The sequence below is a fragment of the Dokdonia genika genome (genome assembly GCF_042652845.1).
GTDB lineage: Bacteria > Bacteroidota > Bacteroidia > Flavobacteriales > Flavobacteriaceae > Dokdonia > Dokdonia donghaensis.
Window position 1 is genome coordinate 1 of record NZ_JBHSHB010000008.1, and the last position, 230,686, is coordinate 230,686.

Below are 230,686 nucleotides of genomic sequence, written 5' to 3' on the forward strand. Positions count from 1 at the left end.
ACCACAAGATGAGATTTCTTTAAAGGGTCGTGGGAGACTACCACGTTGATAGGCTATAGGTGTAAAGGCAGTAATGTCATAGCCGAGTAGTACTAATAACCCGTAAGCTTATGTACACTTCCCCGGTTTTGTACCGGGGAGGAAACTCTTTTAATAAGCATTAGAATACGTTTTTTATATGATTATCAATTACTTGTTATTACTTTAATTACTTCCTTTTATGTTAAGATATTTTCTTTCGCCTTGAGCGAAAGGGTTTAAGATGGTTTTATATCATTTTATTCTAAAACTAAGGTGGTTATAGCGACGGGGCTCACCTCTTCCCATTCCGAACAGAGAAGTTAAGCCCGCCAGCGCCGATGGTACTGCACTCGTGGGAGAGTAGGTCGCCGCCTTTTTAAGCTCCAATACAGAAATGTGTTGGAGCTTTTTTTATGCAAGAAAATCAAGGCTATATACGGATAAGTAGTTCTAGAATTGTGCAATAGTCTGGCTAGAATTGTCTATTATCTGAGTAATTTAGTGGCGGCCTTATTATCTATTCCTTCTTTACGGTTATAAAATACAGATGTCTTTGTGTCTGAACGATAATGTTTACGTTCTGACTTAATTACTTCTATCGTTAAGAAATTAAACTCTTCAACCACATTACCAATTAATCTGTAGACTCCTTTACCTTCAAGTGGATACTTCTTTAGTGTAGGAGGGAAATGTACGGTGTCTAACCAGTTGCCCTTTCTATCTAGAAAAGTACCAAAACACATATGTTTTCCATTTGTGGTTCTTGTAGTTTTTGCGGTAACTAGGTAGCCGAAAATTTCAATTCTTTTATTTATGTATTGCTTTAAGTCTGCAGCTAAGAGTGTATTTGTAGTTGGGTTTTTTAGTAATATAAATGGATCATATAAAGAAAAGCTTAGGATTTCTAATTGATCCATTGCTTTTTCGAAATTAGGTATATAGAATTCTGGTAGCTTAAAGCTGTTAATAGATACTTTAAATAGCTCTTTTTGATTCTTAACTTTAGGTGCGGAGTTATTTTTATAGTGGGCTTCCCACAATAATTGTCGTTGATTTATATTCAATGTTCTAAATGCTTCAATCCTGACTAACAGATCAAGTTGTTCTAAACTCATAGGTACTCGGTCTATAAAATTATGAAGCGATGAGAATAGTCCATTATGTCTTTCGTTTATAATGGCGACGATATTTTTCTTTTCGAAGCTCTGTAAGTGCTGAAAGCCGAGATAAATATTATTACCCTTTATAATTGTTTTGATTTGACTTTTGTTTATACAAGGTGGGTGTATTATAGCTCCCTTTTTTTTAGCTTCTTGCAAATAGGTTTCAGTTCTATAAAAGCCTCCTCCATTATTTACTGTTGCAACCATATACTCTAAAGGGAAATAACATTTGAGATATAAACTCTGGTAGGACTCGACAGCGTATGAGGCTGAGTGCCCTTTCGCGAAAGCGTAACCAGCAAAACTCTCAATCTGTCGCCATACTTCATTTATTACTTCAATCTTTTCACCTTTTGCAAGACAATTTGCTTCAAACTTTTCTTTTACCATTAAAAATTCTTGTCGAGATCTATATTTACCACTCATACCTCTTCTCAATACATCTGCTTCTCCTAGGTCTAAACCTGCGTAGTGGTGTGCAACTTTTATTACATCTTCTTGGTAAACCATCACGCCATAGGTGTCTTGCATAATATCTAGTAATACGGGATGTCCTTTTTGCTTTGCCCGTTCTGGATCTTTATGGCGGAGGATGTACTCGCGCATCATACCACTCTTAGACACTCCGGGCCTTATAATAGAACTCGCTGCTACGAGGGTAAGGTAATTATCTACAGAGAGCTTACGTAATAGCATACGCATTGCGGGAGACTCTACGTAAAAGCAGCCTATACAGTCTGCATTTGAAATCATTTGATTAATTTTTTGGTCTGTAAAAAATTGTCGGGCGTTATGAATATCTGGTAAGGTGATACCAGGATTGTTATCCTTAATAATTGCTATGGCATCTTTTATTTTACCGAGACCGCGCTGACCCAAAATATCAAATTTGTACAAGCCTACATCTTCTGCGATGTGCATATCAAATTGTACAGTGGGAAAACCTTTAGGAGGAAGGTTTGTTGCAGAGAAGTAATGCGTGGGATGCTGGGAGATTAAAATTCCTGCTGCGTGAATACTTGTGTAATTAGGTTTACCGTGCAGTATTTGAGCATACTTTATAATAGTCTTTTTTATGTTGTCTAGGTGACTACTGTTATAAAGTCCTTTACTTAATTTATCTATCTCAAATTTGGGCAAACCAAAGACTTTACCCAGCTCCCTTACAGCGCCACTATGCTTAAAGGTGACGTAAGAGCCTAGTAGTGCTACTTGTGCTTTTGAGCCAAATTCTTCAAAAATATATCTCGTCACATCCTCACGATCCCAGGTAGAAAAGTCTATGTCAAAATCTGGTGGCGTAGCGCGATAGAGATTCATAAATCGCTCAAAATATAAATCTAGCTCAATGGGGTCTACATCTGTTATGCGCAATAGGTAAGCAACAATACTATTTGCACCACTACCACGACCTACATAAAAGTAATCCTTACTACGAGCATACTCAATAATTTTCCAGTTTATGAGAAAGAAGGCTACATACTTTTGCTGCCTTATAAGGGAAAGTTCTTTTACTAATCTCCGTTTTACTGCATATGTAATATTATCGTTATATCGCTCTGGTAATCCTTTTTTACAAAGCGCTACAAGCTTGTTATAATCTCTCTCTTCACTACCTAAAAGCGTTGTTAAATTTTGAGAGGGTTTTCCTTTTTTAAAATTAAAATATATGCTGCAACTTTTAATTATATGCTCTGCATTAGATAGTAGGTGAGGGTATTGAGAGAATTGTAGTCGTAAATCCTTAGCTTCTATAAATGTATGCTCTGGATGCCCTTCCTCTTTTTTAGGCAGCATACTCAAAAGCATATTCTTATCTATAGCACGTAGTAGTCTGTGCGTGTTAAAATCTCGCTTATCGCGAAAGCTTACCGTATGTAACATTACAAGTTTATGAGTAAGCTTGCTAAGTGGCGAGAAACTTAGTTTATTAAGGTTTTTGTGGGTAATACCTATATACTCATTATCACCAAAAGTTGTTTTTTCTAGTTCTAGAACGTTTTCAAATGGATATATAGTGATCACGTCTTTGAAAATGGGGCTATGGTCTGGAAAGCTAGTTTTGTGATGAAGATGGTGAGATAGAAAGTTGTTGATTTCTAAAAAGCCATTATTGTTTTTTGCTAGGGTGATATAACACTGGTGGTTACCATTTCTAAAATCTACTCCCACTATAGGTTTAATTCCTTTTTCTTGTGCGTTTTTTATAAAGCTTAGACATCCAGAGGTGTTATTAATATCTGTGAGGGCAAAGCAAGTTAAACCCTGCTTTGCAGCAAGATCTACGAGCTCTACTTCTGAGATAGTGCCATAACGAAGGCTGTAGAATGAGTGATTATTAAGATACATTTTAAATGGGGATTAAAAATTACTGGTGTCTGTGAGCGAGAAGAATAGGTGGTTGCCCATTAAAGGGGTTGCCTTGATTACCTATAGTTCTGGAGCCATCTCCTATAGTATTTGCACGTCTTACAGTGTGGTCTCCATATTTATCTCTCAGGGCATCCATAGCTTTGTAAAGATTTACCGTCTTGTTTGTGTTTTCAAAAAGGTCTATTTGATAATGACCCTCTGTAAGTCCAGAAAATCGTACACCTACAAGACGTATGAGCATCCGTCTGTTATAGAGTTTATTAAAAAGCTCCATAGCTTTTGGGATTAAAATATGATCTGCAGCGGTGTAGGGAATGCGTATTTGTTTTGAGTAGGTTTGAAAATCTGAGTACCTCACTTTTACAGTCACTACAGAGGTTAATTTATTACCACGTCTAAGCTGGAAAGCAAGATTCTCTGCCATCGCACTTATGGTGGTATGTAGCTTTGTTACATCTGTAGTGTCTTGCCCATAGGTGCGCTCACTAGATATAGACTTACGCTCGTGATATGCTATTATAGGACTGTTATCTATACCGTTGCATCGCTCCCATATGATACGTCCATTTTTACCAAAAACGGCTGTCATCATTTCTACAGGCATTTGTTGCACAAGATCTACCGTGCGTACTCCTAGATTACAAAATTGAATAAAAGTTTTTTGACCTACAGAGGGAATCTTTTTTATAGATAAAGGAGCGAGAAATGTTTTTTCATAACCGGGGTCTACTTTAATCTCATTATTAGGTTTTGCCTCACCAGTAGCTACTTTTGAGACCGTTTTATTAGGAGACATTCCAAAAGATATAGGCAAGCCTGTTTCTCTTATCACACGCTGCCTCAACTCTTTTGAGTATTTATAAGCGTTATGAAATCTATCCATACCTGTGAGATCTCCATAAAACTCATCTACACTTGCTTTTTCTAAGACGGGGAGCTCTTCTTGTAAAATCTCTGTCACCTCCTTAGACATCTTTGAGTATGTGCCACCATTACCTCTTATATAAATACCGTTAGGGCACAACTGCTTTGCAGCTTTTATTGGCATCGCGCTATGCACACCATAAGAGCGAGCCTCATAGCTTGCAGCACTTACCACACCACGATCACCTGTACCGCCTACTATTACAGGCTTACCCATAAGTCTACTATCTAGCCTGCGCTCACAAGACACAAAAAAAGTGTCTAGATCAAAATGTATTATTGTGCGTTGCATAATTTAGAATTTATCCAAAATTATGGAAATATTCCTAATTTTAGTATTGAGAGCTATTTTTAATTTATCAACAGCCATTAGATTTTTGACTTTTCTCTTAACACTATCTGTTTACACTTGTCTTTAATTTTTAGCTATCTTGAATGCTTAAATTTTAATCTATTTTTTGATGAAAATCACGCGTCTTTTAGCTCTAAGTTTTTTAGTAATAAGTGCCCTTTCTTGTAAGGAAGAGGGTGGAGGTGATTCCGCTTTCGCGAAAGCGGAAAACTCACAATTTGAAGTTCCTTTTGAGAAGTTTACTTTAGATAATGGTCTTACTGTTATACTTCATCAAGACACATCAGACCCTGTGGTGGCAGTTGCACTTACGGCACACGTAGGTTCTGCCAGAGAGATAGAAGGGCGTACGGGATTTGCTCATTTATTTGAACACTTATTATTTTTAGAATCTGAAAACTTAGGTAAAGGTGGGCTAGATGCTATGAGTGCTCGCATAGGAGGTTCTGGTGCAAATGGATCTACAAGTCGTGATCGTACAAACTACTTTCAAACAGTACCAAAAGATGCTTTAGAAAAAATGATTTGGGCAGAGGCAGATAAGCTTGGATACTTCATAAATACGGTGACAGATCCAGTACTGGCAAAAGAGAAGCAAGTAGTAAAAAATGAAAAAAGACAGTCTGTAGATAATAGACCTTATGGTCACGCTCGCTACGTAGTAGGTAAAAATTTATACCCAGAAAATCATCCTTATAACTGGCAAGTAATAGGCTCGCTAGAAGACCTGCAGAATGCTACGTTACAAGATGTAAAGGATTTTTATAATCGCTGGTATACTCCTAATAATACAACACTCACTATTGCTGGAGATTTTGATATCGCTCAGACTAAGGAGTGGGTAGAAAAGTATTTTGGAGAAATCCCTAGAGGTGAAGAGATTCCTGCTATGGAGAAGCAGCCAGTACAAGTAGAGGCAACAAAGCGATTATATTATGAAGATAATTTTGCTCGTCTACCACAACTTACTATGACCTGGCCTACGGTGCCTAATTATGATAAAGACTCTTATGCACTAGACGTACTATCTGCATATCTGGCAGATGGTAAAAATGCTCCTTTTAATAAAATTCTTATAGATAACAAGCAGCTTACTGCTGGAGTACAAATGTATAATTATGGGTCTGAGCTTGCTGGTGAGTTTACGTTAAGTGTAAATGCATATCCAGGTAAAGATCTAGATGATGTACTTGTGGGAGTTAATGAAGCTTTTACAAAATTTGAACTAGAGGGAATCTCACAAAAAGATCTTGATCGTATTAAAGCTGGTCAAGAAACTCAGTTTTATAATGGTTTGTCTAGTGTGCTAGGTAAAGGATTTCAGCTAGCGCAGTATGAGATTTTTGCTGGTGACCCTGGTTATATTTCAGAAGATGTAAAGCGTATACTCGCAGTAACAAAAGAAGATGTGCAACGCGTGTATGATACTTACATAAAAGGTAAAAACTATATTGCTACTAGTTTTGTGCCTAAAGGGCAAACAGACCTCATACTAGAAGACTCAAAACTTGCACAAGTAGTAGAAGAAAAAATAGTAGAGGGTGCAGAGGAGTCTTTTGACGCCAGTATAGCAGCAGAGTATGAGCGTACACCCTCGTCTTTTGATAGATCTAAGGAGCCGCCATATGGTGACGCGCCACAAATAAATGCTCCTACCGTGTGGGAAGAAACGCTCTCTTCTGGTCTTGAAGTGTATGGTATAGAAAATAATGAGGTGCCGCTAGTACAATTTCAAATGAATATACGTGGTGGTTTAATGCTTGAGGATATCAATAAAGTAGGAGTTTCAAACTTACTGGCAGATTTACTTATGAAAGGTACAGCGACAAAAACAACTGCGCAGCTAGAAAATGAAATAGAAAGTCTAGGTGCAAGTATTTATACCTATGCAGACAAAGAAAATGTATACATAGGAGGTAATACGCTTGCCAAAAATTATGATAAAACCATAGCCCTTGTACAAGAGATTTTACTAGAGCCTAGGTGGGATGAGACAGAGTTTGACCTTTTAAAACAAAGCACCCTTAGTCGTCTTGAGCAACAACAGGCAAACCCAAATAGTATAGCTGCTATAGAGTTTGATAAGTTAATCTATGGAGAAAACAGCTTACTTGCACAAAACACGCTAGGTACTCCAGCCTCTGTAAAGTCTATAACCCTAGAAGATCTTAAAGCGTTTTATACTAATAATCTTTATCCTAGTGTAGCAAAGTTACAAGTAGTAGGAGCCATAGATGAGCGTGTTGCTACAATTGCTCTAGCAGGACTTAATGATAACTGGAAGTCTAAAGAAGTGGTGATACCTACACCAGTAGTTCCTCAGGCTCCAGAGCAGTCTAATGTATACTTTTATGACGTGCCAGATGCAAAGCAATCTGTATTGAGATTTGGCTATCCAGCAATGGCAGAGACAGACCCAAATTTTTATCCAGCTCAAATGATGAACTACCGTCTAGGTGGTGGAGGTTTTGCCTCACAGCTCACTCAAGAGCTTAGAGAAGGAAAAGGTTATACTTATGGTATTAGATCTCGTTTTTCTGGTTCTACATTGCCAGGTGCTTTCTCAATCTCAAGTGGTGTACGATCTAATGTAACCTATGAGTCTACAGCGCTCGTAAAGGATATCTTAAAAAACTACGGAAAGAATTTTACAGAAGATGATCTAGATGTATCTAAGAGTTTCTTGCTTAAAAGCCAGGCGCGTGCTTTTGAAACTATAGGGGCAAAACTTAATATGCTAGATGATATAGCAAACCTAGGCATCTCTCCAGATTATGTAAAAGAGCGCCAGTCTATAGTTGAAAATATGACAGTAGCCGAAATTAAAAAACTATCTGCGCAGTACCTTAATCCAGATAAAATGATTTATCTCGTGGTAGGAGATAAGAAAACACAAATCGATAAACTCGAGCAACTAGGGTACGGCACACCTATATTGCTCAATGAGAAAAAGCAAACGGTAAAAGATTAAGAGACTATATATTTTAAAAACAAAAGCGGATTCTTTTATTAGGGTTCGCTTTTTTTACGCTTTCGCGAAAGCGTACTACTATCCCTTTCTTTTTATCCACACATTCCAGAGCATTCCAAGTACAAGTAAAGTCATACCAAGCACCGGAAGACCAGCATACGTCTCTCCAAAAAGGAAGTAGCCAAAGATTAAAGCATACACAAGCTCCATATATTTTATAGGAGCCACCGTTGCCGTGTCTGCCAGTTGGAAAGAGCGAGTGAGAAAGATTTGTCCAAAGAGTCCAAAAACACCTATACCACACACATACCACCACTCTACACCCACGGGCATACGCCAGTGTTGTATAAAAAATAAACTCCCTACTATAGAAAAGACCATAAAGTAATTAATAATAGTAAGGTAGTGCTCGCGCGAACCTAGATAGCGCACTATAGTAAACACACCGCCTACTAGAATAGAAGAAATGATAACCAGAACAAAACTTAGTGTATCTATTCTAAAGTCAACCCCCTTAAGGATAAATGCACCTACCACAGAGAGTGTAAGCGCTGCCCATTGCCAGGTTTTAACTTTCTCTTTAAGAAATAGTAGTGCAAAAATCGCACTAAAGATAGGCGCGGTATATCGCAGTGCTACCGCAGAGCCTAACGGTATGCGCTGTATCACTACAAAGTATAATGCAAGCGAAGCAAAGCTTAAAAAACCTCTTGCACTTAACCAGAGTTTATTACTTCCTAGTATAGGTACCTTCTTAATAATCATATATGGAAATATGAAAATAAACGTCCCTATACATCTAAAAAAGACAACCTGCAAAGGATGAAAATCTTCAAGATATTTTGCCAGTAAATTCATCCACGAAAAAGCGAATGCGGCAATAAGCATATAAATTACTCCTTTTAGCAAGTCTTAAATTTTGGCGCAAAGGTATCTGATATTAAGTTTAAAATTGTGAATTATATAAGTTTATTGTAACGACTCATTAACACAGCACGAGAGACTTAACTCGTAATTTTACACTCTAACCAATAAACAATTATTATGAAAAAAGTAGTTATAGTATTAGCATTAATAGGTTTTACATTCTCAACAGTATCTTGTAGAGAGACAACTCAAGATAAAGTAGAAAACTCTGCAGATGCAGTCGGAGAAGACATTGAAAATGGTCTTGAAGAGGCTGGTGACGCAATAGAAAACGCAGCCGAAGAAACGGAAGACGCTATCGAAAATGCTGGACAAGAAATTGAAGAAGAGATAGAAGGAACAGATGATTATAATGGAGATGATGATAATAACTAGTCTCATCTAGCAGCTAAAAAAAAGCGAGCAGTAATGCTCGCTTTTTTTAGATATAAAAGTTACGCTTTCGCGAAAGCGGAATAACCTACCACTCATTTACTCGATTTCCATCTAGTTTTACAAAGATAAAGAGCAGTACTGTAAAGCCCCAAAGACCAGAACCTCCATAACTAAAAAAGGGAAGCGGTATACCCACAGTAGGAAGCAGCCCTACTACCATACCTATGTTTACAACAAAGTGTATAAACAAGATACCGGCTACACTATAACCATAAATACGAGAGAAGTCATTTTTTTGCTTTTCTGAAAGTTGAATTATCCTTAAGATAAGTAGGATAAAAAGCCCTATAACTAGTGTGCTTCCTAAGAAGCCCCACTCTTCACCTACGGTAGAAAATATATAGTCTGTGTGTTGCTCTGGTACAAACTTTCCTTTAGTCTGCGTGCCTTCTAAAAAGCCACGGCCAAACCAGCCTCCGTTTCCTATAGCAATCTCACTTTGTTGTGTGTTATACCCTATACTTTTTGCATCTACTTCTTTACCCAGTACGATGTTAAAACGATCTCTATGTCGTTGTTCAAAAATGTTTTCAAAAATGTAGTTTACAGAAAAGGCAAAGAGGCAAGCCACAAGGGTAATGCCTAGATAAAGCCGTTTTGATGGCCTTCGTTTTCTGTTTCTATAAAATAGAAAAGCAGCAATAAGTAATACGGCAAGAGCTACATATAAAGGCCCAATTAATAAGGTGAGGACAAATAGGGTTATAGATGATGCCCCAAGTATAAGGTAACTCGCTGCAAGGCCTTCTCTGTACAAAGGGAATATAAACGCCGCATACACAAGTGCACTACCAGGGTCTGGTTGCGGGATAATTATCAAAGCAGGAAGCGCTATAATTGCTAGTGCTCTTACTTGATCACGTACGGTTTTTATATTAGTTTGTATATCACTTAGGTATTTTGCAAGCGCTAGTGCGGTTGCGGCTTTTGCAAACTCACTGGGTTGTAAACTCATAAAACCAAGGTTGTACCAACTGGTCGCTCCAGAAATAGTTTTTCCAAAAACAAATAGAAGTAATAATGAGAGCAGGGAGGCGATATAAATAACACTTGAGAATCGTTCAAAAAATTTAGATTCTAAAAAGAGCATAAATGATATGATAAGGAATCCTAGTAGAATCCATAGTAGTTGCTTACTGTATAGGTTTTCTAAACTAAAAAAGCTTTCTACGGTAGGATCATAAGACGCCGAGTAGATGTTTACCCAGCCTATACTGATTAGAGCAAGATAAAGCACAATGAGCACCCAGTCAAAACTGCCTACGTTACGGGAAAATTTACTCATTAATAATTAATTCTAAACGGTTCGCCACTTAGTGGTTTTGCATATTCTTCTTCTAGAGAGTGGGTGAGTATCCAGTTTTCTAGGTCTTTGCGAGTCACTTCTTTATTAATGTATTTTTCAATCATAAGTGATGCGATACGCCCTCCGTATCTAAAGCCCCAGTATCCATTTTCTACAAAAATGGCGATGGCTATTTTTGGGTTTTCTCTAGGAGCAAATGCTACAAACGTAGAGTGGTCTGTAAGTTGGACTCGTTTACCATCTATACGAGTATAATTTTCTGCCGTTCCTGTTTTACCAGAAATTTCTATTCCTGGTACTTTAAGGCTAGCTGCCGTTCCGTAATTATACACATCATTAAGACCCTGTATAATAGGTTCATAATGCTGTGGGTCAATAGTAGTATATTTTTTTGTGGCAAAGTCTTGTGGGATAGTGTCTGTGCCTTCAATTTTTTTGAGAATATGAGGTTTGTAATACCAGCCTCTATTTGCTATAGTAGCTGTAAAGTGAGCCATTTGTACAGGTGTCATAAGTACCTCACCTTGACCTATAGAGTTTGATAGTGTTGCAGCTGCACCCCATCTTCTCTTAGGGTAATTATAGGTCCTATTATACATCTTTGCAGTAGGTATGAGCCCACGTTTACCTATAGGCAAATCATAACCCATAAAATCCCCAAGTCCAAAACTTTTGAGATGGTTTTCCCAGACCGTTATACCTTCTTGTGGTGTGTCGTATTTATTTATACTGTTAAGGTATGCCGTACCAAAATAAGCATTGCACGAGTATGCAATACCATCTATCATACTCACTGGGCTACGGTGATGGTGACATCCAAAGTTTCTGTTTCTACCATAGCGCATACCTCCGTTGCAATAAACCTTTTCGTTTATATCCATAGCATCTTCTTGAAGAGCGATAAGCCCTGTGAGTGCTTTAAAAGGAGATCCAGGAGCATATTCTCCTAAAAGTGCTCTGTCATAAAGTGGCTTTGCGATAGAGTCTTGATCTAGTAATGAATAGTTTTTAGAACGCTCACGTCCTACCATAAGTGCAGGGTCATAATTTGGCGCAGTGATAAGGGCAAGTATCTCGCCTGTAGCGGGCTCAATAGCGACTATCCCACCTCGCTTACCTTTCATAAGTTCTTGACCATACTTTTGTAGCTCTGCGTCTATAGTAAGGTGTATGTTTTTTCCCTCTACAGGCTCTTTGTCAAGTGCACCTTCTTTGTAAGGACCTATCACTCGATTAAAACGGTCTTTCTGTAGGTACTTAATACCTTTCTCTCCTCGTAAAATATCTTCATACTGCTGCTCAACTCCCTGTCTACCTATAAGGTCACCTCCAGTGTAGTAGGGGTTTTTATCTATAATGCCTTGATGAACTTCTTGTATGTAGCCTAAAAAGTTTGCTCCAAAATCTACTTGATAATCTCTAAGTGATCTCTTTTGTATAAAGAAGCCTTCATACTTACGCATTTGCTCACCTAAGTAAGCAAATTCACCTTGAGACATTGTAGGTACAATTACAGAGGGATGTCTAGGAGAATATTTACGGGCTTTGTCTAATTGCTTTACAAGTTTTTCTTTTGTGATATTAAGGAGCTTACAAAGCTGTAAGGTATCAAAAGGTTTTACCTCACGCGGTATCGCCATAAGGTCGTAAGATGGCTGGTTAGACACCAATAACTTGCCATTACGGTCATAAATACGACCTCGTTGTGGGATTTCATACTGCTTCTTTATAGCATTACTCTCAGACAATACGGCTGCAGAAGTATCATAAACTTGCAGGTAAAAGAGTCTGGATACAAATAGAATACCAGTCGTTAATACAATAAAAAGTAATAAGGCTTTTCTCATTCAATACGTCGGCTGAAAAGGATATTAAATACAATACAAAGTATGATTGTAAAGATACTAGTGACTAACGTTTTGTTTAGGGTATAGAGTATGTTACTTATGTTAAAAACCTCAAGTAAAAATAAAACAAGATGATGCGTCAAAACTAATATGGATATATAAACAAAACGGCCGTATAAACTCACCTTAGATAGCTTAATGGCATTATATTCATAACTCACCCCAAAAGCAAATCGTAATGTGAGAGGTCTTAAATATGCAAGAAATAAACAAGCCGCAGCGTGTATACCACCACTATTGCCAAACATATCCATAGTGAGACCCGTTAAAAATGCTATAAATATGTATAGAGACCTATTTGCAGTAAACGGGAATACTAAAAGGAACAACACATATGGATACGGATTAATGTAACCCAAAAAGTTTACGTGATTAAACAAGTAGATTTGCACAAACATAAGCGCTATAAAGCGCACGATATTTTTGAGAACATTATTCTTCATAGTTCTCTTTTTCTAATTGTTCAATCTCTACTCTTGCCTTGTTTTCTATAACATAAACGTGACCTAGGCTGGTCATATCATTCATAAGCTTTACAGATAGGGTGTAAAAGTTTTTACTACTATCTAGCGTGTAATCTTGTACCACACCTACAGGTATCCCTTTCGGGAAAATAGCCGATTTCCCACTCGTCTCAATCGTATCTCCTTTTGTAACAGGTGCCTGCTGTTGCATATCTATTACTTGAACGACATTAGGGCTTTTACCATCCCATTGTAGTGTCCCAAAATGTTCAGAGCCTTTTAATTTTACTTGCGTAGTAAAGTTGGAATTAAGTATAGATAGCACTGTACTATAACTTGATGATGTATTATCTATTATACCTACAATACCTTGGCTCGTAATCACACCTTGGTCTTTTTTGATATTACTAGAACCCCCTCCTTTTAAGGTGATAAAGTTGTCAGTCTTTGCGTAGTTGTTATTTATGACTTTAGCTGGGTTGTAAGCATATTGCACTGTGCTATCTGCTGGGATAGGAGAATTTGCTGCTGTAAGGGGGTCTATAGATTCATTGCCAGTTTTTGTGGCGCTCACTATAGTTCTTAAACGTGCATTTTCTTCTAATAACTGCTGGTTGTAGGTTTTGAGATTAAAATAATCTTGCACACTACTTACAGAGCCATATATTCCTCCCGTAAACCAGTTTGCAGAGTTTACAAACTTACTACGATGATACGAGTGTGACTGTATGGTAAATACAAGTGACAGCATTAGTAAAAAAGCAAACAGCAGGAAGTGTTTATTCCTGATCAAAAAATTGATAATCTGTTGCATAGCTTAAGAGATTTCTATTTTATGAGAACGCTCTTATACTTAGCTAGATTTTTCAAGCATATACCGGTACCTCTTACCACAGCTCTAAGTGGATCTTCTGCAATATAAACTGGAAGGTCTGTTTTTTGAGAAAGACGCTTGTCAAGACCACGTAACATAGATCCACCACCTGCTAGGTAAATACCAGTATTATAAATATCTGCAGCGAGTTCTGGAGGTGTTTGTGATAATGTTTCCATTACAGCATCTTCTATACGGAGTATAGATTTATCTAATGCCTTTGCAATTTCTCTAAAGCTTATTTGTACCTGCTTAGGCTTACCAGTTAGTAAGTCACGACCCTGTACACTCATCTCTTCTGGCGGTACTTCAAGATCTTCGGTAGCGGCACCTATTTGTATTTTTATTTTTTCGGCACTGCGCTCTCCTACATAAAGGTTGTGCTGGGTGCGCATATAGTAGATAATATCGTTTGTAAATACATCACCTGCAATTTTTACAGACTTATCACATACAATACCTCCTAGTGCAATTACGGCAATCTCTGTCGTACCTCCACCTATATCTACAATCATATTACCCTTAGGTTGCATAATATCTACACCTATACCTATAGCGGCTGCCATAGGCTCGTGTATAAGATATACTTCCTTACCGTTTACACGCTCTGCACTTTCCTTTACTGCTCGCATCTCTACCTCTGTAATTCCAGAAGGTATACAGATTACCATACGCAATGCAGGTGGAAATAATTTCTTTTTAAGTGCTGGTATTTCTTTGATAAACATTGCAATCATCTGCTCACTAGCATCAAAATCTGCAATTACTCCATCCTTAAGAGGGCGTATGGTTTTGATATTTTCGTGAGTTTTACCTTGCATTTGAGCAGCTTCTTTACCTACGGCAATTATCTTTTTTGTCGTGCGGTCTCGAGCAACTATAGATGGACTATCTACTACTACTTTATCATTGTGTATAATCAACGTGTTGGCAGTACCAAGGTCAATTGCAATATTCTCAGTTAAAAAATCAAAAAATCCCATAGGGTAATCAAAGCGTTATGCGTTAGTTTTTAAGCGTGCTGCTTAAAAGTACAAATATTAGGGTTAACATCACGCTTTCGCGAAAGCGTAATACCAACCCTCTTTGTTGTTAATGTTTAAAGTGACGTGTTCCCGTCATTACCATAGATACGTTGTTTTCGTTACAATAGTCTACGGTAAGTTGATCTTTTATTGATCCACCTGGTTGTATCACGGCAGTAATCCCTGCTTTATCTGCAATTTCTACACAATCTGGGAAAGGGAAAAATGCATCACTAGCCATCACAGACCCCTGAAGGTCAAAGCCAAAGGATGTTGCTTTTTCAATAGCTTGTCTCAATGCATCTACACGTGATGTTTGCCCAGTACCACTTGCACAAAGTTGTTTGTTTTTTGCAAGTACGATAGTGTTAGACTTAGTGTGTTTACAAATTTTTGATGCAAACAGTAAGTCTTCTAGTTCCTTTTCTGTAGGCTGCGTGTTTGTAGCATTAGTAAGATCTGCAGCGGTGTCTGTTTTATGATCACGTTCTTGTAAAAGTGTCCCGTTAAGACAAGTACGTACAGTTATCTCTGGTAGTACAATATTTTTTAAAGTAAGAAGGATGCGGTTTTTCTTTCCTTTAAGAATTTCTAAAGCTTCTGGTGTAAATGATGGCGCAATTACTACTTCACAAAATAATTTGTGAATCTCTTGAGCGGTAGGCTCATCTATCTCACCGTTTGCAATAAGTACGCCTCCAAAAGCAGATGTAGGGTCACCAGCAAGTGCATCTACATAAGCTTGGTGCATAGTGTCACGTTGTGCAAAGCCACAAGCGTTATTATGTTTTAGTACGGCAAAGGTAGGTGCCTCTCCCTGAAATTCTGAAATAAGATTTACGGCTGCATCTACATCAAGAAGGTTGTTATATGAAAGTTCTTTACCGTGTAGCTTGTCAAAAACTTCGTCAAAATCTCCAAAGAAGAATCCCTTTTGGTGTGGGTTTTCTCCGTAGCGTAATGTTTTACCGTTATTTGCACTTAGTTTAAGTGCTGGTATCTCGTGATCTGTATTAAAGTAATTAAAGATAGCGGTGTCATAGTGAGATGATACAGCAAAACTTTTGGCAGCAAAGCGTTTTCTCTCTGCCATTGTTGTGCTACCATTACCGTTTGTGATAATGTCTAGTACCTCTGCATAGTCTTCCATAGAAGATACACAAAGTGTGTCTTTAAAGTTTTTTGCAGCGGCGCGTATAAGTGAGATACCACCTATATCTATTTTTTCTATAATGTCTTGCTCTGGTGCTCCAGATGCAACTGTTTTTTCAAAAGGGTATAAATCAACAATAACTAGGTCAAGTTGTGGGATTTCATACTCTGCCATCTCTTTTATATCACCATCGTGGTCCTGACGGTTAAGAATCCCTCCAAAAACTTTAGGGTGTAATGTTTTAACACGACCACCTAGTATAGATGGGTAAGAAGTCACATCTTCTACCGGTACCACAGGGATACCTAAATCTTTAATAAATTTTTCAGTCCCTCCTGTAGAATAAAGGGTTACTCCGTACTCGTGAAGTTTCTGAACGATAGGGGCAAGGCCGTCTTTGTGAAATACTGAAATAAGGGCTGCGCCTATTTTTTTTGTTGTGCTCATTGTGAGATTATTGATAGATTTTGTGTCCTCCCTCGCATATGGGATTTTGAAGTGTCAAAAATAGCAATTTCAACACTTTTTGTTAACGCTTTCTATTAACAAAATGGAACTACTTTGTAACAATTTATCTCGAGTGACGTCTTACTCGTATCTTTAGATAAAATCAATCAATGCTTATATATTTTCGAGCCTTAGGGGAGAGTTTTAGATTTGCTGTAAATGCCTTGCGCAATAATAAGACCCGTACCTTTCTTTCACTAATGGGTGTAACGGTAGGAATCTTTTCTATTATAGGGGTACTTGCCGCTGTAGATTCTCTAGAAAGAGAGATAAAAGGCAGCCTATCTGCATTAGACCAAAGTACTATTATTTTATGTCACGTTTCCTTTGGACCTACAGAAGTGCCTAGATGGAAGCGAGAACAATTCCCGCTTGTGGAGTATGAAGATTTTCAATATTTAGAGCGTGCGGTACCAGATACTAAAGCAAGTACATATGTACTTAGTGTGCCTCCTCAAACTATAAAATATGATGATGTAACGTTAGAAAATATAGGTGTAGGAGCTACTACAGAAGGATGGTTTGAAATAGAATCTTTACAATTTGAGTTAGGGAGGTTCTTTAATGCTTCTGAGTCTAACAGTGGCGCGAGTGTTGTAGTACTAGGTAACGAGATACGTAACAAACTTTTTGGAGAAGGAGTAGACCCTAGAGGTAAGAAAATAAGAATGTATAGTCGCAAGCTTACTGTTATAGGGGTATTAGAAAAGGAAGGAGCCGGTTTTGGTGGTGACTCAAAAGATGAGATCGTAGTTGTGCCCGTAAATCTTGCTCGAAGAATCTATGGAGATAATAACAGGTCAACATTTCCGCAAATTGTATTATTACCAAAAGAAAATGTAGATGACGAGGCTTATGTAGCTCAAATCGAACAGAAACTTAGAAATAAAAGAGGGCTTAAAACCGATGAGGTGAGTAATTTCTTTATTAACCAGCTTAAAGGGTTTACCGCTTTTATAGATAATATTATAGGCTTTCTTACAGGCGTAGGATGGGGTATAGGAGGCTTTGCATTACTTGTAGGAGGTTTTGGTATCGCAAATATTATGTTTGTGAGTGTGAAAGAACGTACCAACCTTATAGGTATACAAAAAGCACTAGGAGCAAAGCGTAGGTTTATATTATTTCAATTTCTTTTTGAGTCTATCTTACTTTCTATTTTTGGAGGGCTTATAGGTTTGATAATGGTACAAGGAGTCGTCTGGTTATTAGATGTTTCAAAAATAGCTGGTGATTTTGAGTTTGTGCTTTCTTTTGATAATATCTTCTTAGGTCTGTTTACGACTTTTGTTATTGGGATAATAGCAGGTATTGTACCCGCTATAGGAGCTTCAAAATTAGATCCTGTAGAGGCTATTAGAACAGGGATGTAGTACAATGAGTATAAAACAACAAACCCCTTACTATTTTATTACTAAGGGGTTTGTTGTTTTAAAGTAATAGCGGTCTTATAGAAGCGCAGCAACTTTCTCATTTACAAACTCTAGAAAATCTTCGTCCGCCTTAGTAAAAGGATCTACTTTATTTGAATCTATATCTATCTGGCCTATATTTTTTCCATCTTTAAAAAGGGGGATTACTATCTCACTCTTAACAGTGATGGAGCAGGCTATATAATTATCTTGCGCCTTAACATCTGGTACTACAAAGTTTTGATTAGACTCTGCTACTTGACCGCAAATTCCTTTCCCGAAAGGGATAACTGTATGGTCTGTAGGCTCTCCAGCAAAAGCTTCAAGGTGCAACGTGCGTGCCTCGTGATTTGCCATATAAAAACCTACCCAGTCATAGTAGTCTATATGTTCTTGTAACAGCTCACAAATTGCTGTCATTTTATCCTTTGCACTGCCTTCATTATTTGAGGCAATGCTGCTTACTTGTATTTTTAAATCTTCAAAAGCCATTTTTCTTGTATTTTAGACGTTAAAAACATCCCTTGCTCAAATTAGTCCGCAAATATAAGCCCGTCCTCCGATTTTTAGCCATATTTATAGGAAGTTATTTGGTTTTCGTGTCACTTTACCAACTATTTTTAACCTATGGAGCTAGTAGTCGCTATTTTCCCGATTATATTACACATAACGTTGCAAAACAAAGTCAGGCATTAATTACTGCTTTTGGGTATGATATGAAGGTAGAACCTAGTACCTGGGAGCCAGCAATGAATCTCACTATGGACGGTAAAACCCTCGCTCGCGTAGTAGAAGGTTGTAATGCCGTAAGTGTGATGCTGCTTTTTGTGTCGTTTATGCTTGCATTTTTTGGAGATGTAAAAAGAACACTACTTTTTATTTTTGGAGGAGTCGTACTTCTCTATGGTATGAATGTCTTGCGCATTGCCTTACTTACAATAGGTATTTATGAATATCCATTATATGCAGATGTACTACACGGCACTATCTTTCCGGCGGTTATTTATGGTACCGTATTCTTGCTGTGGTTAGGCTGGATAAACTCGTATAAAAAACCTGTAAAAGATGCATAAGGTATTTTATATGTTGCTAGCTGTGCTATGCCTTTTTGGGTTGCTTTTTATACGCTTTCGCGAAAGCGTACTCTTCTACGATCCTCTCATAGATTATTTTCACGGAGATTATCAAAACACGCCACTACCTACTTTTGCAAAAGGGAAGTTAATGGCGCATATATTATTTAGATACTTGTTAAATATGCTGTTGTCGCTGGGCTTGCTATGGGCTGTCTTTAGAGATAGGGGTATTATTAAGTTTACGATTGTATTTTATGCAGTTGTTTTTATTGTGCTCAGTATCGTTTACTATATTTTATTACATCATCATACCCCATCTGAGTATATGGGACTTTTTTATGTGCGCCGTTTTTTAATTCAGCCATTACTTGTTTTCTTATTATTGCCGGCATTTTTTTATTACCGCAAGGTAAATAAGTGAGTACGTTGTATTTTTGCAGGGTTAAAACCCTAGCAAATGAAAAATGTATTTTTTGTAGCCATCGCAATCGCGTTATTTTCTTGTAAGCAAAATCAAGAGGCAGAAGTAAAAACAGCACCATCGCAACATAGTGATACGGCAGTAATAACCTCTACTGGAGATCTTAATGTGACAGAAGAGTTTGTTGAGGTGACTTTTAAAACAGAAGAGGCTACGCAAGTACATCGTGCTTACTTAAATCTTAAAGGGGCTTTTGTAAATACAGATGCAGAAGATGCAGCATCTGTCGCAAAAGATTTTAGCCAGATGCTTACAGTAGTGCCTAGTGCAGATACTTTTTCTGCTTTAAAATCTAATCTAGATCAAATCGCTACATCTACTAATGTTGATAAGCAACGTGAAGTTTTTGAGGATGTGTCAAAAAGCGTTGAGGTGTACCTTTCTGGTCAACTTGCAACTGGATCCCTCATAAAGCAATATTGCCCTATGGCCTTTGAAGGTAAAGGTGCTTACTGGTTATCAGATTCTAAAGAAATACGCAATCCTTACTACGGTGATAAAATGCTTAAGTGCGGCGTAGTAGATAAGGAGATAGAATAGTTTGTTATAAAATTTATTGTAGCTCTCTTAACTACACAAGTATCCGTTTTGAGTTTGCAACACCACTTTTACAAGACGTAAATGGTGTACAGCTTAAGCGCAAGGAGACAATTACTGCCGGCTTGCAGTATGCTTTCTAGTAGATTTAATATAGATTTAAGAGCCCCTCGTGATGCACGAGGGGCTTTTTTGTATCTTTGTGATAAGATATGAAAGCAATTTTCCAAAATATAATGTCTGTCCTTCTAGCGGTTTTAGTGCTAGGGTCTACGATGTCGTTTACGGTGTCAAAGCATTATTGTGGCGAGCATCTTGTAGATGTAAGTATTTTTGGAGAGGCACAAGCTTGTGAGATGCAAGCAGCACTTACTCACAAATATGGTGATGACCATTCTAAAAAAATGGAATGCTGTTCAGATCAAGAAACTGTGCTTGACGCACAAGATGAGCTCAAACATCACTTTGAAGATTTCTCGCTAGAGAATCTTGAATTTATTGATGCTTACACGCACACTTACTTATTACTATTTGATACAGTTGTAAAGAAAGTAGTAATAACAGACAGGTACTTGCCACCACTTATAACGCAAGATTACCAAGAGCTCTTTGAGCAATACCTAATTTGATTTATTAAAAGTCTCCGCACTCGCGGATGGTCTTTTGCGTGTCAATATCTTGATGCGCAATTATTTAATGCGTTTTAAATTGAATAAAGCGTTTATTTAATTAATTTAACCTCAGTCTTTTAGAGGAAAATCAAATACTAATGAAAAAAATAATTTTCACTACATTATTGAGTCTAGTGCTTGTAAAAGTTCTTGCTCAAGGCCCACCTATAACGGCAGATAAGCCCATAATGCTAGGCGGGAACAGCTTTACCACAAAGACACTCACTGAGATAAGGAATAATGATAGAGGTACCGCTGTATATGTACCTTTAATGTTGCATTATCTTCCTACGTCTAACTCTTTAGTGGCTTTGCACATACCCTATTTAAGTTACGAACTAGATGGAGCAGGCTCTGGTAGCACCCTGGCAGATATAAAAGTACAGGGTAAATACCAGTTTTTTAGAAAAGATGGTACAGGTAGAACCTGGCGTATGGTTGCTAAAACTATTCAAACCTTACCCACTGGTAAGGAGCTAGACTTATTAGAACTTAGTACTGGAGAGTATCAAGGCTATTATGGCATAGTTTCTGGATTAGAAACTTTAAAATATGGAATCTCAACAGAGATAGGCTATAACTGGGCTCCAGATGGTAATCAAGATGAGTTTAGAGCAAAATTTGGCGTAGGGTTACCATTGCTTAAACCGCAATACCCAAACAAGCAAGTCAACCTTTATTTTGAGTACACAAGCTCGTGGCTCACAGATCGAGATTGGTATCAATTACTGTATGCCCAGGGTATACAGTATGCGCTTAAAATGGTCACTTTTGATCTAGCAGTTCAGTTGCCACTTATAAAAGATATTCCAGAAAATAGAGCATTAAACTACAGTGTCTTTTTAGGCACCAGATATACATTTTAAAAAGAAAATACAGATGAAAATAAAAGCAATAATAGTACTCGTAGCGGTTGTAATGGTTTCCGCTTTCGCGAAAGCGCAAAAAACAATGGACACGTTTGAGGTACAAGTAGACGGTCTAGGTTGTCCATTTTGTGCATACGGACTGGAGAAAAAATTTAAAGAATTTAAAGGAATAAAGAAAGTAGCTATCGATATTGAGACAGGAGACTTCTCTTTTCAATACCCTTCAGAAAAGAATCTTACAATGCAGGCTGTGGTAAAGCAAGTAGAAAAGGCGGGTTATACACCCATCACTTCAAAAATTACAAGAGCAGATGGTACTGTAGAAACAAATGAAGCAAATACAACAGAGCTCTCTGCAGAGAGTGTAGTGGTGACCCAGCAAGTGCTTGTCGCAGGTAAATGCGGTATGTGTGAGGCACGTATTGTAAATGCAGCAGGTAACATACCTGGTGTTACAGATGCCACTTGGAAACAGGAGTTACAAATGATGAAGGTAACTTATGACAAGAGCCAGGTTACACTAGATGGTATACAGTCTGAAATTGCAAGAATAGGCCACGACACAAAAGCTCATAAAGCTACAGATGAGGCTTATGCAGACCTACCTGGATGTTGTAAATATGAACGATTAGATCAATAGTATGAAACAGTATATAATTATATTATTGACAGCGATGCTTATAGCCAGCTGTCAAGAAAAGAAACAAACAGAAACACGCTGGGTACATACTAAAACCATTGCTCTAGCAGATGTAAATCCTATAGGTATCGCTCAAGGCGAAAAAGGAATCTGGCTCAGTGATGGAGATCGTAATAGGCTGGTGTTAATAGATACTAGCGGCGTAGTTTTAAAAACCATAGACTCACTAGACAGGCCTATGCACATCGCCTCAGAAGGCGAGATGCTTGTTATACCTCAATATGGTAATGATGAGATATTACGCTTTCGCGAAAGCGAAAAGGAAATCGTTAGTACTCGGCATAGTCTTGATGCACCAGCTGGTGTAGCAATAAAAGGTGCTCAAATTGCCATTGCAGATTTTTATAATAACAAGGTTCATTACACCGAAAATTCTAGCGATTGGATCACCTTTGGAAAAGAAGGAAAAGCAGATGGAGATTTTTATTATCCCACAGATGTGCACTTAACAAAAAGTAATATATGGGTGGCAGATGCTTATAATAATAGGTTGCAGGTCTTTGATAAAAAAGGCAATCATCTTAAAACCATAGGTGAAGACCAAAAGATGAATGCAGCGACGGGAATCTTTGTATCAGATACTAATGCTTATACAACCGATTTTGAAAACGATAGAGTACTTGTTTTTGATCTAGATGGAAGTCTCAGGCAAGTGCTTGATACAGATATTTCAAAACCTACAGATTTAATTATAATTGATGAGGTGTTGTATGTGACAAATTATAAAGGCAAGTCGTTAAGTCTCTACACCCAGCAAGAAGTTGAAATAAGTAGTCAAGAAGGTCACGATACTCATAATGATCATCACGACCACGAAGATCACGAGGATTAATGAAAACAAGAGATTATACAATTAAGGGGATGACCTGTAATGGTTGTCGTACTGGAGTAGAGCAGAAGCTTGCTGGAGTTGCGGGAGTCTCGCAGGCTATTGTTTCCTTAGAAAACGAACAGGCTACCCTTACAATGGACGACGAGGTAACACTTGACCATTTAAAAAGTGCATTGCCAGAAAAGTATCATATATCATTAAAGAAACAATCTAAAGCAGAGAGTGAAACGCAAGAGAAGAGCACTGGTGTTTTTGCAAGTAATGAGACGGCTACGCAAGAAGCAGGCGAGTCAAAATTGCAACAGCTCAAGCCGCTCTTTCTTATCTTTTTGTTTATAACTGGAGCAGCCGTATTACTTCATTTTAAAGATGGTTTATGGGATCAAGCAATGCTAGATTTTATGGGGTTGTTTTATGTTGTTTTTAGCTTTTTTAAATTTTTAGACATTAAAGGATTTAAAACAAGCTTTGCGATGTATGATCCACTGGCTGGGGCGGTACCTGGATATGGTTATGTATATCCATTTATAGAGCTTGCACTGGGACTTATGTTTTTAATGCGACTACAAATAGCCATAGCGCTTGTGCTTACTATTGTCATACTAGGTATTACAACGGTAGGCGTGACTAGAAGTTTGTTGAGTAAGAAAGAGATACAATGTGCTTGTCTAGGCACGGCACTTAAACTACCTATGACAGAAGCAACATTTATTGAAAATGCTATTATGATTATAATGGCGATTATAATGCTTACAAACCTTTTATGAAAAAGAAACTCACAGCCGTACAAATTTGCACTTTGATTGTATTTACGCTCTACTTAGTCTGGGAGTATAATATGCAGCAATTTATTTCGGTAAACGGATTGTCTAATTCTTTTGAGACACGTCTAGACCTTCTGCTGCTTGTTCCTTTATTGCTTGTTTTGGTGAGTATTTCTATCTGGCAATTTGTAAAGAAGTAATTACGCTTTCGCGAAAGCGTAACAAGAACCATAAAAAAACCTCTGCCGAAAAGCAGAGGTTTTGATTTTTAGAACCACTCCGAGAGTAGCTCATAAATATCTATGGCGATTCGCCATTACATCATTCCTGGCATTCCGCCTCCTCCCATAGGTGGCATTGCTGCTGGAGCATCTTCTTTAATATCTGTAAGTGCACATTCTGTAGTAAGGATCATTCCAGAAACAGAAGCAGCATTTTCTAGTGCTACACGTGTTACTTTCTTAGGATCGATAATTCCTGCTTTAAGCATATCTGTGTACTCACCATTTTTTGCGTTAAAACCAAAGTCTTTCTTTCCTTCTAGTACTTTAGAAATCACAACAGCTCCTTCACCACCAGCATTAGAAACAATCGTTCTAAGTGGAGACTCAATCGCACGGTTTACAATCTGCACACCAGTCTCTTGGTCTGCATTTTCTGTTTTGATTTTGTCAAGAGACTTCTTTGCACGCACAAGAGCAACACCACCACCAGCAACGATACCTTCTTCTACAGCGGCACGAGTTGCGTGTAAAGCGTCATCTACACGGTCTTTTTTCTCTTTCATCTCAACCTCAGAGGCAGCACCTACATAAAGTACAGCAACTCCACCTGCAAGTTTTGCAAGGCGCTCTTGTAGCTTTTCTTTATCATAGTCTGATGTAGTAGTCTCTATTTGAGATTTGATTTGCCCTACTCGAGCTTTAATCATATCTGAGTCTCCAGATCCGTTTACAACAGTTGTATTGTCTTTATCTATAGTTACTGTCTCTGCAGTACCTAGCATATCTAGCGTTGTGTTTTCTAGTGTAAAGCCTCTTTCTTCTGAGATTACAGTACCTCCAGTAAGGATAGCAATATCTTCTAGCATAGCCTTACGACGATCTCCAAAACCTGGTGCTTTTACAGCAGCAATTTTAAGAGCGCCACGTAGTTTATTTACTACAAGAGTAGCAAGTGCTTCTCCATCTACATCTTCTGCAATGATAAGAAGTGGCTTTCCTGTTTGTGCCACAGGCTCAAGCACAGGAAGTAAATCTTTCATATTTGAAATCTTCTTGTCAAATAGTAAGATGTACGGGCTATCTAGCTCTGCACTCATTTTCTCACTGTTTGTCACAAAATATGGAGAAAGGAAACCGCGATCAAACTGCATACCCTCTACAACATCTACATACGTTTCTGTTCCTTTTGCTTCTTCTACAGTGATAACACCTTCTTTACCTACTTTTCCAAAAGCTTCTGCGATAAGCTCTCCTATCACTTCATCATTGTTTGCAGAGATAGATGCTACTTGCTTAATCTTGTCTGAAGAGTTGCCCACTTTTGCAGTTTGCTTTTCTAGATCTGCAACAATAGCTTCTACTGCCTTATCAATACCTCTTTTAAGGTCCATTGGGTTTGCACCAGCGGCTACGTTTTTAAGTCCTTCTGTTACGATAGCTTGTGCAAGTACTGTTGCTGTAGTAGTACCGTCACCAGCAAGGTCATTAGTTTTTGAAGCAACTTCTTTTACCATCTGTGCTCCCATATTTTCAAGAGCATCTTCTAGTTCTATTTCTTTTGCTACAGTTACACCATCCTTTGTTACGTGTGGCGCTCCAAAAGATTTTGAAATAATCACGTTACGACCTTTAGGTCCTAAAGTAACTTTTACTGCGTTTGCAAGTTTATCTACACCACGCTTTAATCCGTCGCGTGCTTCTATATTAAATTGAATGTCTTTTGCCATTTTCTTTTGCTTTCGCGAAAAGCTTTATGCTGTATGCAATAAGCTTTAAGCTGTTATATTAATTTTTGTTTTAAAGAATAAATCTTCTGTTTAATAATGTTCACTTTTGAATTTAGATTTTCAAAATGTTCATCATTTATATATTGAAGATCTTTTGATAAAATAAGTAAATATTCTGTTTCGCTTGCCGATCCCATTGCTATTGTCAGAAAGGGGTTGAATTCTGCATCGCTATCTCTACCACACCCTTCAGCAATATTTGTTGGTATTGAAGCTGATGCTCTGCGTATTTGTGATACAATGCCATAACTTTCATTATGAGGAAATTCTTTAGAAATAGTATAAATATCTAAAGTAAGTTTGTGGCTTAACTCCCATATATTATACTTTCTAAAATCCCTCATTGCCTAAAGCTTACAGCATATTGCTTGTTGCGGTATTATACAATCGCAAGGATATCATCCTCTTTCATAATCATATAATCTGCTCCGTCAAATTTTAGTTCACTACCTGCATACTTTCCGTATATCACAGTGTCACCTACTTTAACCGTCATCGTATGATCTTTTGTTCCAGATCCTACAGCAACTACTTTACCTCTTTGTTGTTTTTCTTGTGCACTATCTGGAATATATAAACCAGATGCTGTTTGAGTTTCTGCTGCTACAGGCTCTATTACAACGCGGTCTGCTAATGGTTGAATTTTAATTGCCATTGGTATTTAATTTAAGTTATAAAGTTTGATTCTAGTTGTAACCTCTGTAAGTTACGCTAGCGTAAGTGGCAGAAATTATGCCAGTGATTAAGCACTGACAAAATTGCATAAAACAAAAAAGCCAGCTGTAAAGCTGGCTTTTTATAATGTTTTAATAAAAGACTTATTGGTCTCCCCCGTCTGTATCTGGTAAACTTACCGGTGCTGGTGCAGGAGTAGATTGTTCTACAGCATCTGCATCAAATACCTGTGACTCTGCTGTTACAGAACCATCAAAAATAGCTAGGTTACTAGCAAGTATAAGGATAAGTAATATGGTTGCAAGAGCCCACGTTGCTTTGTCTAGAAAGTCTGTAGTTTTTTGCACACCACCCATTTGCTGTGTACCGCCACCTCCAAAAGAAGAAGAAAGTCCGCCACCCTTAGGATTCTGTACCATAATAACCACTACTAGTAAAAATGCTACAATAACGATTAGTGCTAAAAATATATAAAACGTAGTACTCATAATATTTTAATCTTTTTGTTGTTCGAGTTGTTCTACTGCTCGAATTTGGTCTGCAAAGAAACCACTTTTTTCTGGATATTTCAAACTTAAAATGCGGTAAGCTTGTTTTGCTTTTTTAAAGTTTTTTTGCTCTACATAGACACGCGCTAAAGTCTCTGTCATCAACGACTCAGAAGAATATGGAAGTTCTTTAATTATTTTCTTTTTTTCTGACTGAGCAGGTTTTATAGCACTTATTTTTGGGTTTGTTTCTATAAAAGAATCTATAATTTTGCGCTTTCTTTCTCTACTATCTTCTTCTTTTATAGCAGGTTGAATCTCCTCGTTTTCCTCACTTTTAGATGTTGCAATAACTTTTTTAGTGTCGTTGGTTTTTGTTTGAACTGTCTCATCTTGAGAACGATCAATAGGAGTGAAGCTTGAGAGCTGTAACCACTCACTAAAAGAGTGTGCCTCAGACTTAGTAAACGGTAATGGTTTTCCTACTTGCAGGGTCTCTTCTGCTCTCGCTCTTGTCATCTCAGAGTCTACTTTTTCTATAAAGAGATCTGGGTCTAGTATTTTAGAAGCTTTAGCTTGTTCTTCTTTATCAAGTATGGTAGATACGTCTTCTATATCTGTGATGATAAGATTGCGCAGGGCAGTCTCTTGCTCTTTGATTTGTGCGCTTACATCATTTTGTAAAAAACGCTCTGACGTAATGTAGTCAAAAAGCACAGCTCTGTCAGACGTGTGGCTAGCAGTACGCTTTAGGGCCTTGTTATAAGCAAAGCTTTCTTGGTTTTTTAATCCTTTGAGGTAGAGTGCTTGAGCACTCTGAAAAAATGGAAATGCATCTACGATATCACGTAAAGTTGCAGTTTCTTCTGCCGTGACTTTATCTGGATGTTCAAGCAGGTATGTGTATTGCTCTGTATTCATTACCAGCGTGCAAGTGATGCGTTAAAAACATCTTGAGTTATACGTTCATAAATCTCGTCTATAGCAGCGTCTAGTACACTACCCACGGGTTGTGCCGTGCCGGTAAAGTCAGAAAAGAAAGAAAACCTACGCTCAAAGTCATATTCGCCGTCTGTTTGCGTGTTGTTATAAAAACGCACGTTTATAGTAATGGTTAATCTGTTTTGAGCAGCTGTATTTTCTGAGGTTGAGGCTTGTGGCGCAATGTAGTACTCTACAATCTCACCTTCATAAATAACGTCTGCATTAGTATTTGTTAATACTAGGGGAGACTGGTTTTGTATAATATCTCTAAGTTGCTCTGTAAACTCGCGGTCTATACCGGGTTCTACAATGGCCGCTTCATTTTGAAAAAAGCGAACTTCAAAAGTTTCTTCATTTACAATAGAAACTCCACTTAGCGAGTACACACCACAACTCTGGAAGCCAAGTGCAAATAAGATAATAAGTAAGGTGCTTTTTATAGAATTCATATGTAGATAACGAAGATGCGGTTTAAAAATTGAATGTACAAGCCTAAGATTATAGATCAAACTGTTTGATTTTTCTATAAAGTGTGCGCTCGCTTATACCTAGTTCTTGTGCGGCAGCCTTGCGTTTTCCTTTGTGACGCTCTAGTGACTTCTTTATAAGTTCCAGCTCCTTGTCGTGTAGCGATAACGTTTCTTCCTCTTCTATCTCCTCTGCAAAGTGATATGGATCTATTACTGGCTCTGTAGGAGGTGGGGTAGGAGCTTGTTGTGATTTTTGAGGTATCTGCAATACATCCATCACTTCTTCTACCGTCTCGTAAGAGTCGTCTTGGTCATCATTATAAATCTTGTTTATAAGACTTTCATTCTCCTGGCGTACATCTTGCGTGTTGCCATTTTTCATAAGCTCGAGCGTGAGCTTTTTAAGATCATTTAAGTCGGCTTTCATATCAAAAAGCACTTTGTAAAGAATCTCTCGCTCGTTAGAAAAGTCTGACTTTTCTTGTGATTTTATAACCGCAGGAAGTCTAGACCCTGTATCTGGTAAATAGTTTCTTATAGTTGTAGCGTCTACCTCGCGATTAGTCTCAAGTACAGATATCTGTTCAGCTACGTTGCGTAGTTGTCTTATATTACCACTCCATCTATATTGCACGAGTAGTTGTATAGCCTCATCACTTAGACGTATGGTAGGCATCTTATACTTCATCGCAAAGTCTGAAGCAAACTTTCTAAATAATAAGTGTATATCGCCTTTGCGCTCTCTTAATGGTGGTAAAGCAATATCTACAGTACTTAACCTGTAATATAAATCCTCACGAAATTTTCCTTCTTCTATGGCATCAAACATCGCTACGTTTGTTGCAGCGACAATGCGTACATCTGTTTTTTGTGTTTTTGAAGACCCTACTTTTAGGAACTCTCCATTTTCTAAAACTCTTAAAAGGCGCACTTGTGTAGGCAGCGGTAATTCTCCTACTTCATCTAGAAAAATGGTGCCACCATCTGCCTCTTCAAAATAGCCACTTCTAGTGGAGGTAGCTCCGGTAAAAGCTCCCTTCTCGTGGCCAAAAAGTTCACTATCTATCGTTCCTTCTGGAATTGCTCCACAGTTTACGGCGATGTACTTATTGTGTTTTCTATGTGAAAGCGAGTGTATAATGCGTGGGATACTTTCTTTACCTACCCCAGACTCTCCCGTAACAAGTACAGATATATCAGTAGGCGCCACTTGTATTGCTTTTTCGATTGCACGATTAAGCCCAGGATTATCTCCTATAATACCAAATCTTTGTTTTGTGGTTTGTATTCCTTCCATAATTACTTAACTCGTTTGTCGTGTCACAGCGCTCGCTTGTGATGGTTGTTTTTACGCTTTCGCGAAAGCGTAATTAAGCCCTTTAAAATGTATTAGTCTACATTGTTATACCAATAGTCTGCATACCCAACAGCCTCTCCTATGAGTGTTCCAGTAGTGCACTCATTTACTTTTACATTTACAAATTCACCTACTTTATAATCACCTTTAGGAAAAACGGCAACTACATTTTGGTCATTGCGGCCGCTCCACTCGTCTTTATTTTTTTTAGACTCTTTTTCTATTAATACCTCTATGGTTTGATCTTGATATCTTAATAGATTTTTTCTTGAGATCTCACGCTGTAAGTCTATGACGTCTTGCAATCTTCTTTTCTTAATTTCTAGCGGAATATCATCTTCCATTTTACGTTCAGCAAGGGTTCCAGGGCGTTCAGAATAGTAAAACATAAAACCGTAGTCATACTTTACGTAGTCTATAAGATCTAGTGTGCCTTGATGATCTTCTTCGGTCTCTGTGGGGAAACCTGTTATCATATCTTGACTTATCCCAATGTCTGGGATAAGGTTTTTTATATTATCTATAAGCGTTTTATACTCTGCTACCGTATGCTGGCGGTTCATAAGCTTGAGTATTCTGTCACTTCCAGATTGGACAGGTAGGTGTATGTAGTTACAGATGTTTTTATGGCTCGCCATCACTTCTATAACGTCTAGCGTCATATCTTGAGGGTTTGAGGTAGAGAAGCGTATTCTCATTTTAGGCTGTGCTCTAGCCACCATATCCATAAGCTGTGCAAAGTTTACCGCAGTAGCCTTTGCCATCTCACTGGCTTTGTCAAAATCTTTTTTGAGGCCACCGCCATACCATAGGTAAGAATCTACGTTTTGACCTAGTAGGGTAATTTCTTTAAATCCTCTATTTGCTAGATCTTGTACTTCTTCTAGTATAGATTGCGGGTCACGGCTACGCTCACGACCTCTTGTAAATGGGACCACACAAAATGTGCACATATTATCACAACCACGTGTGATAGATACAAAAGCGGTAACTCCGTTAGTTTGTAATCGCACTGGTGAGATATCACCATACGTTTCTTCTTTAGAAAGGATAACGTTTACAGCATCACGTCCTTCTTCTACCTCACTTAGTAGATTAGGAATGTCTTTATAGGCATCTGGACCTACAACGAGATCTACAATTTTTTCTTCTTCAAGAAATTTACTTTTAAGACGCTCTGCCATACAGCCTAGTACGCCCACCTTCATTGTAGGGTTTCGTTTGCGCTTTACGGCTTGGTATTTTTCGAGTCGCTTTCTTACAGTAACCTCTGCCTTCTCACGTATAGAACACGTGTTTACAAGCACTAGGTCTGCTTCCTCAAGATTTTGAGTGGTGTTATATCCTTCATTTGCAAGTATAGAAGCCACCACTTCACTATCTGCAAAGTTCATCTGGCAACCGTAACTTTCAATAAAAAGTTTTTTACTGTTCTCGAGTTTTCGCTCTAGTGTAAGCGCTTCCCCTTGTTTATGCTCGTCTATTATTTTTTCCATCTGCTTAATCGTCCTGAATACGTTGTCAAGGATTATGCAAAGATACAGTTAATAAAGAATTGTGACAAAGTGGCAGGCGTTTAGAATTGACATAAATTCTCGTAATTTGTAGCAAAAATTAAAAATTGCAACTCAAGCTACTCCCTATTTTAGTTTGTATACTCACGCATCAGGCTTGGTCTCAAGGTGTCGAGCCTGCTTCTAAGCAACTGTATACGCAAGAGTTTTCTATACAACACGATAATGACTTTCTTTTTGCAATAGACCGTTATTATACCGCGGGAAGCTTTTTGAGATATAGTAGAAAGTTAAAAGAGGATTTTATTTTTAAGAATACGCTAGAGGCGCCGTTACAGTATGATATCATAATAGGTCAAGAGACTTATACACCACGTGAGCTATTTGTAGAAAACTTTGACAGCTTAGAGCGACCTTATGCTGGCTATTTATTTGCAAGGTTTAATCTCACAAAAGCTCAGGAAAATAGCTTGTATGCTGTGGGTCTTGAGATAGGACTCGCCGGCGAGCAATCTGGAGCACGTACCTTGCAGCTCAATTATCATAACCTTATAGGTGCATTTATGCCCGTATGGTCTGGCCAGATTGCAAATAGTACACACATTAATCTTTATGGAAGTTATGTAAAGGACTATGTGCTGCCTAATTCTAATCTGTTTAAAAACGCTGCGCTACAATCTTCTGTGGCTATAGGTTCAAGAAGAATGTATGCACGTCAAGAAGCGCTTTTATACATAGGTGATAGGGCGCAAGTCAGCGCTTCTTCTGCATATGGCCGAGTAGGAAACACAACAGAGTTTTATGGTGTAGGCGGTGTAGGAGTTGAGTATGTAGTGCTTAACGCGCTTATAGAAGGAAACCCACTAGGTGATAGTTCTCCTTTTACCTTACCTGCAGTGCCAGTAGTTTTTTCTTTTAAGGCAGGAGGTGTCTATCGATCGCATCGCAACACCTACCGTATGATCTATAAATTTAGAACCAAAGAAACCAAAAGAGAGGGAAGAAGTCAGTACGTAACCTTTGAGTTTGCCAGACGATTTTAAATTCCCTTATTTTAGAGCGCTTATCTTTATAAGTATAAACCAGTATTATTTATGACCCACACAGACTTACTCACCAAAATAAAAAATGCACCACACGTAGATTTTGGTAATCTCTTTGGAGAATCTATCAACCTCTTTCAAAAAGTGTTCTTGCAAGGGTTACTCTTGCAGATACTAACCGTAGCCATTTCTTACGGGATATCTATGCTTGTTATGTTGCCTTTTAGTCTAGGTGGCGCATTTATAGATTATAATGATATCAATAGTTATAGTGATGAGGAAGTAGGCATCGTGGCAATTATCACAATGTTTTTCTTATACCTAATAATTACCGTTATAATGGCGGTGGTAAACTTTGCATTGCAAGCTGCGTTTTACAGAATCGTGCGTATGAAAGATAGAAACAAGCGCAGCGAGCTGGGTGTAGGTTTTGGGATGTTTATAAAAAAACAGCATATAAAAAAGGTGCTCATCTTGTCTATGGCTCAAATAGGAATTGCCGTGGTAGCGATGTTATTTTTTATTCTCCCCTTGTTTTTTGTGCTTGTGCCGTTGCAATTTGCCGTTATCATATTTGCCTTTAACCCAGAACTCTCTGTAAACGATATTTTAAAAGCTGCTTTTGCTATTGGGGCAAAAAAGTGGGGAATTACCTTTGGGGCTTGTCTTTTTATAGGTTTTCTTGCCCTTGTGGTAGGGGTGATGGCTTGTTTTGTAGGGGTGTATGCAACGATTTCAATTGTGTATTTACCGGCTTATCTGGTGTATAAAGAAGTGGTAGGCTTTACCGAAGATGAAGACCTCATTGCCCAGATAGGTGTGTAGTGTGAGTGCGCTTTCGCGAAAGCGTAATAAGCCCCATTAAACCACAATTTACAAGGCTTTAAAAATGCATTTATTACAGAAATAACGGCCTTGCGGATTGCGATATAAATAAAACATCTACTTTTGTAATCTGAAAAAATAAAATGTATGGCAAAGAATCTCGTCATTGTGGAGTCACCTGCAAAGGCTAAAACGATAGAAAAATTTCTAGGCTCAGACTATAAAGTTGAGAGTAGTTTTGGACACATTGCAGACCTTCCCTCTAAGGAGTTAGGTGTTGATGTAGATGGAGATTTTACTCCAAAATATAAAGTCTCAGACGATAAGAAAAAGGTGGTGAGAAACCTTAAGTCTCTTGCAAGTAAGGCAGAGATGGTGTGGCTCGCTAGTGATGAGGATCGCGAGGGAGAGGCTATAGCCTGGCACTTAGAACAAGAGCTTGGGTTAACACCAGACCGTACAAAGCGTATTGTTTTTCACGAGATTACAAAGACGGCTATACTAAGAGCTATTGAGAACCCTCGTAAGATTGATTATGATCTTGTAAATGCACAACAAGCACGTAGAGTGCTTGATAGATTAGTGGGGTATGAGCTCTCTCCAGTATTGTGGAGAAAGGTAAAAGGAGGTCTTTCGGCGGGGCGTGTACAATCTGTTTCAGTAAGACTTATTGTAGAGCGTGAGCGTGAAGTTTTAGGTTTTGAGCCTAAAGCTTCATATAGAGTAGATGCTGAGTTTACTACGCAAGACGGAAAATCTTTTAAAGCAAAACTTCCTAAAAATATAACTACCAAAAAAGAGGCGAAGGCTTTTCTTGAGAAAAATCTGAGTGCTACTTTTAAAGTAGATGCGCTTACTAAAAAGCCAGCAAAAAAATCACCAGCACCACCATTTACAACCTCTACCTTACAACAGGAAGCAAGTAGAAAACTGTACTTCTCTGTAAGTAAAACGATGACGATGGCACAGCGACTCTATGAAGCTGGGCATATTACATATATGAGAACAGATAGTGTAAATCTATCTAAAGATGCAAAGGCTGGAGCAGAGGCAGAGATTGTAGCTGCTTATGGTAAGGAGTTTCATAAAGAACGTAATTATAAAGGCAAGTCTAAGGGAGCACAAGAAGCTCACGAGGCGATACGTCCTACAGATTTCTCAAAGCATTCTGTAAATATGGATCGCGACCAGATACGTCTATATGAACTTATCTGGAAACGTGCGATTGCCTCACAAATGAGCGAGGCAAAGCTAGAGCGCACAAATGTGCAAATAGCTTCTAGTGCAGGTACAGATAATTTTACAGCAAATGGGGAGATCTTAAAGTTTGAAGGTTTCTTAAAAGTATACCTAGAAGGTAGTGATGATGAAGATGTAGAAGAAACAGGTTTACTTCCTGATCTTAAAACAGGAGAGACATTACTTAATAAATACATTACCGCTACAGAGCGTTTTACAAGACCACCATACCGTTATACAGAAGCTTCTCTAGTAAAGAAGCTTGAAGAGCTGGGTATAGGACGTCCATCTACATATGCGCCTACTATTACGACCATTCAAAATCGTAAGTATGTAGAAAAAGGTACTGTAGAAGGGAAGGAGCGATCTTATGATGTGCTTAGTCTTGAAAACAACGAGATAAAAGATAGAACTCTTACAGAAACTGTAGGGTCAGATAAAGGAAAGTTAGTTCCTACAGATGTAGGGATGGTCGTAAACGACTTCTTGGTACAGCATTTTGAAAACATTCTTGATTATAACTTTACTGCAAAGGTTGAAGCAGATTTTGACGACATAGCAGAAGGAAAGCAGGAGTGGACTAAAATGATGAAGGATTTCTATAAAGACTTTCATCCTCACGTAAAAGATGTAGAAAAAAATGCAGAGCGTGAAGTAGGAGAGCGCATACTAGGTAAAGATCCAGAAACAGGTAAACCTGTGAGTGTGCGTCTAGGTAAATTTGGTCCTATGGTTCAGATAGGTTCTGTAGAGGATGATGAGAAACCTCGATTTGCAAGTCTAGGCCCAGATCAAACGCTTAGTAACCTTACGTATGAGCAGGCAATGGACCTCTTTAAACTACCTAAAGATTTAGGGACTTTTGAAGAAGAGGAAGTGTCTGTAAATAATGGTCGTTTTGGACCATATGTTAAGTTTGGAAAAACATTTGTATCACTGCCTAAAGGACGTGACCCAATGGATGTAGATCTAGATGAAGCTATAGTGTACATCAAAGAAAAACAAAAGGCAGACGCTCCTATATATATGTATGAGGATCTTCCGGTTCAAAAAGGTACAGGGCGTTTTGGTCCGTATATAAAATGGAACGGAATGTTTATAAACGTAAACAAGAAGTACGATTTTGATAACCTCTCTGATGAGGATATTGTAGAGCTTATAGAAGTTAAAAAGCAAAAGGAGATAGATAAAGTGCTTCAAGATTTTCCAGAAGAAGGAATACGTGTAGAAAAAGCACGCTGGGGACGTTCTAATATTATAAAAGGTAAGCTCAAAATAGAGCTTAGTAAAGATATAGATGCAGCTGCCTTAAGTCTTGATGAGATAAAAGACTATATCGAGAAGAAAGCTCCAAAAAAGAAGGCTGCCAAAAAGAAGGCGCCAGCAAAAAAGAAAGCTCCGGCTAAGAAAAAAACCACAGCAAAAAAGAAATAATATATGGCATTTGAGGTGCTCCTCCCTATTCCAGATCTTGCGCTTGCACATATACAGCTGCAGCATCACCAGTCACTAGGTAATAATATAAGGCTGCACAGCGAGCAAGAAGGACTGCCAGAATTAGAAGGGGTGCGCATAGCTATAGTCTGCTTACGCGAAAAAAGAAGAGACCCCAATAATCTTTCAGACGGGCTCTCTTTTACCGAAGTGCGCCGAACATTTTATGAACTGTTTCCTGGAAACTGGCACACTACTATTGCAGATCTTGGAGACATAAATCCAGGTGCGTCTGTAGATGATACATACTTTGCAATACGTACACTCAATGAGTCTTTATTCAAAAAAGGAATCATACCTATTTATATAGGAGGAAGTCAAGATCTTGTGTATCCTATTTATCGTTCTTACGATAAGCTAGATCAAATGGTTAATATCGTTAATGTAGATAGCCGTTTTGATCTAGGTGATGCCAGTCAGCCCATAAGCAACAAGTCTTACGTAGGTAAAATCATAGTCACAGAGCCTTATAATTTATTTAATTACTCAAATATTGGGTATCAGACCTATTTTAATCCTCAAGAGGAAATAGATTTGATGGATAAGTTGTATTTTGACTCCTATAGGCTGGGCAATGTTTCGGCAGCTATAAATATTACTGAGCCTGTTATGCGTGATGCAGATCTTGTTGCTATAGATCTTAATGCTATACGCAGTAGTGAGTTGAGTACTAGGCATAATAAAATGCCTAATGGTTTTGATGGAAAGGAGATATGTACCATTGCAAGATATGCAGGGATTAGTGACCGTGTAAGTTCTTTTGGAATTTTTGAATATCAAAATGATGCTCAAGAAGAAAAAGCGGCAATGCTTGTTGCACAGATGATGTGGTACTTTATAGAGGGTGTAAATTTTCGCGCAAGCGAAAATATGGATGTAGAAAAAGGTAATTTCCTTACCTACCAAGTACCTATTGAAGATGAGGTGCTTACATTTTATAAAAGTGAAAAAACAGCTCGATGGTGGATTGAAATTCCATTTATTATGGGCTTGAATAATAAATTAAAAAGGCACACGTTATTACCTTGCACGTACCAAGATTATCTAGACGCTTGTAACCAAAATATCCCCGAAAGATGGTTTAAGGCAAGAAAGAAAAACGAGGTTTGATTGTGTGTTTCAACGATGAAAAGATTATTTTTGGCGAATAAATTGTTTATTTCAAATAAAATAAATAGGTTTACGCCCTTAACTTAGAATACTTAACCTAATATCCTATGAAAAAGTATATTGCATTTATTGCGATAGTAGCTTTGCTGTCTAGTTGTGGCAAAGGCGATCGTGGAGAGCTCGTTGGTGCCAAAGGCAAGCGATGGAATCCCGAAAAACCATTTGGTATGACTCTCGTTTCTGGAGGGGCATATATAATGGGTAAAAGTGATGATGACTTTGCTGCGGTAAATGATGCTCCTACTAAAACTGTTACTGTTCGTTCTTTTTATATGGATGAAACAGAAATCACAAACGCCGAATATAGGCAGTTTGTAGAGTGGGTTAAAGATTCTACTGTACGTACAAAACTTGCTATACTGGCAGATGAGCTTGGGGAAACCCCAGGGTCTGGTGATGGAGCCAGTATAGGTGATTTTGCATTTAGTGATGCAGATCCAGAAAATATGACTCCATACGAGCAATATATGTACGATAACTATTATGGGTTAGGCGAGACTGGCTTTGAAGGTCGTAAACTTAATAAGGATATCGATATCATTTGGGATACTGCAGAGTATCCAGACGAGTACTATGCTGAGGTGATGGATACAATGTATATCCCACTAGAAGAGGCTTATAATGGACAGCGCACGATAGACGTAGATAAACTTAACTTTCGTTACACATACTTAGATATACAAGCTGCTGCAAAGAAGAACGGTGGTCGTCGTAAAGATCATATTAAGACAGAGGTGGTTCCGGTTTACCCAGATACGACTGTATGGATTAAGGATTTTGCATACTCTTATAACGAGCCTATGCATAATGATTACTTCTGGCACGATGCTTATGGAGAGTACCCTGTAGTAGGTGTTACCTGGATGCAAGCAAAAGCATTTTGTGAGTGGAGAACAATGTATAAGAACTCTTATCAAAAATCAAAAAAGAGACAATTTGTAAATCGTTTTAGACTTCCTGGTGAAGCAGAGTGGGAGTATGCTGCTCGTGGCGGACTGGAAAGTGGTGATTACCCTTGGGGTGGACCATATGCAAAAAATGATAGAGGATGCTTCTTAGCAAACTTTAAACCTTTAAGAGGAGATTATGGTGCAGACCAAGCACTATATACTGTAGAAGCAGATGCTTACGAACCTAACGACTATAACCTGTACAATATGGCAGGTAACGTGTCTGAGTGGGTGGCTTCTTCTTATGATCCAGCTTCTTATGAATATATGTCTACCATTAACCCTAACGTAAACGATAAGGATAACCGTCGTAAAGTTATACGTGGTGGTTCTTGGAAAGACGTTGCTTACTTCTTACAGGTAAGCTCACGTGATTATGAGTATCAAGACTCTGCACGTAGTTATATCGGTTTTAGAACCGTACAGGATTTTATGGGAATTGATGAGAAAATCAACCTTAGAAAACCGAAGAAATAACTAATATTATTTACCCAAATTATATTATTCAATTACTTAACTAAATTAACTTAACTAAACTAAAAAATTTTATTAGTCATGGCAAAATCTAAAACTGGAAAGAAATTAATGAATATGGTCTACGGACTAGGAGCAGCAGTTGTAATTATTGGTGCTTTATTTAAAATTATGCACTGGCGTTTTGGAAACGAGATGCTTATTGTAGGTCTTGTTACAGAGGCAATAGTATTCGCAATTTCTGCATTTGAACCAGTAGATGACGAACTTGATTGGGCGCTAGTATATCCAGAACTAGCTGGCGGAGCAGGTGGATCTAAGAAAAAAGCTGCAGCTCCTGTAGATGCAGAAGTACAATTATCTAAAAAACTAGACGATATGCTTAAAGAGGCAAAAATTGACGGTGAGTTGATGAGCAGCTTAGGAAATAGCATTCGTAATTTTGAAGGTGCAGCAAAAGGAATTGCTCCTACAACAGATGCAATGGCCTCTACAAAAAAATACTCTGAAGAGATGGCACTAGCTGCTGCTCAAATGGAATCTTTAAATAGCCTTTATAAGGTGCAGGTTGAGTCTTCTAGCCGTCAGGCAGAAATCAATGAGCAAGTAACTGCAAATGCAGGGAAACTTAAAGAGCAAATGGAAAGTCTTGCAACAAACCTTTCTTCACTGAATGGTGTTTATGGAGGAATGCTTTCTGCTATGAATAAAAACTAATTCTAGTTGTTTTTACAATTAACTAACTAACAGCTAAAATTAAAAACAATGGCAGGAGGAAAACAAAGCCCAAGGCAGAAGATGATTAACCTGATGTATCTAGTGTTTATAGCAATGCTAGCACTTAATATGTCTAAGGAGGTACTATCGGCTTTTGGGTCGATAAATGAAAAGTTTGATCGTTCTAACGCAACTTTTATTGCTAAGAATAATGAGGCATTAGCCAGTCTTACTAATAAGGCAAATGATAACGACAAGTTTAAAGAGGCAGCTGTAACAGCTAAATCTGCAAAACAATTGGGAGATGCATACTTTGCTTATCTAGCTTCAGAGAAAGATGCGCTACTTGCAGAAGTAGAAGATAAGACAGATTATGAAGCGATGGATAAGTCTAACTTTCTAGATGAACGCTTTTATAAAGGAGGAAAAATCACACCAGAAGGGCAAACTTTTCTTGATGAGATGGCAAAGTACCGTGACGGTATGGTAAAGCTTGCAGGTGACAATAAAGCGCTAGTTGCTCAAATCAATGAAGATTTTAGTACGAGTGATATTGTAGATGGAGAAGGAGTAAAGAAAGATTATATATCATATAATTTTGTAGGTTTCCCTTCAGTTTCTTCATTAACTAAGATGTCGCAATTACAAAATGATATTAAGGTTGTTGAGAATGAGTTACTTTCAAAATTACTTTCTGGTAATCTTGAAGAGTTAACTAAGATTAACAACTATGAGACTGTTATGACTACCTCAAAAGGTGCTTATTACACGGGATCAACATTTGATGGTGTTTTGTCTTTAGGTCGAATCGATGGTTCAACAGCCCCTGAAAAAATGGAGTTAAAGTTGGACGGTAGAGCTATCCCTTCTGATAAAATATCTATGGATGGTGGTAAGATTGTCTTGGGAGTGAATACTGGTGGTGTTGGAGATCACAGTATCACTGGAGATCTTGTTTATTTGCAAAATGGAGAGGAAATTCGCGTTCCAGTAGATAAAAAATTCACAACAATAAACAAACCTAACTCTGCAACTATCGCTGCAGATAAGATGAATGTTGTATACCGTGGTGTAGATAACCCTATGACCATATCATTTGCTGGTGTGGCAGATAATGCTGTTACAGCATCTGGAGCAGGTCTTTCTAAAAGATCAGGAAGCAAGTACAATATGAAACCTTCTCAAGGTAGAGAGGTGACAATTAATGTGACTGCAAAGCTGCCAGACGGCGGTGGTACAGTTTCTGACAAAGCTGTTTTCCGTATTAAAGATATCCCACGTCCAGTAGGAGCTTTAGGAGGAGATGACGGTGGTAACCTTAAGAAACCTCGTAACACAGTATCTGCAGCTCCTATTAATGCTGTTTTGCCAGACTTTGATTTTGACTTAAATCTTAAAGTTAATAGCTTTAAGTTTAGAGCAGGTGATCAGGCCACGGTAGCTGTACAAGGTAATAGACTTAATGCAGCGGCGAAGTCTGCACTTAAAAGAGCAAAAAGAGGTTCGTCAGTACAGATATTTGATATTAAAGCAAGTATACCAGGTAACTCTATAAGATTGAAGACCGTGTCTCCTATCATTATTGAGCTATCAAACTAAAATAAAGTAAATTATGAGTCTTAAACGTTTAATTTTTGTTGCACTAGGTCTTTTAATGACTGTACCAGCGTTTGCACAAGGTAACATCCTTAACGCAAAAACGCCAGACGAGATGTTTGAAGTAACCGAAGAGCAAAAAGCAAAAGATAATGACAAACCATTACCATACGGTTACGTTGAAAAACGTGATGTACTATGGGCAAAAAATACGTGGGAAGTTATTGATCTTGATGAGCGCGTTAACTTTCCTCTATATTACCCTATTGATACGGTAAATATGGGGTCAGATCGTCGTTCACTTTTTGATGTTCTTGTAAAGAATATTAAAAATGGTAAGATAGACGCTATCTATAGAGATTCATATTTTACAGAAAAGATACAGTTAGAAGACCTTTCTGCTGCAATGGTAAAGATCGATACTTCAGATGAGGGGTACGATCAGTTTAACGCAGGAGAGCCTATTTCAGATTATAACATTGAGCGTACAGAGATTACATCTTATGACATTAACGCATATCACGTACGAGGGTACTGGTATATAGATAAGCGTCAAGGTGAGTTAAAGTACCGTCTGTTAGGTATTGCTCCAGTGTCTGGCGATGTAAACTTTTTAGATGATGCAAGTGCGGCAGATATCGAGCTTTTCTGGGTATGGTTCCCAGGTGCGAGAGAAGTGCTTCATAATGCAAAAGCTTTTAACCGTAAAAACACATCTTTACCTATTTCATTTGATCATCTTCTTAACAGTAGGCGCTTTAACGCCACAATTTATCAAGAAGATAATGTGCAAGGAGACCGCAAGGTTAAGGAGTACATAAGTGACAATGCTATGATGCAGTTACTTGAGTCTAATCGTATAAAAGAAAATATACGCAACATAGAGCAAGACCTTTGGAATTATTAAGGGAGTTCTATTAGAATATATAAAAGCCATCAGAACAATGTTTTGATGGCTTTTTTTATGTATTAAAGATAACATCACTATTTAAACCGGCTATTGCCTTATTTTTGTTTTGTGAGTAAAGTAGATTATATAATAGTAGGTTTAGGTCTTGCTGGTATTGCTTTTTGTGAGCAATGTCTAGCTGCAGGTAAGACTTTTATGGTGTTTGATAAGGGAGTAGAAGGTGCTAGTAGGGTAGCTGCCGGTCTTTATAATCCTGTAATTTTAAAACGATACTCCCTCCCTTGGAAAGCTGTATCGCAGTTTGACCTAGCGATTCCGTATTTTAAAAAACTTGAGGAAAAGCTAGATACTCAGTTTATGTACTCTATGCCCGTGAGGAAGGTGTTTCACTCTATAGAAGATCAAAATAATTGGTTTGCTGCTAGTGATAAGCAGGGGCTCGAGCGTTTTGTAAAAACACCACTCGTAAAAAACGAAAATAAGGATATACAAGCACCTTATGATTATGGCGAAGTACTAGAGACCGGTCGGGTAGACATAAAGGCCTTACAGCGCGCTTATGAAAATTATCTTGAGGGGATGTCCGCTTTCGCGAAAGCGGAATTCAACTACGCACAGCTCACACTTACAGATGCCGGAGTACAGTATCAAGGTTATGAAGCGACCCACATAGTCTTTGCCGAAGGATATGGCATCAAGCAAAATCCTTATTTTAACAGATTACCACTTGTGGGTAACAAGGGAGAATACATCATTATAAAAGCGCCAAAATTAAAGCTTACTGCCGCCATCAAAACCTCTTTTTTTATTGTTCCCCTCGGTGAGGATTTATACAAGGTAGGAGCAACTTATAACTGGACAGATAAGGACTGGGAGAGCACACAGATAGCCTGCGAGGAGTTAGAGTCTAAGTTTGCTGCTTTAGTAAATACACCATATGACGTGGTAGATCAAGAGGCAGGTATACGCCCTACTACGGGAGATAGAAGGCCACTTTTAGGAGTGCATCCAGCATATAAACAGCTTGCTGTGCTCAATGGCTTAGGTACGCGCGGGATAATGGCGAGCCCTCTGCTGGCGCACTATCTATTTGAGTTTATAGAAAAAAATATTCCACTTCCAGGGGAGGTCGATATAATGAGATTTCCAAAAAAGCTGGAGATTTAAGCAGTAAGGAATGTGGTTTTAGTACGCTTTCGTGAAAGCGTAATCTTACTTGCTCACCAGTTGATCTTTACTCGGGTCATATTTCATAAAGAAATTGATCCATATGTTGCGTGCTAGTCGCATAATAACCGGCATAAAAACGACCATTGTGCCTACTATGGCGATAAATGTATTTACTAGCGTAGCTTCAAAAAAGAAATAGGTAATTACAAAAGCCGCTGTGGCAAATGCTATGCCTACGGGATAACTCACATACATAGCGCCATAAAAGAAAGAAGGTTCTATCTTGTATTTTGTACCGCAGTGAGAGCAACGCTCGTGCATTTTGAGCGTCTCAGATAAAATATAAGGATTTGAGTTTTTGTACATAGACTCGTTCTGGCAAACTGGGCATTTACCAGTAAGAATGCTGTTGAGTTTTGTGCCTTTTAGAATTCCCATAATCTCCTTAGTTTATAAGTACAAATTTAAGCATCTTTGCACCACCACGCCGATTTCAAATTATAACTTTTACTTAATATCGTATGCTTAATATTCACAACCTTTCTGTCTCTTTTCAAGGCGAATATTTGTTTGAAGAAATCACCTTTAGACTTAATAATGGTGATCGAGTAGGGCTTGTGGGTAAAAACGGTGCTGGTAAGTCTACAATGCTACGTATCATTTCTGGCGAGCAGCAATATGATACGGGATCTATAGCAATAGAGAAGGAGATAAGTATAGGTTTCTTAAAGCAAGATATAGATTTTATAGAAGGTCGCACGGTGCTTGAGGAGTCTTATGAGGCTTTTAAGGAAATTAAAAAACTTGAGAGTCAACTGGCTCATATCAATGAGCAACTAGCGACACGCACAGACTACGAGAGTGAGAGCTATAACCAGCTTATGATAGATATAAACGACGTGCAACACCAGTATGAGGTACACGGCGGTTATAGCTATAAAGGTGAGACAGAGCGCATATTGCAGGGTCTAGGTTTTAAGCGTGAGGATTTTGATAAGCTTACAGATACCTTTTCTGGAGGGTGGCGTATGCGTATTGAGCTAGCTAAGCTTTTACTACAAAATCACGATATACTCCTGCTAGATGAGCCTACAAATCACTTAGATATAGAGTCTATTATATGGCTTGAGAGTTTCTTGCGAGGGTATACTGGGGCTGTAGTGATTGTATCTCACGATAAGATGTTTCTAGATAATGTGACTAACCGTACTATAGAGATTTCGCTAGGTCGCATTTATGATTACCCAAAGCCTTATACACAGTACCTTGTGCTTCGTTCGGAAATAAGAGAGCAGCAACTGGCTTCACAAAAAAACCAGCAGAAGCAAATTGAGCAGACAGAAAAGCTTATTGAGAAGTTTAGAGCAAAAGCTTCTAAGGCCACAATGGCGCAGTCGCTCATAAAAAAGTTAGATAAGATAGATCGCATTGAGGTAGATGAAGATGATAATAGTGTGATGACGCTTAAATTTCCTGTATCTGTAACGCCTGGTAAGGTTGTGGTAGAGGCAGAGGAGGTTGCAAAAAGCTATGGAGATAAAAACGTTTTACAAGGTATAGACTTGCTTGTAGAGCGTGATACTAAGACTGCCTTTGTAGGGCAAAATGGCCAAGGTAAATCTACGCTGGCAAAAATTATAGTAGGCGAGCTCGAGCACCAAGGGAGGGTTAAGCTAGGTCATAATGTACAGATAGGGTACTTTGCTCAAAATCAAGCCGAATATCTTGACGGATCAAAAACTGTAGAAGACACGATGATAGATGCTGCAGATGAGAAAACAAGACCACGAGTGCGAGATATATTAGGCTCTTTTCTCTTTAGGGGAGAGGAGGTAGATAAGTATGTGCGTGTACTCTCTGGAGGTGAGCGCAACAGGCTCGCACTTGCTAAACTTATGCTGCAACCTTTTAACGTGCTTGTGATGGATGAGCCTACAAACCACCTAGACATTAAGTCAAAAAATGTACTTAAAGATAGTCTCAAGCAGTTTGAAGGGACGCTTATAGTCGTATCTCACGACCGTGATTTTTTACAAGGTCTTACAGATAGAGTTTATGAGTTTAAGGATCATCGCATAAGAGAGTATCTAGGAGACATAGATTATTATCTAGAGCAGCGAGAAGTAGCAAACTTGAGAGAGGTAGAAAAGCGTGATGTTGTAAAAAAAGAGGCGCGCGTAAAGAGCACAAAGAAGTCTTACGAAGATCAAAAAAAGCTCAAATCTCTTAATAATAGACTCAGTAAAGTAGAGTCTAATATTAATAAAATAGAACGCGAGATCAAGGAGCTAGACGTTGCTCTTGCGACTAATTATGATGAGACGGTTGCAGATCCAGCGTTTTTTGATAACTACAATGGCAAGAAAAAGAAGCTAGACGGCTTTATGGAAGACTGGGAGAAAATCACAGAAGAACTCGATGCGTTAAACTAGTATTTTTGCGCTTTCGCGAAAGCGTAATACGATTCAATAATAATTAAGAAACCAGCTATACAAGCTGTTTTTTTTTTTAACATATGCAATAGGTTGTTTTGTAAGTAATACCGCACGTTCTTGCTTTTAATTTAAGACATCGTTAACAGCAGCGCTATGGCTTCATACTTAGATTTGCACTACTGGTACTCAAGCCATCAAAACAACCAAAATAAAATAGATGCGTAAAATCATCCTCTCTCTGTTAGGAGTCCTACTCATAATTGGAGCTTTTTTTGCTTCAGAAGCTATTGTAGCAAATAATCAACGTACAAGGCCTAAGCCTAAAAAAGTAATTAAAACCGTTTTTGTAGAAGATGCTGTAAATGGGGTTGTACCTATTGAGATTTCTGCAAACGGTAATCTCGTTGCTCAAAGAAGGTTAGAAATATTTTCTGAAGTACAGGGCGTACTTCAAAAAGGAAGTAAACTCTTTAAGCCAGGGCAAGAGTATAGAAAAGGACAAACATTACTTAGTCTTAATAGCTCTGAGTATTACGCAAGTGTACAGTCACAAAAAAGTGCACTGTATGACCAGATTACTTCTATAATGCCAGATTTACGTCTTGACTATCCAGAAGCCTACCCAAAATGGCAGGCTTATCTTAATAACTTTGACGTAAGCAAGGCAACTCCACCTTTACCAGAAGTCACATCAGAAAAAGAAGGCTATTTCATTTCCGGAAGAAATATACAAACGGCTTATTATAACGTAAAAAACTTAGAGCAACGTCTAGGTAAATACAGAATAACCGCTCCATTTACAGGAGTTCTTACAGAAGCTCTAGTTACAGAAGGAACGCTAGTACGATCTGGACAAAAGCTAGGCGAGTTTATAGATACAAGCTTATATGAACTAGAAGTTGCTATAAGTAAAAACTATGCAGATTTATTACAAGTAAATAATGAGGTGACACTATCTACTATAGACGGTAAGCAAACGTATACTGGTAAGGTAACTCGAGTTAATGGTAATATAAATCAAGCCTCACAAACTATAAATGCCTACATCGAGGTAAAAGGGGAAGGTCTTAGAGAAGGTGTTTACTTAGAGGCATTGCTACAAGCAAAAGAAGAGCAGGAGGCAATATCCCTACCAAGAGGATTACTACAGCCAAATAATGAACTTTTTATGGTGCGTGATTCTATTCTAGATGTGATAGAGGTAAACCCTGTTTATTTTTCTGATAAGGAAGTAGTTGTACAGGGTATACCTGAAGGTACAAAGATAGTAAGCAAGCCAGTACCTGGGGCATATGCAGGTATGCTTGTAAAGATCTATTCAGAAAAGGAATCATCACAAGAAGAAGCAGAGTAAGATGCGTAAAGTCATTGAATATTTTATTAAGTATCACGTAGCTGTAAATGTTATCGTGTTAATGTTTGTGGTGTTTGGTATTTATGGTGCCTTGTCACTTAACTCTTCATTCTTTCCACTAGTAGATTCAAAAAATATTAATATAAGTGTTGCCTACCCAGGTGCATCTCCACAAGAGGTAGAAGAAGGTATTGTACTTAAAATAGAAGATAACCTCAAAGGATTAGATGGTGTTGAGCGTGTAACATCTACTTCACGAGAAAATAGCGGAACTATAAATGTAGAGATAGAAAAAGGGAAGGATATTGATTTTATGCTTCTTGAAGTAAAGAACGCTGTAGACCGTGTACCTTCATTTCCTTCTGGTATGGAGCCTCTAGTGGTAGCAAAAGTTGAGGCTATAAGGCAAACTATATCTTTTTCTATAAGCGGAGAAAACGTATCGCTTGAGACTTTAAAACAAATAGGGCGACAGGTAGAAAATGACCTGAGGGGTATAGATGGTATTTCTCAAATAGCAATATCTGGATATCCTGAAGAAGAGATTGAGATAGCTGTAAATGAAAACAGTTTACTTGCTTACGATTTATCTTTTGCAGATGTATCTCAGGCGGTAAGCACATCTAATATTCTCACTACAGGCGGATCCATAAAAACGGAAGCCGAAGAGTATCTTATACGTGCAAATAATAGAGCTTACTACGGGGATGAGTTGTCTAATGTAATAGTACGATCAGACGCAAGCGGGCAAACGATACGCCTTAAAGACGTGGCAGAGGTAAGAGATCGTTTTTCTGAAACACCTAATGCAAATTACTTTAATGGAAATCTTGCTGTAAATGTGACTATAACATCTACAAATACAGAAGATCTTATAGGCGCCGCAGAAAAGGCAAAAGTGTATATAGAAGACTTTAATGCAAAGTATAATAATGTACAACTGGCTGTTGTAAGTGACTTATCTATAACGCTTGTACAACGTACTGCACTCCTTACAGAAAATGCCGTTGTAGGGATGCTCTTGGTGCTATTGTTCCTATCAGTATTTTTAAATACACGACTGGCATTCTGGGTAGCTTTTGGACTTCCTGTAGCATTCTTAGGGATGTTTATGCTTGCAGGTTATTTTAACGTGACAATTAATGTATTATCATTATTTGGGATGATTATCGTGATAGGTATTCTGGTAGATGACGGTATTGTCATAGCAGAAAATATCTATCAACATTATGAACGTGGTAAAACCCCTATACAAGCTGCCGTAGACGGTACAATGGAAGTGTTGCCTCCTATACTTTCGGCAATAACTACCACGATTCTGGCTTTTGGTATTTTCTTATTTTTAGATGGAAGAATAGGTGAATTTTTCGGAGAGGTTTCGGTTATAGTAATGCTTACGCTGCTTGTTTCTCTTGTAGAAGCCCTCATTATACTGCCAGCTCACCTTGCACATTCTAAGGCATTGCGAGCACAAAGCAATAAGCCTAAAAAGGGAATGGCAAAGCTATTCTCAAAACTGCGTTATATTAATGAGTTTGGAGATCGTATTATGGTCTGGTTACGTGATCGCGTGTATAGCCCAGTTTTAAGGTTTGCACTTGATTATAAGTTCTTGATGTTTTCGTTTTTTATTGCATTTATTTTACTCACTTCTGGGAGTTTTGAGGCGGGTATTATACGTGGAGCGTTTTTCCCGCGTGTTGCAAGTGATAATGTGAGAATAAGTCTTGAGATGCCTAATGGTACAAATGCAGCTATCACAGACAGTATTATCTCTATGATAGAAGAAAAGGTTGTAGAGACAAATAAAGAGCTAACTGAAAAGTATAAAAATGAGATAGATGGACCTATGTTTGAGAATATTATCAAAAACATCGGCCCAGGTACCTCTACAGCCTCTTTAAGTATAAATTTATTGCCAGGAGAAGAGCGACCTAATGAAGTGACCTCAAATGTTGTAGGTAATATGATACAAGAAAAGGTGGGGCCTGTTATAGGTAAAGAAAGCCTTGTGTATGGAGGCGGAGGTAACTTTGGAGGAAGCCCAGTTGCTGTTTCTTTATTAGGTAATAATATTGCAGAGCTTAAAGCAGCAAAGGAAGAACTGAAGAAGTCACTAGAGACAAACCCGGTTTTGAAAGATATAACAGATAACGACCCTGCGGGTATTAAAGAAATTAGATTAGAGCTCAACGAGTCTGCATACTCACTAGGGCTCAATTTACAAACTGTAATGGCACAGGTACGTGCAGGATTCTTTGGGGCACAAGCACAGCGCTTTCAGAGAGGTCAAGATGAGATAAGAGTATGGGTTCGTTATGATCGGGATAATAGGTCATCTATCTCTAATCTAGATGATATGCGTATCACTACGCCATCTGGAGCAAAGGTGCCTCTCAATGAGATAGCATCTTACACTATTGAGCGTGGTGATGTAGCAGTAAACCACCTCGAGGGTAGAAGAGAGATACAAATACTTGCAGATCTCAAAAACCCTAAAGAGACAAGTGCAACAGATGTAATGACAGATTTGCGTACTAACGTGATGCCAGACATACTATCTAAGTACCCTACGGTAACACCTTCATATGAAGGTCAAAACAGAGAGGCAGGTAAACTTACAGACTCGCTTATACCTGTAGGCCTTACGGTGCTATTACTTATTTATATAGTGATTGCATTTACCTTTAGAAGTTATAGTCAGCCGTTGATGTTATTGCTTCTTATACCATTGAGTTTACCAGCAGTAGCCTGGGGGCACTGGATACACGACTTCCCGCTTAACATATTATCTATGCTTGGGATTATAGCCTTGATAGGGATTATGGTTAATGATGGCTTGGTGCTTATAGGTAAGTTTAATACTAACCTAAGGGAAGGTATGACCTTTGAGGATGCTATTTTTGACGCTGGTCGTTCTAGATTTAGAGCTATCTTTCTTACCTCAATTACGACTATAGCAGGTCTTGCACCACTTATTTTTGAAGAGAGTAGACAAGCACAGTTCTTAATCCCAATGGCAATATCTATTGCATACGGGATAGGTTTTGCAACGGTACTTACGCTTGTAATGCTTCCTATCTTTTTATCATTCAGTAACTGGGTAAAGACCACTACAGATATGTTACAGAAGGGAAGAAAGACAGCTAGAGAAAATCAAGAGAGAGCCGTTAAGGAAATGGAAGAAGAGCACGAGAATGATAACCAAAAGCTTCAAGTTGCCTTTAAGCCTAAAACAGATATAGCGTAAAATGAATTTGTATAAAAATCATACACCGCGAGAAATTGTTGCCGTGCTCGAACATAGCGACAAGCTCACTTATGAAGCAAAACTCAACTTGCTAGATACTATTAGAAATAGATCTATTGATGTTTCTACAGAAAAGCTAGAAGAGCAAATTGCACAAAAAGAAGCGGCCATCGCAAATCTTGAAAACCTAGAAGAACTAGGCTTTCATTATGAAGAAAACACAACCACAGGAGAGATTGTAGTAAAGCGCACTTCCAAAGCAAAAATTATGGATATCATATCCATAGTACTAGGTGTGTTACTGTCACTTGTAGGGCTTATAGCTTTCTGGCTACTCGTTGCAATTTTTACAGGCGATAACGAGTTTGGACTTGATAAGTTGTTTATGTATGTGTTAATGATTACTGCTGGACTTGTTGGTTTTAAAATGCTATCAGGCATAGAGCGCTTTTTAGATTTTAATAGCTTTTTGCTTACTAAATCTGGAGATGAAGTAACTATAAAAAAAGGAGGACTACCTGGAGCTCAAACTTACCTAAGTAGCCAGCTCGGGATTGAAGAAGAAGAAGGAGAACTCGTTTTTCATATAGATGATATTGAGTTCATAAGGGCAAATCAAGACAACCTAGTGCAGAGACGCACATTAGAGACATTACTACTTAAAATGACTGCAAACAGATGATACAATCTTTTATAAAAAGTATAGTTGCTATGGTGTTGTTTTTCGCTTTCGCGAAAGCGTATGCACAAGACCTTCCAGCACAATTGCTCACAAAAGAAGAAGCCGTGCAGATAATGCTTGAGAATAACTTTGGGATACTACTCGCAAATAATCAAGTCGCCATAGCCGAAAACAATAAAAGTATCTTAAATAGTGGCTACTTGCCATCCCTCACAGGTAATGCAGGTGTAAATTATAGTATAGATGATCAAGAGGCTACCTTTCAAGACGCAACGTCTAGAGCTGTAGATGGTGCAGAGACCACAAGATATAATGCTTCTATTAATCTTAACTATACCTTGTTTGATGGATTAGGTAGATATTATAATTATAAAACATTAAAAGAGCAATATGGCCTCTCAAAGCTACAGGCAAGGGAGACTATAGAGAATGTAATGCTACAATTATTCTCTGTGTATTATGAAGTGGCTCGTATAGAAGAAAATTTAGCTGTTTTAGAAACCGCTTTAGATATTTCAAAAGCTAGGGAGGTACGTGCGCAATATCAATTTGATTATGGCCAAGTAAACAAATTAGAAGTGCTCAATGCGCAGGTAGATATTGTAACAGATAGTACAAATATTCTCAATACAAGACAGCAGTTACGCAACGCTCAGCGAGATCTTAATGTAGTGCTCGCGAGAGAGCTAGAAGATTTAAAGAGTGCAGATACTACAGTTACCTTTGTAAACCCACTTGAGGTAGAAGGTTATATAAGTGAAGGTATAAGAAATAACGTGTCTATATTACAGGCAGAGCAAAATATTACGATAAGTGATTATCAAATTAAACAAGCTAAATCTTTGCTTTTACCTACCATAGGTCTTACTGGCAGTTACGGCTGGACAGAGGGTAACTTTCCTGCTACAAATTTTCTTGCCTCAAGCACCTCTACAGGTTTTCAAACCGGCGCAACCCTACAGTGGAATCTCTTTGACGGAGGCCGCTCTATTATAGGAGTAAAAAATGCAAAGATATTTTTAGAAAATCAAAAATATACTCAAGAACAGCTGCAGCAGCAAGTACTAAGAGATATAGCAAATGCAAAAGGTGATTATCTAAATGCTCTTAAAATTTATGAACTACAAGAGCAAAATGTAATTACAAGTCAGGCTAACTTTGATAGATCACAAGAACGATTTAAACTTGGGCAGGTGAGTAGTGTAGAGTTTAGACAAGCTCAGCTTAACTTGCTCAACGCACAAACCACTAAGAACGCTGCAAAGTACACCGCAAAGCTGGCAGAGATAACACTGCTGCAGCTCACAGGGCAACTGCTTAATGTGAAGTTCTAGGTTAATTACGCTTTCGCGAAAGCGCAACAAAAGATTACGTTATGTATGAGCATTTTTTTCAATGTCCGTATTGCTGGGAAGAGGTGTCTATGTTATTAGATCCATCTGTAAGTACTACTTATGTAGAAGATTGTGAGGTGTGTTGCAACCCTATAGAAGTACGCACTACTTTTGAGGAGCAAGAGCTTGTAGGTTTTGAGGCTCTTGATATTGAACAATAAGCCTTTTCTGGTTTCTATTTTGTACATCTTAAGGTAGTATTTGAGATTTAAATACAGTATTACATACTCTCAATTAAATATGTTGTTACAGATATACCTGTCTATGTGAGGGTTGCAAATAATTAAAAAAAATATCCTACATTTTCCTTTTATATATGACAAAAACCGTTGTATATTTGCACTCCAACTAACGCAGTATTGATGGCCTAATCAAGAAACGTGTTACTGGAACATATATCGCGGGATAGAGCAGTAGGCAGCTCGTCGGGCTCATAACCCGAAGGTCACTGGTTCGAGTCCAGTTCCCGCTACTAAGTAAAAAGTCTCAATCACAAGTTGAGACTTTTTTTATGCAATAACATTGTTGTTCTTAAGTCGCAAGATAATTTTTGATACAGAAAAAATTATGAGAGCTTAAGAGTATCAAAAAACTAAAACAAGTATTATGGAAATTAATCCTACCGAAATTATCGGTTATCTAGCCAGTTTATTTGTGCTGTTGTCATTTTTGTTTAAAGATATACGTACACTACGTATTGTAAACTCAGTGGGTTGTGCATTTTTTGTGGTGTATGGAGTATTGTTGTCAAGTATACCGGTAATCGTAACTAATGTTGCGATATTGCTAATAAATGGGTATTACCTTTTTATAAAAAAGCCTATTAATTAACTGAGAAAGTAGGACTTTTCGTCCCTTTTGTGCTTCATTATCAATAATTTGAATACGGGTAGTGTAAGTATTTATAGGTAAATCTTGTATAATATGGTGAGTTACATTACATTCGCCAAAATTTGAAATACTGTATGAAATTAATGGAAGAAGCGGTGGCTTTTGAGAATGCTTCAATGAGCAATATGTCCACCAGTGATCGCGTTGCAGCTTCAAGAGAAGCAAAACGCCTCATTCTTGCACTGAATGAGATTTTTAAAGAGACTAAGGATTCTGAAATAATGGATACAATGAAGCGTCTCACAGAAAAGAAAAAGAAGATTGAAAAACGCTTGAAGGGTAGACCTGATAGTATGTAAAATAAAAGAGACCTCACTTGTGACGGTCTCTTTTTTATTTATACCATAGTCATATATATATGCAGCCAGATAATTTTACAAATGAGTTTTTTGGGATAGGAATCCAGAATGGAAAAACTCCAGAAAACTTAGGAGTGCTCTGGCGTTCTGCTCAAAACCTAGGTGCTAGTTTCATTTTTACCATAGGTAACCGCTATGCAAAGCAAGCTAGTGATACACACAATGCTGTAAGTGCGATGCCTTATTATCACTATGATAATTTTGATGACTTTTTTAACCACTTACCTAAAGGAGCTCGCATTGTAGGTGTAGAGCTAGATGAGCGTGCACAATCGCTAGAGACTTTTGAGCACCCTAGGCGCTGTGTTTATTTACTAGGAGCAGAAGATCACGGCCTTACACGTGAGGCGATAGATAGATCTCACTTTCTTGTAAAATTCTCTTCTACCCTAAGCCTTAACGTCGCTGTGGCTGGGAGCATCGTGTTATATGACAGGGCGCTTGCAAAACCTAGGTCATAATTAGTACGCTTTCGCGAAGGCGTAATACCTCCCATAACCACACATCATTTACATAATTAATAACTCTTTATATCCATAAAGGCAAACGTACTATTTAAAGTATCTTTGCCTAAAAGAAACACTATGTCGCACAAAGCCGGATTTGTAAATATTATAGGAAACCCAAATGTGGGTAAAAGTACGCTTATGAATGCCTTTGTAGGTGAGCGCCTAAGTATTATTACCTCAAAAGCACAAACTACACGTCACCGTATACTAGGTATTGTAAACGGAGAAGACTTCCAGATGATTTTGAGCGATACCCCAGGTATTATAAAGCCGGCATACGAGCTACAAGCATCTATGATGGATTTTGTAAAAAGCGCATTTGAAGATGCAGATGTGCTACTTTACATAGTAGAGCTAGGAGAAAAGGAGCTCAAAGACGAAGCGTTTTTTAATAAAATACGTGGCGCAAAAATCCCCGTTTTATTACTCATTAATAAAATAGACAAGGGTAACGAAGAGATGCTGGGCGAGGCGTTAAAGCTTTGGTCAGAAAAAGTGCCAAATGCTGAGGTGTTTGCGATCTCTGCACTTGAAAACTTTGGCGTGCCACAAGTGTTTAATAGAATTATAGAGCTATTACCAGAGTCTCCAGCATTTTACCCAAAAGACCAACTTACAGATAAGCCTGAGCGCTTTTTTGTAAATGAGATCATACGTGAGAAAATCTTGATGCACTACAAGAAAGAGATCCCTTATGCAGTAGAGATAGATACAGAAGACTTTTTTGAAGAGGATGAGATCATACGTATGCGCTCTGTGATTATGGTAGAGCGTGATAGCCAGAAGGGTATCATTATAGGTCATAAAGGAACTGCACTCAAGCGAGTGGGAGTAGAGGCTCGTAAGGATTTAGAAAAATTCTTTGGCAAGCAAGTGCACCTTGAACTATATGTAAAAGTAAATAAGAACTGGAGAAGCAGCGAGCGCCAGCTCAAGCGTTTTGGGTATAACCAGAAATAATATAAGTACGCTTTCGCGAAAGCGTAAATCACCATCTTTTACAACATCTCCATACTAGATATTTTATCATCGTGAATAATAGAAAGCTTAAGAATAGCGAACTCAACAGAAAAACGGTTGCAGATTTTAAGGAGGCAGAAAAAACGCCACTTATTATCGTGCTAGATAACATACGTAGTCTTAATAATGTAGGCTCGGTTTTTCGTACGGCAGATGCCTTCCTAGTTGAAAAAGTATATCTGTGTGGTATCACTGCTACACCGCCGCATCGCGATATTCAAAAAACAGCACTAGGAGCAACAGATGCTGTAGCCTGGGAGTATGTAGAAGACTCAATCGCGCTTTCTCAAAAATTAAAAGAACAAGGAGTGAAGCTTTGTGCTATAGAGCAAGCAGAAGATGCAGTAATGCTAGACAAGTTTACCCCTTTAAAAGGGGAGAAGTATGCTGTTGTTTTTGGTAATGAAGTAAAGGGAGTACAGCAAGAGATTGTGTCATTAAGTGATACGGTACTTGAGATTCCGCAGGTGGGTACTAAGCATTCTCTTAACATTTCTGTAAGTGCGGGAGTGGTTATATGGGACATCTTCAGTAAGTTAGGAGTTTTTTAATGGGTTGTTAAAATGTTATTTAACAGTCACTTATGATTTTTACTCAATATTTTGTTTATCTTTAAAAGAAAAAAGATAAACATTATGTCAAAATTCACAATGCCCATACGTTTTGCCATCGCAATGGCAGGCGGGCTCATCGCATATTTTTTAGTACTCGCATTATTTGACCTTCATACCAATGTTATGTTCTCGCTCTTTAATGGTGTGATTGTAGGTTTTGGTATTTATGAGGTGATTAAGTACACAAAGATTAAGAACGCATCTGCTTTTAGCTACACAGACGGACTCACTAATGGAGTGGTATCTGGATTTATTGCTACAATATTATTTACGGCATTCTTTGCACTATATGCAGGTAATATAAACCCAGATTTTCTAGACGGTCTTATAGGACCTTGGGAGAAGACGTATAATACAAGTATAGGCTCTGTAATATTTACAGTTGCAATAGGAGGGTTTTCTACCGCTATATGTTTATCACTTTGTTTTATGCAGCTTTTTAAACCTAGCTGGAATACTGAAGGAACTAAGAAGGTATTACGAGAGAGGGGACCGGTTATTAGATAGTCCTCACTTGGAGAAAACTAAAACTAAGAAAACCGCCAGATGGCGGTTTTTTTAGTTTTAATTAAAGGCAAAAAAAACACAGTTAGCGATTGTAAATCACAAGATAAATAGTATATTTGCACCCGCTTAAACTGAGAGGTTTAGGCTTTTATTAGTGTAATAACAATATTTAATTAATCGCTATGTACGCAATTGTAGAGATAGCAGGGCAGCAATTTAAAGTTGCAAAAGACCAAAAAGTCTTTGTTAACCGCCTATCTACTGAAGAAGGAAAAAAAGTCGATTTCGACAAAGTACTTTTAGTAGGAGACGGGTCTAACATCACTTTAGGCGCCCCAGCTATAGACGGAGCTCTAGTAGGAGCTAAAGTCTTAAGACACCTTAAAGGTGACAAAGTAATCGTTTTCAAAAAGAAGAGACGTAAAGGATACCGTGTTAAGAACGGACACCGCCAGTCACTTACTGAAATCGTAATTGAAAGTATCGCTACTTCTGGAGCTAAGAAAGCTGCTCCAAAAAAAGAAGCAAAAGCTGAACCTAAAGCTGCTGCTCCTGCAAAGGAAGCTGCACCAAAGGCAGAAGCAAAAAAGGCTGCTCCTAAAAAAGCTGCCAAAGCTGACGATCTTAAAAAAGTGGAAGGTATCGGACCAAAAATCGCATCAACTCTTGTTGAGGCTGGTATTGATACATTTGCAAAACTTGCAAAAACTGACGCTGCTAAGATTTCTGAAATCATCGCAGGTGTACGTGGAAACCACGTAACAGACACTTGGCCAGCACAAGCACAAATGGCTGCAGATGGTAAGTGGGATGAGCTTAAAAAATGGCAAGACGAATTAGACGGTGGTAAAGCATAATTGCAATACCATCAAGTATAACTTATAAAACCGAAACAAGATGGCTCACAAAAAAGGAGTTGGTAGTTCTAAAAACGGTCGTGAATCAGAATCGAAACGCTTAGGTGTTAAGATTTTTGGAGGACAGGCTGCAATCGCAGGGAACATCATCGTACGTCAAAGAGGTAACACGCATCACCCAGGTGAAAACGTGTACGGAGGAAAAGATCACACACTTCACGCAAAAGTGGATGGTGTTGTAAAATTCCAAAAGAAAAGAGACAATAAATCTTACGTTTCTGTAGTGCCTTTTGAGGCATAAGCAACTAAGATAATTGCTATCTCATTATATAAAACCCTTACCGCAATGCGGTAAGGGTTTTTGTGGTTATACATACTTGATTTATTTTTAAGTGTTTGGTATGTTGTTTGATGCAAGACACAAAACACTCCTTATGAGAATATTACTAGCGTTTTGTTGTGCCTTTTTATTGCAATCTTGCTTTCCTGTAGCAGTGGCGCCTAACCTGAGTGAGGGTAAGGTTAAAAAAGCAAAGAAGTTTAATAGAAAACTACCTAATAGATATTCATATCTATTTACAGACCCTAAGGATGCAAATGAGTTTTATGCGTATGTAAATACTAAATATGATCTCAATCATAACTATGTAGAAGATAATGTGCGCGTACTCATAAGTAACCAAGCCTACTATGTCTCATTTTATGAAGTGGGAAAGAAGACGCAAACGGTCAATTTATTGAGACCACTAGCAAATAAATTGCTTGAAGAAAATGGTGCACCACCCGTCTTTAATGATGACCCTTTTAGGGATTATGGTGATACCTGGTATATTGCATTACTTATAACAGATGAAGATTTTAACGACGCCTTGCATCCAGATTATAAAAATTATAAGGATATAAGACAATTTGCAGCTTCTCTACATAAAGAGTACTATAGTATGAGTAATTATAAGCAAGCTACATTTACAGTGGAGCATAACTAGCTTAGTTTACCTTGATTTTATCTGTACCTAGATAGCCATCATTTTTATTGTAATACCAAGCTCGGTCTTTAGGCATTTTTATACCTCCTATAGTAGCAAGATCAGTAAGCAGTATGTACTCACCTGTAGTCTCATCATCACCCTTAAAAAATTGATATACCTCCATTGCATAGGTCTCTGGGTCAAAATAAAACTGCCACACATCTGTGCCTACATTTTTATCATAGCGCACACGTGCTACTAGATATTCTTTTCCTTTGAAGGTGTGCTTTTTAACATCCTCCTCGATAATAGTTCCCTTATCTGTGAGCTTCATAGGTAAACCGTAGAGGTATGAGTAGTAATTTCTGAACATTACTGTGCGTTCACAATCCTCATCTGCAGTGGTGCTTGTTATTACCTCTCCAACTTCGTTTGTGTATTTGCAAGCAGTGCCTAGAAGTTCTCTAAAGCTGGTTTTGCCATCTTGTGTTGTAGTTACATTAAAGTATTCTCTGGGTAAATCTAGTGTAATTACACTTTTGCGATCTGGTTTATCTGGCATATCAAGTACGAGTGTAAATTCTCCAGTAAAAGTCTCCCAGTTGCTATTTGGGTCGTGATAGGCTATAGATTTTGCCACGAGCTCTGGTCCAGATAATTGTTGTGAGTACGCTTTCGCGAAAGCGCAACAAAATAAAATAGCAATAAGCGTATAGTTTTTCATTGTGAAAGTTTGAGCTATGAAGATACATATTGCTTTTTGATAACCATAACTAACTTTAGTATGGTCTTAACAGCAGTACAAAGTGATAAATTGTATCTTAAATATATGGAAGAAAAAGTAGAAGTAGCGCTTGAAGATGGAATGCTCAATCTAGAAAATAAGCAGATCCCAAAAGAAATTTATGACGAGGCAATTATTGCCCTAGAGCACTATCCAGAATTGTGGGATGCAGATATTACTTTTCAATTTAAGAACAATATAAGAAAGTCTACTATGCAGGCACAGCCTAGATGGGCAAGCTTTTTTAAATCTAGAAAAAATAGATCTTACATTATTTTAATTTCAAGAAAGATTCAAATAGATCAAGAGGAGCTTAACTTTTCTGAAGTGCCCAGCGATGTCGTAATAGGGTGGCTAGGTCACGAGCTGGGTCACGTGATGGATTATAGGGAGCGCTCTGCCTTCGGGATGCTGGTTTTTGGTGCTAAATATTTATACTCTGGTGCACATATAAAAGAAGTAGAGCGCACTGCAGATGTATATGCAATTACCCACGGTATGGGGTCATACATTTTAAAAACAAAAAATTTTATACTAGATCACGCTCATATTTCTGAGAAGTATAAGCAACGTTTGCGTAGTTTATATATGTCGCCAGAAGAGGTGATGCACCTGCTTGAGAATGATTAAGCTATAGCTGGGGTTTATTGTTTATTTATAAAAGCTTCAAAATCTGCAAACTTTTCTTCTCCCATTACTTTCTCCATCTTTACCTGGCCACCTTTTTTCTTATTTGCGCCACTCCACTCGTGAAAGACATTTGGGTCTATAGTAGTCACCTTTACACCTTTTAGGGATTTGCCTCTGGCTACACCGTAGTTTTTATTGGCATTTTTAAGAGATTCATCAAGAGCTTGGGCTAGATCTTTCTCACTAGTAGTGGCTGTTGTTCCTAAATACCAGCAGTGGTAAAACTCACCATCTATTTTTTTTGCACTCAGTGTAAACTCTGGTATCTTAATGTCAAACTTTTCTTCTAGATCTCTTAGAGCATCTTCCATTTTATTTACAGAAAGTTGTGAGCCTACAACGTTAAGGAAGAATTTTGTTCGTCCGGTGATTTTAATTTCGGCTCTCTCAACATCTGTAAATGCTATGGTGTCGCCTATGAGATATCTCCACGCACCAGAGACAGTACTTATGATAAGTACATAGTCTACTCCTGTCTCTACTTCGTTAAGTGTAAGCGCAGGTGCATCTTGTGAGAGCGAGCCATCTTCATTAATATATTCAGGTTTAAATGGTACAAATTCAAAATAAACGCCGGCATCTGTGCTAAGCTTCATAGACTCGGTTTCTGGTCTGCTCTGGTACGCCATAAAACCTTCTGAAGCTAGGTAGGTGTCTATAATTGTAATGTCTCGGCCTAATAACTGTCTAAAACTTTTTTCATAAGGTTGAAAAGCGACACCACCACTAGTAAAAACTTGCAGGTTAGGCCAGATGTCGTGTATGTTATCTACATTATGGTATGCTATTACTTCTTTAAGCATAAGCTCCATCCAAGATGGGATACCACTTAAGGCTCCTATATCCCAAGACTTTGCATTTTCTGCGATGGTTTTAACACGCTCATCCCAGTTGTCTATTTTTGCTATTTCTTCTCCAGGTTTATAAAAACCTTTAAACCAGAAGGGGATATTGCTAGCTGTGATGCCGCTTATTTCTCCCTCAAGAAACTCGTCATTTTCGGCGAGGTCTGTAGAGCTTCCTAGTGCCATAACCTCTTTGTCAAAAAAGTCTGTAGGTAAATCATAATGCGCCAGTGCAGATACTTGTGCGATACTAGTCGTTCTTATAGCTGCTACCATATTTTCGGTTACAGGTATGCGTTTACTAGTTTTACCTGTAGTCCCACTTGATAATGCAAAATAATGTGGCTTACCAGGCCAGGTGATATTTTCTAGGCCTTCCTTGATGCGTTTCCACCACATATCATTCATTTGATTATAATCGTGGTAGGGTATTGCTTTTCTGTAAGCCTCGCCCACATTATCTTCTTCTAGAATTTTTGAAAACCCGTAATAGATGCCAAAAGATGTATCCTTTGCTGTGTCGAGCATTGTACGTAACACGTTCTCTTGCTCTTCAACTGGGTTAGAGCTTGTGGTGAGCGAGTCTTTAAGATCAATTGCACCTTTTATGATAGAACCTAGAATAGCCATATGAGTTGGTTTTTTACAAATATGTTAAATAAACCCGCTTAACTTACTGTCTTTAACCCAATCTTAAGGAACAATTATGAAAAATATAGGAGCTTTGTTGTGGAGATAATTACGCTTTCGCGAAAGCGTAAAAAAAACCATCTCACACTTATCTCTTACTTGAGGTATAAGCAGTTGTATTGATAATCTATAATGCCTTTGCCTGCGTTTAAAACATCTGCACCCAGAATACCGTGTACTGGCGCTGCATTGTGAGCGATTAGTGCGGTATTTACGTGTGACATATCAAAGAGAACGATATCAAGTTTTTTATACTGCCACTTCTGGATTTTTAAAAAATTATTGCGAGAGAGTTTAGTCTCCATACCTGTTGCTCCTGCCCCTGCGGCTAGCACCTCGCTATCTTCTTGCAATAAGCCGAAAAGATCTGCGTGGCTAAAATCTATACAAGAACTAGAGGCCCCAGTGTCTAGTATAAAAGACCCTTCTACACCATTAATTTTTGCCTTCATCTCGAGGTGGTTTGTAATGGTAGGAAACAGCCGTGAGCGGCAATAACCTTTTGATAATAAAAACTGGCGTAGTGAGGGCATATGGTGTGTGATTTCTATCAAAAATAATACAATCGTTTGTACACCGCGTGGCAACTAAATGATTTTTAAAAAAAGAGGCAAAATCATTTTACTTCCTTCTCGTCGCAAAGTATTTTTGTCATCTATGACTTTTACAGATACACATACCCATTTATACAGTGAGTCTTTTGACGAAGATCAAGCAGAAATGATACAGCGCGCCATAGATGCTGGCGTGACTCGTTTTTTTATACCAGCAATAGATTCGGCATATACAGAGCGTATGTATGCGCTAGAAAAGGCACATCCAGATACCGTGTATCTTATGATGGGATTACATCCCACACACGTAAAAGAAAACTATGAAGAAGAACTTGCTCATATAGAAGCACAGTTTGCAACACGTGACTTTTATGCGGTAGGGGAGATAGGCATTGATTTGTACTGGGATAAGTCTACTCTAGCGATACAACAAGATGCATTTACTAGACAGATCCAACTAGCAAAAAAATATAAAAAACCCATAGTGATACACTGTCGTGAGGCTTTTGACGAGGTGTTTAAAATATTAGAAAGTGAGAAGGGCGATGATCTTTTTGGGATTTTTCATTGTTTTACGGGTACAAAAGAACAAGCCGAAAAAGCGATAAGCTACAATATGAAGTTGGGTATAGGAGGCGTGGCGACCTTTAAAAATGGTAAGATAGATCAGTTTCTTGCAGAAATACCGCTGGAGCATATAGTGCTAGAGACAGACGCTCCTTACTTAAGTCCCGTACCATATCGCGGTAAGAGAAATGAGAGTAGCTACCTAGTGCTTGTGGCAGAAAAGCTAGCGACTATTTATCAAAAATCGCTAGACGAGATTGCTGCTATTACCAGTAAAAATGCAGATAACATTTTTTTTACAAAGCACGCATAGTATCTTATTGTAAATAGGTAACTCAGGCATAAAATATTTTGTTCTTTTGTGGGGACCAATCCAAACTAAATTGAACAGATACGATCACATACGCCCATACCACGACCAGGAGGTTAATGAGGCACTTTTAAGAGCAGCCAGACACCCTATGTTTAGAGTGTTGTTACAATTTACATTTCCAGATTTCTCGCAAGAGCAAATTCTAGAAGTGCTTAAAACGTGTCACTCTATTGCAGATTTTCAAGAGAATGTGATTTATAAGTCTGTGAGTAACCTACTTGACAAAAGCTCTGAAGGGTTTACTCAAAGTGGTTTTAGTACGCTTTCGCGAAAGCAATCTTATCTCTATTTATCAAATCATCGTGATATTGTCTTAGATACGTCGTTGCTCAATATGACGCTTATAGATCATAAACTTATCACCACAGCCTCTGCTATAGGTGATAATCTGGTGCAAAAAGATTTCTTAATGGAGTTGTCTAAGCTTAATAGAAACTTTTTAGTCTTAAGAGATCAATCTCCTAGGGAATTGCTTATGAGTTCTAAGCTGCTTTCTAATTATATTAAATTTTTACTACAGTCTAATAGATCTGTATGGGTAGCACAGCGAGAGGGAAGAACAAAAGATGGTCTTGATAAAACGCAGCAGGGTGTTCTTAAAATGATTACGATGGCTCGTGGTAAGACACCGCTTATGACTTACCTACGAGAGTTGAGCGTCATAGGTGTGGCAATATCTTATGAGTATGATCCTACAGATATATTAAAAGTGCCAGAAATTGTTGCGAAAAGAGAGAACCTACCTTACATAAAAACGGCAAATGAAGATTTTAACAGCATACTTAAAGGAGCGCTAGGCAATAAACGAAACATTCACATCGCCGCATCACCGTTACCAGAAAAGGTGTATGATGATATTGAAGACAAATATGATAGTGACAATGAGAAGTTACAAGCCTTTGCTAGTGAGTTAGATAAAGTAATATGGAAGAATTATAAGCTCTGGCCTACAAACTACATCGCTTATGATCTCTATCATAAAACAGATAAGTATAATGACAAATATGATACTAAGGAACTGCGTCATTTTGAGCGTAGACTAGAAGTACGTGTTGATTTGTCTAAGCAAATGGAAGTAGACAGCTTCTTATTAATGTATGCAAACCCCGTATTGCAAGCCGAAAAGTTATGAGTAAAGCAAAAATCCTTTTAATATACACTGGTGGTACCATAGGTATGATTAAAGACTATGAGACGGGAGCGCTCAAAGCCTTTGATTTTGATGAGCTACTAGATAAAATACCAGAGCTACGTTTGCTGGATTGTGAGATAAGCACCGCCTCTTTTGAGACCGTAATAGACTCGTCTAATATGAATCCTGCATACTGGAATCAATTATGTGATTTTATAGAGCAAGGTTATGATGCATATGATGGCTTTGTAGTCTTGCACGGGAGTGACACGATGAGTTATAGCGCATCTGCAGTGAGTTTTATGCTAGAGAATTTAAGTAAACCCGTTGTATTTACAGGTTCGCAGTTACCTATAGGAGACCTACGCACAGATGCAAAAGAGAATCTTATAACCGCCGTACAAGTAGCTGCCTTAAGAAAAAGGAATAGGCCGCTCATAGCCGAAGTGTGCTTGTATTTTGAGTATAAGCTTTACAGGGCAAACCGCACATCAAAAATAAGTGCAGAAAATTTTGAGGCCTTCACTTCGCCTAACCACCCAGAGCTTTTAACCTCAGGTGTGCATCTCACAATTAATGAAGACGCTCTCTGGAAACCTAATAAAAAGCAACTCAAGGTTCATAAAAAGCTAGTTACAGAAGTCTTACTACTTAAGATATATCCAGGTATCTCACAGTGCCTTGTAGAAGCAATGCTCAATGTGCCTTGCGTGCGAGGTGTGGTGTTAGAAACTTTTGGAGCTGGAAATACTACAACAGAGCAGTGGTTTATAGATGCACTTAAGGCAACTATAAAGAGGGGAGTGCCTGTAGTAAATGTGACACAATGTATCTCAGGCAGTGTTCATATGGGTAATTATGAAACCAGCGTAGCCCTTAAAAAAATGGGAGTTATTAACGGAGGCGATATCACCTCTGAAGCCGCAATAGCAAAAATGATGTATCTCTTAGGACAAAATTTAGGGCCTAAAGTTTTCAAAACAGTTTTTGAAACATCACTGCGTGGGGAGATGTCATAATTATGAACTAAACCTTGAGTGCTCCGAGGTTTTTTTGTTAATTCGCACTCCTTAATATATAGCGATTGTTTTTAGTACGCTTTCGCGAAAATTAATAATAGAAAGGTGGCCGAGTGGCTTAAGGCGCACGCTTGGAAAGCGTGTATACGGAAACGTATCGAGGGTTCGAATCCCTTCCTTTCTGCAATAACCTCTTGAATCCCTTTGTTTATGGGGGTTTTTTATTTGAGGGGGCATAAAAAGGGGCATAAAAAATAACTTGTAACTCAAAAAAGACTAGCTTGATTAAATTGGTCGTTAAAGGCACTTACATTTTCCTAAGTTTTAAATTACTTTGTTAGAGGTGGGCTGTCTAACGATTATAGTGCAATTGCATTACCTTAATATGTAGCAATGTTGTATTTGTCTCATAACATATTAAAATACCCTGGGTTGAAGTCTTTGGTGTTGAATCTTAGCCCTATAATATTTTAACAGAATTGTCTAACAGGGTTTCTTTGTTTTGGAGTGGGGTAGGAGCTAGGTTGATTAGTTATCACCATTAACATATTACTAAACTGTTAATTAATAAAGCAATACAACTGGCGTTTGTTAAAATGTTGATTGCTTCTAGTAAAAAAATAGCTTGCTATGCTAATATTCCCCTTTTACTTTGCTATACTTGCTGATTCTACGAGTAATATACTTGGGTTATTACTTGTACTAAGCTTTGTGAAGTAAATATTTGGTATCTGTTTTACACATTCACTGTATGATTTAGTAATTACATACTAAATTAATTGTAAATAAAATAAGACGATGCTTTTCTATATTTGTTACACATAATCTAATTAATTACTATATTTAACCCTTTACTAATTTAAACTTTAAGATCAAGAGCAATGAAAAAATTATTCTCTATCATGGCAGTTGCCGCTGTAGTAGTGTTAAGCACATTTACCGCTAACGCAAGCAACGCACAAACAACACTTCCAGTACAGATTCAACAAATAGTTGCAAATGTAGATGCTGGTTCTTCTTTTCAAGATGACGCAGCAGCAGAGGAACTTTCTTTTACACAAGATTTGAAAAAACGATTTATAGAAGGAGGTCCTGGATTTATGGGAATTGTACTTTTATGTTTAATATTAGGTCTTGCAATTGCAATTGAGCGTATTATATATTTAAACTTAGCCTCTACTAACACAAAGAAACTTCAACAAGAAGTAGAAGATGCGCTTAACAGTGGTGGTGTAGAAGCAGCAAAAGAGGTATGTCGTAACACAAAAGGACCAGTAGCATCTATATACTACCAAGGTCTTGATAGAGTAGACGAAGGTCTTGACTCTGCTGAGAAAGCTGTTGTAGCTTACGGAGGTGTTCAAATGGGACAACTTGAGAAAAATGTATCTTGGGTGTCATTATTTATCGCTCTTGCACCTATGCTTGGGTTTATGGGTACGGTAATCGGGATGATTCAAGCCTTTGATAAAATTGAAGCAGCTGGAGATATGAACCCTGCACTTGTTGCCGGAGGTATTAAAGTAGCACTTCTTACAACAGTATTTGGACTGATTGTGGCTATTATTCTTCAAATATTCTATAACTATATTATTGCAAAAATTGACAGTATCGTAAACGATATGGAAGATGCATCTATCACATTGATGGATATGCTTGTACGTTACAAGAAGTAATATATAGTAATCTTAAAAATTCATACATATTATGGGATTACATAAAATTTTAAAATTCATTGTAGCTATCGTAGGTATTGCAGCATTAGTTGTTGCAGGTATGGTATGGGCAAACAATGATGCCATCGTAGGTGGTGATTCACAGAACCTTGTTGATATTATGATCCTCCTTGCGTGGGTGGTAATTGGTATCGCTTTAGTACTCGTAGTAATCTTTGTTCTCAAAGGTCTATTCTCGGGTAATGCAAAAAATACACTTGTAGGAGCAGGAGCTTTCTTACTTATTGTTGCAATTTCTTATTTCGCTGCAAGCGGAGCAGAAGAAGTGCCAATGAAAGACGGAGAAGTTCTTTCTGCGAGTGGTTCACAGTGGGTAAGTGCTGGTATCAATGCATTCTTTATTCTTGCAGCAATTGCAATTATACTTATGCTAGTATCAGGAGCTAAGAAACTTGTAAATAAATAATTATGGCTAGGAGAAATGCACCAGAAATTAATGCAGGGTCTATGGCAGACATCGCATTCTTACTACTTATCTTCTTCTTGGTAACAACTACCATTGAGAAAGATAGAGGTTTAGTAAGAGCGCTACCGCCAGAGCAGCCTGAAAATGTGGAGCCTCCTATCATTAAAGAAAAAAACCTTTTTGTAGTTATCGTAAATAAAAACGATGAACTCTTGGTAGAAGATAAGCCTATGGAGATGAAAGATCTTCAAGAGGCAGCTATCGCCTTCTTAGATAATGGAGGAGTGCCGAAGGGGCAAGAAGGGTATTGTGATTACTGTCAAGGAGAGCGTGACCCTAGTTCGTCAGACTTTCCAGACAAGGCTATTGTAACAGTAAAAAATGACCGTGAGACTTCTTACGAGACATATATTACAGTGCAAAACGAGCTTGTAGGAGCATACAATTTCTTACGTGATAGAGAGTCACAACGTCTATATGGCTGGAAATTTACAGAAGTAAAGAAAGCTATAGACGAAGGAGTTTATAAAGGAAACGAAGAGAGTGCAAAGGAAAAACTTGATATTATCAAGAAAATGTACCCTCAGAAACTTTCTGAGATAGATCCTCAATCATAAGTAGAATCATAAAATAAAAGTATTATGTCAAAATTTAGAAAAGGTGGAGCCAAAGAAGTGCCGGCGGTAAACACAGCTTCCCTACCAGATATTGTATTTATGTTATTATTCTTCTTTATGGTGGCAACAGTTTTACGTAAAAATGACGTAAAAGTAGCGCAGATTTTACCAGCGGCAGATCAAACAGAGAAGCTACAGAAGGACAGAAGTGTATACATCTTCGGAGGGAAACCTGGAGAAGGGTATAAGCAATTCGGTACGGAAGGTAAAATCCAAATAGGAGACAAATTCGTAAATATAAACGAAGTACAGCCTGCTATTCTTGAAGAACGTGAGAAGCTTAGAGATGAGCTTAAAGATAGAGTAATGGTAGCCTTTAAAGTAGATAAGGAAACTAACTCTGGTCTTGTATATGACGTAAAGCAAGAACTAAGACAAGCTAATATGTTAAAAGTGATTTACATCACTACTCAAACTGAAGACGCTGTAACCCAGTAGTCTATAGTTAAATTAGTAAAAAAACACCTTGAGGTAACTTAAGGTGTTTTTTTATGCAATTTTGCCAGCGGCAATTCTGTTATATTTGTAATAAACTATTATTCTTGAAGTATCTCCTTTATATCTTTATAGGTCTAAGTACAATTGCAACGCTTGCACAAGATATTGATGTGCCAGACACTCCGGTTGTAGATTCTTTATATAGGGAAGACCAAGTGTATGTAGGTATAACTTTTAATTTACTAAGTAACAAGCCTTCTGGTTTTGAGCAAAATGGTCTTAGTGCTGGTGTACAGGCTGGTGTTATAAGAGATTTCCCCTTAAATAAAAGACGTAATAAGGCTATAGGTATAGGGATTGGAATGGCCTTAGATACCTATAATCAAAATCTTCTCATTGCGGCTCCGTCTGGAAGTGAGACTTCTACATTTGCCATTGTAGACGAAAGTGTGGAGAATGTTACAAATAGATTTACTAGTTACACATTAGAAATGCCTCTAGAGTATAGGTGGAGAACATCTACTGCGACAAAGTATAGTTTTTGGCGTATACACGTAGGTATGAAGCTGGGCTATGTGCTTAGGTTTAAATCTACCTATCAAGATGATGTATTAGATGTCGCAATTAAAGATATACCTGAAATAAATAAGTTTCAATATGGTCCCTCTTTTTCTTTTGGGTATGGTGCGTTTAATTTTCAAGGATATTACGGTTTAAATACCCTGTTTAATGATGATGCATTACTCAATACGGAAGAGGTAGGCATTCAAGTAATGCGTCTTGGATTGGTTTTTTACTTTTTATAATGTTACGCTTTCGCGAAAGCGTAATTTTCTATATCCAGTAACTGTAAACCATAAATTGTGATACTGCACCTACAATAAACCCTACTACAAGCTCTGCTGGAGTATGTGCGCGCATATCTAATCTTGATGTTGCCGTTGCTCCACACGCAAAAATAAATGCTGCTATGAGTGGTAATAGATTTTTGCCAAAGTGTAAACTAAGACCTATTATATAGAATAGCACGCCAGAGAGAGCGATCATATGTAAACTCGCTTTAAATTTGAAGAGCGCTATTAAAAATGCACCGGTGCTAGCAGCGAGTATCCCTACAAAAAAGAAGTATAGCTCAGGAATCTCATATCCATCAAAAATGAGCCTAATAAGAATAAATGTAAAGAGCATTTGTAATAAAAGAGGCCACCTTCGTTCTTTTACATTAGAGAGATGTATGCTTGTTACCAGTTGCAGATTTTTAAGCATAAAGTAACTCAAAATAGGAATGACAGTAGTCATAATGACTGTGGCAAAAACTTTTGAGTATAAAAATTCAGGATTGAAATATCTAGGTGAAATATAGAAGTAAAGTAACACCCCTACTAATGGCATAAAAAGCGGATGAAAAATATACGAAAAGCTACGTATGAAAAACTTCATTAAATTTGCTTTCGTAGTCTTGCTACTGGTAGTTCTAGCTGTTCTCTATATTTGGCAACCGTTCTGCGGGCTATAGGGTAACCTTTTTCTTTAAGAATGCCGGCAAGCTTATCATCTGTGAGTGGCTTGCGCTTATCTTCCTCTTCGATAACCGTTTCAAGTATTTTTTTAATCTCGCGTGTAGATACTTCTTCACCTTGATCATTAGTCATACTTTCAGAAAAGAAGTTTTTAATGAGTTTTGTTCCGTAAGGTGTGTCTACATACTTACTGTTTGCTACACGTGATACCGTAGAGACGTCCATACCTATCTCTGAGGCTATATCCTTGAGAATCATAGGGCGTAGATTGCGCTCATCACCAGTCAAAAAGTATTTTTTCTGGTAATTCATTATGGAACTCATTGTCACAAATAAGGTCTGCTGGCGTTGTATAATGGCTTCTATAAACCACTTTGCAGCATCAAGTTTTTGCTTTATAAAAAGCACAGCATCTTTTTGTGCTTTTGTGCGCTCTTTAGATTCTTTATACCCTTTAAGCATATTGCTATAATCTCTAGAGATTTTAAGCTCTGGAGCATTACGGCCATTGAGAGATAGCTCAAGTTCTCCATCTACAATTCTTATTGTAAAATCTGGGACTACGTGCTCTACTATTTTTGTGTTGCTCGAGTAAGATCCGCCTGGTCTCGGGTTAAGGTGTTCTATCTCGTGTATGGCGTCTTTAAGTTCTTCTTCTGTGATATGGAACTTAGCCATTAACTTTTTGTAATGCTTCTTGCTAAAATGGTCAAAAGACTTCTCAAGTATTTCTATGGCTAGTGAGATAGACTTTGTAGGAGTTTTTCTGTCTAGTTGTAGTACAAGGCACTCTTGAAGATTGCGCGCTCCTACGCCTGCAGGGTCAAGATCTTGTACTTTAAAAAGCATTTTTTCTATAGTCTCTTCTGTGGTGTAAATGTTTTGGGTAAATGCTAGGTCATCCATCAGATCTAATATGGGACGCCTTAAATATCCAGCTTCATCTAGTGAGCCTATAATAAACTCTGCAACGCTACGCTCCTCTGGTGAGATACGCATCGTGTTGAGTTGGGTTTTTAGGTATTGGTTAAAAGATGTTCCTGAGGCATAGGGTACTTGTTTATCCTCATCATCTGCACTGTAATTATTTGCGCTTAGGCGATACTCTGGTATCTCATCATCACTGAGATAATCATCTACATTAATTTCTACCTCTGGTGCTTCGTCAAAATCATCTGTGTTGTCAAACTCTTCAAAGTCATCTTGAACCTCTTCTTTACCACTATCTAGGGCAGGGTTTTCTTCTAGCTCTTGCTTTATTTTTTGCTCAAACGCTTGCGTAGGAAGCTGGATGAGCTTCATAAGCTGTATTTGCTGTGGAGATAGCTTTTGAGAAAGTTTAAAATTGAGCTGTTGTTTTAACATATGAAACGAAGTTACAAAAAAGGAGTAGATGTAGTTGCGAAATATTTGTTAAGCAAGATACGTGCCCTTTATTGTTTATAGCAATCTAAATTTATGTCTTATAATTATAAGCTCGTGATTGTTTTTCTAATCGCGACAAGGTTAGAAAGCAATCGCTCTAGGTGAGCGAGATCAAGCATATTTGCCCCATCACTCTTTGCATTTGCCGGGTCAAAATGAGTTTCTATAAATAATCCGTCTACATTATTTACAATACCTGCTCTGGCAATAGTTTCTATCATATCTGGTCTTCCTCCCGTAACGCCACTAGACTGGTTAGGTTGCTGTAATGAGTGTGTCACATCTAGCACGGTAGGAGCAAATGAGCGCATCGTAGGGATGCCTCTAAAGTCTACAATCATATCTTGATAGCCAAACATTGTACCTCTATCTGTAATCCAGGCGTTTTCATTACCGCTATCGTGCACCTTGCGCACGGCGTGTTGCATAGCCTCTGGAGACATAAACTGCCCTTTTTTGAGGTTTACTACTTTACCTGTTTCTGCCGCGGCAACGACTAGCGATGTCTGGCGAACTAAAAATGCAGGGATCTGAAGTACATCTACATACTGTGCAGCGAGTGCAGCATCAGAGCTTTCGTGAATGTCTGTGACCGTAGGAATATCAAATGCAGAAGAAACCTTTGCAAGAATCTCAAGCGCCTTCTCATCACCTATGCCCGTAAAACTGTCTATGCGACTACGGTTTGCTTTTCTAAAACTTCCTTTAAAAACGTAAGGAATAGATAACTTATCTGTAATGGTTACCACCTTTTCGGCAATGCGCATAGCCATATCTTCTCCCTCAATAGCACAAGGGCCGCAGAGTAAAAAGAAGTTATTTGCTTCTGTGTGTTTTATTTTAGGAATGCTTGATAGTTTCATAATGTGAATTTTTATGCTTTCGCGAAAGCGTAACAAAGATACTCTATACAGCCTAGTTACCTCTACTTGTCTAAAATAGATGTCGCTTTTTTATCTGGCTTTGCGTAGGTAAATCTGTCTATTATTTGAGGAGAAGTATACCCGTCTAGCCCATTTATGGCCACGCCGTCTGCCTTTTGTAAGTGCACCCAGCCATCTTCATATAAAGTCTCTTCAGGAATGGTAATATTTGTAATTGCACCTATTACGAGTATGGTGCCATTTTCTTTAATCTCGTACTCGTTTACGTACTCGCACGCAAGCTGTATGTGTGCTTCTTTTACAAAAGGAGCTTTAAAATCATCGCGATATGCTGCGGTAAGCCCCACGGCGTTATACTCAGATATGTTACTGTCATAGGCTGCAGCCGTCTGGTGTGACTGGTTTATGATATTGCTATGTATGTGATTTACGGTAAAGACTCCTGTTTCTTTTATATTGCTATACGTGTGCCTAGCTACTGTAGTAGGTCTTGTGATATAGCTCAGTAGTGGCGGGTTGCTCCCTATGTGCGTGATACTACTTATAACTGCTAGGTTTTCTATTCCCTCTGGAGAGATGGTGCCTATAAGGTTTGCACTCTTAAAACCCGTAATGCTATTAATAAAATTTGCTCTGTACCGAGAGGGCATTGCATTAATGGCTTCTTTATTAAAATGTAGTATCTTTTTCATCATTTCAAAAATACGGAATATGTCAAAAGACCATCAGAATTACTTCTCTACTAATAAAGAAACTTGGAATAAAAAGGTAGCTATACACGCAGCGAGTGACTTTTATGATATGAAGGGATTTATGTCTGGTAAAAGTTCGCTTAACTCATATGAGCTCGATGCGCTAGGAGATGTTGCGGGTAAATCACTCTTGCATTTGCAGTGCCATTTTGGACAAGATACCTTGAGCTGGGCAAGGATGGGAGCCTTGTGTACGGGTGTAGATATAAGTGATGAGGCGATTACGCTTTCGCGAAAGCTAAATAAAGAACTCAATCTATCGGCAAAATTTGTGTGTTGTAATGTACTTGATACAAATAGCTACGTACAAGAAAAATTTGATATTGTATTTACAAGTTATGGGGTGATAGGCTGGCTTCCAGATTTAAAACCGTGGGCGCAAGTTATCGCAGATCGTCTTGAGGTGGGAGGTGAGTTTTATATGGTAGAATTTCATCCCATAGTCTGGATGTTTGATTATACAAAAGCACAACCTGAGATGCGTTATGGTTATGCACAAGAAGAAGTGATTTATGAGGAGTACGAGGGTACCTATGCTCAAGAAGATGCCCAGATGGTGAGTAAAGAATATGGCTGGAATCACGGTCTAGGGGAGGTCGTGACTGCCCTAGCAGAAGCTGGCTTACAGATACAATATATGCGAGAGCACGATGGCGCTCCATATGATGTGTTGCCAGATCTTGTAAAAAATGAAAACGGTCTCTACGTGAGTAAAAACCGTTTGTATCCTTTAATTTTTGAAATTAAAGCTGTAAAAATTTAATGAGCATCATCCTTTAGTAACTCAGGAAACTTAGCTGCAAACCTTTTATATCTAGGCACAGATATGTTTTGAATGTATGGATTGTTTGGGTTGTTCTTTTCATAATCCTGGTGATATGCTTCTGCGATCCAAAATTTCTGAAAAGGAAGCACTTGCGTTACAATACGGCCGTCGTATGTAGACTCATTTAATGCCGTAATGGTATTTTCTATAATTTTCTTCTCATCTTCATTTTGGTAAAATGCAATAGATCTGTATTGTGGTCCAGCATCTGGTCCTTGTCTATTTTTTGTCGTTGGGTCTTGTGATCCAAAAAAGACATCTACCAATTGCTGATAGCTTATCACCTCCGGGTCGTAAATCACCTCTACAGCCTCTGCGTGTGTTGTTTTTCCGTAGCTTACTTGTTTGTAAGTTGGGTTGTCTTCTGTGCCTCCACTATAACCGCTTATGGCTTCATCTACACCTTTAACACTTTCAAAAACAGCTTCTACACACCAAAAGCAGCCGCTTGCAAAGTAAGCCTTGCGCATCCCGTTTTGGGTGGCAACTTCTACCGGCTCAAGCATAGCAGTGGGTTCTGCCATAGGTTTTGTGTCATAATTACAACTCAATAATGTGATAAGAGCTGTGATTGCTGCAATAATTTTCATAACGATAATTTTATTACAAAGCTATACTATAACGTGGTGCGTTATTGTTAGGGTTATGTTAATGACAGTATAGGCAGTAGGTTAAAATTGTAGCATAAAAAAAGCCTTCTGGTGAGAAGGCTTTTAAATATTATTTAAAAAGATGATTACAGCTTACTGAAAAGTGTATTCATTTTTTCAGTTTGCTCATTTGCTAGTTCGCTATCTATAAGGATACGACCAGAATGCTCATCTGTAATAATCTTCTTGCGACCTGCAATCTCTACTTGTACCTGTGGTGGTATTGTAAAATAAGATCCTCCAGAAGCTCCACGTTCTATAGGTACAATGGCAAGACCATTACGTACGCTAGATCGTATTCTCTTGTAAGCTTTTACAAGGCGCTCTTCTATGTTGTTTTCGTACTCTTCGCTTTTTGCTAGAAGTGCTTTTTCTTCTTTTTCTGTTTCAGAAAGAATAGCGTCTAGCTCACTCTTTTTGTGCTTAAGGTGTTCCCTGCGCTCGCTTAGACGTTCTTTAGTCTGAGCAATTACTTCACCTTTTTGTTCAATTTGGGCTTTAAACTCGCGTATGTTTTTTTCTGCAAGTTGAATTTCAAGTTCTTGAAACTCTACCTCTTTGCTTAATGCATTAAACTCGCGGTTGTTACGTACGTTCTTTTGCTGTTCAGAATACTTTTTGATAGCTGCTTTAGAGTCATCTATTTGTATTTTTTTAGCCTTGATAGAATCATCTACCAGTTTTAAGTCGTTCTCCAACTTCTCGATGCGCTTGTTAAGACCAGCTACTTCATCTTCAAGGTCTTCTACTTCCAAAGGAAGTTCTCCACGTACATTGCGGATCTCGTCCACACGTGAGTCAATAAGTTGTAAATCGTAAAGCGAGCGTAGTTTCTCTTCTACTGTTGCTTCTTTCTTCTTTGCCATACGTTAAAAATAGTTGATAGGATTGGTATTTTCCTCAGATAAAATGATTGCAAAAGTACTAATTTTTTCTGTAAGATGGTCGGCAATTAAGTTTTTCGTAAAGCGTTCACTCTCATAATGTCCCACATCGCACAGTAAGATTTTATTTTCAGCTTGATAATAGTCGTGGTATTTTAGATCTGCAGTGATAAGTGCATCTGCTCCTTGAGCCTTTGCAGCTCCTATGGCAAATGCCCCACTGCCACCTAAAACGGCTACTCTTTTTATAGCTTTACCTCTTAAGGCAGAATGTCGTATACCTCCTGTTTTAAACGTTGCTTTTACGTAAGAGAGAAAGCCACCTTCTGGCATTGCAGTCTCCAGTTCACCTATCATACCCATTCCCACATTTTGTAGTCTGTTTTCTAGTTGTGTAATCTCATAAGCCACTTCCTCATATGGGTGATGTGTAAAAAGTGTCTTGAGGACCTTAGACTGTAAGTGCTTTTCAAACGTAATATTTATTTGAGTTTCTTCTTCTGTGTGGCGCATACCAGCCGTTCCTATAACCGGGTTAGACTTGTCATTGCCCTTAAAAGTTCCCTTCCCTTCTAGTTGAAAATTACACTCCTCATAATTGCCTATGCTACCCGCACCGGTGCTAAATAAAGCTTCAGCGAGTGCTTGTGCATTTTTATGAGGGACATAGGTGGTTAGTTTTAAAATGTGATTCCTTTTAGGGCTTAGTATTTTGACATTCTGTAAGCCCAGTGCTTTGCACATACCATAATTTACACCGTGAGCCACATTATCTAGAGCCGTGTGAATTGCAAAAATTGCAATATCATTCTTAATCGCTTTTTGAACCACCCGTTGCACATAGTTACCACCCGTAATTTTTTTTAAACCAGAAAATATGATGGGGTGAAAACATACAATTAGATTACAATCTTTTGCAACAGCCTCATCAACCACATTTTCTAATGCGTCGTGTGAGACTAATATATTGCTCACCTGCTGGTTATAATCACCCACAAGTAAACCTACGTTGTCAAAATCTTCGGCATAGGCTAGGGGAGCCCACTCATTTAATATATTACTTACCTCTTTTACTGTCATAATCGTAAAGATAAAAAATGATACCTTCGTTTTATGAGAAAACTACGTCTCTTATTATTTCCTTTTGCGGGAGTATATTATTTGGTTACGCTTACGCGAAATAAACTCTTTAATGCGGGTATTTTATCTTCAAAAAAGTATGACCTTCCCGTTATTTGCATAGGTAATTTAAGCGTAGGTGGTACAGGTAAATCCCCAATGACTGAGTATGTCATAAGGCTACTGCAAGCCCATAAACGTGTTGCAACCCTGAGTCGAGGTTATGGACGTACTACAAAGGGGTATAGAGATGTCTTACCTACAAGCCTAGCGACAGAGGTAGGGGATGAGCCATTACAGTTTGCTCAAAAATTTGATGCTATTCAAGTGGCCGTTTGTGAAGATAGACAGGTCGGTATCTCAAGGTTATTAGGTAAGGAAAATATGCCAGAAGTCATACTTCTAGACGATGCGTACCAGCATAGAAAGGTAACTCCAGGATTCTCTATTTTATTAACTGCCTACGGTGATTTGTATAGTAATGATTATTTATTGCCTGCAGGTAATTTGAGAGAGCCTAGATCTGGCGCAAGTAGAGCAGATGTGGTTGTGGTTACAAAGTGCCCCTCACAACTAAGTAAGGTCGAGCAAGAAAATATAATACGAGAACTAAAAACTACAGCAGCCCAAGAAGTATTTTTTACAAAAATAGCTTATGACGATTGTGTTTATGGAGCAAATGGCAATGTGCAGTTACATAGTTTAAAAGTGCATAACGTAACTCTGGTTACAGGTATTGCAAACCCTGAGCCTTTAGTAAATTACTTAACAAGCGATGGCTTGTCTTTTAATCATAAGTCATATGGTGATCATCATAATTTTTCTGCTTCAGAGATTGTTGAGCTAGAAAAACTAGATTGTATCCTCACCACAGAAAAGGATTATGTAAGGCTACGCCCATTACTTACAATGAGACATTTATATTACTTACCTATAAAAGTGGCATTTTTAAATCATAGTGAAAACTTTGACAGACGCATTACCCATTTTATAAATGCGTATAATGTGAAGTAAATAGTTTCTGTTACGCTTTCGCGAAAGCGTAAAAAACTAGTTTAATACTTTACTGTTTCTAAGGCCGTTGTGTATTTTCTGGAAGAACTCTTCGACCTTATACGGTTTAGGTATAATATCATTAAAACCTACTGCATAAAATTCGTCAATATTTTCATCTATAGTAACAGCGGTGAGAGCTAGAATAGGAATTTCTTTATTGAACTCGCGTATTTGTTCTGTCGCCTCCATACCGCTTATGCCTGGCATATGGATGTCCATAAGGATGAGGTCGTATTTTTTTGTTCTTGTCTTTTCCACAGCAATCTCACCATTATCTGCAGTATCACAAGTCATCTTGTTTTTTTCAAGAATCTTACGAGTAATCATCTGGTTAATCTTGTTGTCTTCTACCACAAGAATATGACGATTTTCTAGTGCGACATAATCAATGTCATAAATAATATTATGAGGATTGTCTTCACCAGGTAATGCCTGCGTTAGATTGTATTTAAGGTCAAACTTGAAGGTTGTTCCTTTTCCTAACGTACTGTCTAGAGATATTTTACTATTAAGTAAGTCTAATAGATTTTTTACAATGGATAGTCCTAATCCGGTACCCCCAAATTTTCTGTTTATTGCTACAGAACCTTGAGTGAAGTTTTGGAAAATGGTCTTTTGTTTCTTTTTTGAGATTCCTTCACCATTATCTTCTATCTCAAAATGTAATCTTATGTCTGCCTCGCCTTGCGCTATTTTTTGAACGCGTATCCACACATCACCATCTCTCGTAAACTTGATAGCATTACCTACAAGATTTATAAGTATTTGTGATATCATAAGAGGGTCTCCTAGTACCTCAAGAGGTATATCTTCATCTATTTCTAGGTGTAATTTGTTACCTTTATCTCTAGCAGACTTTCCTAATGCAAAAAGTACATCTTCAATACGCTTCTTGAGATTAAAGCTCGTTTCTTCTACCTCTACTTTGTTTGCTTCTAGTTTATTAAGGTCTAGTATGTTATTTATGAGTGAGAGTAAGTACTCTCCAGAAAACTTGAGCGAGTCCAGATGCTTTTTTTGCTCGTCTGTAGGGTTTTCTGATAAAAGTAGGTGTGTGAGCCCTGTTACTGCATACATAGGTGTGCGCAGCTCGTGGGTAATGGTAGATAAAAATTGTGCTTTTACTGTAGATGCTTTTTCGGCATTATCTCTAGCAATAACAAGCTCAACATTTTTTGCCTGTAAGAGTTCATTTGCTTTTGCCCTTAAATTGTTGTTTTTATAAAGCGATAATGTAAGTAAGGCTAGAATAGAACACAGTGCAATACTAAGCACTAGTGTTAATCGCATTGCTTTTGAGTTTCGATCTTTTTCAATAAGGACATCTTTTTCAAGTTGAGTAACCATTGCATCTAGTTCCTCATTTGGTCCATTAGGCAATACTTGACTTGGAGCTCTTAAATCGGTGTCATCTTTTGATGCATAGTACATCGTAAGATAATCATTTGCTTCTTTGTAATTTCCTCTAGCTTGTGCTATGAGATGTTTTGTCTTGTATAATGTATTTGTGATGTTAGGAAGATCTTTGCCGTTTGCAAAGCCCTCTATTTCTAGCAAGGTTTCATCTGCTTCCTCTAGTCTTCCTACTGTGGCAAGGCTTACAGACTTATTAGCAAGTGATTGTGTTTTTAAGTATGCATTATTTGCTTGAGATGCGAGTGTGATACTTTGGTCATATGCTTGTATTGCATCTATATGATTGCTGCTTGATTGTAATATAGTACCTCTTAAGTTATACAGTTGTGATTTTAAATCATCGCGACTGCTATCTTCGAGTATCGATAGTCCTTTTGTAATGTTGTTATTAGCTTCTCGTTGGTCTCCATCTACAAGCGATAGTTGAGTGGCGGTAATATAACTTTGCCCTAAAAGATCTGGACTATTTGCTTCTTTTTGTGCTTTAAGAGCTTTTTTATTTTCTCTTTTTGCACTCTCGTAGTCATTAAGTTCAAAATATAATTTTGCTAGTGTTCCTGATGTTAAGCCCACTCTTTTAGTATGACCTATATCTGTTGCAAGATCTCTAGAGTAGTTTAAAATATCTATGGCTTGCGTGTAATCACTTTCAGAAACAGCTATAACCGCTCTATTAAGAAGCGAGTCTATCTTATTATTTACAAGTGTTTCCTCAATAGTTTCCCTTTTTTGGGCAACACTTATCATAGGATAAGTAAGGAGTAGTGCAAAAAAGAAACGTACTAAGAGTACATTCACATTCATAGTTTTTATCTAAAATCTTTGTGCAAGATAAATTATTTTGTAGAAATGTATAGAATTAAGTCAACTAATCTGCTAGAATATCCCATTTCATTATCGTACCAACCTATAATTTTTACCATTTTTCCTATTACAGATGTCATTTGAGCGTCAAAAGTGCAAGAGCTTGTGTTGCCCACTATATCTATAGATACTATAGGGTCTTCTGTGTATGATAAGATACCATTAAGTCTACCATTTGCCGCTGTCTTCATAGCATCATTAATTTCTTTAATAGTGGTATCTCTTTTTACATTAAAAGTGATATCTGTAAGTGATCCATTAGGTACAGGTACACGTATACCACAACCACCTATTACGTCAGATAGATGTGGGAAGATACTCGTAAGTGCTTTTGCAGCTCCCGTAGTAGTGGGTACAATACTTTGTCCTGCTGCGCGAGCTCTCCTCAAATCTCTATGGGGTTGATCGTGTAAACTTTGATCTGTTGTGTAAGAGTGTATTGTAGTGATATAAGCCTGCTCTACACCGCATAAATCATCTATAATTTGCACCATAGGTGCTGCATTATTTGTAGTACAAGAAGCGTTAGAAATAATAGTATCAGTACTAGTAATTTCTGTGTGATTAACCCCCATAACGATCATAGGGATGTCTTCGTCTACCGGAGGAACGCTTAAAATAACACGAGCTGCACCAGCAGCGATGTGTTTTTTAAGCTCGTCTTTAGTTTTAAACTTACCTGTGCTTTCGATTACAAAATCTGGAGCAGTATCTCCCCAAGGAATTTCTGAAATTTCTTTTTTACAATAAAGAGGGATGTCCTTATCGTTAATTACTATAGAAGATTCTCCGGCGCTTATTTCCTTGTGCAAAACACCGTGTATGCTGTCATACTTAAGGAGGTGAGAAAGCGTTTTTGCATCTGCAATATCATTTATGGCAACAACCTCCATATCGGGATGCTGCTCTATGAGCCTAAAAACAGTTCTTCCTATACGTCCAAAACCGTTTATAGCAATTTTAAGTCTCGACATAAATCTAGGTAAGGTGTTTCTGAGCCTTGTATGAAGAGCGTACAAGCGCACCACTCTCTACGTGACGGAATCCCATCTCTAGACCTATTTTTTCATATTTCTGAAACTGGTCTGGAGTAATAAATTGCTTAACTGGGAGATGCTTTTTTGAAGGTTGAAGGTATTGACCTATAGTTACAATGTCAAGGTTTACCTCGCGCAAGTCTTTTAGGGTTTGTATAACCTCTTCTTCGGTTTCTCCTAGGCCTAGCATAATACCAGACTTAGTTCTTTTTATACCGCTGTCTTTGAGATATTTTAATACGCCTAGGCTACGCTCATATTTAGCTTGTATACGTACCTCACGTGTAAGACGTTTTACTGTCTCCATATTGTGTGATACCACCTCTGGGGCTACTTGTACAATTCTGTCAAGTAAGTCTTCTCTTCCTTGAAAATCTGGAATTAAGGTTTCAAGCGTCGTGTTAGGATTCATACGTCGTATAGCCTGTACCGTTTCTGCCCAGATTATGGTACCCATATCTTTTATATCATCACGGTCTACAGATGTAATTACCGCGTGTTTAATATCCATAAGCTTTATAGATCGAGCTACCTTTTCTGGTTCTTCCCAATCTACTTGTTCTGGACGTCCAGTTTTTACACCACAAAAACCACAAGAGCGTGTACATACGTTACCTAAAATCATAAAGGTAGCAGTACCCTCACTCCAGCATTCACCCATATTTGGGCAGCTTCCAGACGTACAAATGGTGTTAAGACTGTATTTATCTACAAGGCTACGTAGATCTGTATATTTTTTACCAGTAGGGAGTTTTACTCGCAGCCATTTTGGCTTTGCAACTCTCTCAGGTTTTGTAATTGTTAGTTCTTCTTGCATAGCATTTTTTCAAGCGTTACAAAGATAGTAAATAAAGAAATGAGAGGTGTTACGCTTTCGCGAAAGCGCAATACTAATACAGTAACTGTATTTCTTTTAAATCATACTCATTTACAACTTCATCTTCTTGGAGTAAAATTAACTTACCCGTCTCTGAAACTCCTTTAATAATACCGACAAATTGTGTGCCATCTGAAGCAATAAATGTTGCAGGTTTGTCTTTTTTAAAGAGATGCTGCTCGTAGTCATTCTTTATAGTTTCAAATTGCCCTTTTAAAAGTAAATCTACATAGTGGTGAAACTGCTTGAGAAGCATTGATAAGATTTCTTCTAGCTCAAAGTGAATGCCGGTTCTAGATTTTATAGAAGTGGCTCTGGGTGTGTCTTTCCATTCGGTTTGATTTACATTGAGGCCCACACCAAGAATCATTGCGTCTAGTTTTCCTCTTTTTATGACACTCTCTATAAGAATGCCGCATATTTTGTCGTTATCTGTCAATATGTCGTTAGGCCACTTGACACGTACATTTTTAATCAAAAGTTTTGAAAGCACATCTTTTACAGCAAGTGAAGCTGCCATAAGTGCATAAAATTGCTCACTTATTGTAATGCGTTTTACTTTTCTAAAAACGCTGAAGGTGAGGTTTTTACCGCTTTCTGCGCTCCAGGTAGTGCCCATTTGGCCTCTTCCGGCAGTTTGCTCAAGCGCCCATACCACGATGTCTTCTTGCGCATCTTCTTCTTTAGAAATACGTTTGAGGTAACTATTTGTTGAGTCGATGGTATGGAGTTTGTCTATGCGCATATGGAAAACACCTAGTCTAAACTTGTGTTAAGACCGCAGAGTAATGTAAATTTGTAATAACTTTGTGTAAATTAAAGAATTTAATGGCAAATAAGGAAAAGAACACAGATCAATTGATAGCGAAAATTGTTGAGGGAATTGAAGATGTGAAAGGTCAAAATATTGATATACTAGATCTTAGAGAGATAGAAAATACGGTTTGTGATTATTTTATCATTTGTGACGGTACTTCAAACACGCAAGTAGGGGCAATAGTAAGCTCTATACAAAAAACGGCAAGTAAAGCCCTGCAAGAAAAAGCGTGGCACATAGAGGGTACAGAAAATCAGGAGTGGGTACTTATGGATTACGTAAACGTAGTTGTGCACGTATTTCAAAAACACATTCGTGAGTTTTATGATATAGAAAGCCTCTGGGGAGATGCAAAGATTACTTCAATCCCATCCAATTACTAAAAAATATTAAATGGCTAAAGAAGAAAAGAAAAATAGCGGCACGCCGCCAAATAAACCTAAGTTTAGTTCTTACTGGATTTATGGGCTTATCGTAGTGATTTTTATTGCTATAAGTATGCTTACAGGTAGCACTGGTATAGGTGAGGCAAAAAAGACATCTTTATATCAATTTGAACAGTATCTACAAGAAGGCGATGTGCAACGCGTAGAGATTGTAAATAAAAATTCTGTAAAGGTTTATTTAACAAAGGAAGCAGAGTCTAAAGAAGTTCATAACAAAGGTCGTGGTACTGGTTTTTTTAAGCCAGCAGCTGGAGCGCCAGACTATCGCTTTGAGATAGGTGATCTTCAAAACTTTGAAAATGACATAAATGAGATTATAGATGCAAACAGTCTTGACACACGCGTGTCATATGAGACTGAGGGAGATATGTGGGGTTTACTTGCTAGCTTCTTACCATTTATCTTAATTATCGGGTTATGGATTTTTATTATGCGTCGTATGTCTTCTGGAGGAGGAGGAGGCCCAGGAGGTCAAATCTTTAACATAGGGAAGTCTAAGGCAAAACTCTTTGATGAGAAAACAGATATCAAAACTACATTTAAGGATGTAGCAGGTCTTGAAGGTGCAAAAGAAGAAATACAAGAGATTGTAGATTTCTTAAAAAATCCAGAAAAGTATACGAGCTTAGGGGGTAAAATTCCTAAAGGAGCATTGCTTGTAGGGCAGCCAGGTACTGGTAAGACCTTGCTCGCAAAAGCAGTAGCAGGAGAGGCAAAAGTGCCATTTTTCTCACTATCAGGTTCTGACTTTGTAGAGATGTTTGTGGGTGTAGGAGCATCACGTGTACGTGATCTCTTTAAACAAGCCAAAGAAAAATCACCAGCTATTATTTTTATAGATGAGATAGATGCAATAGGTCGTGCTCGTGGTAAGAATAATTTCTCTGGAGGTAATGACGAGCGTGAGAACACACTTAACCAGCTTCTTACTGAGATGGATGGTTTTGGTACAAACACAAATGTGATTGTACTCGCTGCAACAAACAGGGCAGATGTACTAGATAAAGCACTTATGCGTGCAGGTCGTTTTGATAGACAGATTTATGTAGATCTTCCAGATGTACGTGAGCGTAAAGAAATTTTTGAGGTACACCTTCGTCCACTCAAAAAGGTAGATGAAGAGCTTGATGTAGATTTTCTTGCAAAACAAACACCAGGTTTCTCTGGTGCAGATATTGCAAATATGTGTAACGAGGCAGCACTTATTGCTGCTCGTAAAAGCAAGAAGGCAGTAGGTAAACAAGATTTCTTAGATGCGGTAGATCGTATTGTAGGTGGTCTTGAGAAGAAAAATAAAATAATCACTCCAGATGAGAAACGTGCTATTGCTTTTCACGAGGCTGGACACGCTACAGTGAGCTGGATGCTTGAGCACGCAGCACCACTTGTAAAAGTTACAATAGTTCCAAGAGGGCAATCACTTGGTGCGGCTTGGTACCTTCCAGAAGAGCGCTTAATCGTACGTCCAGAGCAAATGCTTGATGAGATGTGTGCAGCTTTAGGAGGTCGTGCAGCAGAGAAGGTGATTTTTAATAAAATATCAACAGGAGCTCTTAGTGATCTTGAAAAAGTTACTAAGCAAGCTAGAATGATGGTAACAGTTTACGGTCTTAATGATAAAGTAGGTAACCTTACTTATTACGACTCAACTGGGCAATCTGATAATGGATTTACAAAACCATATAGTGAGCAAACAGCAGAGGTGATTGATAAAGAAATCTCAAACATTATTGAGGAGCAATATCAACGCGCTATAGATTTACTCACAAAAGAAAAGGATAAGCTTACTCAACTTGCAGAGTTATTACTTGAAAAGGAAGTAATCTTTAAAGATAATCTTCAAGATATTTTTGGAGAGCGCCCTTTCGGGAAAATTGAAGACGAAGCAAAACCTGTAGTTTAAGGAGTTAGATACATTCTTAAATTAGAAATGTCAAAAAGTCTTGATTGCGCCAAAGGTTCAGTCAAGATTTTTTATATTTGACTATTACACCAAAAGAGTTGAGAAAACCTATAGATGAGTCTATTTAGAAAAATCTTCGGAAGCACATCAAACGTTGACAACCCCCGTCAGAATAAAGAAGGTGAAGCTCGCAGTAAGTATATGCCAGACATAGACACACCTGCAGATGAGCGATTCACAAAAAACTTTATTCTTAACGGAGGGAGATTTCTATATGCGCTTAACAGAGAGGAGATTAATGATAATTTTGACAATATTCTTTTAGAAAACGATTGGTACGAGAGCAGTGTGTTTTGCACAGATGATAATTTAAAAAAAGCCTTTACTGGGTATAATCTAGATTTTGGGACAAATCGAGATGCTTCATTCTTCTTGACTACTTGCGAGAGTCTCGTTGCAAACGATGGTTCACTACTCGTTTGTTCAAAGCAACTCAAAGAGCTTAAATTGCACGATTTTCCAAAGGATGTAATCGTTTTCGGAACCACAAGCCAGATTGTAAATACTATAGGTGAGGGTTTAAGACTTATAAAAAATAGAAATGCAGGTAGTATTCCTACTAATATTACGACTATCAAAAACTTTCAGAGTAAAGAAAACGATAAGAATTTTATGACCTATGGTAGTAGTACAAAAAATGTATATCTACTCTTGCTAGAAGATCTTTAGTATGCGTGAAGTATTAATCCGTGCACTCTCAGGGCTGCTTTACGTTACCCTGTTACTCTTAGCTATATTCTCATTAGAGACTACCTATCTTCTTGTCTTTTTAGGGCTTGGTGTTGTAGTATTATATGAGTTTTTAAAACTTGTAGGTATCAAGTCTTTCTTACCTTATATTTTTCTGTTCACGTGCGTGGCGGTATTTTGTTATTTTAAACTAGATAGACTTGCGACACTTATTTTCTTGGCGCTCACGATAACAGTTAATTTATATCTCATTAAAAATTTAATACGTCCATCAGAACGTTATATTACAGTATCACAAAAATACGCCTACACTATTTTTTATATTGTTGGAGGTGTTGTGTTTACAATCTTATTGCCCTCATACAGAGGAGAATATACGTCACTTCTTGTGGCAAGCGTTTTTGCATTGATCTGGATAAACGATACCTTTGCATTTATAGTGGGCAAGAGTATCGGTAAGCACAAATTGTTAGAGCGCATTTCACCTAAAAAAACAATAGAAGGATTTATAGGTGGACTTGTTTTTTGTTGTCTTGCCAGTGTACTATTTTATTATTTTACAGACTTGCTTAGTCTTAAGTTATGGATTACTATCGCCTTGGTAACCTCAATTTTTGGAACCTTAGGAGATTTGATACAATCACAGCTTAAGCGTCAGGCTGGAGTAAAGGATAGTGGTCGTATTATGCCTGGCCACGGAGGACTATATGATAGGTTAGACAGCATCATATTTGCAGCACCATTTTTATACTTATTTTTAATTGTACTTGACTATGTTCCATAAAGAAGGATATAAGATTATTGTAATAGCATTAGTGATTTTTACAGGCCTTATCTTGCTTGCAAATAAGTTTCTTGAGAAAAACTGGTTGTTCTATTTAGTGGCTTTAGTGCTCGGAGTATTGTTATATCTTATACTTCAGTTTTTTAGGAACCCAGATCGTACAGCGCCTTTAGATTCTAATGTAATCACATCACCAGTAGATGGTAAGGTGGTTGTAATAGAAGAGGTGTATGAAGCAGAATACTTCAAGGATAAACGTCTTCAAGTCTCTGTGTTTATGTCGCCGCTTAATGTGCACGTAACACGATATCCATCTGGAGGAAAGATTGCATATAGTAAATACCACCCAGGTAAATACCTAGTAGCCTGGCACCCTAAATCTAGTACAGAAAATGAACGTACCACCGTAGTGGTAAGTACAGAAAAATTTGGTGATGTTCTTTATCGTCAGATTGCTGGTGCGCTAGCAAAGCGTATTATTAATTATGCAGAAGAAGGGCAAATGGTACAGCAAGGTGAAGATAGTGGGTTTATACGTTTTGGCTCTCGTGTAGATCTATATTTACCTGTCGGGACAAAATTAGATGTAGAGCTTAATCAAGTAGTAAAAGGAGCGCAATCGGTAATAGCATCAATATAATGGATAAGAAGGTACTTCATAAGGAGTTTGAAGATGCCTTCCGTAAGGTGAGTAATTCTTCTCAAGAATTTCCGCCAGATGTATTGTTGCAGTTTTATGCGCTTTACAAACAAGCTACGCAAAAGAACACTTTTAGTCATAATGAAGGTGAGCACGAGCTTGTGAGTGCTTTTAAAATCAACGCGCTACTTCAGGTAAAGAGTATGACGGAAGATGAGGCAATGGAGGCTTATGTAGAAGCTGCAAAGAAGCACCTCTAGCTAGAAAAAATAACATAAATAAAAAAGGCGTCTAAATAATTTTAGACGCCTTTTTTGTGCAATATATGAGTCTATTAAGACAAACTAGCCAGTCGCTTTTCTAGCGCTTCTATTTTTGCTTCGGCATCTGCCATCTTCTGTTTTTCGATAGCAACTACTTTCTCTGGTGCGTTGCTTACAAAACGCTCATTAGATAGCTTTTTTGAAACCGACATTAAGAATCCTTTTGTGTATTTAAGTTCTTCCTCGATTTTTGCAACTTCGGCTTCTACATCAATAGCTCCCGCAAGAGGTATGAAGTACTCATTAGATTTTACTCTAAAAGATAGTGCTCCGTCTAGTGGCGCTTTCGCGAAAGCGATCTCACTCACATTACCTAGTTTTGAGATAATACTATTGTAATCACTAGAAACTTCTTCATTGCTTAGAACGTGCACTTCTATATCGTCTTTAAAAGCGATGTTTTTACTTTTTCTAATAGTTCGTATACCCGAAATCACTTGTGAGGCATAATCAAAATCTGCAATGATTTTTTCATTTACCGCACCACCTTCTGGCCATTTATTGATAATCAAAGCCTCTTCTGGAGTACGCGTAGCGATAGTCTGCCAGATCTCTTCAGATGCAAATGGAATAAATGGGTGTAGTATACGTAGGTTATTTTCAAAAGCTGCAATTATCGCATCGTAGGTCTTACGATCTATAGGTTGCTGGTATGCTGGTTTTATAATCTCTAGTAACCACCCGCAGAAGTCGTTCCATACCACTTTATAACTCGCCATAAGCGCGTCTGAGATACGGTACTTTGAGAAGTGATCTTCTATTTCTAGAAGTGTTTGATTAAAACGGTTTGTATACCACTCAATACCTTGCGCGCTATGTGCTGGTTGTGGGATAGTCTCGTCTATCTCCCATCCTTGTATGAGGCTAAAGGCGCTCAAGTTTTTCTTGATAAATCCTTTTCCTTGTTTAAGAAGATCTTCGTCAAACATAAGGTCGTTACCGGCAGCACTACTTAATAATAGTCCTACACGCACACCATCTGCTCCGTATTCTTTAATAAGTTCTAGCGCATCTGGTGAGTTACCTAGTGACTTTGACATCTTGCGACGCTGCTTGTCACGTACTAAACCTGTGAGGTAAACATTTTGGAAAGGTCTTTTATCTGTGTACTCATATCCTGCTATGATCATACGCGCTACCCAGAAAAATAAAATATCTGGTCCCGTCACAAGATCATTAGTAGGGTAGTAGTAGTTAAACTCCTCGTTGTCTGGATTGCGCACTCCGTCAAAAACACTCATAGGCCATAACCAAGAGCTGAACCAAGTGTCCATAGCATCTTCGTCTTGACGTAAATCTTTGGCAGTGAGGGAATCGTTTCCGGTACGCTTTCGCGAAAGCGTAACAGCATCCTCAATAGATTCGGCAACTACAAAATCTTCCTTTCCTTCTCCATAGAAGTAAGCAGGAATTTGCTGTCCCCACCATAGCTGGCGAGAGATGTTCCAGTCACGTATGTTCTCCATCCAGTGACGGTAGGTGTTTTCAAACTTCTTAGGAAATAACTTTACATCTCCAGTCTCAAGTACGGCTTTTATGGCAGGCTTAACAAGCTCTTCCATTTTAAGGAACCACTGGTCTGATAGTCTAGGCTCTATTACTGCCTTTGTACGCTCAGATGTTCCTACTTTATTAATGTGGTTTTCTGTCTTTACCAGAGCACCTAGTTCTTCAAGTTCTTTTTTTATAGCCTTGCGCACTACAAAACGATCTTGACCTTCATAGTGAAGCCCAAAACTGTTAAGAGAAGCGTCATCATTAAAGATGTCTATTACTTCTAGCTTATGCTTGTCACCCAGCATCTTATCATTCTCATCGTGTGCTGGTGTTACCTTAAGGCAACCTGTACCAAACTCAAGATCTACATACTCATCTTCTATAATAGGAATCACGCGACCACTTATAGGTACAATAGCTTTCTTTCCTTTAAGATGTGTGAAGCGCTCGTCATTTGGGTTAATACAAATCGCTGTATCGCCAAAAATAGTCTCAGGTCTTGTAGTTGCTATTGTTAATAACTCCTCAGATCCTTCTAGTTTATAGTTTATGTAATAGAGTAAACCTTGTCGCTCTTCGTGTATTACCTCCTCGTCAGAGAGTGTTGTTTTTGCTTCTGGATCCCAGTTTACCATACGGTAACCGCGATATATTAATCCTTTATTATAAAGATCTACAAATGTTTTTATCACAGACTCAGACATTGCTGGGTCCATAGTAAAGGCTGTGCGATCCCAGTCGCAAGAGGCTCCTAGTTTTTTAAGTTGGTCAAGTATAACGCCACCATATTCTTCTTTCCACTCCCAGGCGTGGGCGAGAAATTCCTCACGAGTAAGGTCAGATTTTTTGATGCCTTGCTCTTTAAGTCTTGCAACTACCTTTGCCTCTGTAGCAATAGATGCGTGGTCTGTACCAGGTACCCAGCACGCATTTTTACCTAGTAATCTTGCACGACGTATTAATACGTCTTGTATCGTGTTGTTAAGCATATGTCCCATATGTAAGACACCAGTCACGTTAGGAGGTGGGATTACAATGGTGTATGGTTCTCTATCATCTGGTGTAGAATGGAAATAATTATGCTCCATCCAGTAGCTGTACCACTTATCTTCTACCTGTGTAGAATCATATTTTGACGCTATGCTCATAGTTTGGTCTGATTATTGTCTTATAGATGGCAAAAGTAGGGATAACAGTAGGATTAATATATAGTCTACGTGCTATTTTTGGTGCAGATGTAAGTTATTGTCACTTGTTAATGTTAATATCATTTTTTGGCAGGCAGGTATTTTGTGACTACATTTGGATTCCCTCAAATATTAAAAATTATGAAAAAATTAATGTTTTTATTTGTTGCTACAATGCTAGCAGTAAGTGTACAAGCACAAGAAAAGAAGGCTGCTATAACTTTTGACTCAGACGTAGTAGACTATGGCGAGGTAGAATATGGTGGTGACGGTGTACGTAAATTTACATTTACAAATACAGGAGATGACGTACTTATCGTAGCAAGAGTATATTCTACTTGCGGTTGTACAATACCTAAAAAACCTGAAAGTCCTATTCAGCCAGGAGAAAAAGGTGAGATAGAAGTAAAGTATGACACAAAGCGCCCTGGGCCTATTAGAAAAACCATAACGGTATATTCTAATGCCTCTGAAGTGCCTTACAGTTTAAAGATCAAAGGTGTCGTAAAGCCAGAAGCTGGAGAATAACATCACTTTATACAAAGTAATAACTAAAGACCGTTTTATAGCGGTCTTTTTTTGTGCGCTTTCGCGAAAGCAAAATACCCACCTTCTAGTTTTAAAAACCACAATAATTTCCTCATTTTTGTATAAAAAAATACTTAATGCCAGCAATATCAAAGAAGGGGCTCGCAATGCCTCAATCGCCTATACGTAAACTCGTACCTTTTGCTGAAGGAGCAAAGGCTAGAGGAATAAAAATTCACCAACTTAACATCGGCCAGCCAGATATCAAGACGCCACAAGTAGCGCTAGATGCTGTAAAAAATAATGCCCTTGAAGTTTTAGCATATAGTCACAGTGCAGGATTTCAGTCTTACAGAGATAAGCTAGCTAGCTATTATAGCAACCACGGTATAGATGTCTCGTCTGAAGATATTATCATTTCTACCGGAGGATCTGAAGCCTTATTGTTTGCAATGGGATCTGTTACAGACCCAGGAGATGAGATTATAATACCTGAGCCTTTTTATGCAAACTACAATGGGTTTGCAACGGCGAGTGGTGTTAAGGTTGTGCCTGTGATATCTACACTAGAAGAGGGATTTGCTTTGCCCCCTATATCAGACTTTGAGAAGTTAATCTCAGATAAAACAAAGGCTATCGTTATCTGTAATCCGGGTAACCCTACTGGATATTTATACTCAGAAGATGAGATACGCCAGCTTGCAGAGCTTGTAAAGAAGCACGACCTATTCCTCATTGCAGATGAGGTATATCGTGAGTTTGCTTACGACGGTCACAAGCATCACTCAGTGATGAAGCAACGTGATATAGATGATTACGCTATTATGATAGACTCTGTGTCAAAACGTTTCTCAATGTGTGGCGCACGTATAGGGTGTATTGTAAGTCGCAACAAAGAACTTATGAGTACAGCGATGAAGTTTGCACAAGCACGTTTAAGTCCCCCTACATTTGCACAAATCGCATCTGAGGCGGCATTAGACACACCTCAATCATACTTTGACGATGTAATAGAAGAGTATGTATCAAGAAGAAATACACTTGTTGCAGGGCTAGAAGCGATACCAGGAGTAAAAGTAGCAAAACCTAAAGGTGCCTTTTACTGTATTGCAGAGTTACCTATAAAAAATGCAGATGCCTTTGCACAGTGGTTGCTAGAGTCTTATGATCTAGATGGAAAAACCATTATGGTTGCACCAGCAGCAGGTTTTTACAGCAGTGATAATGTAGGTCTTAATCAAGTGAGAATTGCCTATGTGCTAGAAGAAAACCATCTTAAAGAAGCAGTTACTATTCTTAAAGCTGCCTTAGAACAATACCAAGATTAATGACAGTACAAGAAAACGTATCGCTTAAGGCATACAATACCTTTGGTATAGATGTAAACGCTCGCTTTTTTGCGAGCGTTTCTTCTGTACAGCAATTGCAAGAGTTGCTGGGAGATGCTAGATATCCTGATCCTTTTGTTATAGGCGGAGGGAGTAATATGTTACTCACACAAGATGTAAATAGACTTGTGATACATCTAGACATTAAAGGGATATCACTTATAGATGATTCGTTTTCAAAAAATGAAGTGCTTCTCAAAGTTGCTGGTGGCGAAAACTGGCACGAGTTTGTACTCTATTGTGTAGCACATAACCTGGGAGGTGTAGAAAACCTATCGCTTATCCCTGGTAATGTAGGTACATCACCAGTGCAAAATATAGGTGCCTACGGTGTAGAGCTCAAAGATACTTTTTATGAGTGTGAGGCTGTGCGTAGAGACACTCAAGAGGTGAGGGTGTTTACGCTAGAAGATTGTGCTTTTGGCTATCGTGATTCGGTATTTAAAAATGAGCTTAAAGATGCCTACGTCATTACCTCTGTCACCTTTAAACTCACAAAGAGCAATCATAATATAAATACTGACTACGGTGCTATTTTTGACACGCTTAAAGCGAAAGAAATCACAGCACCTACATTAAAAGATGTGTCAGATGCTGTTATAGCCATCAGGCAGTCTAAGCTTCCAGATCCTAAGAAAATAGGCAATAGCGGTTCCTTCTTTAAGAACCCAGTGATCTCACAAACGCAGTTTACTCAACTTAGAAAAGTGCATACAGAAATCCCTTTTTATCCCATAGGCAATGAGCAGATTAAGGTGCCCGCTGGGTGGCTTATCGAGCAAGCAGGCTTTAAGGGGAAGCGTTTTGGCGATGCTGGTATACACGATAGGCAGGCTCTAGTACTCGTAAATCACGGTAATGCTACGGGTCAAGAAGTGTGGAAAGTAGCGATGAAAGTACAAGCGGCAGTAGAGGAGAAGTTTGGGATAAAGATTGTTCCAGAGGTGAATGTGATATAATTACGCTTTCGCGAAAGCGTAAAAAAAGCCCCACTCGCGTGAGGCCTCCAACTAAACTAAATTTTAGTTGCTAGGTGTTAGCACTGTATCTACCACGTGTATGATGCCGTTTTTTCCATTGATACTGGTTTTAGTGAGAAGCGAAGTGTTACCCGCTGTATCTGTGATTACTATACTATTCTCCTTTAGAGTAGCCACGAGCTGCTTGCCATTTACTGTCTGTAATGTAAAACTGCCATTTTCTGATTTTATTTTATTTATTATTTCTGTCTCAGTTAGTGATCCAGCTATTACGTGATATGATATAATAGATGCGAGTGTTGCTTTGTTTTCTGGGGTGAGAAGGTTTGCCAGTTGTTTTGGAGGTAGTTTATCAAAGGCTTCATTAGTAGGGGCAAATATGGTGTATGGTCCATCTGCTTTAAGTGTTGACACGAGCCCTGCCGCTTTTAGGGCGGTTACGAGTGTTGTGTGGTCTTTTGAGGTCACGGTAAGGTCTATTATGTCAGACTGTGCATAGCTAGTGGTTGATAATAAGATGATTATAAGTAGCGAGAGATTTTTTGTGATTTGCATACTAAAGTGAGGCTTGGTGAGTTTATGATAGAATCTTTTTCTATGTAAAATGTACGTACTAACTTTGCCCATTGGATGAAAGTGTATTGCTAAATTTTCGTTAATTCATAAAAACTACGCTATTTGAAGACATTTGTTGAGAAGCATATTGTAGATCTTCTTAAAACCGGAGACGAGCGAGCCATAGGGTTATTATATGACCATTATGCGCCTGCGCTCTATGGTGTGGCTATAAAAGTGACACACGATGAGGAGCTTGCACAAGATGTACTTCAAGAATCTTTTGTAAAAATCTGGAAAAACGCACATAAGTATGATGCAGACAAAGCGCGTCTATTTACGTGGCTTTTTAGGGTGGTCCAGAATACGGCTATAGACAAAGTGCGTAGCCGTAAAAGAAAAATAAATAAAGAAGTCCAAACAGACGATTCTAACGTATATCATTTACAGTCTACATCACTGGCTATAGAACATATGGATTTACAAGAGCATACAGATGGGCTAGAAGATAAGTATCGTGTGGTGATAGATGCGTTGTTTTTTCAGGGTATGACCCAGCAAGAAGCAAGTGATGAGTTAAACATCCCGCTGGGAACCGTAAAGTCAAGATTAAAAATAGGCTTGAGGGAACTGCGTAAATTATTTGGAGTTTTATTTTTGATGATAAGTGTGTTATGAGTGATAGAGTGTCACAATTTTTAGAAAGCGATTTGTTGGAGCGTTACCTTATGGGTACAACTTCACCTATGGAGTCTCAAGAGGTTGAGTACTTTGTGGCAAAGTTTCCTGAGGTAAAAACTACTTATAATGAGTTGCAAGAAAATTTAGAAAACTATGCAGCATCTTATGCTGTAGATGTGCCTAAAGATTTACGTGCAAAGATTTTAAAACAAACTAAGGCAAAGCCTAAACGTGCGCTGCCACTTCTGGCTATTGCAGCTTGTACTATAGCAACTCTTTTTGGACTTGTCGCAATAATGATTTATAATCAAAATCAAGAACTTCTTGAAGACAGAAAGTTTACTTCAAACTTGCTAGAAAATCTTAATGATGACATTGTTTCAAACAGGCAAATGTTACAATCTGTAGAGGAGCAGTTTATGATACTTAATAACACTGCTACTCAAAAGTACATTCTTAAAGGTAATAATAGAGCAAATAGACTAGAGGCTGTAGCTTATATTAATGAGCTAGAAAAAAGATCTTATGTACACGTAAATACACTACCAGAGCTTCCAGATGAGCAGGTGTACCAGATGTGGGCCTCTGTAGATGGTAAACTTGTACCTCTAGACATCTTAAAAGTCACAAAAGATAACCTTGTGGAAATTCCTTACGAGGAGCGTATGGCAAGTATAAATGTCACGATAGAGCCTAAGGGAGGTAGTAAAGAAGCTACTAAGGCAAATGAGGTTGCTACCATTAAGTTTGACCAAGAACAGTAAATACCTTCCCGTAAAAAACTTTTAGGTGCTACAAGGTTTCTGTATCTTTGTACAAAATAATTGTATGGAATTACTCTTGATAACATTAGTCCTTCTAGCACTATCGGTAGCAGGCATTGCGATAAAAATCTGGGCAAAAAAAGACGGCAAATTTGCAGGTACGTGTGCCAGCCAGAGTCCATTTCTTAATAAGAGTGGAGAGCCTTGCGGTATGTGTGGTAAAATGCCCGAAGAAATGGGTGATTGTTCTGGAGATAAGTAAGCCTTTCAGCTATTGGAACAATTTTATCCCGCACTATTTTATACTTTAATAGGAGTCACGTTTGTAAACGTGGCTTTTTATGTTTTCTACTGGTTGTTCGCTTTCGCGAAAGCGTCTCAAAAACCAAATAAATCATTACCACCAGTTTCTGTTATTATTTGCGCAAAAAATGAATCGCAAAATTTACAAAAGAATGTCTCGTTCATTCTTGAACAAGATTATCCAGAATTTGAAATTATACTCATTAACGACGCCTCAAGTGACGATACAGAAGAGGTAATGGAGGCCTATGCTCTTGCGCATAAAAATGTACACCAAGTTAATGTGGTCAATAACGAAGCCTTCTGGGGTAATAAAAAATATGCGCTCACTCTAGGCATAAAACGAGCTAGTTATGCACATATGATATTTATAGATGCAGACTGTGTGCCTGCCTCACCACTGTGGCTTAGACATATGGCAGGCTCTTTTGTAGCTAAAAAAGAGATCGTACTAGGGTACGGAGCATATCAAAAAATAAAGGGGTCATTTATAAATAAACTCATTCGTTTTGAAACTCTAATGACCGCCATACAGTACTTTACTTATGCAAAAGCCGGTAGACCTTATATGGGTGTAGGGCGCAATCTTGCGTATACTGCAGCTATATTTTATGAGCAAAAAGGGTTTATAAGCCATATGAAGATTAAAAGTGGAGATGACGATCTGTTTGTAAATCAAGCAAGTACTAGAAAGAATACAGCGTTACAATACCATCCAGAATCTTTTACAATAAGTACACCTAAAACCTCTTTTGATGCCTGGATTACTCAAAAGCGTAGGCACATAACTACGGCTAGTCATTACAAGTTTCTGGAGAAATTTTTATTGAGTCTTTTTTACGTGAGCCAGTTGTTATTTTTTATGGTAGGTATAGCAGTACTTGCTACAATGTACAAGTGGGAGTTCGTTCTTGCAGTTATAGGAGCACGATATTTTGCGGCCTGGCTTGCAATAGGTTTTAGTGCTAGAAAACTAAGAGAGAAAGACGTGGCTTATTTTTATCCTATATTTGAGATGGTACTTGTATGCGTGCAATTAAGTATCTTTATAAGTAACCTTATCTCAAAGCCCACTAAGTGGAAGTAACTCCAGAAAAAATTCAACTTGAAATTAAAAGAGCAAAAGCTGGAGAGCAAAGTGCTTTTAACTTCTTGCTCAACTCCTTCTGGAGTGAAGTGTATGGCTTCCAGCTCAAGCGTACAAGAAATGCGTATGATGCAGAGGATATAACAATACAGACATTTTCAAAAGCATTTTCAAAAATAGATACTTTTAAGGAGGAATATAAATTTGCTACTTGGCTTATTGCTATTTCTAAAAATATTCAAATTGACATTCTTAGAAAGAAAGAGTCCTCAATACGCTCTAGAATTTCTGATAGTGACCAAGAACGGGTTTACAAAGTTGCAGACCTTAATCCCTCGCCAGAAGATGTACTCATTAAAGAGCAAAACCTAGCACAACTTTTAAGTTTTGTGAAGATGCTCAAGCCTCATTATCAGGAGATGATTAATTTACGTTATTTTCAAGAGATGAGTTATAAAGAAATGGCAGAGTATCTAGACGAACCTATGAGTAATGTAAAAGTGAAGCTACTACGTGCAAGGAGGCTACTTGCAGATATTATAAAAAAAACTGGGCATTGAAAGCTGTTCCTTTTAAAAAGCTGGGCCCCGGTTTACTATTTGCTGGTGCGGCCATAGGTGTATCTCACCTTGTGCAAAGCACAAGGGCAGGTGCAGATTTTGGTTTTGGCCTACTATGGGCTCTTTTTCTAGTTAATATTATTAAATATCCTTTCTTTCAGATGGGGCCTCGTTATGCATCTGTTACTGGTAAAAGTTTGCTTGATGGATATTATAAGCTCGGTAAACCAGTGTTGTGGGTATATTTTTTTTTAACCCTAGGCACAATGTTTACCATACAGACGGCTGTAACGATTGTCACGGCTGGTATAGCGGTCCAGTTATTTGGTATTTCTAATGATATTGCGGTTTGGAGTGTAGCAATTACGCTATTATGTGCTGCTATTTTAGCAATAGGGAAGTATAGAATCTTGGATAAACTAATGAAGGTTATCATCATTACACTAACTATAAGTACACTGTTTGCGGTTTTTTTCGCTTTTCGCGAAAGCGTAACAAATCAAGGTACTGGCACCACGACAGATTTAATCCAACTACTTCCTACAGATGGTGCGGCAATTGCTTTTTTAATCGCCTTTATGGGGTGGATGCCGGCGCCGCTGGACATCTCTATATGGCACTCGCTATGGACACTTGAAAAAAGAGATAAAGGTGAGGAAGCAGTGCGTAATTCTATTTTTGATTTTAATGTGGGGTATGCAGGTGCTGTGGTGCTGGGTGTTTGTTTTATGACGCTAGGAGCTCTTGTGATGTATGGTAGTGGCGAGACATTTTCATCAAAAGGAGGCATTTTTGCCGGCCAGCTTATTAATATGTACACGGCAAGTCTGGGTACTTGGGCAACCGTACTTATAGGCATAGCGGCCTTTACAACTATGTTTAGCACCACACTTACTACGCTAGACGCCTCGCCTAGAGCGCTAGAAGCAACCACTAGATTGCTCGGTATTGGGTTTAAAAAGAAAGGGTATCTTTTCTGGCTTTTTGTACTCATATTGGGTACTTGCGTTATCTTATTTTTCTTAATTAGTGAGATGGGGGTCTTAGTAAAACTGGCTACAATTCTTTCTTTTCTCACGGCTCCGTTTTATGCAATCTGTAATTACCTTGCTTTTAGAGATAAAGAGATTCCGGAGGCGTATAGATTATCTCTGGGTATGCGGGTGTTGAGTATTGTGAGTATTATAGCCTTAGTAGGTTTTAGTATTTGGTACGTCATTACGCTGTTTTGGTCACTGGCATAACTTGCCATTTTAACTATTGCTCAAGTGCGTGTATTTACTCGTTTAAAACTATCTTTGCGCCTTATGCAATTTGACTTACTTACTACAGATCCTGCTTCAAAAGCGAGAGCGGGAAAACTTACTACAGATCACGGTGTTATTGAGACACCTATTTTTATGCCTGTTGGTACCGTTGCTTCGGTAAAAGGGGTGCACCAGCGCGAGTTGAGAGAAGATATAAATCCAGATATTATACTAGGTAATACCTATCACCTTTACCTACGTCCCAAAATGGATATCTTACAGCGCGCAGGGGGATTACATAAATTTATGAACTGGGATCGCCCTATCCTTACAGATAGTGGAGGGTATCAAGTATACTCGCTTTCTAATAGACGTAAAATTAAGGAAGAAGGAGTGCGTTTTAAGTCACACGTAGATGGGTCTATGCACCTTTTTACTCCAGAAAATGTGATGGAAATACAGCGCCAGATAGGGGCAGATATTATGATGGCGTTTGATGAGTGTACACCATATCCTTGTGATTATAGGTATGCAAAACGCTCTATGCATATGACTCATAGATGGCTAGATCGCTGTATTAATCATTTTAATAAAATACCTGCATTATATGGTCACGAGCAAGCACTCTTCCCTATAGTACAGGGAAGTACGTATAAAGATTTACGTGCACAGTCTGCAGAGTATATTGCAAATGCTGGTGCTTTTGGAAATGCCATAGGTGGTCTATCTGTAGGAGAGCCAGCAGAGGAGATGTATGGTATGACAGAGGTTGTAACAGCTATCTTACCTGAAGAAAAACCTAGATACCTTATGGGTGTGGGTACACCTATAAATATTTTAGAGAATATTGCCTTAGGTGTAGATATGTTTGACTGTGTGATGCCTACCCGTAATGCACGTAACGGTATGTTATTTACCGCTCACGGTAGTATTAATATTAAAAATCTCAAATGGGAAGACGATTTTTCTCCTATAGATGAGATGGGTATTACTTGGGTAGATACAGAGTATAGTAAGGCTTACTTACGTCACTTGTTTAAGTGTCACGAGTTATTAGGTATGCAAATTGCTACTATACATAATCTAGGATTTTATATGTGGCTCGTGCGTGAGGCAAGAAAGCATATTTTAGCTGGAGATTTCTCAACTTGGAAAGAGAAAATGGTTAAACAAATGGATAATCGTTTATAATTGAAAATATTAGATTGGTATATCGTAAAGCGTTACATCGGGACATTTGTCACGATGCTTGTACTATTTATACCTATAGGGATTATTGTAAACCTTGCCGAAAAGATTGATAAAATTCTGGCAAACGAGGTACCCTTTGGAGAAGTAGCCTTGTACTACCTTAATTTTACAATCTACTTTGCAAATCTGTTATTTCCTTTATTCTTATTTCTCTCGGTGATATGGTTTACCTCTAAGCTGGCAAACAATACTGAGGTGATAGCCTTTTTAAGTAGTGGGGTATCTTTTACACGCTTCTTACGTCCTTATCTTATAGGTGCCACAGTAGTGTGTGCAGGAGCTTTTGTAATGGGAACCTACCTAGCACCGCGAGCAAATAAGGGCTACAATGAGTTTATCTTTGAGTATCTCAAAAAGAAAAAAAACGATAGAGACACTAGAGACGTTTATAGGCAGATAGATGCTGGTGATTATATCTACGCGAGTAGCTTTAACCCGCGCACAAAACGTGGTCGTAATTTTACTTGGGAGCATTTTGAAGGTAATAAAATGACCTATAAGATGAGTGCGACTCAAATAAGATTTAATGAAGAGGATACTACCTATACACTTTACGGTTTTAAAAAACGCATTATAGGAGAAGATGGTGATGTGCTTATAAAACAAGCAAAAATAGACACCTCCTTTGCGTTTGACATAGATGATCTAACCCCAGTTGAGTACATAGCAGAAACACTTAACACACCAGAGCTTAGAGAATTTATAGCAAAAGAGAAGGCAAGAGGGTCTTCATACATAAGCCGTTATGAGGTAACGTTACAAAAACGTTATAGTCTACCTGTAGCCGCATACATACTCACAATTATAGCAGTAGCCGTAAGTGCAATGAAGCGTCGTGGAGGTATGGGTATCAACCTCGCTTTTGGTATTGTGTTAGCCTTTGTATTTATATTTTTTGATAAAGTTTTCGGAACACTAGCAGAGCAGTCAGACTTTCCGCCGCTGGTAGCAGTCTGGACGCCTAATATTCTATTTGCAATACTTGCAGCATACCTCCTCCAAAATGCAAAACGATAGACTCAAAGCCTATTTACATTTTCATCTCATAGTTTTTATCTGGGGCTTTACAGCCGTACTTGGCGCGCTTATCACTATAGATGCAGTGCCACTTGTATGGTTTAGAATGGGGCTCGCCAGTTTATTTATATTTATCTATATAAAAGTGCGCGGTATCTCTCTTGCGCTTTCGCGAAAAGCGTTACTGGGTTTCGCTATTGCAGGTCTGGTCATTGCCATACACTGGCTTACCTTTTTTGGAGCAATAAAGGCGTCTAATGTATCTATAACACTGGCTATGATGAGTACTGGGGCCTTCTTTACAGCCTTGCTTGAACCTATTTTTTATAAACGAAAATTAATCTGGTATGAGCTTCTCTTTGGAGGAATTGTAATAGCTGCTTTATATATGATTTTTGAGGTTGAGACAGCATATCGTACAGGGATATTACTAGCCTTACTGTCTGCTTTTTTATCTGCTGTATTTACCTTGATAAATGGGAAGTTTATTGAAAATCATAATCCTACTAAGATCTCATTTTATGAGTTACTTATAGGTACAGCTTGCATCACTTTATATTTTGTCATAGCACAGCCAGCTACTTTTTTTTCTATGGAGTTTTTTAATCTCCCTACGATGGACTGGGTCTACATAGGCATACTAGCCTCTGTATGCACGGCTTACGCATTTATAGCTGCCGTAGCTGTGATGAAGCATTTGAGTCCATACACTATAATGCTTACTATAAACCTAGAGCCTGTTTATGGTATCTTACTAGCCTTTATAGTGCTGGGAGATGCAGAACAAATGAGTACAGAGTTTTACTACGGAGCCATAGTTATTCTGGCCGTGGTAATCGCAAATGGTATCTTAAAAAACACTAAAAAATTCAAGGCTGTTAAAGAGGCTTGAGTCTCTTAAGAAAACCATTATATTTGTAGACTAATCCTAACCGAATATATAGTGCTGTATAGCACCATAAAACCCTGAAGATGGAATATTTAGATTTCGAATTACCCATTAAAGAGCTTGAAGAACAACTGGAGAAATGTGCCTTAATAGGGCAAGAAAGCGATGTTGATGTAACCCAGACTTGCAAGCAAATAGAGAAAAAACTAGCTGCTACCAAAAAAGATATTTATAAAAACCTTACAGCCTGGCAACGTGTCCAGCTGTCTAGACACCCTAACCGTCCTTATACATTAGATTACATAAACGCCATCTGTGGAGACACTTTCTTAGAGCTACACGGAGATCGTAATGTAAAAGATGACAAGGCGATGATAGGTGGCCTAGGTAAAATAGACGACCAGTCGTTTATGTTTATAGGGCAGCAAAAAGGTTATAACACAAAAACACGCCAGTACCGTAACTTTGGTATGGCAAACCCAGAAGGATATCGCAAGGCATTACGCCTTATGAAAAGCGCCGAAAAATTTGGAGTACCTGTAGTATCTATTATAGACACACCAGGAGCATACCCAGGTCTTGAAGCCGAAGAGCGTGGTCAAGGAGAAGCAATTGCTCGTAACATCTTAGAGATGACACGCCTTAAAGTGCCTATCATCGTTGTGATTATAGGTGAAGGAGCAAGTGGTGGAGCCTTAGGTATAGGTGTAGGAGATAAAGTATTAATGCTAGAAAATACGTGGTACTCTGTAATATCTCCAGAGTCTTGTTCTTCTATATTATGGAGAAGCTGGGAGTTTAAAGAGCAAGCTGCAGAGGCGCTTAAGCTTACTGCAAAAGATATGAAAAAGCAAAAAATCATAGATGAGATCGTAAAAGAACCACTAGGTGGTGCTCACGCAAATCGTCCTGAGACTTTCCTTAAAGTAAAAGATTCAATTCTGAAAGCATTTGATGAATTTAAGAACTTATCACCAACAGAATTAGTAGATCAGCGTATGGAAAAGTATTCTCAAATGGGAGTCTTCAAGGGCTAACAAGACCTTTTTCACTTGATGCCATAATCCGCACTTTGTAAGTGCGGATTTTTTTACCCTTATTAACAATATTTTCAAGTTATTAACAGTTGCATTGTTAATGACCTGTGAGTACTACGCTTTCGCGAAAGCGTAACTCGCATAACTATTTTTTTACATTCGTAGCTATGGAACAAATCAAGCCAAAACCAGCATATAATACTTCTAAGGGTCAGGTAATTAGCCTTGAGAAAGGAAAAATACCACCACAAGCACTTGATCTTGAGGTAGTTGTGCTGGGTGCGCTTATGATTGATAAGAAGGGTGTAGATGAGGTTATAGATATCTTATCACCAGAGGTTTTTTATAAAGAACAGCATAAACACATCTTTGAGGCGATACGCGTGCTCTTTGAAGAAGGGCAGCCAGTAGACTTATTAACCGTATCTGAGCAGCTCAAGAAAATGGCAAAGCTAGAAGCGGCTGGAGGTGATTATTACCTTATACAACTTACTCAAAAAGTAGCCTCTTCTGCACACATTGAGTACCACGCACGTATCATCTTACAGAAGTTTATACAGCGATCACTTATTAAAATCTCAAACGAGATTATAGAAGAAGCATATGATGAGACCACAGATGTTTTTGACCTACTAGACACTGCCGAGACTAAGTTATACGAGGTAACACAGGGTAATGTAAAGCGTAGTTCAGAAAGTGCGCAGAGTCTCGTAATACAAGCCAAAAAGAAGATTGAAGAAATTGCAAACCAAGAGGGACTCTCGGGTATACCTACTGGTTTTCATAAGGTAGATGAGCTTACCTCAGGATGGCAACCATCAGATTTAATTATCGTGGCGGCTCGTCCAGGTATGGGTAAAACGGCTATGACCCTTACGATGGCTCGTAATATGGCGGTAGATCAGAATGTGCCTGTAGCCTTCTTCTCCCTGGAGATGTCTTCTGTACAGCTCATCACACGTTTGATCTCGTCTGAGACGGGATTGTCTTCTGAGAAGTTACGTACTGGTAAACTAGAAAAGCACGAGTGGGAACAGCTTAACGTAAAGGTAAAGAGCCTTGAGAAAGCACCACTATTTATAGATGACACACCGTCGCTTTCTATTTTTGACTTACGAGCAAAGGCGAGACGTCTAGCATCACAGTTTGGTATTAAAATCATAATGATAGATTACCTCCAGCTTATGACGGGAGGATCTGCAAATAAAGGCGGTGGTAACCGTGAGCAGGAGATCTCGATGATTTCTCGTAACCTTAAGGCACTTGCAAAAGAACTTAGTGTACCTGTAATCGCACTATCGCAGCTATCGCGTGCGGTAGAGACGCGTGGTGGTAGTAAACGACCACTACTGTCTGACCTGCGTGAATCTGGAGCGATCGAGCAGGATGCAGATATTGTATCGTTTATTTACCGTCCAGAATATTATAAAATAGAGGAGTGGGATGATGAGGAGCGCAGCCCGACAGAAGGTCAAGGAGAGTTTATCGTGGCTAAACACCGTAACGGGGGTCTAGATAACATCCGTCTTAAGTTTATTGGTCACCTAGGTAAATTTGATAACCTAGACGACTTTACAACACCGTATGAGTTTGCAAGTAGTATGAACGCCGCTGCAAATGATGATACCTTTAATCCTAATGCGCTACCTAGTGCAGATGACGCCTTTGGCGGCCCAGCACCAGGACTACCTAGTGAAGAAGAAGATGACGGGGTTCCATTTTGATTTCAGATGATTAGTCTCAAAATAGGAGTTGATTCTTTTAATAATCTTTTCGATAGTCAAAGATATTTTTGAATGTAATAAACGATGTATGTTATTTGATAAAGAAAATAATAAATTTCCTTATTCATCAAGTCGCAAAAGAGCAAGAGAAAATGCTGAGCTGCACGAAAAAGAATTAAAGCATAAAATGGAATCAAGTAGGATTACTTTGAAAAGTATTTATGTGCTTTTTCTATTTCTTTTTATTTTGGGATTTATAATATGGGGTGTAGATAACTATAACATCAATTATTTTTTAAAAAATTCTCAACGAACTAAAGCTAAGGTATTAGATGTAGTTCAACATCGAGATTTAAATGCTTCAGGATGGGGCTCCGCAGCTTATGACTATTACAATTTGAATTTGCAATATGTTGTAAACACAGATACACTATCTGCAATTGTGAAATTCGAAACATATCAAAATTCTACTTATTTAAATGAGATACCAAAGATTGGCGATTCATTATATATACTATATGTAGTAAAGGAGCCTTCTAAAGTTCGTTTAGAAAATTGATACTCTATTATCCCGTCAGGATATTTTGTGGTATTCTTCTTGTCATAACAAATCTGTATTTTTAACGTTATACAATGAGCTACTAGATGAAGTATATTACCGTACTATTTTTATTTATTTCAGTGTCTGTTTTTGGACAGCGATTACAGCAAGGTCAAAAGTTATGGTCAGCAAGTAATCCCTTAGAAATAGCCAATTTTAAGATGAAAATAAATGATACAGAAAACGAGGCATTGTACAGCCAGTTTTCGATGTCATATCAGGTAAGTGGTTTTTCATTTTTGAGTAAAAATTTTAATCAAAAAATACTCAATATATTTCTTGGAGAGGCTTCTTGGATAAATGAGACTATTTTAGAAAATCAACAAGCGCAACTCGCATTTCAGCAACTGCAGTTTGATCTTAGTGAAGTTTATACTAGGAAGTTTAGAAAACAGGCACTTATTGAGAAGAAAAAAGTACTCAAAGGTTTTGATCACCTTCAAGTGATTAGTAATAAATTAATGTCTGAGTTTTCTCAAGAGCGGGCACTTCTTATTAAAGAAACGGAAAGTGGTCGTAATACTCAAAAACTATCTGAATGGAAGGAGCGAATACAGGGCAAATTGAATGATTTAAATGAATTTCGATATGAGAATAAGAAAAAAATTAAAATAGCAAGACCTTGAATAAAAGAAATCTATTATTGTTTTTCCTTGTGCTGAATTTCGCTTTCGCGAAAGCGTCATACATCCTCATACCTATGGATGTAGAGACACAAAAGGAACACCTCAAAGCCTACGGGATTACCTACTGGTCACTTAATAAAAGCCAGAAGGTAAAATGGTTACTCAACTACCGTGGCGGATCATTTTTATTACCAGATACAGAGGAGGTACGCCGTGAGTGCACCATACGTGGCGTCTCTTATGAGGTACTCTCAGATAGTCAGACCGAAAAGATTCTTACAGAGATTGCGAGTCCATCGCAAAATATGGAGGCTGTCGTATTAGAAAAAGCACCAAAAATTGCCGTTTACACACCAGATAGTAAAGTGCCGTGGGATGATGCCGTGACGATGGTACTTACTTATGCAGAGATTCCTTATACGACTATATATGATAAAGAGGTGCTAAGCGACCAACTCATATTATACGACTGGTTACACTTGCATCACGAGGATTTTACAGGCCAGTTTGGAAAATTTTACGGAGCCTACAGAGCAGCACCTTGGTACATAGAAGAAAAGAAAGCCGCCGAAGCACTAGCTGCCGAGCTAGGGTATAGCAAAGTGTCTGAAGAGAAGCGAGATGTTGCTTTAAAAATACGTGACTACGTAGTGGGCGGTGGTTTTATGTTTGCAATGTGTAGCGCGACAGATAGTTTTGATATTGCACTAGCTGCAGAGGGTGTAGATATTTGTGAGCCTATGTTTGACGGAGATCCTAGTGATCCTAGTTATAGCTCAAAGATTGATTTTAAAAAGACCTTTGCTTTTAAGAATTTCACCCTAGAGCGATCGCCTACTATGTATGAGTTCTCATCTATAGATATGACTCGTAAACGTAAGATACCTTTTAGTACAGATTATTTTACGCTCAAAGATTATAGCGCAAAGTGGGACCCTATCCCTACAATGTTATGCCAGAACCATACGGCACTAGTTAAAGGATTTATGGGGCAAACTACGAGTTATGACTCAGAGGTTATAAAATCTAATGTGCTCGTGATGGGCGAAAATCTTACTAATGGTGAGGCACGCTACATACACGGTATAAAAGGTAAGGGCTTCTTTACATTTTATGGAGGGCACGACCCAGAAGATTACCGTCACCGCGTGGGAGACCCAAAAACAGAGCTTGAGCTTCATCCTAACTCACCTGGGTATCGTCTTATACTTAATAATGTATTGTTTCCTGCGGCTCGTAAGAAAAAACAAAAAACCTGATTACGTTGTTACGCCTAGTCTACATACTGTGTGCTGTTGCACTTATGGCTACTGCAGATGCTCCAGAGCGATTTGCGTGGAGTGAGACACGTGCCTTGCAGTGGTCAGATTTTAAAGGATCACCGGGTACGCTAGATGGCTGGGCAGCTAGTTCTAGTACGGGTATGAGTCAGGGGTATGCTTCAAATAGTCAAGGCTTTTTAGATAAAAATAGCATTACCGTAACCGCACATTTTTATCCAGAATACTCGTGGGTGCGACATAAAGAAAAAACAAAACACCTGCTCGCACACGAGCAAACACATTTTGATATTACAGAGGTCTATGCTCGTAAACTTCAGGCACGCATTGCTGCCTATAACTTTACAGAAAACGGCCTAGAAGAAATTAAAGCTATTTACCAAGAAGTAGAGCAAGAGCGCATTGCTACCCAAAAGTTATTTGACAAAGAGTCTAACCACTCTATAGATCATATGAAAGAAGTACAATGGGAGCTTAGAGTAGCTAGATGGCTCGATGGCAACTTTGAAGAATAGAGTACTAAATACTCATTCTAACGCATAAAAAAACTGGATTCTCAATTTTTGAGAATCCAGTTTTCTGTTTCTTAGCCTAAAGCCTAAAGCCTAAAGCCTAAAGCCTAAAGCCTAAAGCCTAAAGCCTAAAGCCTAAAGCCTAAAGCCTAAAGCCTAAAGCCTAAAGCCTAAAGCCTAAAGCCTAAAGCCTAAAGCCTGTTTTTAGTTGTAAAAAGGTACTTCTACGCGTGCATTACCCCACGCCATATGTAAGTGAGCACCTTTATCTTCTGGAGTAAACTCCATACCAAAATACTCTATAGACTCATCTTCCATAGTAACTGGTACAGTGATACGTGCTACATCATTTTCTGGTTTGTAAAAGTAAGACCCCCATACATTAAGGTCTGAGCTTAAGATTACCGTCCACTCATTACCATTAGGCATTGCATACATTGTGTATGTTCCAGCTTTTACCGGTGTCGTACCTAGTTTCATATCCTTATATAATGTCACCTCTACAGCTTCATTTGCTCCTAGTCTCCATACTTTTCCTTCTGGAGCAAGTTTAGAAAGCTCACGTCCTTTAAGTTGTGGTCTACTGTAAGTTACTTTAATATCTTTATTTGCTTCTTTATAACTTGTAGGGAAAGCCGCTTGGTCCATAGGACTCTTGTCTACTTTAAAATCTTGAGCATTAAGTGATGGTGCTGCAACAAAGGCAAGAGCAACCATCGCAGTCATAAGTACATTTTTCATAGTTAATTAATTTTTGTGTTAAAAGCCCTATAAGGCCTTGGGTTATACTGTAAAGTTAAGATGTAAGTCGGCAATATTTATTAAAACTTTCAAAATGTTTTTAAAGTACGCTTTCGCGAAAGCGTATACCTATACATTTACATACTTACATCACATATAGTTACAATTTGTAACCATAAGTGATGTTTGTGTTTTATTAATGAAAGTATAAGTGCATCTTTGACTTATCAATAACAAATAAAACAAGTATTATGTGTGGAATTGTATGCGCCTTTGATCTAAAGGAGAAAGCCGAAGATTTACGCCCCCAATTATTAGAAATGTCTAAAAAAATTCGTCATAGAGGACCGGATTGGAATGGAGTTTTTAATAATGATAATGCGATAATGACTCACGAGCGTCTCTCTATAGTAGATCCCGCTTCTGGAAAGCAGCCTTTGTTTTCAAAAGATAAAAGCCTTGTGCTTGCGGCAAATGGGGAGATATACAATCACAAAGAGCTGCGTGAGCAACTTACGGGTGACTATGAGTTTCAAACAGCATCAGACTGTGAGATTATACTCGCGCTTTATAAAGAGCACGGTCACGATTTTTGTGATATGCTCAACGGTATTTTTGGGTTTGCACTCTATGATGTAGAAAAAGATGAGTACTTCGTAGCTCGTGATCATATGGGTATCATCCCTTTATATATGGGATGGGATCAACACGGTACTTTTTATGTAGCCTCAGAGCTTAAAGCACTAGAAGGTGTATGTTCAAAAATAGAATTATTTCCTCCGGGACACTATTATTCTAGTACAACGGGAGAGCTTACTCGCTGGTACACCCGTGACTGGATGGAGTATGATAATGTAAAAGATAATGAGTCTAGTATAGAAGAGCTACACGACGCCCTGGCAGCCTCTGTAAAGCGCCAGCTTATGAGTGATGTACCTTATGGGGTATTACTCTCTGGAGGTCTAGACTCCTCTATTACTAGTGCCGTGGCAAAGCTATACTCTGAGAAGCGTATAGAGTCTGGTGATAAAACCGGAGCGTGGTGGCCACAGTTACACTCTTTTAGTATAGGGCTCAAGGGGTCCCCCGACCTTGCGGCTGCTCAAGTAGTGGCAGACCATATAGGCACTGTACATCACCCTATAGAGTTTACCATACAAGAAGGGCTAGATGCCATAAAAGATGTAATCTATCACCTCGAGACCTATGATATTACTACCATAAGAGCCAGCACCCCTATGTACCTTATGGCAAGAGTCATCAAGTCTATGGGAGTAAAAATGGTACTCTCTGGTGAGGGTGCAGATGAGATTTTTGGCGGGTACTTATACTTTCACAAAGCACCTACGGCAAAAGATTTTCACGAGGAGACCGTACGTAAACTAGACAAGTTACATATGTATGACTGCCTTCGTGCAAACAAGTCACTTGCTGCCTGGGGTATAGAAGGACGTGTACCCTTTTTAGACAAAGAATTTATGGATGTGGCGATGCGCCTCAACCCAGTAGATAAGATGATTACCAAAGAACGCCGCAGTATGGAAAAATGGATTTTACGTAAGGCGTTTGAAAAATACTTGCCAGAAAGTGTAGCCTGGAGACAGAAAGAACAATTTTCTGACGGTGTAGGCTACTCTTGGATAGACACACTTAAGGATGTGGTAGATCAAGCGGTAAGTGCTACCCAAATGGAAAACGCACACCACCGTTTCCCAACGCATACACCACAAAACAAAGAAGAGTTTTACTACCGCAGTATTTTTGAAGAGCACTTCCCAAGTGATGCTGCAGCGCTTTGTGTACCATCTGTACCTAGTGTGGCGTGTAGTACACCTATCGCACTAGAGTGGGATGAAGCATTTAAAAATATGAACGACCCATCGGGTAGGGCAGTAGCCTTTGTGCACGATGATGCCTATTAAGACTTTTGTTTTATTAGTTTAATTGTAAAGAACCCACTTGTAATGAGTGGGTTTTTTTATGCTTTCGCGAAAGCGGACTCATACCCATAAAATAAAAAAGCCTTAGTAGGGACTAAGGCTTTGAAATCATTAAGAGGGGGAGCGGTATTTATACGGTCTCGGCTTTCCAAGCAAATTTTTGGAAAGGCTCATCTACTGGCGTATTTGCGATGTGGTTTGTGTAGTTACTTATCACCTTTTGAGAAAGACCCAAAATGATATCTAGTACTTGTCTCTCACCATATCCTGCAGCATAAAATGTATCAAGATCTTCTTGAGTTACATTACCACGGTTACGAGTTACTGTAAGTGTGAAGTTACGTAGTGCCTCAAGCTTCTCAGACGGTAAGGTAGTCTTGTTGCGTAGGGCATCTGTGATGGCAGCGTCTACCTTCCTCATATGTGCAATCCCTGTGTGTGCTGGCACACAGTAGTGACACTCGTGCTCTACATTAATAGTTTGCCATACCACGGTAAGCTCATCATTATTAAAAGAAGACTCACCAAATAATTTGTGAAGTGTCTGGTAAGCCTCTAGTAGTTGAGGTGACTCAGCGAGTACGCCGTGTAGGCCTGGTACCATTCCAAAAGCTTTAAGAGATCCCTCCAGTAAAGGTTTACTTTCTTGTGGTGCAGAGTCAATGTCGTGAATTTTTAAAGTAGTCATAATTTTTCTTTTTTCTAGTTATTGTTAATTATATCTAAACAATCGTTTAGTTTTAGGTTAAAAAAAACCGTTACTGGTTTTTAAATATGTTTTCTATATAATGTGATAATTGTTCTTGTGTAAACATCCTTGTGGCAGATGAGAGTCCAAACATTGCGATAAGCAAGTAATCTGCCTGGGCTGCAATTTCTTGCGGCGTCTTAGTGCCATCTTGTGCAATGATGCTTGCAAATATGGTTTTAATCTCACCGGTAAAACTCGCTAGTGCATCCTTAATACCTTGGTCTGCATCTGGGCCTATCTCGTTTGCCGTATTTGTCACTAGGCATCCTTTACCGTACTCGGTCTCTTTGGTAAAAGCTATAAAGTTGTAAAAGTATTCCTTTATACCTGCTACACCTTTTTGTGTTGCCTTGAGCTCCTTTACAAGCGTGTACAGCTTCTTTTTATAACAAGCAATGCTCTCTAAAAAAACACCGTTCTTACTGCCAAAGCTTGAGTAAATAGAAAATTTATTAATCCCCATTTCCTTTTCAAGCATTTGCATAGAGGTACCTTCATAGCCGTTACGCCAAAAAAGGTTCATCGCTTTCTCGATCACCAGGTCTTCTCTATATGCTTTTTTTCTTGCCATACGTGTATTACGGCACAAAACTAACCACTCGGTTAGTTATTGTCAAGTTTTTAACGTTTATTTAGTTTTTGGTGTCTAGAAGTGGTGTGCTAGTCTTGTAAGATCACTAGCGTTATCTAGCTTGTAAAAATGGGGTGCTTGCCACTTTTGTGTAGCAATGGCTTGCTTGCTCGTAGGTGTGTCCCAAGGAGGGTAGACTCTAAAACCGCGCTTACCTTCTTTGTGCGCTGTGCTTACCATCGCCTTGTCACGCAATAGGTCTTTTGTAAAAAGAAAGACGCCGCTCTCGGTATCACTATTTGCATAGATGATATAGCTGTCAAAATGGTCATCTATATGAAAAGGAGCGATGGGTGCTGTGCCCTCTCTTTTCCAAAAGGTTACAAACTGCCCTACTTTTTTGGGTGTTTGCTTTGCCTTTCTGTAGATGAAGTTCTTTTGCCCAACTATAAAGCTGCAACCCTCATACACGTTACTCTCTGCATCTTCTGTATACTGAGACAGCATTAAATGATGCGGAGCAAAAAACCGGTCTATAAGTGTGCAGAGGGATGGATGCATTTATCAGTTAGTTAGCTTGTAGCTGTTTTTATGGTCTGGGTAAATGTAGCAGGTGACACTACTATATCTACTTTTCTTTACGGCTCGATGCCTTCTATCTTCTCAATGGTTTCTTTAAAGAGCCCAAGTAAAAACTGTAGTTTTTGTGCATCTCCAGAGGCGCTGAAGGTTTTATCTTCAATCTTTACACTATACCAGTCGTTTTTATTTTTCTCGTTAAGTATTTGTGGGATAGCTAGTGTAGCCAGTGAGGTGTTAGATACATCTATCTCTACTTCCCAACCGGGGTTATCTGTGGTGTTTATTTGTATGGCTTCGCCTTGCTCCCAGGTGCCGTCACAGTTGTTTAAAAACCACTGTTGTATCCAGTCTAGTATGGTATCATTCATAAGGTGTGTTTTATAAGGTCTTTGCAATGTGTTTGAGTAAAAACGTCTCGCGCTCTATACTCATCCCTTTTTTTGAACTCGTTGCTATGGTATGCTCATTATGAGCAATGGCCTCTTGTATGGGGATCCATACGGCTTTCATCCCGTTGCTCGTCTCATAACGCTCTAGGCTCGCAGTACCCAGTTCTTTATGTACCTCACAGGTGTAGCAGTAAGAGATGATATGCTGTATATCGTGCGTGGGTTTATACCACGGTCTATACTCCTCATAGATACCGAAGGGTGTGATGTTTGTAATACCTAGCGCTCCCGTCTCCTCACGCAGCTCGCGTAGCATCCCTGTGATGTGGTCTTCACCCTCATCAAGACCACCGCCAGGCAGGCTGTAATCTTCATAACGCGCGGTATACATAAGCAGTATGTGATCATCTTGCATCGGGATGCTCCTTGTGGTAAGCCGCTTGATGATAGACTTGCCTTCTAGGCTTGTGATATCTGGGTGATAATGTGTCTTTAAGTGTTGCATTGCGGTAGCGTAAGTAGCACGCAAAAATACCTACTTATTTCGCTTTTTGCGGCTATAAAGGTCGTAAAGTATGCAGTACTATGATTACGCTTTCGCGAAAACAAAAAACCACCTGTTCCTTTGGAGTGGGTGGTTTTTTTAGGTTGTTGAGTTTATTTTGAGTTCAATTTTTTTGGACAGTTGCTTTGTGCCGAATATTTGCTAGCGTTGGCAAGATAGACTCATTTGCAATTTTTGGATTATTGATAGTTGTTGCCCTATGCAAATGTATATGGCTTTGAGCATTAAATTATTTCTTTAGATACTCTATCATCTCTGAAATTAATTTATGAAAATTCTGAAGTGTTTTTGTTTTTTCCTTAATATCCATATCTAAAATATGCTTGACTACTTTTTCTTTAGCAGATAATTTGAATGTTTTTAGGTAAATTAATTCATCTTCACTTAATCCGATTCGATTAATATAATCTTTTAAAGTCTCTTCCCATTTATTCCAGCTTTTTGGGTCTTTTAATAACTCATCCATCTTATTACGTTCCTCTAACCAATCTTTTGTTTCGGCATATTTCCATAACTCGGGAGGGTATAATTCTTCTAAAGTTATGGGGATAATCAATCCTTTCTGGAAAATTGGAATTGTATTTTTTGCGTAATCTGGTCTTAGTTTGAATATTTTAAAAGAGCTTGCACCAGCGCTATCAGGTTTGACTACCCTATTAATTTCAGTAATTGCGTTAATACCCGCTTGGTCACCATCAAGTAATCCAATTGATTTAATTAATTTTCCATCATAATCTTTATTTAATGAATTTGCCCAAACAACTATCTGATTAGCAACCCAACTTGCACCAGCACTTCTTTGGGATTTAATTTCTACTTCATTAATGAACTCAGGTTTAAAAAGTTGAATAGCTTCCTTTATTATAATTGCATCTGATGGCCCTTCAACTATTATGGTTGTTTTTTTTTCTTTATATAAATCACTAGTGAAACGAATACTTCTTTCTGTGTGTTCAATTATTTCTGTCAGGTCAGTAATCCATTTAGAATCATTGAAAAATAATAATTTCCATATAGAAGAAAAATTACTTTTATACTCTTCAAATTGAGTGATTCCTACAATAATTGTAGGTGTTTTTAGAGTATTATTCCGAGTGATTTCTCTTAATAATAATTCGCCGCCATTAGGCACTGGTTCTTGATTTGGTCTTATTGGCAACAATAAATCTAAAATAAGTAAGTCATATTTTATTTGTTTTAGCTGTATTTGTGCGCTAACACTATCTATAACTGTGTCAATATTGAACTTTTCAGAAACAGCTTTTATAACATTTACAATTTTTGCAATTTTATCATTGTTATCATCTACAATTAGGATATTCATACTTTTGTCATATAGGATTTAATAAGCAAATCTAATTCAGTTTTCCAATTGTCTTCTCTAGTGTTGTAGTATGCAACACCTTTGTATAGAGATGGGAATTCTTCAGAAAGCAACTTATTTAGGTGTTGTAAGGTTACGGATGTATCACTTTCTCCAAAATCATCAAACATTGTAATTAGAACAGTGTCAATAGGTTTTTTTTTGCGAGTAATCTCTTTTAATATTTTATATCCACCAAATTTTTCAAAATTACCTCCAGATTCATTTATGCTTTTATCCCAGGTAGGAATACTCATATCAAGAAGTAATAAATCGTATTTAACTTTTATAAGTTCTCTTAAACCACTTTGATATGATTCTTTTATTACAAGACTTGAATAATTGTAGAAAGTTAAAAGAAATTCTTTGACATCTTCTATCTTCTTTTTATCATCTTCAATTAATAGTATTTTCATTATATTTTTCTGTTTCGTATATCCTGATTTCCAAACTTATTGAGATATTTAGATTATTTTTCTTTATTTCGTAATCAAAAGCGCAATTTTTCATTTGCATATCTACAGCTAATATTCGTCTGATTTTATCAAATCCACTACCGCCTTCAATGTTTATTTTTGAGTAATCATCTCGATTCTCCTCCCAATTTGTTTTAACCTCTTTTAAAGCTGTTTCAATTTTGTCTATTATTTTGGAATCAAAATCATTAGAAATAGAAATTTTCAAAATTTTATCATCGATTATTTTAGAGTTAATTGCAACATTTCTTTTTGACTTAACTAAACCAGAATGCTTTATAATATTATCCAACAATATTCTAATTATGTAAATAAGATTAGTTGTGCCACTTGCAAATGGTAAATTAGTTTCTTCTTTTATATTTGCAATTATATTTTCATTCGGATAAATTGTATTTGTAATTTCAAGTGAAGTTTGAATAATTGTTTGAACATCTAATACTAAATCGGAAGATGGGTTTGAAATATTGAACCATTCAGATATATTTTCTAGTTCATTGATAATATCTGTTTGGCATTTAGAAATAGAACTTGTAATGTCAATAAAGGATTCTTCCTTTATTATAGTTCTTATTTTTTTATCAAAAGAGTTAATAAGTTTAATGTATTCGTCTTTAATGTCATTTTTTAATATTTCTCGTATCTCTCTTAATTTAATTTCTATTATAGCTTCTAGGTACTCAAAAACAAAGTTTAAAAAGGAGGTGTGTGTATTAATTGAATTTTTTGATTCTTGAAATAAATATGCTAGAGTTTTGTTTTCAAGACTGAAATCAAAGAATGCATTTTTTCTTTGATTATTTTTTTCAGTTTTTATTTGAATCAATTCTCGAATAATATATTCTGTAAAATTGTCTATTTGCTTAGAGAACTCTTTTATTTCATTTTGGATTTCACTTTTTTTATCATTTAAAGTGTGTGGAGTTTTATTTAACCAAAATTCATTTTGAATATATATATCGTTTTTTTTTTGTGATACTAAATAATAAGACTCAAAAACACTTCTGATATGGTTTAGGAAAGTTCCGTGCCTTATTCTGGTACTTAAGTAACCATCCAATCCAAAATCTTTACTTAAAATAAATTTGTCTCTTAAATCTATAAACATAGTCTTAAATGAGATAAAAGCAGGGTCGTTTATGTTGACTATTTTATCTCTCATAGATTTATCTTCTAAGGTGCTAAAGTAATCGTTAAGCATTTTTGAAGTTAAGTCTAAAGATTTAATATTATGATTGTTTGAGAAAACAACTAATTCTTTGAATCTCAAAAAGTTGTCCTTTATTTTGTTCTCTTCTTTATTTTTTATTTGTTGCGTGTTAATTGTAATTCTTCCTTTATTTACTTCTCTTATTGCTTTTCGAATTTTAGTTTTTTGAGTTATTTCTGTAATCTCCTTGATGTATTCTGTTTCATTATTTGTATCAATAGATAATAAGTGTTTTAATATTTCGATTCTTTCATTTTCAATATCATCTGTTCCTTCAAAGTATAAAGAATGATGCATAATGTCTATATTACAAACTTCTTTTAAAAAGAATACTAATTTGCTCTCTTTTATTTTAGACGAGAATAATTGAATTGGCCTTTCTATATTCTTGCTTTCAAGAAATTCATCATATTTTACATACTGCTCATATATATCTGGCGTTGAAATAAAAAAGAAAATAGGTAAATCAATTGTATCTATTTGTGTGTTATGATCTTTTAAAATACCTAAAAGACTATCGTTACTTAATCCATTAACTAAGTTTTTGTTTTCAAAAAAGCTATCCACATATAGAGTTAAAGCTTTTTCAGTTTCCTTTTTCGAGATGTAAATATTAAAAAGCATTTCAATTATTTCTTTTTTAGTAATAATTGAATGTTGATTTGAATTTATTATTTTTTCTAAATTGTCTAGGGCCAAATGGTTGTCATTTGAATTTAATAAAGCTTTTACATAATAAAGTTCTTTTTTTGCCTTAGAAATATTCTTTAATTCAGCTATATTATTGTAGTTTCCTTGGCTAATAGCTATATTTATTTGGGCAGAAATATTATCAATTCTTTTAAAATCTGAGATTGTTTTATTAATAATACTTAAATCTAATTTTGAAATATTGTTTAATATCTTAGGATTACTGAACTTAGAATTAAGCACATAATGTAATTGATGTATATTGTTTACATTATTAAGATTAGCTTCTCTACTAATCACACCAAAAAGCTGTTTGCCAAAATTAAAAGAAAAGTACTTTAATGATATTTTTAAAATATCCTCTATTGAAGAGTTAAATTCATTATTTACAGAGAAAATATTGTGAAGCTTTAATAGTATTTCATTAATATTTTGAGATATATTTAAAGGTTGAAATTCTAATTTTTCTTCAATTATTGATTTAACGTAAATAACGTATAACTCAACAATTGATGGATGCTTCTTTAAAAGATTAGTAGTGTCTTTTATACATTTTAAATATTCACCTTTGCTATAACAGTCTACAATACTAATATTTTGGTTACTTAAAGGTAGTTGAGTGTATTCCTCAGAAAGCAAGTTCATTAGTTGTTTAATCCTTATGTCTTTTGATATTTTTTTTGATAAGTCTTTTGCTACTGAAAGTAAGAAATCATTTTGCCCCAAGGGTACAAGCTCTATTAATATATCCATTAATAAATTGTACCTATCAATTATAGAGGAAACACTTTCTATGTTAATTAAAAACGAAAAATTTTGAAAACCCGTGTATCCTGGGTATATTATTTTAAAGCATAAATATTCTTGTAATAATTCATTAGTGCCTTCAATAATACTTTCAAAGTTGTTCTTATATCTAACATAGGAAAATTTGTTTTCTGCTTTTTTACTACTCTGTTCAATCAAAAATTGAGAAAGTGGATCTTTGGTGTTTTTTAAATAGTCATCTAATAGCAACCAGTTACTTTCAGTTCCTAATTTTTCTTCAGTTAATAGTAACCTATTTTCTGCACCCCAGATTGAAAAGCATATTTCTTTTTCAATCTTATTCAATACTTCTTCAGATTTATCATATTGATTTAATAAAAATGAATTTTCATACTCTTCTTTTAATTCAACATATTTATTTATTAACTCTGAATTCTCAAGTATAGAATCAACTAACCAAGCAATTTCAGTTTGTATATTTCCTGAATGCGGTACAATATTGTTTTTCCTTAAATCAGAAAGTGATTTTGGCAGAGGCGTAGAACTTAGAGCATATCTGCCAAAAGGATGTTGTTTAATTCCTTTTATGTTTTTTTTGAATTCATTGTAGTTTGAATCCATTTTTAATTTAGCTAGAAAATGTTGTTTATTCGTCTTTGGATGGAATAGTGTTTTTTTTATTTCAGTGTTATTCATTTTCTATCAATTGGGAATGTACGTTAGTAAAAACAGCTCTTTTATTTTTTTAAGTGTAGGCTCTTTATGGCTGGAAAAATATATATGCTGTTTGTGCGGTTGGTTATTTTAGTTTAATAAGTTGTATCTCGTTTTTGGTTGCATAACGCAACTATCCAAACAGCTACGCTACAGCCCTCTAAAATACACTACTGCTGTCATACTTCTTTACGGTTTTCCTTATTCTATGCACATTTTTATAAACATTTTCTTACAAAAAGGGTTGTAGGGCGTGAGTGGCAGCTTTCGCGAAAGCGTCATTATAAGTTGTTGTTACATAAAATTGTACGCTCTTCTTGGGTCTACCGTTTTGCTAATAAAACGTTAAAAAGGTTTTCTTAACTTCGTCGTGTCAATGGTGACAAGAATAAAAGAAGTTTGACATTTGGAAAATTCTCGAGACACCTTAAACCTACTGGGGTTTAAACTATTAATAGTTCTGTACTGTATAATAAGTATCATCCCTCGTTTTGAAGCGATAGACCCTATAGGATCTCAGTGGTTCTACTTCGGGGTTATTAACCTTTTAGGTCTTATATTTTTTTATAACAACCGTACGCTAGGGGTACTGCGCACTTTTTCTCGTGTTGCCTTTTGGTTTTTTGGCATCTACCTGGTCTTCTTTGTTGCCTGCTTGGTATCCATTTTTGGGAGTTTAAATATCTCTGAGGGAGTAAAAGATATTGCCCGCGTGGGTATCACACTGGTAGGAGTCTTTAATCTCTATCTTATTTTTAAGGTCGCGCCGCATCGTTTATTTGCGTTTTTGGTCAAAACATTACACGTCATTGTGTTTGTTATTGGGGTTCAGATTATATTTCATTTTATTGATAACTGGAGTGTCCCACGTACCGTACCGCTACTTAAAGAAACGGAGTTGCTCTTTGGGAGTCGTAATGTGACAGCTGCGTTTCTTTCTATTACTTTACCTTTTATTATTTCTGGAGTTTTAAAACACGCAGGGCGCTGGAGAGTGATGTCATTGCTTACGCTCTTTGTAAGTTTTACAGCATTATTTTATGTGGGAGCACGTGCCGCAGTTTTAAGTGCTACGGTTATATTCTCTTTATTTATCATTTATTTTATCATTGATGGGGTGCGCTCTGGTGCTCTGGCACAAAGACTTAAATACCCGCTCCTGCCTATCATAGGTATACTTATAGCCGGCTTCTTACTAGTAACCAACTCTAACAGACTAGATAGAAGTAAGGCCAATAGCTATAAAAATATATTGACCACATCTTATCGTGCAAACAGCGGAGCAGCTGTCACAGTAAAGCCCACACAATCTGTTACTAGTACCAAGTCTTCTGGACGTCTCCTATACTATAAAATGGCTATGGACGACTTTAAGAGGAGTCCACTAGTAGGTATTGGATTAGGAAACTGGAAGCTAGGTAATAAAGATGCGTATTATAGCCAGTCTAATACAGATCGATTTTTATATCCGCTACGAGTGCATAATGACTTTTTACAGATACTGGCAGAGGCGGGCATCTTAGGTTTTATACCTTATGTCTTGTTATTTATTATGTTATCTGGCGGTATATTATTGCTCTTCTTTAAAAATCAAGATTCAGAAAAAAGATGGACCTTTCTTATGCTTGCCTTAGCCCTTATTGCTTACGGGCTTGATGCTTCTATAAATTTCCCATTAGAGCGTACGCCTATCCAAGGTTTATTTGCCATACTAGCGGCACTTATCATCTCACTTATGGAAACCGAAGGTGTGAAGGTGAAGAGCCAAAACGAGAAGACAAAACTCGCTTTACCACTCGTACCGGTACTGATAGGTCTAGGAATTGTAGGGCTGGTAGCAGCTGTGATCTCGTATGCCAAGTATGACTCGTATGTAAACCAAAATTATATCGTAGCAGATACTGGATCTCAAAACTTAATGACGGCAGACTATGTCTACTCATACGGGCAAGCTAGGGGGAGAATAGATGGCTTTTTTGAAATAAGTGGTGCAGGTAGACCTAATGAGCACGTGATGGCTATGTATGCAATGAGCGAGGGTAATAATAAACTGGCGTTGCAACACCTAGACAAATCGATTGCTATTGCTCCTAACCAGTATGAGTCTAAAATGCTTAAGGCGATTATATTTGGCCAGCGTCAAAAAAATCTTGATAGCGCTATCTATTATGCAAAGCAGGGATTTGAAAAATACCCAGCCATAAAGAATAACTACGTCATCTTGCTTAATGCCTACCGTGAGAAGGGAGATACCGTAAATTATTTTAAAACATACGACGCTCGACTAGAACGTTTTCCAAATGACGTACAGCAATGGAAAGCAAAAGCTTCTCGCGTGTTTGAATTCTATAAGGATACAGACCGTGCCGCTGCAATAGTAGATCAAGCTATAAAGATCAACCCTAGTGATAGCAGCCTAGTTTTGTTTAGAGAAAAATTCACCAGCCGCAAGAATGAGGGATCTATACGTGCTTGGTATAAAAAAGGGTTTGACTTTATTAATGAGAAAAAATATCCAGAGGCTAAAAGAGAGTTCTTAAAAATACTCGCAGTGACCCCATCTAATAATCCCACACTACTTAACTTAGGTATTATAGAGGTTAAGATGAAACAGTATGAAGATGCCGTAGCGCATCTCACAAAAGTGATAGATGCAAAAGCGTTTAAAGACGGAAGACCAGAATATAATAGGGCAGTGGCCTATGAACGCCTAGGTAACAGTGAGCGAGCAAAACGCGACTATAGAGTAAGTAAGAAAAAGGGATATAAACTCGCTCAAAACCTCCCCAAAAGTAAACTGGAGTAGGAGCGCTTAAACTTTTAAAAGACCGCTTTCGCGAAAGCGTACTTATAATAAAAAAACGGCTGCCCAGTAAAGGGTGGCCTTTTTTATGATTTTAGGGCTTAAGGCTTGCGCTGAGCTTCGCTGAGGTAAGTCTTGTTTTTTAACTCAGTACTTTGTCGTAAAACAGTTGTTTATTTAATTTTCAACTTTAGTGCATCGAAAGAATCGGCTTCAATACCAATTAGACCATATTTTGTTTCACCATTTTTAATGATAGTACCGTTTACGTTATATTCTAATAATTCTTCCTTGAATTTCTTATTTGCAGAACTCGCTGCAATCATATTACCACCTGCAAGACCTGGGCCTAATATTAACCCTATAGGTGTTGAGCTTGTTTCTTCTTGAAACCCGTTTGAGTTTGTGTCTGTGGTGTATAAATTAACAGGGGTTAGAAGTAAATACCACAAATAAGATGCTGGACTTTGTTTAAGTGTTTTAAAAGCTTTTTCGTTTTCCATCACATAAACTTCTGTACCATTCTCGTAAGTTAACTTTGCATCTCTTCCGAACATTACAGCTTTACCCGAATTATTAGTTATTTTAATGGCAACTAGTTTTACTCCTTTTTTCTCTTCCTTTTTTGCATATTTTTTGTGAAGTAAATCATACTTGTATTCGAGTTTTACATTGTCCGATTCATTTGTTGAGATATAGTTTATAGTTTCAGGCTCAATCATTTTGTAGCCAGATGCACAACTCGTAAAAGAAGCTATTGTAATAAGTAAAAGGGTAATTTTAATAATTCTCATTTGTTTGATTTTAAGATTGATTTTTATGTTAAGTCTTTATGTAGCTAGGTTATAAGCTGTTTTATTCGGTGGTTGTGTTCGGTTTATGTGCAATTTTAAAATTGCAAGAATTAGCAATAAAACACATTTTATTCGCTTCTTCGTGCAATTGATTTGCTTTTTCAACCATATTTCCGTCAGTTATTTTCACTTTTGGGTTAAGAGTAACCTCAGTAAATTTTCCACTTCCATCTTTAGTCTCCTCCATAATACCTGTGGCATTGTCCAAGTATTCAGTCACTACAATTTTGTGTACTGAACATAAATGTAAATACCAAAGCATATGACAAGCTGACAAGGAGGATAAAAATAGGTCTTCTGGATTATATTTTGTTTTATCTCCTAAAAATGAAGGATCAGATGAGCCATTTATCATATCATATTTTCCGTTAGATATGATTTTATGATTTCTGTTATAAGACTTGTAATTCAGAGTTCCATTTCCTTCGTTTCCTGTCCATTCCACTTTTATTTTGTAATTGTGTTTTTTCATTCTTATTTTAAATTTCTATCGATTTTCTTAAATGGGCTACAATGGTCTCGTATATGACACGCTTGTTATAAAAAGACGTTAATTTTTCAGATTAATACAGAGCCAGATTTTTATGTTTTGTTTTTAATTTTTCAATTCTAAAAGCAACTTTTAAATAGGCTTGTTTTTTAACTCAGTTCTTTGATAGTCAACGTATTTTTTACTTTTCAAATGGTCTTTTATCTGAAGTGTTCATTTTATATTGTTCCAAAGCCTCTTCTAGAGTAAGATCTGTTGGCATATTTTCAACGGATGTCATAACTGATGTAAATATGAACGGTATGTTGCTTCTTGAATTAAAATCAGATTTTGTTGCAATGTCATCTAATTGATCAGCATTCCATTTTTTTCTTATTCTATTGGCACTCTCATATTTTTCTTTATTCAAATTTGGAAGCCATATTTTGTTATTTAGAGAATCTGGCAACAAGTGATGTCTATATTGCCAAGTCGAGTAAACCTCAAAATTCCCTTTATCTTTATCATTTTGGAAATGTAGGTAAGCGATTGCCTGTTCAGGATCAAATCGTCCCTCATTTACTGCCTTGCAAAGAATTGGTTCAAGATCAATTATATTTTTATTGCTGCTTCTTTTTTGAGATGTATGAACTAAAACCACATCGTGATTTTGCCCTCTTAAAGATTTTCTAAAACCGAGCTCCATCTGAGAAGGAAAGCCAACAGAATCTGCTATTGAAAGTATCCTGTTCATATTAATCACTCGATTAGCTTGAATAGTGTCATTATGAGTATCATACATAGGTCTGAATAATTGATCTCTTTCATAAATTGACTTGAATTCGTTTCTTAATCTTGAATCATATTCAATGGTTCTTTGCTCTATAAAAGAATTCCAAAGGTTTTCATCTATATAGGTGCTGACAAAAATTGACTTTAGCAATTCTAAATCATCAGAATTATTTATAAGTAGTTGAAGATTTAAATTTCTTTCATCTAGATTATTAGCGAGTTGATTTGAAAGTGCGGCATTATAAACATCTGCACCAAAAGGTTTTTTGATTTCTCTAAATGCCAATGAGTAATTTCTGGATGCTCTATCGAAATCACCATTACAAATTGCAATTTCAGCTTTATTAGTTAGCGTGTAATATGCAGTAATTGCTTCATTATTGTAGTTGCATTTTGTTAATTCTGTGATGGCAGAACTATCAGACTTACTATTGGTCTCATTACGGTTTTTACAACTTATTTGAATTGTCAGAATAATTATAATGATTGTTATTCTCATTCTTTAAGTTTTATGGTGACGGTCTTGTATATGAAAAGAAGCGATAACTATTCGGATTAAGCACAAGCCAGATTTTTAAATTTTACTATTCATCCTTTTTATTTGAAATGTCGTCAAATTTAAAAATTTGGCGACATTTCAAATATGCATTTACTTTGTTTAGTCAAATAACCAGCTATAAACCATTTACGTTGTTGTTAGCTGGCTGTTACTCGAACATATCGTATTGTTGATTTAAACTGCTATCTAATGGAATTAATTCCAAAAACCTTATTCTTGGTCGTTTCTCTATGTAAACTCCTTTTTTGTCTTGTCTGTCAATAAACCCTTTAATAGTACAATTAGTAAATAATTTTGTTTTTTCTTTACTTATGTTTCCTTGTTCTGGATAACAAGTCAAAATATGACCAGAATATTGAAACCCGATTGTATTTGAATTTTCGTTTCCTCTTGTCACGTGACCGTCAATCTCAACATACATTCCGTGTTCAAATTCAGGGAATAGAATTTCTTCTTCTTCATCTTTGGCATAAAAAATATCTTTGTTGGCATAGCTTATTGTTGCCTCTGTTGTATCGTCAGCGTCATTTTTTTCGTCATCTGCAAAATCTATCGATAGTTCTCTTTCAGGTTCAATTGGTTTGGCAAGTTTAGAAAATATTGAAGGTGGCAGTTGGGTGAACAATTCAAGATACATTTTAGGCACAAACAAAATTTCTCCATTTTCATTCATTACTCCAATAAATTGTATTCCATTCTTTTCTTTGAACTTTACATTATCAAAACTTTTTTTTCTCGTAGTTCCAAGATGTTTGGCAAGTTGAATACACCATTTAATTGATTTAATTATCTTTTTGAAAACAGTTTTAAATCCAGCATCTTTAAAATCGGATTTAGCCATTTCTTTAAGTGCAGCTACAGTATATGTTGTAACTCCAGTTCCAAGAATTAGTTGAAGCCATTCGCCTATATTTTCGGGAATTAATGCTTCCCAACTACCTTTTCTGACACGTGCAGGTATTTCAAAATCAATTTTCGCTAATTCTGGGTCTTGCTGTGTTAAGAAGTATCTAAATAATTCATCTATTCCATTTAAAGCGTCGGCGGACTTTCTTAAATCTAAATAGCCATTCTCGACAGCTTCACCTGAATATTTAAAATATGCTAAATAATCTTCGTTCATAGGTTGGTTTGGTTAGCTTGCTCACAAAGGTCGTGTATATGGCTCGTAGCGTGCAAATTAGAAAATAATATTCGAGTTAAGCACAAGCCAGATTTTTAAATTTTACTATTTATCTTTTTATTGGAAACCGTCATATTTAAAAATCTGGCAACTTTCCAAATAAGCACTTAACTTAGATTAAGCAACGACTTAGCTATGAGATATATACGTTGTTCTACGCAGTTTTTTTCGCTCAATATAATGTTGGGTCGGTTATATAAATTTCTTTTCCGCCAAAACTTAAATCTCGATAAAAGACATATTTTGGGTCGATAAAATCAACTTTTATTTTTCTAAAGGCTTTCTTTAAAATCCGTCTGCATTTTTGGTAATCCTTGTCGAACATACGTTCCCAAAGTCCCATATCAACTTTCATACTTTTTAAGCGACCATTTTTATTAAAAGTCAGACGATAATCGTCAAAACAATCTAATTCCGCTGAATTTGGTATTAAGCGATTTAGTTCAAACTCCAAATAATGGTCAATTGTGTCTTTTACAGTTTTTAAATAATCTCTCATTGGCTTATTCTTTTCACGCCATTCAAGTTGTTTTTCGGATAACTTAAACATTGTTATCCAACCATCAATTATATAGGACGCACCTTTGGGTAATTCATTTGTGAAATTGTCAAATGAAGATTTAAGTTCTAAATCATTAGATAACATATCCTTTAGATTTTTAATGTCAACTACATAAGCGATACTATCATTTTGATTTTGTGCACAAGTGTAAGTTTGATTTGAAATTTTATCTGCTACTTTATATTTGAATTTTATAGCTCCGCAGTCCAGCCAGTTAAAATTCCATTTTGATACCAAACTATCAGTTGGGATTTCATTAGTTTTTTCTTTTAAAATATACTTTCCAAGTTTTGTTGCACTTGTATCTGCAATTTTTACTTTATTAAATACATAATTAATAGGTTCCGCATTGTAACCATATTCTGTTTTTACTTCTTTCGTTTCTTGTATGAAATTAATTATTTGACCAGAAAAGCTTAATTTATTTATGCTGTATAAATCAATTATTTGTCCAGATTTAATGTAACGGAAATGAAAATTATATTCCGAATTTTCCAGAGGTAAAAGGTCAAAGTAAAATTCAGCCTGATTAAATTCAGTTAGGTAAGCTGAACCAATCTCTTCATTTAAATTCTTTCGCATCAAACTATTTTGCGAGAATAAATTTAAACTCGTCAAAAGCAAAATGTTTAATATGTAGAATGTTGCTTGTTTCAAATTGCGTAGAACTAGCATATAACAGCAAGTTTACTATTTATGGCCCGTAAGCCCAGTAAAACTGTATGCCAGCTAGTTGTTTAAGTTTAATAAGTTGTATCTCTTTTTTAGTTGTATAAACGCAACTAAGTAAACAGCTACGCTACAGTGCTCTAAAATACAGTACTGCTATCATACTTCTTTACGGTTTTCCTTATTCTGTACACATTTTTATAAACATTTTCTTACAAAAGGGGGTGTAGGGTGTGCGTGGCAACTTTCGCGAAAGCGCACCACAAAAAAAAATCGGCTACCCAGTGAAGGATAACCGATTCTTTAAAAATCTATTAAATCGTTATAAGGTGCTTAGTCCTTTTTACGATCGTCACGTCTGTTATCGCGACCACCACGATTATCACGACCACCGCGGTTGCGATCGTTGTTTTCTCTGGGTGGGCGTGCTACATATCCTTCTGGCTTTTCCATAAGCGCCTTACGAGATACTTTCTCTTTACGAGTACGCTTGTCTATACCAAAGTATTTTACATCTAGCTCTTCACCCATAGAGAGTACGTCACTAGCGTTTTCTGTACGTTCCCAAGCGATCTCAGATACGTGTAGTAATACCTCGTTACCAGGAGCATCTAGATACTCTACTACGGCTCCAAAGTCTAGCATCTTGATTACCTTCACCTTGTATGTGTTACCCACAACTGGCTTAAAGGTAATAGAGTCTATCTTTGCAAGTACGGCGTCTATACCGGCTTGACCTGTACCTAGTATCTCTACAACACCTTCTTCTGTTACAGGGTCTTCGTTTATCACGATAGTGGTACCTGTCTCTTTCTGAAGTTCTTGTATTACTTTACCACCTGGGCCTATTAATGCACCTATGTACTCATTTGCAATACGTACACCTACCATCTTAGGAGCGTAGTCTTTTACGTCTTCACGTGGTGCTGCAATAGTATCTGTAAGTTTCTCAAGGATGTGTAAACGACCTGCACGTGCTTGTTGTAGTGCATTTACGAGTATCTCGTAAGAGAGTCCTTTTACTTTAATATCCATCTGGCAAGCCGTAATACCGTCTGCCGTACCGGTTACTTTAAAGTCCATATCTCCTAGGTGATCTTCATCTCCTAGTATGTCTGAAAGTACTGCATATTTACCAGTCTCTGCATCTGAGATAAGTCCCATTGCAATACCAGATACTGGCTTAGTCATCTGGATACCTGCATCCATCATTGCCATTGTACCTGCACATACTGTTGCCATAGAAGAAGAACCGTTTGATTCTAATACTTCAGACACGACACGTACTGTATAAGGACAATCATCTGGTACCATTCCTTTAAGACCACGTTGTGCAAGGTTACCGTGACCTACCTCACGACGTGAAGTACCACGTATAGGTCTTGCCTCACCTGTACAGAAAGGAGGGAAGTTATAGTGTAAGTAAAAACGCTCTTCGCCCTCGTGGCTAGGCATATCTATCTGGTTTGCATCTCTAGAGGTACCTAGAGTTACTGTTGCAAGTGCCTGAGTTTCTCCACGTGTAAATACGGCAGACCCGTGTACAGATGGTAAGTAATCTGTCTCACACCATATAGGGCGTATGTCTACCGTCTGGCGACCGTCTAGACGTAGTCCTTCATTAAGAGTAAGGTCACGTATTGCAGCCTTTTCTGCACTGCGGTAGTACTTAGATACTAGATCTCCAAAATCTTCAAGCTCTTCTTCTGAGAAGGTAGCTTTGATCTCTTCTTTAATTTGAGAAAAAGCCATTCCTCTTTCTTTCTTAGAAGAACCAGCCTTTGCGATCGCATATACTTTATCATATGCCATATCGTGTACCTTCTTCTTAAGATCTTCATCTTCACGCTCTGCTGGGTACTCACGTACCTCTTTGCGTCCTACAGCTTCTGCAAGTCTCATTTGAGCGTCACACTGTACTTTAATGTGCTCGTGAGCAAACTTAATAGCGTCTGCCATTTCTTCTTCAGAAATCTCATCCATCTCACCCTCAACCATCATCACAGACTCTGCAGAGGCACCTATCATCATATCGATGTCAGACTCTTCTAGCTGTGCTCTTGTAGGGTTAATGATAAACTCACCATTTACACGACCTACTCTTGCCTCTGAGATTGCACACTCAAAAGGGAAGTCAGATAGTTGTATTGCTGCACTTGCTGCAAGACCTGCCATAGCATCTGGCATTACGTCATCATCGTGAGACATAAGCTGGATCATCACCTGAGTTTCAGAGTGGTAATCTTTTGGGAAAAGTGGGCGTAGTACACGGTCTACTAGACGCATCGTTAATACCTCACCGTCAGACGGGCGTGCTTCTCTCTTAAAGAAACCACCTGGGTAACGTCCTGCTGCTGCAAACTTCTCGCGGTAATCTACCGTAAGTGGTAAGAAGTCTACGTCTTTACTCTCGTAGTTTGATACTACTGTACAAAGCATCATACACTTTCCAGACTGTACTACTACAGATCCGTGTGCTTGCTTTGCAAGTTTTCCTGTTTCGATAGAGATTTCTCTTCCATCACCAAGGTCAATGACCTCTTTGTAAACCTTTGGAATCATAAAATGTGTTTTTCTTTCCCGAGTATATCGGGAGATTTTCTCGCGGTATGAGGATTGCTATAATCCCGCTTTCGCGAAAAATGTTAATAGTTTAGAACACCCTTCGTGGGTATTCATAGTGTCGTTGTGTTGTGTAGTTGATGTATCTTAAACAGATACGGGATGATAAATGGGTAGTTACTTCCCAAAAATCGGACACCAATGAAAAACTAGCTGTGAAAGCTTTCTCTGCCATTTTGTTATGATGTATAATCATACAAAAGGTCTTATGTAATATGTCTTGCCTTAAGGCGAAAATCTGAAGTTTTAGTAAGTAACCTTTATGGTTGTGTACTAATGTGTTTTCAGAATTTGATCCGTTTTGAAATTTCGCGTAAGCGTACCTCTCAAAACATCGGTATTAAATATATAGAAAAAGGGAGCCGTGAAGCTCCCTTTTTTAAAAAATTCTTATTTACGGATACCTAGCTCCTTAATAATAGCTCTGTAACGTAAGATGTCTTTTTTCTTTAAGTAATCAAGTAAAGAACGACGCTTACCTACCAGCATTACTAGTGAACGCTCTGTATTATAATCCTTACGGTTATTCTTTAAGTGCTCAGTTAAGTGTGTGATACGGTGCGTGAATAAAGCGATTTGACCCTCTGCAGATCCAGTATCGTTTTTCCCTTTTCCGTGCTTTGCAAAAATTTCTTCTTTTACTTCTTTTGATAAATACATTCCAATATTGTTTTAAATGAGATCGATGTATGTCGTGATAGTGTCTCTATCAGCGTGCAAAGATATAAATAATAATATCAAATAAAATAAATCGCACAAATATTTGTTTGTGATTAAACCTATTGATTTTAATAAAGTCTTAACATTTGAACCTTTAAAACAATGTATTATGAAACCTCAAATCAAAATTCCTTTAGTAGCACTATTAAGTATTGTTATGATCACCATCTCTTGCTCTGATGATGATGAGAATGTCACAACCCAAGAAGTATCTACAGAAAACCTTACACTCGCAGCTCAAGTAGATGTCATAGATGACGCAAGTTATGACATTGTAGAAAATGTATATTTAGAAAATGTGCAAGATACACGTAGTACTGTAGTAACTAGCTTTTTTCCAGAATGTGCTACACTAGATGTAATGCCTAATGGTGATGGTAGCGGCAACATACTTGTAAGCTTTACAGAAGCTTGTACACTTAATAATGGTGCCGTTGTATCGGGACAAATTACACTTGCATATGCCGCTGTAAACGAGGGTACGCGTGAAGTCACTTATGAGTACAATGATTTTACTTATAACGGTCACGGGGTGACTGGTGGCGGTACCGTAGTAAGAACCTTTGAAAATACAAACGGAAACCCACAAGCTGCACTAACCTCTAGTATCACTGTAGACATTGCAAATAGTGATGTAGATGCGTCACGTACGTTATCTAGAACTCGCGAGTGGATAGAAGGAGTAGGATCTGGAACGTGGACAGATAATGCTTTTCTTATTACAGGTAACTGGGACACCACATTTACTAATGGATTGTCTAGAAGTGGCGAAGTGACAAGCGCACTACGCAGGGAAGCTACCTGTCCTTATTTTGTAAGTGGTGAGCTATCTATCGTTACTCAAAACGATATAGAAGGCACATTAGATTATGGTGATGGCACTTGTGATAACGTAGCAGTTATTACCATAGCAGGTCAAGAGTTTACCATCCAGTTATAAATAAAAAACCTTATATAAATTGCCTTCTAGTAGTACCTAGAGGGCATTTTTTATGCGGTCAATTCTGTAAAAAGACTCTCGAGACTGGCGTTTTTCTGGTTGAGCTGTAAGATCTTGAGCTCATTATCGTGCGCAAAGTCAAACACGTTTGCACGCATATCTTCTTGCGTAGCAAAGGTAATCTCATAGGTAAAGCCTGTCGTATTCTTTACACTGGCTACCTTATCGAGCCTGCTTAGGGCAACTTCTTCTACGCGGTAGTCAAACTCTACTATAACCACTTGCTGCTCGCCATCTCGTAGCTCGCTCATCTTTCTATCTGCTACAATCTGTCCCTTATTAATAATAATCACACGGTCACATATCGCTTCTACCTCTTGCATAATGTGAGTGCTCATTAATATAGTTTTATGTTGCCCTATATTTTTTATAAGGCTACGTATCTCTAGCAACTGGTTAGGGTCTAGACCGGTAGTAGGCTCATCTAGTATAAGCACTTCTGGGTCGTGTAGCAGCGCCGTGGCAAGACCTACACGCTGGCGATACCCTTTTGAGAGTTGGCTTATTTTTTTATGTGCTTCTGGAGTGAGTCCTGTGAGCTGTATCACCTCTGCTATGCGCTCTTTACTTACCTTATATATACCAGCATTAAAAGCGAGGTACTCCTTTACATACATCTCTAGATATAGCGGGTTGTGCTCTGGGAGATAGCCTACAGCGCTACGTACCTGTTGTACCTCCTTTTGTGTATCATACGAGTTTACGTGAGCGGTACCTTGAGTAGGAGCGAGGTAGGTGGTTAAGATTTTCATCATTGTACTTTTGCCGGCACCGTTAGGACCTAGAAAACCTACTATCTCACCTTTGTTAAGTGTAAACGAGATGTCGTCTAGCGCTTTCTGGGTGCCATAAGTTTTTGTAATTCCGTGTACTTGGATAGACATATGATGATTTTGTTCTTACACAAAGTTAGTAAATAAGGGATGAGCATAAAACGTAACAGTCACGAGTTTCTTGTATTCATTACTATATAGAAGTAGGAGCTTGATTTATTTTAAGCACTAGTTCTAGTGCTTATAGTCATTTTGATAAAGGTGTGACGCTATAGCAGTCTTATACTAAGCTTTTTAGTGCTGAGATGTGTGTGAGATTATGTGGATGTGATGGCGCTTTCGCGAAAGCGTACTCAAAACCATTATGAATTCCGTAATAAAAAGAGGTTATAAAAATTTATTTCGCAAAAGAGATGGTTTGTCGGTTCTCATTAGATTTTTTTTCTACATTAGCAGTCTAAGAATTGAATATGCAAACGCAAGTTTATTATTGGAACAACTTTTTTTATTTCTTCTTTTTTAAGAAGAGATCAGGATTGGTATTGCAGTAATTAGACATACTCAAAACTAGAAAAGTCCTGATAAAAATTTTTATCAGGACTTTTTTATTGGAGTCAATTCAAGTAAAATAAAATTTAGAAAGGTGATTACAAATCATCTATAGAAAACAGATTATGAAAGTAGCGATACAAGGCGTACAAGGATCATTTCACCACAAGGTAGCTCAAGAGTTTTTTGGGGCAGATGTGCAGGTGCTAGAGTGTATGTCTTTCCCAAGGCTGGTAGATGCGTTGCTAGATGGTGAGGTAGATGATGCCGTGATGGCTATAGAAAATACTATAGCAGGAGCCATATTGCCAAACTATGCATTACTGGATGATCATAACCTTACTATAGAAGGCGAGTACTACCTAGATATACAACACAACTTAATGGCGCTTAAAGGGCAAGATCTTACTACCATAAAAGAGGTATGGTCACACCCTATGGCAATATTGCAATGTAGACAGTTCTTTAGAGACTACCCGTCTATAAAACTGGTAGAAGATACAGATACGGCGGGCGTTGCAAGAGAGATAAAAGAACGCAATCTAACGGGTATTGCCGCCATTGCAAGTACGACAGCGGCCGAAATCTATGATTTATCAATCATTAAGTCATCTATACAAACTGTAGATGAGAATGCTACTCGCTTCTTTATCCTTAATAAAAATGGAAAAGAAGCCGATGGGGTTATAAACAAAGCATCACTGCGATTTACTACAGACCACAAGCGTGGGAGCCTGGCAACGATTCTTAATGTGCTAAGTGATTGCAAGATGAATCTTACAAAAATTCAATCTATGCCTATCATAGAGAAACCTTGGGAGTATGCCTTTTTTGTAGATGTCACTTTTGATAGCGTAGAAAGTTTTAAGAAAGCAATCACTTTAGTCTCACTTATGGCAAAGGATTTTAAAGTGTTAGGTGCCTATAAAAATCAGAAGCAATGAGTAAGCCAGCAAATAGATTACAAGAAACTAAAGAGTACTACTTCTCAAAAAAGTTAAAAGAAGTACGTGGTCTCATAGCTGCTGGTCACCCTGTGATTAATATGGGTATAGGCAGTCCAGATATGCCAGCACCTCCAGCAGCAGTAGCAGCAATGCTCAAGGGATTGCACGATAGTGTTGCACACCAGTACCAAAGCTATACCGGTATACCGGCACTAAGAGAGGCAATGGCTACTTTTTATAAAGATAATTATGGAGTCACTGCGCAAGCAGATACCGAGATCTTACCATTAATGGGGTCAAAAGAGGGGATTATGCATATCTCTATGGCTTTTTTAAATCCTGGAGACAAGGTGTTATTTCCTAATCCTGGGTATCCTAGTTATGCAGCTGTAACACGACTCGTAGAGGCAGAAGCACTTACCTATGACTTAACGGCAGAAAATGGATGGTTGCCAGACCTTAAAGAACTGGCAAAGCAAGACCTATCCCAAGTAAAATTAATGTGGGTAAACTACCCGCATATGCCTACAGGTACAAAGGTGCCAGATGGCTTTTTTGAAGAATTAATAGCCTTTGCAAAAGCGCAAGATATTCTTGTTATAAACGACAACCCATATAGTTTTATACTTAATGACAACCCACAGTCATTGCTTGCAGTACCGGGAGCAATGGATGTAGCGCTAGAGCTTAATAGTTTAAGTAAAACATATAATATGGCAGGCTGGCGCGTGGGGATGGTGCTAGGTAGTGCAACTCATATAGGTCACGTATTACGTGTAAAATCTAATATGGATAGTGGGATGTTTTATGGTATACAAAAAGGAGCCATTGCAGCACTAGGTCTTGGTAAAGATTGGTTTGATCATATTAATGGTATCTACGCACAAAGGCGTGCTCTTGTTTTTAAACTAGTAGAAACGCTAGGGTGTAGTTATGATAGTAACCAAGTAGGACTCTTTGTATGGGCAAAGTTACCATCAGGTCTCGATGCCGAAGCATTTATAGATAAGATGCTACTAGAGAAATACATATTTATCACCCCAGGCACCATTTTTGGAACGATGGGAGCAGGCTTTATACGTTTTAGCCTCTGTGTAAAGGAAGAACAAATAAAAGAAGCCATAGAGAGAGTAAAGTAATAAGAAAGCTGAATATTGTTAATTAACAAGTGTAAGGTGTTGATTTTCAAATAAAAGTGTAGAAATAAAGATAAATGAAAGACATTTGTATCATAGGGGTAGGGCTTATAGGAGGCTCTTTTGCACGAGATTTGCGCGCGCAGTTGCCAGAAGCAACCGTGTGTGGTATAGATGCCAGTAAAGAACATCTTGATGAAGCACTAAAGTTAGGCTTTATAGATAAGGCGGGTGTACTAGAGGATGTTGCAAAAGCAGATCTGGTTGTGCTAGCAATACCAGTAGATGTAGCGATACACGTACTACCAGACGTTCTTAACATAATAAATGATGATACTGTAGTGATAGATATGGGCTCAACAAAACAAGCTATTTGTGAGGTTGTGACAAATCATCCTAAACGCCGAAACTTTCTAGCGTGTCATCCCATTGCAGGAACCGAGTTTTCTGGACCTAGCGCGGCAATTACTGGTCTTTATGAGGGAAAAACAAACATAGTTTGTGAGGTAGAAAAAACCGCATTTAAGCTACAAGAGCCAGTGCTTGACCTTTTTAAAAATATGGGAATGCGTATGCGTTATATGGATCCAGTCTCTCACGATAAGCACATTGCATATATGAGTCACTTGTCACACATAAGTGCATTTATGCTAGGTAAAACGGTCATAGATAAGGAGAAGAATGAACGTGATATTTTTGATATGGCGGGCAGTGGGTTTGCATCTACCGTACGTCTTGCAAAAAGTAATCCCGTGACCTGGACCTCTATCTTTAAACAAAATAGAGATAACGTGTTAGAAACACTCACAGAGTACATTGCAAATCTCAATGATTTCAAATCACTTTTGGAAGCCGAAGATTATACAGGAGTACACAACGAGATGGAAAATACAAACCACATAAAAGAAATATTAAACGGAATAAAGTAGTTTTACGCTTTCGCGAAAGCGGAATCAAAAGCCCAAAGCGGCACAAATTAAATAATATGGAAAATAAAAAAGAACTTAGAAATTGGTTAGACGCTTTTGGCCTTGATCACCCACTCGTGATAGCAGGACCTTGTAGCGCAGAGACAGAAGCACAGGTGCTTAAAATTGCACACCAGCTTAAAGACACAGATGCAACGGTACTACGTGCCGGTATCTGGAAGCCTAGAACCCGCCCAGGAAACTTTGAAGGGGTAGGCGCATTAGGTCTTAAGTGGCTTCAAAAAGCAAAAGAAGAAACAGGTATGCTTACCACTACAGAGGTGGCAAATGCAAACCACGTAGATCTAGCACTAGAGGCAGATATAGATATTTTATGGATAGGAGCACGTACAACAGTATCTCCGTTTATCGTACAAGATATTGCAGAGGCGCTTAAGGGAACAGATAAAACGGTTCTTATCAAGAACCCGGTAAACCCAGACCTTGCATTGTGGCTAGGAGCTGTAGAGCGTTTTTACACACAAGACATTAAAAACCTTGGAGTGATACACAGAGGATTCTCAACATACGAGAAGACACGCTACAGAAACAATCCAGAGTGGCAAATCGCTGTAGATTTACAGAATAAATTTCCAGATTTACCATTAATTCTTGACCCTTCACACATTGCAGGGCGTCGTGATATCATACACGATTTATGTCAGACAGGTCTTGATCTTAACTATGATGGTCTTATGGTTGAGACACACTATGATCCAGATAACGCTTGGAGTGATGCTGCACAGCAAATTACACCGGCTACGCTTGTACAGATGATGAAGGATTTAAAAATCCGTAAAGAAGTAGGTACAGAGGTAGAGTATAATAATAAACTTAATACACTACGTACTCAGATAGACGTTATAGATCACCAGCTTATAGAAAACCTTGGGAAGCGTATGAAAATCTCTGATGGAATAGGGGAACTCAAGGCAGAAAATAATGTCTCAATACTACAAACAAAGCGTTGGAACGAGATCCTTGGGAAGATGATTCTAGAAGGAGAGCAGCACAACCTAAGTGAGGAGTTTATCTTACGTGTGTTTAAAGCAGTGCACCAAGAGTCTATAAACCACCAGAAAAAAGTGGCACAGATGCAAGGAGCTTAAGCTTCTATTAATCAAAAAAGACCAGCCGTGAGGCTGGTCTTTTTTTTTTAACTCTATAATATATTAATCATTCTTAGTGTATGCTAGTCTACGAGAGGCTTTGCGCATAAGTACATTCACTAGATCTTCTGGTGAGCTGCCTAGACCACCCCTTACTTTTTTGTTGTAGTTCCATAAAAGGGTACCATCTGCTCCGTTGTTTACACTCATATTTACAATGGCAGTATTTGTAGAGCCCCAGAAGCCCACAAGTAGACCTAATGCTATACTCGCTCCATCACTCATAGGTTTGTTAGTTTCATAATCGCCAGAAATTACGGCATCTACTTCTAAAATTTTTGCAAGATCATCTGTAGTGTATTCATAAAGATTAGAATAGTCAATCCCTTGTTTTTTAAGTAAAGCATTTGTTCTTGACGGTTGTTGAATTTCTAGGGTAGTCAGTTTGCCTCTTTTTTTTCTCTTAAGAAACCAAGAAAACATCCCTGTTTGTAGACTCTCACCTTCTGCTTTTTCAAGACGTTCTAGCTGCTCGTCTGTCATATCTTTCATTTGCTTAGGTCTTAGTTTTACCTGCGTTTTAAAAGGCACAATTGCAATAATCTTGTGATCTTTTGCAATAACGTCAAATTCAGGATTTTCGTAAAGGCTAGTTTGTGCAAATACAGTTGGAGTAATAGCAATTATTGCTAGAAGGAGAAAAATAATTCTTTTCATTTAATATAAATTTGATTGATTAAGGCTCTAAAATAACATAATTAACTAGATAATTCCTACATCGCTCAATTATTTACGGACTTTACCACATTTGTTTATGGAGTATTAAAAAAGAGGTTATTTTTACACCTCACAATACGCTATGACAGGAACAGTTTATAAATCTACAGGGAGTTGGTATACCGTAAAGGCAGAAGATGGCAGGTGGTTTGAATGTAGAATAAAAGGGAAGTTCCGTATTAAAGGAATCAAGAGTACAAACCCTGTTGCGGTGGGTGACGTGGTAGATTTTGATCTAGATACAAAAAGTGATGTAGAGACTGGTGTGATTACAAACATACACCCGCGCGAAAATTACATAGTACGTAAGTCTGTAAATCTTTCTAAGCAAACCCACATCATAGCAAGTAATGTAGATACCGTTTTCTTACTGGTAACTCTTAATAATCCTCCCACGTTTACAGCATTTATAGATCGTTTTCTGGTTACTGCAGAGGCATATCACATTAAAGCAGTATTGCTTTTTAATAAAATAGATACTTATAACGAAGAAGAAATACTGGAGATACGATACCTAGCGGCTATCTATCGCGAGATAGGGTATGAGTGTGTAGGTATATCTGCCATTACCGGTAAAAATGTAGATACCGTAAAGGAAATGATGGAGGGTAAGACCTGTATGTTTACCGGACACTCTGGTGTAGGTAAGTCTACGCTAGTAAACGCCATAGAGCCTACACTAGACCTCAAGACAAAACAAATAAGTGTACAGCACAGCCAGGGACAACACACCACCACCTTTGCAGAGATGTTTGACCTAGGTTTTGATGCACGCATTATTGATACACCAGGTATAAAAGGCTTTGGTATTGTAGATATGGAACGCGAAGAAATAGGAGATTACTTTCCTGAGTTTTTTGCTCTTAAGAGTGAGTGTAAGTTTAATAATTGCTTACACCTAGAAGAGCCAAAATGTGCCGTAAAAGCTGCGCTTGACAATGACGAAATTCCGTGGTCTCGCTATAAGAGTTATACCCAAATGCTTGCCGGTGATGATGACCAGCATTACAGAAAAGATATTTATCCAGAAGAATAATGAAAGCAGTCATACAGCGAGTTACACAGGCTTCGGTTACTATAAATGGTGTTGTAAAGTCAGAAATAAAAAGCGGCCTTCTCGTGCTGTTAGGTGTTACTCACGAAGATACAAAAGAGGACATAGAGTGGCTTTGTAATAAAATTATAGGCTTACGTATTTTTGGCGATGAGCAAGGTGCAATGAATCTTTCTGTGGGTGATATAGATGGTGATATTTTAGTGATAAGTCAGTTCACATTATTTGCCAGTACAAAAAAAGGAAATCGTCCTTCTTTCTTACAAGCAGCACGCCCAGAACACGCAATACCTATGTATGAGGAGTTTGTGAGTACGCTTTCGCGAAAGCGTAATAAACCCACTTATACAGGAGAGTTTGGTGCAGATATGAAAGTGCAACTGCTCAATGACGGGCCAGTTACTATAACTATAGATACAAAAAATAGGGTGTAGCGACTTGTGCGGTAGGTGTCTTTTTTATATTTTGCTGACACATCAATCAAATCAAAATGCGCATACTTACTTTCCTCCTATGTATGTGGGCACTATTTGCCTACTCTCAAGATAATTTATATACTTCAAAAAATATTCCTGAAGACCTTTTAAAATCTGCAAACAGTGTCTTGCGTTTTGAAAAGCATACCATAGATATACCTAATTCATCTACCATAAAAACAGCTCACAAACGCGTGGTGACTGTTTTAAATAAACGTGGTAATAGAGATGTAGAGGCATATATGTATTATGATGATGTTACTCGCATAAAAAATGCTTCTGTTGTAATATATGATGATAGCGGTAAGGAGGTTAAAAAGTATAAACAACGCGACTTTAAGGATGTAAGCGCTGCAGACGGTATAAGTCTCTATATAGATACACGCTTGTTATTTCTCGATTTTACGCCTACCAGCTATCCTTATACAGTCGTGGTAGAAAGCGAGATTGTCTCAAAAAATACAGCTTCTATTCCATCTTTTTATGCAAACGAGGGGTATTACTCAAGCACAGAAGAAAAGATTTTTGAAATTAACTATGCAGATGAGGTTAATTTAAAGCACAAAATGTACGGGGATTATAACCGCATAGAGGTAGAAGAATCTCAAAATACGCTACGGCTTGTTGTTAACAATTCTCCAGCGCTTGTTCCAGAAGATTATAGTCCTGGGTTTAGAAATATAGTGGGTAGGGTGGCTATTGCTCTTAATGATTTTCACTTAGAAGGGCTAGATGGAGACGCTCGTGACTGGGGTACTTTTGGACAGTGGATGAATGAGAATCTGCTTCAAGGTGCGCAAGACTTACCAGAAGAAACAATTACACAGGCAAAGGAACTTGTAAAAGGCATTAACGATCCTATAGCTAAGGCCAAGATTATATATGATTTTGTGCAAAACAAAACACGATACATAAGTGTGCAAGTAGGTATAGGTGGCTGGAAACCTATGCTAGCATCACAAGTAGATAAACTGGGTTATGGTGATTGTAAGGCCCTTACAAATTACACAAAATCTTTACTTGAAGCGGTGGGGGTGCCATCCTACTACACTATTCTTTATGGGAGCCGTGACAAGCGTGATATAGAAGATGACTTTACGGCTATACAGGGTAATCACGCAATTTTATCTGTACCCACTGATGATGATTATGTGTGGTTAGAATGTACAGATCAAGAAGTTCCATTTGGTTTTATAGCTGGTTTTACAGATGATCGAGATGTACTTGTCGTAAAGCCAGATGGAGGTGAGATTGTTCATACCAAAAAGTATACGGCTCGAGATAACTATCAGACAATGAATGGTTCTTTTACTATAGATGCTAGCGGCAATGCTCAAGGAATAGTAAGTATCAAATCTGGAGGTTTACAATATGCAGGTAAATACAGGCTCGTCGCAGAAAACCAAGACGATAAAAAGAAGTATTATTATAAGTTTTGGAATTACCTGAATAATGTATCCTTAACAAGCATTGACCTTTTAAATAATCGTGATGAAGCTATAACTACCGAAAACATAGAACTTGAAGTAGAAAATTATGCTTCATTTGCTGGTGATGAAATGCTTGTTCCTCTCAATTTATTTAATAGATATACAGCGCTTCCAGATCGTGTTAAGAATAGAATGTTTGAAGTAGAAATATCAAGAGGGTTTAAAGATGAAGAAACTATGGAGATTAATCTTCCCGATGATTTTATGATTGTAAGTATTCCCGAAGGAAAGCAGGTTGATTCCCCGTTTGGGTCATATACCTACAGTATAACCCAAGCAGAGAACTCAAAGATTATCTATAAGAGGTCGTTTCTATTTAACGAAGGGACTTATAGTAAAGAAAATTATACAAAACTTAGAAGCTTTATAAGAAGTGTAATAAGAAATGATCAACAAAAAATCGTCATCAAAAAACAATAATTCATATGAAAAAATCACTACTCATCACTATTTTAATGTTTCTTGCTATAGTTGCTACTGCTCAAGATTATGACTTTGGAAAAGTATCTAAAGAAGAGATTCTGCAAAAGGAACACCCCAATTACCCAGATGCAAATGCAAGTATTTTATATAGAAATACCGATACTAAATTTGGTTATAGTCAAGACGAAGGTTTTTATGTCAAGACAGAGGTACAAGAGCGTATAAAGATTTACAATCAAGATGGATATGACGAGGCTACAATAATGCTGAGCCAGTATATAGGAGAAAGAGAAGAAGAGCAAGTTACAGGTATAAAAGCATATACTTATAACTTAGAAGGTGATAAGATTGTTGAAAGTAAATTACAGTCGCGTGATATTTTTAAAGAAGAGAAATCGAAATATAGGAAAGTTACTAAGTTTACAATGCCAGATATAAGTGACGGTTCTGTAATTGAATATAAGTATACTTTTAAATCACCTTTTTATTCAAATATAGACGAGTTTAGATTTCAAGAAGAAATACCAGTAGATCGAGTAGATATGAGGTTTTTTGCGCCGGAGTACTTAATTTATCGTACACACGGTAAAGGAGTAATACCCCTAAATCTAACTACAGATAAAAGGAATCGTACCTTGAGATTTAGATATACAAGCACAAAACTTGCTGAAGTTGCAACAACTAGATCTTCAAATGAGGAGGTAGAGTTTATTGAGAATGGATATATAGTAAACTTAAGTAACGTTCCTCCTATAAAGAATGAGCCGTATTCTGGAAATCTCAATAATTATATGTCTGCATTAAAGTTTGAACTGGCTATGACAAAATTTCCTAATAGCGAGATAAGATCTTATGCGACGTCTTGGGAAGATGTAGCTAGTAAAATTTATCAGTCTACAGGGTTTGGAAAGGAATTAGATCGCCAGAGTTACTATAAAAAAGATATTGATAAGCTTATAAGCAGTGCATCGAGCCCGACTGAGAAGATGTTCCTTATCTATGATTATGTAAAGAGTAAGATGACTTGGAATGACTACTACGGTGTTTATGTAGATGCTGGTGTAAAAAAAGCCTATAAAGATGGTGTAGGTAATGTGGCCGACATTAACCTAATGCTCTCTTCTATGCTTAGATACGCTGGTGTAAGGTGTAGTCCGGTATTGTTAAGCACAAAGAATAATGGTATTCCTGTTTTTCCAACACGTACTGGTTTTAACTACGTAGTGGCAGGAGCTATAGTAAACGATAATCTGTATTTGCTAGACGGTGCCGATAAAGCCGGAATTCCAAATGTTTTAAAACCAGAACTTCTAAACTGGATGGGTAGAATGGTTAAGGCAGATGGATCTTCAAGGTTAATAGATTTATTTCCGTCTAGACCCGCTACGCATATAGGAATGCTTACTCTAGAAGTTACAGATGATATGATAATTTCTGGGAATGCCAAAAATAGATTTTCTGGTCACTATGCAAGATCAGAGCGTAACAAGTTTGCTGCACTTACTAGTGACGAGCAGTTGGAAAAATTAGATAGTTATTATGAGAGTATAGATGCAATAGACGTTTCTTTTAAAGACTTAAAAGTAGGTTCGAAACCACTCACGCTTGAATACAATTTTGAAGCAGAAGAGATGATAGATGAAGCTGGAGATAAGCTTTATATAAATCCACTAGCTCATTTAGGAACAACAAGAAATTACCTTACCGCAGAGGAGCGCAGCCATCCTGTAGATTATGTGTATCCTTGGTCAGATAAGTACACGGTTTCTATTAAAATTCCAGAAGGATACCAGGTAGAATCTGTTCCTGATGATCTGGCAATAAATCTTGTGGATAATATGGGGTCATATCGTTTTGGTGTAACCGTGTCTGGAGATAAGGTAAATGTAGGGTTGCAAAACACGATGAGTACGGCCCTTGTTAACTCTAACTACTATAAAGACTTGCAAGCCTATTTAAAAATGATAGTTGCAAAGGAGAGTGAAAAAATTGTGTTTAAGAAAATATAATATGAAATACACTCTAACTGTAATAGTGCTAATATGTTTTTTTCAAACTAATGCACAAGAATTTAAGTCTGGTAAGATAGATCAAGATTGGTTTGAAAAAACTCTCACAGAAGAGCAACTAGAAGCGCCAGCGGTCTTTCTTGAAAAATATAGAGACACAAATTTTGAATATCGAGATAACCTAGATGGATGGACTCTTTTTACAACAATTCATAATGTAATAAAGATAAACAATACCGAAGGTTTGGAATATGGTACCCATAAAGTTGTATTACAACATCAGGGAAGGCAAGAAGAAAAAATTGATAGAATTGAGGCCTATTCCTATTCAAAGTCGAGCGCCGGAGTAGAGCGAACTAAAATGTCTCGTAGCGAGGTTATAGACAATAAGCTCAATAAATGGTTAGACGAAAAAGTAATAGTAATTCCTAATGTTAAGGTTGGGGATATTATTGAGTATTCATATCGTGTAGAATCTACCTATTGGCATATTAAAGATTTAAATGTTCAAGAAGACATCCCTGTGTTGCACGCTTATGCGAAAATTGCTATTCCACAATTCTTTGATTATAATGTTTATGTAAAAGGAGATATTCAGATTGTTCCAAAATTATCAGTGGGCGGAAGAACCGAAAACTTCTCTACAGAAGATAAAAACCCTTTTGGTGGAAGAACTCAGCGTACAGATTTTGCAAACATAAGATTTAAAGAAAATATTAGTGAGTTTGAATTTTCAAATGTCTCTCCTATTATAGAAGAGGAGTTTACAAATAATATTGAAAACTTTAGAAGTGCAGTACTATGGGAACTAGGAGCTGTAGAAATGAGTAAAGGTAATAAAGTAAATAGAGCCAAAACTTGGGATCAGGTTGCAGACTATTACTATGAGCAGTTGGAACTAAGCGATAATCTAGAGAGCACTAACTTTTTAGATGAAAGTGCTCAAGCTCTTAAATCTAAGCACAGTAATCAAGTAGAGCTTATAGAAGCTGTTTATAGATTTATACAAAACAAAATGACTTGGGATGAGAAGGAGTATAACTATGACACTCCTGACCTGAGAAAAGCTTTTAAGGATGGTAGCGGTTCATCTTATGAAATAAATGTGCTTCTTGTTGCTCTACTCAGGAAAGTAGGACTTAATAGTTCTCCAGTTATGGCAAGTACAAAAAGTAATGGAGTGCCTCTCTATCCTACTGTAAACGGGTTTAATTATGTACTCGCCGCAGTTGTAAAAGATAATGAGTGGTTAGTTATGGATGCCACAGAAAAAAATGCTATACCAGGTCTATTACCAGAGCGAATTATGAACTGGGAAGGGCGGCTTGTAAAACAAAACGGAACATCTAAAGGAATTCCACTATTTGCTAAGAAATTTTCCTCTCAAAAAACGATGGTGATAGCTTCTGTAAATACAGAGGGTGTAGCAACCGGTAAATTGAGAGCTAGTTATTCTAATAATCTGGCATTGAGTTTTGTAAATATATACAAGTCTGCTGCTGCAAGTACTAGAGAAAAAATGCTAGCAAAAGAGTTTGAATCAGATCTCATAACAAATCCACAATTTAAATTTGGAACCTTACCTAAGTCCAGTACCGTGTCGTTTGCTTTTGAAGATGATACCAGTGAGATTATAGGGGATAAGTTGTACATTTTGCCACAGCTATTTTTGAGTGCTACTGAAAATCCTTTTACTCTAGAAAAGCGTTCTTATAGCATAGACTTTAGTTACCCTAAACAAATTGAAAATGTAGTAACCTTAAACTTGCCTGTCGGGTATGCTATAGCCTCTTTGCCAGAAGCTATAGAAATTAATTTACCTGGTAATATGGGAGTTTATAGATTTAAATGTAGTAGCGCAACGGGTACAAGTGTTCAAGTAGTAAGATCTTTATCTATTAATACGACTCTAATTGATGCAGAGATGTATAATGAAATAAAGAAATTCTTTGCCCAAATTGTAAATAAAGAAAAAGAAACTATAGTCTTAATAAAAGGATAGATACCATATTGAAGTTTTTGGTTCTTTCTTGCTATGTGATAGGATTTGAAAAAACTACAACCCTAAGAAAGGTAGACTAACCTCAAAATCTTATATCCATTATAATGATTAACCAATTGTCAAATCATATTCTATTTACTGCTAGAGTCTTAATTATTTTAGGTTTCTCCTTCCAGACTTATGGACAAATAGACCTTTTTGAAGAGGTCACAGAAGAGATGTTAAGCCTCACTAAAGATGAGTTATTTCCAGATGCTGTAGCAATTATTTTAGAGAGAAATGTAGAGGTTGAGGTAGGTGGTTACGAAATAGTAAAAGAGCGAGTTAAGATTTTTAATAAAGAGGGCTATGATTATGCGACGGTAGATTTTCCTCACCAAAATATTGAAAAAATATCTGGACAAACTTACAATCTCGTAGATGGAAAGATTGCTATAACTCAACTCAGTAAAAGAATTTCTTTAGCAGGAAATGATAAGGGTGAAAAAATCAAAAAGTTAGAATCATTTACAATGCCTCAAATACGAGAGGGTTCCATTTTTGAATATGTTTATAAAGCCACAAGAGGAACTTTTAATGATATACCCTTACAGTTTTCTATTCCCGTAAAGAAAATAAATATATCTATCCGTAATGCGTCAAGATATCATTATGATATACTTCAGAACCCTAGAGCTTTATTAGATCTTACTATCACAAAGAGTAATGAAACCACGTATCTGTCTAAAACAAATATAGCTCCTTTAAAAAATGAGAAATATGTTTTTGACATCAATCAGTATAGGTCTAAGTTAGAAATAAGTACTACTGGTGCTGTATACAACAAGAAGTATAATACGTTTGATAAATATGTTGAGAGTCTCGTAAGCCGAACAAGTTTTATAAATGGGTACAAGCCTGTAAAAACTTATAAGGATGACGTGGCTCAAGTCATTAAAGGTGTGACAGATAAGGAGAAGCAGGTAGAATTATTATATAATTTTATTAAATCCCATAAAAAATGGAACGGCTATTACGGTATTTGGCCTGATAATGAATCTGCTAGATTTGCCTACAAAAATCCAGAAGGTGATGGGGCAGACATCAATATGCTTTTGATTTCCGTCTTAAAAAGTATAGGTTTTACTGCTGCTCCAGTCCTAGTGTCTTCTAAGCGTAATGGTTTGCCTATAACTCCAAGTTCAGATGTTTTTAACTACGTGCTTGCAGGTGTGTATCTTGACGGTAATCTTAAATTGCTAGACGCTGCAAGTAATAAAGCAAATTATAATATGCTGCCTAAACCAATGGTAAATTGGCGCGGTATCCTTATTAAAGAAGATAAGAGTTATGAATGGGTAGATCTTAAATTTCAAAGCGTTTCAAAATCAAGTACACTGGTTACGGCACAAATTGACGAAGACTTGGTTCTTACAGGTAATGTAAAGTATAGACTTAATGGTCATTATGCGTCAGATAGTCAAGAGACGCTAAAAGATATCTCAACCGAAAAGTTTTTAAAGTTTACAAATATTGATGATGGTAATTACGAGATAGAAAATCTTACAAGGAAGAGTGTTGATACTATTGCTCATCAAAGTGTTTGGGACTATGAGTTTACAAATGAGTTTGATATTGAGGAAGTAGGAGATAAAATTTATCTGTCACCTTTACTTATGTATGGAAAGCAAACTAATCCATTTAAAAATGAAGAACGCTTATATCCTATTGATTTTGGTTATCCTAAAGTAAGTTCGCATATGATTAACATTAGTATTCCAGATGGTTATAAAGTGCAAACTATTCCAGAGATGATGAGAATCGCAATGCCAGAAAATATAGGAAGCTACTTATATAGCATAAACGTAGTAGATAATGTCATTCAAGTAGTTTCTAGGTTTACAATTAAAGAAAGTGTTGTACCTATCGATTTTTATGGCGAATTGCGTAAATTTTTCAGCCTAAGAGCAGAAAAGGAAAAAGAAACCATAGTTTTGGTAAAAAAATAAATTATGAATATCTCAAACGCTCAGCAGGCTGTAGACGACTGGATAAAGACTCACGGTGTGCGATACTTTAATGAACTCACTAATATGGCCCAACTCACCGAAGAAGTAGGAGAGGTAGCCAGAATTATTGCACGTCGTTATGGAGAGCAAAGTGAGAAAGAAAGCGATAAAGGTAAAGACTTAGGTGAGGAGCTTGCAGATGTAATGTTTGTGGTACTATGCCTAGCAAACCAGACAGGTGTAGATTTACAAGAAGCATTTGATAAGAAGCTGGACATAAAAACAAAACGTGATCACGACCGTCATCATAACAATGAAAAATTAAAGTAAGCTATGCTTTTAAAAGTTCACCATACAGCGTCACAATGCAGCGGCGATATACAGATCACAGGTTCCAAAAGTGAGACTAACAGGCTACTTATCTTACAAGCACTCTTTGATGGTATTACATTAAAAAATATATCAAATAGCGATGATGCCCAAGTTATGCAAAAGGCACTATCATCTAGTGATGAGGTGGTAGACATACATCACGCGGGTACTGCTATGCGTTTTCTTACGGCCTATTTTTCTATTCAAGAAGGTAGAGATACACTCCTTACCGGTAGTGCTCGTATGCAAGAACGCCCTATGGCAATACTGGTAGAAGCACTTCAAGAGCTGGGAGCTCAAATTACATTTACTCACAATGAAGGGTACCCACCATTACAAATAAAAGGGAAAACATTACAGCGCGATGAGGTAACACTCAAGGCAAATGTGAGCAGCCAGTATATCTCTGCACTTATGATGATGGGAGCAAAGCTAGATAATGGTCTTACCGTACATCTTGATGGCAAGATTACCTCGGTTCCTTATATAAATATGACGCTTGCGTTATTACATCAACTAGATATAGAGGCTACCTTTGAGGGGCAAAAAATAGTGATAAAACCGGGTAGAACTTCAGCGGTAGCTAGAGAGATAACGGTTGAGTCAGACTGGAGTAGTGCGTCGTATTTTTATAGTATTGTTGCGCTTTCGCGAAAGCGTAATTTTAACACCCCACACACCATTACCATAGCTAGTTATAAAGAGACTAGTCTACAAGGAGATGCTGCTCTTAGAGAAATATACAAGCAACTGGGCGTGGTTTCTAGTTTTGCAGGAGATAAGCTCACACTCTCGCTTAATCAAGATTTTGAGTTGCCAGAAACGATAACCTTAGATCTTGCAAACTCACCAGACATTGCACAAACTATAGCGGTAAGCTGTTTAGGTCTAGGCGTAGGATGTCACCTCACGGGCTTGCACACACTTAAAATAAAGGAAACAGATAGGCTAGAGGCACTGCGTGAGGAGATTACAAAGCTGGGAGGTAGCATTATGGTTACAGATCAAGATCTTACACTATTACCTCAAAAAGCTGCTGTAAATGAGAATATCACCATAGCGACATATCACGATCACCGTATGGCAATGGCCTTTGCACCACTTGCATCGCAAGTACCATTACTTATAGAAGATGCTGGTGTTGTGTCAAAATCATACCCAGATTTTTGGACAGATCTAGAAGTTTTAGGCTTTGGTCAAGAGATAATTGGCTAAAGACTTGACAACCCCTATCTCGAGATTGTATATTTGCCGTCTTGCGAGCTAGCGCTATATAAGTGCTATAGCTTGACTTAAAAAACAAAAACCAGAACCCTTTATGAAGTTATCACACTTTAACTTTGACTTACCAGATGAATTACTAGCAGAGCACCCTGCCGAAAACAGGGACGAGTCTAGATTAATGGTCCTTAATCGCAAGGAGCAAACCATCGAGCATAAGATGTTTAAAGATCTTATAGATTATTTTGAGCCAGAAGATGTTATGGTACTTAATAATACAAAGGTTTTTCCAGCACGTTTATACGGTAATAAAGAGAAGACAGGAGCTCGTATCGAGGTATTCTTACTTAGAGAGTTAAACTCTGAGACACGACTGTGGGATGTACTTGTAGATCCAGCACGTAAAATACGTATAGGTAATAAGTTATACTTTGGTGATGATGAGAGTCTAGTAGCAGAGGTAATAGATAACACAACATCACGTGGCCGTACGTTACGTTTCTTATATGATGGGTCTTATGAAGAGTTTAGAAAAAAACTTACTTCACTAGGAGAAACACCATTACCAAAATACATAAACCGTGAGGTAGAGCCAGAAGATGAGGAGCGCTACCAGACTATCTATGCAAAAGAAGAAGGAGCCGTAGCAGCACCTACCGCAGGACTACACTTCTCAAAGCACCTATTAAAGCGTTTAGAAATTAAAGGTATTGACTTTGCTGAGGTAACTTTACACGTGGGTCTTGGTACATTTAGCGCGGTAGAGGTAGAAGACCTCTCAAAGCACAAAATGGATAGTGAGGAAGCATACATACGTAAGCCAGCCACAGAGATTATAAATAAAGCTATTTCAGAAAAGCGTCGTGTGTGTGCCGTAGGTACTACCGCAATGCGCGTGATGGAAAGTGCAGTATCTAGTAGCGGTACACTTAACGAGTTTGGTGGTTGGACTAATAAATTTATATTCCCACCGTATGACTTTAGTATTGCAAACTGTATGATTACAAACTTCCACACGCCTAAGTCTACATTGCTTATGATGGTGTCTGCCTTTGCAGGTCACGATTTTATGAAGCGCGCTTATGATGAGGCAGTAAAAGAAAAATACAAATTCTACTCTTATGGAGATGCAATGTTAATTATTTAATTCATTGCTATAATGTACAAAAGCCCAGACTGTAAAGTTTGGGCTTTTTTTGTTTGTAGCACGATTGTAAAGTGTGTTTTTAAAAGCAGTATCCCGCTTTACATTGCAATTCCTCGTGCCGGCTACGCCAGGCAACTGCGGGATTTACATTACAATCGGGGCTAGTAGGTATAGTAGGCTTGTAACTTTTAGTGTGATTAATATGTATCATTAAGCTGCTCTACAATAGCGGCTATTTTTTTATTCTTTGAAGTTCGATTTAAAACCTTTGGAGGAGCTTGTCTCACTTCACAATCTGTAATGGCACAACGCTCACAAGTAACCCCTACGTTACGAGTAGGAATATTTGGGTCATTGAGAAATTTTATTTTGCGCTCAAGTTGTTTATTTATGAGTAGTCCTATACTTATGCTTCTAAACTTGTTCTCTTTAAAAGGATCTTTTGTTGCAGTAGAGAGCACTAGATACTGTACACCCTCATTCTCATAATTAGATATTTGTAAGTCAAACTTACTATTCTCATTACTCTTAGATAAATCTTTGAGCACCTGTAAAGACACCCATCTCCTGCAGTAATGCTCATCACTTTCATTTGCTCGTGGCGCGTGCTGGTGCGCTAGATGTAGCTCTTTTGTGAGGTGAAATTTTGTGTCATTAAGCTTGTGTGTAAACCGCAAGAAAAACAAGTTTTTGATATTAAACTCCTTAGGTAGAATATTAGTAAGCCTTTGGTAAAAAGACTCTGGTGATGCGTTAAACTCATTTGTGATGTGCTCAAAAGAATCTTTATGAAAAATAGGTTCCTTAAAAATATCTTTAATTTTTGCCGTAAGGTTTTTACGAGGTATTATTAATGCTCCTGCAAAGTAAGAGGCATAAAAATTATTAAGTACCTGGTCAAAAGTTTCAAATAGTATCCACGGGAAGGTATATAGCCTTTCTTTGATTTCTAGATAGTTATAAGCTATTTCCTTTGCATAAATAAAGGTGCGCTGTGACTCGTCTATATCATTTGCAACTAGTAGTGTGCGTGATTTAGGTATAAAAACAGATCGTAAGTTATCTAGATCTTTGTGCTTATCGAGTTCATCATTTTTTATGGAGTAGTTGTATTCTTCTATGAGGATTTCCTCTAGCTCGTTTGATGAGATACTTTGCCCTATGTTTATTTGATACGATTTTACAAAGTCGAGTACCTTTTGCTCTATGTTATCAAAGTAGTTGTTATTTGCTTCTTGATATGAGCGCACAGAGGCAAGAAAAAAGCTTTCCCTCCCAAAATTGTAGTGCTGTGCAATTTCTATGATTGTGCTTATAAAGGCGTTGACTTTTGCCGGCGCATTAGATACAATATCTATAAGATCACTTTCTTTTATACCAAAAAGCTCTAGAGGAATCTCTTTAAGAATCTTTGATTTTAAGATTTCACCTATAGGAGCGAGGTTTTTATCCAGCTTTAAAGACACCATTTGATCGTACGGAATGTCTAATTTTTCCGAAAGCGTAAATATTTTATCAGGTTTTGGATATTTTTTTCCGTGTTCAATTTCATTTAAATATGACTTTGATAGTCCGGTTAATTTTGATAACCCAAAAAGTGATAAATTCTTGTCAGTCCTTATCTGTCGGAGCTTAAGCCCAAAAATTAGTTTGATATCTTCTTCATCCATATACACAAATATAAGGCTTTTTGCGAATACTTAAATTTAGTGAAATTGTATTTTTAGCGAACGTTCGCTTTTTTTATCAAAGTATTTTTTTTAACATTGTGGTGTAGAATTTAAAACAGGAATAGATGGCACCAGAAATAAACCAGTATGCAATAAGTTTTAACCGTAATGTTAAAAGCTATTACTCAGAGATATTAACAGATGAGGCTTTAGACTTTATTAAAGCCCTTCACGAACGGTTTAATTCCAGACGGTTAGAATTACTACAAGCAAGAGAGCAACAGCAGCTATTGTTTGATCAAGGTCAGAAACCTTTATTTCCAACGGAGACAAAAGATATTAGAGAGGGGGAGTGGGTTGCAGGAGAGATTCCTCACGATTTGCAAGACAGAAGAGTGGAGATTACTGGGCCTACAGATCGTAAAATGGTTATAAATGCGCTCAACTCTGGAGCAAGAACTTTTATGGCAGATCTGGAAGATAGTACAGCACCTAGCTGGCAGAATGTGATGGAAGGTCAGATTAATCTTCGTGATGCTGTAAATAAAACAATAACCTATCATCACCCTACTAAAGATAAAAAATATACACTTAACGATGAGGTTGCCACCTTACTAGTAAGACCTAGAGGATGGCATCTCAATGAGAAGCATTTACTTATAGATAATGTAGAAGTATCGGGTTCACTGGTAGATTTTGGATTATACTTTTTTACAAACGTTTCTCAACTTTTAAAAAATAACACAGCGCCTTATTTCTATTTAGCAAAGCTAGAGCACTATCTAGAGGCAAGACTTTGGAATGATGTATTTGAGTTTGCACAAGAGTACCTCGAGTTACCTACAGGTACTATAAAATGTACAGTACTTATAGAAACTATTACAGCAAGTCACCAGCTAGATGAAATTATTTATGAATTAAAAGACCACATCGTAGGTCTTAACTGTGGGCGTTGGGATTATATATTTTCATACATCAAGAAGTTTAGAAATGATTCAGACTTCTTAGTGCCTAATCGTGACCAGGTAGGGATGACCGCACCTTTTATGGATGCCTATTCTAAGCTTGTTATACAACGCTGTCACAAAAGGAAAATCTTAGCCATAGGCGGTATGGCAGCACAAGTGCCTATAAAAAATAACCCTCAGGCAAATAATGCAGCTTTAGAAAAAGTAAGAAAAGACAAAGAGCGTGAGGTAAAAAATGGACACGATGGTACCTGGGTAGCACACCCAGCACTGGTGCAAGTTGCGATAGATGAGTTTAACGCACATATGCCAGCACCTAACCAGTTGGAGGTTACTAGGGATGATGTAACCGTCACGGCAAATGATCTTATAGCTATTCCAGAAGGTACCGTTACAGAGGAGGGAGTTCGTAAAAATATCAATGTAGGTATTCTGTATCTCAATGCTTGGCTTAGTGGCCAGGGAGCAGTGGCACTCTATCACCTTATGGAAGATGCTGCTACAGCCGAAATCTCAAGAACTCAAATCTGGCACTGGATTAAAAATAAAGCCGTCTTAGAGGATGGAAATGTGCTTACTAAAGATCTGTACACAATGCTTTTTGATGAAGAGGTAGAAAAAATAATAACAGAGGTGGGTGCAGATAAGATAGAGGCAACCCAATTTGAAAATGCTTTTAATCTCTTTAATGATCTCGTCTTATCAGAAGATTTTGAAGAATTTTTAACCACACCAGCATACACATATTTATAAACATAATCTATATAGAATAGCCTTACAGGCATTTAAATAAAATAATCTCTTAATACTTAATACTATGTCAAATTATAATTCAGCCCTTGAAGTTATTCGTACACTTAAAGCAAAACACGGAAACTCTTGGAGTTCTATAAGCCCAGAAAACACGGCTCGTATGTCGGTGCAAAATAGATTTAAAACCGGTCTTGATATCGCAAGATACACTGCAGCTATTATGCGTAAGGATATGGAAGAATATGATGCAAACCCTATGAATTATACGCAATCACTAGGTTGCTGGCACGGATTTGTGGCGCAGCAAAAAATGATTGCTGTAAAAAAGCATCACGGCACTACAAATAAAAAATACTTATATCTTTCTGGATGGATGGTTGCCGCTTTACGTTCGGAACTAGGGCCGTTGCCAGATCAATCTATGCACGAAAAAACTGCCGTGCCTAAGTTAATAGAAGAGATTTACACTTTTTTACGCCAGGCAGATGCTGTAGAGCTCAACGATCTATTTCGTCGTCTAGATGCTGGTGAAGATGTGCAGGATCAAATAGATAATTATGAGACGCACGTTGTGCCTATCATTGCAGATATTGATGCAGGTTTTGGTAATGAAGAGGCAACATACCTTCTTGCTAAAAAAATGATAGAGGCAGGTGCTTGTGCTCTTCAAATAGAAAATCAAGTGTCTGACGCTAAGCAGTGTGGGCACCAAGATGGAAAGGTAACCGTACCGCACGAAGATTTTATTGCAAAAATTAATGCACTACGCTATGCCTTTTTAGAACTAGGAGTAGAGCAAGGTGTTATTGTAGCAAGAACAGACTCAGAGGGGGCTGGTCTTACTCAAAAGCTACCGGTAAGTCAGGAGCCAGGAGATCTTGCATCACAATATCTTGCCTTTGTAGAGGCAGAAGAGATAGATGTTGCTACTGCAAAAGAAGATGATGTACTATTAAAACGCGATGGTAAAATTGTACGTCCAGTAAGACTACCTAACGGATTGTATAAATTCAAAAACGGAACAAATATAGATCGTGTAGTACTAGATTGTATTACGAGTCTACAAAATGGAGCAGATCTTTTATGGATAGAAACCCCTACACCTAATGTAAAGCAAATCGCTCATATGGTTAACAGAGTGAGAGCGGTAATGCCTAATGCAAAGCTGGTATACAACAACTCACCGTCATTCAACTGGACACTCAATTTCCGTAATCAAGCTTATGACGAGATGCTAGAAGAAGGAGAGAATATGACAGCTTATGACCGTAATAATCTTATGGATGTAGAGTATGATAATACAGAGTTGTCACACCGTGCAGATGAGAAGATTAAAACCTTCCAGATGGATGGTGCTAGAGAGGCAGGCATCTTCCACCACCTTATTACATTGCCTACATATCACACCACTGCGCTGCATATGAATAATCTTACCGAAGGCTATTTTGGAGATCAAGGTATGCTAGCCTACGTAAAAGATGTGCAGAGAGAAGAAATACGCAAAGGTGTTTCTTGTGTAAAACACCAGAGAATGGCTGGTTCAGATCTGGGAGATGATCACAAAACATTTTATGCAGGAGATAGAGCTCTCAAGGCTGGTGGAGCAAATAATACTAGTAACCAGTTTACTGTAAAAGAACCCGTAACAAAGCAAAAGGCTGTGCTCGCAGAGTAAGTAAACCTCAATTTGTTGTAAGAAGGCGATGCTTGCTCTCATCGTCTTTTTGAAATTAAAGAAATTTCAGTCCAGATATAGTCTTTGGTAGGAAGTATTGGTTTACACTATCTGGCTGGAATTTCTTATTTGTATAATAGCTGTATGGAGTGTAATTACGCTTTCGCGAAAGCGTATATCTAAAAAGTTGTATCATTATAATGAGCATCTTTATGTGATGATTTTCTCACTTCAGAAAAGAGCCTTAACATATTATTGAAAATTATGAAAAGCAGAAAATTACTTATGATACCTGGCCCAATAGAGTTTGAGCCAGATGTGTTGCAAGCAATGGCTGTGCCTACCACAAGTCACGTTGCGCCAAATTTTATAGACGTTTTTGGAAACGCTCTGGATATGATGAAGGAAGTTTGGAAATCAACTAGTGGTCAGCCCTTTATAGTTGCCGGAAGCGGAACGCTAGCTATGGATATGGCGGCGTCTAACCTTATTGAGAAAGGAGATAGTGCGCTTGTCATTTCTACCGGATATTTTGGAGCGCGGTTTAAAGATATTCTAGAAACTTATGGCGCAGAAACTACGGTTCTTAGTGCGCCTATAGGTGAAGTAGTGCCTTTAGATATTATAGAGGAAACGCTTAAAGAAGGCTCCTATAAATTACTCACGTTTACACACGTAGATACATCTACAGGAGTTATGGTAGCGCCAGAGGCTATATGTAAGCTTGCGCAAAAGTATGGAGTACTCACTATACTTGACGGGGTATGCTCTGTAGCAGGTGAAGAAATTTTACAAGAAAAGTGGGGAGTAGATGTGGTATTAACTGGATCTCAAAAAGCCATAGGCGTACCGCCTGGGCTTGCACTGCTTGTTGCTTCTCAAAAAGCGCTAGAAGTCTGGAAAAATAGAAAAACACCCGTAGGTAACTATTATGCTTCTTGGAATAACTGGCTACCTATAATGATTGCTTATCAAGAAGAGAGACCATCTTATTTTGGCACACCGCCTGTAAATCTTATTTTGGCCTTAGAGAAAAGTTTAGGTATTATTTGTGATGAGGGAATAGGCGGAAGAGTGCAAAGACATAAAAGGCTTGCTCGAGCCTTTAGAGCTGCAATAACCTCTCTTAATTTATCTATTTTACCTACAGAAGATGTAATCGCTGCTCATACACTAACAGCTGTTTATTATCCAGAAAATATAGATGGAGCATTACTGCGTGCTCATATGGTAGCAGATGATGTTATCGTAGCGGGAGGATTGCTTTCTGAAATTAAGACAACATATTTTAGAGTAGGGCATATGGGGTCTGTATCATCTAATGATTTGCTAGCTGTGCTAGGAGCGCTAGAGCGTGCGCTACAATCTCAGAACTATCCTTTTGAAATGGGAGTAAGTCTTAGAACATTTCAAGATAGTCTCATCTAGTATTGATTATCATATTTAAAACAATTAAGCCTTCATAATAGAGGGTTTTATTGTTTTATGATGGGTGTAGTATGGTGACCTGGTTGTATCTATAAGATCTAGTGCGGGAAACAACAAACAACTCCGTACCTTTGCATCGTGAAAACAGAAAAGAAAGACATACGTAAATTAACCAAAGAAGATCTTAGAGCTTTTTTTGTAGACCAAGGTGATAAAGCCTTTAGAGGTAATCAGGTTTATGAGTGGTTATGGCAAAAGGGCGCACACGACTTTGTAGATATGACTAACATCTCAAAGGAGACACGCATCTTGCTAGATGAGCATTTTGTGATTAACCATATACGTGTTGACCAGATGCAACGTAGTAGTGATGGTACTATAAAGAACGCTGTAAAGTTGCACGATGGTCTTACAGTTGAGTCTGTTTTAATACCTACTAAGAGTAGAACAACCGCCTGTGTATCTTCACAAGTAGGTTGTAGTCTTAATTGTAAATTTTGTGCGACAGCTAGATTAAAGAGAATGCGTAATCTCAAACCAGATGAGATCGTAGATCAAGTGGTGGTCATAGACAGACAAAGTAAGTTATATCACGATAGACCCCTGTCTAACATTGTTTTTATGGGGATGGGAGAGCCATTAATGAATTATAATAATGTGATTAAGGCTATAGATAAGATTACAGATCCAGAAGGACTTGGTATGTCGCCTAAGAGAATTACAGTCTCTACCTCTGGTGTGCCTAAGATTATTAAAAAAATGGCAGATGAGGAGGTGAAGTTTAATCTTGCTGTATCGCTGCACTCTGCGCTAGATGATGTGCGTACAGAGATTATGCCCTTTAATGAGCAAATGCCACTTGCAGATCTCAAAGAAGCACTTATTTACTGGTATGAAAAAACTGGAAAGCGCATTACATATGAGTATGTAGTTTGGGATGGCATAAATGATAGACAGATAGATATAGATGCTTTATTAGATTTTTGTAAAGCAGTGCCTAGTAAAGTAAATATCATAGAGTATAACCCTATAGATGATGGTCAGTTTCAACAAGCAAACCCTCAAGCTATAGACCGTTACGTAGATGTGCTTGAAGCAAATGGTGTCACAGTAACGGTGAGAAGATCAAGAGGTAAAGATATAGATGCCGCTTGCGGACAACTGGCAAATAAGCAATAAAAAAGCGACTCAATTGAGTCGCTTTTTTTATGTCTAAATAATAAACTTATTTGTTTACAATTTTTATTGAAGTAGATGCAGTAGCGCTACTTATTTGAGCCACATATACTCCAGTAGGTAAATCATTGAGATCTACTGTATCTGTATTTCCGCTAAGTGAAGATGTTCTTACATCTTGCCCTAAGAGATTGAAAATTTTTGCATTTACTAATTCTTCTTGCGAACTTATTGTAAGTATTTTAGATGCTACAGAAATGTTTAAGCCTTGAGCTAGTAGCTCTTCTGTAGAAAGCGTTGCGTCTACAGTAAGACGATCAATACCTATATAGTTTGAGTTGTTTCCTGCTGGTCCACCATCTGTAACCCAGTATCTAAATGCAACTTTAGTAATCACCCCGCCGTCTGGAAGACCGGACATTGTTACAACTTGTTGTTCCCAATCTTCTGGGTATCCTCCCACTGCGAGTGATGGATTTATTTCTAATAGTAAGTCGGTATAAGAACCATTACTTGAAGAAGTTGGTTCAGTTCCGCTTCCATCAGGATCTAAACGCACTTCTAATCTGTCTGGGAAAGCACTAGCTGCACCAGTTCTAGTATAAAATGTTAATTCATCACCATTGCTTAGGTTTAGCTCTGGTGTTATAAAGTAAACATCAATAACTGATCCACCTGTAGCGTTGAAATTCATACCTAAATAAGATGTGCTGGCACCGTCAAATGCTTCAAAAACAGCATCGTTACCTTGAAATATATCTGTATTAGGAGTATCACTTACATTTAAAACAGTATAGTCAGTTAAGGTCGTAATATCATCAAAACCCTCATCAATCAAGGTGTTTTGAGCATTCATTGTAAATACTGCAAGAAAAAAAGCAGCAATAAGAGTAATTTGTTTCATATTTTTTTAATTAGGATTATTAATACGAGGCTTAAGTTACAGAAATTATAGGCTCTTAATGAAAATTTAACACTATCTATGCAATAAGTTTATAAATACAATCCTATTTGTAAGTGGTATCTTTACTATAATGAAAGTAGTAGCTCAAATTAAAGAACCCATAGCCTATGAAATGGAGCTTTTTGAAGAAAAGTTTGCCCTTTCTATGCGCTCTAAAGTCGCGCTTCTTAATCGTATAACACATTATATTGTAAATCGTAAGGGCAAGCAAATGCGACCTATGTTTGTTTTTCTTACTGCAAAAATGATGAATAGCGGTGAGGTAAATGATCGAACATATCGAGGCGCCTCTGTTATAGAATTAATACATACGGCAAGCCTCGTACACGATGATGTAGTAGACGATAGTAATATGCGTCGCGGCTTCTTTTCACTTAATGCTTTATGGAAAAATAAGATTGCCGTATTAGTGGGTGATTTCTTATTTTCAAAAGGATTACTCCTTTCTATAGATAATGGTGACACAGATTTATTACAAATTATCTCTGTCGCTGTACGCGAAATTTCTGAAGGAGAACTACTCCAGATTGAAAAAGCAAGAAAACTCGATATCACAGAGAAGTTGTACTACGAGATTATTAGACAAAAAACCGCGACACTCATTGCAGCTTGTTGTGCAATGGGAGCTCAAGCCGTTCACGCAAAAGGTAAAGAGGTAAAGCGTATGCATAAGTTTGGTGAACTTATAGGGATGGCTTTTCAAATTAAAGATGATCTTTTTGATTACGGTTCTGAAAAAATAGGAAAACCTACAGGTATTGATATCAAGGAACAAAAGATGACCTTACCGCTTATATATGTACTTAATACAGTTTCAAAAAAAGAGAAGGACTGGCTTATCAATAGTATAAAAAATAAGAATACAGATAAGAAGCGTGTAAAAGAGGTGATTGCCTTTGTAAAAGATAATGGCGGCCTCGATTATGCGATATCAAAAATGAAAGCATTACAGCAAGAGGCACTCGAAATACTTATGACCTATCCTCAATCTGTATACCGTGACTCGCTAGAGCTTATGGTAAATTATGTGATAGATAGAAAGAAGTAAATTTTTTAATAACTCCTTGCTTGCATAATACATAAACGATAAAAGCGGCTCAATGAGCCGCTTTTATCGTTTATGTAGATATAAAAATTAAGCCCTTACTGGTCTATTTAGTATAAGATCTAAGTAAAGATTAATTTTGTTTTTAAGCTCCTGTCTAGGTGTTATAAAATCTAAGAAACCGTGCTCTTGTACAAACTCTGCGGTCTGGAAACCTTCTGGTAATTCTTTACCTGTAGTGTCGCGTACCACACGAGGTCCAGCAAAACCTATAAGTGCTCCTGGCTCTGAGATGTTAATGTCTCCTAGCATTGCAAATGAGGCAGTTGTTCCTCCAGTGGTAGGGTCTGTACATAATGATATGTAGGGTATACCAGCATCTGCTAGTTGAGCAAGTTTAGAACTTGTTTTGGCTAGTTGCATAAGTGATAGTGCAGCTTCCATCATACGAGCACCACCAGATTTTGAGATGATCATAAAAGGAATATTATTTTTGAGAGAGTAGTCTGCAGCACGTGCAATCTTTTCTCCTACAACGCTACCCATAGATCCACCTATGAAGCTAAAATCCATACAAGCTATCACTAGGTCTGAGCCTTTAGATTTACCTACAGCAGTGCGCACGGCATCTTTAAGTCCAGTCTTTTCTTGAGCGGCAACTAGCCTATCTGCATACGCCTTTTTGTCTTCAAATTTAAGAGGATCTTTTGAGGTGAGTTTTGCGTCTAGCTCTTTGTATTTATTATCATCAAAGAGAATTTCAAAATACTCATTACTCCCTATGCGTACGTGGTACCCATCTTCTGGTGAGATATAGAAGTTTTTTTCTAGCTCTTCTGTGTCTACTATTTTACCAGTAGGTGATTTATACCAGAGTCCTTTAGGAGTATCCTTTTTATCCTCTGTTGCAGTGTGTATTCCTTTTTCTTTACGTTTGAACCAAGCCATATAAGGTGTTTGAATTTGGTTAAGGGTATTATTAGTTCTTCTTAGCAAAGGTGACATTATATGGTATCAACCTTTCGCGTAAGCGTTCAAAATTTCAAAATAATAGGCTGTAAAAATACGTAAAAGGGATGATATCAAACAATTTTGACATCATCCCTTTTATGTAGTAATAATATGTTGATTATTAGAGCGTATCTACATTATTAAGGTCTTCAAAAGCCTTTTTAAGACGTGCTCCCATCGTTCCTTCTGCCTTGCGTAACCATACGCGTGGGTCATAAAATTTCTTGTTAGGAGAATCATCACCAGTAGGGTTTCCTATTTGAGTTTTAAGATACTCGGCGTTTTCTCCAAAATAATCACGTATACCCTCTGCAGTAGCATACTGAAGATCTGTATCTATATTCATCTTTATAGTACCATATCCTATAGCCTCACGTATCTCTTCTACGGTAGAACCGCTTCCTCCGTGAAAAACAAAATCTATATGGTTGTGCTCCTTTCCATACTTTTCTGAAATGTACTCTTGTGAGTTTTTAAGAATTTTTGGTGTAAGCTTTACGTTACCTGGCTTGTAAACTCCGTGTACGTTTCCAAAAGCTGCAGCGATTGTAAATTGATCACTTACCTTGCTCAATTCTTCATATGCATAAGCAACTTCTTCTGGCTGGGTATATAATTTTGAGTCATCTACATCGCTATTATCTACACCATCTTCTTCACCACCTGTGATTCCTAGCTCTATCTCAAGGGTCATATCCATTTTTGCCATACGCTCAAGATACTTTTTACAAATCTCTATATTCTCTTCTATAGGCTCCTCACTTAGATCTATCATATGAGAGCTGAAGAGTGAGTGACCGTGCTCCTTATAGTACGCCTCACTAGCATCTAGTAAACCATCTATCCAAGGGAGTAACTTTTTTGCACAGTGATCTGTGTGTAAAATAACTGTAGCTCCATATGCCTTTGCAAGCTCGTGTACGTGCTTTGCTCCAGCTACTGCTCCTAGTACGGCTGCTTGCTGGTTTTCATTACTAAGTCCTTTACCTGCGTTAAACTGGGCGCCACCATTAGAAAACTGTATGATTACAGGAGCGTTAAGTGAAGCTGCTGTTTCTAGCACAGTATTTATACTGTTAGACCCTATAACATTTACAGCAGGAAGGGCAAAACCTTTTTCCTTTGCATAGTTAAAAATTGCTTGTACTTCGTGCCCTGTGGCAACACCTGGTTTTATAGAATGCGACATTGTATGAGTTTAAAATTTATGTAGTAAAAGTAATGAATATTACTCGTTTATTATTCTTGTGAGGTGGGTTACTACGATAACGTTTTAGGAGAATTACGCTTTCGCGAAAGCATAATTAGAAGTATTTCAATGATATAAAGTGTGTCTATATCATTTTACATAAGCTCATCTATCTAAGATTAAAATGGGTAATTAATCCCCACGTTATAGACAGCATTTGCAAAATTGTACTGGGTAAACCATCTATCACCCTCTGCAAGGGCTGGGTTGTATGTTTTAAAACCTATGTCAAAGCGGAGTGCAAAAAAGTCAAAATCCCATCGCAATCCAAAACCTGAACCTAATGCTAGCTCTTGTAAACTCTCAAGCCCTGTAAATCTTGAGGCCTCATCTTCTACATTATCAAAAACATTCCAGATATTACCAGCGTCTGTAAAGAGCGCACCTTCTATAGGCCCTATGAGGTCAAATCTATATTCTAGGTTAAAAGCAAGTTTCATATTTGCTTCATTAAATTCATTGGGGCTACCGCTGCTTCCTGGGCCCAGGTCATAGGCTCTCCAGGCTCTGTTGTCATTAGACCCACCGCCAAAGAAACTACGTATAAAAGGAATACTCCCAGAGTTACCATAAGGAATGGCAATCCCACCAAAGGCTCTTGCCGCAATAATATTATTATTACCTAGGTCCCAGTGACGAGAGTAGTCTAGTTCTGTTTTTACATACTGTGAGTATACTACGCCAAAGAGACTTTTATTACCATCTTCATTTTTGCTAGTATTTGCAATATTACCTGCCAGGGCTAGGGCATTACCAGCAAGCTCAATGTTTGTTCTAAAACGGCTAAAGGTTTCGTCAAAAAGGTTTTCTCTATTATCGTAGGTGTGGGAGATATTAAGAGATACAATGAGGTTATCTTCTGTAAGTCGCTCCTGTCGCTCGCCTATAGCTTGTATATCATTTATATCATTTTGAGAAATATCACCAGCGTTACCATTATCTACATCATTTATAAACTGCTCTGCGCCAAAAGGTATTGAGAGGTTTACCTCACCACTTGCATCTGTAGTAAAATATGCAGGATTTACATCTGCCTGATTGTTTTGAGCAATACTGTTTAAATCATCATAACTATTTCTGTATATATTGAAATAGTTGTCTGGGTTGAGGTTACGCACATATTGAGCATTTACAAGATCTACGCTAAAAGATCTTTTCCAAGAGGGGCTCCAGTTGTACGTGAGACTACCGCTCACTGTTTGTTTATCCAGCCCTATATTTTGCTGTACGCCTACACCTAGATTAAAACGGGTATTAGGTTGCCACTCTGCAGGTATCCATTTATTAGTATTAAAAGGAAAAAATATACGTGGGAAGGTAAGACGCATATCTGCGCCTATTTCAGAGATATTAAAAAAACTATCATCTGGATTTGCCGCATCATCAGATGCTCCTACACTACCACGACCAGAGATTTCAAGTGTTTCTGCTCCTCTAAAGATATTACGAATTAATAGCGACCCAAAACCAGCAATCCCAAAGTCTTGAATATTTGAGGTAGAGACATCAAAATCTGCCCTAAGCTTATATTTTTCTAGCGGGGTGAGTCGTATGCTCGCTATGAGATCAGATCGTGTACTGTCTGCTGGGTCTTCGGTATATGAGATACTTGGGTATTTAAATGTACCAAGCCTGCTCAACCTGCTCAAACTCTGTATGCGGTCTACATCGCGGTAGATAGCGCCAGGCTTAAGAGGGATAATATCTGTAAGTGCCTTAGGTCTGTAATTTATTTTATCATAAGCATAGATATTAAAGCCATCACTTACAAGCGAGTCATTAAAGGTTTTATTACGATTATCATAATTATAATCTGTTATGATGTTTACGTTAGATACTTTATGCACTTTAAAAGGAACCTCATACGTAGAGTCATTTACAGTCTCTGTACGGTTATCTATTATATACTCTAGATTTGCCTTATGGTTTGTTTTTACAGTATCTCCTACAAGGCGTATATAATCAGACTCAAAGTGGTATAAGCCATTGTTTCTAAATAATTCTGTAAGGCGCTGTGTCTCTGTATTTATGTTTGCTGTGGCATAACGCTCTCCCGGTTTTAGTACAGACTCGTCTTTATGTACATAATAAATAGAATCTGCCACTGGAGAAGCAATGATAGGGGTAATACTATCTAAAAAGTAAGGTGTACCCTTCTTTACTTTATAATCTATAGATGCGCGCTGGTTACTATCTTTCTTAATGTCGTAGCCCACCTCGGCATTAAAATAGCCATTGTTTACATAATAAGCAGTAAGGCGTTGGGCAGACTTTTCGGTAATGGCTTCTGTTACGATGGCTGGAGCTTCACCAGTCTTTTTTATACCGCTATTAAAATTCTTTTTAAAATTACGAACAGCTTCTACTTGCTTTGCAGAAAGTAGTCGTTCCCAGAAGGTATATCTAGTTGCACTCGCAGCGCGTTGCGCATCAAGTATAGAGTCTATATTAGGCCTTGCAAGATTAAAAATATATAACCGTAGAGGCGTACCTATGAGGGGTAGTTTTGTGTTAGGTTTTTGGTACAGGTAATTGTAAAGGCGTGTCTCGCTTACTTTTTCTTCACCATCATAAATGGTGTTTTCTGTAAGGAGGTGACCATCTGCAGGAACTCGTTTTGTTGCGTTACAACCTAACAGAAAGAGTGCCACTACCAGAAATAGTGATATTTTTGTACAAGTTGTTTTCAATAGGTCGTTTTCATCATTTTCAAAAGTACATCTTAATCGTGGTAAGCAAAAATACAATCAAACGAATAACGAGTTTAGGGCAAAAAAAGTACCGCCAGCGCGAAGGTGTTTTTGTTGCAGAGGGTATTAAGGTTGTAAATGAACTTCTTTTATCATCACTAGAGCTTGTAGAATTACATACCGAAGATGTTTCCGCTTTCGCGAAAGCGTTATCACCCCAAGACCAGTCTAAGGTAAATGAAGCAACTCCAGCCGAGCTTAAGAAACTCACCTTTTTAAAAACCGCACAAAAGGCAGTGGCAACATTTAAAATGCCAAAAGCAATAGCTATAGATAGGTCTGGGCTTACCGTTGTGCTAGATGATGTACGTGACCCTGGTAACCTAGGCACTATTATACGTCTTTGTGATTGGTTTGGGATAAAGCAGTTGGTGTGCTCAAAGGCTACTGTAGATTGTTATAACCCAAAGGTGGTGCAAGCCACAATGGGATCGCTCACGCGGGTAGCGATTATTTATACAGATATTGATACATACTTGTCTAATGAAGACCGTCCCGTTTTTGGGACCTTTATGGATGGAGAAAATATTTATGCAGCATCACTGCCGCAAGAGGGTGTGATTGTAATGGGTAATGAGGCAAACGGAATCTCTACGAGTATTGAGGAACTCGTGACAAAGCGTATTGCTATACCTAGATTTGGCATCACACAAGCTACCGAAAGTCTTAACGTAGCAACGGCAACGGCAATTTGTTTAAGTGAGTTTAAAAGAGGGTAGTAGCGCGGTCTTACTGAAAGGTGAAGTTTAAGAACACACCTCTGGTTTGCATCTTTGTAATATTACCCGTCCACGGACTGTTAGGTCTATTATCACGTACTAACTCGTCAGACGCGGCAAAGACACCTTTTATGCTGGGTATAAATTTAAAGTAGTAAAGATATAGTTCTACACCTATAGCCATCTCATAAAAGAAAGGACTAGACGTTGTACGGAACTGTCCAGCAAAGTTATCATCTGGATTGTCTTCGTTGCTAGATAAATTAGTTACTGTAGCTACGCCAAATTGTACATAAGGGCGCACATTATTAAGTCTTCTCGTATTAAATTTAAGTGCAAGTGGCAAGTATATATACGTAGAGGGCACTTCGCGTAGCTGATCATTTTCATCATCAAAACGTGGGTCTGGCGCATACATAAGATTACGCTGTGTGTAGATAAGTCCTGGCTCAGTACGTAAACTCACAAACTCAGAGAGTCGTAAATCACCTATGAGACCTACATTAAAACCTACAGATTTTTCAACCTGTATGTCTTCTTGCTCATTTTGATAATCAAAATTGTAATCCATTGAGTTCAAACCAAAGTAGTATCCCCAAGAAATAGGTTTTTTATCAAAGTTTTGATCATTCTGAACTCTGGGTCTAGATAACCACTGAGCATTAACCGAAGAAAAACTTAAAACAAGTGCTATTACAGCAATGTATGTGCGCATAAAATTATTTTGTAGCCGTGTAAATTGTTGCAACGCCAAAGGTTTGTGGCTTATGTTGCACGTCTTTAAACCCAATTTTACGCAAAATATTGTTGAGTACCTCTCCAAAAGGAAATGCATTTGCGCTTTCACTCAGGTAGCCATAAGCATTTTTATCTTTAGAAAAGAGTTTACCCACAGTAGGTAAGATCACTTTAGAGTGGAAGTTGTATCCTTGTTTAAAAGGTGTTTTTGTAGGGACAGAGGTTTCTAATATCACAAAAATTCCTCCAGGTTTTAGCACACGTAGTATCTCTGCTAGACCTTTTTCTAATGTTTCAAAATTACGTACCCCAAAGGCTACAGTAATAGCATCAAAAGTATTGTCTTCAAAGGGCATATTCTCACTATCTGCCTGCATCATCTCGATGCGGTCATCAAGTTCTTTGGCAGCAATTTTCTTTCGGCCTACAGATAGCATTCCTTCAGATATGTCAAGACCTACTAGCTTGCTAGCATTTGTACTTGCCATATTAATAATGAGGTCTCCTGTACCTGTTGCAATGTCAAGGATAGAATCTGGGTTAGTATCTGCCACAAGTTGTACCACCTTCTTGCGCCACTTTACGTCTATTCCAAAAGAGATCACACGGTTAAGACCGTCATACTCGCCAGAAATGTTATCAAACATTTGCTCTACTTGCTCTTTTTTAGACTGGTCTGAAGACTTATATGGGGTTACCTTTTTGGCCATTTCAATTTTTTCACAAAGATAACGCTTTCGCGAAAAATTATAATCCATAACCCCTATATCTTCTATTTGAACGCTCATTTGTCTTGCTGTGGGTTTAAGCTCCAGATGCTTAGTTATTTTGAATACCGTTCGTTTTTTTCGCGAAAGCGCACCTACAAAGCCCTTCAAACTGGCAATAAACCCTTGCAATTTTTTTAATCCATCACCTATGTAGTATCTTTGTACGCATTTTTGAGCACATCCATTTATGAAAATAATCATTGCAGGAGCAGGAGAAGTAGGGTTTCACTTAGCAAAATTACTCTCTTACGAATCTCAAGATATTACCCTTATAGATACTAATAGAGAGAGTCTGTCATATGCAGATACGCATCTAGATATCAGAACTATAAAAGGAGACGCAACCTCTATTGCGATACTACAAGACTCTCGAGTTGAGGGAGTAGATCTTCTTATAGCAGTTACAGCCAGCGAGACTACAAATATCACGGTTTGTGTACTGGCAAAGCAGCTAGGTGCACAGCGTACGATTGCTCGTATATCTAACACAGAGTTTATAGAGCACAAAGAGCTAGCAGGGTTTCAGAAATTTGGGATTGATGAGTTAATCTCTCCAGAGAGTCTAGCAGCAAGTGAGATTGAGTTACTACTTAACCAGAGTGGTTTTTCAGATAGTTACGAGTTTGATAATGGAGCACTTACTATGGTAGGTACGACCTTATCACGTACGGCTTCTTTTGTAGGTAAAAGTGTGAAAGAGGCAGCAAAGATTTTTCCAGAGTTACACTTTATGCCTATCGCGATACAGCGAGAAGGAACACAATATACATTAATACCTAGAGGAGATACTGTTTTTAAAGAAGGTGATCACATTTACTTTGTGACGGTGCAGGGCGGTGTAGAAGAGATTTATAAACTTACAGGTAAAGTACGCCAGAATATCAAAAACGTAATGATACTGGGCGGTAGTAACATCGGGTCAAAAACTGCAAAAGATTTATGTAGTAATAGATTTAATGTAAAACTAGTAGAGAAGAACCGAGAAAAAGCAATTGACCTAGCAGATTTACTACCTAAGGCACTCGTTATAAATGGTGATGGTCGTAATGTAGAGCTACTAGATGAAGAAAATATACACGATATGGATGCCTTTATCTCTGTGACAGGAGATAGTGAGACTAATATTATGTCGTGTCTGGTTGCTAAGTCAAAAGGAGTACAAAAAACCATAGCCCTAGTTGAGAATATGGATTACTTCCAGCTCTCACAGAGTATAGGTATTGATACCCTTATCAATAAAAAGCTACTGGCTGCAAATAATATCTTTAGATACATCCGTAAAGGAGAGGTGGTAGCAATGACTAAGCTCAATAATATGAATGCAGAGCTACTAGAATTTATTGTAAAAGACTCTTCTGAAGTGCAAGGAAAACGTATACGCGACATAGACTTCCCTAGAAGTGCGACTATAGCAGGAGTAGTAAGAAATAATCAAGGTCTTATAGCCTTAGGTGCTTTTAGAATAGAAAAGGGTGACCGTGTAGTAGTATGCTGTTTACCTAGATCTATTAAAAAGGTAGAAGAAATGTTTATCTAGCCCCAATGCCAAAACTCAATTACAAGATTATATTTCACTTAATGGGATTACTGCTGCTTTTTAATGGCGGCTTTATGCTCATTGCAGCACTTGTAAGTTTTCTTGCAAAAGATGGCGTAGGTCTTGAAGTCTCGGCAGCAGCATTGCTTACTGCATTTGCTGGTACGTTGCTTATGTTTATGACACGTGGGCACGAGAAAATTGTAAAAAAACGAGAAGGGTATATTATTGTGACCTTTGGGTGGCTATTTATGTCACTTAGTGGTATGTTGCCTTACCTTTTTACAGGAGCTATACCAGGCGTGGCAAACGCCTTTTTTGAGACTATAAGTGGGTATACTACAACAGGCGCCACCATACTTACAGACATTGAAGCGTTGCCTAAGAGTATTCTCTTCTGGCGCTCTACCACACACTGGATAGGGGGTATGGGTATCATTGTACTTGCTATTGCTATACTGCCACTGCTAGGTATAGGGGGAATGCAGCTTTTTGCGGCTGAAGCTCCAGGACCTAGTGCAGATAAGTTACACCCTAGAATTACTGATACGGCAAAACGTCTATGGTTAATTTATGTAAGCTTTACAGTGATTGAAACCATCTTGCTTAAGCTGGCTGGTATGTCATTTTTTGATGCGGTAAACCACGCATTGAGTACGCTCTCAACTGGAGGGTTTTCTACAAAAAATGCAAGTGTAGCTTACTGGAATGATAAGCCAGTTATACAGTATATCATAACGTTCTTTATGCTTCTAGCGGGTACAAACTTCGTATTAAGCTATTTTGCATTTAAGGGTAAAATTCAGAAGATTTTAAAAGATGAGGAGTTTAGGCTTTATATGGCTTTTGTCTTTGGCTTTGGGATTTTAGTGTCATTAGTAATGTACTTTAATGCAGACCTTAGTCTGTCTACAATAGAGCACCCTATGGTGTGGGGTAAGGCAGAAGCTGCTTTTCGTCACGGGTTGTTTCAAGTACTAGCAGTTATCACAACTACAGGATTTGTCACGGCAGACTACACAATGTGGACACCTTTTCTTACCGTTATTTTCTTTGGACTTATGTTCTTAGGAGGATCTGCAGGGTCAACATCGGGAGGTATTAAAGTTGTGCGCCACCTGCTTACCATACGTAATGCTATAGTTGAGTTTAAAAGAACACTGCACCCTAACGCAATACTACCTGTACGCTACAATTCAAAATCTGTAGATCGCTCTATTATATTTAACATCCTTGCATTCTTTATACTATATATGCTTTCTTGGATTATAGGTGCAAGTGTACTTGCCTCGATGGGACTTGATTTTAGAACAGCCCTGGGAGGATCTGCATCTGCACTAGGTAATGTAGGTCCAGCCTTTGGAGGGTTAAGTCCCGTAGATAGTTATGGGTGGTTACCTATAGGAGCAAAGTGGTGGATGGCGTTCTTAATGCTCATAGGGCGTCTAGAACTTTTTACCGTACTTATTTTATTAACCCCATTTTTCTGGAGAAATAGATAATGTTTGCACAATCACCATACGATCTCATAATAATAGGCGCAGGACCTATAGGGCTTGCCTGCGGTATTGCAGCTCATAAAAAAGGACTTAATTATCTTATTGTAGAAAAGGGAGTGCTCGTAAATACCATTTACAGGTATCCAGAAAATATGACTTTTTTTAGTACCTCAAAGCTGCTAGAAATAGGTCGCGTTCCTTTTGTATCTCATACAGATAAGCCTACTCGTAAGGAGGCGCTTGAGTATTATAGAAGAGTGCAAGACACTTGGAAACTAAGATTAAAGCTCTATACTCAGGTACAGAAAATGACGCCTAAAGATGGCGGATATGAGATTGAGACAGATAAGGGTAACGCTTTCGCGAAAGCGGTTATAGTATCCACCGGTTTTTATGATGTTGCTCGCACACTAGGCGTGCCAGGAGAAGACCTACCTAAGGTAAAACACTTTTATGACAGTCCGCACCCGTATGTAGATCAAAAAATACTTGTGGTGGGAGCTGCAAATTCTGCCTGTGATGTTGCGCTAGAAACCTACTACAAAAATGCAGAGGTGACAATGGCAATACGTGGGGAAGGCCTGTATGAAAAAACCAAATACTGGATTAAGCCTAATATTGAAAACCGAATTAAAGAAGGCTCCATAAAGGCTTATTTTAATACCACAGTAAAAGAAATAACACCGTCTACCGTAATTTTAAATACACCAGATGGAAAAGTTATTTTAGAAAATGACTTCGTACTCGCGATGATAGGCTACCAGCCAGATTATACCTTGATTGAAAAGTTAGGCCTGCCTGTTACAGATGACGAGACACGCACACCTATTCACAATGAAGAGACGCTAGAAACGCCATTAGAGCGTGTATATGTTGCAGGGGTAATTGCTGCAGGAATGCGCACAAGCAAACTCTTTATAGAGAATACACGTGAGCACGGCGATATGATTATAGACGATCTTATTACCAAGCTTTAAGGCACGTAAATCCAGGCATTTTTAGAGCGATTTTTTTGGTAATAAAAAAGTCAAAAAGAGATAGGTATTCCTCAAATTCTCGCCTAAATTCGCAATCGATATAGTTTTTATATTCACACTACTTATAAAAATATCATACACGAGGTAAGCTATGGCATCACGACAAATTACAAACACAATTTTAATGATACGTCCTGTTCAGTTTAGAATGAACGAGGAGACGGCGGTTAATAATTATTTTCAAGAAGATATAAGTCTTAAAAATGATGAGATCAATACAAAAGCACAACAGGAGTTTGATGACTTTGTTGCAAAGCTGCGCGCCGTGGGTGTAAACGTTATTGTTGAAAATGATGATATGAAAGGGAACACTCCAGATTCTGTCTTTCCAAATAACTGGGTATCTTTTCACGAAAGTGGTAATGTAGCCCTATACCCTATGTTTGCCGAAAATAGAAGAAGAGAGCGCAGGGAAGAAGTGCTTATAAGACTTGAAAGTGAAGGATTTACGATTAACAATATTGTAGACTACACAGAGGCAGAAGATGAAGATGTTTTTCTAGAAGGTACGGGTAGTATTCTTATGGACCGCCAGAACGAGCGTGCTTACTGCGCCTTATCTGCAAGAGCAGACGAGAGTTTGTTCATAGAGTTTTGTGAAGATTTTGAGTACACACCAGTCGTGTTTACTGCAAACCAAACGGTAGATGGTAAGAGATTGCCTATTTATCACACTAACGTGATGATGTGTCTTGCAGAGGAGTTTTGTGTGATCTGTCTTGATACTATAGATGATAAAAAGGAGCGTAAAAATGTGCTTAAACACTTAAAAGAAACGGGCAAGCAAGTGATATCTATTACAGAAGAGCAAATGCATCACTTTGCAGGTAATATGTTACAGGTACTGGGAGCAGATGATAAGAAGTATCTAGTGATGAGTGCAGATGCACACCAGAGCCTCACTAAGGATCAAGTTAATAAGATAGAAAAGCACTGTGAGATTTTAAGTAGCGACTTAAGTACGATAGAAACTTGTGGAGGAGGTAGTGCAAGATGTATGATGGCAGAGGTGTTTCTTCCTAAGGAAGAATAAAGTATATTCGTATTATGCTTTCGCGAAAAACAAAATATGGATTAAAGGCACTCACTTTTCTAGCAAAAAAGCCTGAGAATACAACAGTGCTTATACAAGAAATCGCAGATTCTGAAAATATCTCAAAAAAGTTTCTGGAGAGTATTTTACTTTCTATGCGTAAAGCGGGCTACCTAGGTAGTAAAAAAGGCAAAGGTGGTGGATACTACCTTATTAAAAAGGCAGAAGATATAAAGATATCATCTGTGATACGTACGTTAGAGGGACCTATCGCGTTATTGCCTTGTGTGAGTCTTAACTTTTATGAGCATTGTGATGATTGTCCCAAAGAAGAGGAGTGTAGTCTTCATATACTTATGATAGAAGTAAGAGACCAGACCTTAAAAGTATTAGAAAATAAATCACTTATAGATCTTATTTAAACGATTTTGTGTAAAAGTGTATTAAATTCACACGAATCGGTATCTAAAGTGTAGGAAATTAGAGAATAACGCATTATATTTATCACATATAGGCGTTCTAGAATAATGTATTGAGAGAAGCAATTTTATAAGTGTTTGTAGTTTTCACTTTTAAAATTAACTGGTAAAACAGTACGGGTAATTTTTTTTAGTAGGATTTAAAAAGCGACCGAATTTATCTCTCAGATAATACACGTTCTGGTTCGCCTTTTTTTAATGCTCAAATCGCTTTGTAGCAATATTTCTTATCATCTCACCAAATATAAAGTAGTGAAAGGGTAGCATACTATACCAGTATAATCTGCCAAAAATACCTCGTGGTCTAAAGGTTGCCGTCTGGTGCAGCACATCATTATCATCTATTGTAAACTCAAGCCAGGCCTCTCCAGGTACCCGCATCTCTGCAAAGAGTAATAACCTAGGCTCTTCTTTACTTGCTAGTAACACACGCCAGAAGTCTATTACATCACCTGTAAAAATCTTATCTGGATGTGTTCTTCCTCTGCGCAGGCCTACGCCTCCTACAAGTTTATCTATATACCCTCTTATCTTCCACATCCAGTCACCATAATACCAGCCTCTGTCACCACCTATTGCCCAGATATTTTCGAGAGCTAGCTTTCGGTCTTTTAGATGTATGGTTTGTTTGTCTTTGAGGCATCCATAGCTAGGGACTTGTATATAGTCATCTAGATTTACTTTAATACGACCACTTACAAGACTATCTTTCCAAGAGCTCGCTACCTGATTTTGTTCAATTTTGGCGAAAGCCAAATCAATAGCATCTTCATAACTTATAGGAGTGATACCTAGTAAATCTTGCAATCTAGAGTCACTTGAGATCACCTCTACCTTCATACTATCTACAAGGTTGAGCGCAAGTTTATAAGATGTTGAGGTGATAAAATACAACCAGTATGAAGATATTTTTGGGCTCATTACTGGTACTGTAAAAATATACAATGGTAGATTGCGCACTGTTGCATAACGCTGCATCATCTCTTTATAGCTTAGCACATCTGGGCCACCTATATCAAATTGATTATTATAAGTGCTCTCGTTGCCTAAAACTCCAGTGAGGTATTGCATTACATTGCGTATAGCTATAGGCTGGCATTTTGTATTGACCCATTTTGGGGTAATCATCACAGGTAGCTTCTCACATAGGTCGCGTATAATCTCAAAAGAAGAACTCCCAGATCCCACAATGATCCCTGCTCTAAGTACGGTGAGGGCAGCTTTACCTTTTTTTAGGGTGTTCTCTACGTTTTGACGTGAGCGTAGGTGTTTACTTAAGATTTTATCATTTGCAATACCCCCTAGATAGATTACCTGCTGGCAACTAGTAGGAGCGAGATAGGTGTTAAAATTGAGCGCAGAGAGCTCTTCCTTCTCGTCAAAATCTGAGGTGCTCGAGCTCATAGAGTGCAAGAGGTAGTAGGCAACATCTATATCTTTCGGTAATTTATTTGCTTCTGGTTTGTCTAGAAAGTCTATCTCTATAATAGTAATCTGTTCCTTTATTTTTTTACTTACAGACAGCCGCGCCTCATTGCGCACCACACACACCACCTCGTGATTTGCCTCAAGTAACATAGGGAGTAATCGCATCCCTATATATCCATTTGCACCCGTAAGTAATATTTTCATAATCTTACAGGTCGTCTATGTTTGTGGGAGATTGCTGTGCTTTCTGGTCAAGAATACGCTTCATAAAATTATGCACTTTTTTATCTTTAGCCTTAGCTTCAATTTTGATAAAATAATTATCGCGATAGACACTATACTCTTCTGCTCGACCCTTGTAAAGGTTGAGTTTCCAGTAGGGAATTACCAGCGCATAGCTGTCTAGTAAGGCTCTAAAACCTATGATAATACCACGGGGTCTAAGCTCTATATTGCACTTATTGCGATATTTATCTAGAGCAAGAAAATTCTGGATCTGTATACTAGATTCTGTAATGACAAGGTGACCTATACCTATGCCGCCTTGTTTAATGCGCTCACGCAATCCGTAGGGCTCGCCTACTTCTTCGTTAATTTTGCGCTTTATATCAGGATTGTTGTAAGATACGTTAAGAAGCATTTTTTCTTTTAAAGATACGAGTTTCGCTAGTGTTTCCCTATGTGCTCTTTCAATTTTCACATATATTTGTGCCATATTTTTAGACACCCTGTGACTTAAATATGTGTAGCGGTGGCGTGGTTGTAATTACGCTTTCGCGAAAGCGCAATAAGTCCCATTTATATTTTCAACTTTCAAGATCCTATGTCGTTACAATCTACTATAGAAACTCACGTAAAAGCCGCTGTTGCCGAAATTTATAAAGCTGAACTCCCAGCGGTGGAATTTCAAGCAACTCGCAAAGAATTTGAAGGAGATATCACAGTAGTGGTTTTCCCTATGTTACGTGTTGTAAAAGGAAACCCAGTACAGATAGGAACAAAAATAGGAGAGTACCTCGTAGCACAAGTTGAAGAGATTACTGCTTTTAATGTAGTAAAAGGTTTCTTAAACTTAGTAGTGGCAGATGCGTTTTATATGAACGCCTTTGCAGAGATACAAGCCACCGAAAATTTTGGAAAAACACCAGAAGCTGGTAAAGCGGTAATGGTAGAATACTCCTCGCCTAACACAAATAAGCCACTTCACCTAGGTCACGTACGTAACGTGTTATTAGGATACGCTGTGTCAGAAATTATTAAGGCAGCAGGTTCTAAAGTTTATAAAACTCAAATTATTAATGACCGTGGGATTCATATCTGTAAGTCTATGCTGGCTTGGGAGCGTTATGGTAACGGAGAGACTCCAGAGTCTACAGGTCTTAAAGGAGATAAATTAGTAGGTAATTACTATGTAAAGTTTGACCAAGAGTATAAGAAAGAAGTAGCTGCGCTGGTTGCTCAAGGTAAGAGCGAGGAGGAAGCAAAAAAAGAGGCTCCTTTATTACTCGAGGCCCAAGAAATGCTACGCAAGTGGGAAGCGGGAGATGCAGAGACTGTTGCACTATGGAAAAAAATGAACCAGTGGGTGTATGACGGATTTGAGGTTACCTATAAAAATATAGGAGTAGATTTTGATAGCTACTACTACGAGAGCAACACCTACCTACTAGGAAAAGACAATATAGAAGAAGGTCTTAAAAAAGGCGTTTTTGAAAAAGATCCAGACGGCTCTGTATGGTGTGACCTTACAGAAGATGGTCTAGATAGAAAGATTGTATTGCGTGCAGATGGTACTGCAGTATATATGACGCAAGATATAGGTACTGCGATACAACGTGTAAAAGACCATCCAGATGTAGGTGGTATGATTTACACAGTAGGAAACGAGCAAGATTATCACTTTCAAGTATTATTCTTAATACTTAAAAAGCTAGGATACGACTGGGCAGAAAATCTTTTTCACCTTAGTTATGGTATGGTAGATCTTCCTTCTGGAAAGATGAAGTCTCGTGAAGGTACCGTAGTAGATGCAGACGATCTTATAAATGAAGTAGCTGCTACCGCAGGAGAAATCTCTGAGGAACTAGGTAAGCTAGATGGATATACAGATGAGGAGAAGAAGGCGCTATATAAAAAGATAGGTCTGGGAGCTCTTAAGTACTACATTCTTAAAGTAGACCCCAAAAAGAGAATTCTTTTTGACCCTAAGGAGTCTGTAGATTTTCAAGGTAATACGGGACCATTTATACAATATACATACGTGCGTATACAAGCCATATTGCGCAAGGCTAAGGAGCTTAATGTTCCTGCGAGTGTTGAGGAAGCTAGAGATTTACACCCTAAAGAAAAAGAGCTTATTAAGCTTGTACAAGACTATCCTGCAACAATACAGCTTGCCGCGGCCCAGAAGAGCCCAGCTATTATTGCAAACTATACCTATGATTTGGTAAAAGAGTATAACTCATTCTTCCAGCAGGTGCAGATTCTTGGTACAGATAACGTGGCAGACCAAAGCTTTAGAGTAGCGCTTAGTAAAGAAGTAGGGCAGGTAATAGAGAGTGCCTTTGGATTATTAGGAATAGACGTACCAGAGCGTATGTAGTCCTTAGTACTGCAAATTGAAAACAAAAAATGCGAGACTTTATAGTCTCGCATTTCTTTATGCTAGAATGTAGCTAGTTGTTATCTCAAGATGAGTTTTTTTATAACCTCACGGCCCAATTCCTCATTAAGCATTGTGCGTATTTTTTCTTTACCATAAGAGAGTTCTTCCCTAAAAACAGAAGAGCTTAGGTTTACAAAGAGTGTCTCTCTGTCAAAACGTATAGAAGTAGTATATGTCTCAAATGCTGGATTGAGCTTGTACCAAGCGGCTGTGACATCTACTTTGTCCATACCTTTGCTTAGTTTGTTTTTTTCTACAAATTCTCCCAGCGCTTGACTTATAGAAATTGGGTCTGCGTTTCTTTTTGCCATTACTCTATGATGAGGGGTTGATATCTACGGTATTTATAGATAATATCGTCTTTATTAATAAGAATGAGCTCTTCTTTGCTAGCTTTTTTTACAGTTTCTTGCCAGCTGTCTAAAGCTGTTGAATAACTCAATGTAAGAAGATCATCTTCTATGATTGCATTTATGTTCTCGCTATCGTTTGAGGTGATAAACTCTCCTAGCGCATTGGGCTGTACTTTTTTACGTACGCCAGTCCCGTCTTCATTTATTTCAAAAAAGTCAATATTTTGACTCATTCCATAGGTTCTTGAGGTGCCGTCTGGCATCTCTATAGCGGCAATTTCCCAGTAACCGTTTATGTGTGCAAGTTTTTCTTGCGGGGATGAGCTACAGCTCAAAATGAGGAGGGCGAGAAGGGTGTAAACTAGTTTTTTCACGTAAGTGTTCTAATAATGAGTACTGCAAATTACGATAAAAACAACAGCTTATTGTGCTCGTTCTAGATGAAAAAGCTCATAACTCTGATGTATTTTTTTTACTACATTTTCTGTGCGCTCTGGGTGGGTGTCACTTATAAACAGCTGGCCAAAGTCGTTTGTGTTTACTAGCTCAATGATATGTTGCACACGGTTTTCATCTAGCTTGTCAAAAATATCATCTAGCAATAATAGCGGTGTAGTACCACCTTCTTGCTTTATAAAATCAAACTGCGCAAGCTTGAGAGCGATGAGATACGATTTTTGTTGCCCTTGACTGCCAAATTTCTTTACAGGGTGGCCATTTATCTCAAACTGTAGGTCGTCTTTGTGTATTCCCACGCTTGTATATTGTAGAGAGCGATCTTTTGCTAGCGCATTAGTAAGTGAGTGCTTGAGCGGCATTGTACTTAGTGAGCTGTTGTACGTAAGGGTTACATTTTCTGTGTCGCCACTTATGGCTTTGTAACGCTCATTAAAAATAGGTGCAAAGCGTTCTAAAAACTGCTGTCTTTTTTCAAAAATAGGAGTGCCAAAACCTTCTAGTTGCTCGTTATATACAGCAAGCGTATCTGCATTAAATGTATTATTTGCTGCAAAGTATTTAAGCAGGGCGTTGCGTTGCGATAGTATTTTTGAGTAGCCTAGTAGGTCAGAAAGATAGCTTTTGTCACTTTGTGAGATCACGCCATCTATAAATTTACGGCGGGTGTCACTGCCTTCTGTGATGAGGTCTCTATCTGCCGGAGAGATAATAACTAGCGGTAAAAAGCCTATGTGGTCTGCAAAGCGGTCATACATTTTTGCATTGCGTTTTATGACCTTTTTCTGGCCTTTTTTTGCACTTACTACAACCTTCTCATCTCGTTCTTTTTTCTCATATAAACCATCTATTACAAAGAAGTCTGCATTGTGATTTATGTTTTGACTTGTGACGGGATTAAAGTAGCTTTTTCCAAAAGAAAGGTGGTAAATCGCATCGAGCACATTTGTCTTCCCCACGCCGTTATTTCCAACAAAACAATTAATTTTTGCATCAAAGGTAAAGGCCTTTGACTCAAAGTTTTTATAGTTTATAAGAGAGAGCGATTTTAAGATCATAGGGTGGGGTAGGTGTGGCGCGCTTTCGCGAAAGCGGTAAACATCTAGTAATATTGCTTATTAGGTCTTCAAAATTAAGCATTAATTTCCCTTTCATAATTCAATAAATATTATATTTTTGCCCGACTAATAAACGACGAAATATGGCAACATATAATAAAAGAGGATATAAACCGAAAACAAAGCCCGTAAAGGAAGAAGTTGAAGAGTTTATAGACGATAGCGAGAGTACAACTGCAGAGGTTTTTGGATCACTAGACGAAGGAGCAAATAAAGCAGAGGAGTGGTTTGAAAAAAATCAGAAACCAGTAATAGGCATCATAGTAGGTATTCTTGTTATTGCATTATTATATCTAGCTTACAATAAATTTGTGGCAGAACCTGCAGAGGCAGAAGCGGCAAATGAGCTTGTACTAGCTCAAGATAGCTTTACAACAGCACTAGAGGCGACTAATACATCTGTAAAAGACTCACTCTATATGGTGGCTCTTAACGGTAAGAATGGTAAGTATGGTCTTCTAGATGTTGCAGATAACTACGGTGGTACTGCAGCAGGAAACCTAGCAAACTACTACGCAGGGATGTCTTACCTTGAGGTAAAAGATTACCAGAAGGCAATCTCGCATCTTCAAGACTTCTCATCAGACGACCAGATGCTTGCGCCACTTGCAAAAGGAGCGATAGGCGATGCATTTATGCAACTAGGTCAACCAGAAGAGGCTCTAGGATACTACGAGAAGGCAGCTGGACTTAATGCAAACGATTTTACAACACCACGTTTCTTATTTAAAGCGGGTGTAACGGCTATAGAGCTTGGAAAAATGGATGCTGCTGTAAAATACCTTACACAGGTAAAAGAAGAGTATGCAACCTCAGACTATGCTGCGCAGGTAGACCTTTATCTAGGTCAAGCACAAGCAGGAAATTAATTAAGAAGCCATATTCTTAAAGTATATTGTAACTTTAAGGTATAACTTTTAAAACATAATATTATGGCAACAGTAGGTAACAACCTCTCTGTCTATGATAAAGCAACCATCCCAAACTCGAAAGATTTCAAGTTTGGGATTGTTGTTTCTGAGTGGAATGATGAGATTACAGAAGGACTTTTTCAAGGAGCATTTGATGCGCTTAAAGATTGTGGCGCTATAAACGATAACATTGTGCGCTGGAACGTGCCAGGCGCTTTTGAGCTCATCTATGGGGCAAAAAAAATGACGCAGGCTTATGATATGCTCGATGCTGTAATCGTTATAGGTACAGTGATACAAGGAGAGACTAAGCATTTTGACTTTGTATGTGAAGGCGTTACTCAGGGCATTAAAGACCTTAACATTCAGCAAGATATTCCTGTTATATTCTGTGTACTTACAGATAATACTATTGAGCAATCTAGAGCTCGTAGTGGTGGGGAGCACGGTAATAAAGGTACAGAAGCCGCTATTGCAGCTATAAAAATGGCACAATTACGTAAAGACGCAAAGTTTTAATACGTAGTAGTTTTACGCTTTCGCGAAAGCGTACTTATCCCCATAAACAAATCTCTTTAACGCATAGCGAGCGCAAATTCGGTATGCTTTTTGGATACGAAATCGTATATTTGAAATAACAATATTATGGGATTTGTAAAACGCACAAATAAGAAGTATAGCTACGAGCCTCGCTATTATAATAGCGAGAAAGAAGGGAGTCCTTTTAAGATAGAAGGGCGCTTTGATGAGCACCGTAAAACCTTAACTTATAATAAAGGTTTAAAGAAGAAGTTTACAACCGCCTGGGATGAACTTCAAGAAAGCCGCAAGGGAGGTTATAACCGCACTATATTTTTTATTGTACTCATTTTAATATTTCTCTTTCTCTGGATAATAGATTTTGATTTATCCATCTTTACCAACCCTCTATAAAGTAGTAGGTCCTAATGGCAGACATTATAAAACTCTTACCCGATCACGTAGCAAACCAGATCGCTGCGGGAGAAGTTGTGCAACGCCCAGCATCTGTGGTTAAAGAATTACTTGAAAATGCCATAGACGCAGGAGCATCTTCTATAAAGCTTATCGTAAAAGATGCCGGTAAGACACTTATCCAGATTATAGATGATGGTAAGGGTATGAGTGATACAGATGCTCGTATGAGTTTTGAACGTCACGCTACCTCAAAGATTACCACGGCAGATGATTTATTTAACCTCAATACAAAAGGTTTTAGAGGAGAGGCGCTTGCCTCAATAGCGGCCGTCGCTCACGTGGCACTTAAGACACGGCCAGAAGGAGCAGAGGTGGGTACGCATATAGAGATAGAAGGTAGTAAGATTATTACCCAAGAGGTATGTGCCACACCTAAGGGCACCTCACTTGCGGTAAAGAATCTCTTTTTTAACATACCAGCACGTCGTAATTTTTTAAAATCAAATAGTGTTGAGTTGCGTCACGTGATAGATGAGTTCCAGCGTGTGGCACTAGCACATCCTGATATTGCATTTGCAATGTATCATAACGAGGGAGAGCTTTTTCAATTACCAAAAGGAAATTTAAAACAACGTATTGTTGGCATTTTTGGCGGGAAGACTAATGAGAAGTTAGTTCCCGTGCAAGAGGAGACAGATATACTTACCATAAATGGGTTTGTGGTAAAACCTGAGTTTTCAAAAAAGACGCGTGGTGAGCAATTTTTCTTTGTAAATGATCGATTTATAAAAAGTGCTTACTTAAATCACGCGGTAACGGCAGCCTTTGATGGACTACTTCCAGATAGAGCGAGAGCAAGTTACTTTCTATACCTCAAGGTAGACCCAGCTACAATTGATATAAATATACACCCTACAAAGACCGAAATAAAATTTGACGATGAGCACGCTTTATACGCGATGTTACGTAGTACCATAAAGCATAGCTTAGGCCAGTTTAGTATTGCACCTGTGCTTGATTTTAATAGAGATAGCGAACTCGATACGCCTTATGATTACAAAAATAAAGGAGTGGTAACTCCTAAGATTGAGGTAGATCGCACATTTAATCCCTTTGAGAGCGTTCCTGCGCCAAAAAGAGGAGCACAGCGCCCCGACTATGAAAAGCCTGACGTAACCGGCTGGGAGAAGATGTATGAAGGAATGGAGTCGCAAGCGACTGCAGGCAGTACTATAACTTTTGAGAAGGAAGTGAGTACGGGTAATATGTTTGAGAGTGGTCTTAATACAAAAGCAGCTGCACCTATAACGGCTGCAGCAAGTTCTCAAGACGAATCTTCTACATATCAACTCAATAAAAAATATATCGTAAGTACCATTAAGAGTGGTATGGTGATCATAGATCAACATAAGGCACACCAGCGCGTATTGTATGAAGAGTTTTTACGTAATATAACGGTAAAAGAATCTGTGAGTCAGCAATTGTTATTTCCGTTAACGCTTACGTATTCTACAACAGAGCTTGCTTTAATAGAAGAGCTTAAAGAAGGACTGGAGAATACAGGTTTTATCTTTGGACTCATAAGCGGAGATATTTTAGAAATAAACGGTATCCCCACTTCTATAACAGAAAGTCAAGTGCCAGTTGTTATAGACCAATTACTTAGTGATTTAGAAAACGAGGTGCCAGACAGCGGTTTTAGCCAGACAGACACACTTGCAAAGAGTATGGCAAAAAGCCTCGCGGTAAAAGGAGGGGAGACGCTAGACAGCCTTTCTAGAGAACACTTAGTAAATAGTCTCTTTGCTTGTAAAGAACCTAGTATATCGCCTACTAACAAGAAAACATTTATCACCATTACAGGTGATGATCTTGATAGAAAATTTAAATAACCTATGGGAAGAATCACAGAAACGGTTAAGATATTATTAATAGTAAATGTGATCTTTTACTTAGGGTCATTGTTTATTATAAAACCAGACCCAGCAATGCAATTATTTGCATTGTGGTTTGTAGAAAACCCTAGCTGGCAGGTATGGCAACCACTTACGCATATGTTTATGCACGACTTGTCAAGCCCTATGCATATAGCATTTAATATGTATGCCTTATGGATGTTTGGTAGTCCTATAGAAAATGCTCTAGGACAAAAACGCTTTATATTCTTTTACTTCTCAGCAGGTCTTGGAGCAGCTTTGATACATACATTGGTTAATTACTACCACTTCAATAATGCGAGTGAGGCTATAATGGCTTTAGGGTTTAATGCTCAAGATATTACTGATATTCTTACTAGTGGCTCTTTTAGTGAGAGAATACCTAGAGAGACTGCACAATCGCTTTATGAATCATTTTCTGTTCCAGCAGTAGGAGCTTCTGGCGCAATAATGGGTGTGCTCGTAGCGTTTGGTATGTTATTTCCTAACGCGTCACTAGGGCTACTATTTATACCTGTACCTATTAAAGCAAAGTACTTTATACCTATCTTAGTAGGAATAGATTTATTTTCTGGTGTTACAGGGTTCTCAATATTTGGGGCAAACATTGCAAACTGGGCGCACTTAGGTGGTGCATTATTCGGTTTTATAATGATGTTCTACTGGAAAAAACAAGGCTTAGGAAAGTATTAAAGTACACATATGGCAAACACATCTCTAGCATATAAATATAAAACAGCAAATATTGCAATAAAGCTCATTGTTGTAAATGTGCTTGTTTATGTCCTGTTCAATATCATCCCGTGGCTAGTGGGCTTGGGCTCTGGCACTTTTAGCCAGTATTTTGTGTTACCGTCAGATGTGATACGCTTTTTACAACAACCGTGGAGCGTTGTGACTTATGCTTTTTTGCACTCTGGTTTTGGACACCTCTTTTGGAATATGGTTTTCCTTTACGTGTTTTCAAGATTTGTTTTAAATCTGTTTTCAGAAAAGAAGTTTCTTGCGATTTATCTCTTAGGAGCCATTGCAGGAGGTGTGTTATTTGCATTACTATATAATGTTTTACCCGTCTTTAGAGGTACTGGTGTTCTTTTAGGAGCATCTGCCGCAGTAAATGCTATTGTGGTTTTTATAGGTACATACACGCCAGATGCAGAGGTGCGCATATTTACATTTAATGTAAAACTATGGTGGATTGCTGCATTTATAGTAGTCAAGGATATTTTATTACTAGATGCTGGTAACGCTGGAGGTCTCATATCACACTTGGGTGGTGCGGCCTTTGGGTTTTATTATGCAAAACAATTACTAGCAGGTAATGATATAGGCCTCTGGTTTGAGAGACTTATTGATAATGTGAGTGGCTGGTTTACTAAAAAACCAAAAAGACAAAAGAAAAGCCCACTACGCACCGTGCATAAAAATAAAAAGAGCAGTGCTAGCTCTGTAAAGAAAACAGCCACAGCAACTAAGAGTGAGCAACAACAGCGCATAGATGCCATACTTGATAAAATAAGTAAGAGCGGCTATGACAGCCTCTCAAAAGCCGAAAAAGATTTCCTTTTTAAAGCCGGTAAGGAGTAACTAATGAAAAACCTAAATCTTCTTGAGAAGTTTATCTTTCTCATAAATAGTATCTGCGCGGTGCTATTGCTTTTTAGTTACTTACTACCTTATATTCCGCCACATATTTTTCCGGCACTGTCAGTACTGAGTCTATTGCTTCCGGTGCTGCTTATTATTAATTTTTTATTCTTCTTATTCTGGTTGTTTAAAGCCAAAAGACAATTACTATTGTCTGCCGTAATCTTAGCATTAGGGATAACACATATATTCTCGCTCATACGCTTTGGTGGTGGTAGTGATACAAAAGAAGTTGACACACTCACACTTTTAACCTATAACGTACGCCAGTTTAATGTTTATGGATGGGTAGAAGAGGCAAACGTTGGCAAACGGGCCATTACATTTATAGAAGATCAAAACCCAGATATTGTTTGCCTGCAAGAGTATCACCCCGACTTTGAGCTAGATGCAAAGAAGTATCCATTCAGGCATAAAGTAATGCGTCCTGCAAATAGTAATTTTGGACAAGTGATTTTTTCAAAGTTTCCTATCGTTCATAGCGGTTCGCTTGATTTTGGTAAAAAAGGGAACAACGGCATTTATGCAGATATTAAGGTGGGGCAGGATACGATTAGAGCGTATAATATGCATTTTCAATCCTTTCGATTGTCGCCTAGTCTAAATAATCTACAAAAGGAAAATTCAAAAAAGCTACTCGGTAGACTAGGAGTTGCTTTTGAAAAACAAGAAGATCAGGTTAAAAAGTTTTTACATAGTGAGGCAGCCTCTCCACATAAAGTTATCGTGGCAGGTGATTTTAATAATAGCGCAACTTCATATATGTATCGAAAAGTGCGTGGTGATAAGGTTGACGCTTTCGCGAAAGCGGGATCAGGTACAGGAGCAACCTTCTGGTTTGACATCATACCATTACGCATAGACTTTATACTTGCAGATGAGCAACTAGAAGTCTTAGATTTTGAAACGTATGGAGATATAGATCTTTCTGATCACAAACCTTCTATGGCAACCTTTAAGCGCTTAAGCCAGTGAGGTCAATCTTCTCGAGATAATCTTGTGCACTAGGACCAAGATTAAAAAGTAAATCTAAAATGGTGAGGTTTTCTAAATATCCGTGATTTTCATTAAAAAGCTGGTGATATTCTGGTAGAGGATATTGAGGCTCCTTTTTTGCATTTACAAGCTGTCTGCAATCTACCTGCTCAGGGTTTTTAAAATATTCTTCTGTTAGTATAGGCGTTATTTCTAGCTGTAAACACTCCATAATAATCGCGTGACACGCCTTATTAAATTCTATGAGTGTCTCATACTCGGTATGATAAAGTGGCTCAAACTCATCTTCATAATACTCAAAGTACGGAGAGGTCTGGTAGGCTATTTTTAAAGACCTCCAGTGATCACGCTGCCAGTGAAATTTATTCTCAATCTTTACATCATAATAACGCTGTCTCTCTGTTTTATCCTTACGGTGGAGGATAGGTATAATGAGTGTGAGCGTACCAGTAGATGTGGCAATCTTCATACGGGTGCGGTATGACTGCTTCTGGAAATTTCCATTTGCCTCTATATGTAGCTGCTCGGTTTGAGCAATTACAGCATATTGAATGATAGGGGCGCAGTAGCCGTGTGTGATAAGAGCAGCTTTCATTATAATGGGTTATGCTTTGGGTTGTTTTTTCTTTCTAAAAAATGACCAACCTATATAAAGCAGTAACGCTCCTAAAAACCAGTATCTATAGCTCACTAGTGGTCCATCACCACCTACTGTGGTAAATACACGATCCCAGCGTATGCCTGCAAGACCAGGTACATTTGCATCTTTACTAAACCATACAAAAACTGGTTTACCCACTACGTGATTAAAAGGCACGTAACCCCACGCTCTAGCGTCTTGAGAGTTATGACGATTATCACCCATAAGCCAGTAATAATCTTGCTCAAAGGTATACTCTGTAAGCCGCTCACCATTCATTAATATCTCATTACCATTAACCGTGATGTCGCGCTCTCTACCCATTTCATAGCCTTCGTACACTTCTATAATTCGTTTGTAATATGGAAGGCTTTCTGGGTTAATTGCCACAGTCTTCCCTTCTTCAGGAATGTATATAGGGCCAAAGTTATCTACACTAGATGCGCGTCCTGGTTTTGCACCAAAAATCGCTTTGTTATTTTCTGTAGCATCATAATGTGTGCGCTCTATACTTATAATGTTTGAGTTATTTTTAAGTTTTTCTATAGAAGCTTCACTTGCTTGAGCAGTGTGTACATAAGGTCCATTGTCACCTTGTACACCAGAGAGGTAGATGTCAGAAATCTCATAGCGACCGTTCATAAGATCTGAAGGGAATACATAGTTTCCGTTTGCATCTTGAGCTCTTTTTACAAGAAGTTCCTTAGAGACAATTGTGTAACTAAATTGTATACGTGCACGATCTGGTAAATCATTCTTCTCACCATTGATATATACATAACCATCTCGTACTTCAAGAGAATCTCCAGGGACCCCTACAGCACGTTTTACATAGTTAGACTTCTTGTCTATAGGTTTTCTCACACTGCCGCGCATATTACCAGGTGTAATATCTACAAGAGTGTCTACAGGCCAGCTAAAAACAACAATGTCATTGCGCTCTATGTCTTGAAAACCTGGTAATCTAAAGTAAGGTAGTTGCGGTTTTGTTAAGTAACTCTTAGTCTTTGTACCATATATAGTATCGTGTAGCATAGGTGTTGCTACTGTGGTTATAGGTGTTCTTGCTCCATAGTGAAACTTACTTACAAACAGCCAGTCACCTACAAGTAATGTCTTTTCTAGTGAAGAAGAAGGGATAACAAAAGGCTGCATAAAATACGTATGCACAATAGTCGCGGCAACGATGGCAAATAGTAAAGAACTCGTCCACTCACCACTAGATGATTTAGGGTTAATATCTCTCCCTTTAATGTGCGGTGCATCTGTTGCATAGTTTATATAGTAGAGGTAAAGTCCTCCTGTAAGTACTGTGAGCGCTGTATCTTTAAAACTGTTAAACCCAAAAGACCTTGCTGTCTCAACCCACACTACTGGTATCATAATAAGATTTACAATAGGTACAAAGAGTAAGATAGTCCACCACTTAGGTCTATTTATGATACCCATAAGCACTACGGCATTGTAAATAGGTACTCCTGCTTCCCAGGCTTTTCTACCAGCGCGTACGTAAAGTTTCCACGTTCCGGCAAAGTGTACTGCTTGAACGATAAGAAAAAATATAAACCATTGTGTAAGTGTCATCTGTATTCTTTTAGTTTGTGATAGGTCTTAGGTTTGTCTATTATGTTACGGTTATAGACCTAAAACATCACGCATTGAGAAATTTCCTTGTTTGCCTAGTAACCACTCGGCTGCAACTACGGCACCTTGCGCAAAGCCTTGTCTTGAGTGTGCCTCGTGACTTAAGGTTATAGTGTCTATATTGCCTTTGTAATTTATAATATGTGTACCAGGTACAGTGCCCTCTCTTTCGGCAGTGATGGGTATGTGGTTATCTTTTATAGATTGTCCTTCGGCAAGTGACCAGTCTGTATATGGAGTAATCTCTATAATTCCTTCTGCTAGGGTGATGGCCGTACCACTAGGAGCATCTAGTTTTTGTGTATGGTGTATCTCGGTCATATCTACTTTATAGTCGTTATGAGGAGCCATAATTTGAGCTAATTTCTTATTAAACTCAAAAAACAGATTCACACCAACACTAAAGTTTGATGCATAGATAAAGCTACCATTTTTTTCTTTACAAAGTGCCACCATATCTTCATAACTATCTAGCCAGCCTGTGGTGCCAGACACAATAGGGATACCCGCTTCAAAACATTTTGTGATATGGTTTACCGCGCTATCTGGAATGCTAAAGTCTATTGCAATATCTGCATTTGCAAGGGTGAAATTTTCTGGTGAGCTCACGCGAGCTACAATCTCGTGACCTCTAGATTCGGCAATTTTTTCTATAGTTTGCCCCATCTTACCATAGCCAAGAAGTGCTATTTTCATATTAAAACTTATAATTTATGGTTAGACCGTAGTTCATAGTTTGGCCCATATCATCATTGTAAATTGCTGGTCCAAAGGTAAGCTCATCATCTACGTCAAATTGCGATAGATGCGCATCTACATTTGCCTCAACTATCTGAAGTATATACACTCCTGCCGATACTAAAATAAATAGGTCACGACGTTTTCTAAACTGCTCTTGGCCATTAAGTAAGGCGTCATCAGAAAACCTTTCGGTGGCTACACCATCTTCATCTACGTTAGTAAACTCATCTATACGTCCCGCGAGTCGTTCTTTAAAGGCGGTTCTAAAACGCTCAGATTGTGTAGAGTTATATGATACGGCATAGATGCTTGATCCCAGTGCGCCATATACAAGTGGTAACTTCCAGTAATCTTTATTGTAGAGTTGCCCTAGACCTGGTAACACTGCGCCATAAAAGGCAGCCTTTGCAGGTCGTAACGGTTCATAAGGATCATTATCACTCACGGCAGTAACTGTTTCTTGATCTAGAAGTGTAGATGCTGGGTCTTCTTGCGCTTTCGCGAAAGCGTAAAAAAACAAGAGTACTACCAGTAAGAGGAGTTTATTATTTTGCACCCTTAATGAGTTTCTGTAATCGACTAAAATCTTCTTCTGAAGAAAACGGAATGGTAATCTTACCACGCCCATTCTTTGAAACTTTGATGTCAACTTTTGCACCAAAATATTCGGCAAAGTCTTTTGTGCCTTTCTTTATGAACTTAGGTGTTTCTTCCTTTGCGGGTGTCTCAATATTTGCCGTAGCGTGATAGTTTTTTACAAGCGCTTCTGTTTGTCTCACAGAGAGCTTTTCTTGTAAAATCTTCTCGTATATATCTAGCTGGTCACCTGTGTTTTCTACATTTATGAGTGCACGACCGTGCCCCATAGATAAGAAACCATCTCGCATACCTGTTTGTACTATTGGGTCTAGTTTAAGTAGTCTCAAATAGTTTGTGATAGTAGAGCGATTTTTACCCACGCGGTCACTCATTTGCTCTTGTGTGAGGTTTATCTCGTCTATTAAGCGCTGGTATGAAAGGGCAATTTCTATAGGGTCAAGATCTTGACGCTGTATATTTTCAACAAGGGCCATCGTGAGGCTCTCATTATCATTTGCAATACGTATGTATGCGGGTACTGTTTTGTTACCTATAAGCTTAGACGCTCTATAACGTCGCTCTCCAGATACAAGTTGATATTTACCAAAGCTTATCTTACGTACCGTGATAGGTTGTATCACGCCTAGCTCTTTTATAGATGAGGCGAGCTCTCTAAGAGTTTCTTCATTAAAGCTAGTACGCGGTTGGAACGGGTTTACATCTATATCTTCTAGATCTAACTCTACGATGTTACCTACAACCTTGTCTGCATTTTTATCTTCTGCACTATTTATATCATTTGCAGGGTCTTTGAGCAGAGCCGAGAGACCACGCCCTAGTGCTTGTTTTTTTGTTGCTTTAGCCATTTGTTAGCTATTGTTTTTTGTAATAAGTTCTTGAGCAAGACTCAAGTAGTTAGTAGCGCCTTTACTTGCAGCATCATAATTTATAATGCTCTCTCCATAACTAGGTGCTTCACTTAAACGTACATTACGCTGTATGATTGTCTCAAAGACCATCTCGCTAAAATGTTTTTGAACCTCTTCAACTACCTGATTAGATAATCGTAGTCGTGAGTCAAACATTGTAAGAAGTAATCCTTCTATATCAAGATCCTTATTATGTATTTTCTGAACGCTTTTTATCGTGTTAAGCAACTTACCTAACCCTTCTAGTGCAAAATACTCGCATTGTATAGGGATAATTACAGAGTCTGCAGAGGTAAGTGCATTAAGAGTAAGCAAGCCTAGTGATGGTGCACAGTCTATCAAGATGTAATCATATACATCCTTTAGGTGAGAAATCGCTTTCTTTAACATATACTCACGTGACTCTTTATCTACAAGTTCTATTTCTATAGCTACAAGGTCTATGTGAGCAGGTATAAGATCTAGATTAGGAGAAGAGGTTTTTACAATAGCATCTTCTGCCTTGTTAGTATGTTCTAGTAGCTGGTATGTTCCTACTTCTACACTCTCTACATCTATTCCTAAGCCAGAGGTTGCATTAGCCTGTGGGTCTGCATCTATGAGAAGTACTTTCTTCTCGAGCACGCCTAGAGAGGCTGCGAGATTAACAGAAGTCGTGGTCTTGCCTACACCACCTTTTTGGTTTGCAATAGCAATTATTTTACCCATAAAATTTGAGGACGATTAGGAGGTAAAAATACAATTTAAAATGGGTTATTAAAATGGATTAGAAATGAAAAAACCGAGATTATGCATCTCGGTTTTAATATTGTGATTGATAGTGGTCTTAAAAGTAGTAGTTTACCCCTAGTGTGAGCGTTGTTACATCTATCTGTAGGGGAATAACTTCTTCTTCTGTAGGAAATGTTAAGTCATTATCATAACCGGTTATATAACTTAGGCTAGCACTTAGATGGTGCCCGTTACTAAGCTCATATCTCACGCCTACACGCGGTACAAAAATGGGATTACCACCGCTTATATCAAAATCATTACCATCTAGAGTTCCTTCATAATAATCACCAGTAGGACCTACTGCAGCTGCGACAAAAGGCTTAAATTTCCCTTCTTTATTAAATTGATACTCTAGACCAAACAACAGTCTAAAAGAACTCATTTTAAAATTTAAATCATTAGGCAAGTTCTCAAAACTATTATCACCAGATAAGGCAGCATTTCCTTCAAGAGAGAAGTAAAGGTTTCCTTGTAAAGTTCCTAAAAAGCCTGGAGTAGCTATTACACCAAGTTGTACCTGCCCTGTCACAATAGACTCAGACTCGTCACTATCAAAAAACTTCAAGTTATTAACGCTTGTACCTACACCTAGATAAAAACTAGCAGCATCTGTATTATAAGATGCAGCAGCATCTACCTCATTAGGCGTGGGAGCATAAATCTCATAATCACAAGCATTATAGGCTTGCACATTACGTATAAGTGCAGACTCATTAAATTGATCTATAGCATTAAGTGGTCTTCGTATGGAATTACAATCAGAAAAAAGTACGGCAAGCGTGCCAGCTATATTTGCTCTGTCATTATCTACGTTGATAACCTTAGAGGTTCCAGTAGCGTTTGTGATAAGATATTCTGAGGGACTTATTTGATATAAAGACGCTTTTCCATCTTGTAATGGTGTGGCAAAATAAACGATATTATCTACTTCTATTTTATCAAGGTTTCTATTGTTGAGAGAGACACTAGTTACCTGGTCAAAAGTATAAACGGTGGTTTTATAATTCTTTTTGTAAAGTACTGTTTGAGCAAGGTAATCTATGGCTACACTACCTTCTAGTGGGTTATTATTAAGTACTGTAATGCTTCCCGATGAATAATTTTGAGCTGTAAGTACAGAGCAAAAAGCAATCATAAAAAATAGGGATGTAATGATTTTTTTCATAGTATTTTCTTTTACCTAAAAAGTTAGCACTTTTTTGTCGTTTTAAAAGCCAATTCTTTACTAAAAAAATCTTAGGACATTACTTCTGCTATTTACGAGATCACCTATTTTGAGATAGCTTTTACCTCTTCTTCGGTAACCATTTCTTTCTGTTTATTGCCCCAGCTGTTCATAATGTAGTTCATTACATCTGCCACCTCATCTTCATAAAGTTCAAGGTTTGCCATCACGCCATTATATGCTACACCATTTACGGTAATAGGACCTTGCTGGCCATATTTTACAGCTTTTATGGCTTCTTTATAGCGATCTTCTGTGAGCCAGTCTGATCCAGCAAGCGGCGGGAAAGTTCCTGCCACACCTTCACCCTTACCTAGGTGACACTGTATACAAAAGTCTTGGTATACCTCAGCACCACGTTCTATAGATTCTGCAAGTGGGTCTTGAGAGGTGTAAACTTCTTTTTCCGCTTTCGCGAAAAATAAAAACACACTAACTCCTGCCGTACATAAACTTATAAGTAGTTTCATTATTTCTTAACTAGTTTAAGGATTCCTTTTCCCTCAACACCTACATAGGTAGTGCCATTGTGATTAATCACATTGCGCACACGACCTACATCTTCTAGTAACTTTTCACGAGCAACCACCTTGTTATTTTCTAAAATGGCAAGCTCTAGGTATTCAAATTTAAGCGAACCTATTAATAAGTTACCATCAAGTTTTGCATCACCAGTATTGTTTGCAAAAGCCATCCCAGAAGGAGCGATAGAAGGAACCCAGTAATACACTGGCTGCTCCATTCCCTCTTTTTCTGAAATCTCTGTAAACGTAGTTCCGCTGTAATTAATACCGTATGAGATTACTGGCCACCCAAAGTTTTTACCAGCCTCAGGGATATTAATCTCATCCCCACCACGAGGTCCGTGCTCGTGTATCCATATCTTACCTGTCTCAGGATGCACAGTCATTCCTTGCGGATTACGATGACCATAAGAGAAGATAGCTTCTTTTGCTCCGTCTTTACCTACAAAAGGATTATCTGTAGGGATGCTACCATCTGCATTAAGTCTATAAATCTTACCTCCATCACGAGTAATATCCTGCGGATTCTCATCTCTCGCACCACGATCTCCTATAGAAAAGTACACATAACCATCTTTGTCAAAACGCACGCGGCTGCCAAAGTGATGTCCCTTTCTCGTATTTGGGCTTCCTTTATATAATACCTTCTTTTCGGTAAGCGCGCCGTCTTTTAATTTTGCTCTCATAAGTGCTGTCATCGCCCCGTCTTCTTCGCCTTCTGGTGATGAGTACGTGATGTATATCCAGCCATTAGTCACATAATCTGGATGCAAGCGTATGTCAAGTAAACCACCTTGATTACGCGTCACCACCTCTGGAGCTCCAGTAATCATTGTTTTTTTGCCATCCTTAAAGTGTATGAGTTCTCCACTTTTTTCAGTGATAAGCATAGACTCATCTGGCAATACAGCTAGTCCCCAAGGGTTTGTAAGTTCTGGAACAATAACCTCATAGGTATAATCTAGGTTTGAGGTTAGTGTGACATCATTTTCTCTAGTTTCTTGTGCGCAAGCCACACTTGCAACAAGTAATAATAAGATATAAGTAAAACGACTTTTCATAGTATCAGATTTTAACGGCAAATTACAGAATTATCACCACACTCTATGATGTATTAACAATTTGAAAACACGTGTTAGAGGTTAGAATCTTATCTTTAATCTATGCAAGAGTATGCTCGTGATGAGTTATATCACTTTTGGTGATAAAGCCATTCGTTTTCTTGATAACTTGATTGTAAGGTTTGGCTTGTAAAACCTACTTTTGTAAGGAAGATATAAATAAGAATTGTGCGATTGTAAAAGTGTTTATTACGCTTTCGCGAAAGCTTAAAAATAATACAGTATGTCAGTAGAAAAAGTAAAATGCCTTATCATAGGTTCAGGACCAGCGGGATATACCGCAGCAATTTATGCAGCACGTGCAAATATGGCACCAGTTCTTTACCAAGGGCAGCAGCCAGGAGGACAGCTTACCACGACTAACGAGGTGGAGAACTTCCCTGGTTATGTAGATGGTGTGACTGGACCAGAAATGATGGTGCAGTTAATGAAACAAGCACAGCGTTTTGATACAGATGTACGTGACGGATGGGTGACTAAAGTAGATTTTTCTGGAGATGTGCACAAAGCGTGGATCAATGGAGAAAAGGAAATACACGCAGAGTCTGTGATTATATCTACAGGAGCGAGTGCAAAATATTTAGGATTACCTTCTGAGCAGAAGTATTTAAAAATGGGTGGAGGTGTATCTGCCTGTGCCGTTTGCGACGGATTCTTTTACCGTGGCCAAGAAACCATAATTGTAGGTGCTGGAGATAGCGCTTGTGAGGAGGCACACTACCTTTCTAAATTATGTAAGAAAGTAACAATGCTCGTACGTCGTGACGAGTTTAGAGCATCAAAAATTATGGCTGCTCGTGTACAGAAAACAGAAAACATCGAAATCCTTTTCAACACAGAAACTGTTGAGGTGCTAGGTGACGATGTAGGAGTAACAGGAGCAAGAGTAAAGAATAATGTAACTGGTGAGGAGCACGATATCCCAGCAACAGGATTTTTTGTAGCGATAGGACATAAGCCTAACACAGATATCTTTAAGGACTACTTAGATTTAGATGAGACTGGGTATATCATCAATACACCAGGAACTTCTAAAACAAATGTACCAGGAGTATTCGTATCTGGAGATGCAGCAGATCACGTGTACCGTCAAGCAATTACCGCTGCCGGAACAGGATGTATGGCTGCACTAGACGCAGAGCGTTACCTAGCGTCAAAAGACGAGCTTCCACAAGACGAGCCAGGAGTAGGCTCAACTTATGTGGATGAGGTTCCAGCTGCACGTCAGTAAAGGACATACCTTATATAGAATTTAAAAACGACAGCGAGAGCTGTCGTTTTTTTTGTTTGTGATTCTTTGCGGACATCTCCCTGACTCCCTCTTCAAAGAGGGACACTGTTGCGATTATTTTGCGAAGCAAAATGAAAGTTCTGATGAGTATTCCCCTCTTTGAAGAGGGGCTAGGGAGGTGTTTTTAAAATCATTTCTCCAACCCCTTCTCAAGCGCCTTTTTTATCCCTTCTAGATTCTCGGTAAACTCCATCATTTGAGAGAGTACTTGTGCCATCTCGTTCTTGTCACCAAAACCTTTGAGTTTATTATTTTTTACAAAGGTTTCTTTCATCGTGTTCCAGCGCTGTTGCTGTGTTTCATCTAGTGCATTTATGAGTTCGCGGTACTTTAGGAGGTTTGCCTCTGCACTTGAAGTGAGTGTTTGTGACTCACTTTCATAATGCGATAGGAGTAATGTGTCTAGTTCTTTTTCATTCATTATAGGGACTACTTTGGCTACCAGTTTGTTCATATCACGGTATGATCCCTGTAGTTTAAAAGAAGGCTCTGTACGATAGGCATCTTCTTGTGCGGCACTGCGTATGTATTCTGCATTTACCTTGAGCACCGTGTTACGTATGGTGATTACCTTCTCTAGTACCTTTGTATAATCTGCCACTTCTTGAGCAGTGTGATTTCCTATGAGCTGACTATCTTGAGTCCCATTTTCTATGCGGTCTATTAAGGTATACACATCTTCAAAATGACTACTACTTAACTGCTGCAATAGCGGATTTGCAGTGAGCGAGTTCTCGATAAGACTCAGCTTAAACAGGTGTTCTGTATCTCCTATGATGTCTCCCAGGTTATAAATATCTGCCCTGTTTGCAAGCATATCTGGTATACGAAATTTCTCTCCACTCTCTGTATACGGGTTACCCGCCATAATCACACAGAATTTCTTGCTACGGAGGTCATAGGTTTTTGACTTCCCGTTGTACACACCTTCTATCTTACGTGTACCGTCAGACAAGGAGATGAATTTCTGTAAAAACTCAGGATTACAGTGCTGTATATCGTCTAGATATAGCATCACATTGTTACCCATTTCAAAAGCGACGTTGAGTTTTTTGAGCTCTTCACGAGCAGCGCTATTTGTAGCACTTTCTGGATCTACAGACGTAACTTCGTGACCTATCGCTGGGCCGTTAATTTTTACAAAAACAAGACCTAGACGGTTTGCGATATATTCCATCAGGGTGGTTTTTCCGTATCCTGGTGGAGAGATGAGCAGCAACATACCCATACGGTCGGTACGTTTATTATCGCCCACGGTTCCTAATTGCTTTGCAAGGTTATCACCAAACAATGGGAAATACACTTGGTCAATCAGCTTGTTACGCACAAAGGATGTAAGCACCCTTGGCTTAAATTCGTCCAGTTTTAAAGCTTCTTTTAACTCTTCAGTAACCGTGTGTTTTGCTTTCTTAAATGTTTCAAATGCGGGTACTTGCTCTGTTACAAATAAGTTGAGCCTTGCCGTAAAGTCGTGGTAGTTAAAGTTAAAAACACCTTCGGTTATCGTGCTGTGATCACCGCTTAAGCCAGTAATTTTCTCATTTGGAGAAGCCGCTTTTGTTTTTAAAACCGACTCATCTTCAAAGAGTAGTAAACACACCACTTCATCTACGTAGCGCACATCGGTTATGCTTTCTTGGGTGTTTACAAATGCCGTCACCCACTGTTTTACGAGCTGTACTTTCCCTTTCAAGCTAGGAAGTGACTCATAACTTTTCTTAAACTTAAGGTCTGCCTGTTGTTGTTTTAACGCTTTCGCGAAAGCGTCTTTTAAACGTACCGCAACACTACTACGCACAAACTCTGTGTCGCCTTGAAGCTCATCAAAGATGTAGGTCGCAATGGTCTGACTTAACTCGGGTGAGAAAAGGGACTCTGCTTTCGCGAAAGCGTGTATCTCCTCACTTAAAGTATCTAAGATAAATTGGTACTCCTTTGCATCTGGAAAAAACTGCAGCACCTCTCCCGAAGCCTTTATAGACTGGTTAAGCGTTTTTTGAGTGCTTGGCTCAATGCTGTTCCAGAAATACTGTGCATAAGCTCTAATTTCTGGAGCGTAGGTGAGTAGTCCTAGCTCGTTGTGTTTGTGTACGAGTACCTTTAAAATTTTAGTCGCATCTATATCGTGCACCCCTTTTACATAGCCCTCTGCATAATCATTGCGGCTTTCCTCTTGCACTATAGCAAGTAGCGTGTCATCACCAGCTTCTAGTAGGGTGTGCTTATCTAGTTTATTAAATAATTTGTAAGCTAGGTAGGCACTGCGGTACACCTCGCTAGTTTCTGATACAAATTCTTGATCCCGGATGTGACGAGAGGCGAGAAGGGTCTCGTTTGAGAGTTCTTGATAAAAATCGGTACCTGTGAGGTGATAGTTAAGCGCGCCGTCTTTAAGCACGATAGTGAGGTCAAGCGGCTGCTTGTTTACACCAAATTTATGTTTACCAAGTCGTATCACCGTATCTCCATCTTCATAGAGATCTAGTTTGTCTTTGAGCTTGCGCAGCGCATCTTCACGAGCTGTTTTAAGTCCAGTCTCAATCTCTTCTGCCTTCCCAGTATCTTCTTGCTCTTTAAGTTGCTGTATGATATCGCGTACCTTATTAATCATAAGGTCTGCGGCAAAGTATCCGTTTATTTCCGAAGCTGTTTTAAAGCTTTCGGCTTTTTTACGTACGCCTTTTAAAATGCGTTCTGAGGCATTTTTTAATGCCATTGCTTTTTTATTGCGCTTTTCTATAAGTGCATTTTTACGTGCTTCAAAAGCTCCGTATACTTCCTCGCGCTTTTCAATAATGAGCGTGATAAACTCATCCCAGTCTGCAAACTTTCCTTCTAGCTCTTCTAGCTGGATAGAGATTTTAGTCTGGAACTCATCACACTTTTCTGGCGTGGTGGCAATATCTAGATAGTTTATGATACTTTGATCAATAAGCTTCAGTTGGGCAGCAAAGTCGGCTTGTGCTTCTGCACTTCCCAGTGATTTTTTCTTATTCTTAATCCCAGCCTTTAACTGATTGATAGTTGCAAAAATGAGCGAGATATCATCAATTATCTTAGTAGAGTGGGAGGTGTCTTCTATATCAAGATTTGAAACAATGTCGATAAGTAACTCAAGATCTGTTGCAATCTGGTTTACTTCTTCTTCGAGTTTTTTGGCTTCAATTACTTTCTTGATGCCATCCATCGCCTGTTTCTTTTCGGCTACGGCATCGTGATACGGTTTTAACGCTTTGTCATCTAGTAAGAACTGTACACACTTCTCAGAAATTTTTTGTGTTTGCACAGCAATTTCTTCCTCTAGCGTTTTCACGAAAGTGGGATCTACATAGCGTATGTCATTAAGCGAGATGGTCTCTCCACGCAATGATCGCAACTGCGTGAGCAGCGCCACAAAATCATTAATAGATTTAAAAGAGGTGCTTTTTATTTTGCCAAAAATCTCAGAGGCTTTAGTCTCAACTTCTTTAGTTTGTTTGGCAGCGTTACGCTTGAGCTGTACTACTTTTTGAAACTCATCTATAGCGGCATTTGCAGCTCCATTTATTTCTGCAAGTGGTACGTTGAGTTGCTTGGTTTCGGCTTCTGGAAGCCAGTAATATGCATCAAGTATATCTTTTGAGAACTTAGCAATATCGCTATACAGTCCGTCGTAATTATCTTCTTTATTGAGCAGTGTGATGAGGCTATTTACCTCTGCCATCGCTTTTACAATATCTTTGTTTCCTATTTTATAAAGCAGGGTGTCTTCGTGCTGAGAAGGCATATAGTCACCCTTTAAAAATGGGGTTTGCCAGATCTGTATCACGTGATGCTTAGTCTGCTCATTTTCGGTTCTAAAATAGCATAGCTGACCATCTTGCAATACGGTAAAACCATTACAGATAATAGGAGTTTTTATCTCTTGAGTAATCACATTATATGACATCAAGTTGTAAAGCGCCTCTTCTGGCGAGTAAAAGACATATAAAAAGTCCTCCCCGTTAGGCGAACTCACCTTCTGCTGAAATTTTACATTTGGGATGGCATTATCAAAAATGTTGTATTCTCCTGTTTGTAAGTAGTAGCCTGTTGGGAAAATAATGCCTTGATCATCTGGAAGCAAGACACAGGTGTCCTTAACACTCTGTATTTTTTGAACTTCCTTTAGTTTGTTATTAAATACAAAATAGCGAGGCTCTTCTTGAAAGGGTTTAATCTCTAGTGCAAGTAGGTTACCCAAATCTGCATAGCGATACTGACCATCATCTAGTGTCTGGTCTATAAGCTCTACCGGCTCATCTAGTATTCCTTTACCCTGGTCTGTATTATCTTCTATTTTTATGGTAAGATCACCACCTATAGTCTCTACAAACACCTTGTCTAAAATAGAAACGTGAGCGTGCTCACCATAACGGTGCATATCACGCGTAGCCCCTTGCCACTTAAAATCGTGTTGCTGTGGGAAGCGATACTCGTGCTCACTACGGTTATCTACATACTGTAACGTATCTTCTTTTATGAGCCACTTAAATGTTTTAATATCTGTAACACTATCACTAAGCTGAAATACCATATACAGGTAGTTACCTATAATCGCAAACTTTGAAAAGATGGTATTACGGTAATACTTGTACAGATTTGCAAAGTCTAGTAGAAAAGTGTCGTCTTGTAAAAGTGAAAGATCACGAGGTTCAAAACGATTGTCTTTAAACTCATAGGCGCTAAAAACATCTCCTAAGTGTATGTCTGTGCGTAGTCCAAAATGCACATTGTAGCCAAATAAACACAAGTTTTTAAGCGACACAATATCACGAGCAATACAGTTATTTTCTGTATTGATACGGTCATTTGCAATGAGCTTTGTTTCTAGTGAACCAAAAACATTTTTACGCTCCTCGTTAAGTTCTTGTAGCCGCTTTTGTAAGTCGGTTTTTTGTTTTTGCAGTCTACCTTGTATAATCTCATAGGTGCCGCCGTCAAGAGTTTGCGTTGCTTTAGGTTGTATATCTGGAGTTTCGTTTGCCATAAATGTTGGAAACTAATCGTTGGTTTGTTGATTGATTCTTGTGATGAAAGTTGTGAGATGTAGTAGTAATTACGCTTTCGCGAAAGCGTAAAAACAACCAGCAGCTTGCCATCTCACTGGGTGCAAGCTGCCGTTGTTTACTGAGTTTTATTTCAGTTTCTTATCAGATAATCCTAATCCTTTTGCAAGGTTAAATAGGTTACTGAATAAGGTTTGCTCATCGCTGTCTGAAGATTTAGATTTTAAATCCATCAGTAAGTTTGCGATGGTCACATTTTTAAGATCCTCAGAAGAGATGCCGTACTTATCTGCAAATTCTTTTACTTTTTCAAGCAAGTTTCCTTTTACATCATCACTACCTAAAATGGCATCTTTTACCTCTGTCACCGTTTCTGAGTGGTGTACAAGTCTGTCATAACCTTTGGCCTTTGTAATTTGCCCTATAATCTGGTCAAAGAACATTGTCTCACCACCTACAATATCAATATTTGCAGCTTTAAGAGCATCGCCTATAACTTGTGCTTGCGCATCTGCAATATCTTTCTGGATATTAATCTCTGCAAGATCTACTTGAAGTTCTTTGTCAAGACGTAGTTTAAACTCTTCGTGTTCTTTACCTACACCGTCAAGTTTCTTCATAGCATTTGCCTTCTCTTCGATACCTGCGGCATCTGCAAGGGCTTTCTCTTTAATTACATCTGCCTCTGCAAGACCATCCTTACGTTTTGCCTCAGCTTTTGCTTCAATTCCGGCAGCTTCTGCAAGTGCCTTTTTCTCGATAACAGTTGCCTCAACAATACCTTGACGCTCATTTGCATCTGCCTTAGCGTGCATTACTTGTGCCTCAGACATACCTACAGTTGCTTCTTCTTTAGCTTGTGCTTCGGCAAGAATTTTACGTGCATCTGCCTCTTTCTCACTTGCTTCTTTATGCGCTAGTGCTTCGATATTAATTTCTTCGGCTTTTTGTTTTGCTGCTTCTTTTGATGCTTCGGCTGCTTTTATGGTCTTAATAAGATCTTCTTGAGCTGCTGCCTCTGCATTTGTGATTGCTACTTGCTTAGAACGGTCTGCAGTTTTAAAAGCCTCAATATCTTTCATATTTTCTTGCTCCTCTACCACACCTTTCTCTAGCATCACGCGGTCGCGTATCACATCTTGAATGTTCTTTTTCTCAACTTCAACAACTTTCTCTTTTTCGATTTGAGCCAGCGTTACTACGCGCTCTCTCTCGGTAAGTTCTAGCATACGGTCTTTCTCCACACGCTCTGTCTCCACCTTGTCTGTACGTTGCTTGTTTTTCTCAGCAACGATAATCTGGCGTTGCATATTTTCTTCGGCTACTTTTACTTTTTCTTCGGTAGCAATGCGAGCTGTTTCAGACTTAAGACGCTCTTCTTCGGCAACTTTAAGAATCTCTGCCTCTTCACGAGATTTTATGTTTGAGATCTCACGTTTTTGCTGTTCTTCTTTTTCGGCGAGTTGCTTATCTAGTTCTAGTATCGCCTCGCGAGCCTCTACATCTTGCTTGCGTATTACTTTCTCCTCATCACGTTTAATAAGGTTTGCCTTGATGTTTTGTGCAGCTGTAAGATCTGTGATTTTCTTAATACCTTCTGCATCAAGGATGTTATCTGCCTTAAGATGTGTGACTGCAGTTTGCTCTAGGTAATCTATCGCACAATCTTCAAGAGTATATCCATTAAGATCTGTACCTATAATGTCTACAATCTCATCGCGAAACTCACGACGAGCCTCATAAAGCTGTATAAAGTCAAACTTTTTACCCACGGTTTTAAGCGCTTCAGAAAATTTTGCTTCGAAAAGCTCTTCTAGCGTTTCTTGACGTGATGCACGTTGCACACCTATGGTTTGAGCTACTTTCTTAATGTACTCTACTTCATTATTTACACGTACAAAGAAGGCTACCTTGATATCTGCACGCATATTGTCTTTACAAATAAGACCCTCTGATGCAAGACGCTCAATCTGGATTTTCTTTACAGAAATATCCATTACTTCTACACGGTGAAAGACAGGAACCACATAGAGACCTTTATCTGTCGCTACTTTTGTCCCGCCAAAACCTGTACGAACCAAGGCTTGACCTTGATGTACCTTTTTGTAGAACATCGCGATGATGAGGAAGTAAATAACAATGAGTGCCACAATACCCACAACGAGGGCGATGGCGATAGATGGTAGGTTTTCCATAAAATTGATGATTTTTGTTTTTGGTTGATTATGAATGTGCGTGTATACGCTTAATTAATATTTGCTGACTAAAAAGTAATTTTTATCTGGTGACTGTTTGATGATGAGTACGCTTTCGCGAAAGCGTATTTCTGACCCATCTAGTGATTTTACATAAATACTCATAGGGTTCCCATCTGCTAGTACCTCTGCATTACCCATCTTATCTCCAGAAATGGTAGATAGCAACACTGCGTCACGACCTAAAAAGTCTGTAGCCTTATCACCATCTTTATTCAAATTTTTGAAAAATGACTTAAATGGAGTGGTAAATATCTTAGTAAGGAACAAAGCAGGGATCATACAGCTCAACATAAGTATGTAACCAAAACTAGTTGCATAGCTACCGGTAATACTTGTGGTTACTAGGGTGCAAAGCCACCATAAAAATACCCATACCGTAAAGGTGAACATAAATGGAAGACCTACAAAGTTGAAGTAAATTAAAAATACTTGCCACCACTTAAGCGGTTTACGTCTTTTATTTACAACGTGTGACCTGTCTACCTCTGCGCTTGAGACATCTTCAAAATCCATACTACCAGAGTCTACGGTGTTGATGTCAAAATCTGCATCTACATCTACATCGAGATCTATGTCGATGTCCATATCGTAGTCAAAATCAATACCGCTCACCGAGGTAAGTACCCAGTAAATGATCAAGAGTATCAATAAGACGCTCAAGATGATATTAACTTCTGAAAATATGAGATTTATAAAGTTGTCCAATGGTTGATGGTTTTAAGGTTTATGATGGCTAGGCGTTGTCTTTACCTAGCCCTAATTGTTCTTTAAGTTTTGCAAGCTCGTCATCTACTTTCTCCTCGCTAGTATCTGCAGCGGCGTTTATCTCATCATCTATATTTTTATTAGTATCTGCGATGTCTCCATAAGCCTCTGCAAGTGCTTCTTCTTGCGCTACTTTTTCTTTCATACGTTCTAGCATACTCACGGTACCAGTGTTATCTAGGGCCGCCATTTGCTTATTTACATTCTTAGTAGCATCGCTCACTTTTACACGTGCCTTGAGTGTTTTAAGCTCGTTCTCCCAGTTGCTTATGTTGTCTTTAATAGTCTGGATAGTACCTTGTAGTTGCGCTACATTGCCTTCAAATTTTGAAGTATCCTCACCAGCGCGCGTAGCGTGTGACTGTGCTTCTTCTTTTTTGGCTAGCGCTTCTTTGGCTAGTCTATCTGCCTCTGCGGCATCCATAGACCCAGCGTGTGCTTTTTTAAGAATAGCGATGGCTTTGCTCTCGTAGTCTTTTGCTTTTGCATCGTGCTCGTCACGCTCGTTTTTTGCGCGTATGGCCATTGCTTTTACTTGTGCCATTGCTTCTACACTTTTGGCAAGATCTTCTTTCATATCTCGTATGCCTTGTTCTGTCATCTTGATAGGATCTTCCATATTATCTATAGATGCATTTGCCTCTGCTTGTCCTATTTTAAAAAGTCGTTTAAATATGTTCATAATGTCGTTTTTTAATATTTTGAAAATTCTATAATCTGTTCTGAGTACTCACTCATAAGTAAACTCAGGGAGTTCAAGCTACCCTCTAGCTCGTTGAGGTCAAGATTTTCTATCTGTAGGGTATCTCTAAAGATGACCTTTTTACCAGTATCATCTAGTACAAAAGCGCCGTGTATGATATCTCGGTTTTTTTGCAGCAGGCTTTTAAAAATCTTTTCTGACTGGTTATTGATGGTAAAAATAAATTGCTCGATAATTAGAATAGGAGGAGCAATGCCCAGAATCAGGTTTTTGATACCTGAGTTTTCCTTTTGTACAACCATAATACCATCTGCCGTATTTTCTGTAGTGATATTAAAGTTGAGTTCTAATAAAAAATCTCGAGTAATTGTAAAGTGGTTCTTCATAAAGAGTGTCAATGTTGTGTTCCAATACATTGGAAGGTTAATAATACGAAAACTTGTCTCTGTAAATACCCAATTGTTTATAAGTGGCTCAGGATGTAAATAATTAAAGTGGTCATAATGTTTGATTTTTGATTGATGAATGTTTGATGATGCTATTACGCTTTCGCGAAAAAGCTAAATAAATTAGCACAAGTGAATTCTTTTTGCTAAAATTGTTAGGTAAATATACAAACAATTTTGTCATTTGCAAATAAAATTAGCAAAATATGTCATTCTTTGGTAAAAATATTCGAAAAATAAGAACCGTAAAGACGCTTAGTCAGCAGTCGTTTGCAGAGCTCTTTGACCTGAAAAGAGGGACGTTAGGGGCTTATGAGGAGGGCAGGAGTGAACCTAAAATAGATACGGTAATTAAAATTGCTAATTATTTTAGCATTCCTATAGATGACTTGCTTACAAAAGAGCTTACCGTAAATAGTTTACTCAAATTTAAAGCAGACCTTACTACAGATCACGAGCAGATTACAAAAGAAACTTTTGCTACCATACCTTGCATCACCCCAAAAAACACAAACGATTATCTACTATATAATGACAGGGAAGCTTTTGTAGCAGATATGCCTGTCTTACAACTACCCGTAAATCCAGAAAAAGACTTCAGAGCCTTTACGGTAGATAACTTGGAGATGAGTAGTAATGACAAAGGTCTCTTCCCAAAGGATATTGTGATAGGTGAGCACATCCCAAAAAACGTTTATAAAAAGCTCAATAATGGGCATCTCATTCTAGCCGTTTTTAATGATAGACTAGTATTAAGACGTTGCTACCTCTCTGGAAATACTATTACCCTAAGAGCAGATCATAAAAATATAGACGACCTAGAGTTCCCTATAAAAGAAATTAAAGAGCTCTGGCGCATACGCTACGTCTTCTATCACAGATTGCCAGAACTGGCAGATGGACTAGAAGAAAAGATGGCAATGCTAGAAGCCCAGTTTATGAAAATAAAGGCTGGGTTGTAAAAGGGTACTCTTAATTATGCATCAAAACTTTAATCGGGCCATCTTTTTGAACAGCTAGAATATGTTCTTTCCCGTTGATATTAATTAGAACGGTATTTTTTATATCACCTTTTATAATAGGGTTTGTTGAATTGTACTCAAATAGTTGAGCGTCATTATTCCAATTTAATGCATATCCAAAATTACTGTCGTAACGCACTGTTTCTACTTCAGCATCGTAAATAGCTCCAAAACCTATTAGTGTTTTATTAGTACTTTCATTAATAATGACACTACTTAACGTAGGGCCGTTTTGAGCACTGTTCGGCAGGCTCTCAAGATGAAAATCGCCATTGTCATCATTAATTAAAACACTACTCTTAAATGTACTTGCTGTTAAGTGAAGAGCATTAAATAGTCTCTCTTCTCCATAAATACTTTGCATATCACTTGTGGCAAACTCTCTATAGGAGCTGATTTCATTTAGTAAAAATGGATTTTGTTCAGAGCTACATTCTTTGCCCCTTATTGGGACTAACTTTCCTCTATTAATTTTACTCATTGCAATATCAAAAGAACCATTGTCATCAAAGTCTTTGGCATATATGTGTAAAGGTTTTTTAGTAGTTGGATGAAATTTATTGTTACCCCCTATATTACCTAAAACATAATCTTGATCTCCATCATTATCAATGTCTACAACTTTTATACTTTGCCACCAACCATTTGTGTCATCTAAAGTATTTTTTGAAGAACTGAAGACACCATCGTTATTATCATAAAGTCGTACTGGAGACCATTCGCCTACCGTTATCAAATCAATATCTCCATCATTATCATAATCTGTAAATACAGCATCACTCACCATAGCCGTTTGTGCCATATCCAAAGCTTTATCTTGTGTGACATCAGTAAATTTTCCATCATTGTTTTCTAGTAGATAAGATTTAGGAGCTTCAGGATATCTTCCTGGGATAACGTAGCCACCTATAAATAAGTCTAAATCTCCATCATTATCATAATCTCCACTTGTTATGCTTTTACCTGAAGATTTCATTTCAGGTAACACATCAGAATGAGTAAAGCTTCCATTACCGTCATTTATTAAAAGTCGGTCTTGTAATAGTGGTGAATTAATAGGAAGTTCATATCCACCACTCACTATATATAAATCAAGATCATTGTCACCATCTGCGTCAAAAAAAAGTGCTCCTGTATCTTCATATCTTGCTTGGCTCTCTAAAACTGCAGTGTTGCTTTTTATGAATTTACCATTTTTAGATTGCATATATAATGAAGGGGTAGCTCCTAATGCATTACCTATAAAGAGATCATCTAGTCCATCATTGTTGACATCTCCTTTAATTATGGGGCTGCCTACTGTTGATTTTTTATGTGGTAGTAATAGCTGTAAATCATAATCATTGAACGTATTTTCTTTTTGTACATAGTCAATACCAAGTTCTGTAGCAATTAATTCATTCCAAGTTTCAGTCATCTTAACTATATTAGTTTTCTCTTTAGAGGTTACAGCATTTTTGTAATCAATTTCAATGAGTTGATTAGACTTAACATTATCTAGGTTGGTTATTTTTCCATCTGGCCAGACAACGGTTATATCATCTATTTCATTATTATTACCAAGACCAAAATGTCCCCTCGGAGCAACCGAAGATTCAAATCCACGGGATAGGTACATATATTGTGATTGAGTGGTGTCTCCAGATGTCAAAATGATTTTTGCGCCTAAGCCTAGTAAGTTACTTTTTGGTCCTTTCAATTTTATATCTAAATAGTTACTATTTGTATTATTACGATATATATGAGCTTGCTCCATCAGATTATTAACCACTAAGTCTAAGTCACCATCGTTATCAAGGTCAGCATAAGTAGAACCATTAGAGTGAGATGGAGTGTCTATATTCCAGGCTTTGGATTTATTTTCAAAGTGTAAATCGCCATTATTCTTAAATAGATAATTCGAAAGTTTTTTACTCGGGATTAATTCATTCAATCCATCTAGAGTTAAGGCAACTCCTTCAGAGTTCATTCTTTTTAAATTTCCTTTAAAATCTTGGTTTGTGATATCTTTATAAACTCCATTTGTCACAAATATATCTTTAAGTCCATCATTGTCTAAATCTGCAATGAGTGGCGCCCAGCTCCAATCAGTTTTAGAAACTCCACTTAGCTGTGCAGACTCGTAAAACTCTCCAGTACTACTACCTATTTGTAGCATATTAGACATATACTGATGATGATATCCTACCGCTACCATTTTTTCAAAGTTTGCAGTGCTCATTGTGGCCATATTCTCTTTGCTACGCTCGTGATCTTCTGAGGCCATATCTAAGGAGAATATATCAAGATTGCCATCATTATTTATATCACTACAATCTACTCCCATACTATAGAAGGCAATATGATTCACTCTGTCTAATACTTCATTTTTGAAAGAACCATCTTTCTGGTTAATGTAAAGCATATCTGGCTCTAAATAATCATTAGAAACGTAAATGTCAGGGTATGAGTCATTGTTATAATCTCCTATTGCCGCACCAAGCCCCCAAGCTTTATTTGCAACACCAGATTGGATAGTTACGTTAGTAAAGCTGTTGCCATTATTTTGATAGAGTTGATCTGAAAATACAGCTTGAATATTAGACTGTATATCTCCACTTATAGTTGAATTGTTTTTAAAATCTGCTCTATAATTAAGAATATAAAGATCTAGGTCACCGTCTTTATCATAATCTAAAGGATATGCTTGTGTTGAAAATCCAGGATCTGCAATACCCCATTGTCTAGCGCTTTCAGTAAAAGTATTGTCTTGATTATTTATAAATAATTTGTTTTTACGCTTTTCTGTATTATCTAATGATGCCGCTTTACAAACATAAATATCTAACCATCCATCATTATTTATATCTAACATAGTTACACCCGTGCTAAACCCATCGCTATCAATGGTTCCAGATTGACGAGTTATGTCCTCAAATACAAAATTACCTTTGTTGATATATAATCTGTTGGGTCCTTGATTAGAAGTAAAGTAAATATCTATAAGGCCATCATTATTTAAATCCCCTGTAGCTACACCTGCACCATTAAAGATGTAAGGGTATGACAAGAAATTGAATTTTAAATCCTCTTTAATTTTATTTTCAAAAAGAACTTTACTTTGTGTAGCAGAAATTTTTTCAAATCCTACATCAGAGCCGCTATATGTGTTTTTCTTAGAATCATTAGAATCACAACCGAAAATTACCAAGCACAATATCTGTAAAGTGATTAATTGAAAAGCCTTCATAAAAAGAAAAATTAGAAATGAAATGTAATAAAAAAATGCCCGTCTCACAACGGGCATTTTTTATAAAGTTTTATTCTTAAAAGGTTATTCCTTGCTTCTTATAACCCCACCAGAGTAGCTTTTTTTAGGCTTATCCACATTTCTTGGGCTACCGTAGTAATTTATGATTCCTCCAGAAGAGGCCTCTACCTTAAGATCTTGAGAAGCATAAACGTCCATCACACCGCCAGATGAAGCATCTGCCTTTGCACTCACAGATTTGAGTTTACTTATTCTCGCTACACCACCACTAGAAACCGAAGCATCTAGTCGCTCTGCACTACCAGAGATACGTGCCACGCCACCGCTACTTACGTCTGTCTCTACATTTTTTGCAGAAACTTGTACGCGCATTGTGCCTCCAGAAGATGCGTCAAATTCAATATCATCTCCAGTAAGTGTTTCCTTTGTAGTGAGACTTGCACCACTATTTACGCTTACATCAGTAAGATTTTCTGAGTAGGTTACAAACACCTTTTTTGAGGTAGCACTTTTTATGTTGTCTTCGCAGTATATTTTAAGCTTCCCGTCTTTTACATAAATTTCGGCAGCGTCTACTAGGTTTTGGTCTGCTTCAAGTATTACGGCGTTTGTGCTTCCTTTTTCTAAAAACACTTCCCAGCCATTACCAGCGACTACTTCGTCAAAGTCTTCTGTGATGTTGAGATCTTCTGTGACTACATTTCCGTCGCCGTGCATTTGCCCTAGATTAATGTCAAACTGACAAGAGGTGACGAGTAAAGCAGTAAGGATTCCTAAAATTGTTTTGATGAGCGTTGTCATAATGATTGGTTTTTTTGGTGATTGGTTCGTTTGTTTGATTGATTGTTTTTGATTGATGATGTAAAGATGTAGATAAGTCCGCTTTCGCGAAAGCGTAACCTACCCAACTGTAATAATTTATGACTGAGTTGTATAGATTGCTAGTGCAAGCTTATCACCCGTGTGATTTTCCAGCCTTTTGGGGTGTCTTTTAATATGGTAATAAACTTAGATGGTTCTGAGTGGCTGTCTTCTACTAGGTTGTGAAAACTATGTTTTCCCAGTGATACAGCGCCAAAACCCGCTATCTCGTGTACCTCAAAGGTACCTGGAGTAAGTGTTCTCTGTACTTTATTACAAATATTCTCCTTGAGTGCCTGCATATAATCTGTTTTGCTAGTAGAAAGTCCACCGTTGTCGTGATAAAACTCAAGATCTTCTGAGATGAGAGTTTCGTGAGTTGCGAGGTCACAATTATTATACGAGCCAAAAAGAGCAGTATCTATAGCAAGAATTTCTTTATAAAGTTTGCTATCCTTAGACACCTGCGCCACTCCGATCAAGGGGAGTAGCAACAGGATCCAAAGAAGATTGGTTGGGTTTTTCATAGTAGGTTAGTTATTTCGTAGCGCGTCTGTGTCAGGAGCTTCTGGTGGCGTAGGAGCTTGGGGTGCTTCTGGCTCACGATCCCATTCTGGAGCATTTTCTCCTTCTTCATAACTGCGTTCTTCCCAAGAATCATTACCAGATTGCTCCCAAGAGTTATCATCATCATTATAATCATAACTGCGATCTTCTGGACAGCCGTCACAAAGAAGCTTGCCATTACCTACGGTAAGGTATTGCTCTTCTGTTCCATTATCTAGTATGTCACGGTACCTACTATCATTGCGGTGGTATGAGTACGTATTTTCATCTGCAATGAGGGTAGTTCCTTCTGGAAGGTATACAATCACTTGTACCTCGCGATCATTCCAGTGGCCATATGATTTTTGAGTAGGTGAGGTAAGAAAACCATCTAGTGATAAAATACCGTCCTTTAGTTTAAAATCATACTGTATAGATGAGGCTAGCTCACGTGCTTCTTCATACGTGAAGTTATCTGCTCGTTTTTCTATCTGGATGTAGCCATTACTATCTTTAGTACTTCTCACAATAAGACGTACGTCACGCTCTATAGTCACACTTTCTGTATCACTCTTAATCGTTCTCATAAACCCAGTAGATCGCCCAAAAGGAATCTCATAACGATCACTTTCTCGCATCTGTATGCGCAGGGTGTCACTTGACGTTATGGCAAGCTCTGTGCGCTCTACTACTTTACCAGTTTCTGTATTAGAATACTTAATAGCTTCTTTTACAGAAAATACGCCTATTACTATCGCAGAGACAAGCCATAGACCAAAGAGGCTAAGCTTTGCACTCACCGGCATAGATTTTAGGTTAGAAGAGACAATCTTAAGTCCTAAATAAAACAGGAAGAAGAAAGGTATCCCAACTGCAAATAATGTGAGAAGAAGTACAAGCCAGATAGGCAGTCCTGTCTCATTATTTACCCACGGTAAATCGGCTAGATTAGGAGTAAATAGATCTACTACACCACCTGTTAAGAAGGTGATAAGTAAAGATATAACCACGGTAGCTCCCGTTATAATAAGGAGTACCCCTATAATCTTTGCAAGGACTTTAAAGAAAAACATAATAATCTTACCAATGGTCCCGAAAAAACCTTGAGCTCCTGTTTTTACTTTATTACCATACTTATCATAATCTACACTCTTTACGGTGTCAGCCACATTTTCAAATCCTTCTTTTACTTTTTCTGTGATATTGTCAATGTTAACTGCCTTTCCCCGCATTGCGAGTTTATCTGCCGTGGTTTGCGCTTCTGGTACAAAAACCCATAGAGCAAGATAGATAAGTGCTGTACCTCCTAGTGTAAACCAAGTAAGTGCTATAAGTAATACCCAGCCTATACGAACCCATAAAGGATCAATACCTAGATAGTGTCCCATACCGCTAGATACACCGCCTATGTAGGCATTATCTGTATCTCTGTAAAAACGGCGTTGTGCGATACGTGGTGCTTGTTTTGACTTTTTTGAGGAGTTGCTGCTAGCTGCAGGCTCATCTTCAAAAATATCGTCGTCTACCATATAATCTTCTGGTTGTCCCATTACAGCAATCACCTCGTCTAGCTCTTGTGAGCCTATTACCTGGCGCTCGTCTTTAATGCGCTCAGAAAATAGCTCAGAGATACGAGCTTCTATATCTGCTATAATTTCATCTTCACCTTGCATACCTTCAAAAGAACGTTTGATGGCAGCGAGATATCTCTGTAATTTACCGTAAGCATCCTCATCTATATGAAAAAATACTCCTGCTAAATTTATATTAACTGTCTTGTTCATTTTTTTGTGGTTTTAGTGGATGTAACTACGGCTACTGCTGTCTGTAACTCATCCCAAGTGGTTGAGAGTTCTTTTAAAAATATCTTACCCGTTTCGGTAAGTCCATAATATTTACGTGGTGGACCACTGGTAGATTCTTCCCAGCGATAGTTGAGTAAACCAGCGTTTTTAAGTCTAGTGAGAAGCGGGTAAATTGTACCCTCTACCACCAGCAACTTGGCGTCTTTAAGCGTGCCTAAGATCTCTGCTACATATGCATCTTCGTCTTTTAATACAGAGAGGATACAGTATTCTAGCACGCCTTTTCGCATTTGCGCTTTGGTGTTTTCAATCTTCATAGATTTCCATTTTTAAATACATTAAACTGTTCGTTTTGGTCCTGATTTGGGTCAGGTGATTGATTAATTGTTGTTACGCTTTCGCGAAAGCGTACATAGTCATACCACTACATTACATAGTAGGTTGCTCTTGAGTTGATGAGTCCTCTTGAGTATCTGGGGTTTCTGCTACGGCAGAAGCTTTAATAAAATTTATAAGAAGCGGAAACTTATAAATGCCTCCTTGTGATGCCTGCACTGCTGCCGAAATTACTGTGATAATCTCTATAAGAAATAATCCTATAGCCAGCACACCTACCACAATGGCAGTGATGAGAAAACCACCTAGATCTGCAAAGTCACTAGGGTCATTTATGTATCCATTATTAAGCAAGCTAGCGCTTCCCTCACCAGCACTTACTATAAAATAAATAAAGAACGGAATGCTTATTACCGCCAGCGCAATAAAATATAAAAGTATACTGAGCTGAAAGTTTATGGCATCTCTACCGTGCTTGTCTATAAATAGAGAGTTGCGCTTTTGAGCGCTCCATAATATGAGCGGCGCAATAAAATTTCCAAATGGGAAAAGGTATTTACAGAAGGTAGAAAGATGTATTAAGGTTCCTACATTTTTGTGATGTGTGGGTATGCTAGTTTCCATAGTCTATTAATGTCTTATGCAAATATATGTCTAAAAAAAGGTACTTTGTTACGCATAGTACTAAATATTAACATTTATTTAAGATATTAATATGCACGCATAGTATTAATAAATATTGTTACTTTTGTCTAAAAGCAATAGATATGTCCTTTCCTACACCTAGTAAATTCAATACGTTCACAATGTTTAAGCTACCCTCTGCGTGGCTTACGGGAGTGCGTGTTAAGTCATTATCACCAGAGTCTTGTACAACCACAGTAAAACATCGCTGGATTAATCAAAATCCTTTTAATAGTATGTTTTGGGCAGTACAGGGTATGGCGGCAGAGCTTGCTACAGGAGCACTTGTTATTGCACACATACAAAAGAGCGGAAAAAAAATATCGATGCTTGTGGCAAATAATAATGCCACTTTTACAAAAAAAGCAACTGGCAGAATACACTTTGTGTGTGATAATGGCCCTCAGATTAAAGAGGCTATAGATAAAGCGGTTGCTACTGGTGATGGTCAAACCTGCTGGATGAAAGCTGTAGGGACAAATAAGGACGGTGTGCAGGTTTCTGAGTTTAACTTTGAGTGGACGATTCTTGTAAAAAAGAAGAAGTAAAACACAGTTGTACTATTGTGTATTCTTTATAACTAGATACATTTCTTTATCTAAGAGTCTTTACATTTGCGGTATAAGTCGATGCTCATTTTTGCAATCGATTTTTTACAACAGACTAACAGTACTTAGAGATGAACTATATCCTTTTTGACGGTAACGTACGCAATCAACTTTTACCTTTTACTTATACAAAACCCGTAGCAGACTTGCGCATAGGGATACTTACCATACGTGAGAAATGGGAGTTTGTACTAGGTTCAACAACCTCTACCGTTACAGAAGAGTATCTCTCAGAAAGATGGCCTATGGTTGAGCTGGAGGTAAATGTGATGATTAATGCATCATATCTCCCTTCTCCTAATCTAGCCCAGATTATCAAAGGCCTAGAACCACAACAAGCCATTTTTGATGGAGAAGAAATCATTGCCTTTTATGTAAAGGAGGGTGAAGAAGTAGATTTTGACACCTATGACTGTATACAATACACTGCTCCAGATATTCTTACGGTAGCCCATACTTGGGATATTTTTGCCAAAAACGGTGAAGCAATTACCAGAGATTTTGAGATGCTTACCGAAGATAGAGAGTCTCAAGACATTCCAGAGCACGTAATAGCAATAAATAAAGACCAAATATTTATAGAGGAAGGAGCAACAGTTCACTACTCACATCTTAATGCGACAGATGGCCCTATTTATATAGGCAAAGATGCCCAAATTATGGAAGGTGCACTCGTAAGAGGACCTTTTGCAGTATGTGATCACGGAGCTGTAAAAATGGGCGCCAAGATTTATAGCGGCACCACCTTAGGTCCTCACTGTAAAGTAGGAGGAGAGGTAAATAACGCCGTGCTTATGGGGTATTCAAGTAAAGGTCACGATGGCTTTTTAGGTAATAGTGTGCTAGGAGAATGGTGTAACATAGGTGCAGATTCTAACAACTCAAACCTTAAAAATAATTATGCTCCCGTAAAGTTATGGGATTATGAGACGGGTCGCTTTGCAAATACAGGGCTGCAGTTTTGTGGTCTTATGATGGGTGACCACTCTAAGTGTGGCATTAATACAATGTTTAATACTGGTACCGTAGTGGGTGTAGCTTCTAATATTTTTGGGAGTGGCTTCCCACGTAATTTTGTTCCTTCATTTTCTTGGGGAGGTGCTAGTGGCTTTGTAACGCACAAAACAAATAAGGCCTACGAGACGGCAAAAATAGCAATGGCGCGTCGTGATATAGAACTTGCTGAACAAGACATCGCTATACTTGATCACGTTTTTGAAGAGACAAAGCAGTACCGTAGAGAGTAATCTGTGATTTGGTATTAATACTTATGAGGATTAAATCCATTTGTAAAAATTAGATCCCACGGTATTATAGCTAGCGCAAGCGCTAATAGTATAAAGCCTATAATTGTTAAGATAATGACTTTGCGTGCATAGCGTTTATTGTCCCTACGTATACGTTTACGTATTTCCATAAGTTGATCAAAAGACGCTTTTTTAGGATCTACCCACTTTTCGTTTACAGTAGATACAAAAGATAGATCACCTCTCTTACGCTTTTGCTTAAGAAGGTTTCTATTGTTTTTTATTACTTGATTTGCTGCAAGAGCTGCTCCACCGAATCCCATATCATTTTCATTTTGGTTACATAGATATGTTGAGATAATTTATAAAATGTTACAGAGTCTGTATCTTGTAATCCCTTTGTTAACGTGAGTTTGGTGGTTTTTTAAATAAACAAAGCTAGTAGAATTATAGGGCGAGGGTGGTTGAGTACGCTTTCGCGAAAGCGTAAAAAAAAGTATAATTATTTTCTAATTAAATAAACTTACAAGCAAAATACTCACCACGGCAAGTGCAATACCTATCCAGTTTTTGAGGAGAAGTTTTTCTTTAAAAAACAAGATTCCTATAAAGGTACTTACCATCACAATGGCAACATTGTTTATGGTAAAAAGTGTAGAGCTATCAAATCTTGGATCTCGCAAAGCCTGCACAAGCATATAGATAGAAAAGTAGTTAGGTATACCCAGACCGACACCTGCCACAATATTTTTGAGCTTAAATGTAAATGTCTTAGTGATGATTTGATACCCTATAATTAAAAAGCCAATACAGGCAGCAGCGCCAAAGATAGTTGCACTAAAAATGGGTACATCACCATTACTTACATAAGCACCCTCTATAAATTTAAGACTTGTGTCTATCGCGCCACTACCTAAGAACACAAGAATTGGGAAGATGAGGTTTTCTTTCTTTATAGCAATCCCATCTTTTGCTTTTACAGAGGCGAGATAAACGGCTATTAAAGCAAGTATGATCCCAAGGCTTTTGTAGAGTCCTAGCGATTCGTTGTAATAGATAACGCCAAAAAGTATGGGAATTCCCACACTCATTTTGGTCGCAACCGATACCACAGAGAGCCCACTCTTTTGTGTAGTGTATGCCATTAAGTTAAAAACGATAATAAAGAGCACACCTAGCCCAGCAGATGCATAAAACCACTCCTGCTCTGGAACTTGTGCTAGTGTCGCACCGCCCTCATAAAACAAGATGCCACAAGTGAAGGCCACCACATAGTTTACGATAATAGCTTGTAGCGTATTTACTTCAAATTTTGAAAATAACTTGAAGATTACAAATATGAGACTGGAAGCCGCTATGCTTAGTAGTAAGTAAATCAAGAGTCGCTGCGTGTGTAAGTGTCTAACCTGTCACCCTTTATGTGTTGAGTAGATTGTAGTGTAAATTGGCTTGTTTTCTTGGGAGCCTTTATACCTGCGTTAAAGTTTGTAAGGCCTGTAAATATGCTAGCCTCATCCCATAAAGCTGCATCTATAAAACCTTGTAGGGTAGCAGCGCCACCTTCTACAATAACAGATTGTATGTTATGACCAAAAAGTTCTTTACAGATGCTTTTTGGGTCACTGTCTTTAAGCACTATTGTAGGTGCTTCATTATTAAATATGTGTAGCTCCTTAGGTAGGTTGCCTTGTGTGTCAATCACAATTCTGGTCGGGTTGCTGCCGTGCCAGTCACGTGTGGTAAGTGTAGGGTTATCTTCTATAACGGTCTTGCCGCCCACTAAAATGCCCATCTCCTCACTGCGTAGTTTGTGGACTAGTTGTCTAGAGAGGGTGTTTGTAATCCACACCGGTTCTTGTTTGTCTCTGGTAGCAGGAGCTATAAAACCATTTGCGGTTTCAGCCCATTTTAAAATTATAAATGGTCGCTTCTCATTGTGATAGGTAAAGAAACGTTTATTTACCTCTTGACATTCTTTTTCAAGCACGCCTACGGTAACATCAACTCCAGCTTGCATAAGTTTTTTTATGCCAGCGCCGGCTACTTTGGCAAAAGGGTCTATGGTGCCTATCACTACGCGTTTAATTCCTGAGTCTATAACGAGATCTGCACAAGGAGGGGTTTTTCCCCAGTGTGAGCAAGGTTCTAGAGATACGTACAAAGTAGATTTGGCAATGAGTTCTGGGGTATTCGCTTTCGCGAAAGCGATACAATTTACCTCTGCGTGAGGACCTCCATATGCACTTGTATAGCCTTCTGCAATAATCGAGTCATTATGCACGAGAACGGCTCCTACCGAGGGGTTAGGCATTGCTGCCGGAAGCCCATTTTTTGCTAGGGCAATACATCTTTTTATATAGGTGTTGTGTATCTTCACATCACAAAAGTAAACGTTTAATAGTGATGAACAAACCAATCATTAGACCTATTCAAAAGGAAGATAATGCACAGGTAGCGGCCGTAGTGCGCAAGGTGCTGGTAGATATGGGCGCTCCAAAGGTAGGAACCGCTTATGCAGATGAGGCGCTAGATACTATGTATGAGCATTATGATAGGCCTAAGGCTGCCTATTTTGTGGTAGAAGATAATGGCGCGATAATAGGCTGTGCGGGTATCGGTCAACTTGATAATTATGATGGTAATGTGTGCGAGTTGCAAAAGATGTACTTCTTAGAGGAAGCACGAGGTAAGGGTCTAGGGTCGGCTATGATGAAGAAGTGCCTAGATACGGCTCGTGATTTTGGATTTGAGCAATGCTATCTTGAGACGATGCCCTATATGGAGGCAGCACAAAAATTATACAAGCGCACCGGCTTTGACTATATAGATGGGCCTATGGGTAATACAGGTCACTTTTCGTGTCCCGTTCATATGCTTATTAAACTATGAATATAGATGATTTTCGCGCAGATTTTAGGAAGCAACTGGCCGCACTTTATGAGCCAGAAGAGGTCGAGAACCTATGTTTCTTAACGCTCGAGCACGTATTAAAAATGAATAGGGTTGAGATCTCGCTTTCGCGAAAGCAAAACATACACCCATCACAACGTAAAGAGCTTGAAGAAATAACAGCTAGACTGTCTAAGAGTGAGCCTATACAATATATCACAGGTAGCTCGTCATTTTACGGGCTTGACTTTAAGGTAAATCCTGCTACCTTAATACCTAGGCCAGAAACCGAAGAACTCGTTGCCTGGATTATAGATGATGTGGCGCAAGGTCTATTAAAAGGGGAAGCACAAGATACGCTACGTCTTTTAGACATAGGTACAGGTTCTGGTTGTATAGCCATTACACTTGCAAAAAATATCAATAAAGCAACAGTAGAAGCGGTAGATATCTCTCAAAATGCGCTTGCCACAGCATATCAAAATGCTAAGGCAAATGGGGTGAAAGTAGACTTTTATAACCAGAACATTCTTGAGACGCAAGCCCTCGATGAAGTTTATAATGTTATTGTGAGCAACCCGCCGTATGTTCGTGAGCAAGAAAAGGCAATGATGAGAGCAAACGTGCTGAGCAATGAGCCAGATAGTGCACTATTTGTTTCAGATCAAGATCCTCTTATTTTTTATAGAAAGATTGGAGAGCTGGCCAGTAAAAGCTTAGCACCCGCAGGAGCTCTATATTTTGAGATTAATGAATATCTCGGTAAAGAGACTGTAGCATTATTAAAAAATATAGGCTTTACAGATGTTGTGTTGAGAAAAGATATGTTTGGTAAAAATAGGATGATAAAGGCGTGTATGGCTTAAACCTAAGTGCGTCTAAATATCAAAACAATTGTTAGAAAAAAAGAAATCGTATGAAGTTAGCATCTATTTGTGTGTACTGTGGTAGCAGTGCAGGAACTGATCCAGAGATTATAAATCAAGCGCGCTTGCTAGGAGCCACACTGGCAAAAAAGGATATGACACTCGTATACGGTGCTGCCAAAATTGGGGTGATGGGAGCTGTTGCTCAGGGCGCTCTTGATGCAAATGGTAAAGTGATAGGTGTGATTCCGGCATTTTTACAAATTAAAGAAGTGGTACATACAGGCCTTACAGAGCTTATAGTAAATGAGACGATGCACGAGCGCAAGATGAAGCTCCAAGAACTGTCTGACGGTTTTATCACACTTCCTGGTGGTTTCGGAACGATGGAAGAACTCTTTGAGGTGCTTACTTGGAGCCAGCTAGCGTTGCATAAAAAGCCTGTGGGGATGCTCAATGTAAATGGCTTTTATGATGATCTTTTAAGTGCGCTTAAAAATATGGTAGACAAAGGTTTTCTTAAACAAGAAAATTATGACATCCTTCTTGTAGACACTACCATTGATGGTCTTCTTGATCAGATGGAGAACTTTGAGCCTATGGCAATGCCTAAGTGGTTAAAATCATCACTAGAGGCAAAAAAGTAATAACGCTCTTGTGGGTTATGCGCAAAGCGGTATGCTTTACAGCGATTTAGTTTTTATTAAAAACTGTTTGTAAAATGGTTAATTAAACCTGCGGTATTCTCTGAGTATCGCAGGTTTAATTTTTTAATTTTGTTACTATGACAATAGAAGAGCAAATCCTCGCTTTACGCAACGAATTACAAACACATAATCATAGTTATTATGTGCTAGATACGCCAACGATATCAGATTTTGAATTTGATAAAAAATTAGAACAACTTAAGGCACTAGAACTTGCAAATCCAGAATTTGACGATCCTAACTCGCCTACACATCGCGTAGGTGGTGCAGTGACTAAAAATTTTGAGACTATTGTACACGAGCATAGAATGTACTCTCTAGATAACTCCTACTCAAAGGAAGATCTTGAGGACTGGGAAGCCCGAGTTAAGAAAATGGTAGATGGTGAAGTACATTATACCTGCGAGCTTAAATATGACGGTGCTTCAATAAGTCTTACCTATGAAAATGGAGAGTTGCTCAGAGCTTTAACCCGTGGAGATGGATTACAGGGAGATGATGTAACTACTAATATTAAAACCATAAAGTCTGTTCCTTTAAAGTTAAAAGGAGATTATCCTCCTAAGTTTGACATACGTGGTGAGATTGTGCTTCCTTGGGATGGTTTTCACGCGATGAATGCAGAGCGCGAGGAACTAGGGTTTGAGCTATATCGTAACCCGCGTAATACCGCAAGTGGTTCTCTAAAACTTCAAGATAGTGCAGAGGTTGCAAAGCGACCATTGCAATGTTTACTTTATAATATTACCGGTAATAATCTAGGGATAGCTACCCAGATGGAAAGTTTGCAAAAAGCTAGAGACTGGGGTTTTATGGTACCAGATGCTGCAGTACTCTCAAAGAGTATTGATGAGGTGCTAGATTTTATTAATCACTGGGATAAAGCTCGTCACGACTTACCATATGAGACAGATGGTGTTGTAGTAAAAGTAAACGGACTCCAGCAGCAAGAGGAGTTGGGGTATACGGCAAAAGCTCCGCGATGGGCTATGGCTTACAAGTTTAAAGCAGAACAGGTGTCTACCCGCTTACGCGAAATAACATATCAGGTAGGTCGTACTGGAGCCATCACACCAGTAGCAAACCTAGAACCTGTAGAGCTTGCTGGTACAACCGTTAAAAGAGCCAGCCTTCATAATGCAGATCAGATAGAACGACTAGACATACGAGAAGGTGATGAGGTGTTTGTAGAAAAAGGAGGGGAAATCATCCCAAAAATCATAGCAGTAGATCTTACTAAGCGTCCAGCAGATTCTGAGCCTACCGATTATATAACTCAGTGTCCAGAATGTGATACTTCGCTTGTGCGTAAAGAAGGAGAAGCACAACACTACTGTCCTAACGATATGGGTTGCCCCCCACAAATTATAGGCCGTATACAGCATTATATATCTAGAAAAGCAATGGATATAGATGGGCTAGGAGGTGAGACTGTAGCTTTACTTGTAAATGAGGGACTTATATCAAATTATGCAGATCTATATGAGCTTACAGTAGCACAGTTGCTTCCGTTAGAAAGAATGGCTCAAAAAAGTGCCGAAAACTTAGTGAATGGTGTGCAGGCGTCTGTTAAGATTCCTTTTGAGAAGGTGTTGTTTGGTTTAGGTATACGATACGTAGGAGAGACTGTAGCCAAAAAACTTGCAAAGCATTACAAGTCTATTGAGGCGATTATTTCGGCAACAGAAGAAGAGCTGGTTGCTGTAGATGAAATAGGAAGTAAGATTGCTGAGAGTGTTGTATCATTTTTCGCGAAAGCGGAACATATAGCACTCATACAACGTTTAAAATCTTACGGAGTACAGCTAGAAATTTCTGCAGAGAAGCTTGCAAACCAGTCGGATGTGCTTGCAGGTAAGACGTTTGTGGTCTCTGGTGTGTTTGAAATGCCACGTAATGATCTTAAAAAACTCATAGAAGATAACGGAGGGAAAGTCTCAAGTTCTATCTCATCTAAAACATCATACCTCGTTGCTGGCGAAAAAATGGGACCTAGCAAATTAGAAAAAGCTCGAAAACTAGGAATTACTATTATTTCTGAAATAGAATTCTTAGCTTTAACTAATGCTTAGAGGGAACTTTACCGGATATAGGTTACATAGATCTATCAGTATTCTGTTAGGATTTATGATGATGCTTACACCTGTCTTTTTTGATCAGAATGCGATATTTTACTTGACTCCCTTTGGGTCATTATTCTTATTTATATACGTTTTTAAAGCAACAGGTAAGTTCAGTATTTCCTTATTAATATTTTTAGCAGCAACGCTACTGTCGGAGTATTTATTCTTAACAGATTATGAGAAGAATATAACACTCACGTGCCTAGCATCTATTGTAGGGTATGCGGCACTCTTGTTTTTAATGAAACCTGTATTAAAAAAACGAGTAACGGCCTTTTCAAAGCATAATCTCGTAGAACTCATTGTGGGGTTTATTACCCTCAGTTTTGTACTGCTATACATTGTTTATCTAGTAATGCCGTTTATACCAGAAACGAGCCTCTTCTTGCTTACAGTGGTGGTTTTTGGTATTACAATGAGTGTTTGCTTTATAATACCTAATTATAACCTCCATCCAGATAATATAGGTCTTATTATGATAGGAGGTAGCTACATTGCTGGTACTGTCTTTGGCTTCATATACTACTTTCTTTATAATGAAATTCCTATGCTTATGATGGCCACATTTATGATGGTATTTATGAAAGTAACCTTAGCCACTTATATAACTAGGTTTAAACGAATAGAAAAAGACAGTACATATCAGGAGTATATCTAGATTATATATCAAGCACGAGGCTTCTACTCTCTATATTTTTTGCATCATCTAGATAAAAATCTATTCTTCCTAGGTTAATGCCTCCCCAACCCACCTGATTTATAAGCACAAACTTTCCTGATTTGTTCTGTGCGATAGTTGGCTTCTTTAAGAAGGTATGTGTGTGTCCACCTATAATAAGATCTATTCCTTCTGTCTTTCTGGCGAGTGCTACGTCTGAGATAATGTCTTTACTGCGATACTCATAGCCTAGGTGAGAAAGGCAGATAACAATGTCACAATGTTCTTCTTGTCTGAGTGTATTAGCTGTGTCTGTAGCCATCTCGACGGGATCTAGGTATTTGGTTTCTTTAAACATATTTTTATTAACTAGACCATTAAGTTCTATACCTAGACCAAAAACACCAATACGTACTTCATCTTTCACAAAAACCTTATAAGGCTTTGTAAGCCCATCCATTATGGTGTTTGAGAAGTCATAATTTGCTATAAGAAGCTCAAAAGAAGCATTAGGCATTTGCGCAGCTAGCCCACCTATGCCATTGTCAAAATCGTGATTACCTATGGTAGCGGCATCATACCCCATCATAGACATAAGTTTAAACTCAAGCTCACCTCCATAAAAATTAAAGTAAGGAGTGCCCTGAAAGATATCACCTGCATCAAGAAGTAATGTGTTTGGGTTTTCTTTACGTACGGCCGTGATAACACCCATTCTTCTGGCAGCACCGCCTAGATTTGCATACTTTGGGTCGTTAGAAGGGAAGGGCTCAACGTGACTATGTACATCGTTAGTATGTAAAATGGTAATGTGTTTTTTTTGCTTTCGCGAAAGCGTATCTACACCCATCCCCATTGTTAATCCTCCTAGTCCTACAAGACTTGTTGCTGCGGCGGTTTGTTTTATAAAAGTTCTACGTATCATTTGCTATCTCTTGTAAATCTGTTATCTCTTACGGGTGCGATGGTGTCATACTTTTTAAAATAATCTATGAGCACATTTCTTATTTTGTAATCTAGCGTAAGCGTGCTTACCGGGTTTTCAAAAAAGGTCATATGGTCACCACCATTCTTGAGGTAGTCGCTAGTTGCGATAAAGTAAGTCTCGTTATCATTAATATCTTGACCTTGCACTTGTGTTTTTAAAAGATCACCTGTGGCCGATAGTTGTACCTCCATACCTGCGATGGGATGTGCACTTCCACCTTTTAAGTATTCAAAAAGAGATCTCATTTGCTTACCACTAAGCTCTACGACAACCACTTCGTTTTCAAAAGGCATTAACTCGTAAGCGGTTCTAGTGGTGATGTTTCCTTTATTAAGAGCAGAGCGTATGCCGCCATAATTGAGAAGCACTGCGTTAAAGGGGTATCCAGTTCTTTTTTGAAATATAGGGTTTGCCATTTCATAAACAGCATCTGCCATCATATTGCCTACTGCTGTGTTGAGCTTGCCATCCTTTTTTGTGTACGATGCTGGTGCAATGGCTAGCACACTATCCATTTCTGCCTGTATAGCTTCCTTGTATGGAAGTATGGCTTGAATTATTTCTTCACTCGTTGGGCTATTTTGATTCACAGGGATAATTTCACCTTTTAAGCGCTCTGGAGCGTAGTGAGATTCTTCCTTACAAGAGATTGCTGTTGTATATATAACAATCGCATAGATGATAGTTAAAAGCGTGGTCCTCCTCATAATTTATGGCGTAGGTAGCAGTAAATTTTATCTACATTTGTTCAAAAGTAAAGTTATATGTTTTTAACCGGATTAAAAGCAAAATCCATCATTAAACAAATAGATAAAGCACAACAAGCACGCAATTATAAGGCGAGCACAACTGCAGTATCTAGCGTTGCTATTTTACAAGATGTAGATAAGCCTTTTAATCAAAATAATCTTTCTTCTTTGTGCAAAGCAATAGGAGTAAAGTCTAAAGATGTAGCAATACTTGAGTATGTAAAAACCTTAACAAAAGAGCAGCGTGAGCAGCCACAGTTATTTTCAGACAAGCAAGTAGGGTGGAAAGGAGTTTTTAAAACAAAATCGCTCAAAGATTTTAGTGCAACTCCTTTTGATATTTTAATAAGCTACTACACGCCAGAAAATTTATCACTTAAAGCAATGACAGCACTCTCTGCTGCAAAGTTTAAAGTAGGGATTGACCCAGCTATGGAAACATACAATGATCTTACGATACACGTAGCTACAGGTCAAGAAGTGGTTTTTACAAAAGAATTAGAAAAATATTTAAAAATTTTAAAAGTTATAAATTAATGCAGGAGTTAAGGGGTACAGGTGTTGCTCTTGTTACACCATTTAATGAAGATTTGTCTATAGATTATAATGGACTTACTAAGCTGGTAGAATATTGTATTTCTGGTAGTGTAAATTATCTTGTCGCACTAGGTACCACGGCAGAGAGTGCTACGTTATCTAGTGAAGAGAAGCAGGCCGTAGTTGCTCATATCATAAAGGTAGCAGAGGGGCGCTTGCCTATCGTGCTAGGTGTAGGAGGTAATCATACAGCTGCAGTTGTTGCAGAACTTAAAAATGGTAAGTATGATGGTATAACCGCTATACTATCGGTCTCTCCGGCTTATAATAAACCAACCCAAGAAGGAATATACCAGCACTTTGCTGCAGTAGCTACAGCGAGCCCAATGCCAGTAGTACTTTATAATGTGCCAGGTAGAACTTCTAGCAATATGTTACCAGAAACTACGGCGAGACTTGCTAGAGATTTTGACAATATTATAGCTATTAAAGAAGCCACCGGTGATATGTCACAGGTACTTGAGCTAATACACAAAACCCCAGATGATTTTATGGTGATCTCTGGAGATGACACACTTTCATTGCCATTAGTTTCGGCTGGAGGTAGTGGTGTGATATCTGTGATAGGTCAAGGTATCCCAGAAGTTTTTACGGCGATTATTAATGATGGTTTAAATAACGCTTTCGCGAAAGCGTATAAAGAACACTTCAAAATACTTGAACTTATAGACCTTATTTTTGAAGAAGGCAACCCAGCAGGTATAAAATCATTGCTAGCACATCAAGGTGTGTGTAAGCCCTTTGTAAGATTACCACTAGTAAAAGCTACAGATGATCTACACCAAAAGATAGGGTCATTTTTAACCTCTTTATAGAAGTTGTTAAACGTATGCTAACAAAATAAATGCTGGGGTGAAAGCGTTTATTTTTGGGCTATATTAATTAAGTTATGTTATGTGATTGATTTTACGTAATTTTGCCTGCTGTTTTTAACCCTTATGAAGAATATATTTTTCCTACTAGTTGCAGTTGTTTTATTGAGCTCTTGTTCGGCGTATCAAGATGTTCTTAAAAACGATGATATTAAAGCAAAGTACACATTTGCAGATTCCTTGTATTCTCAAGGTAAATACAAAAAAGCCTTAAAGCTTTGGGAGCAGATTGTGCCGCTATACAGAGGACGCCCGCAAGCAGAGCGTGTGTCATATCTTTATGCAAATACATTTTATGAGCTAGGAGATTATTACCAAGGAGGGTATCAATTTGAACGTTTTGTAAAATCTTTTCCTCAGAGTGAGAAGAGAGAAGAGGCAGCATACAAAAGCGCAGAGAGCTATTATAATAGGTCACCTAGATTTAACTTAGATCAAGGAGATACGTATATAGCAATGGGTAAACTTCAAGATTTTATAAATCAGTATCCAGATTCTGAGCGTCTCGATGATGCAAATGCTAAGGTGCAGGAGCTCAACCAGAAGATAGAGCGCAAAGCCTACGAGATTGCAAAAGGATATAATAAAATAGGAGAGAGTAGAGGAACGTTTCCAAACGCGATAAAAGCGTTTGATAACTTTTTATTAGATTTTCCGGGGTCTAAGTATCGTGAAGATGCTTTGTACTGGAAGTTTAACTCTGCATATCAACTAGCATTAGGAAGTGTAAGACGTCGTAAGGCAGAAAGACTAGAAGATGCAAAAGAAGCATATAACGCCTTAGAGAAGTATTTTCCAGAAGGAAAGTATAGCGAGCAGGCAGCAGAAGAAGTAGCAGCTGTAAATGAAGCGCTGCTAGCAATGGAAACTTTAAATTAAAGAAGAATATTATGAATATTAAGGACTTAGATGCACCTTTAAGCACAACGACTATTGACAAGAATCTTGTAGATGCCCCTACAGATAATATCTATGAGGCGATATCTATTATAGCAAAACGTGCTACACAGATCAATACAGAGATCAAGAGGGAGCTTTCAGAAAAACTAGATGAGTTTGCTACGTTTAATGATAGTCTTGAAGAAATCTTTGAAAACAAAGAGCAAATAGAGGTGTCTAAATTTTATGAGCGCCTTCCTAAGGCTCACGCACTAGCAGTGCAAGAGTGGTTAGAAGATCGTATTTACCACAGAGATCCATCTGTTACTGAAGAAAAAAGTAACGACTAGATAGATGTCAGTATTAAGCGGTAAAAAAATACTTTTAGGAGTAACCGCTGGCATTGCAGCATATAAAAGCGCCAGTCTTGTGAGAGCATTCATAAAGGCTGGCGCTTCTGTGCAAGTAGTAATGACAGAGAAGGCAAAAGACTTTGTTACTCCGCTCACATTAAGTACACTCTCTCGTAATGAGGTACACTCATCGTTTACAATTGAAGGTGATGATAATGCAGTGTGGACAAATCACGTGGAGCTTGGGCTTTGGGCAGACCTTATGGTTATTGCTCCTGCAACAGCAAACACGCTTTCTAAAATGGCAAATGGCGCATCAGATAACTTATTGCTAGCTACTTACCTAAGTGCAAAGTGTCCTGTGTATTTTGCTCCAGCGATGGATCTTGATATGTATATCCACCCTTCATCTACAATTTCTTTTCAGAAACTGCAGTCTTACGGTAATGTGATGATAGAGGCTACCAGTGGTGAACTGGCTTCTGGTCTAGTAGGTAAAGGACGTATGGCAGAGCCAGAAGATATCGTGACATTTATAGAAAATGATGTAATGGGTAAGTTGCCCCTAAGAGGTAAACGTGTGATGATTACAGCAGGACCTACTTATGAAGCAATAGATCCCGTACGATTTATAGGAAATCACAGTAGTGGTAAAATGGGGTGCGAGCTTGCTTTAAGAGCAGCAGACCTGGGTGCGACAGTAGATCTTATACTGGGACCTAGTGCTATAAAAGTAAATCATAGTCTAATTACAGTTCATAATGTAGTCTCCGGTGAGCAAATGTATGATGCTGCACACGCCGTATTTGATAAGGTAGATGTAGCAATCGCAGCAGCAGCAGTGGCAGACTATAAGCCAGCGAAAGTAGCAGAGGAGAAGATCAAGAAAAAAGACACTTCGATACAAATAGACTTAGTAAAAACTAAAGATATTCTTGCTTCGCTAGGTGCGATTAAAAAAGATCAATATCTTTTGGGCTTTGCATTAGAAACACAGAATGAACTAGAAAATGCAAAGAAAAAGCTCGAGAAGAAAAATCTTGACGCGATTGTTTTAAACTCTTTGCGAGATAAAGGTGCAGGGTTTCAGACCAAAACCAATAAAATTACGTTTATTGAAAAAGACGGTTCGGTTACGGAGTATGATTTAAAGACAAAAGCCGAAGTGTCTATTGATATATTTGATAAAATAGCCGAAAAAATATGATGAGAGTACTTACATTCTTAGTGGTTTTATGTTGCTCATTTAACCTTGTAGCACAAGAGCTTAATGCAGTTGTGATTATCAACGCAGAGCAAACTAATAAAGCAGATTTACAAGTTTTTAAAACTTTAGAACGCTCACTTACGGAGTTTATAAATACCACTAAGTGGACAGATAAACGCTTTAAGCAACAAGAGCGTATAGACTGTTCTTTTAATGTGATTATCACTCAGCAGGATGGTAATAACTTTCGCGCAAGCTTACAAGTAGGAGCATCGCGACCTGTGTTTGGTTCTAATTATGATACGCCTACGTTTAACTTTAATGATAAGCAGTTCGATTTTGAGTATACAGAGTTTCAGCCGCTTATTTTTAACCCTAACACGTTTGATTCAAACTTAGTTTCTGTAATTGCTTTTTATGCTTATACTATCTTAGGTATGGATGCAAATACGTTTAAGCTTAATGATGGCGATGGATATTTTCAGCTTGCAAAGCAAATAGTTACAACTGCGCAGCCTAGTAGTGAGACTGGATGGAGTCCTCAAGACGGGTCACAGTCTAGATATAGATTAAATGAAGATTTACTTTCTCCTAATTTTAGAGAGTTTGCAGGTATAATGTATACGTATCACCGTACGGGTCTTGATTTTATGGGTGAAGATAAAAAGCGTAGTAAACAAACACTTGCAACTACCTTATCTCAATTTAGGTCTATGTATAACAAGAGGCCTAATAATTTTTTAACCCGTGTATTTTTTGATACTAAGGGAGAGGAGATTGCTTCTATCTTTTCTGGGGGTCCTTCTGTAAATGTAAAATCTCTTGTAGAGGTGCTCAATCAAGTTGCACCAACTAAATCAAATTACTGGAGACAAATCACTTTTTAATAGTATATAATAAAGACAATCCTTAATTTTAAATTCCTGTATAACGGGAATTTTTTGTTGAGTCTTACATCTCACTTTGTGCGTTTATTTTAACTAAATCTAAAAATCATTGCTTACTTCTCTTTCTATAAAAAATTATGCACTTATTCAATCTGTACAATTACAGTTTGATAAAGGGTTTACTGTTATTACTGGAGAGACAGGTGCTGGTAAGTCTATATTGCTAGGAGCACTAGGTCTTATTACCGGTAAAAGAGCAGATATGTCTAGCGCAGGAGATGCGTCTCAAAAATGTGTAGTAGAAGGTGTCTTTGCCATAAGCGACTACCACCTCAAAACTTTTTTTAAGGCTAATGATCTCGATTATGATGCATCTACTATTATAAGAAGGGAAATTTTACCTTCTGGAAAAAGTAGAGCCTTCATAAATGACACGCCCGTAACACTATCACAACTTTCCACACTGGGCGCTAGGCTAGTAGATATACATAGCCAGAATAAAACGCTGCAAGTGGTTGAAAATGATTTTCAATTTGAGATGATTGATACGTTCTCAAACAGTGTGGCATTATTAAAAAAATATAGAACGGCTTACACTCAGTGGAAGACTTCAAAAACGGCCCTTGTCGAACTTTTAGAAAAAAAGAAGCAAGCCCAGCTAGAGTATGATTATCAATCTTTTCTTTTTACAGAGCTTGACGAGGCATCATTAAAGGTAGGAGAGTATGCAGAGATAGAAGAGGAGCTTAACACATTAAGCAATGCAGATGAGATTATGCAGCAGCTGGCTACAGCGGTACAAAATATATCTCTAGATGAAACGGGAGCTATAGATCAACTTGCCGCAGCTAGAGCAGCGCTGGCTAGACTAAATAGTTATGGTACTCAATATACAGAATTGTATGAGCGACTTAATAGTACATTACTCGAGTTAGAGGATATAGGAGAAGTACTTAGTCAGGTTTCTGATAATGTAGATGCAGACCCACTTACATTAGAACGACTCAATACACGTATGCAGTTGTTGCACTCGCTTATTAAAAAACATCAGGTAGGAAGTGTAGAAGAACTTATTGAGATACGAGATAGACTAGATAATGATTTACAAGATATCGCAGGGGTAGATGATAAGATAGAAGCGCTAGAGGCTCAGATACAATTAGAAAAGGAAAGTGCATTTGCACTAGCTTCTCAGTTACATAAAGATCGTGCTGCTGCAATACCACACCTTACCTCACTAGTAGAAAAACTACTTGTTGAACTTGGTATGCCTAATGCACAGTTTGCAGTTCAGTTAGATTCTCAAGATATTCTTACAGCAACAGGAACAGACAACTTAGAATTTTTATTTTCGGCAAATAAAGGTAGTGATCTAAAGCCTTTAGGTAAAGGAGCTTCTGGCGGAGAACTCTCTAGAGTAATGCTCGCCCTTAAGTCTGTTCTTAGTAAACATAAACAATTGCCTACACTTATTTTTGATGAGATTGATACCGGTGTGAGCGGAGATATTGCAGTAAAGATGGGAGCCATCTTGAAAAAAATGGGGCGTACAATGCAACTTGTAAGTATCACCCACTTACCGCAAATTGCGGGTCAAGGTGCTTCACATTTTAAAGTGTATAAGAAAGATACAGATGAGCGTACGCAGACTTACATAGAACGACTCAATGAGGATGAACGTATTGTAGAGATAGCAGCTATGCTAGGCGGGGGGCAACACAGTGACGCGGCAATTGCTCACGCAAAAAATCTACTAAACTAGTGTGATTTAAGCAGAAACCACGATATTTACACCTCCATAACGGCGCAGGCCGAAAACCTAACTAGAATACATCAAACCATTACTGTTATTATGAGTTATAACTTACTTAAAGGAAAACGCGGAATTATTTTTGGAGCATTAGATGCAAATTCAATCGCTTGGAAAACAGCAGAGCGTGTACACGAAGAGGGAGGATCTTTTGTACTTACTAACGCACCTATCGCTATGCGTATGGGACAGATTAACGAGCTTGCAGAAAAGACAGGGTCAGAAATCATTCCTGCAGATGCTACATCGCTAGAAGATCTAGAAAACCTTGTTACAAAAGCACAAGAAATACTAGGAGGTAAGTTAGACTTTGTACTACACTCTATAGGGATGTCTGTAAACGTACGTAAAGGACGTGCTTATACAGATCAAAAATATGACTGGACACAAAAAGGTACAGATGTATCTGCAATGTCTTTTCATAAAGTAATGCAAACACTCTACAAGCAAGATGCTATGAATGAGTGGGGAAGCATCGTAGCCCTTACCTATATGGCAGCGCAGCGTGTATTTCCAGATTATAACGATATGGCAGATAATAAGGCATACTTAGAGTCTATCGCGCGTAGTTTTGGATACTTTTATGGTAAAGAAAAGAACGTACGTGTAAACACAATATCACAATCACCTACACCTACTACGGCAGGTCAAGGAGTAAAAGGATTTGACGGTTTTATCGCTTATGCAGAAAAAATGAGTCCGCTAGGTAACGCAACGGCACAAGACTGTGCAGATTATACCATCTCACTATTCTCAGACCTTACAAAGCGTGTAACAATGCAAAACCTTTATAATGACGGAGGTTTCAGCAACACGGGAGTAAGTAATGAGGTGATGGACGCTTTTATGAAAGCCGAAGGACACGAATAAACTTTAGTACGCTTTCGCGAAAGCGGAATCAAACCCATACCAACCACCGTCTATATGTCGGTGGTTTTTTATTGCCTAGCCTCTAGGGATGTCTTAGCTTTGTTTTATATGCAACTTTCATATTCATTTATTATTCCCGTTTATAATCGACCAGATGAGGTGGCCGAACTCCTTGCTAGTTTTAACCAGCAAGAAACCGCTATTCCTTATGAGATTGTAATTATTGAAGATGGCTCCAGCATACCTTGTAAAGAAGTAATAGATGCTTACCCAGATCTTGATATTACCTATTTAACAAAGCCTAACTCAGGCCCAGGGAGTTCTCGCAACTATGGGATGGAGAGAGCGAGAGGTAATTATTTTATCATACTAGATTCAGATTGTATGTTGCCTCCACAGTATGTTGAGGTGATGGATAAGCAGTTAAAGGAACGATATGTAGATTGTTTTGGCGGTCCAGATGCGGCACATCCAGACTTTTCTAACTTGCAGAAGGCTATAAGTTATAGTATGACGTCGTTTTTTACCACGGGCGGTATACGCGGCGGAAGTGAAGATACCGGAAAATTTCAACCTCGTAGTTTTAATATGGGATTGTCAAAAAAGGCTTTTCAAACTAGTAAAGGTTTTGGAGATATTCATCCCGGGGAGGATCCAGATCTCGTATTGCGATTATGGGATTTAGGTTTTAAAACGGCGCTTATACCAGAGGCTTTTGTCTATCATAAACGTCGCATCTCTTGGAAAAAGTTTTACACTCAAGTTCATAAATTTGGACTAGTGCGACCTATACTAAATGCCTGGCACCCTAGTACAGCAAAGCTTACTTATTGGTTTCCTACTTTGTTTATCGTAGGTCTAGCTGTAAGTTTACTCGTAGCATTGTTTGGTAATACGATACTACTCAAGTTTTACGCATTGTATGTTGCGATTATTTTTGTGCATTCAAGTATTATAAATAAAAGCCTCGTTATAGGTTATTTAAGTATTGTTGCAACTGGTATTCAGTTTTATGGCTACGGTACGGGTTTTCTGTCTTCTACAATAGGAATAAAATGGCTAAGACAGCTTCCGCGAAAGCGTTATCCACATCTTTTTTTTAGTACATTAGAGAACCAAAAGTAACCACCGTATATGTTGAGAGGAATTAAAATAAACAGCGTGAGTGCAAGAGAGTTTTTATTCTTCTTGCTGTTTACTACTATCATTGCTGGCCTCATAAAATTATCTAAAACATATAAAACGCAATTTGAGGTAGCCATAGAAGTGGTAGATGTCCCCATAGACCGAACAATCCAAGAGTTAACACCTGGCTATGTAAAAGTAAGTGCAGAAGGTTCTGGTTTTTCCTTACTTACAAATGCTATAGAGGAGCCTACATTAAAAGTGTCTTTTACAGAGCTACAGAGCGTAGAGTCTCATATGTATGAATATACAGTAACGGCTAGATCACTTTCACAAAAAGAAGTTGTAGATAATGAAGGCGCTGTACTTGCAATCGTTCCTCCTCAAATACGTATAGCTGTAGATTCTGTAGCGTCAAAGCGTATCCCAGTACAATCTAATGTTGCCGTTTCTTATAAAACAGGTTATGGAGCAAAAAGTAAACTACGTATCGAGCCAGATAGTATTACCATAGTGGGACCAGCGACTTCTATAACATCAATCAAAGAAGTTTTTACAATCGGAAAAGAACTAATGGAGGTAGATAAAAAGATAGCGCAAGATGTAGCACTATCTACTCAAGAGCTGCCACAAGACGTACGGTTGTCACAAACTACGGTAAATTTAGTACAAGATGTAGCTAAGTATACGGAGGGTAAAATAGTAGTGCCTATTACCATACTTAATGATCTAGATACGCAGGTTAAAATATTGCCCAAAACTGCAGAAGTAAGCTATATAGTAGAACTCGAAAATTTTGATAAAATCACCCCGTCAGATTTCCTAGTTACCTGTGATTATGAAAACGCTACAGATAATGATGCTTATTTACCGCTCAAAATAGCAAAGGCACCTGCTACCGTAAAAGTTGCGAGACTTATAAACAAGCAAGTAAAGTTTATTGTAATTAATTAGTTATGATAGTAGTAGGTATTACAGGCGGCATAGGAAGCGGTAAAACGACGATTGCAGGTTTTTTTAAAGAATTAGGAATACCTGTTTATATTGCAGATGATGAGGCAAAACTCCTTATGAACACAAGCAAGGAATTGCAAAGGGAGATCATTAACCTTTTTGGAGAAGAAGCATATAGGGAAGGTTTACTTAATAGGCCTTATATAGCGAGTAAGGTGTTTAACTCAAAAAAAATGCTATCTAGACTCAATGCTATAGTACACCCTGCGGTTAGAAAACATTTTCAAGACTGGGTTGCCGCTCAAAATGCAGCATACGTTATGCAAGAGGCTGCAATTTTATTTGAAAACGGGGGATATAATTTATGTGACTTTACCATACTTGTAACGGCTCCTTTAAAAGAGCGTATCGCTCGTACTATAAAAAGAGACGGTACGACCGAAAATGAGGTAATTAAGAGAATGAAAGCACAATG

General features: G+C 38.0%; 217 protein-coding genes, 2 tRNA genes and 2 rRNA genes (1 of these 221 cut by a window edge). 130 read left to right on the forward strand and 91 right to left on the reverse strand.

The window, feature by feature from the left end; all coding sequences use genetic code 11:
* Both ACFO5T_RS03855 and rrf read left to right on the forward strand, forming a co-directional pair.
* Positions 1-116, forward strand: a 23S ribosomal RNA gene (locus ACFO5T_RS03855); the annotation flags it as partial.
* A 174-nt stretch (positions 117-290) separates the two neighbouring features.
* Positions 291-398 (forward strand): 5S ribosomal RNA (rrf, locus tag ACFO5T_RS03860).
* A gap of 108 nt (positions 399-506) precedes the next feature.
* On the opposite strand, the gene ACFO5T_RS03865 is transcribed toward rrf, so the two are convergent.
* Both ACFO5T_RS03865 and dinB read right to left on the reverse strand, forming a co-directional pair.
* Positions 507-3,533 carry a DNA polymerase III subunit alpha gene (locus ACFO5T_RS03865; protein ID WP_380032216.1) on the reverse strand — a complete coding sequence of 1,009 codons (3,027 nt, stop codon included), beginning with the start codon at positions 3,531-3,533 and terminating at the stop codon, positions 507-509.
* 19 nt (positions 3,534-3,552) lie between these two features.
* Positions 3,553-4,773 (reverse strand): DNA polymerase IV, encoded by a 1,221-nt coding sequence (dinB, locus tag ACFO5T_RS03870; RefSeq protein ID WP_380032218.1) that lies wholly within the window; start codon positions 4,771-4,773, stop codon positions 3,553-3,555.
* A gap of 169 nt (positions 4,774-4,942) precedes the next feature.
* Here dinB and ACFO5T_RS03875 point away from each other — a divergent pair, with 169 nt between their 5' ends.
* Positions 4,943-7,804: a M16 family metallopeptidase gene (locus tag ACFO5T_RS03875; RefSeq protein ID WP_380032220.1), complete on the forward strand. Its 2,862-nt coding sequence runs from the start codon at positions 4,943-4,945 to the stop codon at positions 7,802-7,804.
* Positions 7,805-7,882: 78 nt separating this feature from the next.
* Here ACFO5T_RS03875 and ACFO5T_RS03880 read toward each other — a convergent pair whose 3' ends face one another.
* Complete coding sequence (locus ACFO5T_RS03880) at positions 7,883-8,713, reverse strand: DMT family transporter (RefSeq protein WP_380032222.1); 831 nt, start codon at positions 8,711-8,713, stop codon at positions 7,883-7,885.
* A 135-nt stretch (positions 8,714-8,848) separates the two neighbouring features.
* Between ACFO5T_RS03880 and ACFO5T_RS03885 the strand changes: the two genes are divergently transcribed.
* The gene (locus tag ACFO5T_RS03885; RefSeq protein ID WP_380032224.1) at positions 8,849-9,106 is read left to right on the forward strand and encodes a hypothetical protein; all 258 of its coding nucleotides are present in this window, start codon (positions 8,849-8,851) and stop codon (positions 9,104-9,106) included.
* An 85-nt stretch (positions 9,107-9,191) separates the two neighbouring features.
* Here the strand turns inward: ACFO5T_RS03885 and rodA are convergent, their stop codons facing one another.
* The 6 genes from rodA to purH form a co-directional block, all read right to left on the reverse strand.
* Positions 9,192-10,451: a rod shape-determining protein RodA gene (rodA, locus tag ACFO5T_RS03890; RefSeq protein ID WP_380032226.1), complete on the reverse strand. Its 1,260-nt coding sequence runs from the start codon at positions 10,449-10,451 to the stop codon at positions 9,192-9,194.
* On the reverse strand, positions 10,451-12,319 hold the full coding sequence (gene mrdA / locus ACFO5T_RS03895; protein ID WP_380032228.1) for a penicillin-binding protein 2: 1,869 nt from the start codon (positions 12,317-12,319) through the stop codon (positions 10,451-10,453). Before mrdA ends, rodA begins: the two co-directional genes overlap by 1 nt.
* Positions 12,316-12,822, reverse strand: a complete 507-nt coding sequence (locus tag ACFO5T_RS03900) for a rod shape-determining protein MreD (protein ID WP_380032230.1) — start codon at positions 12,820-12,822, stop codon at positions 12,316-12,318. Before ACFO5T_RS03900 ends, mrdA begins: the two co-directional genes overlap by 4 nt.
* Entirely contained in the window at positions 12,812-13,657 is an 846-nt protein-coding gene (mreC, locus tag ACFO5T_RS03905; RefSeq protein ID WP_380032232.1) for a rod shape-determining protein MreC, read from the reverse strand. The genes ACFO5T_RS03900 and mreC overlap by 11 nt, the downstream gene beginning before the upstream one ends.
* A gap of 14 nt (positions 13,658-13,671) precedes the next feature.
* Positions 13,672-14,700: a rod shape-determining protein gene (locus ACFO5T_RS03910; RefSeq protein WP_021778220.1), complete on the reverse strand. Its 1,029-nt coding sequence runs from the start codon at positions 14,698-14,700 to the stop codon at positions 13,672-13,674.
* A gap of 109 nt (positions 14,701-14,809) precedes the next feature.
* The gene (purH, locus tag ACFO5T_RS03915; RefSeq protein ID WP_380032235.1) at positions 14,810-16,342 is read right to left on the reverse strand and encodes a bifunctional phosphoribosylaminoimidazolecarboxamide formyltransferase/IMP cyclohydrolase; all 1,533 of its coding nucleotides are present in this window, start codon (positions 16,340-16,342) and stop codon (positions 14,810-14,812) included.
* 170 nt (positions 16,343-16,512) lie between these two features.
* On the opposite strand from purH, the gene ACFO5T_RS03920 reads away from it, so the two are divergent.
* Positions 16,513-17,775 carry an ABC transporter permease gene (locus ACFO5T_RS03920; protein ID WP_380032237.1) on the forward strand — a complete coding sequence of 421 codons (1,263 nt, stop codon included), beginning with the start codon at positions 16,513-16,515 and terminating at the stop codon, positions 17,773-17,775.
* Positions 17,776-17,850: 75 nt separating this feature from the next.
* Here the strand turns inward: ACFO5T_RS03920 and ACFO5T_RS03925 are convergent, their stop codons facing one another.
* Positions 17,851-18,306 carry a GAF domain-containing protein gene (locus ACFO5T_RS03925; RefSeq protein ID WP_380032239.1) on the reverse strand — a complete coding sequence of 152 codons (456 nt, stop codon included), beginning with the start codon at positions 18,304-18,306 and terminating at the stop codon, positions 17,851-17,853.
* A 32-nt stretch (positions 18,307-18,338) separates the two neighbouring features.
* Between ACFO5T_RS03925 and xrtF the strand changes: the two genes are divergently transcribed.
* The 9 genes from xrtF to ACFO5T_RS03970 all read left to right on the forward strand — a co-directional run bounded on the left by xrtF (position 18,339) and on the right by ACFO5T_RS03970 (position 23,944).
* Positions 18,339-18,887 carry an exosortase family protein XrtF gene (gene xrtF, locus ACFO5T_RS03930; RefSeq protein ID WP_380032241.1) on the forward strand — a complete coding sequence of 183 codons (549 nt, stop codon included), beginning with the start codon at positions 18,339-18,341 and terminating at the stop codon, positions 18,885-18,887.
* Positions 18,880-19,311, forward strand: coding sequence for an exosortase F system-associated membrane protein (locus tag ACFO5T_RS03935; protein WP_021778225.1), 432 nt, complete (start codon positions 18,880-18,882; stop codon positions 19,309-19,311). The genes xrtF and ACFO5T_RS03935 overlap by 8 nt, the downstream gene beginning before the upstream one ends.
* A gap of 36 nt (positions 19,312-19,347) precedes the next feature.
* Positions 19,348-19,911 (forward strand): DUF3347 domain-containing protein, encoded by a 564-nt coding sequence (locus ACFO5T_RS03940; RefSeq protein WP_380032243.1) that lies wholly within the window; start codon positions 19,348-19,350, stop codon positions 19,909-19,911.
* Positions 19,912-20,120: 209 nt separating this feature from the next.
* Entirely contained in the window at positions 20,121-20,537 is a 417-nt protein-coding gene (locus ACFO5T_RS03945; RefSeq protein WP_380032245.1) for an HYC_CC_PP family protein, read from the forward strand.
* Between the two features lie 140 nt (positions 20,538-20,677).
* On the forward strand, positions 20,678-21,445 hold the full coding sequence (locus ACFO5T_RS03950) for a hypothetical protein (protein ID WP_380032247.1): 768 nt from the start codon (positions 20,678-20,680) through the stop codon (positions 21,443-21,445).
* Between the two features lie 13 nt (positions 21,446-21,458).
* Complete coding sequence (locus ACFO5T_RS03955; protein WP_021778231.1) at positions 21,459-22,088, forward strand: heavy-metal-associated domain-containing protein; 630 nt, start codon at positions 21,459-21,461, stop codon at positions 22,086-22,088.
* 1 nt (position 22,089) lies between these two features.
* Positions 22,090-22,980 carry an NHL repeat-containing protein gene (locus ACFO5T_RS03960; protein WP_380032249.1) on the forward strand — a complete coding sequence of 297 codons (891 nt, stop codon included), beginning with the start codon at positions 22,090-22,092 and terminating at the stop codon, positions 22,978-22,980.
* Positions 22,980-23,747 carry a heavy metal translocating P-type ATPase gene (locus ACFO5T_RS03965; RefSeq protein ID WP_380032250.1) on the forward strand — a complete coding sequence of 256 codons (768 nt, stop codon included), beginning with the start codon at positions 22,980-22,982 and terminating at the stop codon, positions 23,745-23,747. Before ACFO5T_RS03960 ends, ACFO5T_RS03965 begins: the two co-directional genes overlap by 1 nt.
* A complete protein-coding gene (locus ACFO5T_RS03970) occupies positions 23,744-23,944 on the forward strand; it encodes a hypothetical protein (protein ID WP_035325413.1) in 201 nt (66 codons plus the stop codon). The genes ACFO5T_RS03965 and ACFO5T_RS03970 overlap by 4 nt, the downstream gene beginning before the upstream one ends.
* A 116-nt stretch (positions 23,945-24,060) precedes the next feature.
* Here the strand turns inward: ACFO5T_RS03970 and groL are convergent, their stop codons facing one another.
* The 8 genes from groL to miaB form a co-directional block, all read right to left on the reverse strand.
* Positions 24,061-25,695 carry a chaperonin GroEL gene (groL, locus tag ACFO5T_RS03975; protein WP_021778235.1) on the reverse strand — a complete coding sequence of 545 codons (1,635 nt, stop codon included), beginning with the start codon at positions 25,693-25,695 and terminating at the stop codon, positions 24,061-24,063.
* Positions 25,696-25,748: 53 nt separating this feature from the next.
* Positions 25,749-26,099, reverse strand: a complete 351-nt coding sequence (locus tag ACFO5T_RS03980; protein WP_380032253.1) for a four helix bundle protein — start codon at positions 26,097-26,099, stop codon at positions 25,749-25,751.
* Between the two features lie 35 nt (positions 26,100-26,134).
* Positions 26,135-26,410 (reverse strand): co-chaperone GroES, encoded by a 276-nt coding sequence (locus ACFO5T_RS03985; RefSeq protein ID WP_021778236.1) that lies wholly within the window; start codon positions 26,408-26,410, stop codon positions 26,135-26,137.
* A 163-nt stretch (positions 26,411-26,573) separates the two neighbouring features.
* A complete protein-coding gene (secG, locus tag ACFO5T_RS03990) occupies positions 26,574-26,918 on the reverse strand; it encodes a preprotein translocase subunit SecG (RefSeq protein WP_380032255.1) in 345 nt (114 codons plus the stop codon).
* A 6-nt stretch (positions 26,919-26,924) separates the two neighbouring features.
* Positions 26,925-27,839: a hypothetical protein gene (locus tag ACFO5T_RS03995; protein WP_380032257.1), complete on the reverse strand. Its 915-nt coding sequence runs from the start codon at positions 27,837-27,839 to the stop codon at positions 26,925-26,927.
* Entirely contained in the window at positions 27,839-28,351 is a 513-nt protein-coding gene (locus ACFO5T_RS04000) for an LptE family protein (RefSeq protein ID WP_021778239.1), read from the reverse strand. The genes ACFO5T_RS03995 and ACFO5T_RS04000 overlap by 1 nt, the downstream gene beginning before the upstream one ends.
* Before the next feature lie 49 nt (positions 28,352-28,400).
* Complete coding sequence (locus ACFO5T_RS04005; RefSeq protein WP_298347595.1) at positions 28,401-29,669, reverse strand: sigma-54 interaction domain-containing protein; 1,269 nt, start codon at positions 29,667-29,669, stop codon at positions 28,401-28,403.
* A 92-nt stretch (positions 29,670-29,761) separates the two neighbouring features.
* Positions 29,762-31,225 carry a tRNA (N6-isopentenyl adenosine(37)-C2)-methylthiotransferase MiaB gene (miaB, locus tag ACFO5T_RS04010; RefSeq protein ID WP_380032260.1) on the reverse strand — a complete coding sequence of 488 codons (1,464 nt, stop codon included), beginning with the start codon at positions 31,223-31,225 and terminating at the stop codon, positions 29,762-29,764.
* A gap of 125 nt (positions 31,226-31,350) precedes the next feature.
* On the opposite strand from miaB, the gene ACFO5T_RS04015 reads away from it, so the two are divergent.
* The 9 genes from ACFO5T_RS04015 (at position 31,351) to ACFO5T_RS04055 (ending at position 42,828) form a co-directional block, all read left to right on the forward strand.
* Complete coding sequence (locus ACFO5T_RS04015) at positions 31,351-32,286, forward strand: lipid A-modifier LpxR family protein (RefSeq protein WP_380032262.1); 936 nt, start codon at positions 31,351-31,353, stop codon at positions 32,284-32,286.
* A 51-nt stretch (positions 32,287-32,337) separates the two neighbouring features.
* Complete coding sequence (locus ACFO5T_RS04020; RefSeq protein ID WP_380032264.1) at positions 32,338-33,111, forward strand: hypothetical protein; 774 nt, start codon at positions 32,338-32,340, stop codon at positions 33,109-33,111.
* 147 nt (positions 33,112-33,258) lie between these two features.
* Complete coding sequence (gene topA, locus ACFO5T_RS04025; protein ID WP_380032266.1) at positions 33,259-35,784, forward strand: type I DNA topoisomerase; 2,526 nt, start codon at positions 33,259-33,261, stop codon at positions 35,782-35,784.
* 3 nt (positions 35,785-35,787) lie between these two features.
* Entirely contained in the window at positions 35,788-36,954 is a 1,167-nt protein-coding gene (locus tag ACFO5T_RS04030) for a formimidoylglutamase (protein ID WP_375252833.1), read from the forward strand.
* A 107-nt stretch (positions 36,955-37,061) separates the two neighbouring features.
* Complete coding sequence (porK, locus tag ACFO5T_RS04035; RefSeq protein ID WP_380032269.1) at positions 37,062-38,441, forward strand: T9SS ring complex lipoprotein PorK/GldK; 1,380 nt, start codon at positions 37,062-37,064, stop codon at positions 38,439-38,441.
* Positions 38,442-38,519: 78 nt separating this feature from the next.
* Positions 38,520-39,155: a type IX secretion system motor protein PorL/GldL gene (gene porL / locus ACFO5T_RS04040; RefSeq protein WP_380032271.1), complete on the forward strand. Its 636-nt coding sequence runs from the start codon at positions 38,520-38,522 to the stop codon at positions 39,153-39,155.
* A 48-nt stretch (positions 39,156-39,203) separates the two neighbouring features.
* A complete protein-coding gene (gene porM / locus ACFO5T_RS04045; protein WP_380032273.1) occupies positions 39,204-40,754 on the forward strand; it encodes a type IX secretion system motor protein PorM/GldM in 1,551 nt (516 codons plus the stop codon).
* Between the two features lie 13 nt (positions 40,755-40,767).
* The gene (gene porN / locus ACFO5T_RS04050; RefSeq protein WP_021778249.1) at positions 40,768-41,658 is read left to right on the forward strand and encodes a type IX secretion system ring subunit PorN/GldN; all 891 of its coding nucleotides are present in this window, start codon (positions 40,768-40,770) and stop codon (positions 41,656-41,658) included.
* A 111-nt stretch (positions 41,659-41,769) separates the two neighbouring features.
* Positions 41,770-42,828, forward strand: a complete 1,059-nt coding sequence (locus ACFO5T_RS04055) for an NAD(P)/FAD-dependent oxidoreductase (RefSeq protein ID WP_380032275.1) — start codon at positions 41,770-41,772, stop codon at positions 42,826-42,828.
* A gap of 45 nt (positions 42,829-42,873) precedes the next feature.
* On the opposite strand, the gene ACFO5T_RS04060 is transcribed toward ACFO5T_RS04055, so the two are convergent.
* Positions 42,874-43,269, reverse strand: coding sequence for a DUF983 domain-containing protein (locus ACFO5T_RS04060; RefSeq protein ID WP_035325395.1), 396 nt, complete (start codon positions 43,267-43,269; stop codon positions 42,874-42,876).
* Between the two features lie 83 nt (positions 43,270-43,352).
* Here ACFO5T_RS04060 and ACFO5T_RS04065 point away from each other — a divergent pair, with 83 nt between their 5' ends.
* From ACFO5T_RS04065 to ACFO5T_RS04140, 16 genes are all read left to right on the forward strand, one after another.
* Positions 43,353-45,263, forward strand: coding sequence for an ABC-F family ATP-binding cassette domain-containing protein (locus ACFO5T_RS04065; RefSeq protein ID WP_380032277.1), 1,911 nt, complete (start codon positions 43,353-43,355; stop codon positions 45,261-45,263).
* Between the two features lie 220 nt (positions 45,264-45,483).
* Positions 45,484-46,620 carry an efflux RND transporter periplasmic adaptor subunit gene (locus ACFO5T_RS04070; protein WP_380032279.1) on the forward strand — a complete coding sequence of 379 codons (1,137 nt, stop codon included), beginning with the start codon at positions 45,484-45,486 and terminating at the stop codon, positions 46,618-46,620.
* Position 46,621: 1 nt separating this feature from the next.
* Positions 46,622-49,870 (forward strand): efflux RND transporter permease subunit, encoded by a 3,249-nt coding sequence (locus ACFO5T_RS04075; RefSeq protein ID WP_380032281.1) that lies wholly within the window; start codon positions 46,622-46,624, stop codon positions 49,868-49,870.
* A 1-nt stretch (position 49,871) separates the two neighbouring features.
* A complete protein-coding gene (locus tag ACFO5T_RS04080; protein WP_380032283.1) occupies positions 49,872-50,552 on the forward strand; it encodes a hypothetical protein in 681 nt (226 codons plus the stop codon).
* Complete coding sequence (locus tag ACFO5T_RS04085; RefSeq protein WP_380032285.1) at positions 50,549-51,886, forward strand: TolC family protein; 1,338 nt, start codon at positions 50,549-50,551, stop codon at positions 51,884-51,886. Before ACFO5T_RS04080 ends, ACFO5T_RS04085 begins: the two co-directional genes overlap by 4 nt.
* A 41-nt stretch (positions 51,887-51,927) precedes the next feature.
* Positions 51,928-52,107 carry a zinc ribbon domain-containing protein gene (locus ACFO5T_RS04090; protein ID WP_038597300.1) on the forward strand — a complete coding sequence of 60 codons (180 nt, stop codon included), beginning with the start codon at positions 51,928-51,930 and terminating at the stop codon, positions 52,105-52,107.
* A gap of 238 nt (positions 52,108-52,345) precedes the next feature.
* A tRNA-Met gene (locus ACFO5T_RS04095) sits at positions 52,346-52,418 on the forward strand.
* Positions 52,419-52,552: 134 nt separating this feature from the next.
* Complete coding sequence (locus tag ACFO5T_RS04100) at positions 52,553-52,777, forward strand: uroporphyrinogen decarboxylase (protein WP_375253176.1); 225 nt, start codon at positions 52,553-52,555, stop codon at positions 52,775-52,777.
* 134 nt (positions 52,778-52,911) lie between these two features.
* Entirely contained in the window at positions 52,912-53,136 is a 225-nt protein-coding gene (locus tag ACFO5T_RS04105) for a hypothetical protein (RefSeq protein ID WP_298347634.1), read from the forward strand.
* Between the two features lie 59 nt (positions 53,137-53,195).
* Complete coding sequence (locus ACFO5T_RS04110) at positions 53,196-53,657, forward strand: RNA methyltransferase (protein WP_380032288.1); 462 nt, start codon at positions 53,196-53,198, stop codon at positions 53,655-53,657.
* Positions 53,658-53,780: 123 nt separating this feature from the next.
* Entirely contained in the window at positions 53,781-54,665 is an 885-nt protein-coding gene (era, locus tag ACFO5T_RS04115) for a GTPase Era (protein ID WP_021778259.1), read from the forward strand.
* Between the two features lie 71 nt (positions 54,666-54,736).
* Positions 54,737-55,276, forward strand: coding sequence for an RNA methyltransferase (locus ACFO5T_RS04120; protein WP_380032290.1), 540 nt, complete (start codon positions 54,737-54,739; stop codon positions 55,274-55,276).
* Between the two features lie 84 nt (positions 55,277-55,360).
* On the forward strand, positions 55,361-55,846 hold the full coding sequence (locus ACFO5T_RS04125) for a DUF4199 domain-containing protein (RefSeq protein WP_380032292.1): 486 nt from the start codon (positions 55,361-55,363) through the stop codon (positions 55,844-55,846).
* Positions 55,847-56,028: 182 nt separating this feature from the next.
* Positions 56,029-56,703, forward strand: coding sequence for a 50S ribosomal protein L21 (gene rplU / locus ACFO5T_RS04130; RefSeq protein ID WP_021778262.1), 675 nt, complete (start codon positions 56,029-56,031; stop codon positions 56,701-56,703).
* Positions 56,704-56,743: 40 nt separating this feature from the next.
* On the forward strand, positions 56,744-57,004 hold the full coding sequence (rpmA, locus tag ACFO5T_RS04135) for a 50S ribosomal protein L27 (RefSeq protein ID WP_021778263.1): 261 nt from the start codon (positions 56,744-56,746) through the stop codon (positions 57,002-57,004).
* Between the two features lie 133 nt (positions 57,005-57,137).
* Positions 57,138-57,689 carry a hypothetical protein gene (locus tag ACFO5T_RS04140; RefSeq protein WP_380032295.1) on the forward strand — a complete coding sequence of 184 codons (552 nt, stop codon included), beginning with the start codon at positions 57,138-57,140 and terminating at the stop codon, positions 57,687-57,689.
* A 1-nt stretch (position 57,690) separates the two neighbouring features.
* Here ACFO5T_RS04140 and ACFO5T_RS04145 read toward each other — a convergent pair whose 3' ends face one another.
* On the reverse strand, positions 57,691-58,395 hold the full coding sequence (locus tag ACFO5T_RS04145) for a DUF6503 family protein (RefSeq protein WP_380032297.1): 705 nt from the start codon (positions 58,393-58,395) through the stop codon (positions 57,691-57,693).
* A gap of 60 nt (positions 58,396-58,455) precedes the next feature.
* Between ACFO5T_RS04145 and ACFO5T_RS04150 the strand changes: the two genes are divergently transcribed.
* Positions 58,456-59,085: a hypothetical protein gene (locus ACFO5T_RS04150; protein WP_380032299.1), complete on the forward strand. Its 630-nt coding sequence runs from the start codon at positions 58,456-58,458 to the stop codon at positions 59,083-59,085.
* 14 nt (positions 59,086-59,099) lie between these two features.
* Here ACFO5T_RS04150 and ACFO5T_RS04155 read toward each other — a convergent pair whose 3' ends face one another.
* Both ACFO5T_RS04155 and ACFO5T_RS04160 read right to left on the reverse strand, forming a co-directional pair.
* Positions 59,100-60,620, reverse strand: coding sequence for a GH3 family acyl-acid amido synthetase (locus ACFO5T_RS04155; RefSeq protein ID WP_380032301.1), 1,521 nt, complete (start codon positions 60,618-60,620; stop codon positions 59,100-59,102).
* 155 nt (positions 60,621-60,775) lie between these two features.
* On the reverse strand, positions 60,776-61,213 hold the full coding sequence (locus tag ACFO5T_RS04160; protein ID WP_380032964.1) for a retropepsin-like aspartic protease: 438 nt from the start codon (positions 61,211-61,213) through the stop codon (positions 60,776-60,778).
* Between the two features lie 124 nt (positions 61,214-61,337).
* Between ACFO5T_RS04160 and ACFO5T_RS04165 the strand changes: the two genes are divergently transcribed.
* The 9 genes from ACFO5T_RS04165 (at position 61,338) to ACFO5T_RS04205 (ending at position 68,388) form a co-directional block, all read left to right on the forward strand.
* Positions 61,338-62,114 carry a TatD family hydrolase gene (locus ACFO5T_RS04165; RefSeq protein ID WP_380032303.1) on the forward strand — a complete coding sequence of 259 codons (777 nt, stop codon included), beginning with the start codon at positions 61,338-61,340 and terminating at the stop codon, positions 62,112-62,114.
* A gap of 70 nt (positions 62,115-62,184) precedes the next feature.
* Positions 62,185-63,306 carry a 1-acyl-sn-glycerol-3-phosphate acyltransferase gene (locus ACFO5T_RS04170; protein WP_380032305.1) on the forward strand — a complete coding sequence of 374 codons (1,122 nt, stop codon included), beginning with the start codon at positions 62,185-62,187 and terminating at the stop codon, positions 63,304-63,306.
* Complete coding sequence (locus ACFO5T_RS04175) at positions 63,303-64,325, forward strand: asparaginase (RefSeq protein WP_380032307.1); 1,023 nt, start codon at positions 63,303-63,305, stop codon at positions 64,323-64,325. The genes ACFO5T_RS04170 and ACFO5T_RS04175 overlap by 4 nt, the downstream gene beginning before the upstream one ends.
* Before the next feature lie 99 nt (positions 64,326-64,424).
* Positions 64,425-64,509: transfer RNA gene (locus ACFO5T_RS04180), tRNA-Ser, on the forward strand.
* Between the two features lie 697 nt (positions 64,510-65,206).
* Positions 65,207-66,001, forward strand: coding sequence for a MotA/TolQ/ExbB proton channel family protein (locus ACFO5T_RS04185; protein WP_375252081.1), 795 nt, complete (start codon positions 65,207-65,209; stop codon positions 65,999-66,001).
* Between the two features lie 31 nt (positions 66,002-66,032).
* Positions 66,033-66,467, forward strand: a complete 435-nt coding sequence (locus tag ACFO5T_RS04190; RefSeq protein ID WP_375252080.1) for a hypothetical protein — start codon at positions 66,033-66,035, stop codon at positions 66,465-66,467.
* Between the two features lie 2 nt (positions 66,468-66,469).
* Positions 66,470-67,084 carry an ExbD/TolR family protein gene (locus ACFO5T_RS04195; RefSeq protein WP_380032310.1) on the forward strand — a complete coding sequence of 205 codons (615 nt, stop codon included), beginning with the start codon at positions 66,470-66,472 and terminating at the stop codon, positions 67,082-67,084.
* Between the two features lie 24 nt (positions 67,085-67,108).
* The gene (locus ACFO5T_RS04200; protein ID WP_375252078.1) at positions 67,109-67,582 is read left to right on the forward strand and encodes an ExbD/TolR family protein; all 474 of its coding nucleotides are present in this window, start codon (positions 67,109-67,111) and stop codon (positions 67,580-67,582) included.
* Between the two features lie 104 nt (positions 67,583-67,686).
* Positions 67,687-68,388 carry a porin family protein gene (locus ACFO5T_RS04205; protein WP_380032312.1) on the forward strand — a complete coding sequence of 234 codons (702 nt, stop codon included), beginning with the start codon at positions 67,687-67,689 and terminating at the stop codon, positions 68,386-68,388.
* 28 nt (positions 68,389-68,416) lie between these two features.
* Here the strand turns inward: ACFO5T_RS04205 and ACFO5T_RS04210 are convergent, their stop codons facing one another.
* The 4 genes from ACFO5T_RS04210 to ACFO5T_RS04225 form a co-directional block, all read right to left on the reverse strand.
* A complete protein-coding gene (locus tag ACFO5T_RS04210; protein WP_380032314.1) occupies positions 68,417-69,022 on the reverse strand; it encodes a hypothetical protein in 606 nt (201 codons plus the stop codon).
* Positions 69,022-70,467, reverse strand: coding sequence for an RNA polymerase factor sigma-54 (rpoN, locus tag ACFO5T_RS04215; RefSeq protein ID WP_380032316.1), 1,446 nt, complete (start codon positions 70,465-70,467; stop codon positions 69,022-69,024). The genes ACFO5T_RS04210 and rpoN overlap by 1 nt, the downstream gene beginning before the upstream one ends.
* 104 nt (positions 70,468-70,571) lie before the next feature.
* Positions 70,572-71,390, reverse strand: coding sequence for a 3-deoxy-8-phosphooctulonate synthase (kdsA, locus tag ACFO5T_RS04220; RefSeq protein ID WP_021778279.1), 819 nt, complete (start codon positions 71,388-71,390; stop codon positions 70,572-70,574).
* Between the two features lie 62 nt (positions 71,391-71,452).
* Positions 71,453-72,106 carry a flavin reductase family protein gene (locus ACFO5T_RS04225; protein WP_380032319.1) on the reverse strand — a complete coding sequence of 218 codons (654 nt, stop codon included), beginning with the start codon at positions 72,104-72,106 and terminating at the stop codon, positions 71,453-71,455.
* A 16-nt stretch (positions 72,107-72,122) separates the two neighbouring features.
* Here ACFO5T_RS04225 and ACFO5T_RS04230 point away from each other — a divergent pair, with 16 nt between their 5' ends.
* On the forward strand, positions 72,123-72,926 hold the full coding sequence (locus tag ACFO5T_RS04230; protein ID WP_380032321.1) for a class I SAM-dependent methyltransferase: 804 nt from the start codon (positions 72,123-72,125) through the stop codon (positions 72,924-72,926).
* Here ACFO5T_RS04230 and msrA read toward each other — a convergent pair.
* The 3 genes from msrA to ACFO5T_RS04245 form a co-directional block, all read right to left on the reverse strand.
* Positions 72,923-73,579, reverse strand: coding sequence for a peptide-methionine (S)-S-oxide reductase MsrA (gene msrA / locus ACFO5T_RS04235; protein ID WP_035325370.1), 657 nt, complete (start codon positions 73,577-73,579; stop codon positions 72,923-72,925). The genes ACFO5T_RS04230 and msrA overlap by 4 nt on opposite strands.
* 146 nt (positions 73,580-73,725) lie before the next feature.
* Complete coding sequence (locus tag ACFO5T_RS04240) at positions 73,726-74,505, reverse strand: zinc ribbon domain-containing protein (RefSeq protein WP_380032323.1); 780 nt, start codon at positions 74,503-74,505, stop codon at positions 73,726-73,728.
* Between the two features lie 3 nt (positions 74,506-74,508).
* Positions 74,509-75,603, reverse strand: a complete 1,095-nt coding sequence (locus tag ACFO5T_RS04245) for a Nif3-like dinuclear metal center hexameric protein (protein WP_380032325.1) — start codon at positions 75,601-75,603, stop codon at positions 74,509-74,511.
* A gap of 33 nt (positions 75,604-75,636) precedes the next feature.
* Here ACFO5T_RS04245 and lpxK point away from each other — a divergent pair, with 33 nt between their 5' ends.
* A complete protein-coding gene (gene lpxK / locus ACFO5T_RS04250; RefSeq protein ID WP_380032327.1) occupies positions 75,637-76,656 on the forward strand; it encodes a tetraacyldisaccharide 4'-kinase in 1,020 nt (339 codons plus the stop codon).
* A 36-nt stretch (positions 76,657-76,692) separates the two neighbouring features.
* On the opposite strand, the gene ACFO5T_RS04255 is transcribed toward lpxK, so the two are convergent.
* The 4 genes from ACFO5T_RS04255 to ACFO5T_RS04270 form a co-directional block, all read right to left on the reverse strand.
* On the reverse strand, positions 76,693-78,912 hold the full coding sequence (locus tag ACFO5T_RS04255) for a response regulator (RefSeq protein ID WP_380032329.1): 2,220 nt from the start codon (positions 78,910-78,912) through the stop codon (positions 76,693-76,695).
* A gap of 38 nt (positions 78,913-78,950) precedes the next feature.
* Positions 78,951-79,952: a type I glyceraldehyde-3-phosphate dehydrogenase gene (gene gap, locus ACFO5T_RS04260; RefSeq protein ID WP_380032331.1), complete on the reverse strand. Its 1,002-nt coding sequence runs from the start codon at positions 79,950-79,952 to the stop codon at positions 78,951-78,953.
* A 4-nt stretch (positions 79,953-79,956) separates the two neighbouring features.
* Positions 79,957-80,832, reverse strand: coding sequence for a lipoyl synthase (gene lipA, locus ACFO5T_RS04265; protein ID WP_375252069.1), 876 nt, complete (start codon positions 80,830-80,832; stop codon positions 79,957-79,959).
* Positions 80,833-80,905: 73 nt separating this feature from the next.
* Positions 80,906-81,637 carry a biotin--[acetyl-CoA-carboxylase] ligase gene (locus ACFO5T_RS04270; protein WP_375252068.1) on the reverse strand — a complete coding sequence of 244 codons (732 nt, stop codon included), beginning with the start codon at positions 81,635-81,637 and terminating at the stop codon, positions 80,906-80,908.
* A gap of 83 nt (positions 81,638-81,720) precedes the next feature.
* On the opposite strand from ACFO5T_RS04270, the gene rsfS reads away from it, so the two are divergent.
* The 6 genes from rsfS to ACFO5T_RS04300 all read left to right on the forward strand — a co-directional run bounded on the left by rsfS (position 81,721) and on the right by ACFO5T_RS04300 (position 86,492).
* The gene (gene rsfS / locus ACFO5T_RS04275; RefSeq protein WP_035325363.1) at positions 81,721-82,092 is read left to right on the forward strand and encodes a ribosome silencing factor; all 372 of its coding nucleotides are present in this window, start codon (positions 81,721-81,723) and stop codon (positions 82,090-82,092) included.
* A gap of 10 nt (positions 82,093-82,102) precedes the next feature.
* The gene (gene ftsH, locus ACFO5T_RS04280) at positions 82,103-84,058 is read left to right on the forward strand and encodes an ATP-dependent zinc metalloprotease FtsH (RefSeq protein WP_380032335.1); all 1,956 of its coding nucleotides are present in this window, start codon (positions 82,103-82,105) and stop codon (positions 84,056-84,058) included.
* A 114-nt stretch (positions 84,059-84,172) separates the two neighbouring features.
* A complete protein-coding gene (locus tag ACFO5T_RS04285) occupies positions 84,173-84,787 on the forward strand; it encodes an LUD domain-containing protein (protein WP_021778292.1) in 615 nt (204 codons plus the stop codon).
* A 1-nt stretch (position 84,788) separates the two neighbouring features.
* Positions 84,789-85,592, forward strand: coding sequence for a phosphatidate cytidylyltransferase (locus ACFO5T_RS04290; RefSeq protein WP_380032338.1), 804 nt, complete (start codon positions 84,789-84,791; stop codon positions 85,590-85,592).
* Positions 85,582-86,232 (forward strand): phosphatidylserine decarboxylase family protein, encoded by a 651-nt coding sequence (locus ACFO5T_RS04295; protein WP_380032340.1) that lies wholly within the window; start codon positions 85,582-85,584, stop codon positions 86,230-86,232. The genes ACFO5T_RS04290 and ACFO5T_RS04295 overlap by 11 nt, the downstream gene beginning before the upstream one ends.
* Entirely contained in the window at positions 86,232-86,492 is a 261-nt protein-coding gene (locus ACFO5T_RS04300; protein WP_380032342.1) for an acyl-CoA-binding protein, read from the forward strand. Before ACFO5T_RS04295 ends, ACFO5T_RS04300 begins: the two co-directional genes overlap by 1 nt.
* A gap of 74 nt (positions 86,493-86,566) precedes the next feature.
* Here the strand turns inward: ACFO5T_RS04300 and ACFO5T_RS04305 are convergent, their stop codons facing one another.
* Positions 86,567-89,200, reverse strand: coding sequence for a valine--tRNA ligase (locus ACFO5T_RS04305; protein WP_380032344.1), 2,634 nt, complete (start codon positions 89,198-89,200; stop codon positions 86,567-86,569).
* A 180-nt stretch (positions 89,201-89,380) separates the two neighbouring features.
* Between ACFO5T_RS04305 and ACFO5T_RS04310 the strand changes: the two genes are divergently transcribed.
* The 3 genes from ACFO5T_RS04310 (at position 89,381) to murB (ending at position 92,114) form a co-directional block, all read left to right on the forward strand.
* Positions 89,381-89,767 (forward strand): DUF1573 domain-containing protein, encoded by a 387-nt coding sequence (locus ACFO5T_RS04310; protein ID WP_380032346.1) that lies wholly within the window; start codon positions 89,381-89,383, stop codon positions 89,765-89,767.
* Positions 89,768-89,904: 137 nt separating this feature from the next.
* A complete protein-coding gene (locus tag ACFO5T_RS04315) occupies positions 89,905-91,095 on the forward strand; it encodes a pyridoxal phosphate-dependent aminotransferase (RefSeq protein ID WP_380032348.1) in 1,191 nt (396 codons plus the stop codon).
* Positions 91,095-92,114 carry a UDP-N-acetylmuramate dehydrogenase gene (murB, locus tag ACFO5T_RS04320; RefSeq protein ID WP_380032350.1) on the forward strand — a complete coding sequence of 340 codons (1,020 nt, stop codon included), beginning with the start codon at positions 91,095-91,097 and terminating at the stop codon, positions 92,112-92,114. The genes ACFO5T_RS04315 and murB overlap by 1 nt, the downstream gene beginning before the upstream one ends.
* A 63-nt stretch (positions 92,115-92,177) precedes the next feature.
* Here murB and ACFO5T_RS04325 read toward each other — a convergent pair whose 3' ends face one another.
* Complete coding sequence (locus ACFO5T_RS04325) at positions 92,178-92,690, reverse strand: fasciclin domain-containing protein (protein WP_380032352.1); 513 nt, start codon at positions 92,688-92,690, stop codon at positions 92,178-92,180.
* Between the two features lie 123 nt (positions 92,691-92,813).
* Here ACFO5T_RS04325 and ACFO5T_RS04330 point away from each other — a divergent pair, with 123 nt between their 5' ends.
* The 15 genes from ACFO5T_RS04330 to ACFO5T_RS04400 all read left to right on the forward strand — a co-directional run bounded on the left by ACFO5T_RS04330 (position 92,814) and on the right by ACFO5T_RS04400 (position 106,272).
* The gene (locus ACFO5T_RS04330) at positions 92,814-93,368 is read left to right on the forward strand and encodes an RNA polymerase sigma factor (protein ID WP_380032354.1); all 555 of its coding nucleotides are present in this window, start codon (positions 92,814-92,816) and stop codon (positions 93,366-93,368) included.
* Entirely contained in the window at positions 93,365-94,135 is a 771-nt protein-coding gene (locus tag ACFO5T_RS04335) for an anti-sigma factor domain-containing protein (RefSeq protein ID WP_380032356.1), read from the forward strand. The genes ACFO5T_RS04330 and ACFO5T_RS04335 overlap by 4 nt, the downstream gene beginning before the upstream one ends.
* 64 nt (positions 94,136-94,199) lie before the next feature.
* Positions 94,200-94,397: a hypothetical protein gene (locus ACFO5T_RS04340; protein WP_021778303.1), complete on the forward strand. Its 198-nt coding sequence runs from the start codon at positions 94,200-94,202 to the stop codon at positions 94,395-94,397.
* A 12-nt stretch (positions 94,398-94,409) separates the two neighbouring features.
* Positions 94,410-95,525: a glycosyltransferase gene (locus ACFO5T_RS04345; protein WP_380032359.1), complete on the forward strand. Its 1,116-nt coding sequence runs from the start codon at positions 94,410-94,412 to the stop codon at positions 95,523-95,525.
* On the forward strand, positions 95,516-96,085 hold the full coding sequence (locus ACFO5T_RS04350) for an RNA polymerase sigma factor (protein WP_021778305.1): 570 nt from the start codon (positions 95,516-95,518) through the stop codon (positions 96,083-96,085). Before ACFO5T_RS04345 ends, ACFO5T_RS04350 begins: the two co-directional genes overlap by 10 nt.
* Positions 96,082-97,329: an Nramp family divalent metal transporter gene (locus ACFO5T_RS04355; RefSeq protein ID WP_380032361.1), complete on the forward strand. Its 1,248-nt coding sequence runs from the start codon at positions 96,082-96,084 to the stop codon at positions 97,327-97,329. The genes ACFO5T_RS04350 and ACFO5T_RS04355 overlap by 4 nt, the downstream gene beginning before the upstream one ends.
* Before the next feature lie 63 nt (positions 97,330-97,392).
* On the forward strand, positions 97,393-98,523 hold the full coding sequence (gene tgt, locus ACFO5T_RS04360) for a tRNA guanosine(34) transglycosylase Tgt (RefSeq protein ID WP_021778307.1): 1,131 nt from the start codon (positions 97,393-97,395) through the stop codon (positions 98,521-98,523).
* Complete coding sequence (locus ACFO5T_RS04365) at positions 98,524-99,600, forward strand: LptF/LptG family permease (RefSeq protein WP_380032364.1); 1,077 nt, start codon at positions 98,524-98,526, stop codon at positions 99,598-99,600.
* Entirely contained in the window at positions 99,587-100,492 is a 906-nt protein-coding gene (locus tag ACFO5T_RS04370; protein WP_380032366.1) for a DMT family transporter, read from the forward strand. The genes ACFO5T_RS04365 and ACFO5T_RS04370 overlap by 14 nt, the downstream gene beginning before the upstream one ends.
* Positions 100,493-100,572: 80 nt before the next feature.
* Complete coding sequence (locus tag ACFO5T_RS04375) at positions 100,573-101,526, forward strand: acetyl-CoA carboxylase carboxyltransferase subunit alpha (protein WP_375252055.1); 954 nt, start codon at positions 100,573-100,575, stop codon at positions 101,524-101,526.
* Positions 101,527-101,693: 167 nt separating this feature from the next.
* Positions 101,694-103,250 carry a replicative DNA helicase gene (dnaB, locus tag ACFO5T_RS04380; protein WP_380032368.1) on the forward strand — a complete coding sequence of 519 codons (1,557 nt, stop codon included), beginning with the start codon at positions 101,694-101,696 and terminating at the stop codon, positions 103,248-103,250.
* 88 nt (positions 103,251-103,338) lie between these two features.
* Positions 103,339-103,809 carry a hypothetical protein gene (locus ACFO5T_RS04385; RefSeq protein ID WP_380032370.1) on the forward strand — a complete coding sequence of 157 codons (471 nt, stop codon included), beginning with the start codon at positions 103,339-103,341 and terminating at the stop codon, positions 103,807-103,809.
* Positions 103,810-103,895: 86 nt separating this feature from the next.
* Entirely contained in the window at positions 103,896-104,477 is a 582-nt protein-coding gene (locus ACFO5T_RS04390; protein ID WP_380032372.1) for a hypothetical protein, read from the forward strand.
* Complete coding sequence (locus ACFO5T_RS04395; RefSeq protein ID WP_298347738.1) at positions 104,474-105,736, forward strand: asparagine synthetase B; 1,263 nt, start codon at positions 104,474-104,476, stop codon at positions 105,734-105,736. Before ACFO5T_RS04390 ends, ACFO5T_RS04395 begins: the two co-directional genes overlap by 4 nt.
* Positions 105,737-105,741: 5 nt before the next feature.
* The gene (locus ACFO5T_RS04400) at positions 105,742-106,272 is read left to right on the forward strand and encodes a DUF922 domain-containing protein (protein WP_380032374.1); all 531 of its coding nucleotides are present in this window, start codon (positions 105,742-105,744) and stop codon (positions 106,270-106,272) included.
* 201 nt (positions 106,273-106,473) lie between these two features.
* On the opposite strand, the gene ACFO5T_RS04405 is transcribed toward ACFO5T_RS04400, so the two are convergent.
* Positions 106,474-107,010: a DUF2911 domain-containing protein gene (locus tag ACFO5T_RS04405; RefSeq protein ID WP_021778315.1), complete on the reverse strand. Its 537-nt coding sequence runs from the start codon at positions 107,008-107,010 to the stop codon at positions 106,474-106,476.
* A 251-nt stretch (positions 107,011-107,261) separates the two neighbouring features.
* Between ACFO5T_RS04405 and asnB the strand changes: the two genes are divergently transcribed.
* Positions 107,262-108,932, forward strand: coding sequence for an asparagine synthase B (gene asnB, locus ACFO5T_RS04410; RefSeq protein ID WP_380032376.1), 1,671 nt, complete (start codon positions 107,262-107,264; stop codon positions 108,930-108,932).
* Between the two features lie 148 nt (positions 108,933-109,080).
* On the opposite strand, the gene ACFO5T_RS04415 is transcribed toward asnB, so the two are convergent.
* The 8 genes from ACFO5T_RS04415 to ACFO5T_RS04450 all read right to left on the reverse strand — a co-directional run bounded on the left by ACFO5T_RS04415 (position 109,081) and on the right by ACFO5T_RS04450 (position 117,011).
* Positions 109,081-109,638, reverse strand: a complete 558-nt coding sequence (locus ACFO5T_RS04415) for a carboxymuconolactone decarboxylase family protein (RefSeq protein ID WP_380032378.1) — start codon at positions 109,636-109,638, stop codon at positions 109,081-109,083.
* 70 nt (positions 109,639-109,708) lie between these two features.
* Complete coding sequence (locus ACFO5T_RS04420; RefSeq protein WP_380032380.1) at positions 109,709-110,272, reverse strand: TetR/AcrR family transcriptional regulator; 564 nt, start codon at positions 110,270-110,272, stop codon at positions 109,709-109,711.
* Between the two features lie 75 nt (positions 110,273-110,347).
* Entirely contained in the window at positions 110,348-110,833 is a 486-nt protein-coding gene (locus ACFO5T_RS04425) for a MepB family protein (RefSeq protein ID WP_380032382.1), read from the reverse strand.
* Positions 110,834-110,910: 77 nt separating this feature from the next.
* Positions 110,911-111,222: an immunity 53 family protein gene (locus ACFO5T_RS04430; protein ID WP_021778320.1), complete on the reverse strand. Its 312-nt coding sequence runs from the start codon at positions 111,220-111,222 to the stop codon at positions 110,911-110,913.
* A 10-nt stretch (positions 111,223-111,232) separates the two neighbouring features.
* The gene (locus ACFO5T_RS04435; RefSeq protein ID WP_380032385.1) at positions 111,233-111,748 is read right to left on the reverse strand and encodes an NUDIX hydrolase; all 516 of its coding nucleotides are present in this window, start codon (positions 111,746-111,748) and stop codon (positions 111,233-111,235) included.
* A 289-nt stretch (positions 111,749-112,037) separates the two neighbouring features.
* Positions 112,038-113,132 (reverse strand): hypothetical protein, encoded by a 1,095-nt coding sequence (locus ACFO5T_RS04440; RefSeq protein ID WP_380032387.1) that lies wholly within the window; start codon positions 113,130-113,132, stop codon positions 112,038-112,040.
* The gene (locus ACFO5T_RS04445) at positions 113,129-113,587 is read right to left on the reverse strand and encodes a response regulator (protein ID WP_380032389.1); all 459 of its coding nucleotides are present in this window, start codon (positions 113,585-113,587) and stop codon (positions 113,129-113,131) included. The genes ACFO5T_RS04440 and ACFO5T_RS04445 overlap by 4 nt, the downstream gene beginning before the upstream one ends.
* Positions 113,568-117,011, reverse strand: coding sequence for a hypothetical protein (locus tag ACFO5T_RS04450; RefSeq protein WP_380032391.1), 3,444 nt, complete (start codon positions 117,009-117,011; stop codon positions 113,568-113,570). Before ACFO5T_RS04450 ends, ACFO5T_RS04445 begins: the two co-directional genes overlap by 20 nt.
* 424 nt (positions 117,012-117,435) lie before the next feature.
* Between ACFO5T_RS04450 and ACFO5T_RS04455 the strand changes: the two genes are divergently transcribed.
* A complete protein-coding gene (locus ACFO5T_RS04455; RefSeq protein ID WP_380032393.1) occupies positions 117,436-119,835 on the forward strand; it encodes an O-antigen ligase family protein in 2,400 nt (799 codons plus the stop codon).
* Positions 119,836-120,005: 170 nt separating this feature from the next.
* On the opposite strand, the gene ACFO5T_RS04460 is transcribed toward ACFO5T_RS04455, so the two are convergent.
* From ACFO5T_RS04460 to rpsO, 7 genes are all read right to left on the reverse strand, one after another.
* Positions 120,006-120,626 carry a hypothetical protein gene (locus ACFO5T_RS04460; RefSeq protein WP_380032395.1) on the reverse strand — a complete coding sequence of 207 codons (621 nt, stop codon included), beginning with the start codon at positions 120,624-120,626 and terminating at the stop codon, positions 120,006-120,008.
* A gap of 61 nt (positions 120,627-120,687) precedes the next feature.
* Positions 120,688-121,158, reverse strand: a complete 471-nt coding sequence (locus ACFO5T_RS04465; protein WP_380032397.1) for an OsmC family protein — start codon at positions 121,156-121,158, stop codon at positions 120,688-120,690.
* A 199-nt stretch (positions 121,159-121,357) separates the two neighbouring features.
* Positions 121,358-122,446, reverse strand: a complete 1,089-nt coding sequence (locus ACFO5T_RS04470) for a hypothetical protein (RefSeq protein ID WP_380032399.1) — start codon at positions 122,444-122,446, stop codon at positions 121,358-121,360.
* Between the two features lie 208 nt (positions 122,447-122,654).
* Positions 122,655-123,629 carry a hypothetical protein gene (locus tag ACFO5T_RS04475; RefSeq protein WP_380032401.1) on the reverse strand — a complete coding sequence of 325 codons (975 nt, stop codon included), beginning with the start codon at positions 123,627-123,629 and terminating at the stop codon, positions 122,655-122,657.
* A gap of 232 nt (positions 123,630-123,861) precedes the next feature.
* Positions 123,862-124,926 carry a hypothetical protein gene (locus ACFO5T_RS04480; RefSeq protein WP_380032403.1) on the reverse strand — a complete coding sequence of 355 codons (1,065 nt, stop codon included), beginning with the start codon at positions 124,924-124,926 and terminating at the stop codon, positions 123,862-123,864.
* A 327-nt stretch (positions 124,927-125,253) separates the two neighbouring features.
* Positions 125,254-127,482, reverse strand: a complete 2,229-nt coding sequence (locus ACFO5T_RS04485) for a polyribonucleotide nucleotidyltransferase (RefSeq protein WP_380032405.1) — start codon at positions 127,480-127,482, stop codon at positions 125,254-125,256.
* Between the two features lie 450 nt (positions 127,483-127,932).
* Positions 127,933-128,202, reverse strand: a complete 270-nt coding sequence (gene rpsO, locus ACFO5T_RS04490) for a 30S ribosomal protein S15 (protein WP_375253613.1) — start codon at positions 128,200-128,202, stop codon at positions 127,933-127,935.
* A 169-nt stretch (positions 128,203-128,371) separates the two neighbouring features.
* Between rpsO and ACFO5T_RS04495 the strand changes: the two genes are divergently transcribed.
* A complete protein-coding gene (locus ACFO5T_RS04495; RefSeq protein ID WP_380032408.1) occupies positions 128,372-129,202 on the forward strand; it encodes a hypothetical protein in 831 nt (276 codons plus the stop codon).
* Positions 129,203-129,252: 50 nt separating this feature from the next.
* Here ACFO5T_RS04495 and gldA read toward each other — a convergent pair whose 3' ends face one another.
* Complete coding sequence (gene gldA, locus ACFO5T_RS04500; protein WP_380032410.1) at positions 129,253-130,146, reverse strand: gliding motility-associated ABC transporter ATP-binding subunit GldA; 894 nt, start codon at positions 130,144-130,146, stop codon at positions 129,253-129,255.
* Between the two features lie 563 nt (positions 130,147-130,709).
* Here gldA and ACFO5T_RS04505 point away from each other — a divergent pair.
* The 4 genes from ACFO5T_RS04505 to ACFO5T_RS04520 all read left to right on the forward strand — a co-directional run bounded on the left by ACFO5T_RS04505 (position 130,710) and on the right by ACFO5T_RS04520 (position 134,744).
* On the forward strand, positions 130,710-131,528 hold the full coding sequence (locus ACFO5T_RS04505) for a prephenate dehydratase (protein ID WP_380032412.1): 819 nt from the start codon (positions 130,710-130,712) through the stop codon (positions 131,526-131,528).
* Positions 131,525-132,670 carry a pyridoxal phosphate-dependent aminotransferase gene (locus tag ACFO5T_RS04510; protein WP_380032414.1) on the forward strand — a complete coding sequence of 382 codons (1,146 nt, stop codon included), beginning with the start codon at positions 131,525-131,527 and terminating at the stop codon, positions 132,668-132,670. The genes ACFO5T_RS04505 and ACFO5T_RS04510 overlap by 4 nt, the downstream gene beginning before the upstream one ends.
* A gap of 74 nt (positions 132,671-132,744) precedes the next feature.
* A complete protein-coding gene (locus tag ACFO5T_RS04515) occupies positions 132,745-133,596 on the forward strand; it encodes a prephenate dehydrogenase (RefSeq protein ID WP_375252129.1) in 852 nt (283 codons plus the stop codon).
* A 56-nt stretch (positions 133,597-133,652) separates the two neighbouring features.
* On the forward strand, positions 133,653-134,744 hold the full coding sequence (locus ACFO5T_RS04520; RefSeq protein ID WP_038600953.1) for a bifunctional 3-deoxy-7-phosphoheptulonate synthase/chorismate mutase type II: 1,092 nt from the start codon (positions 133,653-133,655) through the stop codon (positions 134,742-134,744).
* Positions 134,745-134,807: 63 nt separating this feature from the next.
* Here ACFO5T_RS04520 and ACFO5T_RS04525 read toward each other — a convergent pair whose 3' ends face one another.
* The gene (locus tag ACFO5T_RS04525; protein WP_035325309.1) at positions 134,808-135,461 is read right to left on the reverse strand and encodes a hypothetical protein; all 654 of its coding nucleotides are present in this window, start codon (positions 135,459-135,461) and stop codon (positions 134,808-134,810) included.
* A gap of 142 nt (positions 135,462-135,603) precedes the next feature.
* Here ACFO5T_RS04525 and rsgA point away from each other — a divergent pair, with 142 nt between their 5' ends.
* The 9 genes from rsgA (at position 135,604) to queA (ending at position 147,703) form a co-directional block, all read left to right on the forward strand.
* A complete protein-coding gene (gene rsgA, locus ACFO5T_RS04530; RefSeq protein ID WP_021778342.1) occupies positions 135,604-136,557 on the forward strand; it encodes a ribosome small subunit-dependent GTPase A in 954 nt (317 codons plus the stop codon).
* Positions 136,557-137,009 carry a D-aminoacyl-tRNA deacylase gene (gene dtd, locus ACFO5T_RS04535; protein WP_380032418.1) on the forward strand — a complete coding sequence of 151 codons (453 nt, stop codon included), beginning with the start codon at positions 136,557-136,559 and terminating at the stop codon, positions 137,007-137,009. Before rsgA ends, dtd begins: the two co-directional genes overlap by 1 nt.
* Before the next feature lie 56 nt (positions 137,010-137,065).
* Positions 137,066-138,961 carry a DUF3857 domain-containing protein gene (locus ACFO5T_RS04540; protein WP_380032420.1) on the forward strand — a complete coding sequence of 632 codons (1,896 nt, stop codon included), beginning with the start codon at positions 137,066-137,068 and terminating at the stop codon, positions 138,959-138,961.
* A 5-nt stretch (positions 138,962-138,966) separates the two neighbouring features.
* Positions 138,967-140,973: a DUF3857 domain-containing protein gene (locus ACFO5T_RS04545; protein ID WP_380032422.1), complete on the forward strand. Its 2,007-nt coding sequence runs from the start codon at positions 138,967-138,969 to the stop codon at positions 140,971-140,973.
* 1 nt (position 140,974) lies between these two features.
* Entirely contained in the window at positions 140,975-142,975 is a 2,001-nt protein-coding gene (locus ACFO5T_RS04550; protein ID WP_375252125.1) for a DUF3857 domain-containing protein, read from the forward strand.
* 104 nt (positions 142,976-143,079) lie between these two features.
* On the forward strand, positions 143,080-144,963 hold the full coding sequence (locus tag ACFO5T_RS04555; RefSeq protein ID WP_380032424.1) for a hypothetical protein: 1,884 nt from the start codon (positions 143,080-143,082) through the stop codon (positions 144,961-144,963).
* Between the two features lie 3 nt (positions 144,964-144,966).
* Complete coding sequence (locus tag ACFO5T_RS04560; protein WP_021778348.1) at positions 144,967-145,293, forward strand: nucleotide pyrophosphohydrolase; 327 nt, start codon at positions 144,967-144,969, stop codon at positions 145,291-145,293.
* A 3-nt stretch (positions 145,294-145,296) separates the two neighbouring features.
* Positions 145,297-146,550 carry a 3-phosphoshikimate 1-carboxyvinyltransferase gene (locus ACFO5T_RS04565; RefSeq protein WP_380032427.1) on the forward strand — a complete coding sequence of 418 codons (1,254 nt, stop codon included), beginning with the start codon at positions 145,297-145,299 and terminating at the stop codon, positions 146,548-146,550.
* 103 nt (positions 146,551-146,653) lie between these two features.
* Positions 146,654-147,703: a tRNA preQ1(34) S-adenosylmethionine ribosyltransferase-isomerase QueA gene (gene queA / locus ACFO5T_RS04570; protein WP_298347804.1), complete on the forward strand. Its 1,050-nt coding sequence runs from the start codon at positions 146,654-146,656 to the stop codon at positions 147,701-147,703.
* Positions 147,704-147,900: 197 nt separating this feature from the next.
* Here queA and ACFO5T_RS04575 read toward each other — a convergent pair whose 3' ends face one another.
* On the reverse strand, positions 147,901-149,373 hold the full coding sequence (locus ACFO5T_RS04575; protein ID WP_375252122.1) for a helix-turn-helix domain-containing protein: 1,473 nt from the start codon (positions 149,371-149,373) through the stop codon (positions 147,901-147,903).
* A gap of 125 nt (positions 149,374-149,498) precedes the next feature.
* Here ACFO5T_RS04575 and aceB point away from each other — a divergent pair, with 125 nt between their 5' ends.
* On the forward strand, positions 149,499-151,094 hold the full coding sequence (gene aceB / locus ACFO5T_RS04580) for a malate synthase A (protein ID WP_380032429.1): 1,596 nt from the start codon (positions 149,499-149,501) through the stop codon (positions 151,092-151,094).
* A gap of 64 nt (positions 151,095-151,158) precedes the next feature.
* A complete protein-coding gene (locus ACFO5T_RS04585; RefSeq protein ID WP_380032431.1) occupies positions 151,159-152,769 on the forward strand; it encodes an isocitrate lyase in 1,611 nt (536 codons plus the stop codon).
* Between the two features lie 55 nt (positions 152,770-152,824).
* Here the strand turns inward: ACFO5T_RS04585 and ACFO5T_RS04590 are convergent, their stop codons facing one another.
* The gene (locus ACFO5T_RS04590; protein ID WP_380032433.1) at positions 152,825-152,977 is read right to left on the reverse strand and encodes a hypothetical protein; all 153 of its coding nucleotides are present in this window, start codon (positions 152,975-152,977) and stop codon (positions 152,825-152,827) included.
* A gap of 56 nt (positions 152,978-153,033) precedes the next feature.
* On the opposite strand from ACFO5T_RS04590, the gene ACFO5T_RS04595 reads away from it, so the two are divergent.
* A complete protein-coding gene (locus ACFO5T_RS04595; protein WP_380032435.1) occupies positions 153,034-154,197 on the forward strand; it encodes a pyridoxal-phosphate-dependent aminotransferase family protein in 1,164 nt (387 codons plus the stop codon).
* A gap of 138 nt (positions 154,198-154,335) precedes the next feature.
* Positions 154,336-155,376 carry a dual-specificity RNA methyltransferase RlmN gene (rlmN, locus tag ACFO5T_RS04600; protein WP_380032437.1) on the forward strand — a complete coding sequence of 347 codons (1,041 nt, stop codon included), beginning with the start codon at positions 154,336-154,338 and terminating at the stop codon, positions 155,374-155,376.
* A gap of 46 nt (positions 155,377-155,422) precedes the next feature.
* Here rlmN and ACFO5T_RS04605 read toward each other — a convergent pair whose 3' ends face one another.
* The gene (locus ACFO5T_RS04605; RefSeq protein WP_380032439.1) at positions 155,423-156,277 is read right to left on the reverse strand and encodes a choice-of-anchor J domain-containing protein; all 855 of its coding nucleotides are present in this window, start codon (positions 156,275-156,277) and stop codon (positions 155,423-155,425) included.
* Positions 156,278-156,407: 130 nt separating this feature from the next.
* Here ACFO5T_RS04605 and ACFO5T_RS04610 point away from each other — a divergent pair, with 130 nt between their 5' ends.
* Positions 156,408-157,385, forward strand: a complete 978-nt coding sequence (locus tag ACFO5T_RS04610; protein ID WP_380032441.1) for a polyprenyl synthetase family protein — start codon at positions 156,408-156,410, stop codon at positions 157,383-157,385.
* Positions 157,386-157,472: 87 nt separating this feature from the next.
* Here the strand turns inward: ACFO5T_RS04610 and accD are convergent, their stop codons facing one another.
* The 3 genes from accD to tamL all read right to left on the reverse strand — a co-directional run bounded on the left by accD (position 157,473) and on the right by tamL (position 162,332).
* Positions 157,473-158,330, reverse strand: coding sequence for an acetyl-CoA carboxylase, carboxyltransferase subunit beta (gene accD, locus ACFO5T_RS04615; protein WP_035325293.1), 858 nt, complete (start codon positions 158,328-158,330; stop codon positions 157,473-157,475).
* 184 nt (positions 158,331-158,514) lie between these two features.
* Positions 158,515-159,582, reverse strand: coding sequence for a class II fructose-bisphosphate aldolase (gene fbaA / locus ACFO5T_RS04620; RefSeq protein ID WP_021778358.1), 1,068 nt, complete (start codon positions 159,580-159,582; stop codon positions 158,515-158,517).
* A gap of 179 nt (positions 159,583-159,761) precedes the next feature.
* Positions 159,762-162,332: a translocation and assembly module lipoprotein TamL gene (gene tamL / locus ACFO5T_RS04625; RefSeq protein WP_380032444.1), complete on the reverse strand. Its 2,571-nt coding sequence runs from the start codon at positions 162,330-162,332 to the stop codon at positions 159,762-159,764.
* A 38-nt stretch (positions 162,333-162,370) separates the two neighbouring features.
* Between tamL and ACFO5T_RS04630 the strand changes: the two genes are divergently transcribed.
* Positions 162,371-163,111, forward strand: a complete 741-nt coding sequence (locus ACFO5T_RS04630; RefSeq protein ID WP_380032966.1) for an RNA methyltransferase — start codon at positions 162,371-162,373, stop codon at positions 163,109-163,111.
* Positions 163,112-163,121: 10 nt separating this feature from the next.
* Here the strand turns inward: ACFO5T_RS04630 and porT are convergent, their stop codons facing one another.
* A complete protein-coding gene (gene porT, locus ACFO5T_RS04635; RefSeq protein ID WP_380032446.1) occupies positions 163,122-163,826 on the reverse strand; it encodes a type IX secretion/gliding motility protein PorT/SprT in 705 nt (234 codons plus the stop codon).
* Positions 163,827-163,830: 4 nt separating this feature from the next.
* Complete coding sequence (ubiE, locus tag ACFO5T_RS04640) at positions 163,831-164,559, reverse strand: bifunctional demethylmenaquinone methyltransferase/2-methoxy-6-polyprenyl-1,4-benzoquinol methylase UbiE (RefSeq protein WP_380032968.1); 729 nt, start codon at positions 164,557-164,559, stop codon at positions 163,831-163,833.
* A 247-nt stretch (positions 164,560-164,806) separates the two neighbouring features.
* Here ubiE and trkA point away from each other — a divergent pair, with 247 nt between their 5' ends.
* From trkA to ACFO5T_RS04665, 5 genes are all read left to right on the forward strand, one after another.
* Positions 164,807-166,156: a Trk system potassium transporter TrkA gene (trkA, locus tag ACFO5T_RS04645; RefSeq protein ID WP_021778362.1), complete on the forward strand. Its 1,350-nt coding sequence runs from the start codon at positions 164,807-164,809 to the stop codon at positions 166,154-166,156.
* 5 nt (positions 166,157-166,161) lie between these two features.
* Positions 166,162-167,658 (forward strand): TrkH family potassium uptake protein, encoded by a 1,497-nt coding sequence (locus ACFO5T_RS04650; RefSeq protein ID WP_021778363.1) that lies wholly within the window; start codon positions 166,162-166,164, stop codon positions 167,656-167,658.
* Positions 167,658-168,632: a YpdA family putative bacillithiol disulfide reductase gene (locus tag ACFO5T_RS04655; protein ID WP_380032449.1), complete on the forward strand. Its 975-nt coding sequence runs from the start codon at positions 167,658-167,660 to the stop codon at positions 168,630-168,632. The genes ACFO5T_RS04650 and ACFO5T_RS04655 overlap by 1 nt, the downstream gene beginning before the upstream one ends.
* Before the next feature lie 151 nt (positions 168,633-168,783).
* On the forward strand, positions 168,784-169,725 hold the full coding sequence (ctlX, locus tag ACFO5T_RS04660) for a citrulline utilization hydrolase CtlX (RefSeq protein WP_380032451.1): 942 nt from the start codon (positions 168,784-168,786) through the stop codon (positions 169,723-169,725).
* 14 nt (positions 169,726-169,739) lie between these two features.
* Positions 169,740-170,147, forward strand: a complete 408-nt coding sequence (locus ACFO5T_RS04665; RefSeq protein WP_380032453.1) for an RrF2 family transcriptional regulator — start codon at positions 169,740-169,742, stop codon at positions 170,145-170,147.
* A gap of 252 nt (positions 170,148-170,399) precedes the next feature.
* On the opposite strand, the gene ACFO5T_RS04670 is transcribed toward ACFO5T_RS04665, so the two are convergent.
* Together ACFO5T_RS04670 and ACFO5T_RS04675 are read right to left on the reverse strand one after the other, a co-directional pair.
* Complete coding sequence (locus tag ACFO5T_RS04670; protein WP_380032455.1) at positions 170,400-171,836, reverse strand: SDR family oxidoreductase; 1,437 nt, start codon at positions 171,834-171,836, stop codon at positions 170,400-170,402.
* Between the two features lie 4 nt (positions 171,837-171,840).
* Positions 171,841-172,272, reverse strand: a complete 432-nt coding sequence (locus tag ACFO5T_RS04675; protein WP_380032970.1) for a hypothetical protein — start codon at positions 172,270-172,272, stop codon at positions 171,841-171,843.
* Between the two features lie 183 nt (positions 172,273-172,455).
* Between ACFO5T_RS04675 and argS the strand changes: the two genes are divergently transcribed.
* Positions 172,456-174,234 carry an arginine--tRNA ligase gene (gene argS, locus ACFO5T_RS04680; protein ID WP_380032457.1) on the forward strand — a complete coding sequence of 593 codons (1,779 nt, stop codon included), beginning with the start codon at positions 172,456-172,458 and terminating at the stop codon, positions 174,232-174,234.
* Between the two features lie 80 nt (positions 174,235-174,314).
* Here the strand turns inward: argS and ACFO5T_RS04685 are convergent, their stop codons facing one another.
* Genes ACFO5T_RS04685 through recF form a run of 3 tightly spaced genes read right to left on the reverse strand, consistent with a single transcriptional unit; the run spans position 174,315 to position 176,164 of the window.
* Positions 174,315-174,608 (reverse strand): DciA family protein, encoded by a 294-nt coding sequence (locus ACFO5T_RS04685; protein WP_035325280.1) that lies wholly within the window; start codon positions 174,606-174,608, stop codon positions 174,315-174,317.
* Positions 174,608-175,024: a lipocalin family protein gene (locus ACFO5T_RS04690; RefSeq protein WP_038597195.1), complete on the reverse strand. Its 417-nt coding sequence runs from the start codon at positions 175,022-175,024 to the stop codon at positions 174,608-174,610. Before ACFO5T_RS04690 ends, ACFO5T_RS04685 begins: the two co-directional genes overlap by 1 nt.
* Positions 175,025-175,072: 48 nt before the next feature.
* The gene (gene recF / locus ACFO5T_RS04695) at positions 175,073-176,164 is read right to left on the reverse strand and encodes a DNA replication/repair protein RecF (RefSeq protein WP_380032460.1); all 1,092 of its coding nucleotides are present in this window, start codon (positions 176,162-176,164) and stop codon (positions 175,073-175,075) included.
* 143 nt (positions 176,165-176,307) lie between these two features.
* Here recF and ACFO5T_RS04700 point away from each other — a divergent pair, with 143 nt between their 5' ends.
* The 7 genes from ACFO5T_RS04700 to ACFO5T_RS04730 all read left to right on the forward strand — a co-directional run bounded on the left by ACFO5T_RS04700 (position 176,308) and on the right by ACFO5T_RS04730 (position 182,630).
* Positions 176,308-177,093: a tetratricopeptide repeat protein gene (locus ACFO5T_RS04700; protein WP_021778373.1), complete on the forward strand. Its 786-nt coding sequence runs from the start codon at positions 176,308-176,310 to the stop codon at positions 177,091-177,093.
* Positions 177,094-177,156: 63 nt separating this feature from the next.
* Entirely contained in the window at positions 177,157-177,654 is a 498-nt protein-coding gene (gene ribH, locus ACFO5T_RS04705) for a 6,7-dimethyl-8-ribityllumazine synthase (protein ID WP_021778374.1), read from the forward strand.
* Between the two features lie 126 nt (positions 177,655-177,780).
* The gene (locus ACFO5T_RS04710; protein ID WP_021778375.1) at positions 177,781-178,068 is read left to right on the forward strand and encodes a hypothetical protein; all 288 of its coding nucleotides are present in this window, start codon (positions 177,781-177,783) and stop codon (positions 178,066-178,068) included.
* Positions 178,069-178,082: 14 nt separating this feature from the next.
* Positions 178,083-179,963 (forward strand): DNA mismatch repair endonuclease MutL, encoded by a 1,881-nt coding sequence (gene mutL, locus ACFO5T_RS04715; protein ID WP_380032464.1) that lies wholly within the window; start codon positions 178,083-178,085, stop codon positions 179,961-179,963.
* A 3-nt stretch (positions 179,964-179,966) separates the two neighbouring features.
* On the forward strand, positions 179,967-180,701 hold the full coding sequence (locus tag ACFO5T_RS04720; RefSeq protein WP_298347829.1) for a rhomboid family intramembrane serine protease: 735 nt from the start codon (positions 179,967-179,969) through the stop codon (positions 180,699-180,701).
* A gap of 9 nt (positions 180,702-180,710) precedes the next feature.
* Positions 180,711-181,595 (forward strand): rhomboid family intramembrane serine protease, encoded by an 885-nt coding sequence (locus tag ACFO5T_RS04725; RefSeq protein ID WP_299151007.1) that lies wholly within the window; start codon positions 180,711-180,713, stop codon positions 181,593-181,595.
* A 3-nt stretch (positions 181,596-181,598) separates the two neighbouring features.
* A complete protein-coding gene (locus ACFO5T_RS04730) occupies positions 181,599-182,630 on the forward strand; it encodes an endonuclease/exonuclease/phosphatase family protein (protein ID WP_380032467.1) in 1,032 nt (343 codons plus the stop codon).
* Here ACFO5T_RS04730 and ACFO5T_RS04735 read toward each other — a convergent pair.
* From ACFO5T_RS04735 to ACFO5T_RS04775, 9 genes are all read right to left on the reverse strand, one after another.
* Entirely contained in the window at positions 182,611-183,246 is a 636-nt protein-coding gene (locus tag ACFO5T_RS04735; protein ID WP_380032469.1) for a WbqC family protein, read from the reverse strand. The two genes, ACFO5T_RS04730 and ACFO5T_RS04735, sit on opposite strands and share 20 nt — an antisense overlap.
* A gap of 9 nt (positions 183,247-183,255) precedes the next feature.
* A complete protein-coding gene (gene lepB, locus ACFO5T_RS04740) occupies positions 183,256-184,875 on the reverse strand; it encodes a signal peptidase I (protein ID WP_380032471.1) in 1,620 nt (539 codons plus the stop codon).
* A gap of 51 nt (positions 184,876-184,926) precedes the next feature.
* Positions 184,927-185,631, reverse strand: coding sequence for a 4-hydroxy-tetrahydrodipicolinate reductase (dapB, locus tag ACFO5T_RS04745; RefSeq protein WP_380032474.1), 705 nt, complete (start codon positions 185,629-185,631; stop codon positions 184,927-184,929).
* Between the two features lies 1 nt (position 185,632).
* Positions 185,633-186,232 carry a DUF5683 domain-containing protein gene (locus tag ACFO5T_RS04750; RefSeq protein ID WP_298347834.1) on the reverse strand — a complete coding sequence of 200 codons (600 nt, stop codon included), beginning with the start codon at positions 186,230-186,232 and terminating at the stop codon, positions 185,633-185,635.
* Positions 186,222-187,121 carry a ParB/RepB/Spo0J family partition protein gene (locus ACFO5T_RS04755; protein WP_021778384.1) on the reverse strand — a complete coding sequence of 300 codons (900 nt, stop codon included), beginning with the start codon at positions 187,119-187,121 and terminating at the stop codon, positions 186,222-186,224. The genes ACFO5T_RS04750 and ACFO5T_RS04755 overlap by 11 nt, the downstream gene beginning before the upstream one ends.
* 3 nt (positions 187,122-187,124) lie before the next feature.
* Positions 187,125-187,892, reverse strand: coding sequence for a ParA family protein (locus ACFO5T_RS04760; protein ID WP_380032477.1), 768 nt, complete (start codon positions 187,890-187,892; stop codon positions 187,125-187,127).
* Between the two features lie 118 nt (positions 187,893-188,010).
* Positions 188,011-189,123: an outer membrane beta-barrel protein gene (locus tag ACFO5T_RS04765; RefSeq protein WP_380032479.1), complete on the reverse strand. Its 1,113-nt coding sequence runs from the start codon at positions 189,121-189,123 to the stop codon at positions 188,011-188,013.
* Positions 189,124-189,227: 104 nt separating this feature from the next.
* Positions 189,228-189,653 (reverse strand): c-type cytochrome, encoded by a 426-nt coding sequence (locus tag ACFO5T_RS04770; RefSeq protein WP_380032481.1) that lies wholly within the window; start codon positions 189,651-189,653, stop codon positions 189,228-189,230.
* Positions 189,653-190,768 carry a PQQ-dependent sugar dehydrogenase gene (locus ACFO5T_RS04775; RefSeq protein WP_380032482.1) on the reverse strand — a complete coding sequence of 372 codons (1,116 nt, stop codon included), beginning with the start codon at positions 190,766-190,768 and terminating at the stop codon, positions 189,653-189,655. The genes ACFO5T_RS04770 and ACFO5T_RS04775 overlap by 1 nt, the downstream gene beginning before the upstream one ends.
* 283 nt (positions 190,769-191,051) lie before the next feature.
* Between ACFO5T_RS04775 and trxB the strand changes: the two genes are divergently transcribed.
* The gene (gene trxB, locus ACFO5T_RS04780) at positions 191,052-192,059 is read left to right on the forward strand and encodes a thioredoxin-disulfide reductase (RefSeq protein WP_021778389.1); all 1,008 of its coding nucleotides are present in this window, start codon (positions 191,052-191,054) and stop codon (positions 192,057-192,059) included.
* Between the two features lie 190 nt (positions 192,060-192,249).
* Here trxB and ACFO5T_RS04785 read toward each other — a convergent pair whose 3' ends face one another.
* The 5 genes from ACFO5T_RS04785 to ACFO5T_RS04805 all read right to left on the reverse strand — a co-directional run bounded on the left by ACFO5T_RS04785 (position 192,250) and on the right by ACFO5T_RS04805 (position 201,258).
* On the reverse strand, positions 192,250-197,127 hold the full coding sequence (locus tag ACFO5T_RS04785; RefSeq protein WP_380032485.1) for a DNA repair ATPase: 4,878 nt from the start codon (positions 197,125-197,127) through the stop codon (positions 192,250-192,252).
* 147 nt (positions 197,128-197,274) lie between these two features.
* Positions 197,275-199,341 carry a flotillin family protein gene (locus tag ACFO5T_RS04790; protein WP_021778391.1) on the reverse strand — a complete coding sequence of 689 codons (2,067 nt, stop codon included), beginning with the start codon at positions 199,339-199,341 and terminating at the stop codon, positions 197,275-197,277.
* A gap of 54 nt (positions 199,342-199,395) precedes the next feature.
* Positions 199,396-200,109, reverse strand: a complete 714-nt coding sequence (locus ACFO5T_RS04795) for a hypothetical protein (protein WP_021778392.1) — start codon at positions 200,107-200,109, stop codon at positions 199,396-199,398.
* Positions 200,110-200,137: 28 nt separating this feature from the next.
* A complete protein-coding gene (locus tag ACFO5T_RS04800) occupies positions 200,138-200,851 on the reverse strand; it encodes a PspA/IM30 family protein (protein WP_380032487.1) in 714 nt (237 codons plus the stop codon).
* A gap of 11 nt (positions 200,852-200,862) precedes the next feature.
* Positions 200,863-201,258, reverse strand: a complete 396-nt coding sequence (locus tag ACFO5T_RS04805) for a type III secretion system chaperone family protein (RefSeq protein WP_035334318.1) — start codon at positions 201,256-201,258, stop codon at positions 200,863-200,865.
* Between the two features lie 266 nt (positions 201,259-201,524).
* Between ACFO5T_RS04805 and ACFO5T_RS04810 the strand changes: the two genes are divergently transcribed.
* Positions 201,525-202,280, forward strand: a complete 756-nt coding sequence (locus ACFO5T_RS04810) for a helix-turn-helix domain-containing protein (RefSeq protein WP_380032489.1) — start codon at positions 201,525-201,527, stop codon at positions 202,278-202,280.
* Positions 202,281-202,290: 10 nt separating this feature from the next.
* Here the strand turns inward: ACFO5T_RS04810 and ACFO5T_RS04815 are convergent, their stop codons facing one another.
* The 6 genes from ACFO5T_RS04815 to ACFO5T_RS04840 form a co-directional block, all read right to left on the reverse strand.
* Positions 202,291-205,389, reverse strand: a complete 3,099-nt coding sequence (locus tag ACFO5T_RS04815) for a VCBS repeat-containing protein (RefSeq protein WP_380032491.1) — start codon at positions 205,387-205,389, stop codon at positions 202,291-202,293.
* A gap of 264 nt (positions 205,390-205,653) precedes the next feature.
* Complete coding sequence (locus tag ACFO5T_RS04820) at positions 205,654-206,391, reverse strand: head GIN domain-containing protein (protein ID WP_380032493.1); 738 nt, start codon at positions 206,389-206,391, stop codon at positions 205,654-205,656.
* Between the two features lie 140 nt (positions 206,392-206,531).
* The gene (locus ACFO5T_RS04825; RefSeq protein ID WP_380032495.1) at positions 206,532-206,978 is read right to left on the reverse strand and encodes a nuclear transport factor 2 family protein; all 447 of its coding nucleotides are present in this window, start codon (positions 206,976-206,978) and stop codon (positions 206,532-206,534) included.
* Positions 206,979-206,984: 6 nt separating this feature from the next.
* Positions 206,985-208,781 carry a PspC domain-containing protein gene (locus ACFO5T_RS04830; protein ID WP_380032497.1) on the reverse strand — a complete coding sequence of 599 codons (1,797 nt, stop codon included), beginning with the start codon at positions 208,779-208,781 and terminating at the stop codon, positions 206,985-206,987.
* Positions 208,778-209,119 (reverse strand): PadR family transcriptional regulator, encoded by a 342-nt coding sequence (locus ACFO5T_RS04835; RefSeq protein ID WP_021778399.1) that lies wholly within the window; start codon positions 209,117-209,119, stop codon positions 208,778-208,780. Before ACFO5T_RS04835 ends, ACFO5T_RS04830 begins: the two co-directional genes overlap by 4 nt.
* 112 nt (positions 209,120-209,231) lie before the next feature.
* The gene (locus ACFO5T_RS04840) at positions 209,232-209,762 is read right to left on the reverse strand and encodes a DUF4870 domain-containing protein (protein ID WP_021778400.1); all 531 of its coding nucleotides are present in this window, start codon (positions 209,760-209,762) and stop codon (positions 209,232-209,234) included.
* A gap of 143 nt (positions 209,763-209,905) precedes the next feature.
* On the opposite strand from ACFO5T_RS04840, the gene ACFO5T_RS04845 reads away from it, so the two are divergent.
* Positions 209,906-210,370 (forward strand): DUF4442 domain-containing protein, encoded by a 465-nt coding sequence (locus ACFO5T_RS04845; protein ID WP_380032500.1) that lies wholly within the window; start codon positions 209,906-209,908, stop codon positions 210,368-210,370.
* A 131-nt stretch (positions 210,371-210,501) separates the two neighbouring features.
* Complete coding sequence (locus ACFO5T_RS04850) at positions 210,502-211,677, forward strand: GlmU family protein (RefSeq protein ID WP_380032502.1); 1,176 nt, start codon at positions 210,502-210,504, stop codon at positions 211,675-211,677.
* A gap of 14 nt (positions 211,678-211,691) precedes the next feature.
* Here ACFO5T_RS04850 and ACFO5T_RS04855 read toward each other — a convergent pair whose 3' ends face one another.
* From ACFO5T_RS04855 to ribD, 3 genes are all read right to left on the reverse strand, one after another.
* Complete coding sequence (locus ACFO5T_RS04855; protein ID WP_380032504.1) at positions 211,692-212,000, reverse strand: hypothetical protein; 309 nt, start codon at positions 211,998-212,000, stop codon at positions 211,692-211,694.
* Between the two features lie 186 nt (positions 212,001-212,186).
* A complete protein-coding gene (locus ACFO5T_RS04860) occupies positions 212,187-213,056 on the reverse strand; it encodes an EamA family transporter (protein WP_380032506.1) in 870 nt (289 codons plus the stop codon).
* Positions 213,053-214,054: a bifunctional diaminohydroxyphosphoribosylaminopyrimidine deaminase/5-amino-6-(5-phosphoribosylamino)uracil reductase RibD gene (gene ribD, locus ACFO5T_RS04865; RefSeq protein ID WP_380032508.1), complete on the reverse strand. Its 1,002-nt coding sequence runs from the start codon at positions 214,052-214,054 to the stop codon at positions 213,053-213,055. Before ribD ends, ACFO5T_RS04860 begins: the two co-directional genes overlap by 4 nt.
* 26 nt (positions 214,055-214,080) lie before the next feature.
* Here ribD and ACFO5T_RS04870 point away from each other — a divergent pair, with 26 nt between their 5' ends.
* The 5 genes from ACFO5T_RS04870 (at position 214,081) to ACFO5T_RS04890 (ending at position 218,920) form a co-directional block, all read left to right on the forward strand.
* Positions 214,081-214,566 carry a GNAT family N-acetyltransferase gene (locus ACFO5T_RS04870; RefSeq protein ID WP_380032510.1) on the forward strand — a complete coding sequence of 162 codons (486 nt, stop codon included), beginning with the start codon at positions 214,081-214,083 and terminating at the stop codon, positions 214,564-214,566.
* A complete protein-coding gene (gene prmC, locus ACFO5T_RS04875; RefSeq protein ID WP_380032512.1) occupies positions 214,563-215,432 on the forward strand; it encodes a peptide chain release factor N(5)-glutamine methyltransferase in 870 nt (289 codons plus the stop codon). The genes ACFO5T_RS04870 and prmC overlap by 4 nt, the downstream gene beginning before the upstream one ends.
* Positions 215,433-215,482: 50 nt before the next feature.
* A complete protein-coding gene (locus ACFO5T_RS04880) occupies positions 215,483-216,079 on the forward strand; it encodes an LOG family protein (RefSeq protein ID WP_375251923.1) in 597 nt (198 codons plus the stop codon).
* A 137-nt stretch (positions 216,080-216,216) separates the two neighbouring features.
* Positions 216,217-218,211, forward strand: a complete 1,995-nt coding sequence (ligA, locus tag ACFO5T_RS04885) for an NAD-dependent DNA ligase LigA (protein WP_380032515.1) — start codon at positions 216,217-216,219, stop codon at positions 218,209-218,211.
* The gene (locus ACFO5T_RS04890; protein WP_380032517.1) at positions 218,204-218,920 is read left to right on the forward strand and encodes a hypothetical protein; all 717 of its coding nucleotides are present in this window, start codon (positions 218,204-218,206) and stop codon (positions 218,918-218,920) included. Before ligA ends, ACFO5T_RS04890 begins: the two co-directional genes overlap by 8 nt.
* 1 nt (position 218,921) lies before the next feature.
* Here ACFO5T_RS04890 and ACFO5T_RS04895 read toward each other — a convergent pair whose 3' ends face one another.
* Positions 218,922-219,845 (reverse strand): bifunctional metallophosphatase/5'-nucleotidase, encoded by a 924-nt coding sequence (locus ACFO5T_RS04895; protein WP_380032519.1) that lies wholly within the window; start codon positions 219,843-219,845, stop codon positions 218,922-218,924.
* The gene (locus ACFO5T_RS04900; RefSeq protein WP_380032521.1) at positions 219,842-220,615 is read right to left on the reverse strand and encodes a 5'-nucleotidase C-terminal domain-containing protein; all 774 of its coding nucleotides are present in this window, start codon (positions 220,613-220,615) and stop codon (positions 219,842-219,844) included. Before ACFO5T_RS04900 ends, ACFO5T_RS04895 begins: the two co-directional genes overlap by 4 nt.
* A gap of 57 nt (positions 220,616-220,672) precedes the next feature.
* Between ACFO5T_RS04900 and ACFO5T_RS04905 the strand changes: the two genes are divergently transcribed.
* The 11 genes from ACFO5T_RS04905 to coaE all read left to right on the forward strand — a co-directional run.
* Positions 220,673-221,194, forward strand: a complete 522-nt coding sequence (locus tag ACFO5T_RS04905) for a DUF6913 domain-containing protein (RefSeq protein WP_380032523.1) — start codon at positions 220,673-220,675, stop codon at positions 221,192-221,194.
* Positions 221,194-222,069, forward strand: a complete 876-nt coding sequence (gene dapA / locus ACFO5T_RS04910; protein WP_375251929.1) for a 4-hydroxy-tetrahydrodipicolinate synthase — start codon at positions 221,194-221,196, stop codon at positions 222,067-222,069. Before ACFO5T_RS04905 ends, dapA begins: the two co-directional genes overlap by 1 nt.
* Positions 222,070-222,192: 123 nt before the next feature.
* Positions 222,193-223,005 carry an outer membrane protein assembly factor BamD gene (locus ACFO5T_RS04915; protein WP_375251930.1) on the forward strand — a complete coding sequence of 271 codons (813 nt, stop codon included), beginning with the start codon at positions 222,193-222,195 and terminating at the stop codon, positions 223,003-223,005.
* Between the two features lie 11 nt (positions 223,006-223,016).
* A complete protein-coding gene (locus tag ACFO5T_RS04920; RefSeq protein ID WP_375251931.1) occupies positions 223,017-223,355 on the forward strand; it encodes a DNA-directed RNA polymerase subunit omega in 339 nt (112 codons plus the stop codon).
* A gap of 4 nt (positions 223,356-223,359) precedes the next feature.
* Entirely contained in the window at positions 223,360-224,565 is a 1,206-nt protein-coding gene (gene coaBC / locus ACFO5T_RS04925; protein ID WP_380032526.1) for a bifunctional phosphopantothenoylcysteine decarboxylase/phosphopantothenate--cysteine ligase CoaBC, read from the forward strand.
* Positions 224,565-225,452 carry a type IX secretion system protein PorD gene (gene porD / locus ACFO5T_RS04930; protein ID WP_465251692.1) on the forward strand — a complete coding sequence of 296 codons (888 nt, stop codon included), beginning with the start codon at positions 224,565-224,567 and terminating at the stop codon, positions 225,450-225,452. Before coaBC ends, porD begins: the two co-directional genes overlap by 1 nt.
* Before the next feature lie 109 nt (positions 225,453-225,561).
* Positions 225,562-227,214 carry a DNA repair protein RecN gene (gene recN, locus ACFO5T_RS04935; protein ID WP_380032530.1) on the forward strand — a complete coding sequence of 551 codons (1,653 nt, stop codon included), beginning with the start codon at positions 225,562-225,564 and terminating at the stop codon, positions 227,212-227,214.
* 90 nt (positions 227,215-227,304) lie between these two features.
* Positions 227,305-228,132, forward strand: a complete 828-nt coding sequence (locus ACFO5T_RS04940; protein ID WP_021778420.1) for an enoyl-ACP reductase FabI — start codon at positions 227,305-227,307, stop codon at positions 228,130-228,132.
* 108 nt (positions 228,133-228,240) lie between these two features.
* Positions 228,241-229,257 (forward strand): glycosyltransferase family 2 protein, encoded by a 1,017-nt coding sequence (locus ACFO5T_RS04945; RefSeq protein WP_375251935.1) that lies wholly within the window; start codon positions 228,241-228,243, stop codon positions 229,255-229,257.
* A gap of 9 nt (positions 229,258-229,266) precedes the next feature.
* Positions 229,267-230,211 (forward strand): YbbR-like domain-containing protein, encoded by a 945-nt coding sequence (locus tag ACFO5T_RS04950; protein ID WP_375251936.1) that lies wholly within the window; start codon positions 229,267-229,269, stop codon positions 230,209-230,211.
* Between the two features lie 2 nt (positions 230,212-230,213).
* A protein-coding gene (gene coaE / locus ACFO5T_RS04955; protein WP_021778423.1) for a dephospho-CoA kinase crosses the window boundary here: on the forward strand, positions 230,214-230,686 show its 5' portion. The gene runs 127 nt beyond the window's last position; the window shows 473 of its 600 coding nt (coding positions 1-473); it begins with the start codon at positions 230,214-230,216; its stop codon lies off the right edge, out of view.

Excerpts from the sequence above, each read along its gene's own strand:
- ACFO5T_RS03910 (WP_021778220.1), bottom strand. The coding sequence starts at position 14,700 with ATGGGATTTTTTGATTTTTTAACTGAGAATATTGCAATTGACCTTGGT.
- porM (WP_380032273.1), top strand. The coding sequence starts at position 39,204 with ATGGCAGGAGGAAAACAAAGCCCAAGGCAGAAGATGATTAACCTGATG.
- fbaA (WP_021778358.1), bottom strand. The coding sequence starts at position 159,582 with ATGTCGCATTCTATAAAACCAGGTGTTGCCACAGGGCACGAAGTACAA.
- ubiE (WP_380032968.1), bottom strand. The coding sequence starts at position 164,559 with ATGGCCAAAAAGGTAACCCCATATAAGTCTTCAGACCAGTCTAAAAAA.
- ACFO5T_RS04230 (WP_380032321.1), top strand. The coding sequence starts at position 72,123 with ATGTCAAAAGACCATCAGAATTACTTCTCTACTAATAAAGAAACTTGG.
- ACFO5T_RS04665 (WP_380032453.1), top strand. The coding sequence starts at position 169,740 with ATGCTTTCGCGAAAAACAAAATATGGATTAAAGGCACTCACTTTTCTA.
- ACFO5T_RS03950 (WP_380032247.1), top strand. The coding sequence starts at position 20,678 with ATGAAAAAAATAATTTTCACTACATTATTGAGTCTAGTGCTTGTAAAA.
- ACFO5T_RS03885 (WP_380032224.1), top strand. The coding sequence starts at position 8,849 with ATGAAAAAAGTAGTTATAGTATTAGCATTAATAGGTTTTACATTCTCA.
- ACFO5T_RS03865 (WP_380032216.1), bottom strand. The coding sequence starts at position 3,533 with ATGTATCTTAATAATCACTCATTCTACAGCCTTCGTTATGGCACTATC.
- ACFO5T_RS04020 (WP_380032264.1), top strand. The coding sequence starts at position 32,338 with ATGACCCACACAGACTTACTCACCAAAATAAAAAATGCACCACACGTA.
- ACFO5T_RS04550 (WP_375252125.1), top strand. The coding sequence starts at position 140,975 with ATGAAATACACTCTAACTGTAATAGTGCTAATATGTTTTTTTCAAACT.
- secG (WP_380032255.1), bottom strand. The coding sequence starts at position 26,918 with ATGAGTACTACGTTTTATATATTTTTAGCACTAATCGTTATTGTAGCA.
- ACFO5T_RS03960 (WP_380032249.1), top strand. The coding sequence starts at position 22,090 with ATGAAACAGTATATAATTATATTATTGACAGCGATGCTTATAGCCAGC.
- ACFO5T_RS04420 (WP_380032380.1), bottom strand. The coding sequence starts at position 110,272 with ATGGCAAGAAAAAAAGCATATAGAGAAGACCTGGTGATCGAGAAAGCG.
- recF (WP_380032460.1), bottom strand. The coding sequence starts at position 176,164 with ATGATCTTAAAATCGCTCTCTCTTATAAACTATAAAAACTTTGAGTCA.
- porL (WP_380032271.1), top strand. The coding sequence starts at position 38,520 with ATGGCAAAATCTAAAACTGGAAAGAAATTAATGAATATGGTCTACGGA.
- ctlX (WP_380032451.1), top strand. The coding sequence starts at position 168,784 with ATGGCATCACGACAAATTACAAACACAATTTTAATGATACGTCCTGTT.
- ACFO5T_RS04175 (WP_380032307.1), top strand. The coding sequence starts at position 63,303 with ATGAGTAAAGCAAAAATCCTTTTAATATACACTGGTGGTACCATAGGT.
- asnB (WP_380032376.1), top strand. The coding sequence starts at position 107,262 with ATGTGTGGAATTGTATGCGCCTTTGATCTAAAGGAGAAAGCCGAAGAT.
- ACFO5T_RS03935 (WP_021778225.1), top strand. The coding sequence starts at position 18,880 with ATGCATAAGGTATTTTATATGTTGCTAGCTGTGCTATGCCTTTTTGGG.
- ACFO5T_RS03995 (WP_380032257.1), bottom strand. The coding sequence starts at position 27,839 with ATGAATACAGAGCAATACACATACCTGCTTGAACATCCAGATAAAGTC.
- tgt (WP_021778307.1), top strand. The coding sequence starts at position 97,393 with ATGCAATTTGACTTACTTACTACAGATCCTGCTTCAAAAGCGAGAGCG.
- ACFO5T_RS04820 (WP_380032493.1), bottom strand. The coding sequence starts at position 206,391 with ATGACAACGCTCATCAAAACAATTTTAGGAATCCTTACTGCTTTACTC.
- ACFO5T_RS04610 (WP_380032441.1), top strand. The coding sequence starts at position 156,408 with ATGAAAGTAGTAGCTCAAATTAAAGAACCCATAGCCTATGAAATGGAG.
- ACFO5T_RS04735 (WP_380032469.1), bottom strand. The coding sequence starts at position 183,246 with ATGAAAGCTGCTCTTATCACACACGGCTACTGCGCCCCTATCATTCAA.
- ACFO5T_RS04425 (WP_380032382.1), bottom strand. The coding sequence starts at position 110,833 with ATGCATCCATCCCTCTGCACACTTATAGACCGGTTTTTTGCTCCGCAT.
- ACFO5T_RS04085 (WP_380032285.1), top strand. The coding sequence starts at position 50,549 with ATGATACAATCTTTTATAAAAAGTATAGTTGCTATGGTGTTGTTTTTC.
- ACFO5T_RS04100 (WP_375253176.1), top strand. The coding sequence starts at position 52,553 with ATGGAAATTAATCCTACCGAAATTATCGGTTATCTAGCCAGTTTATTT.
- dtd (WP_380032418.1), top strand. The coding sequence starts at position 136,557 with ATGAAAGCAGTCATACAGCGAGTTACACAGGCTTCGGTTACTATAAAT.
- ACFO5T_RS04515 (WP_375252129.1), top strand. The coding sequence starts at position 132,745 with ATGAAAGACATTTGTATCATAGGGGTAGGGCTTATAGGAGGCTCTTTT.
- ribH (WP_021778374.1), top strand. The coding sequence starts at position 177,157 with ATGGCAACAGTAGGTAACAACCTCTCTGTCTATGATAAAGCAACCATC.
- ACFO5T_RS04720 (WP_298347829.1), top strand. The coding sequence starts at position 179,967 with ATGGGAAGAATCACAGAAACGGTTAAGATATTATTAATAGTAAATGTG.
- ACFO5T_RS03920 (WP_380032237.1), top strand. The coding sequence starts at position 16,513 with ATGCTTATATATTTTCGAGCCTTAGGGGAGAGTTTTAGATTTGCTGTA.
- miaB (WP_380032260.1), bottom strand. The coding sequence starts at position 31,225 with ATGGAAAAAATAATAGACGAGCATAAACAAGGGGAAGCGCTTACACTA.
- ACFO5T_RS04595 (WP_380032435.1), top strand. The coding sequence starts at position 153,034 with ATGAAAAGCAGAAAATTACTTATGATACCTGGCCCAATAGAGTTTGAG.
- ACFO5T_RS04475 (WP_380032401.1), bottom strand. The coding sequence starts at position 123,629 with ATGAACGAAGATTATTTAGCATATTTTAAATATTCAGGTGAAGCTGTC.
- mrdA (WP_380032228.1), bottom strand. The coding sequence starts at position 12,319 with ATGAGAAAAGCCTTATTACTTTTTATTGTATTAACGACTGGTATTCTA.
- ACFO5T_RS04880 (WP_375251923.1), top strand. The coding sequence starts at position 215,483 with ATGAAGTTAGCATCTATTTGTGTGTACTGTGGTAGCAGTGCAGGAACT.
- ACFO5T_RS04900 (WP_380032521.1), bottom strand. The coding sequence starts at position 220,615 with ATGAGGAGGACCACGCTTTTAACTATCATCTATGCGATTGTTATATAT.
- msrA (WP_035325370.1), bottom strand. The coding sequence starts at position 73,579 with ATGAAAATTATTGCAGCAATCACAGCTCTTATCACATTATTGAGTTGT.
- ACFO5T_RS04810 (WP_380032489.1), top strand. The coding sequence starts at position 201,525 with ATGTCATTCTTTGGTAAAAATATTCGAAAAATAAGAACCGTAAAGACG.
- ACFO5T_RS04340 (WP_021778303.1), top strand. The coding sequence starts at position 94,200 with ATGGAATTACTCTTGATAACATTAGTCCTTCTAGCACTATCGGTAGCA.
- ACFO5T_RS04150 (WP_380032299.1), top strand. The coding sequence starts at position 58,456 with ATGGTCTTAACAGCAGTACAAAGTGATAAATTGTATCTTAAATATATG.
- lipA (WP_375252069.1), bottom strand. The coding sequence starts at position 80,832 with ATGCAAGAAGAACTAACAATTACAAAACCTGAGAGAGTTGCAAAGCCA.
- groL (WP_021778235.1), bottom strand. The coding sequence starts at position 25,695 with ATGGCAAAAGACATTCAATTTAATATAGAAGCACGCGACGGATTAAAG.
- rpsO (WP_375253613.1), bottom strand. The coding sequence starts at position 128,202 with ATGTATTTATCAAAAGAAGTAAAAGAAGAAATTTTTGCAAAGCACGGA.
- ACFO5T_RS04075 (WP_380032281.1), top strand. The coding sequence starts at position 46,622 with ATGCGTAAAGTCATTGAATATTTTATTAAGTATCACGTAGCTGTAAAT.
- ACFO5T_RS04110 (WP_380032288.1), top strand. The coding sequence starts at position 53,196 with ATGCAGCCAGATAATTTTACAAATGAGTTTTTTGGGATAGGAATCCAG.
- ACFO5T_RS04755 (WP_021778384.1), bottom strand. The coding sequence starts at position 187,121 with ATGGCTAAAGCAACAAAAAAACAAGCACTAGGGCGTGGTCTCTCGGCT.
- ACFO5T_RS04335 (WP_380032356.1), top strand. The coding sequence starts at position 93,365 with ATGAGTGATAGAGTGTCACAATTTTTAGAAAGCGATTTGTTGGAGCGT.
- argS (WP_380032457.1), top strand. The coding sequence starts at position 172,456 with ATGTCGTTACAATCTACTATAGAAACTCACGTAAAAGCCGCTGTTGCC.
- ACFO5T_RS04785 (WP_380032485.1), bottom strand. The coding sequence starts at position 197,127 with ATGGCAAACGAAACTCCAGATATACAACCTAAAGCAACGCAAACTCTT.
- rsfS (WP_035325363.1), top strand. The coding sequence starts at position 81,721 with ATGGCAAATAAGGAAAAGAACACAGATCAATTGATAGCGAAAATTGTT.
- aceB (WP_380032429.1), top strand. The coding sequence starts at position 149,499 with ATGGCACCAGAAATAAACCAGTATGCAATAAGTTTTAACCGTAATGTT.
- ACFO5T_RS04560 (WP_021778348.1), top strand. The coding sequence starts at position 144,967 with ATGAATATCTCAAACGCTCAGCAGGCTGTAGACGACTGGATAAAGACT.
- ACFO5T_RS04405 (WP_021778315.1), bottom strand. The coding sequence starts at position 107,010 with ATGAAAAATGTACTTATGACTGCGATGGTTGCTCTTGCCTTTGTTGCA.
- ACFO5T_RS04375 (WP_375252055.1), top strand. The coding sequence starts at position 100,573 with ATGGAATATTTAGATTTCGAATTACCCATTAAAGAGCTTGAAGAACAA.
- ACFO5T_RS04390 (WP_380032372.1), top strand. The coding sequence starts at position 103,896 with ATGAAGTATATTACCGTACTATTTTTATTTATTTCAGTGTCTGTTTTT.
- dinB (WP_380032218.1), bottom strand. The coding sequence starts at position 4,773 with ATGCAACGCACAATAATACATTTTGATCTAGACACTTTTTTTGTGTCT.
- ACFO5T_RS04325 (WP_380032352.1), bottom strand. The coding sequence starts at position 92,690 with ATGCAAATCACAAAAAATCTCTCGCTACTTATAATCATCTTATTATCA.
- ACFO5T_RS04065 (WP_380032277.1), top strand. The coding sequence starts at position 43,353 with ATGCTTAATATTCACAACCTTTCTGTCTCTTTTCAAGGCGAATATTTG.
- ACFO5T_RS04725 (WP_299151007.1), top strand. The coding sequence starts at position 180,711 with ATGGCAAACACATCTCTAGCATATAAATATAAAACAGCAAATATTGCA.
- ACFO5T_RS04470 (WP_380032399.1), bottom strand. The coding sequence starts at position 122,446 with ATGAGAATAACAATCATTATAATTATTCTGACAATTCAAATAAGTTGT.
- ACFO5T_RS03945 (WP_380032245.1), top strand. The coding sequence starts at position 20,121 with ATGAAAGCAATTTTCCAAAATATAATGTCTGTCCTTCTAGCGGTTTTA.
- ACFO5T_RS04225 (WP_380032319.1), bottom strand. The coding sequence starts at position 72,106 with ATGATGAAAAAGATACTACATTTTAATAAAGAAGCCATTAATGCAATG.
- ACFO5T_RS03985 (WP_021778236.1), bottom strand. The coding sequence starts at position 26,410 with ATGGCAATTAAAATTCAACCATTAGCAGACCGCGTTGTAATAGAGCCT.
- ACFO5T_RS04290 (WP_380032338.1), top strand. The coding sequence starts at position 84,789 with ATGCGTGAAGTATTAATCCGTGCACTCTCAGGGCTGCTTTACGTTACC.
- ACFO5T_RS03955 (WP_021778231.1), top strand. The coding sequence starts at position 21,459 with ATGAAAATAAAAGCAATAATAGTACTCGTAGCGGTTGTAATGGTTTCC.
- ACFO5T_RS04670 (WP_380032455.1), bottom strand. The coding sequence starts at position 171,836 with ATGAAAATATTACTTACGGGTGCAAATGGATATATAGGGATGCGATTA.
- ACFO5T_RS04770 (WP_380032481.1), bottom strand. The coding sequence starts at position 189,653 with ATGAAACTACTTATAAGTTTATGTACGGCAGGAGTTAGTGTGTTTTTA.
- ACFO5T_RS04655 (WP_380032449.1), top strand. The coding sequence starts at position 167,658 with ATGTTTGCACAATCACCATACGATCTCATAATAATAGGCGCAGGACCT.
- ACFO5T_RS04890 (WP_380032517.1), top strand. The coding sequence starts at position 218,204 with ATGCTTAGAGGGAACTTTACCGGATATAGGTTACATAGATCTATCAGT.
- ACFO5T_RS04520 (WP_038600953.1), top strand. The coding sequence starts at position 133,653 with ATGGAAAATAAAAAAGAACTTAGAAATTGGTTAGACGCTTTTGGCCTT.
- ACFO5T_RS04920 (WP_375251931.1), top strand. The coding sequence starts at position 223,017 with ATGAATATTAAGGACTTAGATGCACCTTTAAGCACAACGACTATTGAC.
- ACFO5T_RS04790 (WP_021778391.1), bottom strand. The coding sequence starts at position 199,341 with ATGGAAAACCTACCATCTATCGCCATCGCCCTCGTTGTGGGTATTGTG.
- rpmA (WP_021778263.1), top strand. The coding sequence starts at position 56,744 with ATGGCTCACAAAAAAGGAGTTGGTAGTTCTAAAAACGGTCGTGAATCA.
- ACFO5T_RS04510 (WP_380032414.1), top strand. The coding sequence starts at position 131,525 with ATGAGTAAGCCAGCAAATAGATTACAAGAAACTAAAGAGTACTACTTC.
- ACFO5T_RS04685 (WP_035325280.1), bottom strand. The coding sequence starts at position 174,608 with ATGGCAAAAAGAAACGCAGACCCAATTTCTATAAGTCAAGCGCTGGGA.
- ACFO5T_RS04200 (WP_375252078.1), top strand. The coding sequence starts at position 67,109 with ATGTCAAAATTTAGAAAAGGTGGAGCCAAAGAAGTGCCGGCGGTAAAC.
- ACFO5T_RS04485 (WP_380032405.1), bottom strand. The coding sequence starts at position 127,482 with ATGATTCCAAAGGTTTACAAAGAGGTCATTGACCTTGGTGATGGAAGA.
- ACFO5T_RS04760 (WP_380032477.1), bottom strand. The coding sequence starts at position 187,892 with ATGGGTAAAATAATTGCTATTGCAAACCAAAAAGGTGGTGTAGGCAAG.
- ACFO5T_RS04160 (WP_380032964.1), bottom strand. The coding sequence starts at position 61,213 with ATGCCCTCACTACGCCAGTTTTTATTATCAAAAGGTTATTGCCGCTCA.
- trkA (WP_021778362.1), top strand. The coding sequence starts at position 164,807 with ATGAAAATAATCATTGCAGGAGCAGGAGAAGTAGGGTTTCACTTAGCA.
- ACFO5T_RS04830 (WP_380032497.1), bottom strand. The coding sequence starts at position 208,781 with ATGAACAAGACAGTTAATATAAATTTAGCAGGAGTATTTTTTCATATA.
- gap (WP_380032331.1), bottom strand. The coding sequence starts at position 79,952 with ATGTCGAGACTTAAAATTGCTATAAACGGTTTTGGACGTATAGGAAGA.
- ACFO5T_RS04195 (WP_380032310.1), top strand. The coding sequence starts at position 66,470 with ATGGCTAGGAGAAATGCACCAGAAATTAATGCAGGGTCTATGGCAGAC.
- ACFO5T_RS04505 (WP_380032412.1), top strand. The coding sequence starts at position 130,710 with ATGAAAGTAGCGATACAAGGCGTACAAGGATCATTTCACCACAAGGTA.
- lepB (WP_380032471.1), bottom strand. The coding sequence starts at position 184,875 with ATGACACTTACACAATGGTTTATATTTTTTCTTATCGTTCAAGCAGTA.
- dnaB (WP_380032368.1), top strand. The coding sequence starts at position 101,694 with ATGGAACAAATCAAGCCAAAACCAGCATATAATACTTCTAAGGGTCAG.
- ACFO5T_RS04495 (WP_380032408.1), top strand. The coding sequence starts at position 128,372 with ATGAAACCTCAAATCAAAATTCCTTTAGTAGCACTATTAAGTATTGTT.
- queA (WP_298347804.1), top strand. The coding sequence starts at position 146,654 with ATGAAGTTATCACACTTTAACTTTGACTTACCAGATGAATTACTAGCA.
- ACFO5T_RS04840 (WP_021778400.1), bottom strand. The coding sequence starts at position 209,762 with ATGGAAACTAGCATACCCACACATCACAAAAATGTAGGAACCTTAATA.
- ACFO5T_RS04060 (WP_035325395.1), bottom strand. The coding sequence starts at position 43,269 with ATGGGAATTCTAAAAGGCACAAAACTCAACAGCATTCTTACTGGTAAA.
- ACFO5T_RS03875 (WP_380032220.1), top strand. The coding sequence starts at position 4,943 with ATGAAAATCACGCGTCTTTTAGCTCTAAGTTTTTTAGTAATAAGTGCC.
- ACFO5T_RS04605 (WP_380032439.1), bottom strand. The coding sequence starts at position 156,277 with ATGAAACAAATTACTCTTATTGCTGCTTTTTTTCTTGCAGTATTTACA.
- ACFO5T_RS04855 (WP_380032504.1), bottom strand. The coding sequence starts at position 212,000 with ATGGGATTCGGTGGAGCAGCTCTTGCAGCAAATCAAGTAATAAAAAAC.
- ACFO5T_RS04300 (WP_380032342.1), top strand. The coding sequence starts at position 86,232 with ATGGATAAGAAGGTACTTCATAAGGAGTTTGAAGATGCCTTCCGTAAG.
- rodA (WP_380032226.1), bottom strand. The coding sequence starts at position 10,451 with ATGAGTAAATTTTCCCGTAACGTAGGCAGTTTTGACTGGGTGCTCATT.
- ACFO5T_RS04245 (WP_380032325.1), bottom strand. The coding sequence starts at position 75,603 with ATGACAGTAAAAGAGGTAAGTAATATATTAAATGAGTGGGCTCCCCTA.
- ACFO5T_RS04210 (WP_380032314.1), bottom strand. The coding sequence starts at position 69,022 with ATGAAGTTTTTCATACGTAGCTTTTCGTATATTTTTCATCCGCTTTTT.
- ligA (WP_380032515.1), top strand. The coding sequence starts at position 216,217 with ATGACAATAGAAGAGCAAATCCTCGCTTTACGCAACGAATTACAAACA.
- ACFO5T_RS04825 (WP_380032495.1), bottom strand. The coding sequence starts at position 206,978 with ATGAAAAACCCAACCAATCTTCTTTGGATCCTGTTGCTACTCCCCTTG.
- ACFO5T_RS04565 (WP_380032427.1), top strand. The coding sequence starts at position 145,297 with ATGCTTTTAAAAGTTCACCATACAGCGTCACAATGCAGCGGCGATATA.
- ACFO5T_RS04080 (WP_380032283.1), top strand. The coding sequence starts at position 49,872 with ATGAATTTGTATAAAAATCATACACCGCGAGAAATTGTTGCCGTGCTC.
- ACFO5T_RS04165 (WP_380032303.1), top strand. The coding sequence starts at position 61,338 with ATGACTTTTACAGATACACATACCCATTTATACAGTGAGTCTTTTGAC.
- ACFO5T_RS04765 (WP_380032479.1), bottom strand. The coding sequence starts at position 189,123 with ATGAAAAAAATCATTACATCCCTATTTTTTATGATTGCTTTTTGCTCT.
- ACFO5T_RS04070 (WP_380032279.1), top strand. The coding sequence starts at position 45,484 with ATGCGTAAAATCATCCTCTCTCTGTTAGGAGTCCTACTCATAATTGGA.
- porD (WP_465251692.1), top strand. The coding sequence starts at position 224,565 with ATGAGAGTACTTACATTCTTAGTGGTTTTATGTTGCTCATTTAACCTT.
- era (WP_021778259.1), top strand. The coding sequence starts at position 53,781 with ATGTCGCACAAAGCCGGATTTGTAAATATTATAGGAAACCCAAATGTG.
- ACFO5T_RS04445 (WP_380032389.1), bottom strand. The coding sequence starts at position 113,587 with ATGAAAATACTATTAATTGAAGATGATAAAAAGAAGATAGAAGATGTC.
- ACFO5T_RS04440 (WP_380032387.1), bottom strand. The coding sequence starts at position 113,132 with ATGAATATCCTAATTGTAGATGATAACAATGATAAAATTGCAAAAATT.
- ACFO5T_RS04675 (WP_380032970.1), bottom strand. The coding sequence starts at position 172,272 with ATGCTTCTTAACGTATCTTACAACAATCCTGATATAAAGCGCAAAATT.
- ACFO5T_RS04845 (WP_380032500.1), top strand. The coding sequence starts at position 209,906 with ATGTCCTTTCCTACACCTAGTAAATTCAATACGTTCACAATGTTTAAG.
- ACFO5T_RS04415 (WP_380032378.1), bottom strand. The coding sequence starts at position 109,638 with ATGACTACTTTAAAAATTCACGACATTGACTCTGCACCACAAGAAAGT.
- ACFO5T_RS04700 (WP_021778373.1), top strand. The coding sequence starts at position 176,308 with ATGGCAACATATAATAAAAGAGGATATAAACCGAAAACAAAGCCCGTA.
- ACFO5T_RS04000 (WP_021778239.1), bottom strand. The coding sequence starts at position 28,351 with ATGAATTCTATAAAAAGCACCTTACTTATTATCTTATTTGCACTTGGC.
- ACFO5T_RS04895 (WP_380032519.1), bottom strand. The coding sequence starts at position 219,845 with ATGATACGTAGAACTTTTATAAAACAAACCGCCGCAGCAACAAGTCTT.
- ACFO5T_RS04950 (WP_375251936.1), top strand. The coding sequence starts at position 229,267 with ATGTTGAGAGGAATTAAAATAAACAGCGTGAGTGCAAGAGAGTTTTTA.
- ACFO5T_RS04940 (WP_021778420.1), top strand. The coding sequence starts at position 227,305 with ATGAGTTATAACTTACTTAAAGGAAAACGCGGAATTATTTTTGGAGCA.
- porT (WP_380032446.1), bottom strand. The coding sequence starts at position 163,826 with ATGCGCACATACATTGCTGTAATAGCACTTGTTTTAAGTTTTTCTTCG.
- ACFO5T_RS04450 (WP_380032391.1), bottom strand. The coding sequence starts at position 117,011 with ATGAATAACACTGAAATAAAAAAAACACTATTCCATCCAAAGACGAAT.
- ACFO5T_RS04295 (WP_380032340.1), top strand. The coding sequence starts at position 85,582 with ATGTTCCATAAAGAAGGATATAAGATTATTGTAATAGCATTAGTGATT.
- ACFO5T_RS04905 (WP_380032523.1), top strand. The coding sequence starts at position 220,673 with ATGTTTTTAACCGGATTAAAAGCAAAATCCATCATTAAACAAATAGAT.
- ACFO5T_RS04870 (WP_380032510.1), top strand. The coding sequence starts at position 214,081 with ATGAACAAACCAATCATTAGACCTATTCAAAAGGAAGATAATGCACAG.
- ACFO5T_RS04730 (WP_380032467.1), top strand. The coding sequence starts at position 181,599 with ATGAAAAACCTAAATCTTCTTGAGAAGTTTATCTTTCTCATAAATAGT.
- lpxK (WP_380032327.1), top strand. The coding sequence starts at position 75,637 with ATGAGAAAACTACGTCTCTTATTATTTCCTTTTGCGGGAGTATATTAT.
- rsgA (WP_021778342.1), top strand. The coding sequence starts at position 135,604 with ATGACAGGAACAGTTTATAAATCTACAGGGAGTTGGTATACCGTAAAG.
- ACFO5T_RS04240 (WP_380032323.1), bottom strand. The coding sequence starts at position 74,505 with ATGGCAAAGAAGAAAGAAGCAACAGTAGAAGAGAAACTACGCTCGCTT.
- ACFO5T_RS04835 (WP_021778399.1), bottom strand. The coding sequence starts at position 209,119 with ATGAAGATTGAAAACACCAAAGCGCAAATGCGAAAAGGCGTGCTAGAA.
- ACFO5T_RS04575 (WP_375252122.1), bottom strand. The coding sequence starts at position 149,373 with ATGGATGAAGAAGATATCAAACTAATTTTTGGGCTTAAGCTCCGACAG.
- dapA (WP_375251929.1), top strand. The coding sequence starts at position 221,194 with ATGCAGGAGTTAAGGGGTACAGGTGTTGCTCTTGTTACACCATTTAAT.
- ACFO5T_RS04710 (WP_021778375.1), top strand. The coding sequence starts at position 177,781 with ATGGGATTTGTAAAACGCACAAATAAGAAGTATAGCTACGAGCCTCGC.
- ACFO5T_RS04145 (WP_380032297.1), bottom strand. The coding sequence starts at position 58,395 with ATGAAAAACTATACGCTTATTGCTATTTTATTTTGTTGCGCTTTCGCG.
- ACFO5T_RS04590 (WP_380032433.1), bottom strand. The coding sequence starts at position 152,977 with ATGCTCATTATAATGATACAACTTTTTAGATATACGCTTTCGCGAAAG.
- ACFO5T_RS04915 (WP_375251930.1), top strand. The coding sequence starts at position 222,193 with ATGAAGAATATATTTTTCCTACTAGTTGCAGTTGTTTTATTGAGCTCT.
- ACFO5T_RS04540 (WP_380032420.1), top strand. The coding sequence starts at position 137,066 with ATGCGCATACTTACTTTCCTCCTATGTATGTGGGCACTATTTGCCTAC.
- ACFO5T_RS03940 (WP_380032243.1), top strand. The coding sequence starts at position 19,348 with ATGAAAAATGTATTTTTTGTAGCCATCGCAATCGCGTTATTTTCTTGT.
- ACFO5T_RS03980 (WP_380032253.1), bottom strand. The coding sequence starts at position 26,099 with ATGAGGGATTTTAGAAAGTATAATATATGGGAGTTAAGCCACAAACTT.
- murB (WP_380032350.1), top strand. The coding sequence starts at position 91,095 with ATGACAGTACAAGAAAACGTATCGCTTAAGGCATACAATACCTTTGGT.
- ACFO5T_RS04005 (WP_298347595.1), bottom strand. The coding sequence starts at position 29,669 with ATGGAAGGAATACAAACCACAAAACAAAGATTTGGTATTATAGGAGAT.
- porK (WP_380032269.1), top strand. The coding sequence starts at position 37,062 with ATGAAAAAGTATATTGCATTTATTGCGATAGTAGCTTTGCTGTCTAGT.
- ACFO5T_RS04105 (WP_298347634.1), top strand. The coding sequence starts at position 52,912 with ATGAAATTAATGGAAGAAGCGGTGGCTTTTGAGAATGCTTCAATGAGC.
- kdsA (WP_021778279.1), bottom strand. The coding sequence starts at position 71,390 with ATGAAACTATCAAGCATTCCTAAAATAAAACACACAGAAGCAAATAAC.
- ACFO5T_RS04850 (WP_380032502.1), top strand. The coding sequence starts at position 210,502 with ATGAACTATATCCTTTTTGACGGTAACGTACGCAATCAACTTTTACCT.
- ACFO5T_RS04480 (WP_380032403.1), bottom strand. The coding sequence starts at position 124,926 with ATGCTAGTTCTACGCAATTTGAAACAAGCAACATTCTACATATTAAAC.
- ACFO5T_RS04125 (WP_380032292.1), top strand. The coding sequence starts at position 55,361 with ATGTCAAAATTCACAATGCCCATACGTTTTGCCATCGCAATGGCAGGC.
- ACFO5T_RS03900 (WP_380032230.1), bottom strand. The coding sequence starts at position 12,822 with ATGAAGAATAATGTTCTCAAAAATATCGTGCGCTTTATAGCGCTTATG.
- ACFO5T_RS04270 (WP_375252068.1), bottom strand. The coding sequence starts at position 81,637 with ATGCGCATAGACAAACTCCATACCATCGACTCAACAAATAGTTACCTC.
- rpoN (WP_380032316.1), bottom strand. The coding sequence starts at position 70,467 with ATGTTAAAACAACAGCTCAATTTTAAACTTTCTCAAAAGCTATCTCCA.
- ACFO5T_RS03965 (WP_380032250.1), top strand. The coding sequence starts at position 22,980 with ATGAAAACAAGAGATTATACAATTAAGGGGATGACCTGTAATGGTTGT.
- ACFO5T_RS04650 (WP_021778363.1), top strand. The coding sequence starts at position 166,162 with ATGCCAAAACTCAATTACAAGATTATATTTCACTTAATGGGATTACTG.
- ACFO5T_RS04805 (WP_035334318.1), bottom strand. The coding sequence starts at position 201,258 with ATGAAGAACCACTTTACAATTACTCGAGATTTTTTATTAGAACTCAAC.
- ACFO5T_RS04775 (WP_380032482.1), bottom strand. The coding sequence starts at position 190,768 with ATGAAAAGTCGTTTTACTTATATCTTATTATTACTTGTTGCAAGTGTG.
- ACFO5T_RS04140 (WP_380032295.1), top strand. The coding sequence starts at position 57,138 with ATGAGAATATTACTAGCGTTTTGTTGTGCCTTTTTATTGCAATCTTGC.
- ACFO5T_RS04555 (WP_380032424.1), top strand. The coding sequence starts at position 143,080 with ATGATTAACCAATTGTCAAATCATATTCTATTTACTGCTAGAGTCTTA.
- coaBC (WP_380032526.1), top strand. The coding sequence starts at position 223,360 with ATGTCAGTATTAAGCGGTAAAAAAATACTTTTAGGAGTAACCGCTGGC.
- mreC (WP_380032232.1), bottom strand. The coding sequence starts at position 13,657 with ATGCAACAGATTATCAATTTTTTGATCAGGAATAAACACTTCCTGCTG.
- ACFO5T_RS04190 (WP_375252080.1), top strand. The coding sequence starts at position 66,033 with ATGGGATTACATAAAATTTTAAAATTCATTGTAGCTATCGTAGGTATT.
- ACFO5T_RS04385 (WP_380032370.1), top strand. The coding sequence starts at position 103,339 with ATGTTATTTGATAAAGAAAATAATAAATTTCCTTATTCATCAAGTCGC.
- ACFO5T_RS03970 (WP_035325413.1), top strand. The coding sequence starts at position 23,744 with ATGAAAAAGAAACTCACAGCCGTACAAATTTGCACTTTGATTGTATTT.
- ACFO5T_RS03925 (WP_380032239.1), bottom strand. The coding sequence starts at position 18,306 with ATGGCTTTTGAAGATTTAAAAATACAAGTAAGCAGCATTGCCTCAAAT.
- prmC (WP_380032512.1), top strand. The coding sequence starts at position 214,563 with ATGAATATAGATGATTTTCGCGCAGATTTTAGGAAGCAACTGGCCGCA.
- ACFO5T_RS04090 (WP_038597300.1), top strand. The coding sequence starts at position 51,928 with ATGTATGAGCATTTTTTTCAATGTCCGTATTGCTGGGAAGAGGTGTCT.
- porN (WP_021778249.1), top strand. The coding sequence starts at position 40,768 with ATGAGTCTTAAACGTTTAATTTTTGTTGCACTAGGTCTTTTAATGACT.
- mutL (WP_380032464.1), top strand. The coding sequence starts at position 178,083 with ATGGCAGACATTATAAAACTCTTACCCGATCACGTAGCAAACCAGATC.
- ACFO5T_RS04435 (WP_380032385.1), bottom strand. The coding sequence starts at position 111,748 with ATGCAACACTTAAAGACACATTATCACCCAGATATCACAAGCCTAGAA.
- ftsH (WP_380032335.1), top strand. The coding sequence starts at position 82,103 with ATGGCTAAAGAAGAAAAGAAAAATAGCGGCACGCCGCCAAATAAACCT.
- ACFO5T_RS04800 (WP_380032487.1), bottom strand. The coding sequence starts at position 200,851 with ATGAACATATTTAAACGACTTTTTAAAATAGGACAAGCAGAGGCAAAT.
- ACFO5T_RS04030 (WP_375252833.1), top strand. The coding sequence starts at position 35,788 with ATGGCATTTGAGGTGCTCCTCCCTATTCCAGATCTTGCGCTTGCACAT.
- accD (WP_035325293.1), bottom strand. The coding sequence starts at position 158,330 with ATGGCTTGGTTCAAACGTAAAGAAAAAGGAATACACACTGCAACAGAG.
- ACFO5T_RS04585 (WP_380032431.1), top strand. The coding sequence starts at position 151,159 with ATGTCAAATTATAATTCAGCCCTTGAAGTTATTCGTACACTTAAAGCA.
- trxB (WP_021778389.1), top strand. The coding sequence starts at position 191,052 with ATGTCAGTAGAAAAAGTAAAATGCCTTATCATAGGTTCAGGACCAGCG.
- dapB (WP_380032474.1), bottom strand. The coding sequence starts at position 185,631 with ATGAAAATAGCACTTCTTGGCTATGGTAAGATGGGGCAAACTATAGAA.
- ACFO5T_RS04945 (WP_375251935.1), top strand. The coding sequence starts at position 228,241 with ATGCAACTTTCATATTCATTTATTATTCCCGTTTATAATCGACCAGAT.
- rplU (WP_021778262.1), top strand. The coding sequence starts at position 56,029 with ATGTACGCAATTGTAGAGATAGCAGGGCAGCAATTTAAAGTTGCAAAA.
- ACFO5T_RS04430 (WP_021778320.1), bottom strand. The coding sequence starts at position 111,222 with ATGAATGATACCATACTAGACTGGATACAACAGTGGTTTTTAAACAAC.
- ACFO5T_RS04460 (WP_380032395.1), bottom strand. The coding sequence starts at position 120,626 with ATGAGAATTATTAAAATTACCCTTTTACTTATTACAATAGCTTCTTTT.
- ACFO5T_RS04185 (WP_375252081.1), top strand. The coding sequence starts at position 65,207 with ATGAAAAAATTATTCTCTATCATGGCAGTTGCCGCTGTAGTAGTGTTA.
- topA (WP_380032266.1), top strand. The coding sequence starts at position 33,259 with ATGGCAAAGAATCTCGTCATTGTGGAGTCACCTGCAAAGGCTAAAACG.
- ACFO5T_RS04370 (WP_380032366.1), top strand. The coding sequence starts at position 99,587 with ATGCAAAACGATAGACTCAAAGCCTATTTACATTTTCATCTCATAGTT.
- ACFO5T_RS04155 (WP_380032301.1), bottom strand. The coding sequence starts at position 60,620 with ATGGCTATTCTAGGTTCTATCATAAAAGGTGCAATTGATCTTAAAGAC.
- ACFO5T_RS04310 (WP_380032346.1), top strand. The coding sequence starts at position 89,381 with ATGAAAAAATTAATGTTTTTATTTGTTGCTACAATGCTAGCAGTAAGT.
- purH (WP_380032235.1), bottom strand. The coding sequence starts at position 16,342 with ATGAGCACAACAAAAAAAATAGGCGCAGCCCTTATTTCAGTATTTCAC.
- ACFO5T_RS04285 (WP_021778292.1), top strand. The coding sequence starts at position 84,173 with ATGAGTCTATTTAGAAAAATCTTCGGAAGCACATCAAACGTTGACAAC.
- ACFO5T_RS04545 (WP_380032422.1), top strand. The coding sequence starts at position 138,967 with ATGAAAAAATCACTACTCATCACTATTTTAATGTTTCTTGCTATAGTT.
- ACFO5T_RS04315 (WP_380032348.1), top strand. The coding sequence starts at position 89,905 with ATGCCAGCAATATCAAAGAAGGGGCTCGCAATGCCTCAATCGCCTATA.
- ACFO5T_RS04525 (WP_035325309.1), bottom strand. The coding sequence starts at position 135,461 with ATGAAAAGAATTATTTTTCTCCTTCTAGCAATAATTGCTATTACTCCA.
- ACFO5T_RS04465 (WP_380032397.1), bottom strand. The coding sequence starts at position 121,158 with ATGAAAAAACACAATTACAAAATAAAAGTGGAATGGACAGGAAACGAA.
- ACFO5T_RS04305 (WP_380032344.1), bottom strand. The coding sequence starts at position 89,200 with ATGAGCATAGCGTCAAAATATGATTCTACACAGGTAGAAGATAAGTGG.
- gldA (WP_380032410.1), bottom strand. The coding sequence starts at position 130,146 with ATGTCTATCCAAGTACACGGAATTACAAAAACTTATGGCACCCAGAAA.